Source organism: Pseudarthrobacter phenanthrenivorans Sphe3 (assembly GCF_000189535.1).
In the GTDB taxonomy this organism is placed as follows: domain Bacteria; phylum Actinomycetota; class Actinomycetes; order Actinomycetales; family Micrococcaceae; genus Arthrobacter; species Arthrobacter phenanthrenivorans.
In genome coordinates this window covers 169,191-394,960 of record NC_015145.1, presented here as the reverse complement: position 1 = coordinate 394,960, position 225,770 = coordinate 169,191, and the positions used below count along the sequence as shown (strand labels likewise).

The 225,770-nt window shown below is 66.3% G+C and carries 211 protein-coding genes, 1 tRNA gene and 4 pseudogenes (2 of these 216 cut by a window edge); 72 read left to right on the top strand and 144 right to left on the bottom strand.

The features are described 5' to 3' along the window. The 11 genes from ASPHE3_RS01875 to arfA form a co-directional block, all read right to left on the bottom strand. On the bottom strand, window positions 1-151 hold the beginning of the coding sequence (locus ASPHE3_RS01875) for an urease accessory protein UreD (protein WP_013599535.1). The gene continues 752 nt to the left of window position 1, outside the view; 151 of the gene's 903 nt are visible here — the first part of the coding sequence; the start codon lies at window positions 149-151; the stop codon falls past the left edge of the window. Continuing rightward, the gene (gene ureG / locus ASPHE3_RS01870) at window positions 148-765 is read right to left on the bottom strand and encodes an urease accessory protein UreG (protein WP_013599534.1); all 618 of its coding nucleotides are present in this window, start codon (window positions 763-765) and stop codon (window positions 148-150) included. The genes ASPHE3_RS01875 and ureG overlap by 4 nt, the downstream gene beginning before the upstream one ends. 23 nt (window positions 766-788) lie before the next feature. Then, on the bottom strand, window positions 789-1,457 hold the full coding sequence (locus ASPHE3_RS01865) for an urease accessory protein UreF (protein WP_013599533.1): 669 nt from the start codon (window positions 1,455-1,457) through the stop codon (window positions 789-791). Between the two features lie 144 nt (window positions 1,458-1,601). Further along, window positions 1,602-2,081: an urease accessory protein UreE gene (ureE, locus tag ASPHE3_RS01860; protein WP_013599532.1), complete on the bottom strand. Its 480-nt coding sequence runs from the start codon at window positions 2,079-2,081 to the stop codon at window positions 1,602-1,604. A 26-nt stretch (window positions 2,082-2,107) separates the two neighbouring features. Then, window positions 2,108-3,853 (bottom strand): urease subunit alpha, encoded by a 1,746-nt coding sequence (gene ureC / locus ASPHE3_RS01855; RefSeq protein ID WP_013599531.1) that lies wholly within the window; start codon window positions 3,851-3,853, stop codon window positions 2,108-2,110. Continuing rightward, a complete protein-coding gene (locus ASPHE3_RS01850; RefSeq protein ID WP_013599530.1) occupies window positions 3,850-4,203 on the bottom strand; it encodes an urease subunit beta in 354 nt (117 codons plus the stop codon). Before ASPHE3_RS01850 ends, ureC begins: the two co-directional genes overlap by 4 nt. Window positions 4,204-4,214: 11 nt before the next feature. Next, on the bottom strand, window positions 4,215-4,517 hold the full coding sequence (locus ASPHE3_RS01845; RefSeq protein ID WP_013599529.1) for an urease subunit gamma: 303 nt from the start codon (window positions 4,515-4,517) through the stop codon (window positions 4,215-4,217). 109 nt (window positions 4,518-4,626) lie between these two features. Next, complete coding sequence (locus tag ASPHE3_RS01840; protein WP_013599528.1) at window positions 4,627-5,178, bottom strand: cysteine hydrolase family protein; 552 nt, start codon at window positions 5,176-5,178, stop codon at window positions 4,627-4,629. Window positions 5,179-5,239: 61 nt separating this feature from the next. Beyond that, entirely contained in the window at window positions 5,240-6,244 is a 1,005-nt protein-coding gene (locus tag ASPHE3_RS01835; RefSeq protein WP_041652472.1) for a LacI family DNA-binding transcriptional regulator, read from the bottom strand. Between the two features lie 119 nt (window positions 6,245-6,363). Beyond that, window positions 6,364-6,948, bottom strand: coding sequence for an HhH-GPD-type base excision DNA repair protein (locus ASPHE3_RS01830; RefSeq protein ID WP_041651870.1), 585 nt, complete (start codon window positions 6,946-6,948; stop codon window positions 6,364-6,366). 46 nt (window positions 6,949-6,994) lie between these two features. Continuing rightward, complete coding sequence (gene arfA, locus ASPHE3_RS01825) at window positions 6,995-8,518, bottom strand: arabinosylfuranosidase ArfA (protein ID WP_013599525.1); 1,524 nt, start codon at window positions 8,516-8,518, stop codon at window positions 6,995-6,997. Window positions 8,519-8,891: 373 nt separating this feature from the next. Between arfA and ASPHE3_RS01820 the strand changes: the two genes are divergently transcribed. Further along, on the top strand, window positions 8,892-9,791 hold the full coding sequence (locus tag ASPHE3_RS01820; RefSeq protein ID WP_013599524.1) for an ANTAR domain-containing protein: 900 nt from the start codon (window positions 8,892-8,894) through the stop codon (window positions 9,789-9,791). A 106-nt stretch (window positions 9,792-9,897) separates the two neighbouring features. Here ASPHE3_RS01820 and araA read toward each other — a convergent pair whose 3' ends face one another. Genes araA through araB form a run of 3 tightly spaced genes read right to left on the bottom strand, consistent with a single transcriptional unit; the run spans window position 9,898 to window position 13,890 of the window. Continuing rightward, the gene (gene araA, locus ASPHE3_RS01815; RefSeq protein ID WP_013599523.1) at window positions 9,898-11,418 is read right to left on the bottom strand and encodes an L-arabinose isomerase; all 1,521 of its coding nucleotides are present in this window, start codon (window positions 11,416-11,418) and stop codon (window positions 9,898-9,900) included. A gap of 28 nt (window positions 11,419-11,446) precedes the next feature. Continuing rightward, entirely contained in the window at window positions 11,447-12,157 is a 711-nt protein-coding gene (locus ASPHE3_RS01810) for an L-ribulose-5-phosphate 4-epimerase (protein ID WP_013599522.1), read from the bottom strand. Beyond that, window positions 12,154-13,890, bottom strand: coding sequence for a ribulokinase (gene araB / locus ASPHE3_RS01805; RefSeq protein WP_013599521.1), 1,737 nt, complete (start codon window positions 13,888-13,890; stop codon window positions 12,154-12,156). Before araB ends, ASPHE3_RS01810 begins: the two co-directional genes overlap by 4 nt. 195 nt (window positions 13,891-14,085) lie before the next feature. Here araB and ASPHE3_RS01800 point away from each other — a divergent pair, with 195 nt between their 5' ends. Continuing rightward, window positions 14,086-14,652 carry a hypothetical protein gene (locus ASPHE3_RS01800; protein ID WP_013599520.1) on the top strand — a complete coding sequence of 189 codons (567 nt, stop codon included), beginning with the start codon at window positions 14,086-14,088 and terminating at the stop codon, window positions 14,650-14,652. Here ASPHE3_RS01800 and ASPHE3_RS01795 read toward each other — a convergent pair. The 6 genes from ASPHE3_RS01795 to ASPHE3_RS01770 form a co-directional block, all read right to left on the bottom strand. Continuing rightward, the gene (locus tag ASPHE3_RS01795; protein ID WP_013599519.1) at window positions 14,614-15,501 is read right to left on the bottom strand and encodes an anti-sigma factor domain-containing protein; all 888 of its coding nucleotides are present in this window, start codon (window positions 15,499-15,501) and stop codon (window positions 14,614-14,616) included. The two genes, ASPHE3_RS01800 and ASPHE3_RS01795, sit on opposite strands and share 39 nt — an antisense overlap. Beyond that, entirely contained in the window at window positions 15,488-16,066 is a 579-nt protein-coding gene (locus ASPHE3_RS01790) for an RNA polymerase sigma factor (protein ID WP_013599518.1), read from the bottom strand. Before ASPHE3_RS01790 ends, ASPHE3_RS01795 begins: the two co-directional genes overlap by 14 nt. Before the next feature lie 50 nt (window positions 16,067-16,116). Next, entirely contained in the window at window positions 16,117-16,878 is a 762-nt protein-coding gene (locus ASPHE3_RS21950) for a class F sortase (protein WP_041651867.1), read from the bottom strand. A 108-nt stretch (window positions 16,879-16,986) separates the two neighbouring features. Beyond that, on the bottom strand, window positions 16,987-17,820 hold the full coding sequence (locus ASPHE3_RS01780; RefSeq protein WP_013599516.1) for a DUF4397 domain-containing protein: 834 nt from the start codon (window positions 17,818-17,820) through the stop codon (window positions 16,987-16,989). A 155-nt stretch (window positions 17,821-17,975) separates the two neighbouring features. After that, window positions 17,976-19,001, bottom strand: a complete 1,026-nt coding sequence (locus tag ASPHE3_RS01775) for a LacI family DNA-binding transcriptional regulator (protein ID WP_041651865.1) — start codon at window positions 18,999-19,001, stop codon at window positions 17,976-17,978. Window positions 19,002-19,140: 139 nt separating this feature from the next. Then, window positions 19,141-19,213: transfer RNA gene (locus tag ASPHE3_RS01770), tRNA-Lys, on the bottom strand. A 189-nt stretch (window positions 19,214-19,402) separates the two neighbouring features. On the opposite strand from ASPHE3_RS01770, the gene ASPHE3_RS01765 reads away from it, so the two are divergent. The 4 genes from ASPHE3_RS01765 to ASPHE3_RS01750 all read left to right on the top strand — a co-directional run bounded on the left by ASPHE3_RS01765 (window position 19,403) and on the right by ASPHE3_RS01750 (window position 22,603). Further along, window positions 19,403-20,062: a hypothetical protein gene (locus ASPHE3_RS01765; RefSeq protein WP_013599514.1), complete on the top strand. Its 660-nt coding sequence runs from the start codon at window positions 19,403-19,405 to the stop codon at window positions 20,060-20,062. Window positions 20,063-20,352: 290 nt separating this feature from the next. Beyond that, a complete protein-coding gene (locus ASPHE3_RS01760) occupies window positions 20,353-20,970 on the top strand; it encodes a DUF47 domain-containing protein (protein WP_013599513.1) in 618 nt (205 codons plus the stop codon). Between the two features lies 1 nt (window position 20,971). Next, a complete protein-coding gene (locus tag ASPHE3_RS01755) occupies window positions 20,972-21,985 on the top strand; it encodes an inorganic phosphate transporter (RefSeq protein ID WP_013599512.1) in 1,014 nt (337 codons plus the stop codon). A 210-nt stretch (window positions 21,986-22,195) separates the two neighbouring features. Then, complete coding sequence (locus ASPHE3_RS01750) at window positions 22,196-22,603, top strand: hypothetical protein (protein ID WP_013599511.1); 408 nt, start codon at window positions 22,196-22,198, stop codon at window positions 22,601-22,603. 1 nt (window position 22,604) lies between these two features. Here the strand turns inward: ASPHE3_RS01750 and ASPHE3_RS01745 are convergent, their stop codons facing one another. The 5 genes from ASPHE3_RS01745 to pstS form a co-directional block, all read right to left on the bottom strand. Next, on the bottom strand, window positions 22,605-22,985 hold the full coding sequence (locus tag ASPHE3_RS01745) for a hypothetical protein (RefSeq protein WP_041651863.1): 381 nt from the start codon (window positions 22,983-22,985) through the stop codon (window positions 22,605-22,607). Window positions 22,986-23,098: 113 nt separating this feature from the next. Next, complete coding sequence (gene pstB / locus ASPHE3_RS01740) at window positions 23,099-23,878, bottom strand: phosphate ABC transporter ATP-binding protein PstB (protein WP_013599509.1); 780 nt, start codon at window positions 23,876-23,878, stop codon at window positions 23,099-23,101. 80 nt (window positions 23,879-23,958) lie between these two features. Beyond that, a complete protein-coding gene (pstA, locus tag ASPHE3_RS01735) occupies window positions 23,959-25,071 on the bottom strand; it encodes a phosphate ABC transporter permease PstA (protein ID WP_013599508.1) in 1,113 nt (370 codons plus the stop codon). Then, the gene (pstC, locus tag ASPHE3_RS01730; RefSeq protein WP_013599507.1) at window positions 25,072-26,004 is read right to left on the bottom strand and encodes a phosphate ABC transporter permease subunit PstC; all 933 of its coding nucleotides are present in this window, start codon (window positions 26,002-26,004) and stop codon (window positions 25,072-25,074) included. It abuts the gene before it with no gap. Between the two features lie 105 nt (window positions 26,005-26,109). Then, on the bottom strand, window positions 26,110-27,231 hold the full coding sequence (gene pstS / locus ASPHE3_RS01725; RefSeq protein ID WP_013599506.1) for a phosphate ABC transporter substrate-binding protein PstS: 1,122 nt from the start codon (window positions 27,229-27,231) through the stop codon (window positions 26,110-26,112). Between the two features lie 257 nt (window positions 27,232-27,488). On the opposite strand from pstS, the gene ASPHE3_RS01720 reads away from it, so the two are divergent. Next, on the top strand, window positions 27,489-28,616 hold the full coding sequence (locus tag ASPHE3_RS01720) for an FUSC family protein (protein ID WP_013599505.1): 1,128 nt from the start codon (window positions 27,489-27,491) through the stop codon (window positions 28,614-28,616). A gap of 47 nt (window positions 28,617-28,663) precedes the next feature. Then, the gene (gene radA, locus ASPHE3_RS01715; protein ID WP_013599504.1) at window positions 28,664-30,037 is read left to right on the top strand and encodes a DNA repair protein RadA; all 1,374 of its coding nucleotides are present in this window, start codon (window positions 28,664-28,666) and stop codon (window positions 30,035-30,037) included. Window positions 30,038-30,062: 25 nt separating this feature from the next. On the opposite strand, the gene ASPHE3_RS01710 is transcribed toward radA, so the two are convergent. Further along, on the bottom strand, window positions 30,063-30,332 hold the full coding sequence (locus tag ASPHE3_RS01710) for a hypothetical protein (protein ID WP_013599503.1): 270 nt from the start codon (window positions 30,330-30,332) through the stop codon (window positions 30,063-30,065). 119 nt (window positions 30,333-30,451) lie between these two features. On the opposite strand from ASPHE3_RS01710, the gene ASPHE3_RS01705 reads away from it, so the two are divergent. Then, the gene (locus ASPHE3_RS01705; RefSeq protein WP_013599502.1) at window positions 30,452-30,937 is read left to right on the top strand and encodes an NUDIX domain-containing protein; all 486 of its coding nucleotides are present in this window, start codon (window positions 30,452-30,454) and stop codon (window positions 30,935-30,937) included. 60 nt (window positions 30,938-30,997) lie between these two features. Here the strand turns inward: ASPHE3_RS01705 and ASPHE3_RS01700 are convergent, their stop codons facing one another. The 5 genes from ASPHE3_RS01700 to ASPHE3_RS01680 are packed head-to-tail and all read right to left on the bottom strand — an operon-like array spanning window position 30,998 to window position 34,830. Next, on the bottom strand, window positions 30,998-31,273 hold the full coding sequence (locus ASPHE3_RS01700; RefSeq protein WP_049786007.1) for a hypothetical protein: 276 nt from the start codon (window positions 31,271-31,273) through the stop codon (window positions 30,998-31,000). 7 nt (window positions 31,274-31,280) lie between these two features. Further along, a complete protein-coding gene (locus ASPHE3_RS01695) occupies window positions 31,281-31,694 on the bottom strand; it encodes a universal stress protein (RefSeq protein ID WP_013599500.1) in 414 nt (137 codons plus the stop codon). Further along, window positions 31,691-33,223, bottom strand: coding sequence for a tripartite tricarboxylate transporter permease (locus ASPHE3_RS01690; protein WP_013599499.1), 1,533 nt, complete (start codon window positions 33,221-33,223; stop codon window positions 31,691-31,693). The genes ASPHE3_RS01695 and ASPHE3_RS01690 overlap by 4 nt, the downstream gene beginning before the upstream one ends. 9 nt (window positions 33,224-33,232) lie before the next feature. After that, window positions 33,233-33,817: a tripartite tricarboxylate transporter TctB family protein gene (locus ASPHE3_RS01685; protein ID WP_013599498.1), complete on the bottom strand. Its 585-nt coding sequence runs from the start codon at window positions 33,815-33,817 to the stop codon at window positions 33,233-33,235. Window positions 33,818-33,822: 5 nt separating this feature from the next. Beyond that, window positions 33,823-34,830: a Bug family tripartite tricarboxylate transporter substrate binding protein gene (locus ASPHE3_RS01680; RefSeq protein WP_013599497.1), complete on the bottom strand. Its 1,008-nt coding sequence runs from the start codon at window positions 34,828-34,830 to the stop codon at window positions 33,823-33,825. Window positions 34,831-34,970: 140 nt separating this feature from the next. On the opposite strand from ASPHE3_RS01680, the gene ASPHE3_RS01675 reads away from it, so the two are divergent. The 5 genes and pseudogenes from ASPHE3_RS01675 to ASPHE3_RS01655 form a co-directional block, all read left to right on the top strand. Beyond that, complete coding sequence (locus ASPHE3_RS01675; protein WP_013599496.1) at window positions 34,971-35,855, top strand: LysR family transcriptional regulator; 885 nt, start codon at window positions 34,971-34,973, stop codon at window positions 35,853-35,855. Window positions 35,856-35,991: 136 nt separating this feature from the next. After that, window positions 35,992-36,906: a 5-dehydro-4-deoxyglucarate dehydratase gene (kdgD, locus tag ASPHE3_RS01670; protein WP_013599495.1), complete on the top strand. Its 915-nt coding sequence runs from the start codon at window positions 35,992-35,994 to the stop codon at window positions 36,904-36,906. Window positions 36,907-36,940: 34 nt separating this feature from the next. Then, window positions 36,941-38,554 (top strand): aldehyde dehydrogenase (NADP(+)), encoded by a 1,614-nt coding sequence (locus ASPHE3_RS01665; RefSeq protein WP_013599494.1) that lies wholly within the window; start codon window positions 36,941-36,943, stop codon window positions 38,552-38,554. Beyond that, window positions 38,551-39,879 (top strand): enolase C-terminal domain-like protein, encoded by a 1,329-nt coding sequence (locus ASPHE3_RS01660; protein ID WP_013599493.1) that lies wholly within the window; start codon window positions 38,551-38,553, stop codon window positions 39,877-39,879. Before ASPHE3_RS01665 ends, ASPHE3_RS01660 begins: the two co-directional genes overlap by 4 nt. Window positions 39,880-40,007: 128 nt before the next feature. Beyond that, a pseudogene (locus ASPHE3_RS01655) lies at window positions 40,008-41,165 on the top strand (MFS transporter); the annotation flags it as partial. A 194-nt stretch (window positions 41,166-41,359) separates the two neighbouring features. On the opposite strand, the gene ASPHE3_RS21350 reads toward ASPHE3_RS01655, so the two are convergent. Both ASPHE3_RS21350 and ASPHE3_RS01650 read right to left on the bottom strand, forming a co-directional pair. After that, window positions 41,360-42,523 (bottom strand): beta-ketoacyl-[acyl-carrier-protein] synthase family protein, encoded by a 1,164-nt coding sequence (locus ASPHE3_RS21350; protein ID WP_254363103.1) that lies wholly within the window; start codon window positions 42,521-42,523, stop codon window positions 41,360-41,362. Next, window positions 42,453-44,210, bottom strand: coding sequence for a peptide chain release factor 3 (locus ASPHE3_RS01650; RefSeq protein ID WP_013599491.1), 1,758 nt, complete (start codon window positions 44,208-44,210; stop codon window positions 42,453-42,455). Before ASPHE3_RS01650 ends, ASPHE3_RS21350 begins: the two co-directional genes overlap by 71 nt. Before the next feature lie 262 nt (window positions 44,211-44,472). Here ASPHE3_RS01650 and ASPHE3_RS01645 point away from each other — a divergent pair, with 262 nt between their 5' ends. Both ASPHE3_RS01645 and disA read left to right on the top strand, forming a co-directional pair. Then, the gene (locus ASPHE3_RS01645; protein ID WP_013599490.1) at window positions 44,473-44,688 is read left to right on the top strand and encodes a hypothetical protein; all 216 of its coding nucleotides are present in this window, start codon (window positions 44,473-44,475) and stop codon (window positions 44,686-44,688) included. A gap of 421 nt (window positions 44,689-45,109) precedes the next feature. Further along, window positions 45,110-46,186, top strand: a complete 1,077-nt coding sequence (gene disA, locus ASPHE3_RS01640) for a DNA integrity scanning diadenylate cyclase DisA (RefSeq protein ID WP_013599489.1) — start codon at window positions 45,110-45,112, stop codon at window positions 46,184-46,186. A 66-nt stretch (window positions 46,187-46,252) separates the two neighbouring features. On the opposite strand, the gene ASPHE3_RS01635 is transcribed toward disA, so the two are convergent. Further along, window positions 46,253-46,945: a hypothetical protein gene (locus ASPHE3_RS01635; protein ID WP_013599488.1), complete on the bottom strand. Its 693-nt coding sequence runs from the start codon at window positions 46,943-46,945 to the stop codon at window positions 46,253-46,255. A gap of 300 nt (window positions 46,946-47,245) precedes the next feature. Between ASPHE3_RS01635 and ASPHE3_RS01630 the strand changes: the two genes are divergently transcribed. From ASPHE3_RS01630 to ASPHE3_RS01620, 3 genes are all read left to right on the top strand, one after another. Beyond that, on the top strand, window positions 47,246-48,064 hold the full coding sequence (locus tag ASPHE3_RS01630) for an HhH-GPD family protein (protein ID WP_013599487.1): 819 nt from the start codon (window positions 47,246-47,248) through the stop codon (window positions 48,062-48,064). 64 nt (window positions 48,065-48,128) lie between these two features. Continuing rightward, window positions 48,129-48,560 (top strand): DUF3592 domain-containing protein, encoded by a 432-nt coding sequence (locus tag ASPHE3_RS01625; RefSeq protein WP_013599486.1) that lies wholly within the window; start codon window positions 48,129-48,131, stop codon window positions 48,558-48,560. A 107-nt stretch (window positions 48,561-48,667) separates the two neighbouring features. After that, window positions 48,668-49,156 (top strand): hypothetical protein, encoded by a 489-nt coding sequence (locus ASPHE3_RS01620; RefSeq protein ID WP_013599485.1) that lies wholly within the window; start codon window positions 48,668-48,670, stop codon window positions 49,154-49,156. A 7-nt stretch (window positions 49,157-49,163) separates the two neighbouring features. Here the strand turns inward: ASPHE3_RS01620 and ASPHE3_RS01615 are convergent, their stop codons facing one another. The 7 genes and pseudogenes from ASPHE3_RS01615 to ASPHE3_RS01585 form a co-directional block, all read right to left on the bottom strand. After that, on the bottom strand, window positions 49,164-49,406 hold the full coding sequence (locus ASPHE3_RS01615) for a hypothetical protein (RefSeq protein WP_013599484.1): 243 nt from the start codon (window positions 49,404-49,406) through the stop codon (window positions 49,164-49,166). 26 nt (window positions 49,407-49,432) lie between these two features. Continuing rightward, the gene (gene dhaM / locus ASPHE3_RS01610; protein ID WP_013599483.1) at window positions 49,433-50,125 is read right to left on the bottom strand and encodes a dihydroxyacetone kinase phosphoryl donor subunit DhaM; all 693 of its coding nucleotides are present in this window, start codon (window positions 50,123-50,125) and stop codon (window positions 49,433-49,435) included. Continuing rightward, window positions 50,122-50,751 carry a dihydroxyacetone kinase subunit DhaL gene (gene dhaL / locus ASPHE3_RS01605; protein WP_013599482.1) on the bottom strand — a complete coding sequence of 210 codons (630 nt, stop codon included), beginning with the start codon at window positions 50,749-50,751 and terminating at the stop codon, window positions 50,122-50,124. The genes dhaM and dhaL overlap by 4 nt, the downstream gene beginning before the upstream one ends. Then, window positions 50,751-51,752 (bottom strand): dihydroxyacetone kinase subunit DhaK, encoded by a 1,002-nt coding sequence (gene dhaK, locus ASPHE3_RS01600; protein WP_013599481.1) that lies wholly within the window; start codon window positions 51,750-51,752, stop codon window positions 50,751-50,753. The genes dhaL and dhaK overlap by 1 nt, the downstream gene beginning before the upstream one ends. Window positions 51,753-52,015: 263 nt before the next feature. Further along, on the bottom strand, window positions 52,016-52,525 hold the full coding sequence (locus tag ASPHE3_RS01595; protein WP_013599480.1) for an amino-acid N-acetyltransferase: 510 nt from the start codon (window positions 52,523-52,525) through the stop codon (window positions 52,016-52,018). Between the two features lie 19 nt (window positions 52,526-52,544). Next, window positions 52,545-54,668, bottom strand: coding sequence for a S9 family peptidase (locus ASPHE3_RS01590; protein WP_041651851.1), 2,124 nt, complete (start codon window positions 54,666-54,668; stop codon window positions 52,545-52,547). 483 nt (window positions 54,669-55,151) lie between these two features. Continuing rightward, window positions 55,152-57,645 (bottom strand): annotated as a pseudogene (locus ASPHE3_RS01585) (ATP-dependent Clp protease ATP-binding subunit). A 130-nt stretch (window positions 57,646-57,775) separates the two neighbouring features. Between ASPHE3_RS01585 and ASPHE3_RS01580 the strand changes: the two are divergent. Continuing rightward, window positions 57,776-58,390 carry a hypothetical protein gene (locus ASPHE3_RS01580; protein WP_013599478.1) on the top strand — a complete coding sequence of 205 codons (615 nt, stop codon included), beginning with the start codon at window positions 57,776-57,778 and terminating at the stop codon, window positions 58,388-58,390. A 19-nt stretch (window positions 58,391-58,409) separates the two neighbouring features. Here the strand turns inward: ASPHE3_RS01580 and ASPHE3_RS01575 are convergent, their stop codons facing one another. From ASPHE3_RS01575 to lysS, 3 genes are all read right to left on the bottom strand, one after another. Next, entirely contained in the window at window positions 58,410-58,739 is a 330-nt protein-coding gene (locus tag ASPHE3_RS01575; RefSeq protein WP_013599477.1) for a histone-like nucleoid-structuring protein Lsr2, read from the bottom strand. A 132-nt stretch (window positions 58,740-58,871) separates the two neighbouring features. Then, window positions 58,872-59,051, bottom strand: coding sequence for a hypothetical protein (locus tag ASPHE3_RS01570; RefSeq protein ID WP_013599476.1), 180 nt, complete (start codon window positions 59,049-59,051; stop codon window positions 58,872-58,874). 2 nt (window positions 59,052-59,053) lie between these two features. Next, window positions 59,054-60,586, bottom strand: a complete 1,533-nt coding sequence (gene lysS / locus ASPHE3_RS01565) for a lysine--tRNA ligase (RefSeq protein WP_174266582.1) — start codon at window positions 60,584-60,586, stop codon at window positions 59,054-59,056. Between the two features lie 96 nt (window positions 60,587-60,682). Between lysS and ASPHE3_RS01560 the strand changes: the two genes are divergently transcribed. Then, on the top strand, window positions 60,683-61,492 hold the full coding sequence (locus tag ASPHE3_RS01560; protein WP_013599474.1) for an alpha/beta fold hydrolase: 810 nt from the start codon (window positions 60,683-60,685) through the stop codon (window positions 61,490-61,492). A gap of 13 nt (window positions 61,493-61,505) precedes the next feature. Here the strand turns inward: ASPHE3_RS01560 and atzF are convergent, their stop codons facing one another. From atzF to ASPHE3_RS01535, 5 genes are read right to left on the bottom strand one after another with little or no spacing between them, the layout of a single operon-like run. Continuing rightward, window positions 61,506-63,353 (bottom strand): allophanate hydrolase, encoded by a 1,848-nt coding sequence (atzF, locus tag ASPHE3_RS01555; RefSeq protein ID WP_013599473.1) that lies wholly within the window; start codon window positions 63,351-63,353, stop codon window positions 61,506-61,508. Further along, the gene (uca, locus tag ASPHE3_RS01550; RefSeq protein ID WP_013599472.1) at window positions 63,350-67,075 is read right to left on the bottom strand and encodes an urea carboxylase; all 3,726 of its coding nucleotides are present in this window, start codon (window positions 67,073-67,075) and stop codon (window positions 63,350-63,352) included. The genes atzF and uca overlap by 4 nt, the downstream gene beginning before the upstream one ends. Then, window positions 67,072-67,749, bottom strand: coding sequence for an urea amidolyase associated protein UAAP2 (locus ASPHE3_RS01545; RefSeq protein WP_013599471.1), 678 nt, complete (start codon window positions 67,747-67,749; stop codon window positions 67,072-67,074). The genes uca and ASPHE3_RS01545 overlap by 4 nt, the downstream gene beginning before the upstream one ends. Beyond that, window positions 67,746-68,624: an urea amidolyase associated protein UAAP1 gene (locus ASPHE3_RS01540; protein ID WP_013599470.1), complete on the bottom strand. Its 879-nt coding sequence runs from the start codon at window positions 68,622-68,624 to the stop codon at window positions 67,746-67,748. The genes ASPHE3_RS01545 and ASPHE3_RS01540 overlap by 4 nt, the downstream gene beginning before the upstream one ends. Window positions 68,625-68,681: 57 nt before the next feature. After that, window positions 68,682-70,184 (bottom strand): amino acid permease, encoded by a 1,503-nt coding sequence (locus ASPHE3_RS01535; protein WP_013599469.1) that lies wholly within the window; start codon window positions 70,182-70,184, stop codon window positions 68,682-68,684. A 218-nt stretch (window positions 70,185-70,402) separates the two neighbouring features. Between ASPHE3_RS01535 and ASPHE3_RS01530 the strand changes: the two genes are divergently transcribed. Both ASPHE3_RS01530 and ASPHE3_RS01525 read left to right on the top strand, forming a co-directional pair. Further along, window positions 70,403-71,080 (top strand): TetR/AcrR family transcriptional regulator, encoded by a 678-nt coding sequence (locus ASPHE3_RS01530; protein ID WP_013599468.1) that lies wholly within the window; start codon window positions 70,403-70,405, stop codon window positions 71,078-71,080. A 100-nt stretch (window positions 71,081-71,180) separates the two neighbouring features. After that, window positions 71,181-72,017 (top strand): alpha/beta fold hydrolase, encoded by an 837-nt coding sequence (locus ASPHE3_RS01525; protein ID WP_013599467.1) that lies wholly within the window; start codon window positions 71,181-71,183, stop codon window positions 72,015-72,017. 66 nt (window positions 72,018-72,083) lie between these two features. Here the strand turns inward: ASPHE3_RS01525 and ASPHE3_RS01520 are convergent, their stop codons facing one another. From ASPHE3_RS01520 to ASPHE3_RS01500, 5 genes are all read right to left on the bottom strand, one after another. Continuing rightward, window positions 72,084-73,559, bottom strand: coding sequence for a DHA2 family efflux MFS transporter permease subunit (locus ASPHE3_RS01520; RefSeq protein WP_013599466.1), 1,476 nt, complete (start codon window positions 73,557-73,559; stop codon window positions 72,084-72,086). Between the two features lie 137 nt (window positions 73,560-73,696). Then, the gene (locus ASPHE3_RS01515) at window positions 73,697-74,263 is read right to left on the bottom strand and encodes a type 1 glutamine amidotransferase domain-containing protein (RefSeq protein WP_013599465.1); all 567 of its coding nucleotides are present in this window, start codon (window positions 74,261-74,263) and stop codon (window positions 73,697-73,699) included. A gap of 145 nt (window positions 74,264-74,408) precedes the next feature. Further along, on the bottom strand, window positions 74,409-75,350 hold the full coding sequence (locus tag ASPHE3_RS01510; RefSeq protein ID WP_013599464.1) for a sugar ABC transporter permease: 942 nt from the start codon (window positions 75,348-75,350) through the stop codon (window positions 74,409-74,411). After that, window positions 75,347-76,951, bottom strand: a complete 1,605-nt coding sequence (locus ASPHE3_RS01505; protein ID WP_013599463.1) for an ABC transporter permease subunit — start codon at window positions 76,949-76,951, stop codon at window positions 75,347-75,349. The genes ASPHE3_RS01510 and ASPHE3_RS01505 overlap by 4 nt, the downstream gene beginning before the upstream one ends. A 7-nt stretch (window positions 76,952-76,958) precedes the next feature. Next, a complete protein-coding gene (locus tag ASPHE3_RS01500; RefSeq protein WP_013599462.1) occupies window positions 76,959-78,287 on the bottom strand; it encodes a sugar ABC transporter substrate-binding protein in 1,329 nt (442 codons plus the stop codon). Window positions 78,288-78,504: 217 nt separating this feature from the next. Here ASPHE3_RS01500 and ASPHE3_RS01495 point away from each other — a divergent pair, with 217 nt between their 5' ends. Together ASPHE3_RS01495 and ASPHE3_RS01490 are read left to right on the top strand one after the other, a co-directional pair. Further along, entirely contained in the window at window positions 78,505-80,220 is a 1,716-nt protein-coding gene (locus tag ASPHE3_RS01495) for a glycoside hydrolase family 13 protein (protein WP_013599461.1), read from the top strand. A 23-nt stretch (window positions 80,221-80,243) separates the two neighbouring features. Then, window positions 80,244-81,284, top strand: a complete 1,041-nt coding sequence (locus ASPHE3_RS01490; protein WP_013599460.1) for a LacI family DNA-binding transcriptional regulator — start codon at window positions 80,244-80,246, stop codon at window positions 81,282-81,284. Window positions 81,285-81,307: 23 nt separating this feature from the next. Here ASPHE3_RS01490 and ASPHE3_RS01485 read toward each other — a convergent pair whose 3' ends face one another. Beyond that, the gene (locus ASPHE3_RS01485) at window positions 81,308-81,922 is read right to left on the bottom strand and encodes a TetR/AcrR family transcriptional regulator (protein WP_013599459.1); all 615 of its coding nucleotides are present in this window, start codon (window positions 81,920-81,922) and stop codon (window positions 81,308-81,310) included. Between the two features lie 128 nt (window positions 81,923-82,050). Between ASPHE3_RS01485 and ASPHE3_RS01480 the strand changes: the two genes are divergently transcribed. Next, a complete protein-coding gene (locus tag ASPHE3_RS01480; protein ID WP_041651846.1) occupies window positions 82,051-82,320 on the top strand; it encodes a hypothetical protein in 270 nt (89 codons plus the stop codon). A 10-nt stretch (window positions 82,321-82,330) separates the two neighbouring features. Here ASPHE3_RS01480 and ASPHE3_RS01475 read toward each other — a convergent pair whose 3' ends face one another. The 15 genes from ASPHE3_RS01475 to dacB all read right to left on the bottom strand — a co-directional run bounded on the left by ASPHE3_RS01475 (window position 82,331) and on the right by dacB (window position 97,274). Next, window positions 82,331-83,248 carry a 4-phosphopantoate--beta-alanine ligase gene (locus ASPHE3_RS01475; RefSeq protein WP_013599458.1) on the bottom strand — a complete coding sequence of 306 codons (918 nt, stop codon included), beginning with the start codon at window positions 83,246-83,248 and terminating at the stop codon, window positions 82,331-82,333. Window positions 83,249-83,250: 2 nt separating this feature from the next. Next, complete coding sequence (locus tag ASPHE3_RS01470) at window positions 83,251-84,144, bottom strand: Rossmann-like and DUF2520 domain-containing protein (RefSeq protein ID WP_013599457.1); 894 nt, start codon at window positions 84,142-84,144, stop codon at window positions 83,251-83,253. Next, window positions 84,137-85,669: a PH domain-containing protein gene (locus ASPHE3_RS01465; RefSeq protein WP_013599456.1), complete on the bottom strand. Its 1,533-nt coding sequence runs from the start codon at window positions 85,667-85,669 to the stop codon at window positions 84,137-84,139. The genes ASPHE3_RS01470 and ASPHE3_RS01465 overlap by 8 nt, the downstream gene beginning before the upstream one ends. Beyond that, on the bottom strand, window positions 85,666-86,178 hold the full coding sequence (locus ASPHE3_RS01460) for a PH domain-containing protein (protein WP_013599455.1): 513 nt from the start codon (window positions 86,176-86,178) through the stop codon (window positions 85,666-85,668). Before ASPHE3_RS01460 ends, ASPHE3_RS01465 begins: the two co-directional genes overlap by 4 nt. Continuing rightward, entirely contained in the window at window positions 86,159-86,722 is a 564-nt protein-coding gene (locus ASPHE3_RS01455; protein ID WP_013599454.1) for a DUF3180 domain-containing protein, read from the bottom strand. Before ASPHE3_RS01455 ends, ASPHE3_RS01460 begins: the two co-directional genes overlap by 20 nt. Then, window positions 86,719-87,264 carry a 2-amino-4-hydroxy-6-hydroxymethyldihydropteridine diphosphokinase gene (gene folK / locus ASPHE3_RS01450; RefSeq protein WP_013599453.1) on the bottom strand — a complete coding sequence of 182 codons (546 nt, stop codon included), beginning with the start codon at window positions 87,262-87,264 and terminating at the stop codon, window positions 86,719-86,721. The genes ASPHE3_RS01455 and folK overlap by 4 nt, the downstream gene beginning before the upstream one ends. After that, window positions 87,261-87,668 carry a dihydroneopterin aldolase gene (gene folB, locus ASPHE3_RS01445; RefSeq protein ID WP_049786002.1) on the bottom strand — a complete coding sequence of 136 codons (408 nt, stop codon included), beginning with the start codon at window positions 87,666-87,668 and terminating at the stop codon, window positions 87,261-87,263. The genes folK and folB overlap by 4 nt, the downstream gene beginning before the upstream one ends. Before the next feature lie 6 nt (window positions 87,669-87,674). Continuing rightward, entirely contained in the window at window positions 87,675-88,595 is a 921-nt protein-coding gene (gene folP, locus ASPHE3_RS01440; RefSeq protein WP_013599451.1) for a dihydropteroate synthase, read from the bottom strand. Between the two features lie 10 nt (window positions 88,596-88,605). After that, window positions 88,606-89,250 carry a GTP cyclohydrolase I FolE gene (folE, locus tag ASPHE3_RS01435; protein ID WP_013599450.1) on the bottom strand — a complete coding sequence of 215 codons (645 nt, stop codon included), beginning with the start codon at window positions 89,248-89,250 and terminating at the stop codon, window positions 88,606-88,608. A 10-nt stretch (window positions 89,251-89,260) separates the two neighbouring features. Beyond that, a complete protein-coding gene (ftsH, locus tag ASPHE3_RS01430) occupies window positions 89,261-91,324 on the bottom strand; it encodes an ATP-dependent zinc metalloprotease FtsH (RefSeq protein WP_013599449.1) in 2,064 nt (687 codons plus the stop codon). A 248-nt stretch (window positions 91,325-91,572) separates the two neighbouring features. Next, on the bottom strand, window positions 91,573-92,628 hold the full coding sequence (locus tag ASPHE3_RS01425; RefSeq protein ID WP_013599448.1) for a LacI family DNA-binding transcriptional regulator: 1,056 nt from the start codon (window positions 92,626-92,628) through the stop codon (window positions 91,573-91,575). 81 nt (window positions 92,629-92,709) lie between these two features. Further along, entirely contained in the window at window positions 92,710-93,261 is a 552-nt protein-coding gene (hpt, locus tag ASPHE3_RS01420; protein WP_041651844.1) for a hypoxanthine phosphoribosyltransferase, read from the bottom strand. Window positions 93,262-93,291: 30 nt separating this feature from the next. After that, window positions 93,292-94,350 carry a tRNA lysidine(34) synthetase TilS gene (gene tilS / locus ASPHE3_RS01415; protein ID WP_041651840.1) on the bottom strand — a complete coding sequence of 353 codons (1,059 nt, stop codon included), beginning with the start codon at window positions 94,348-94,350 and terminating at the stop codon, window positions 93,292-93,294. 150 nt (window positions 94,351-94,500) lie between these two features. Continuing rightward, entirely contained in the window at window positions 94,501-95,634 is a 1,134-nt protein-coding gene (locus ASPHE3_RS01410) for a zinc-dependent metalloprotease (RefSeq protein WP_013599445.1), read from the bottom strand. Window positions 95,635-95,714: 80 nt separating this feature from the next. Then, window positions 95,715-97,274 (bottom strand): D-alanyl-D-alanine carboxypeptidase/D-alanyl-D-alanine endopeptidase, encoded by a 1,560-nt coding sequence (dacB, locus tag ASPHE3_RS01405; RefSeq protein WP_013599444.1) that lies wholly within the window; start codon window positions 97,272-97,274, stop codon window positions 95,715-95,717. A 154-nt stretch (window positions 97,275-97,428) separates the two neighbouring features. On the opposite strand from dacB, the gene ASPHE3_RS01400 reads away from it, so the two are divergent. From ASPHE3_RS01400 to ASPHE3_RS01390, 3 genes are all read left to right on the top strand, one after another. Then, a complete protein-coding gene (locus tag ASPHE3_RS01400) occupies window positions 97,429-97,917 on the top strand; it encodes an inorganic diphosphatase (protein WP_013599443.1) in 489 nt (162 codons plus the stop codon). Between the two features lie 149 nt (window positions 97,918-98,066). Further along, window positions 98,067-99,428, top strand: a complete 1,362-nt coding sequence (locus tag ASPHE3_RS01395; protein ID WP_049786000.1) for a carboxylesterase family protein — start codon at window positions 98,067-98,069, stop codon at window positions 99,426-99,428. 32 nt (window positions 99,429-99,460) lie between these two features. After that, complete coding sequence (locus ASPHE3_RS01390; RefSeq protein WP_041651838.1) at window positions 99,461-100,213, top strand: DUF429 domain-containing protein; 753 nt, start codon at window positions 99,461-99,463, stop codon at window positions 100,211-100,213. A 7-nt stretch (window positions 100,214-100,220) separates the two neighbouring features. On the opposite strand, the gene ASPHE3_RS01385 is transcribed toward ASPHE3_RS01390, so the two are convergent. Next, on the bottom strand, window positions 100,221-102,617 hold the full coding sequence (locus tag ASPHE3_RS01385; protein ID WP_013599440.1) for a phosphoketolase family protein: 2,397 nt from the start codon (window positions 102,615-102,617) through the stop codon (window positions 100,221-100,223). A 133-nt stretch (window positions 102,618-102,750) separates the two neighbouring features. On the opposite strand from ASPHE3_RS01385, the gene ASPHE3_RS01380 reads away from it, so the two are divergent. Further along, window positions 102,751-103,350 carry a MarR family transcriptional regulator gene (locus tag ASPHE3_RS01380; protein WP_013599439.1) on the top strand — a complete coding sequence of 200 codons (600 nt, stop codon included), beginning with the start codon at window positions 102,751-102,753 and terminating at the stop codon, window positions 103,348-103,350. On the opposite strand, the gene ASPHE3_RS01375 is transcribed toward ASPHE3_RS01380, so the two are convergent. From ASPHE3_RS01375 to serS, 4 genes are all read right to left on the bottom strand, one after another. Further along, window positions 103,347-103,961, bottom strand: a complete 615-nt coding sequence (locus ASPHE3_RS01375; protein WP_013599438.1) for a histidine phosphatase family protein — start codon at window positions 103,959-103,961, stop codon at window positions 103,347-103,349. The two genes, ASPHE3_RS01380 and ASPHE3_RS01375, sit on opposite strands and share 4 nt — an antisense overlap. A 25-nt stretch (window positions 103,962-103,986) precedes the next feature. Beyond that, a complete protein-coding gene (locus ASPHE3_RS01370; protein WP_013599437.1) occupies window positions 103,987-104,850 on the bottom strand; it encodes an HAD family hydrolase in 864 nt (287 codons plus the stop codon). 146 nt (window positions 104,851-104,996) lie between these two features. Continuing rightward, entirely contained in the window at window positions 104,997-106,037 is a 1,041-nt protein-coding gene (locus ASPHE3_RS01365; protein ID WP_013599436.1) for a hypothetical protein, read from the bottom strand. Window positions 106,038-106,199: 162 nt separating this feature from the next. Beyond that, window positions 106,200-107,480 carry a serine--tRNA ligase gene (gene serS, locus ASPHE3_RS01360; RefSeq protein ID WP_041652462.1) on the bottom strand — a complete coding sequence of 427 codons (1,281 nt, stop codon included), beginning with the start codon at window positions 107,478-107,480 and terminating at the stop codon, window positions 106,200-106,202. 90 nt (window positions 107,481-107,570) lie between these two features. Here serS and ASPHE3_RS01355 point away from each other — a divergent pair, with 90 nt between their 5' ends. Next, window positions 107,571-108,626, top strand: coding sequence for a diacylglycerol/lipid kinase family protein (locus ASPHE3_RS01355; protein WP_013599434.1), 1,056 nt, complete (start codon window positions 107,571-107,573; stop codon window positions 108,624-108,626). A gap of 64 nt (window positions 108,627-108,690) precedes the next feature. Here ASPHE3_RS01355 and ASPHE3_RS01350 read toward each other — a convergent pair whose 3' ends face one another. The 3 genes from ASPHE3_RS01350 to ASPHE3_RS01340 form a co-directional block, all read right to left on the bottom strand. Further along, the gene (locus ASPHE3_RS01350) at window positions 108,691-108,894 is read right to left on the bottom strand and encodes a hypothetical protein (RefSeq protein WP_013599433.1); all 204 of its coding nucleotides are present in this window, start codon (window positions 108,892-108,894) and stop codon (window positions 108,691-108,693) included. A 137-nt stretch (window positions 108,895-109,031) separates the two neighbouring features. Further along, window positions 109,032-109,970, bottom strand: a complete 939-nt coding sequence (pheA, locus tag ASPHE3_RS01345) for a prephenate dehydratase (protein ID WP_013599432.1) — start codon at window positions 109,968-109,970, stop codon at window positions 109,032-109,034. A gap of 12 nt (window positions 109,971-109,982) precedes the next feature. Beyond that, window positions 109,983-110,309 carry a rhodanese-like domain-containing protein gene (locus ASPHE3_RS01340; protein WP_013599431.1) on the bottom strand — a complete coding sequence of 109 codons (327 nt, stop codon included), beginning with the start codon at window positions 110,307-110,309 and terminating at the stop codon, window positions 109,983-109,985. A gap of 193 nt (window positions 110,310-110,502) precedes the next feature. On the opposite strand from ASPHE3_RS01340, the gene ASPHE3_RS01335 reads away from it, so the two are divergent. The 4 genes from ASPHE3_RS01335 (at window position 110,503) to ASPHE3_RS01315 (ending at window position 114,825) form a co-directional block, all read left to right on the top strand. Further along, window positions 110,503-111,942 (top strand): amidase, encoded by a 1,440-nt coding sequence (locus ASPHE3_RS01335; RefSeq protein ID WP_013599430.1) that lies wholly within the window; start codon window positions 110,503-110,505, stop codon window positions 111,940-111,942. Window positions 111,943-112,082: 140 nt separating this feature from the next. Next, a complete protein-coding gene (locus ASPHE3_RS01330; protein WP_013599429.1) occupies window positions 112,083-112,322 on the top strand; it encodes a hypothetical protein in 240 nt (79 codons plus the stop codon). Window positions 112,323-112,695: 373 nt separating this feature from the next. Next, on the top strand, window positions 112,696-113,157 hold the full coding sequence (locus tag ASPHE3_RS22525; protein ID WP_013599427.1) for a LapA family protein: 462 nt from the start codon (window positions 112,696-112,698) through the stop codon (window positions 113,155-113,157). Between the two features lie 243 nt (window positions 113,158-113,400). Beyond that, window positions 113,401-114,825: an FAD-binding oxidoreductase gene (locus tag ASPHE3_RS01315; RefSeq protein WP_013599426.1), complete on the top strand. Its 1,425-nt coding sequence runs from the start codon at window positions 113,401-113,403 to the stop codon at window positions 114,823-114,825. Between the two features lie 54 nt (window positions 114,826-114,879). On the opposite strand, the gene ASPHE3_RS01310 is transcribed toward ASPHE3_RS01315, so the two are convergent. Both ASPHE3_RS01310 and ASPHE3_RS01305 read right to left on the bottom strand, forming a co-directional pair. After that, entirely contained in the window at window positions 114,880-115,410 is a 531-nt protein-coding gene (locus tag ASPHE3_RS01310) for a DUF4190 domain-containing protein (protein ID WP_013599425.1), read from the bottom strand. A 53-nt stretch (window positions 115,411-115,463) separates the two neighbouring features. Next, window positions 115,464-116,384, bottom strand: a complete 921-nt coding sequence (locus ASPHE3_RS01305) for an NERD domain-containing protein (RefSeq protein ID WP_013599424.1) — start codon at window positions 116,382-116,384, stop codon at window positions 115,464-115,466. 247 nt (window positions 116,385-116,631) lie between these two features. Here ASPHE3_RS01305 and pgm point away from each other — a divergent pair, with 247 nt between their 5' ends. Beyond that, window positions 116,632-118,296 carry a phosphoglucomutase (alpha-D-glucose-1,6-bisphosphate-dependent) gene (gene pgm / locus ASPHE3_RS01300; RefSeq protein WP_041651835.1) on the top strand — a complete coding sequence of 555 codons (1,665 nt, stop codon included), beginning with the start codon at window positions 116,632-116,634 and terminating at the stop codon, window positions 118,294-118,296. Here the strand turns inward: pgm and ASPHE3_RS01295 are convergent. Further along, the gene (locus ASPHE3_RS01295) at window positions 118,293-118,799 is read right to left on the bottom strand and encodes a 2'-5' RNA ligase family protein (protein ID WP_013599422.1); all 507 of its coding nucleotides are present in this window, start codon (window positions 118,797-118,799) and stop codon (window positions 118,293-118,295) included. The genes pgm and ASPHE3_RS01295 overlap by 4 nt on opposite strands. 115 nt (window positions 118,800-118,914) lie before the next feature. Continuing rightward, a complete protein-coding gene (locus ASPHE3_RS01290) occupies window positions 118,915-119,520 on the bottom strand; it encodes a malonic semialdehyde reductase (RefSeq protein WP_013599421.1) in 606 nt (201 codons plus the stop codon). A 200-nt stretch (window positions 119,521-119,720) separates the two neighbouring features. On the opposite strand from ASPHE3_RS01290, the gene ASPHE3_RS01285 reads away from it, so the two are divergent. Next, window positions 119,721-121,073, top strand: a complete 1,353-nt coding sequence (locus ASPHE3_RS01285; RefSeq protein ID WP_013599420.1) for a uracil-xanthine permease family protein — start codon at window positions 119,721-119,723, stop codon at window positions 121,071-121,073. 38 nt (window positions 121,074-121,111) lie between these two features. Here ASPHE3_RS01285 and ASPHE3_RS01280 read toward each other — a convergent pair whose 3' ends face one another. The 5 genes from ASPHE3_RS01280 to ASPHE3_RS01260 form a co-directional block, all read right to left on the bottom strand. After that, complete coding sequence (locus ASPHE3_RS01280) at window positions 121,112-122,035, bottom strand: SGNH/GDSL hydrolase family protein (protein ID WP_013599419.1); 924 nt, start codon at window positions 122,033-122,035, stop codon at window positions 121,112-121,114. After that, the gene (locus tag ASPHE3_RS01275) at window positions 122,032-123,105 is read right to left on the bottom strand and encodes a GAF domain-containing protein (protein WP_013599418.1); all 1,074 of its coding nucleotides are present in this window, start codon (window positions 123,103-123,105) and stop codon (window positions 122,032-122,034) included. The genes ASPHE3_RS01280 and ASPHE3_RS01275 overlap by 4 nt, the downstream gene beginning before the upstream one ends. A 94-nt stretch (window positions 123,106-123,199) precedes the next feature. After that, window positions 123,200-124,072 carry a glycosyltransferase family 2 protein gene (locus tag ASPHE3_RS01270; RefSeq protein ID WP_148258065.1) on the bottom strand — a complete coding sequence of 291 codons (873 nt, stop codon included), beginning with the start codon at window positions 124,070-124,072 and terminating at the stop codon, window positions 123,200-123,202. 184 nt (window positions 124,073-124,256) lie between these two features. Then, window positions 124,257-124,610 (bottom strand): hypothetical protein, encoded by a 354-nt coding sequence (locus tag ASPHE3_RS01265; RefSeq protein WP_013599416.1) that lies wholly within the window; start codon window positions 124,608-124,610, stop codon window positions 124,257-124,259. A gap of 53 nt (window positions 124,611-124,663) precedes the next feature. Further along, entirely contained in the window at window positions 124,664-125,563 is a 900-nt protein-coding gene (locus ASPHE3_RS01260) for an SDR family oxidoreductase (RefSeq protein ID WP_013599415.1), read from the bottom strand. A gap of 213 nt (window positions 125,564-125,776) precedes the next feature. Between ASPHE3_RS01260 and ASPHE3_RS01255 the strand changes: the two genes are divergently transcribed. Then, the gene (locus tag ASPHE3_RS01255) at window positions 125,777-126,301 is read left to right on the top strand and encodes a DUF6328 family protein (RefSeq protein ID WP_013599414.1); all 525 of its coding nucleotides are present in this window, start codon (window positions 125,777-125,779) and stop codon (window positions 126,299-126,301) included. Between the two features lie 58 nt (window positions 126,302-126,359). Further along, window positions 126,360-126,719: a hypothetical protein gene (locus ASPHE3_RS01250; RefSeq protein ID WP_013599413.1), complete on the top strand. Its 360-nt coding sequence runs from the start codon at window positions 126,360-126,362 to the stop codon at window positions 126,717-126,719. Between the two features lie 4 nt (window positions 126,720-126,723). Here ASPHE3_RS01250 and ASPHE3_RS01245 read toward each other — a convergent pair whose 3' ends face one another. From ASPHE3_RS01245 to ASPHE3_RS01225, 5 genes are all read right to left on the bottom strand, one after another. Further along, window positions 126,724-127,848 (bottom strand): glycerate kinase, encoded by a 1,125-nt coding sequence (locus ASPHE3_RS01245; protein ID WP_013599412.1) that lies wholly within the window; start codon window positions 127,846-127,848, stop codon window positions 126,724-126,726. An 82-nt stretch (window positions 127,849-127,930) separates the two neighbouring features. Continuing rightward, window positions 127,931-128,740 (bottom strand): SDR family oxidoreductase, encoded by an 810-nt coding sequence (locus ASPHE3_RS01240; RefSeq protein WP_013599411.1) that lies wholly within the window; start codon window positions 128,738-128,740, stop codon window positions 127,931-127,933. A 62-nt stretch (window positions 128,741-128,802) separates the two neighbouring features. Continuing rightward, complete coding sequence (locus tag ASPHE3_RS01235; protein ID WP_013599410.1) at window positions 128,803-129,234, bottom strand: hypothetical protein; 432 nt, start codon at window positions 129,232-129,234, stop codon at window positions 128,803-128,805. Window positions 129,235-129,327: 93 nt separating this feature from the next. Then, window positions 129,328-129,777, bottom strand: coding sequence for a hypothetical protein (locus tag ASPHE3_RS01230; RefSeq protein ID WP_217259043.1), 450 nt, complete (start codon window positions 129,775-129,777; stop codon window positions 129,328-129,330). 141 nt (window positions 129,778-129,918) lie between these two features. Next, the gene (locus ASPHE3_RS01225; RefSeq protein WP_041651833.1) at window positions 129,919-130,725 is read right to left on the bottom strand and encodes a class I SAM-dependent methyltransferase; all 807 of its coding nucleotides are present in this window, start codon (window positions 130,723-130,725) and stop codon (window positions 129,919-129,921) included. Window positions 130,726-130,952: 227 nt separating this feature from the next. Between ASPHE3_RS01225 and ASPHE3_RS01220 the strand changes: the two genes are divergently transcribed. From ASPHE3_RS01220 to ASPHE3_RS01210, 3 genes are all read left to right on the top strand, one after another. After that, window positions 130,953-132,626, top strand: coding sequence for an ATP-binding protein (locus tag ASPHE3_RS01220; RefSeq protein WP_041651832.1), 1,674 nt, complete (start codon window positions 130,953-130,955; stop codon window positions 132,624-132,626). Between the two features lie 17 nt (window positions 132,627-132,643). Further along, window positions 132,644-134,185 (top strand): putative bifunctional diguanylate cyclase/phosphodiesterase, encoded by a 1,542-nt coding sequence (locus ASPHE3_RS01215; protein WP_013599406.1) that lies wholly within the window; start codon window positions 132,644-132,646, stop codon window positions 134,183-134,185. Between the two features lie 165 nt (window positions 134,186-134,350). Beyond that, the gene (locus ASPHE3_RS01210; protein ID WP_081459809.1) at window positions 134,351-135,412 is read left to right on the top strand and encodes an EAL domain-containing protein; all 1,062 of its coding nucleotides are present in this window, start codon (window positions 134,351-134,353) and stop codon (window positions 135,410-135,412) included. A 60-nt stretch (window positions 135,413-135,472) separates the two neighbouring features. Here the strand turns inward: ASPHE3_RS01210 and ASPHE3_RS01205 are convergent, their stop codons facing one another. Beyond that, entirely contained in the window at window positions 135,473-135,703 is a 231-nt protein-coding gene (locus tag ASPHE3_RS01205; RefSeq protein WP_013599404.1) for a DUF6480 family protein, read from the bottom strand. A 141-nt stretch (window positions 135,704-135,844) separates the two neighbouring features. Between ASPHE3_RS01205 and ASPHE3_RS21165 the strand changes: the two genes are divergently transcribed. Continuing rightward, on the top strand, window positions 135,845-136,315 hold the full coding sequence (locus ASPHE3_RS21165; RefSeq protein ID WP_013599403.1) for a hypothetical protein: 471 nt from the start codon (window positions 135,845-135,847) through the stop codon (window positions 136,313-136,315). Between the two features lie 73 nt (window positions 136,316-136,388). Here the strand turns inward: ASPHE3_RS21165 and ASPHE3_RS01195 are convergent, their stop codons facing one another. From ASPHE3_RS01195 to ASPHE3_RS01160, 8 genes are all read right to left on the bottom strand, one after another. After that, window positions 136,389-137,192: a glycerophosphodiester phosphodiesterase gene (locus ASPHE3_RS01195; RefSeq protein ID WP_375153947.1), complete on the bottom strand. Its 804-nt coding sequence runs from the start codon at window positions 137,190-137,192 to the stop codon at window positions 136,389-136,391. 46 nt (window positions 137,193-137,238) lie between these two features. Continuing rightward, the gene (locus ASPHE3_RS01190) at window positions 137,239-137,541 is read right to left on the bottom strand and encodes a hypothetical protein (protein WP_013599401.1); all 303 of its coding nucleotides are present in this window, start codon (window positions 137,539-137,541) and stop codon (window positions 137,239-137,241) included. Window positions 137,542-137,643: 102 nt separating this feature from the next. Next, a complete protein-coding gene (locus tag ASPHE3_RS01185; protein ID WP_120692571.1) occupies window positions 137,644-138,462 on the bottom strand; it encodes an HAD family hydrolase in 819 nt (272 codons plus the stop codon). 25 nt (window positions 138,463-138,487) lie between these two features. Then, window positions 138,488-139,726, bottom strand: coding sequence for an acyl-CoA dehydrogenase family protein (locus ASPHE3_RS01180; RefSeq protein WP_013599399.1), 1,239 nt, complete (start codon window positions 139,724-139,726; stop codon window positions 138,488-138,490). Beyond that, window positions 139,710-140,417, bottom strand: a complete 708-nt coding sequence (locus ASPHE3_RS01175; protein WP_013599398.1) for a GTP cyclohydrolase II — start codon at window positions 140,415-140,417, stop codon at window positions 139,710-139,712. The genes ASPHE3_RS01180 and ASPHE3_RS01175 overlap by 17 nt, the downstream gene beginning before the upstream one ends. Before the next feature lie 57 nt (window positions 140,418-140,474). Further along, a complete protein-coding gene (locus ASPHE3_RS01170) occupies window positions 140,475-141,338 on the bottom strand; it encodes an IclR family transcriptional regulator (protein ID WP_013599397.1) in 864 nt (287 codons plus the stop codon). An 84-nt stretch (window positions 141,339-141,422) separates the two neighbouring features. Then, window positions 141,423-142,676 carry an aminopeptidase P family protein gene (locus ASPHE3_RS01165; protein ID WP_013599396.1) on the bottom strand — a complete coding sequence of 418 codons (1,254 nt, stop codon included), beginning with the start codon at window positions 142,674-142,676 and terminating at the stop codon, window positions 141,423-141,425. Between the two features lie 58 nt (window positions 142,677-142,734). After that, complete coding sequence (locus tag ASPHE3_RS01160; RefSeq protein ID WP_013599395.1) at window positions 142,735-144,099, bottom strand: MFS transporter; 1,365 nt, start codon at window positions 144,097-144,099, stop codon at window positions 142,735-142,737. Between the two features lie 450 nt (window positions 144,100-144,549). Between ASPHE3_RS01160 and ASPHE3_RS01155 the strand changes: the two genes are divergently transcribed. The 3 genes from ASPHE3_RS01155 to ASPHE3_RS01145 all read left to right on the top strand — a co-directional run bounded on the left by ASPHE3_RS01155 (window position 144,550) and on the right by ASPHE3_RS01145 (window position 148,703). Then, window positions 144,550-145,635 (top strand): S-(hydroxymethyl)mycothiol dehydrogenase, encoded by a 1,086-nt coding sequence (locus ASPHE3_RS01155; protein ID WP_013599394.1) that lies wholly within the window; start codon window positions 144,550-144,552, stop codon window positions 145,633-145,635. Then, window positions 145,635-146,255 (top strand): MBL fold metallo-hydrolase, encoded by a 621-nt coding sequence (locus ASPHE3_RS01150; RefSeq protein WP_013599393.1) that lies wholly within the window; start codon window positions 145,635-145,637, stop codon window positions 146,253-146,255. The genes ASPHE3_RS01155 and ASPHE3_RS01150 overlap by 1 nt, the downstream gene beginning before the upstream one ends. Window positions 146,256-146,348: 93 nt before the next feature. Beyond that, window positions 146,349-148,703, top strand: coding sequence for an FdhF/YdeP family oxidoreductase (locus tag ASPHE3_RS01145; RefSeq protein WP_013599392.1), 2,355 nt, complete (start codon window positions 146,349-146,351; stop codon window positions 148,701-148,703). 133 nt (window positions 148,704-148,836) lie between these two features. Here the strand turns inward: ASPHE3_RS01145 and ASPHE3_RS01140 are convergent, their stop codons facing one another. The 7 genes from ASPHE3_RS01140 to ASPHE3_RS01110 form a co-directional block, all read right to left on the bottom strand. After that, entirely contained in the window at window positions 148,837-149,055 is a 219-nt protein-coding gene (locus ASPHE3_RS01140) for a hypothetical protein (RefSeq protein WP_013599391.1), read from the bottom strand. 149 nt (window positions 149,056-149,204) lie between these two features. Next, a complete protein-coding gene (locus tag ASPHE3_RS01135; protein WP_013599390.1) occupies window positions 149,205-150,713 on the bottom strand; it encodes an HNH endonuclease signature motif containing protein in 1,509 nt (502 codons plus the stop codon). Between the two features lie 125 nt (window positions 150,714-150,838). Next, entirely contained in the window at window positions 150,839-153,346 is a 2,508-nt protein-coding gene (locus tag ASPHE3_RS01130) for a GcvT family protein (protein WP_013599389.1), read from the bottom strand. Between the two features lie 27 nt (window positions 153,347-153,373). Beyond that, window positions 153,374-154,303, bottom strand: a complete 930-nt coding sequence (gene purU, locus ASPHE3_RS01125; protein WP_013599388.1) for a formyltetrahydrofolate deformylase — start codon at window positions 154,301-154,303, stop codon at window positions 153,374-153,376. A gap of 3 nt (window positions 154,304-154,306) precedes the next feature. Next, on the bottom strand, window positions 154,307-156,235 hold the full coding sequence (locus ASPHE3_RS01120; protein WP_013599387.1) for a BCCT family transporter: 1,929 nt from the start codon (window positions 156,233-156,235) through the stop codon (window positions 154,307-154,309). Window positions 156,236-156,331: 96 nt separating this feature from the next. Further along, complete coding sequence (locus tag ASPHE3_RS01115) at window positions 156,332-157,753, bottom strand: ferredoxin reductase (RefSeq protein ID WP_013599386.1); 1,422 nt, start codon at window positions 157,751-157,753, stop codon at window positions 156,332-156,334. Then, entirely contained in the window at window positions 157,750-159,054 is a 1,305-nt protein-coding gene (locus ASPHE3_RS01110; RefSeq protein WP_013599385.1) for an aromatic ring-hydroxylating oxygenase subunit alpha, read from the bottom strand. The genes ASPHE3_RS01115 and ASPHE3_RS01110 overlap by 4 nt, the downstream gene beginning before the upstream one ends. A gap of 160 nt (window positions 159,055-159,214) precedes the next feature. Here ASPHE3_RS01110 and ASPHE3_RS01105 point away from each other — a divergent pair, with 160 nt between their 5' ends. Then, entirely contained in the window at window positions 159,215-160,150 is a 936-nt protein-coding gene (locus tag ASPHE3_RS01105) for a LysR family transcriptional regulator (RefSeq protein WP_013599384.1), read from the top strand. A 67-nt stretch (window positions 160,151-160,217) separates the two neighbouring features. On the opposite strand, the gene ASPHE3_RS01100 is transcribed toward ASPHE3_RS01105, so the two are convergent. Next, a complete protein-coding gene (locus tag ASPHE3_RS01100) occupies window positions 160,218-161,030 on the bottom strand; it encodes an IclR family transcriptional regulator (protein ID WP_013599383.1) in 813 nt (270 codons plus the stop codon). 94 nt (window positions 161,031-161,124) lie between these two features. After that, a complete protein-coding gene (locus ASPHE3_RS01095; protein WP_081459878.1) occupies window positions 161,125-162,339 on the bottom strand; it encodes a helix-turn-helix transcriptional regulator in 1,215 nt (404 codons plus the stop codon). A gap of 191 nt (window positions 162,340-162,530) precedes the next feature. Here ASPHE3_RS01095 and hxlB point away from each other — a divergent pair, with 191 nt between their 5' ends. Together hxlB and hxlA are read left to right on the top strand one after the other, a co-directional pair. Beyond that, window positions 162,531-163,148 (top strand): 6-phospho-3-hexuloisomerase, encoded by a 618-nt coding sequence (gene hxlB / locus ASPHE3_RS01090; RefSeq protein ID WP_013599381.1) that lies wholly within the window; start codon window positions 162,531-162,533, stop codon window positions 163,146-163,148. A gap of 47 nt (window positions 163,149-163,195) precedes the next feature. Continuing rightward, on the top strand, window positions 163,196-163,819 hold the full coding sequence (hxlA, locus tag ASPHE3_RS01085) for a 3-hexulose-6-phosphate synthase (protein WP_013599380.1): 624 nt from the start codon (window positions 163,196-163,198) through the stop codon (window positions 163,817-163,819). A gap of 68 nt (window positions 163,820-163,887) precedes the next feature. Here hxlA and ASPHE3_RS01080 read toward each other — a convergent pair whose 3' ends face one another. The 3 genes from ASPHE3_RS01080 to ASPHE3_RS01070 all read right to left on the bottom strand — a co-directional run bounded on the left by ASPHE3_RS01080 (window position 163,888) and on the right by ASPHE3_RS01070 (window position 166,851). Next, window positions 163,888-164,661, bottom strand: a complete 774-nt coding sequence (locus tag ASPHE3_RS01080) for a polysaccharide deacetylase family protein (protein ID WP_081459808.1) — start codon at window positions 164,659-164,661, stop codon at window positions 163,888-163,890. A gap of 238 nt (window positions 164,662-164,899) precedes the next feature. Beyond that, window positions 164,900-166,120 (bottom strand): MFS transporter, encoded by a 1,221-nt coding sequence (locus ASPHE3_RS01075; protein ID WP_254362958.1) that lies wholly within the window; start codon window positions 166,118-166,120, stop codon window positions 164,900-164,902. Between the two features lie 59 nt (window positions 166,121-166,179). Further along, window positions 166,180-166,851 (bottom strand): GntR family transcriptional regulator, encoded by a 672-nt coding sequence (locus ASPHE3_RS01070; protein WP_013599377.1) that lies wholly within the window; start codon window positions 166,849-166,851, stop codon window positions 166,180-166,182. 154 nt (window positions 166,852-167,005) lie between these two features. Here ASPHE3_RS01070 and glyA point away from each other — a divergent pair, with 154 nt between their 5' ends. Genes glyA through purU (ASPHE3_RS01035) form a run of 7 tightly spaced genes read left to right on the top strand, consistent with a single transcriptional unit; the run spans window position 167,006 to window position 175,862 of the window. Continuing rightward, a complete protein-coding gene (gene glyA / locus ASPHE3_RS01065) occupies window positions 167,006-168,361 on the top strand; it encodes a serine hydroxymethyltransferase (RefSeq protein WP_013599376.1) in 1,356 nt (451 codons plus the stop codon). Continuing rightward, complete coding sequence (locus ASPHE3_RS01060) at window positions 168,358-169,578, top strand: sarcosine oxidase subunit beta family protein (protein ID WP_013599375.1); 1,221 nt, start codon at window positions 168,358-168,360, stop codon at window positions 169,576-169,578. The genes glyA and ASPHE3_RS01060 overlap by 4 nt, the downstream gene beginning before the upstream one ends. 31 nt (window positions 169,579-169,609) lie before the next feature. Next, window positions 169,610-170,014, top strand: a complete 405-nt coding sequence (locus ASPHE3_RS01055) for a sarcosine oxidase subunit delta (RefSeq protein ID WP_013599374.1) — start codon at window positions 169,610-169,612, stop codon at window positions 170,012-170,014. Next, window positions 170,011-172,956, top strand: a complete 2,946-nt coding sequence (locus tag ASPHE3_RS01050) for a sarcosine oxidase subunit alpha family protein (protein WP_013599373.1) — start codon at window positions 170,011-170,013, stop codon at window positions 172,954-172,956. The genes ASPHE3_RS01055 and ASPHE3_RS01050 overlap by 4 nt, the downstream gene beginning before the upstream one ends. Then, on the top strand, window positions 172,949-173,587 hold the full coding sequence (locus tag ASPHE3_RS01045) for a sarcosine oxidase subunit gamma (RefSeq protein ID WP_013599372.1): 639 nt from the start codon (window positions 172,949-172,951) through the stop codon (window positions 173,585-173,587). Before ASPHE3_RS01050 ends, ASPHE3_RS01045 begins: the two co-directional genes overlap by 8 nt. A gap of 1 nt (window position 173,588) precedes the next feature. Beyond that, window positions 173,589-174,962, top strand: coding sequence for an L-serine ammonia-lyase (locus ASPHE3_RS01040; protein ID WP_013599371.1), 1,374 nt, complete (start codon window positions 173,589-173,591; stop codon window positions 174,960-174,962). Between the two features lie 3 nt (window positions 174,963-174,965). Next, window positions 174,966-175,862: a formyltetrahydrofolate deformylase gene (gene purU / locus ASPHE3_RS01035; RefSeq protein WP_013599370.1), complete on the top strand. Its 897-nt coding sequence runs from the start codon at window positions 174,966-174,968 to the stop codon at window positions 175,860-175,862. Between the two features lie 181 nt (window positions 175,863-176,043). Here purU (ASPHE3_RS01035) and ASPHE3_RS01030 read toward each other — a convergent pair whose 3' ends face one another. After that, the gene (locus ASPHE3_RS01030) at window positions 176,044-176,997 is read right to left on the bottom strand and encodes a DUF559 domain-containing protein (RefSeq protein ID WP_041651824.1); all 954 of its coding nucleotides are present in this window, start codon (window positions 176,995-176,997) and stop codon (window positions 176,044-176,046) included. A gap of 156 nt (window positions 176,998-177,153) precedes the next feature. Then, window positions 177,154-178,704, bottom strand: a complete 1,551-nt coding sequence (locus ASPHE3_RS01025) for a helix-turn-helix domain-containing protein (RefSeq protein WP_041651822.1) — start codon at window positions 178,702-178,704, stop codon at window positions 177,154-177,156. 108 nt (window positions 178,705-178,812) lie between these two features. Here ASPHE3_RS01025 and ASPHE3_RS01020 point away from each other — a divergent pair, with 108 nt between their 5' ends. Next, complete coding sequence (locus ASPHE3_RS01020) at window positions 178,813-180,342, top strand: purine-cytosine permease family protein (RefSeq protein WP_013599367.1); 1,530 nt, start codon at window positions 178,813-178,815, stop codon at window positions 180,340-180,342. A gap of 54 nt (window positions 180,343-180,396) precedes the next feature. Beyond that, window positions 180,397-181,350 (top strand): polysaccharide deacetylase family protein, encoded by a 954-nt coding sequence (locus tag ASPHE3_RS01015; RefSeq protein ID WP_013599366.1) that lies wholly within the window; start codon window positions 180,397-180,399, stop codon window positions 181,348-181,350. Between the two features lie 110 nt (window positions 181,351-181,460). Here the strand turns inward: ASPHE3_RS01015 and ASPHE3_RS01010 are convergent, their stop codons facing one another. Beyond that, window positions 181,461-181,826, bottom strand: a complete 366-nt coding sequence (locus tag ASPHE3_RS01010; protein WP_013599365.1) for a nucleoside triphosphate pyrophosphohydrolase family protein — start codon at window positions 181,824-181,826, stop codon at window positions 181,461-181,463. Window positions 181,827-182,060: 234 nt separating this feature from the next. On the opposite strand from ASPHE3_RS01010, the gene ASPHE3_RS01005 reads away from it, so the two are divergent. Both ASPHE3_RS01005 and ASPHE3_RS01000 read left to right on the top strand, forming a co-directional pair. Continuing rightward, entirely contained in the window at window positions 182,061-182,492 is a 432-nt protein-coding gene (locus ASPHE3_RS01005) for a LexA family protein (RefSeq protein ID WP_041651820.1), read from the top strand. Next, a complete protein-coding gene (locus tag ASPHE3_RS01000) occupies window positions 182,485-183,783 on the top strand; it encodes a Y-family DNA polymerase (protein ID WP_457920592.1) in 1,299 nt (432 codons plus the stop codon). The genes ASPHE3_RS01005 and ASPHE3_RS01000 overlap by 8 nt, the downstream gene beginning before the upstream one ends. An 84-nt stretch (window positions 183,784-183,867) precedes the next feature. Here the strand turns inward: ASPHE3_RS01000 and ASPHE3_RS00995 are convergent, their stop codons facing one another. The 4 genes from ASPHE3_RS00995 to ASPHE3_RS00980 form a co-directional block, all read right to left on the bottom strand. Continuing rightward, the gene (locus tag ASPHE3_RS00995; RefSeq protein ID WP_013599362.1) at window positions 183,868-185,526 is read right to left on the bottom strand and encodes an APC family permease; all 1,659 of its coding nucleotides are present in this window, start codon (window positions 185,524-185,526) and stop codon (window positions 183,868-183,870) included. Between the two features lie 124 nt (window positions 185,527-185,650). After that, the gene (locus ASPHE3_RS00990; RefSeq protein WP_013599361.1) at window positions 185,651-187,204 is read right to left on the bottom strand and encodes an aldehyde dehydrogenase family protein; all 1,554 of its coding nucleotides are present in this window, start codon (window positions 187,202-187,204) and stop codon (window positions 185,651-185,653) included. Window positions 187,205-187,235: 31 nt separating this feature from the next. After that, window positions 187,236-188,945, bottom strand: coding sequence for a choline dehydrogenase (betA, locus tag ASPHE3_RS00985; RefSeq protein ID WP_013599360.1), 1,710 nt, complete (start codon window positions 188,943-188,945; stop codon window positions 187,236-187,238). 296 nt (window positions 188,946-189,241) lie between these two features. Then, window positions 189,242-189,835 carry a TetR/AcrR family transcriptional regulator gene (locus tag ASPHE3_RS00980; protein ID WP_041651818.1) on the bottom strand — a complete coding sequence of 198 codons (594 nt, stop codon included), beginning with the start codon at window positions 189,833-189,835 and terminating at the stop codon, window positions 189,242-189,244. Window positions 189,836-190,040: 205 nt separating this feature from the next. Here ASPHE3_RS00980 and ASPHE3_RS00975 point away from each other — a divergent pair, with 205 nt between their 5' ends. After that, the gene (locus tag ASPHE3_RS00975) at window positions 190,041-191,213 is read left to right on the top strand and encodes an ABC transporter substrate-binding protein (protein ID WP_013599358.1); all 1,173 of its coding nucleotides are present in this window, start codon (window positions 190,041-190,043) and stop codon (window positions 191,211-191,213) included. Window positions 191,214-191,237: 24 nt separating this feature from the next. On the opposite strand, the gene ASPHE3_RS00970 is transcribed toward ASPHE3_RS00975, so the two are convergent. Then, window positions 191,238-191,936 carry a Pr6Pr family membrane protein gene (locus ASPHE3_RS00970; protein ID WP_013599357.1) on the bottom strand — a complete coding sequence of 233 codons (699 nt, stop codon included), beginning with the start codon at window positions 191,934-191,936 and terminating at the stop codon, window positions 191,238-191,240. A 180-nt stretch (window positions 191,937-192,116) separates the two neighbouring features. Here ASPHE3_RS00970 and ASPHE3_RS00965 point away from each other — a divergent pair, with 180 nt between their 5' ends. The 7 genes from ASPHE3_RS00965 to ASPHE3_RS00935 all read left to right on the top strand — a co-directional run bounded on the left by ASPHE3_RS00965 (window position 192,117) and on the right by ASPHE3_RS00935 (window position 199,186). Further along, entirely contained in the window at window positions 192,117-193,136 is a 1,020-nt protein-coding gene (locus ASPHE3_RS00965) for a VOC family protein (RefSeq protein ID WP_013599356.1), read from the top strand. Between the two features lie 6 nt (window positions 193,137-193,142). Then, window positions 193,143-194,105: a fumarylacetoacetate hydrolase family protein gene (locus ASPHE3_RS00960; protein ID WP_013599355.1), complete on the top strand. Its 963-nt coding sequence runs from the start codon at window positions 193,143-193,145 to the stop codon at window positions 194,103-194,105. Continuing rightward, complete coding sequence (locus tag ASPHE3_RS00955; protein WP_013599354.1) at window positions 194,102-195,142, top strand: cyclase family protein; 1,041 nt, start codon at window positions 194,102-194,104, stop codon at window positions 195,140-195,142. Before ASPHE3_RS00960 ends, ASPHE3_RS00955 begins: the two co-directional genes overlap by 4 nt. Window positions 195,143-195,209: 67 nt before the next feature. Then, window positions 195,210-196,334, top strand: a complete 1,125-nt coding sequence (locus ASPHE3_RS00950) for an FAD-dependent oxidoreductase (protein ID WP_013599353.1) — start codon at window positions 195,210-195,212, stop codon at window positions 196,332-196,334. Further along, the gene (locus tag ASPHE3_RS00945) at window positions 196,331-197,398 is read left to right on the top strand and encodes an amidohydrolase family protein (protein WP_013599352.1); all 1,068 of its coding nucleotides are present in this window, start codon (window positions 196,331-196,333) and stop codon (window positions 197,396-197,398) included. The genes ASPHE3_RS00950 and ASPHE3_RS00945 overlap by 4 nt, the downstream gene beginning before the upstream one ends. A gap of 11 nt (window positions 197,399-197,409) precedes the next feature. After that, a complete protein-coding gene (locus ASPHE3_RS00940; protein WP_013599351.1) occupies window positions 197,410-198,408 on the top strand; it encodes a fumarylacetoacetate hydrolase family protein in 999 nt (332 codons plus the stop codon). Between the two features lies 1 nt (window position 198,409). Continuing rightward, a complete protein-coding gene (locus tag ASPHE3_RS00935) occupies window positions 198,410-199,186 on the top strand; it encodes an SDR family NAD(P)-dependent oxidoreductase (protein ID WP_013599350.1) in 777 nt (258 codons plus the stop codon). A 90-nt stretch (window positions 199,187-199,276) separates the two neighbouring features. Here the strand turns inward: ASPHE3_RS00935 and ASPHE3_RS00930 are convergent, their stop codons facing one another. The 7 genes from ASPHE3_RS00930 to ASPHE3_RS00900 all read right to left on the bottom strand — a co-directional run bounded on the left by ASPHE3_RS00930 (window position 199,277) and on the right by ASPHE3_RS00900 (window position 206,934). Then, a complete protein-coding gene (locus tag ASPHE3_RS00930) occupies window positions 199,277-200,059 on the bottom strand; it encodes an SDR family NAD(P)-dependent oxidoreductase (protein ID WP_013599349.1) in 783 nt (260 codons plus the stop codon). Window positions 200,060-200,182: 123 nt separating this feature from the next. After that, window positions 200,183-200,746 (bottom strand): DoxX family protein, encoded by a 564-nt coding sequence (locus tag ASPHE3_RS00925; protein WP_013599348.1) that lies wholly within the window; start codon window positions 200,744-200,746, stop codon window positions 200,183-200,185. Window positions 200,747-200,832: 86 nt separating this feature from the next. Further along, a complete protein-coding gene (locus ASPHE3_RS00920; protein WP_013599347.1) occupies window positions 200,833-201,783 on the bottom strand; it encodes a LysR family transcriptional regulator in 951 nt (316 codons plus the stop codon). A 55-nt stretch (window positions 201,784-201,838) separates the two neighbouring features. Further along, complete coding sequence (locus ASPHE3_RS00915; RefSeq protein WP_013599346.1) at window positions 201,839-203,416, bottom strand: GMC oxidoreductase; 1,578 nt, start codon at window positions 203,414-203,416, stop codon at window positions 201,839-201,841. Between the two features lie 16 nt (window positions 203,417-203,432). Then, a complete protein-coding gene (locus ASPHE3_RS00910) occupies window positions 203,433-204,929 on the bottom strand; it encodes an MFS transporter (RefSeq protein ID WP_013599345.1) in 1,497 nt (498 codons plus the stop codon). A gap of 173 nt (window positions 204,930-205,102) precedes the next feature. After that, window positions 205,103-205,903 (bottom strand): hypothetical protein, encoded by an 801-nt coding sequence (locus ASPHE3_RS00905; RefSeq protein WP_254362956.1) that lies wholly within the window; start codon window positions 205,901-205,903, stop codon window positions 205,103-205,105. Next, complete coding sequence (locus ASPHE3_RS00900) at window positions 205,894-206,934, bottom strand: Gfo/Idh/MocA family protein (RefSeq protein ID WP_013599343.1); 1,041 nt, start codon at window positions 206,932-206,934, stop codon at window positions 205,894-205,896. The genes ASPHE3_RS00905 and ASPHE3_RS00900 overlap by 10 nt, the downstream gene beginning before the upstream one ends. Window positions 206,935-207,041: 107 nt before the next feature. Between ASPHE3_RS00900 and ASPHE3_RS00895 the strand changes: the two genes are divergently transcribed. Next, window positions 207,042-208,304 (top strand): ROK family protein, encoded by a 1,263-nt coding sequence (locus tag ASPHE3_RS00895; RefSeq protein ID WP_013599342.1) that lies wholly within the window; start codon window positions 207,042-207,044, stop codon window positions 208,302-208,304. Between the two features lie 24 nt (window positions 208,305-208,328). Here ASPHE3_RS00895 and ASPHE3_RS00890 read toward each other — a convergent pair whose 3' ends face one another. Further along, complete coding sequence (locus tag ASPHE3_RS00890) at window positions 208,329-208,745, bottom strand: C-glycoside deglycosidase beta subunit domain-containing protein (RefSeq protein ID WP_013599341.1); 417 nt, start codon at window positions 208,743-208,745, stop codon at window positions 208,329-208,331. A gap of 68 nt (window positions 208,746-208,813) precedes the next feature. Here ASPHE3_RS00890 and ASPHE3_RS00885 point away from each other — a divergent pair, with 68 nt between their 5' ends. Beyond that, a complete protein-coding gene (locus ASPHE3_RS00885) occupies window positions 208,814-209,830 on the top strand; it encodes an apurinic/apyrimidinic endonuclease family protein (RefSeq protein WP_013599340.1) in 1,017 nt (338 codons plus the stop codon). Between the two features lie 223 nt (window positions 209,831-210,053). Here the strand turns inward: ASPHE3_RS00885 and ASPHE3_RS21940 are convergent. Beyond that, a pseudogene (locus ASPHE3_RS21940) lies at window positions 210,054-210,515 on the bottom strand (IS30 family transposase); the annotation flags it as partial. Window positions 210,516-210,752: 237 nt separating this feature from the next. Between ASPHE3_RS21940 and ASPHE3_RS00875 the strand changes: the two are divergent. Continuing rightward, window positions 210,753-211,955, top strand: coding sequence for an IS110 family RNA-guided transposase (locus tag ASPHE3_RS00875; protein WP_013599339.1), 1,203 nt, complete (start codon window positions 210,753-210,755; stop codon window positions 211,953-211,955). Between the two features lie 14 nt (window positions 211,956-211,969). Here ASPHE3_RS00875 and ASPHE3_RS00870 read toward each other — a convergent pair. From ASPHE3_RS00870 to ASPHE3_RS00810, 13 genes and pseudogenes are all read right to left on the bottom strand, one after another. Then, window positions 211,970-212,710, bottom strand: a pseudogene (locus ASPHE3_RS00870) (IS30 family transposase); the annotation flags it as partial. A 175-nt stretch (window positions 212,711-212,885) separates the two neighbouring features. Further along, a complete protein-coding gene (locus ASPHE3_RS00865) occupies window positions 212,886-213,890 on the bottom strand; it encodes a sugar phosphate isomerase/epimerase family protein (RefSeq protein ID WP_013599337.1) in 1,005 nt (334 codons plus the stop codon). A gap of 13 nt (window positions 213,891-213,903) precedes the next feature. Beyond that, on the bottom strand, window positions 213,904-215,091 hold the full coding sequence (locus ASPHE3_RS00860; protein ID WP_013599336.1) for a Gfo/Idh/MocA family protein: 1,188 nt from the start codon (window positions 215,089-215,091) through the stop codon (window positions 213,904-213,906). Then, the gene (locus tag ASPHE3_RS00855; protein ID WP_013599335.1) at window positions 215,088-215,486 is read right to left on the bottom strand and encodes a C-glycoside deglycosidase beta subunit domain-containing protein; all 399 of its coding nucleotides are present in this window, start codon (window positions 215,484-215,486) and stop codon (window positions 215,088-215,090) included. Before ASPHE3_RS00855 ends, ASPHE3_RS00860 begins: the two co-directional genes overlap by 4 nt. Window positions 215,487-215,495: 9 nt before the next feature. Next, window positions 215,496-216,266 carry a nuclear transport factor 2 family protein gene (locus tag ASPHE3_RS00850; RefSeq protein ID WP_013599334.1) on the bottom strand — a complete coding sequence of 257 codons (771 nt, stop codon included), beginning with the start codon at window positions 216,264-216,266 and terminating at the stop codon, window positions 215,496-215,498. Between the two features lie 9 nt (window positions 216,267-216,275). Further along, window positions 216,276-217,301: a sugar phosphate isomerase/epimerase family protein gene (locus ASPHE3_RS00845; protein WP_013599333.1), complete on the bottom strand. Its 1,026-nt coding sequence runs from the start codon at window positions 217,299-217,301 to the stop codon at window positions 216,276-216,278. A 16-nt stretch (window positions 217,302-217,317) separates the two neighbouring features. Then, window positions 217,318-218,421 (bottom strand): sugar phosphate isomerase/epimerase family protein, encoded by a 1,104-nt coding sequence (locus ASPHE3_RS00840; RefSeq protein WP_013599332.1) that lies wholly within the window; start codon window positions 218,419-218,421, stop codon window positions 217,318-217,320. Further along, the gene (locus ASPHE3_RS00835; RefSeq protein ID WP_013599331.1) at window positions 218,418-218,813 is read right to left on the bottom strand and encodes a C-glycoside deglycosidase beta subunit domain-containing protein; all 396 of its coding nucleotides are present in this window, start codon (window positions 218,811-218,813) and stop codon (window positions 218,418-218,420) included. The genes ASPHE3_RS00840 and ASPHE3_RS00835 overlap by 4 nt, the downstream gene beginning before the upstream one ends. Window positions 218,814-218,853: 40 nt before the next feature. Beyond that, window positions 218,854-220,413, bottom strand: a complete 1,560-nt coding sequence (locus ASPHE3_RS00830; protein WP_013599330.1) for a GMC oxidoreductase — start codon at window positions 220,411-220,413, stop codon at window positions 218,854-218,856. After that, entirely contained in the window at window positions 220,410-221,186 is a 777-nt protein-coding gene (locus ASPHE3_RS00825; protein ID WP_013599329.1) for a TIM barrel protein, read from the bottom strand. The genes ASPHE3_RS00830 and ASPHE3_RS00825 overlap by 4 nt, the downstream gene beginning before the upstream one ends. Window positions 221,187-221,327: 141 nt before the next feature. Then, entirely contained in the window at window positions 221,328-222,164 is an 837-nt protein-coding gene (locus ASPHE3_RS00820) for a carbohydrate ABC transporter permease (protein ID WP_013599328.1), read from the bottom strand. Window positions 222,165-222,166: 2 nt separating this feature from the next. Next, a complete protein-coding gene (locus ASPHE3_RS00815; RefSeq protein ID WP_013599327.1) occupies window positions 222,167-223,126 on the bottom strand; it encodes a carbohydrate ABC transporter permease in 960 nt (319 codons plus the stop codon). Between the two features lie 56 nt (window positions 223,127-223,182). Beyond that, complete coding sequence (locus ASPHE3_RS00810) at window positions 223,183-224,469, bottom strand: ABC transporter substrate-binding protein (RefSeq protein WP_013599326.1); 1,287 nt, start codon at window positions 224,467-224,469, stop codon at window positions 223,183-223,185. Window positions 224,470-224,700: 231 nt separating this feature from the next. Here ASPHE3_RS00810 and ASPHE3_RS00805 point away from each other — a divergent pair, with 231 nt between their 5' ends. After that, window positions 224,701-225,642, top strand: a complete 942-nt coding sequence (locus tag ASPHE3_RS00805) for a LysR family transcriptional regulator (protein ID WP_013599325.1) — start codon at window positions 224,701-224,703, stop codon at window positions 225,640-225,642. A 28-nt stretch (window positions 225,643-225,670) separates the two neighbouring features. Here the strand turns inward: ASPHE3_RS00805 and ASPHE3_RS00800 are convergent, their stop codons facing one another. Continuing rightward, window positions 225,671-225,770, bottom strand: partial view of a sugar phosphate isomerase/epimerase family protein gene (locus ASPHE3_RS00800; RefSeq protein WP_013599324.1) — the 3' end only. Its footprint extends 1,379 nt past the window's final position; 100 of the gene's 1,479 nt are visible here — the last part of the coding sequence; its start codon lies beyond the right edge, outside the window; the stop codon is at window positions 225,671-225,673.

Genomic DNA, 225,770 nt, shown 5'->3' with positions numbered 1-225,770 from the left:
TCAAAGCACCCCTGTGGAACTGATGCGCCGCGAAGGATCGTCCCGTACGCTCGGCGACCACAAGCTCAAGCTCGCCCATAGCGGGCCGATCAGCGGACGCGGGCCCGGGTGACGTGACCACGTGAGGTGACCCTGCCGCCGTCGTACTCATTGCGCCAGATCGAGCATCAGGACGTCGTGCCGGATCCAGTCGATGACCTTGTCGAGTCCCTCGTCCGTCTTCAGGTTCGTGAAGCAGAACGGCTTGGCGCCGCGGAACTCTTTGGAGTCCCGCCCCATGACGGCGAGGTCGGCGCCGACGTGGGGTGCGAGGTCGGTTTTGTTGATGATGAAGAGGTCGGACTTGATCATGCCCTGGCCGGCTTTGCGGGGGATTTTCTCGCCCTGGGCCACGTCGATGATGTAGATGGAGAAGTCCACGAGTTCGGGGCTGAAGGTGGCGGAGAGGTTGTCGCCGCCGGATTCGACGAAGATGACCTGGAGGTCGGGGTGCCGGGCTTTGAGTTCCTCAATGGCGGCGGTGTTCATGGATGTGTCTTCGCGGATGGCGGTGTGCGGGCAGCCGCCGGTTTCGACGCCGATGATCCGGTCCACGGGGAGGATGCCGTTGGCGGCGAGGATTTTGGCGTCCTCAATGGTGTAGATGTCGTTGGTGATGGCGGCCATCGAGATCCCACCGCTCATATGCCGGGTGAGCCGCTCCACGAGCTGGGTCTTGCCCGCGCCGACGGGCCCGCCGATGCCGATTTTGATGGGTTCAGCCATGGTTCCTCCTAGTAAAAAGCGCGTTAGCTCATGAACATCCGGGCACGTTGGCGTTCGTGCCGCATTTGCGAAATTTCCAGTCCGGGGCTGACGGCCCCGAAGTCGTCCGGCATCAGGTGCGGGATGCGTTCGACGGCGGCAGCAACGTCGTCGGCCGCCTGCCTAAGGAGCCGCTGGCCGGCGTTCTGGCCGAGCGGGATGGCGCGGACGGCGTTCTGTGTGAGTGAGGTGGCAGTGGCGAAAAGGTAGGCGGCCAACGCCTCCGGCAGCGGCACCCCGAGGGAACGGGCGACGACGGCGAACGCCAGCGGCTGGTGCCCCGCGGCACGGCCGCTGCTCACCAGGTTCCGGTACAGTTCCAGCGCAGGCGAGGGAAACACCTCCGCCCCAATCTCCAGCAGCCGGCCCCCCATTTTGGTGCCGGCCTCCCGAACCTGCCGCGGCAAAAGAGAGGCAGAAAGAAGAGCATCCAGCTCCGCCAAGTCCCAGCCCTCATAGAAGAACCGAATGGCCAGCCCGTCAGAGTAGGTAAGCGACTGCGAGACAAAAACAGACAACCACACCCCAAAAGACCCCTCATCAACCACGACTCCGCGGTCGATGTACGTCTCGAATCCCAGCGAGTGAGCAAAAGCCCCAGTAGGAAGCGCCGAGTCAACGAGCTGCTGAAGAGCCAGCTGATACCCGCTCACTGAACGCCCGCCAAAGGTGACGAACCCAAGCGACGCCCGGGGATGGGGGCCGCGGCGTGGCGGGCACCGCGAAGCGGGCACGGCCCCCATCCCGGGGCGGCGCACCCAACCAAGGAATCGTTTGAAGCGCCCAGCGGTGAAGAGTTAGTGCGAGTGTTCAGCATGGCGGAAAGGCACAGGCATAACGCGTTCCTGGCGGGAGTAGGGAACACCCGTGTGGCGGAGGTAGTCCTCGACGGTGTGGTCGTAGGCGCACACCATGACGTCGGCTTCATATTCCGAAGCGGAGTCGAAGAACTGGGCCTGGAGGTGCCGGTTGCCGAGTGAGTGTGCCGTGACGCCCATTTCGTGGATGGTCCGGGGCGCGATGACCAGGACATCCGTGGGGAGCACGGACACCACGATCATGTTGGTTTCTTCGACGTGGAGGATGTCGCCGTCGCGCAGGTCACCGGAGCCTGAGGGCAGCCGGATGCCGATTTCCTTGCCGTGGTCCGTTGTGGCGCGCTGGATCCTTTTGACCAGCTGGGCGCTGGGGAGGACCACTTTTTCCTCGTGCAGGCCGGCGTAGGTGTGCGGGTCCGGCAGTTCGTGCAGGTTGCCGAGGACTTTGTCGATGATCACGTGGGTCTCCGAGGGCTTGGAAGAATTCAGAAGAGGAAGTAGCGCTGCGCCATGGGCAGGACGTCGGACGGCTCGCAGGTGACGTCCTCGCCGTCGACCGTGACCTGATAGGTTTCCGGGTCCACCTGGATGTCCGGGGTGGCGTCGTTGTACTTGAGGTCGGCTTTGGTGAGCGTACGGATTCCGGAAACGGGCCGGATGACCTTCTCCAACCCCAGTTCGTGGGGGACGCCGGCGTCGATCGCCGCCTGGGACAGGAAGGTGATCGAGCACTGCTGGACTGCCTTGCCGAACGCGGCGAACATGGGGCGCATGCTGCGCGGCTGCGGGGTGGGGATGGAGGCGTTGGCATCCCCCATGAGCGCATACGCGATCTGCCCGCCCTTGAGTACCAGCTCGGGTTTCACGCCGAAGAAGGCAGGATCCCACAGCACCAGGTCCGCGAACTTGCCCACCTCCACGGAGCCGACGGTGTCGGCGATGCCCTGGGCGATGGCCGGGTTGATGGTGTACTTGGCCACGTAGCGCTTGAGCCGGAAGTTGTCGCTGCCCGCACTGCCGTGGGCCCCGCCGTCGTCATCCTCCAAAACCCCGCGCTGCTTCTTCATCTTGTCCGCCACCTGCCAGGTGCGGGTGATCACCTCGCCCACCCGGCCCATCGCCTGGGAATCGGAGGAGGTGATGGAGAAGATGCCGAGGTCCTGCAGGACGTCCTCGGCCGCGATGGTTTCGGCCCGGATGCGGGAATCGGCGAAGGCGACGTCCTCGGGAATGTCCGGGTTGAGGTGGTGGCACACCATGAGCATGTCCAGGTGCTCCTCGATGGTATTCCGGGTGTACGGCAGTGTGGGGTTGGTGGACGCAGGCAGGACGTTCGGCATCCCCGCGATCTTGATGATGTCCGGCGCGTGCCCGCCGCCTGCTCCCTCGGTATGGAACGTGTGGATGACCCTGCCGTTGATGGCCCGGATGGTGTCCTCCACGAAGCCGCACTCGTTCAGGGTGTCGGTGTGGATGGCAACCTGGACATCGTATTCGTCGGCGACGGTCAGGGACGTGTCGATGGAGGAGGTGGTGGACCCCCAGTCCTCGTGGACCTTCAGCCCGACCGCACCGGCCCGGATCTGCTCGGCAAGGGGTTCGACGGCGGACGCGTGGCCTTTGCCGAACAGGCCGATGTTCATGGGGAAGCCTTCGGCGGCTTGGAGCATCCGCTGGATGTGCCACTTCCCCGGTGTCACCGTGGTGGCCTTGGTGCCCTCGGCCGGGCCGGTGCCGCCGCCGATCATGGTGGTGATGCCGCTGGTCAGGGCCGCGGGGATCTGGTCCGGGGAGATGAAGTGGATGTGCGTGTCCACTCCCCCGGCGGTGAGGATCTTGCGTTCGCCGGCGATGATTTCGGTGCTGGCGCCGATCACGATGTCCACGCCGTCCGTGATCTGCGGGTTGCCGGCCTTGCCGATCCTGAAGATATGGCCGTCCTTGAGTGCCACATCGGCCTTGTAGATGCCGGTGTAGTCCAGGATCACGGCGTTGGTGATGACTGTATCCGGGACGCCGTCATCTTCAGGATCCCCGTCGCGTGTCACCTGCCCGTTCTGGCCCATGCCGTCCCGGATCACTTTGCCGCCGCCAAAGACCACCTCCTCCCCGTAGACCGTAAGGTCTTTCTCGATCTCGAGGAACAAGTCGGTGTCCGCCAGGCGGATCGCGTCGCCGGTGGTGGGGCCGTACAAATCGGCGTACTGCCGGCGGGGGATCTCAAAGCTCACTTGCCGTCCCCTTCCGTGACGGACCTGCCCTGGCGGGTGCCGCCGTCGAGCTTTCCGTTGACAGCATTGCTGAGGCCGTACACCTCACGGCTGCCCGCCAGTTCGATCAGGCGAACGTTCCGGGAGTCCCCCGGTTCAAAACGAGCTGCCGTGCCGGCGGGGATATCCAGCCTGCGGCCGAACGCTGACTGGCGGTCGAAGCTCAGCGCAGCATTGGCCTCGGCAAAGTGGAAGTGCGAGCCCACCTGGACGGGCCGGTCGCCGGTGTTGGTGACGACGACGTCTACCGCCTCGCGCCCGGCGTTCGCCGTCACCGGCTCGGGCCGGAGGATGTACTCTCCTGGAATCATGGCGTGACCCTTCAGCGGATGGGATCGTGGACGGTGACGAGCTTGGTGCCGTCGGGGAAGGTTGCCTCGATCTGCACGTCGTGGATCATCTCGGGCACACCCTCCATGACGTCCTCCCGGCGGAGCAGGGTGGTGCCAAAGCTCATGAGGTCGGCCACGCTGCGGCCGTCACGGGCGCCCTCGATCAGTTCGTAGCTGATGATGGCTACGGCCTCGGGGTAGTTCAGCTTGAGTCCGCGTGCCTGGCGGCGTCGCGCGAGGTCGGCGGCCACCACGATCAGGAGTTTTTCCTGCTCACGCGGCATCAGGTGCATGGGGGTCCCTTCGACAGGCCGCTTGGCGGCGGCGTGGGACCCACAGTAGGTTGCGGACGTTTCCGCCACGTTTCAGTTTTGTTAGCGGCGGCTGTCCTGCCGGGACGGCTCAGCGGGCGAGCCGTGCCATGATCTCCTCGGTGGACTGGACCGGCTGGCGGTAACTGGTGGAAAGGATGCGGAGCATGTCCGCGGCGTCCTGGTTGTCCTCCGACGCCATCGCATCCTTGGCGTAGGTGGCCCGGATGTTGTGGGCGAAGGCGTCAGCCCCCGTCTGGGCGATGCAGTTGTGCGTGGACACGCCGGCGAGCACCACCTCGTCGGCCCCCCAGTTCCGTAGCCGGGACAGCAGGTTGGTACCCACGAACGCGCTGTCCCGGGTCTTGTTCAGCTGCGGCAGGCCGTCGATCGCGAGGCCGGGAACAGCCTGTGCCTGCTCGCTGCCGCGGAAGATAAAGCCCTGGTCGTCGTCGAGCATGTTCAGGCTCCACGTTGACTTGTCCCGCTCGTGCTCCGTCCCCACGATCAGTGCCTTGTGGCCGCTGGCCTTGAAAGCCTCCAGCAGCTTGTTGCAGGACGCAACCAACTCCTTCTGCTGCGCGGCAAGTTCCGGCGCCTCGAAGAACGCGTTCTGCATGTCGATAACAAGAAGTGCAATCACGTGGGACCTTTCCCTCATTCAGCGTTGCAGGAAAAGTACCCCGAGGTTGGCCGGGCGAAACCTACGGGGCGGACTCCCGGACCTGCAGGCTGAAGCCGGCTTCCACGTGCACGCCCTCGCCGGACTCTTCCCGGCCCTCGATCCGGTCAAGCAGCAGGCCGATTGAGCGCTCGGCGATCTCCTCCATTCCCGGCGAAACGGTGGTCAGCGAGGGCGACGCAAAGCGGGCCTCATCGATGTCGTCAAAGCCTGCTACGGCCACGTCCGCAGGAACCCGGACGCCGCGGATCAGCAGTTCGTGCATGGCGCCGAGGGCCAGGACGTCATTTAGGCCGAACACGGCGTCGAACTGCACGCCGCTGTCCAGGAGCCCGGCCACGGCGGCGGCGCCGTTGTCCCGGCGCCACTCGCAGGGGGCGATCAGCGCCGGGTCGAAGGGTACGCCAGCCTGCTCCAACGCGGCACGGTAGCCGTTGAGCCGCAGGCCCGCGCTGCCCGCTGATTCTTCCGGGTGGGCACCTATCACGGCAATACGACGGCGGCCGGCAGCCACCAGGTGCGCTGTCAGGGCAGCCGCAGCTTCCTCGTTCTTCATGGTGACCAGGTCGAACCGCGGATCCAGGATGTGTTCGCCCAGGAGCACCAGCGGCTTCCTGCCCTGGCGGCCGGCGATGGTCTCGGCGTCGATCATCAGGGGCGTGAACAGCAGCCCGTCCGTGAGCTGCCGGAACGGCCCCTGGAGCGCATTGATTTCCGCCTCCGCCACGGCATCCGACTGTTCCACCAGGACCCGGTAACCGCGCCGGGATGCCGCCTTCATCAGCCTTGAGGCCAGCTCCGCGTAGTAGGGCGCAGACAGGTCGGACAGGACCAGGCCCAGCATCCTGGTCTTTCCGGACCGCAGGCTCCGCGCCGTCAGGTTTGCCTCGTAGCCCAGCTCGGCGATTGCGTCCTGGACCCGCTTCTTGGTGGCGGGCCGGATGAACTCGTAGTCATTGAGCACATTGGAAACCGTCTTCAGCGATACCCCCGCCGCCCTCGCAACGTCATTCATGGTGACCGCCATCATGGCTCCTTCGTATGGTTCCGCACGTTCCTGCCATACATCGTTGCAGACGCCAGCTCGACTACGGCAAACGGAGGTGCAGGCGGCTCAGCGGGACGTTGCGGTCCCACCACTGGCTGTCAGGACTTGGCTGCCTTCGCGGCAGCCTTGGCCGCCTGCTTGCTGGCCCGCACCTTGGCAAGGGACTCGGGGTCCACGATGTCGGCGACCGACAGGTAGGAGCCTTCCTCGCCGTAGTGCCCGGCGGCTTCACGCCACCCCGGTGCCTGCAGGCCGCACTGCTTGCCGAGCAGCGCCAGGAAGATTTTGGCCTTTTGCTCGCCAAACCCGGGCAGCGCCTTGAGCCGGCGCAGCACCTCGGCGCCATCAGGGTCACCCTTGGTCCAGATCAGCGTTGCATCACCGTCCCACTCGCTCTGGACGGTCTCCGCGAGCGCCTGGACCCGCGCCGCCATGGAACCGGGGAAACGGTGGACCGCCGGGCGCTCCTTGAACATCTCCACGAACGCCTGCGGCTCCTGCGCGGCGATGGCCTCGGGCTTCATGGAGCCGATCCTGGACCTGATCTTCTCCGGCCCCGCGAATGCCGATTCCATGGTGACCTGCTGGTCCAGCAGCATCCCCGTCAGCAGCGCAAAGGCGTCCTCACTCAACAACTTGTCCGCGGCGGGGTCCCCCGTGATGTGCAATTCCATGCGGTCCATCCTCCCAGAGGAGGGCCGCCGTCGTCATGCGGCCCTCCCATAGGTGCTACCCGCCCACTGCCAACCGGATCATGGACCAGGACACTGCAGGCAACTGCGCGGTGAGCCGGCCGCCGTCGACCTTCACTGACAGGTTCTCCGCCGGCAGGACGGAGGTTGAGTCATCGGCCGTGGCCTGCCAGTACGGATCCTTGTTGCTGTAGGTGAGGGCCTCCACCACGCGCACATTGCCCAGGCCCGACACCACGGCGTCCAGGCCAAGTACGTCCGTGGCCGAGCGGTTGACGGCGAACACAACAGCCTCGCCCTTGTCCGCGTCATAAGTTGCGACGGCGGACACCGCGGCAAAGTCTTTGGTCTTGCCGCCGCTGACCAGCGGGGATTCGACGGCGAGCTGCAGCACGGTGCCGGAGGCATGGCGGGAGGTGAGGGCGAACGGGTGGAAGGTGGTCTGCTTCCAGGCTCGGCCGCCGGGCTCCGTCATGATGGGGGCGATGACGTTGACCAGCTGCGCCAGGCTGGCTGAGTGGACGCGGTCCGTGTTCTTGAGCAGCGTGACCAGGAGGTCGCCTACGACGACGGCGTCGGCCACCGTGTAGGTGTCCTCCAGCAGGACGGGGGCCACCGGCCAGTCCTTGCCTGTGGGTACCTTCGACTCGTCCCGGCTCATGTGCCACACGTTCCACTCGTCGAAGGAGATGTTCACCTGCCTGGTGGACTTCTTCACCGACTTCACGTGGTCGATGTGGCTGACGATGTCGTGGATGAAGGCCTCCATCCGGTGCCCCGCGGAGAGGTGTTCCTGCAGGTCACCGAAGTCTTCGAAATACTGGTGCGCGGAGATCAGGTCCACCAGCTCGTAGGTCTCGGAGAGCACCACGCGTTCCCATTCACCGAAGGTGCTCATGGTGGGGCCGGAGCTGCCGCAGGCCACGAGCTCGAGGTCCGGGTCAATCATGCGCATGCCACGGGCGGTGTCGGCAGCAAGGCGGCCATACTCCAGCGCATTCTTGTGCCCGATCTGCCAGGGGCCGTCCATCTCGTTACCGAGGCACCACATCCTGATGCCGTAGCCGTTCTCCGCGCCGTTGGCCTTGCGCTGGTCCGAAAAGGCCGTGCCGCCGTCGACATTGCAGTACTCCAGCAGGTCCAGCGCCTCCTGGGTGCCGCGGGTGCCCAGGTTCACGGCCATCATGGTTTCCACGCCGGCTTTGGCGGACCATTTGGCGAACTCGTCCACCCCCACCAGGTTGGGGTCTGTGGAGTGCCAGGCAAGGTCAAGGCGGACCGGACGCTTGTCCGCTGGACCGACGCCGTCCTCCCACCGGTATCCGGAGACGAAGTTGCCGCCCGGGTAGCGGACAGTGGAAACCCCCAGTTCCCGGGTCAGCTCCAGCACGTCCGTACGGAATCCATCCTCATCGGCCCCGGGGTGTTCCGGCTCAAAGATGCCGGTGTAGACACAACGACCCAAGTGCTCCACGAAGGCACCGAAGGTGCGCCGCCGGACAGGTCCCACCGTGAAGGCCGGGTCCAGGGTGATCTTTGCGGCTGGTTCTGCAGCAGTCACGAAAACATCCTCGTTTCATCTTTTACAACGTTATAGAAAGTCATTCTTCGTGCTTTTGCCACCCGAGTCAAGCACTCCCCTCGCGGCTGGACGAGGTCAGGGCGCCCCGCGGCCTCCCTGGCCTCCCCGCAGCCCCTGCCCGTTGACCTGCGGAAACAAACAGAGCCGAGTAGCCGGGCGAAAAATCCAAGTACTACCTAATCTCAAAGTCAGGTACCTGTTACGCGTTCACCGCTGTTGGCGCCGGAACTAGGTTTTTCTTCAGAGACAAGACGCGTTCTGGCTCGTAGTACTTGGCTCACGTAGGGGGTGTGAGACTGCAATGCATAGACAACACATAAGCTCAGGTTTCCCGGTCCGCAGGACGCGGGTATTGAGCGGGGCCGGCGACGAGGAGGCCTTCGAGACCAAGGCCTCTCCCCCAGCCGTCGCCGGCCCTCTTCGTTCCAGGCAAGGTTCGGGCCCCCAGCAGGTCCGTCCCCTCCCGGATGCGGCGGCAGGACTCGGCGAGGCCGGAGGCCAGGACAGGCTCCTGCTGGATCTCATCAGCGGCACCCACAGCCTTCGCGAATCCCTGGACCTGCTGGCCGACGCAACAGTGAAGACTGTGGTGAGGGCAACGGGCCTCAGGATCGACTGCGGCGTGGTGGTGCACCAGCCCAAGCGGAACCCCGCGGTCGCGGGCACCTCGGACGAAGTGGTCCGCCTCCTGGAATGGGAACAGGAAGCCAATGAGGGCCCGTTGAACGAGGTACTGGCCGGGGGCCATCCTGTGGCAGTGCTTCAAAGGAATGGCGACTTCCGCTGGCCACGTTTCTCGACCCAACTCCAATTGGCCGGCTTCGGCAGTGCGATGGGAGTACGGCTCCGGGTGGGAGCCGAAGCAGGAGCTGATACCACGGAAGGCGAAGCGGGCTCCGGCGGGGCAAGCGCGGCGCTGGCCTTTTTTGCCCAGGATGCCAAGGCATTTCCGCTGCCGGTCATTGCCGAGGCCAGGACGTTCGCCGGCCTTGCGGCCAAGAGCCTGGACATGGCCATCGACCTCCACTCGGCCAGGTCCATGGCCACGGATCTCCGTACCGCCCTGGACAGCCGCACCTCCATCAATGTGGCCTGCGGCGTGATCATGGCCCAGAACAGGTGTTCGTACCACGAGGCCTTTTCCATCCTCGCCAAGGCCTCAAGCCACCGGAATATCAAGGTGCGCCGGGTGGCCGAGGACATCCTGGAACGGCTTCCGGAGGGTGCCCCGCGGGCCCACTTCGGCCATTAGGAACCGCCGGGCGCCGAAAGCACAACAGGCTCCGGAGGCCGTTGCCTCCGGAGCCTGTACGCGTCCAGCCGAAGCCTAGCGTCGAGCTGTCGCCTGACCGGGCGGCTCAGATTCCCCCGGCCAGCTTGTAGTAGGCGGCGTTCCAGTTCAGGTCCTTCTTGAACTGGCGGATGGTGGTTCCCTCGTCGATGGTAAGCAACTCCGTCTTGGCGATTTCAGCGAAGTCCTCGAACACGTCCATGCCCACCTGGGTGGACAGCACCGTGTGGTGCGCCGCGCCGGCGGTAAGCCAGGCGGCCGCGGAAGTGGCGAAGTCCGGCTTGGGCTGCCAGAGTGCTCGGGCCACGGGCAGGTTGGGCAGCGGCTGGTCCAGCGGCACCACGTCCACGGCGTTGGCCACCAGGCGGAAGCGGTCCCGCATGTCGGACAAGGCCACAACGACGCCCGGGGAGGCATCGGCGTCGAACACCAGGCGCACGGGGTCCTCCTTGCCGCCGATGCCGAGCGGATGGATTTCCAGGCGCGGCTTGGTGGCGGTCAGGGAGGGGCAGACCTCCAGCATGTGGGCGCCGAGGATCTTCTCGGCCCCGGGTTCCAGGTGGTAGGTGTAGTCCTCCATCAGCGACGCGCCGCCAGGCAGGTCACCGCCCATCACCTTGGCGGCACGGACCAGGATGGCAGTCTTCCAGTCCCCTTCGGCGCCGAAGCCGTAGCCCGCCGCCATGAGCCGCTGCACGGCAAGGCCCGGGAGCTGCCGGAGGGCGCCGAGGTCCTCGAAGGACGTGGTGAACGCGGCGGAGCCGTTGGCTTCCAGGAAGCTGCGCAGGCCCAGCTCGATCCGCGCGCCATATCGGAGGGACTCGTGGCGGGCCGCGCCTGCGCGGAGCTCCGGCACCACCTCGTAAAGGTACTCATACTCGGCCACCAGGGCGTCGACGTCGGACTCCTCCGCGCCGTGCACGGCATCGGCAAGCTCGTTGACGGACCAGGTGTTGACAGCGACGCCGAAGCGGAGCTCCGCCTCGGTCTTGTCGCCTTCGGTGACGGCCACGTTGCGCATGTTGTCGCCGAAACGGGTCAGCTTCAGTGTCCGGACGGCGGCCCAGCCGGCAGCGGCGCGCTGCCAGGAGCCCACTTGGCGCGCAACCTCGGGGTTGGAGACATGTCCCACGACGGTCTTCCGCGCGATGCCCAGGCGGGACTGGATGTAGCCGAACTCGCGGTCGCCGTGGGCGGCCTGGTTCAGGTTCATGAAGTCGAAATCGATGTCCGCCCAGGGCAGGTCCCGGTTGGCCTGCGTGTGCAGGTGCAGCAGCGGCTTGCGAAGCAGGTCAAGGCCCTGGATCCACATCTTCGCCGGGGAGAAGGTGTGCATCCAGGCCGTGACGCCGATGACGGAATCATCGGAGTTTGCCTCCAGGGCAGTGCGGCGGATGGCATCCGAGTCGGTCAGGACCGGCTTCCACACGATCCGCACCGGGACGGCGGAGCTGGCATTGAGCTGGTTGGCGATCTCCTGCGACTGGGCGGCCACCTGCTTCAGGACGTCCTCGCCGTAGAGGTGCTGGCTGCCGGTGAGGAACCAGACCTCGTAGCCGTCGAGGGAAGTGGATGCTGCGGTATTCATGGGGTCTCCTGGAAAGTGTGCGGGCCTGCTATTGGCCGTAAACGTTCTGGTAGCGGGCATAAAGGGATTCAATGTGGCCCTGGTCAATGGCGATGGGGTCACCCAACTGCCGGGCGATATGGACGGTGCGCGCCACTTCCTCGCACATCACCGCCGCCTTGACCGCGGATTTGGCGTCCTTGCCGATGGTGAACGGGCCATGGTTCTGCATCAGCACTGCCGGCGAATTCGAGTTCTTCAGCGTCTCCACAATGCCGTGGCCTATGGAGTCATCACCGATCAGCGCGAACGGCCCCACCGGGATCTCCCCGCCAAATTCATCGCTCATCATGGTCAGCACGCACGGAATGGCCTCGCCGCGGGCTGCCCAGGCCGTTGCGTAGGTGGAGTGGGTGTGCACCACCCCGCCCACCTCCGGCATGTGCCGGTAAACGTAGGCATGCGCTGCAGTGTCCGACGACGGCGAGAGGGCCGGGTTGCCCCACTCACCTGTTGCGTCTCCCGCGACAGGCACGCCGTACAGATCCGTGACCACCATCTGCTCCGGCGTCAGGTCCTGGTACGAGACTCCCGAGGGTTTGATCACCATCAGCTCCTGGCCGGGCACCCGGGCCGAAACGTTGCCAGCAGTCCACACCACCAGCTGGTACCGGGTCAGCTCGGCGTGCAGGGCGCAGACTTCTTCCCGGATCCGCGCAATGGTCCCGAGGATTTCTGTCCCGAGGATTTCGGAGCTCATGCGGACACCTCCACGGCGCTGCGTGAGGCGGCAGGCGTGGACAGCAGGGGACCGGCAGCCCGGCGCTGGATCGCCTTGAGCCGGTGCATAACGTCGTTGCTGCCGCGGCCGAAGTAGTCGTGCAGGGTCCGGTATTCCTGGAAGAGCTCCTCGTACGCTGCAACATTTTCGGCGATCGGCGTGTACACCTCACCCGGTTCCGAACCCATCGCGGCCGCTGCTTCGCGGATGTCGGCATACTTTCCGGCAGCCACGGCGGCGTGGATGGCCGATCCCAGAGCCGGGCCCTGGGCAGAGCCTATGGTGGACAGCTGCAGCCCTGTGACGTCAGCGTAGATCTGCATCAGGAGCGGGTTCTTCAGCAGGCCGCCGGCCACGATGAACTCCTTGACGGGAACACCGGCGTCGCGGAAAGCGTCCACGATGGTCCGGGTGCCGAACGCCGTAGCTTCGAGCAGGGCCCGGTAGGTGTCTTCGGGCCTGGTGGCCAGCGTCTGCCCCACCACGACACCGGACAGTTCATGGTCCACCAGCACTGAGCGGTTGCCCGAGTGCCAGTCCAGGGCAATGAGTCCGTGTTCGCCAATGGCCTGACCGGAAGCCAGTTCGGTGAGGTATTCGTGGATGCCCAGCCCCGCTTTAGCAGCGGCGCGGTGGTATTCGGGCGGCACGCCGAACTTGGTGAACCAGCCGAAGATGTCCCCCACGCCGGACTGGCCGGCCTCGTAACCCCAGAGCCCGTCCACGATGCCGCCGTCCACCACTCCGCACATGCCCGGCACTTCACGGAGTTCCGTGCCGTTCATGACGTGGCAGGTGGAGGTGCCCATGATGGCCACCAGCTGCCCGGGGTCCACAGCCTTCGCGGCCGGGGCGGTGACGTGGGCGTCCACGTTGCCCACGGCCACGGCGATGCCTTCCGGCAGGCCGGTCCAGGCGGCCGCTTCAGCGGTGAGGTGCCCGGCGGCGTCGCCCAGCCGGCCGATGGTGTGCTCGAGCTTGCTGCTGACGAAGTCCGTGAACTGCGGGTTCAAGGCTGCCAGGAACTCCTCCGACGGGTAGCGCCCGTCCTGGTAGATCCCCTTATAGCCGGCGGTGCAGGCGTTGCGGACGTACCGGCCGCACAGCTGCCAGACGATCCAGTCCGCAGCCTCAACCCAGTGGTCCATCGCAGCGTAGGCTTCGGGATCTTCTTCCAGCAGTTGCAGGCCCTTGGCGAACTCCCATTCGGAAGAAATAAGCCCGCCGTAGCGGGGCAGCCAGTCCTCCCCGCGTTCAGCGGCCAGCCGGTTGATCCGGTCCGCCTGGCCCTGCGCAGCGTGGTGCCGCCAGAGCTTCACGTAGGCATGCGGCCGGTTTTCAAATCCGGGCAGTTCGTTCAGCGGGGTGCCGTCCGCCTTGGCCGGCACCATGGTGCAGGCGGTGAAGTCCGTCGCAATACCGACGACGGCGGCCGGGTCGATCCCTGCCGCGGCAACGGCTTCCGGTACGGCGTGGCGGAGTACGTCGCGATAGTCGTTGGGCACCTGCAGGGCCCACTCCCCGGGAAGCCGCGGGGCGTCCTCGCCGGCCACATCCGGCGGCAGGACATCGGTCACCACGGCGTGCGGATAGTCATACACCCCGCTGCCCAGCTCCTTGCCGTCGTGCACCCGCACCACCACTGCCCGGCCCGACAGCGTTCCATAATCCACGCCCACCACGTAGGTGTCCGGGGCGTCCATTGCGTCCATAAGAAACTTCCTCCATAGCTGCCGCAACTTCGCGGCCTGCGTCCAATTGTGAGCGCTAACAAGAGTGAAGTCAACAGCTTGGCCGGTCCGCATCCCGTCTTCAGCGCCAGCTTGGGGAGCGCAAGGTCAGTGGCAACGGCCGGTACACGGAGTAAGTCCCGCCCAAACGGGTACGGGCAAGGAAGACTGGGGGAGATGGTCACGGAAGGGGAACCCATGGACGGCGCGTACGCGGTGACCGGGAGCGGCGCCCCCGCGCGCGCCACCTGGACGGCTTCCCCCGTTTGGCTCGCCGGGCCCCTGTCGGTGGGGCTGGGACTGGCGGCACACCTCGCTGCCGGCGGCCAGGCCCCCGGAATTCCCATCCTGGCCGCGCTGGCGGCGCTGGCGGGAATGGCGGCGTCGATAACCGGCCGGCGCCCACTGCCGCTGTGGGGCGTACTCCTGGCCGCCGCACTGGCACAGCAGCTGCTGCACCTGGCCTTTGCCGCGTTTTCCACCTCCAGCGGTTTCGCCCTGCCGGGACATGGCCATGGGGAAACGGCGTACCAGGATCCAACATCACAGGGAACGCCCCGGCAGGAAACCGCCGCCCATTCACTGCACCTGATGCTCCACCTTCATGCGGCTGCCGCGCTGGTGGTCATGATCCTGGCTACGCAATGGAGCAAGGCAGTTTCCCTGCTGCAGCGTGGAAGCAAGGACAGCAAGCACTCCGAACCGTCAGGTGTTGAGCGTGCCCCGGGCGATACTGACGCTTGAGTGGGCGGGGTTGCCGTCAATAGGCTCGTCGGAGACGTCAACGATGGGGTATTCGGAGAGCTCAAGGCCGGCAGGCAGCTCGAAGGTCCCGGAATCCGAGTTCATCACGCCCAGGCTGACCAGCTTGGACAGGTCCGGGGCGATCAGCCACACCTCCTGGTAGCCCTGTGCCTCGTCCTTGCTGAGCCTGATCTCCAAGGACCGCGAACCGTCCGGTGATTCCACCACCTTTGCAGAGCCGGCCGCGGAGTACTGGGGCAGCGGCGCGAGGTCGGCCTGGGCCAGCGGCTCGGGTGCCCGGTTGAGGGACCAAACAGCTCCTGCGGTGACCAGCACGGCCGCGGCGGCCGCAGCCATCCAGGCTCCGGGGCGCTGCCACCAGGCAGCGCCGCCGCGCCGGGCAGCACGGCTCCTGGCCCGGTCCTGCAGCGAGACAGCCCGGTCCTGCAGCGAGACAGGCGCGGCAGCCCGATCCCCGGGAGCTGCGCCGGGTTCGGGCCGGGAACCGCCGGGCCTTCCCGCCTCCGGCACCTCCGCTTCCTTCACCTCCGCTTCCTGCACCTCCGTCTCGGGGGCAGCGCCGGACCGTTCCCGGATACCGGCCAGGGGGTCTTCCTGGACGGACGCGGAGAGGCCCAGTTCGCGGTGGATGCCTGCCCATACCTGGGGCCCGGGGGTTTCCAGGCTGGCAGCGTCAGGGGTGGTTTTGACGGCTTCCACCGCCCGCCGCAGCGCCGCATAGTCCGCAGCGCACTCAGGGCAGATACGCAGATGCTCCCTGCCGGCGCCGTCTTCCCAGTCGGCGTACAGTGCGAGGAGGCTCAACTCTTCCGGATCAAGATGCGGCATGGTTGACCTCCAATCTGTTTCTCAGGTGGGACAGGCTGCGGCGGATATGGCTCTTGACGGTACCAAGGGGCAGGCCAAGCTTCCGCGAGATCTGTTCGTGCGTCAGGTCATCGTAGAACGCAAGCTTCATAATGGAGCCCTGCGGTTCGCCGAGCCTGTCCAGTTCCCCGTCCAGGAGCAGCCTGTCGGCGAGGATTTCGGCGTCCCCGAGGCCGGTGCCGGCTTCGCTTGCCGCCGTGGTTCCGGCCACCGCGAGCGCCTTCTGCCGTTCCCTGGTCGACGCCGAGAGGGTGTCCGAGATGACGTTCCTGGTAATGCCCACGATCCAGGCAGGGAGCCGTGCCACTTGCGGGTTGAAGGTATTCCTGGAGCGCCAGACGCGGATGAAGACCTCCTGCGTGACATCGTCGGCGGCCGAACGGTCCGGCAGCGAGCGCAGCGCCAGGGTGTGCACCAGAGGGGCAAACTCCCGGTAGGCGGCGGCCAGTGCGCGCTCGTCCCCCGCCAGGAAAGAGGGCGTCAGGCCGTCTTCCCACCCCGGCGGGGACTGGTCGGGAGGTACCAAACGGGGCTCCTTCCCGGCATCGGTGGCGAGAAACACGGCGGGCTCACGGCTTATTCGGGAACCGCAGTGACAATCACATTGTCGCTGTAGTCCATTCGTTCGTCCAGCCACTTGCCGCCGCAGGTGACAACCTTGAGTTCGTGCGGTCCGGAGCGGCGGAACACCGAACTGCCGTCGAACCTGTCCTTGGCCATAAGCTCCACCCTGACCACCCGGTAGTTCACGGCGGGGGCGCCCTCCCGGCCCACCCTGATCAGCGTTCCGGAAGCCACGGATTTGAGCTGCGAGAACGGGGCACTGTCGGATTTCGTATCGATGTGTCCTGCAATCACGGCGGTACCGGCGGCCGCTCCGGGCGCGGGGCCGTACCGGTACCATGCGGCACGGTCGAAGGCGTCAGGGATCTCCATGGCCCCCTCGCCTGACACGCCGCCGGGCACCACGGGCATATCGATGGTGGTTCCGGCAACGGTGAGCGAGATGGGTGCCGGCACAGGGGCCGCGGCAGCCGGGGTGGCCGGTCGCACCGGAATCCCGGAAGCGGCACCCCCCGACGCTGGACTGCCGGGTGCTGGATTCGCAGCATCCGCCGGAGCGGGAGCTGCCGGGGTGGCGGATGCTGCCGGCCGCTCCGGCAGTGCTTCCCGGCTCGAGGCTTCCTGGCTCGACGCCGGGCCGGAGGAGGCATCCTGCGGTGCGGGAGGGGCCGCGCAGGCGGGGAGCAGCAAGGCGCCGGCCAGCAGGAGTGCGGTACCAGGAAGTACAGGGGGACGACGGCGGGACTCCCCTGCCGTCGTCGTGCTTGTTTTCATCTCTCCGGCCTTTCGCGCGCGCTTGCCCGGTTGACTGGTGCGCCCGGGCGGGGAAGTGGTTGGAAAAGGGACGGCCGCCCGGCTTTCACCGGGCGGCCGCGGGGGTTGCTACCGGGTCCGGCGGGCTGCAACCGTGCGGGCGGCGCCCAGTCCGGCGAGGAGCAGGGCAAGGGCAGCGGCACCGATACCGATGGTCAGCGCGGCAGGGTCTGCCGCAGCAGGCGTCACTGAACCGTCAAGGGCTCCCGGCACCGAAGCGGGGGCCGAATGCAGGCCCTCGATCGTCTGCACGGCCAGCTGGAGGTTGTTGTTCGCCAGGCTGCCCCAGGCGTACACCACTGTGTGCGTTCCCTCGGCGACTGTGACATCGGCCGGGCCGATGACCGGGGCTGTGGTCCCGGTGGCAGCGACGGCAGCCGAGATGGTGCCGGGGTCCAGCGTGAGGGTCTGCTCGTTTGGATTGGCAAGGTTGGAGATGACCGCGGAACCACCGGCGAGGACGTCGACGGCGGGAGCGGCAGCCGTGTGCCGGACGGTCAGTTTGCCCTTGCCTGCCTCGATCTGCGAGACGTCATTGGTGAAGAGGTTGGCGGTGGGGTTGCCTGCCGCGTCGAGGTTGGCGACGGCGGTGTAGTTGCCGTTGGCGGCCAGGGTCACGCTGACGGGGCCGATGACGGCTGCGGAGGCGTCGGCGGCATCCGAGGCCGTGATGGCCAGTTCGTAGGCGCCCGCCGGCAGGGCGAGCGGACCGGCCAGGGTGCCGGGGGTGAAATCGTCCAGTGTTCGGTCGCCGTTGACCCAGACGTCCACGGTGAGGCCCGGGACGCCATGGAGGACGGAAAGCTGGGCGTCCCCTTCTGCCGCCTGTGCAGGGCCGGCGAGAGCGATGGCAGCTGCGATTGCCGCTGCTCCGGCGCCTGCTGTGAAGATCCTGTTGCGCATGTCCTTCTCCTTGATCGGCCCGCCGTGCGGGCGTGTTTTGCTTACACCCCTACTACCGGCGCAGCATCAGAGTTGGATGCACTTGCATGGAAATTTTTTTGGGAATTCTTTTTGGCCCAGCTTCTACCTGTTGTTTCCAGGGTTGGTTCTGGTGGTTAGCCCTGATCCGCTGCCGGCGGGGCAGTGCTCGCCCGGAGCACGAGTTCGGGCGTGACCACGGTGGAACTCACGGGGGCGCCGGCCTCGATCTCCTTGAGCATGATGTCCATGCAGCGCCGGCCCAGCTCCTCGAAGTCCTGGCGCACCGTGGTGAGGGGCGGGGTGAAGTACCCGGACTCGGGCTGGTCGTCAAAGCCCACTACGGAGACGTCGTCGGGCACCCGCACCCCCGCCTCGGCGGAGGCGCGCAGCACGCCCAGGGCCATCTGGTCATTGGCGACGAAGAGTGCAGTGGCGCTGCCCCCGGCGGCAAGTTTCTGCCCCGCCCGGTACCCGCTGCCGGCGCTCCAGTCGCCCTGCACCAGCAGGTCCTCCGGCAGTCCGGCATCCTTGAGGGCCTCGCGCCAGCCCTCGGCCCGCTCCGCGCCGTCGGTCCAGTCCTGGGGGCCGGCGATGTGGCCGATCCTGCGGTGCCCCTGTCCGATGAGATGCTCGACGGCGAGCCTGGCGCCGCGGCGCTGGTCCACCATGGCACCGCTGACCCCGCTGTTTCCCGTGGACCCCACGGCCACCACGGGTACCGGGAGCTGCATTTCGTCCAGGGCCAGCAGGGTGTCCGAGTGCGGCACCAGGACCGCGATTCCGTCCACGGCCTGGTCCATGAAGTGGTTGACGGCGTCGGCAATGGCATCCCTGCCGACCTCCCGCAGGGCAGCGATACTCACGAAGTAGCCGGCATCCCGGGCAGCCTGCTCCACGCCCAGGAGCGTGTTCGCGGGACCATACTGGGACAGCTCGCTGGCCAGCACGCCGATGGTCTGCGAGCGGCGGGTCACCAGGCTACGGGCTGCCGTGTTCCTGCGGTATCCCAGTTCGGCGATGGCTGCCTCCACCTTTGCCCGGGTTGCCTGACTGACGTTGGGGTGGTTGTTGACCACCCGGGAGACGGTCTGGTGGGACACACCGGCCTTGTCCGCCACGTCTTCCAGGCGGGGCATGCGTCCCTTGCTGCTTTTTGCCATGTGCCTATTGTGCCTGCTGCCGCTGGCACACCCCGCCGGAGGCTCTGGCAGGTCCCGGACTGCAAACCCGGGGAAAAGAAAACGTCCCCGGCGTCCTGTTGCCAGGCTGCCGGGGACGTACCACTCTTCGCTAAAAGAGTGGGCCCTGTGGGGCTCGAACCCACGACCCACGGATTAAAAGTCCGATGCTCTACCAACTGAGCTAAAGGCCCCTGCCGGGTGGGTCAGCGCGTCTGCGCAGGCCACCACGGCCCAGTCCATTTCTGGACGTTAATACTCTAACCCATGGTTCCGGCGCGATTGCACGCTGTTCGCCATCAGCAAGCCTGCCCTTGAACCCTGCCGCCGGGCAGGGAAAAGCATGCTCGATTTACCCCTCGGCAGAGGAGTAGCGTGGGGGCATGAGTGAGCAAGCAGGATCCAGTCCCTACGGCGGCGCGAACCGGCACCACAAGCCCAAGCCGTTCGCTCCGATCGACTTTGAGCCCTTTGCGGGCGGTGCCGATCCCGCCCGGGTTTCCGAGGCAGCCCACCTGGCTGCCCAGGCGCTGGTCCGCCACGGCCGCGACAGCGACGATCCGGTAGTCACTGAGCGCCTGGTAAAGCTCGCAGACGAGCAGGGGCTGGAAGCAATCGCGGAAATGTGGGCCGAGAGCCCGGCCCGCTCACTGCCGGGTGCGTTGTGGCGGCTGTACGCCCTGCGCGCCGCCACCGTCCAGGACCCTGAACGGATCTCAGTCTATTTCCGTGCGGGCAAGGACACTGCCCAGGTGTCCAACGTGGTGGCCGGCGCAGCCGAGCCGCCGGGCGCCGACGAAATGCGGACCATGGCCGATGCCATCCTTTCAGGGGCGTTCGACGGCGAGTTCGACGTGGCGCTGGAACGTTCCGCGGCGTTCTGCCGGGTGGTCGCGCTTGGCCAGGCCACCATTGCCGACGGCGCTGAGCACGGCAACGAAGCCCACGCCAGCAAGCTCACCCGGAACTCGCACCAGCTGGTGAAGACCGCGGAGGACCTGGAGCACGCGGCAAACGCCTGGCGCCTGGGCGAACTCGACTGATGCCCGGCCTGCCCCGGCAGTCCCCCATCTGTCAAGATTGACTTGAGGCAGCCAAAGTAGAAAACTGAAACCGGTGCCGAGCCGCGAAACCCCCGGGCTTCAACAATTAGCCGCCTAGAGCGGCCTACCGCCGAGAGGCGTATCCGGTTCGGCACCATTTTGCGCCCCGGCCCGGGGTGCTGTTGCAGGCGTCCAGCGGCGGCCCGGTAGAGTTGGGGACAGTTGCCCGCCGGGGTCGAGTCACACGGCAGCAACCCCGCCCTGTACTTTCCCCGGAGACCGGTAAATACGTGAAGCTGCGCCTTTTTCCCCAGGAGCCCGCCGGGCTGAACCTCCTTTCGCAGCTGGCCCAGCAGATCGTGCTGGCCAGCGCCACTCTGGCGGAAATCCTCGGCGTCCCGGCTGCGGAACACGGCAAGCTGGTGGAGGACATGCACAACCACGAGGCCAGGTCCGCGGAGCTGCATTTCGCGCTGCTGACCCATATGCGCACCAGCTTTGTGAACCCCCTCCCGCGGGAGGACATGTACGCACTCTCCCGGTACCTCAACGAGGCGATGGAGAAGATGGACGCCGCGGCCGAACTGGTGGCCCTGTACAAGCTGGAGCGGCTGCCCAGGCGCGCGGCCGACCAGCTGGAAATCATCAGCCGCCAGGCGGAACTGACCGTTGACGCCATGCGCCGGCTCAACAACCTGGATGACCTGGAGGATTACTGGATCGAGATCCTCCGGCTCACCAAACGCGCTGAACGGACCCACCGGGTGTGGGTGGCGGACATGATCGCCGACATGAAATGGGCCCAGTACTCCCGCAACCGCGACATCGCCAACCAACTGGTGGAAGTCACCAAGGACATGCGGCGGATCGCCACCCAGGTAGGCAGCATCATCGTCAAGGAATCCTGAGGTGACAGCTGTCATCTTCGGCGTGGTGGTCCTGCTGACTGCGGCGTTTGCCTTCCTCAACGGCTTCCGCGACGCCTCCACCGCCGTCGCCCTTGCTGTACGTACCAGGGCACTCACCCCCAGCGTGGCAGTGTTGCTGGCCGCCTTCTTCAACTTTGTGGGCGCCCTGGTCAGCGCCGGGCTGGCCGTGGCCGTCAGCCAGGCCTGGATCAGCCTGCCGCCCGGCACGGACGGGCTCAGCATCCTGGTGGCAGGACTGGCAAGCGCCTGCGCGTGGGGGCTCCTGCTGTGGTGGCGGGGCATTCCGGCCTCGTCCACCCATGCCCTGGTGGGCGGCCTTGCCGGCGCCGGACTGGCCAGCCTGGCAATGGGCGGCGACGGCGTGGGAGGAGTGGACCAGTCCCTGCTGTTCCAGGTGGTGCTGCCGCTGGTCCTGTCGCCGCTCGTCGCCTACAGCGGCGCGTTCATGCTGGTGTACCCGGCCACGTGGGCGGCACGATACACCCAACCCAACGTGGTCAACCAGCGCTTCCGCCGGAGCCAGGCCATTGCGGCCGGTGCCGTGGCGTTTGGGCACGGCCTGCAGGACGGGCAGCGGGTCAGCGCGGTGCTGCTCCTGGCGCTGCTGGCCGCGGGTTATTCCGACGGCGGCACTATTCCCTGGTGGGTGGTCCTGCTGTCGGCCGGGATGATGACGGCCGGGACGATGTTCGGCGGTTGGCGGATTTCGCACACGGTGGGATACAAAATCACGCGGATCGACCCTCTGCGGGGTTCGGTGGCGCAGATCTTCAGTGCGGTCATTCTCTTTGTGGGCGCCATCGGACTCCACTGGCCGCTGTCCACCACGCACACAGTGACCGCCGCCGTCCTCGGCGCGGGCGAGAACCAGCACTTCTCCGTGACCAACAGGAAGCTGGTCATCCGGATCGTGGGGCTCTGGGCCCTGACCCCGGCAGCAACGGCCGCCCTGGCATTCGTGCTGGCCCTGGCACTGACCCCGCTGCCTGGCTGAACGCGCCGGGCCGCCCTGACGCCCTCAGCCGCTGCCTTCCCCTGTACAGCCGAACGGCTGTGACGTAGATTCGAAAGTAAGTACCCGGGGTTTCGCCAAATATCCTGCGCAGTTCCGGGTCCGACATCCGCCGCCGGGTGCAGGGCCGCGGATTGCGCCGCTGCAGCATACCGGCGGCATGGATGCACATCGCGGAAAAGAGCAGGCATCATGTCTACCTCCAATCCCCGGCACTCTTTGCCCCAGCCACGCCAGCTTCGCTGTGGAACCTGCGGCACGGAACACCAGCTGACCATCCATGCCATCAGGGCGATGGGAGCGGCCAACGGCGACCTGGTCACGGTTTCCTACACCTGCAACGACTGCAGGTTGTTCCAGGAACACCTCGCCTACGCAGGCGACGTGGCTGCGGCCCTGCACCAGGTGCGCTGGATGGCCCAGGTCATCATGTTCGGCGACGACTACATCCACTGCGGGTTCCCCATGGAGGAGGCCGAGTTCGAGATCGAACGGCTCTGCTACCGCAGCAGCAATTCAGGAGGCGCCCTTAACGTGGTTTCGCTGCCCACCAGGGTCCTGCGCTGCCGGTGCGGCTTCCAGCTGGAAGTCCCCGAGTAGCCTAGTAGGCGGCCGGGTAGACGGGCAGGGCCTCCGTCAGGGCCGTTTCCAGCTCCTCTGACGTCATGTTGGCGGCCTGGAGCAGCTCGCCCCGGCCGATGCCGGAATGTGCGGCCCGCTGGACAGCCTGCCGCAGCGACTCGTGCGCCGCATCAAGCTCCCACTGAACGGTCTCCAGGTAAGAGCTGGTACGCCATACGGCGGAGAGGAGTTCCTCCCCTGCCGCCACCTCCAGTCCCGCTTCCGGCCCCGGGAGGGCCGGAACCGCCGGGGCCAGGTGCTGGTAGGCGTCCGGCAGCCTGTCTTTGTACGAAAGGGCTGCCACCCCGTGTCCGGAGACTGTGAGCTGGTGGCCTCTGGGGCTGCTTGCTGTCTGCGTCAAGGAAAACTCCTAAGCCTCTAGTTACTAGTTCCGGAAGTATCTAGTTCAGCGTACTAAATGGCGGAGCTTCTGACCAGCACCGTTTTTCGGGTGCAGCGGCTGGAGCCGCGCTCCTATCCGAAGCGGCCTGAGACGTAGTCCTCGGTGGCCTTCTGGGTGGGGTTGCTGAAGATGGTGTGGGTATCGCCCACCTCGATCAGCTTGCCCGGCTTGCCGGTGCCGGCAATGTTGAAAAAAGCGGTGCGGTCCGAGACACGGGCTGCCTGCTGCATGTTGTGCGTCACGATCACCACCGTGTACTGGTCCTTGAGCTCGTTGATGAGGTCCTCGATGGCCAGGGTGGAAATGGGGTCCAGGGCGGAGCAGGGCTCGTCCATCAGGATGACTTGGGGTTCCACGGCGATGGCGCGGGCAATGCAGAGGCGCTGCTGCTGTCCGCCGGAAAGGCCGGAGCCGGGCTTCTCCAGCCGGTCCTTGACCTCGTTCCAGAGGTTGGCGCCCTTCAGTGAGCGCTCCACCAGGACATCTGCCTCGCCCTTGGAGATTTTCTTGTTGTTCAGCTTCACGCCGGCCAGCACGTTGTCCCGGATGGACATGGTGGGGAACGGGTTGGGCCGCTGGAACACCATGCCGATCTGCGAGCGCACGGTCACCGGGTCCACGCCGGGGCCGTACAGGTTGTCCCCGTCGAGCAGGACCTCGCCCTCCACGCGGGCGCCGGGGATTACCTCATGCATGCGGTTCAGCGTCCGCAGGAACGTGGACTTGCCGCAGCCCGAGGGGCCGATGAACGCGGTGACGGACTTGGCCGCAATGTTGATGGTGACGTCCTCTACGGCCAGGAAATCGCCGTAGTACACGTTCAGGTCCTTGACGTCGATGCGCTTAGACATGGTGTTCCTTCACTAACTGGGGATGAATTGAAGTCTGGCATCCGGTCCGGGGAACCGGAAGGGGGAATTGAATGCGGCGGTCAGCGGCCGGTCTTGGGGGCGAAGATCCTGGCGATGAGCCGGGCGCCGAGGTTGAGGACCATCACCAGGATGATCAGCACCAGGGCCGCTCCCCAGGCGCGCTGGGAGGACGGGTCCGGGTTGGCCGGGGACGTGGGGTTCAGGATCTGGGTGTAGATGAAGGTGGGCAGCGAGGCCATCCAGCCGCTGAACACGTTGGAGTTGATGCTGGTGGCGAACCCCGCAGTGACCAGGATGGGCGCGGTCTCGCCGATGACGCGGGCGATGGCCAAGGTGACGCCGGACGCGATGCCGGAGATCGCCGTCGGAATGACCACCTTGACGATGGTCCGCCACTTGCGGACGCCCAGGGCGTAGGCCGCTTCACGCAGCTCGTTGGGCACGATCTTCAGCATTTCCTCGCTGGAGCGCACCACCACGGGAATCATCAGGACGGACAGCGCGACGGCGGCCACGGCGCCGGTCTTGGTGCCGGGGCCCACGACGGCGAAGAAGAACGCCGCGGCGAACAGGCCGGCCACGATGGACGGGATGCCGGTCATGACGTCCACGAAGAACGTAATGGCGCGGGCCAGGCGGCCGTCGTTCCCGTATTCCACCAGGTAGATGGCGGTCAGCAGGCCCACCGGCACGGAGATGACCGTTGCCAGCAGCGTGATCTGGACTGTGCCCAGGAGGGCGTGGTAGATGCCGCCGATGACCGGCGCGCCTTCTTCAACCGCACGGTTGTCGTAGACGCCGGTGACGCCGTTCATGGAGGTGGTCATGAATCCGGGGGCCAGAAGGCCGGGGATTCCGTTCACCAGCACGGTCCAGATCACCGAGATCAGCGGGAGCAGCGCGATGAGGAAGGACCCGACCACCAGGCAGGTGGCCAGCTTGTCCTTGGCCTTGCGGGAGCCCTCCACGGCGGCGCTCCAGGACACCAGCCCGATGGCAAAGAGGATCGCCGAGACGATTCCCCAGCCGAAGGCGTTAAAGCCCACCAGGGCAAGGATGGCAGCACCCACCACCAGCGCGCCGGCGAGGACCACGTAGGGCGCGTACTTGGGCAGCTGGCCCTTGGTGAGTGCGGAGCGCTTGCTGCGCACGGGGGTAAGCGTGGAGGTCATTTAGTTGGCTCCCGAGAATTCTTTGTGCCGGGTGATGATCCAGCGCGCGATCATGTTCACGGCCAGGGTGATGATGAACAGGACCAGGCCCGCTGCGATCAGCGTGCTGACCTTGAGCCCGCTGGCCTCCGGGAAGTTCAGGGCGATTTCCGCGGCGATGGTCTGGTTGCCCGACTGGATCAGGCTGGCGGTCAGCGCGCCGGAGGACAGCACCAGGGCCACGGCCATGGTCTCCCCGAGGGCCCGGCCCAGGCCGAGCATGACGGCACTGATGATGCCCGGCCGCGCAAAGGGCAGGACGGACATCTTGATCATTTCCCAGCGGGTGGCACCGAGGGCCAGCGCGGCTTCCTCGTGCAGTTTGGGGGTCTGCAGGAAGATTTCGCGGGACAGGGACGTGATGATGGGCAGCACCATGACGGAGAGGACGATGCCCGCGGTCAGGATGGTCTTGCCGGTGGCCGAAGCAGGACCCTGGAAGATGGGCAGCCAGCCCATGTTCGCCGCCAGCCAGTTGTAGGCCGGCGAGATTTCCTTCGCCAGGAAGGCCGCACCCCACGCGCCGTAGATCACGGACGGGATCGCCGCCAGCAGGTCCACCACGTAGCCGAGACCGGCAGCCAGTCCGCGCGGGGCGAAGTGCGAGATGAACAGGGCCACGCCGATGGCGATGGGGGTGGCGATCACCAGGGCGATCACGGCGGCGATGAGCGTGCCGATCACGATGGGCCAGATGTAGGCGAAGAAGCCTGCACCGCCCTGTATTTCGGCGGCTGGCGCGGTGAGCGCCGGGATGGCCTGGACCACCAGGAAGAGTGCGACGCCGAAGAGGACGGCGAGAATGAGGCAGCCCGCGGCCAGCGCGGCGCCCGAGAAGATCTTGTCCCCGGCGCGGCCGGCGCCCTGGGTACTTGTCAGGGGGGTGGCGGTCATTCGACGGCCCTTCGATCGGTTACTGGGAGGGGAAGGTGGGCTGACCAAAGCCAAGTTCCCCGCACTGCCTTTCGGCAGGCGGGGAACCCGGTCTCGGAGCGTTGATTAGGACTTGACCTTGATGGACTCGATGGCCGTGGTTGCCTTCTCCGCAAGGGCGGAGGACAGCGGGGCCGACTTGGCGGAATCCGCGGCGGCCTGCTGGCCTTCCTCGGACACTACGTAGTTTTCGAAGGCCTTGACCAGGTCAACGGTTTCCTGCGAGTCGTAGGCGCTGCAGACCACGTGGTAGGAGACCAGCACGATGGGGTAAGCGCCGGAAGCTGTGGTCTTGCGGTCCAGTTTGATGGCGACGTCGTTGGCGGAGCGGCCTTCAACGGCCTTGCCAGCTTCGACGGCCTTTGCTGCAGCCTCTGCCGAAATCTTGACGAACTCCTCGCCCACCTTGATGGAGGCGGTGCCGAGCTTGCCGCCCACAGCGGAGTCATCTGCGTAGGTGATGGCACCGGGGGTATCGGTGACGGTCTTGACCACGCCGGAGGTGCCCTTGGCGTTCTCGCCCTGCAGGCTTGCGGGCCACACGCCGGAGGACTTGTCCGTCCAGACCTCAGGGGCTGCAGAGGCCAGGTAGTCGGTGAAGTTGGTGGTGGTGCCGGAATCGTCCGAACGGTTCACCGGGGTGACCTTCAGGTCCGGGAGGCTGACGCCCTCGTTCAGGGCGGCAATGGCCGGATCGTTCCAGTTGCTGATCTCACCGCGGAAGATCTTGGCCACGGTGGGTGCGTCCAGCTTCAGCTCGGTGACGCCCGGAAGGTTGAAGGCGACGGCGATCGGCGAGATGTAGACCGGAATGTTGATGGCGCCGTCGGGGCCGCAGACGGCCTTGGACGCTTCGAGCTCTTCGTCCTTCAGGTAGGCGTCCGAGCCGGCGAACTGGGCCGAGCCGTCGATGATGGCCTTGCGGCCGGCGCCGGAGCCGTCCGGGGAGTACTGTACGGTGGCGCCCTGGTTGGCGGCGGCGAAGCCTGCCTTCCAGGCGTCCATGGCTGCGCCGGTGGACGAAGCACCGATGCCGGTGAGGGTGCCCGTGACCTTGGGGCCGGAGGAAGCCTGGTCGCCTGCGGGGGCGGTGCCCGTGGCGTTGTCTGAACCGCAGGAGGTAAGCGCGAGAGCGCCGGCTGCGAGAACAGCGATAGCCGCGTGGCGGCCGAAGCGGAGTGCCTTCACTAGATGTACCCCTTCCAGGGTTATTCAGGTGCGGGGCAGGGACGGAGAACCCCTGCTGCGCGATGCGTACGTTTTGTACCTTCATCGAAGTTAGGGTCCGCAGGTAACGGGATGGGCTGTCCAAAGTGAACGGAGGATTAACGACGGCGGGATTTTGGCTTACAAGTGCCGGGTTCCCATTGCGCAGATCACAGTGCCGGCCGTAGTGCACGGCAGGCGTGGAATTGCGGGCAGGGCCAGCAAATAGACTGGGTGGCATGGCCCCCGCAGCAGGACTCTCAGCAGGCAGGCTGTTCCTTCGCGGCCGTATGCGCACCGGCGTGATCCGCAGCCGCAACTCCCTCGTCCCGGCCATCCAGATGACGGTCTGCGCGGTGGGCGCCTACGCCTTCGCAGAGTATGTACTGGGCCATTCCGGGCCGCTGTTCGCAGCCACGTCCTCGTTGATTGCCCTGGGATTTTCCCGGGAACCACGGCTGCGGCGGGTGCTGGAGGTTGGCCTGGGCTGCACCATCGGCATTGCGGTGGGTGACCTGCTCCTGCACTGGCTGGGCCCCGGAATCTGGCAGGCCGCCGTCGTCCTTTTGTTTTCCATCCTGCTGGCCCGCTTCCTGGACAGCGGAAACATCTTCACCACCCAGCTGGCGCTGCAATCACTGCTGGTGGTGCTGCTGCCGGCACCGTCCGGCGGGCCGTTCACCCGGAGCATCGACGCGGTGGTGGGCGGGCTGTTCGCGTTGCTGGTGACCATCCTCGCGCCCAAGGACCCGCGGCGGGAGCCCCGCAAGGACGTCCGGAACCTCCTCCATGAGCTGGCGGAAGTGCTGCGTGAATGCGCGGAGGCTCTCATGGACAGCGATTCGACGAAGGCATGGCACGCCCTGGTCCGCGGGCGCAACTGCCAGCCGCTGGTGGACGGGATGCGGCATTCGCTTCGGGCGTCTGGTGAGGTTGCCCGGCTCGCGCCCGCCTACCGGCGGCACCGGGATGAGCTTGACCGGCTGGAACAGTCACTGGATTTCATCGACCTTGCGCTGCGGAACAGCCGCGTCTTCGCGCGCCGGCTAACGAGTGCCATCAACCACGCGGCGCTTTCGGATGAAGCCACGGAAAACATTGCGGAAGTGCTGCAGGAGACCGCCGCCGCCATCGACGAGCTCTCGCTGGGCCTGGCGGAAACGCACGACGGCGTCCGGCGCGCCCACCTGCGCACCGCCCGCAGGGAATTGAGCGAAATCGCCCTGCGCCTGCATCCCAAGCTGCTCGGGGTGCAGCGGCTGGAGGGCGAAACGGTGGTGATGCTCTACCGGCCGCTGATGGTGGACCTGCTGGAGGCCACCGGGATGGATGCCCAGGAGGCGCGGGACGTGCTGCCGGCGCTTTAGCTGCCGCGTGCGGCCGGCTGTCAGCCCCCGCCACTAGTGTTGAACGCATGGCAACAAAGACTTCCCGGGCCTCCAAAGCGCCCGCCTACAAATGCGCCGAATGCGGCTGGACCACCGTCAAATGGGTGGGGCGCTGCGGCGAGTGCCAGGCGTGGGGCACCGTTGAGGAGACCGGCACCGCCGTTGCGCGTACGACGGCGGCCACAACAGTTCTGGAGCCGGCCCGCCGGATTGCCGAGGTGGACGCCACCACGGCGGCGTTCCTGCCGACGGGCGTGGACGAGTTGGACCGGGTGCTGGGCGGCGGGCTGGTTCCGGGCGCGGTGATCCTGCTGGCCGGCGAGCCCGGCGTCGGAAAGTCCACCCTGCTGCTGGACGTGGCGGCCAAGTTCGCGCGGACGGCCCAGGACGTGCTGTACGTGACCGGTGAGGAGTCCGCGGCGCAGGTGAAGCTGCGCGCGGAGCGGATCGACGCCGTGGCTGAATCCCTCTATCTTTCCGCGGAAACGGATTTGGGCCAGGCGCTGGGGCAGGTGGAGAAGATCGAGCCGCGGCTGCTGATCGTGGACTCGGTCCAGACGCTCAGCAGCGCCGACGTCGACGGCAGCGCGGGCGGTGTCTCGCAGGTGCGGGAAGTGGCGGCGTCCATCATTGCCGCTGCCAAGCGGCGGAACATGACCACGCTGCTGGTGGGCCACGTGACCAAGGACGGTTCCATCGCCGGACCCCGGCTGCTGGAGCACCTGGTGGATGTGGTGTGCCAGTTCGAGGGCGAGCGGCATTCCCGGCTGCGGTTGCTCCGCGCCGTCAAGAACCGCTACGGACCCACTGATGACGTGGGCTGTTTCGACCTGAACGAGAACGGCATTGAGGGGCTCGCGGATCCCAGCGGGCTTTTCGTGAGCCGCACCAAGGAACCTGTCTCGGGGACCTGCATTACCGTCACCATGGAAGGGCGCCGTCCCCTGCTGGCAGAGGTACAGTCGCTGCTGGCGGAAAGCCCCAATTCGCAGCCCCGGCGGGCCACCAGCGGGCTGGACAGCTCGCGGGTTTCCATGCTGCTGGCGGTGCTGCAGCAGCGGGCGGGGACTTTACTGCATAAGGATGATTCCTACGTGGCAACAGTAGGCGGGGTGAAGCTGAGCGAACCCGCAACAGATCTCGCAGTCGCCCTTGCCGTCGCCTCAGCCAAGGCCCGCAAGCCCTTGCCCATCCGGCTTATTGCCTTCGGCGAGGTGGGTCTTGCCGGTGAGGTCCGCCCGGTTCCGGGCATCAACCAACGGATTCAGGAGGCCCACCGGCTGGGGTTCACGCATGCCGTGGTTCCCGCCAGCCATACCGGCCCCGGGCCCATACCGGCAGGTTTCTCCGTACGGGAAGTGGAGCACCTGACAGAGGCGCTGAGCCTGCTGATTGGCTAGTGCCGCGGCCTGGCGGCAAAGAAGCTCAAGGGTGTTGCGGGAGCTGGTCCGGGTCCTCGCGGCAGGAGCTGAAGACCCAGCCGGCCACATCGCTGCGCAGCACCAGCAGCGGCCCTCCGGTGGCACTGACGTTCCCGTTGGGCACGTAGTAGCCGCGGCCGGAGCCGGGCCCTCCGGCTGCCCGGTCCAGGGCATCAACCAGGTGCCGCGGCAAATGGCCCTGCGGACCAAGGCTGCGCAGTTCTTCCAGTTCTTCCGGCGTAAGCCGCCCCAAAACCTCAGCAATATTGGCCATGACGGGGTCCCTTCGAGCAGAGTGCCTGAAGGAATAACCTAAAGCAGTGCCGTGAACTGCGGGTTAACGCTGCACGGCGGTTTCGTATCGGATCAGATGCAGTCAGGACGGAGGGCGTAATGCCTGTTCTCAGCGCGGGAATCCTCCTGTACAGGAGGCCGGGCCCCGAGGCCCTGGAGGTCTGGATAGCCCACATGGGCGGCCCGTTCTGGGCGGGAAAGGATGCCCACGCCTGGTCGATCCCGAAGGGCGAGTACACCGCGGAGGAGGACCCGTTGGCCGCCGCGCTGCGGGAGTTTGCAGAGGAGATGGGAACACCCGCCCCGGACGCCAGCTACCGGCTGCTGGGTGAGTTCCGGCAGCCGTCGGGCAAGCGCATCACGGTGTTTGCGGCAGAGCACGATTTCCGCCCGGAACGCATCGCCAGCAACACTTTTCCCCTGGAGTGGCCCCGGGGGTCGGGGAAAATCCAGCACTACCCCGAGATTGACGACGCCCGCTGGTTCAGTGAGGCGGAAGCCCGCGTCAAGCTGGTCAAAGGGCAACTGCCCGTCCTGGACGCCCTGAGGCGCCACCTTGTCGAAAGGAACACGCAAGGCCGGTGACGCCCGAAGAAGGGGTCACCGGCCTTGCCTGTTGGTCCTTCTGCTGCCGCCCGCTGCCGCCTACGCCGCCACGGACTCCCGCAGCAGGGCAGGCTGTGCGGGCGCTACTTTGGTGACGGCGACGTCGTCGCCGCGGCAGACCATCACCCGGCCCGCACCGTCGTTGCGAATCACCCAGAAGACGCTGCGGTCCGCGGCGATCATGTCGATGGTCCCCGCCGCTGCCGTTCCGTCGGGAAAGCGCACGTGCACGCTGTCCTTCTTGCCCAGCCGTGACCAGTTCGGCACCGGCGCGGACCCGGGGACAGTCCGCCGCCACGGAGTGTGCTTATACATGCTGCTGTCACCCCGCCTGAAAGTTTCCGCCGTCGGCCTTGACGGCGAGCACCGGGCGGTCCGCCTGCATCAGGATCTGCTGCGCGTGGCTGCCCAGGATGAACTTGCCCACCTGGGTGCGGTGCCGCAGGCCGATGACGATCAGCGACGCGTCCTCCTGCCTGGCAACGTCGAGGAACTCGTCAGCGAGGTCGTGCTGGTAGGGCGGCTGGATCACCCGTGCCGTTACGCCGGCATCAGCCGCCTGCTGCGCGGCACCTGCCAGGACGTCCTCTGCGGCCACGGACTTGTCCACGAGCGCACCCTGGCGCGCAGAGTTGACGATCACCAGTTCCTGGCTCCGGAGCTTCGCCTCGGAAATGCCTGCTGCGAGGGCTGCCTCGCCTGCCGGTGTGGGAACGAACCCGACGATGATGCTCATACCTTCTCCTCAATCTTGGTGGTGGTGCCTGCCAGAGGCGTGGTGCCTTTGCGCTTGGCGATCACTCTGCGGATTCCGGGCAGCACGGCCACCAGGACAAAGACCACCAGCAGGGTGGCTGAGATGGGGCGGGTCAGGAACCCGGTGGGATCGCCGCCGAAGACCAGCAGCGAACGCCGCAGAGAGTTCTCCAGCAGTTCGCCCAGGACGAAGGCCAGGACCAGCGGCCCGGGCTCGAAGCCGAACTTCTTCATCAGGTAGCCCACAACACCAAAGACCACCACCAGGGTGACGTCGAACATGCTGTTGTTGATCGTGTAGGCGCCCAGCAGGGTGATCAAGGCGGTTATCGGGGCAAGGATTGCGGCCCGGACCCGGAGGATCCGCACGAAGATCCCCACCAGCGGCAGGCTCATGATCAGCAGCAGGATGTTGCCGATGTACATCGAGTTCACCACACCCCAGAAGAGCTCCGGGTTCTGCTCCACAAGCTGCGGTCCGGGCGTGACGCCCTGGATCAGCAGCGCTCCGAACATCAGCGCCATGGTGGCGTTGGCGGGGATGCCAAGGGTCAGGAGCGGAATGAACGACGACGTTGCTGCCGCGTTGTTCGCGGTTTCCGGTCCCGCAACGCCCTCCGGCGCGCCCTTGCCGAACCGCTCCGGCTGCTTGGCGCGCTTCTTTTCCATGGCGTACGAGGCCATGGAGGCGATGGTGGCGCCGCCGCCGGGCAGGATGCCCAGGAAGAAGCCGAGGACCGAGCCACGCCCCACTGCCCCGGAGGCCTGCTTCAGGTCGCTCTTCGAGGGCCATACGTTGGATACCTTCGACGGCGCTTTGGCAGCGCGGTGCCGTTCCTCAAGGTTGTAGAGGATCTCGCCCAGGCCAAAGATGCCCATGGCGATCGGCACGAAGTCGATGCCGTCGGCAAGCTGCAGGCTGCCGAAGGTGAACCGGCTTTCGCCGGTGAACATGTCCCGGCCCACGGTGGCCAGCAGCAACCCGATGGCCGCGGCGATCAGGGCTTTGGCTTTTGCCCCGCTGCTGATGGTGGCCACGAGGAGGATGCCCAGAAGCGCCAGGGCGGAGTACTCGGGCGGGCCGAAGTTCAGCGCGAAGCCGGCCACGATGGGTGCCAGGAAGGTCAGGCCGATGATTGCTGCAGTGCCGCCGACGAATGATCCGATGGCGGCAAGGCCAAGGGCAGTGCCTGCGCGGCCCTGCCTGGCCATCTGGTAGCCGTCGAAGACGGTGACCACGGAGGACGCCTCGCCGGGCAAACGCAGCAGGACTGACGTGATGGTGCCGCCATACTGGGCGCCGTAGAAGATTCCGGCCAGCATGATGATGGCGGTGACAGGCTCCACGCCGTAGGTCAGCGGAAGCAGGATGGCGATGGTTGCCGCCGGCCCCAATCCGGGCAGCACGCCGATCAGCATGCCGATAACGACGCCGACCAGGCAGTAGAGGAGGTTCGTCGGCTCCAGGACGACTGAAAATCCGTTGATCACAGGATTCAGGAAATCCATGGTGGTCTCCTAGAAGAGGTGGGGGATGGAGGTGCCGAGCGCCAGGATGAAGATCCCGTAGAACGCGGCGACGACGAGCGCACTGACCAGGAGGGTGGACCGCCAGGTCTCGCCACCGAGGAACCGCATCCAGATGATGCAGAGAACCAGGGCCGGGATTTCGAATCCGATCACCGGCATCAGCGCCACCATGGCCGCCAGCGTCACCAGTCCGGTGAGCGGGGCGAAGGACATCCGGGTGAACTTTTCCGCGTCCCGGTTGCGCCGGCCCAGGACCAGCTGGAAAAGCCCCAGGGCCACCATGACGCAGCTGATCATGAACGGCCACATGCCCGGTTGCGGGCTGGCGAAGGTGCCCAGGCCCATGGCGACCGACAGGACAAGCGCACCGATTCCGACGGCAAGCACCACCAGGGAGGATGCGGTATTCGCCAGGGCTCCCGCCGCCGGCGGTTTTTCTTCTTCCCACTGGGCCGCGAGCTGCTCGGGCGTGAGGGCTTCGGGAGCTCCTTCGGGTACGTCAGCGTGAGCGTCCCCGCCGGACGGGACGGCAGAGCTGCCCCGTCCGGCGGATACTGCTGGAGTTGTCTCCATGGCTGTTACTTGTTTCCGCCGAGGTTGATGCCGTTCTTCTCCACCAGTTCCTTGTATTTCGCGGCGTAGTCCTTCCACTGCGTCGTGACTTCCTCACCGGAGATCTCCTTGGGCGTCAGCAGGTTCTTCTTGTTGAACTCCTGGTACGCCTCGGTCTTGAAACTTTCCTGGAACGCGGCGAGCAGCTTGTCTTTCACGTCCTGCGGGGTTCCCTTGGGGGCTGCCACGGCACGGTACTGGGCCACGGGCACGTCGTAGCCCGCTTCCTTCGCGGAAGGGACGTCAGGAAGGAAGGCGTTGCGCTCTTCGGAGAAGACCAGCAGCGGTGCCACCTTTCCGGCTTCAATCTGCGGCATGGCCTCGCCAAGCTGGATAGTGGCAAGTTCCACCTGGTTGCCGAGTACCGCGGTCAGCGCCGGCTTACCGCTGTCAAACGGAACATCGGTGCCCTGGACGCCGGCCTGCTTGAACAGGACAGTCTGGGCCAGCTGGCTGCCGGTGCCTACACCGGTGGTGCCAAAGGTGACGTTCCGGCCGGCATCGGTGACGTCCTTGAAGCTCTTGAAACCCGACTGGCCGCTGGCAACCAGGACGTAGTCGTCCTGGGACAGCCCTGCGATGATGTCGAGATCGTCGATGTTGACGGCTTCGTCAGCGGAGACAGCCAAGGGCGTGATGGTGATCAGGGAAGCGTTGAGCAGCACGAGCTCCTGGCCATCGGCGGGCTTGCCTGCCACTTCCTTGGTTGCCAGCGCCCCGTTTGCGCCCGGCTTGTTTACTACCGGCATCGGTGCGCCGAGGGTCTTGGCGGCGCCTTCAGCGAGTGCGCGCGCAATCAGGTCGGTGCTGCCGCCGGCAGCCTGGCCGACAGTGAGGGTGACCGGGCCGGCGGGGTACTTGGACGCGTCGGGGGCGGCACCGCCGGCAACATTGCCGCCGCAGGCGGTCAGCGCCAGCAGGGTGAAGGCCGACGCCGTTCCCAGGATGGTGCGGCGGGTGGGGAAGTGCTTCATTGGAACTCCTCGTTAAGTCTCCGGGCGGGGTCCGGACAATCTGTGAACCGGGTCACCCCGATTCGCTTTGTCGAGTGTAGGGAGCAGTTATGATGCCTGTCTAAGCCCAAAACTGCATCAAGTGATACCCGGAGGGCATCATGTTTACATTCGACCAACTGGCAGGCTTCATTGCCGTCGCCGAGGAACTGCACTTTGGACGTGCAGCCGAGCGACTGAACATGACCCAGCCCCCGCTGAGCCGCCAAATCCAAAAACTTGAAAAAACAGTCGGCGCTGAACTGCTGGAGCGGGACAACCGCAAAGTCGAACTGACCTCTGCAGGGCAGGCGTTCCTGGACGAGGCCCGGCGGTTGATGGCGCTCGCCGAACGGGCCCCCGGCACTGCAAGGCGCATCGCCTCCGGACGCTCCGGCGTGCTCCGTATCGGCTTCACCGCGGCGAGTGGTTTCAGCATCCTGGGCCCCCTGCTGGAGGAGCTTTCCGGGATCATCCCGGATGTGGACATCGACCTGCAGGAACTCGTGACGGGCGACCAGTTGAATGGCCTGCTGACCGGCGAGCTTGATCTCGGCTTAGCCCGGCCCCCCTTCGACAGGGAGACCTTCGATTCCCACTTGCTGTACCGGGAGTCCTTGGTGCTGGCCGCTCCCACCGGCCACCCGCTGACCCTGCTCGCCCGGGACATCACGGCCGAAGACTTCGAGGACGAGCCGCTGATCATGCACTCCCCCACCCAGGCCCGCTATTTCTACGACCTCGTGGTCCGCATGCTGCCAATACGCCATGCCAACGTTGTGCACACGGTCAGCCAGATCCTCACCATGGTGTCCCTGGTGTCCGCCAACAGGGGTCTGGCCTTCGTCCCCCATTCAGCCACACTGCTGGGCATTAAGGGCGTTGAGTTCCTGCCGCTTGGCGTGGGCAACGAGGAGCAGGTGGAATTGCACGCTTTATGGAACCGCCGGATCACCAACCCCGCGCTGGCACGCCTGTTGCGCGACCTCGAGTTCTCCATGGAGTAACCCGTGCCGGGGGCAGTTATGCCTCAAAGGTATCAATACATACAAAAGTGCACTTAGACAGGCATCAGCACCGCTCCTACGCTGGGAAGGAATCATCACCCCGCCGCCCGCGGCACACACACCGGAGGACCACATCGTGGCAAAGTACTCACCCCAGGAACTGGCGGACACCCTCAAGGAAGGCCTGCTGTCCTTTCCTGTCACTTCGTTCGACGCAGAGCTGCAGTTCGACGAGGAGAACTACCGCAAGCACCTGGCGTGGCAGGCGAGTTTCCCGGTGGCCGGCCTGTTCGCGGCAGGCGGCACGGGCGAGGGCTTCTCCCTCACCCCGGCCGAATCCGCGCACGTTGTCCGGACCGCCGTCGATGAAGTGGGAAGCCAGGTGCCCGTCCTCGCCTCGGCCGGCGGGTCCACCATGCAGGCAATCGAGAACGCCAAGGCCGCCGAAGCCGCGGGGGCGGAGGGCATCCTCCTGCTGCCGCCGTATCTGACCGAAGCCGACCAGGAGGGGCTGATCGAACACGTCAGCGCCATCTGCAGCGCCACCTCCCTGGGCGTCATCATCTACAACCGCGCCAACGCCATCTACAAGGACACCACCGTTGCCGCATTGGCAGAGCGACATGAAAACCTCATCGGCTTCAAGGACGGCGTGGGCGACCTCGAGCACGACGCCCGGGTCTACGCCAAGCTCGGAGACCGGCTCTTCTACCTGGGCGGCCTCCCCACAGCCGAGACCTTTGCCCTGCCCTTGCTCCAGCTCGGCATGAGCACCTACTCCAGTGCCATGTACAACTTCGTTCCGCAGTTCGCCCTGGATTTCTACCGGGACGTCCGCAACAACGATCGCGTGGCCGTCAACAAGAAGCTGAACGACTTCGTGATCCCCTATCTGGACATCCGGGACCGGGTGAAGGGCTACTCTGTCTCCATCGTCAAGGGCGGCCTCGACGCCATCGGCCGCTCGGCCGGACCTGTCCGCCCACCGCTGCAGAACCTCGCAGAGCAGGACCTTGCCGACCTCGAGGCCCTGATCGCCAGCGTTTCCTGACCGTCCCTGATCCCCTCTCCTAGGAGTAATCATCGTGACCCTCACCGGACACTCCCTGATCGCCGGACAGACCGTCGTCGGCGAAGGCAAAACGGCCTTCGGCTTCAACCCGGCCACCAATGAACAGCTGGACCCCGCCTACTCGCTGATCACAGCGGACCAGTTGAAGGCCGCCACGGCCGCGGCGGCTGAGGCCTACCCGTCGTTCAGCACGCTGGATCCGGAAACCCACGCCGCTTTCCTGGAAGCCATCGCGGACAACATCGAGGCCATCGGCGAGGAACTCATCATCCGCGCCGGCCAGGAGACCGGGCTGCCTGCGGCAAGGCTGCAGGGCGAACGGGCCCGCACCACCGGGCAGCTGCGGCTCTTCGCCGATGTGGTCCGCCAGGGCGACTTCCGCGGCGTCCGCATCGACCCGGCCATCCCGGACCGTTCCCCCCTGCCCCGCGCGGACATCCGCCAGCGCCAGATCCCGCTCGGTCCCGTGGCCGTGTTCGGTGCCAGCAACTTCCCGTTCGCGTTCTCAACGGCGGGCGGGGACACCGCCTCAGCCCTCGCCGCAGGCTGCCCGGTCATTTTCAAGGCACACAACGCCCACCCCGGCACCGGGGAACTGGTGGGGCACGCGGTGGTCAAGGCCGTGAAGGACTCCGGCCTGCACCCAGGCGTGTTCTCCCTGGTCTACGGCCCCGGTGCGAGCATCGGCCAGGCTCTCGTGGCGGACCCGCACATCAAGGCCGTGGGCTTCACCGGTTCCCAGGCTGCCGGCATCGCCCTCATGAAGACCGCCGCCGCCCGGCGCGAACCCATTCCGGTCTATGCCGAAATGTCCTCCCTGAATCCTGTCTTCGTCTTCGAAGGCGCCCTGAACGGCTCCGCCGAACACATCGACGCACTCGCGCAGCAGTACGTCACCGCTGTCACCGGCAGCTCCGGCCAGCTCTGCACCTCCCCCGGCCTCCTCTTCGCCCCCGCCGGCGAGGCAGGGGACAAACTCGCAGCCGCCGTCGCACGCGCTGTTTCCGCCTGCTCCGGGCAGACCATGCTTACCGAAGGAATCGCCGGATCCTGGAACGCCGGAACTGAAACACTGGGCAGCGCAGCAGGCGTTGACCTGATCGGAAAAGGCCTGGAAGGCGCCACCCGGAACGCTCCGGCCCCCACCATCTTCGGCACCCAGGTCCGCGACTTCGTCACCAACCACGTCCTGCATGAGGAAATCTTCGGCGCCGCCTCCCTGGTGATCCGCTACAACACCACCGAAGAGCTCCTCGACGCCGCGGCACGGATCGAAGGCCAGCTCACCGCCTCGCTGCACCTGGCCGAAGAGGATTATCCGACGGCGGCACCCCTGATCCCGGTCCTGGAGCAGAAAGTGGGCCGCATCATCGTCAACGGCTGGCCCACCGGCGTCGAAGTAGGCCACGCCATGGTCCACGGCGGCCCCTTCCCCGCCACCTCCGATTCCCGCAGCACCTCGGTGGGTACCCTGGCGATCAACCGGTTCCTCCGGCCTGTCGCCTACCAGAACATCCCCCAGGAGCTCCTCCCCCAGCCGCTCCAGGACACCAACCCCTGGCACCTCAACCGCCGGATCAACGGCGACGTGGTTCCCGCTGCACAGAAAGCAGAGGTCGGCGCATGAGCACGCAGCCCACCATCACCCGCATCGAAGTTGTTCCGGTTGCCGGATACGACAGCATGCTGATGAACCTCAGCGGCGCCCACGGCCCGTTCTTCACCCGCAACGTGGTGATCATTACCGATTCCCACGGCCGCACCGGCCTTGGCGAGGTGCCCGGCGGTGAGAAGATCCGCACCACCATCGAGGAAGCCGGCGCCCTGATCAGCGGCAAACCGGTGGCACGCTACCGTTCGCTGCTGCGTGAGATTGCCGCTGGGTTCGCCGACCGCGACGCTGGGGGCCGCGGCCTGCAGACCTTCGACCTGCGCACTACGGTCCATGCTGTCACTGCCGTCGAGTCGGCGCTGCTGGACCTGCACGGCCAGTTCCTCGGCGTCCCTGTCGCTGAACTGCTCGGCGACGGACAGCAGCGCACCTCGGTGCCGATGCTCGGCTACCTTTTCTTCATCGGCGACCACGCCCGCACCGACCTGCCCTACCTCGTTGAGGACGCACCTGCCGACCGGTGGGAAAAGCTCCGCCGCCAGGAGGCAATGACCCCGGAAGCCGTCGTCGCCCTCGCCGAGGCGGCCCAGGAACGCTACGGCTTCAGCGACTTCAAACTCAAGGGCGGCGTGCTCTCCGGTGACGACGAAGTGGACGTTGTCACTGCCCTCGCCAAGCGTTTCCCGGAGGCCAGGGTCACGCTCGATCCCAACGGCGGCTGGCTCCTGGACGAAGCCATCCGGCTGGGCAAGCGGATGCAGGGCGTGGTGGCCTACGCCGAGGATCCATGCGGTGCCGAAGGACGGTTCTCGGGCCGCGAGGTGATGGCCGAATTCCGCCGCGCCACCGGACTGAAGACTGCCACCAACATGATCGCCACGGACTGGCGGGAGATGTCCCACGCCATCCGGAGCAACGCCGTGGACATCCCGCTGGCGGATCCGCATTTCTGGACCATGCACGGCTCAGTTCGCGTCGCGCAGATGTGCCACGAGTTCGGCCTTACGTGGGGCTCGCACTCGAACAACCATTTCGACATCTCACTGGCCATGTTCACCCACACCGGCGCAGCCGCCCCGGGCGAAATCACCGCCCTGGACACGCACTGGATCTGGCAGGACGGCCAGGGTCTGACCAAGGAACCGCTGCAGATCAGGGGCGGCGCCATCGAAGTCCCCAACAAGCCCGGCCTGGGCATCGAACTGGACCGGGACGCCCTGGACAAGGCGCACCAGCTGTACCTGGAGCACGGCCTCGACGCCCGTGACGACAGCATCGGCATGCAGTACTACATCGACGGCTGGTCCTTCGACCCCAAGCGGCCCTGCCTGGTCCGCTAGCAACTGCGCCTGGCAAATTATGCCGGCTGCAGTCCAGTAAAGTGGTGGGGTCGCCGTGAGCGGCCCCACTGCGTTGTGCCGGGCCCTGCAGCCGGCCTGCGTTATCCAATCCCCTAAGGAAACATTCAATGATGTCTGTGGACAATGCTGTCTCGGACGTGGCCTCGGCCACGAAGAAGTTCTTCAAGCGCGTGCTGCCCATCATGCTGGTGATGCTGGTCTGCAACCAGCTCAACCGCTCCAACATCGGTTACGCGCAGGACCACCTGCAGGCTGATGTGGGCATCGGTGCCGCCGCCTACGGGTTTGGGGCGGGACTGTTCTTCATCGCCTACGCCATCTTCGAACTCCCAAGCAACGTGATGATGGAAAAGTACGGCGCCAAAGTATGGCTGACCAGGATCATGGTCAGCTGGGGCACGGTCTCCTTCCTGATGGCTTTCGTGCAGAACGAAACCATGTTCTACGTGCTGCGCTTCCTGCTGGGCGCCGCCGAGGCCGGCTTCTTCCCCGCCGTCATTTTCTACTTCGCCCGCTGGGTCCCGGCAGGCCAACGCGGCAAGGCCACTGCGATCTTCATTGCCGGCTCCTCCATTGCCGCCGCAATTTCCGGCCCCATCGCCGGCATGCTCCTCAGCCTCCACGGCGCGCTCGGCCTGCGCGGCTGGCAGTGGCTCTTCGGCTTTGAGGGCGCCCTGTCTGTGGTGGTCGGTTTCGCAGTGTTCTTTGTCCTGGATGCCAGGATCAAGGACGCGAAATGGCTTTCCGCCGCGGAAAAGGACGCCCTGACCCGCACCATCGCTGCTGAGGACGCGCAGCACACCCCGGCAGGGGGCGGCAAGGTGAACCGCTGGAAGATGCTGCTCAACCCGCAGATCCTGCTGCTGTGCGGCATCTACTTCTCCGTGCAGCTGTCCATCTACGCCAACACGTTCTGGCTCCCCAGCATCATCAAGCAGATCCCCGGCACCACCGACCTCACTGTCGGTTTCCTCTCCTCCATCCCCTGGGTCTGTGCCGTATTCGCCATGTACTTCGCGGCGAAGCTGCAGGACAAGGCCAGGTCAAAGAAGCCGCTGCTGGCGGTTGCCCTGCTGGTCGCCGCCGTCGGAACCTTTGCGGCAGCCATCGCGTCGCCGGTGATGGCGCTGGTGTTCCTGGCCATCGCCGCGATGGGCTTCAAGAGCGCATCCCCGCTGTTCTGGACCATCCCGCAGTCAGGCCTGCACCCCATGGTGCTGGCCCCGGCCATCGCCATCATCAACTCGCTGGGAAACCTGGGCGGCTTCGTGGCGCCGTTCGGCTTCGGCATCATCAAGGAGCAGACCGGCAGCGTCATTCCGGGCCTGTTCGCGCTGGCCGCCGCCTCGACCATCGCCGCTGGCCTGGTGTACTTCCTCAAGGAGCGCCGCAGCGCAGAACCGGCCGTCGATACCGGGGACGTTACCGTGCAGGCACCGGTTCCGGCGTTCTGGCGTAGTCAGGCGCCGGTGATCACCAAAGCAACGCTGTGCCCGCCGAAGCCGAAGGCGTTCACCAGCCCGGCCGGGGCGTTCTCCGGCGGGAGGTGGCGGACGGCTTCGGTGACGACATTGAGGTGCACTTCCGGGTCCAGTTCCTGGACGTTGAGGGTTCCAGGAAGCATTCCGGTGCGGAGCGCTTCCACCACCACGACGGCGGCCAGCGCGCCGGCGCCGCCCAGCAGGTGGCCGGTGTGGCCCTTGGTGGAGGTGACGGGAATGCCGGAGCCGAAGATGGCATTGATGGCCTGCCCCTCAAGCCTGTCGCCCACGGGGGTGGACGTGGCGTGGGCGTGCACAAAGCCGATGTCTTCGGCGGCCATGCCGGCGGATTCGAGGGCCTTCTGCATCACCCGTCGCTGCATGGCGGGATCGGCGGCAACAATATCGTTCGCATCGGAGGTCACCGATCCACCGGCAACCGCGCCCAGCACTTCGGCGCCGCGGGCGCGGGCGTGCTCTTCGCTCTCGAGCACCACAATCCCGGCGCCCTCTGCCAGCACAAATCCGTCACGTCCGCCGTCGAACGGGCGCGATGCCCGCTGCGGATCTTCGTTGCGGGTGGACAGCGCGCGGATCTGGGAGAACCCGGTGATCACCAGGTCATTCACAGAGGCGTCCACACCGCCGGCAATCACCACGTCGGCCGCTCCTGAGCGGATCATCTCGGCTGCCTGGACAATCGCCTCAGCCCCGGAGGCACACGCGCTCACCGGCGTCCGGGCGCCGCCACGGGCACCGAGGTCGATGGAGACCCAGGCCGCGGGCCCGTTGACCATGAGCCTGGTGAGGGTATGCGGCGAAACCTTTCGGGGTCCGGATTCGGCAAGGGTCCGGTCCTGTTCGATGGTGGAACCGAGCCCGCCATACGCGGAGCCGATCACCACGGCGAAACGCTCGGGGTCCACTTCAGGGGCCCCCGCCTGATTCCAGGCTTCCCGGGCGGCAATGAGTGCGAGCTGTCCGCAGCGGTCCATGCGTTTCATCTCGCGGGTACTCAAATGCCCGGAAAGGTCGGCAGTAACCTGTCCGGCCATCTTCACCGGCAGCTGTTCAGCCCACGCTTCCTCGAGTGGGGCGATGCCGGACTTGCCGGCAGTCAGCTCGGCCCAGGTTTCGGGCACCGAGGCACCCAGCGGATTTATGGTCCCGACGCCGGTGACCAGCGCGCGCGGTTGTGATGCGGTCATGTCGGCCTACTTTGCGGGGGTTGTGCGTGCCGATGGGCACGAGGGTGAGGTCCGGGTGGTTCTTTTCAATGCGGCGGAGCGCCCAGACGTCGTTGAACAGGGCGAGGTATTCGCCGTCGGACCGCAAAAGCACCTCAGCGCCCGGCACATTGGCCAGCGCAGGCATGGCGTCCGCCGTCGAAATCCTTGCCAGGGAGTAGGGCAGGCGCTCCAGGCGCATGGGCGCGCTGAAGTCATGCGCCATGCGGTCCTCCACCACTTCGAACTGCATGGGCCCGACGGCGGCAAGCACCGGAGCCTGGTCGCCGCGGACGTCCGAGCGGAGCACCTGGATGACGCCCTCGTGTTCCAGCTGTTCGATGCCGCGGCGGAACTGCTTGAACTTGCTGGGGTCCTTGGAGCGCGCCACCTGGAAGTGCTCAGGGGCGAACAGCGGGATGGCCGGGTATTCCACCGGGCCCTCAAGGAAGAGGCTGTCCCCCACGCGGAGGGAGGACGCGTTGACCAGGCCCACGACGTCGCCCGGGTAGGCCTCGTCGATCACTTCGCGTTCCCGGCCGAACACCTGCTGGGCATACTTGGTGGCGAACGACTTGCCGGTGCGGGTCTGCGTAACCACCATGCCGCGCTCGAAGACACCGGAGCAGACACGGATGAAGGCCACGTGGTCCCGGTGCGCCTTGTTCATGCCTGCCTGGACCTTGAAAACGAAGCCGGAGAACGGGGATTCAACGGGCCGCGGGTTGCCGTCAACGTCCGGGCGTGGAGCTGCGGGCGGGGCGAAGTCCACCAGGGCGTCCAGCAGTTCCTTGACGCCGAAGTTGAGGGCGGCGGAGCTGAACAGGATGGGGGTGGCCTTGCCTGCGTGGAAGGCCTCGACGTCGAACTCCAGGTTCGACTCGATCACCAGGCCGGCTTCATCCACGGCGTCAGTCCAGTTGCTGCCCTGGCTTTCGGCGGCTTCCTCCGGCGTGAAGTACTCCGTGAGGGCGATCTGCGCACCGGCATTGTTGCGCTGGAACCGGGCGAAGCGGTCGTTGCGCAGGTCCCAGACGCCGCGGAAGTCGCCGGAAATCCCCACGGCCCAGGTCAGGGGCATGGGCTGCAGGCCGGTGCGTTCGGTGATTTCGTCCATCAGGGCCAGCGCGTCCAGCCCGGGCCGGTCCCACTTGTTGATGACTGTGATGATCGGCAGGTTCCGCTGCTTGCAGACCTCGAAAAGTTTCATGGTCTGGGTTTCCAGGCCCTTGGCGGCGTCCACCAGCATCACAGCGCAGTCGACGGCGGCCAGCACCCGGTAGGTGTCCTCCGAGAAGTCGGCGTGGCCGGGGGTGTCCAGGAGGTTGATGACGGTGTCCCGGTAGGAGAACTGCAACGCCGCCGAGCTGATGGAGATGCCGCGGTCCTTCTCCATCTGCATCCAGTCGGACACGGTCTCCTTGCGGTTGGCCTTGCCGCTGGAGGCTCCGGCCGTGCCGATCACTTTCGCATGCAGGGCCAGCGCCTCGGTGAGGGTGGACTTGCCGGCGTCAGGGTGGGAGATGACAGCAAAGGTCCGGCGCCGGCCCGCCTCTTTGTGGATACCGGAGATCCGGGCGGGGGTCAGGACATCTTGGGACACGGTGCTACTTTCGCTGCGGTTGGGACTGCCCGGCGCTGCCTTTGAGGCACTGCGGCGTGGGGGCCTGCAAGAATCGGGCTGGCAAACAGCCAGGTTCCAGTTTATCGCAGGGCTCCAAACCGGCCGCGGAGTCCGCTTAACGCCCGTGAAACCGGACGTTCAAGGCCGTGAAACGACTTCCGGTTAGCGTGACCGCATGATCACCTTCGGCAACCCCGCGCGCGAATGCCACCTGCGCCACGCTGAAAGGATCTGAGCGGCAGTGCAGGGTCTTTCTTTTTCCGGCAACCTGTTCTTCGATCCCTTGGCCACGGGCTTGGCACCCGCCAGGGTGCAGGATCCTGATTCGCGCGGGAACGCAGTTGAGCGCCCGCGGCGTGGCACCCAGACTCCCGCCGAGCAAAAGGCGCTCCGGGCCGCCTCGCTGTCCAAGGTGAGCCGCGATCTGGAGCGGATGCTGCGGGAGCGGAAGCGCTGAGTAAGCAGGAACGAAATGCCCGTGCTGAAGTTGCGCGTACCTGCGACGCCCTTATTCAGTTCCGACCCGCATATTCGTTGACGCACCGGGAATACGGGCCGCGCAGTCGAACGCGCGCGTCGAAAACGAAATCACGAGTCGCAGGCTCGGGGGCGGGAGCGGCTCCGGGCGTCCCGGGCGGGGCGGGACAGCAACGCGAGATGCCGCAAAATGCCCTGCTGCCGCCCGCCGTCGAACGCGTTCCTGAGCCCTTCCGCCACACCCCCTAACGGGGCACTTTAGGGCTTGCTGGTGCGGAAGACGGCATTCCTTACCCCTATCATTGAGCTTGCGGGAAACAGAGCATTTTCTGGTCCTGCCGGCAACCTGCTGAAGCCGGCATTCTTGCGGGCGGCGGTCCGCACCTTTGAAGGGAACATCTATGGCGCGGAGCCCCGAAGAATCACTCAGGGCAACCCTGGGCAGGGTGGCTCCCGGCACTCCCCTCCGCGACGGCCTCGAGCGGATCCTGCGGGGACGGACCGGAGCGCTGATCGTCCTGGGCTCGGACCGCACCATCGACTCCATCTGCTCCGGCGGTTTCGACATCGGCATCGACTTCTCACCGACCCGCCTCCGCGAGCTCGCCAAAATGGACGGCGCCATCATCTGTGACAAGGACGCCGGCAACATCCTCCGCGCGGCCGTCCAGCTGGTCCCCGATTCCAGCATCGAGACCCAGGAGTCCGGCACCCGGCACCGCACAGCCGAACGCGTAGCCATCCAGACCGGCGTGCCCGTCATCTCCGTCAGCCAGTCCATGCAGATTATCGCGCTGTACGTCAACGGCCTGCGCCATGTCCTGGAGGGCTCGGAGAAGGTCCTTGCCCGCGCAAACCAGGCCCTCGCCACCCTTGAGCGCTACCGCTCGCGCCTGGACCAGGTCACCAGCTCGCTCTCGGCACTGGAAATCGAAGCAATGGTGACGGTCCGGGACGTGGCCGTGACGCTGCAGCGCCAGGAGATGGTCCGCCGCATCTCCGAGGAAATTTCGCAGTACGTCCTGGAACTGGGCGAGGACGGCAGGCTCCTCTCGCTCCAGCTCGACGAGCTGACGGTGGGCAGGGGCCCCGGCAGCGACGTCATCATCCGCGACTATGCAAGCCCCAACGCCTCCGCAGAGGACATCGAGAAAGCCGTCAGCGCGCTGGTGAACCTGGGCCCCACCGAGCTCATCGACCTGGGCAAGATATCCGGGATTGTAGGATTCGCGGGCGGCGAAGCCAATCTTGATGCCGTGGTCCAGCCCCGCGGCTACCGCCTGCTGTCCGGGCTCAAGGCAGTCCCGAAAGCTGTAGCGGACCGCCTTGTTGACCACTTCGGCGGGCTGCAGTTCCTCATGGCCGCGACCATCGACGACCTGATGACGGTGGACGGCATCGGCGACCAGCGCGCGCGGACCGTGCGCGAGGGCCTCAGCCGGATGGCGGAAGCAAGCCTGCTGGACCGTTTCCTCTAACCTCCATCGGTTGCTCCGTATTCGTCCTTTTGGAGGCTGAAAACGGCATCTACGGAGCAGTCGATGTTAGAGGAGCTGAAAAACGGCCTTCGGGCTGGCCTTGGAGCCAAGCCTTGCCGTGAAAATGTAGTACGCGCCGCCGGCGCCCGGCTTGGCCTCCACCGGCTGGCAGCCCTCGACGCTCCGGTTGCGGGGCCAGGGGAAGTTGGCTGTTTCGCTGGCACCCGGTGCGATCACCTTCACCAGGTCCTCGCTCTTGGCCTGGCAGTCCCGGGATGAAAAGATCCGGTCTGCCCCGCTGGTCACCAGGAACTCCATTTGGGAGGTGCCGATATTGACTTCACAGGGCATGGTGCCGCCATTGGTTACCTTGAGCGTAAGCATCGGGTTTTCCCCTGGCCCGTATGCTGCCTTGTCCGTTGACGCGGAAACAGTCACCAGGTTCTGGTTGCATCCAGGCGTTGCCGACGGTGTGGGCGTGACGGCAGGTTCCGACGCGGATGCAGATGGCGACGCGCCGTCCGAAGGTCCGGCAGGCGCCGTCGCCCCGGCCGTGGGGTCCGTGGAGGAAGCCTGCTCCGACTTTCCGCTGAATGCACCGGCAACTGCGAAGGCGGTCACCAGCGCGATGACCAACAGAAGCGCCCCGCCCACAAACAGCCGACGGCGGCGGTACACTGCCGCACTTGGCTTGCGGACGGCGGTGGAACCGGATGCCGGTGCCCCGCCGCGTGCTGATGAATTGCCTTCCCTGCCCATACTTCTAGGCTAGGGAACTGCCCCGCATCTGCTAACCACCACGCCGCCGCGCCGCCAACGATCTGGTCACATCCGGTTTTCATCCGGCCGGAACACATCCATTACAGTGTTGGCATCGACACTGCATCCTCCACTGCCGCCTTTTCCGCGCTTCCTGCCGGCCCCGCAGGCCCCGCCGGAGGGACCGCGGAACTCAACACGCTGCACGAGCGGATCAACGCCTGGTTCGCCGAAACGGCCCGCCCCCTCCCCTGGCGTGAGCCGGACTGTTCGCCCTGGGGCATCCTGGTCAGTGAGATCATGCTGCAGCAGACGCCCGTGGTCCGGGTGCTTCCCGTCTGGCACGAATGGCTGGAGCGCTGGCCCACCCCGGCAGGGCTCGCGGGAGAGCCGGCAGGCGAAGCCGTCCGGTCGTGGGGCCGGCTGGGTTACCCGCGCCGGGCACTCCGGCTTCATGCCGCCGCCGCAGCCATCACTGAAAAGCACAAGGGTAAGGTCCCGGATACCTACACGGAGCTGCTGGCCCTCCCCGGGGTGGGCAGCTACACGGCCGCAGCGGTGGCAGCTTTCGCCTACGGCCGGCGGGAAACCGTGGTGGATACCAATATCCGGCGCGTCCACGCCCGGCTGGTTTCAGGAACAGCCCTCCCCGCCCCAGCCCTGACCGCGGCGGAAATGCGGTTGGCAGCCTCGCTCCTGCCGGCTGCCGACGCCCCTTCTGTCCGGTGGAACGCAGCGGTCATGGAACTCGGGGCGCTCCTGTGCACTGCAAGGGCACCCAAGTGCGGCGCCTGCCCGGTCAACGACCTCTGTGCCTGGCGCGCGGCAGGCGAGCCGCCGCCGTCGTACATCCCTAAAGGCCAGGCCTGGCACGGCACCGACCGCCAGGTCCGCGGCGCGGTAGTTGCTGTCCTGAGGCTTGCCGAGGAGCCCGTGCCCGCCGAGATGTTCCATCACGAGCCCGCGGACCTGGGGTTCGCGCCGGCCGGAATCGGCGTGCCGCTCGCTGCCCTCCACCGCCTCAACTCGGCCCCGGAGCAGCTGGAGCGGGCACTGGCTGGACTGCTTGCGGACGGTTTGGCGGAACTGCACGACGGCGGATACCGGCTTCCTGCCTAACGTGCGCCAGAGCAGACGCTGCGCCGGCTGGCATACTTCTTGGTGACTGGAACCGGGGGAAGCCATGAAAATCATTCTCTACATTGTGTGGGCGCTGTTCGTGGTGGCCGCCGTCTTCGCGGTGGTTCATGCAGTCCGCAAAACCCGGCATGAGGAGCAACTCGTCGCATCGTGGCCCAAGGTCCAGGCCACGGTCACCGGCAGCGTGGCGGGCTGGACGAACGGCGGCGGCCGTTCCAGCCGGCGCCGGCGCTTCTTCCCGACCTACCAGTTCACTGATCCGCAGGGCACGTTGTTTGCCGGCGAATCGGAGGTTTCGTCCGCCGGCAAACCCATACTGGGAACCTCCCTCGAGGTGGCCTACAACCCGGCCAACCCCAATGACTCCCGGCAGGTTTCGGCCAACCCGCGCACGACGCTTGGATGCGCGGTCCCGTTCTTCGCCGTCTTTGCCCTGGCCTCCCTGTGGTTCATCAGCGTCTTCCCGGTGGACTGAGGATTGCCGATTACCATTTGGCTGTCATTGCCGGCAGGGCCATAACAATGCAGGCATCAGTTCAGGCTGGGCGGGTGCTGCGCCGGAACAGCGTCCTACGCTGAAGTATGCGCAGGCAGCGGCTGCTTTTGGCACTGATTACGACGGCGGGACTCGCCTCAGCCTGCGGTCCCGGCCCCGGCGCGGCCCCCTGCCCTGCCATCGCCCAAGCCACGGCCGTCTCGGTGACGGTGCCGGCGGACTACGCTCCGCAGGTTGCGGCCCTGCACCTGAAGGCATGCCAGGACGGCTCCTGCACGGAGGACGACGTGGAGCTTCGGGAGGGGAGTACGTCGATCGACCAGGGCTGCGATGAAGGGGTGTGTTCCGCCACGGCGTCACCCAACGGCACCAAGGTGGGGCAGTTGTGGCTCGAAACCCTGACTGAATCCCCGATGATGGTGACGGTTTCCGGAACGGTTGCGGACGGGACGGCGCTGCCGGTCCGGACCATCGAGTTCCGCCCCAGGGCCGATTATCCCTTCGGCGAGCAGTGTGGTCGCTTCATCACAGCGTCAGTGGAACTCGATGCTGATGGACTCCACAACCGGAGCTGACCCGCTTCTAGAACAGCGCCGGCTGGCTGAAGGCGTCATTCTCCGGGGCTCCGGGAGCGCCCTCCCCGGCGTGGGCAGTGTGCCGCCATTCGAAGCCCAAATCCGCGAGGAGTTCCTCCACGGACGTCTGCCCGTCCAGTACTTCAATATCCGCGGAGGTGCTTTCGAGCTGGGGCCGTTCCATGGCATCGAGCATATGCGCAGGAGCGGCTGCGGCCTCCGCGAACACACCGCCGGTACCGAATTGCACCGTTGCATCGGCCCAGAGCGGGCGGTTTACGGCTCCCCGAAACCCGCCTGCACCAGGCCGCCCACGTAGTTCACGGCGCGTTCGGCGTCGGCACCCCACGCTTCCACATGCAGCACGGAGCCCTTGCCTGCCGCCAGGGTCATGAGTCCGGTCATGGAGGCGCCGTCCACCCCGTTGACCTTCACCTCGGCGTCCAGGGCAGAGAGGCCGCCTGCGATCTTCGCAGCGGGGCGCGCATGCATGCCCGCCTGGTTGACCAGCTCAAAGTCCCCCGTGCAGTCGGGCACGCCGCCTGCACGGGCACCTCCCTGGACCGCACTCAGCGGGGAGTCACCGGACTGGCCTGCCTGCCCGCCCGCGGCTTCCGCCGCGTGCTTGACCGCGTGCATGTCCGCGCCGCCCTGGGCGGCAACCGCCGCCGCCACCAGGCCCTCCACCAGGGGCGCATCCGCCAGCACCATCTCTTCGGGGTTCTCGACGAACTCCAGCGCCGACTCGGCCGTCATCACCGCGGACCCCAAATCTGTCAGGATCACGGTGCCCCCGCTCCCTGCTTTGTCCAGTGCGGCCATGACCTTTTCAAGACTGGTGCCGATCCTGCCGTCGGTGGTGCCGCCTGCGGTGAGGACCTCGACGTCGGGCGCCATTTGGGCGGCAAGTTCGGCAGCGCCGTCGGCAATTTTTTCGCTGTGGGAAACAACCACGATGGTGACTGTCACGCAGCTGCCCCCACTGCTGCGCGGAGGATCATGGCGGACGACGCAGCACCCGGATCCCGGTGGCCGGCGCTCCGCTCCCCCAGGTAGCTGGCGCGTCCCTTGCGGGCAACCAGGGGGTCCGTTGCAACGGCGCCTGCTTCGGCTGCCTCGGCTGCGGCCACCAGGACAGCGAGGACATCGCCGTCCTGCGCCGCCTTCTGTGCGGCTTCTGCCGCCGGGGTCCAGGCGTCCACCATGGTCTTGTCCCCCGGTTCGGCCTTCCCCCGGGCCACGATTCCGTCACGGGCAGCGGCCAGGGCGCCGGCCCAGGCCGCAGGCTCGATTTCTGCGGCGTCCCCCAGCGAGGTGGCTGCGCGCAGGAAAGCCGTGCCGTAGAGCGGTCCGGCGGCTCCGCCCACCTTGGACATCAGGGTCATGGCGGTCAGCTTCAGCGCGGCCCCGGGGGTCTCCGGCGGCGCTTCAGCCAGCTTGGCCAGGACGGCCTGGAAGCCCCGGTCCATGTTTTCCCCATGGTCCGAATCCCCAATGGCGCGGTCGAGTTCTATCAGGTAGACCCTCTGCTCGGCCATTGCTTGGGCGGACAGCGTCAGCCACTTGACTGCCCAGTTCACGTCCAGTGCCGCCATTACACGCCCCAGCGAAGGGCAGCGGTGTGTACAGGGGCGTCCCACAGTTCCGTGAGCTCATCGTCAAGCCTGAGTACCGAGATGGAGCAGCCCTGCATTTCCAGTGACGTGATGTAGTTGCCCACCAGCGACCGCTCTACTTCGGCGCCGCGGTCAGCCAGGACCTGCGCCGCCCGGCGGTAGACAATGTACAGCTCGCTCAGCGGGGTTCCGCCCATGCCGTTGACGAACAGCAGCACCCTGTCCCCGGAGGCGATGCCAAGGTCGCCGAGGACCGGTTCCAGCAGCCGGTCGGTAATGCCGTCTGCGTTCTCCATGGGGATGCGGTGCCGGCCCGGCTCACCGTGGATCCCGATCCCGATCTCGATCTCGTCCTCCGCGAGGTCGAAGCTGGGCGAACCCGCGTGGGGTACGGTGCAGGCGGACAGCGCCACGCCCATGGTCCTGACGTTGGCGTTGACCCTCTCGCCAATGGCGGCAACGGCTTCCAGGTCATCACCCCGCTCGGCGGCGGCACCGGCGATTTTCTCCACCAGGACGGTTCCGCCCACGCCGCGGCGGCCGGCGGTGTACAGCGAGTCCTCCACCGCCACGTCGTCATTGACCAGGACGGTCCGGACGCTCACCCCTTCGGCCTCGGCAAGCTCCGCCGCCGTTTCGAAGTTAAGGACGTCGCCGGTGTAATTCTTAACGATATGCACGACGCCGGCACCTGAGTTCACTGCAAGGGTCGCCGGAAGGATCTGGTCCGGCGTCGGTGAGGTGAACACCGCCCCCGGCACAGCGGCGTCGAGCATTCCGTGCCCTACGAATCCGGCGTGCAGGGGCTCGTGCCCGCTGCCTCCTCCGGAGACCAGTCCCACCTTGCCGCCCACCGGCGCGTCCTTGCGGGTGATGAAGGTGGGATCCGTGCTGACGGTAACCAGGCCGGCGTGGGCCAGGCCGAAGCCCTGCACCGATTCGTCGACGACGGCCTTGGGATCATTGATCAGTTTCTTCATGGCGGTGCTCCTGGCTCTGCTTCCTGGAGAATGTCACTTTGACCCTACTACCGGGGGCAGGACAGCGGTAGGCCGTCCCCGCGGGGAATTCGGTGCGGCTGTGGACGGAGAAAAGGGACAGCCCCCAATGACTGTCCCTTTCCTGTGGGCCCCCCGTCCCGGCCTCAGCCAGTTTATCCAGCAATTCGAGTAAATCAAGTCTTCGCAGGTCAGGCGGATGGTGCCAAAAGTCATCCCCAAGAGGGGCGCTCTTCAGCTGAGCGCTACAGCACCTTGATCATGCGGGTGTTGCCCAGCGTGTTGGGCTTGACCCGGGCGAGGTCCAAGAACTCGGCTACACCCTCATCGTGGGAACGGAGAAGCTCCGAGTACACCACCGGATCCACTGCGGACTGGTCCGCCATCACCTCGAAGCCGTGGCGCTTGAAGAAGTCCACTTCGAAGGTGAGGCAGAAGACGCGCGCAACACCAAGTGCACGCGCCTCCTCCAGCAGGCTCTCCACCAGGACGTGCCCCACCCCTTTGCCCCGCCAGTCGTGGGAAGCGGCCAGGGTGCGCACTTCAGCCAGGTCCTCCCACATGACGTGCAGCGCTCCGCATCCGATGACCTCGCCGTCGCTGGACTCTGCGATGCGGAACTCCTGCAGGCTCTCGTAGTAGGCAACCGTCTCCTTGGCCATCAGGATCCGCTGCTCAGCCAGCGGCGCCACCAGTTTCTTGATGGCTGAAACATCGCTGGTGCGGGCAGGACGGATATGGAAGGAGTCAGTCACAGAGCAATCCTAGTTGGGACTAAAGCCCGAGCTCCGCGGGCACGGGCACATCCTGGTCCAGGATGTGCCGGGCAAGGAAGCTCTCTACGACGCCGTACCAGACCTTCGCGTGCTGCGGCTGCAGGATCCAGTGGTTCTCGTCCGGGAAGTACAGGAAGCGGTGCGGGGTGCGCCCGTCCTGGTCCGCGGCCAGCTGCGATTTGGACAGCAGTTCGTACCAGAGGCGCAGGCCTTCCCCAATGGGAACGCGGTAGTCCTTGTCCCCGTGGATCACCAGCATGGGCGTGCTGATTTTCTCGACGTGAAGGTGCGGAGAGTTCTCCAGCGCCATCTCTTCGGTCATCTCCTTGAGCCAGTACTGGGATGCATCCGTGGTGGGGCCAAACTGGTCAAGCGCCCAGAGGCTGGCGTGCGTCACAATTGCCTTGAACCGGTCTGTCTGGCCGGCCACCCAGTTGGCCATGTAACCGCCGAAGGATCCTCCCATGGCGGCCGTCCGTTCCGCGTCGATGTCCGGCCGTTCGACGGCGGCATCGGTGACCGCCATGAGATCAGCGAAGGGCCCTTTCCCCCATTCGCCCCACCCGCGTTGGATGTAGTTCTGCCCGTAGCCGGTGGAGAGAGCGGGGTCGGGCAAGAGCACCGCGTAGCCCTTGGCCGTCATCAGCCAGGGGTTCCAGCGCCAGGTCCAGGCGTTCCAGGACCCCAGCGGGCCGCCGTGGATCCAGAGCAGCATCGGGGCAGGGGACGCTGCGGACGCATCCTCCGGCAGGGCAAGATAGGCGGGCACGCGCGAACCATCCGCAGCCGTGGCTGCGATGCGTTCGAGCCTGCCGGGATAGGCGGGCCGTTCCGCCGGCGCCGGCAGGCGTGTGGTTTCCCCGCTGCGCAGGTCGATGCGCACAGGCTCGGGCGGAAAGGAGTAGGAGCTCCGCAGGGCATAGGCGCTGCGCCCCTCGGGAGAAACCACGACGTCGGTGTACGCCGAGGCGTCCTGGGTCACCCTGGTGACGCTCACCTCAGCGGCAGAGGCCGGAACACTGATCCGGAAAACTGGCGACGCGCCGTCGTCGTCCGCTGTGACCAGGAGGGCCGAACCGTCAGGCAGCCACGCGGCGGGCTTTGCCCAGCGGTCCCAGTCGTGAGCAAGGGGCGTCAGCGCATCCAGTCCGTCCGCAGCATCTGCGGACACGTCGAGGAGGTGCAGCTTGACCTGGGGCGCCTGGTGCGGGGTGGTGTCACTCTCGCTGACGACTACCAGGGTTTTCCCGTCCGGGCTGACCGGGCCGGGAAAGTAGTTCATGCCCTCGTGGTCCAGGAGCACGGTGGTGTTGCCGGAGGCGGCGTCCACGGCCACCAGGACGGAGCGGCTGTCCGCCTTGGCCAGCGGCTTGGTGTAGCTGGCGTACACGGTGCGGCCGTCGGGGCTCACCGCGGTTTCCGCTTCCCGCAGCCGCGGACCCGCATCGGGGGTGAGGTTGCGCAGGACCAGCTCGGCCGTGGCGTCGATGGTTGCAGGCTTTCCGGGTTCCTTCTCCTTGCCCGGTTCCACAGCGAAAATCCTTGGCTGGCCGGGCCCTAGGTCTGCATCCCAGAACCTGACCGGATACTCGCTGTGCAGGATGGCGGAGACTTTGTTGTCCTTGCGCGACTTGCGCCGCTCGGCGTCTTCCTCCTCGTTGCCCGAACCTGCCAGGACCTCTGCCACCACAAACGTGGCATCCGCAGCCTTGGCCGTCATGACTGAACCCACGCCGCCAGGCCGGTTCAGCACCACACGCGCTTCACCGCCGCCAGCAGGGAGCAGCCAGAGGGCGTTGACGGGATCGGCGTCCGGGCTCTCCGGATCGGGCCGGGCCGAGGTGAAGTAGACGTCGCCGTTGGCCGCGAACGCCGCCCCCGCCTCACCCTTGGCGCTGCGCGTGATGCGCCGCGCCTGCTTCTGCCCCGCAGGATCCAGCTCCCAGAGAGCCGTGCCGAATTCTGTGCCCTTACTGTTCAGGGTGGCCACGGTGGTGACAAGCCTGGTGCCGTCCGGACTCAATGCCAGTCCGCTCACCCGCGGGATCGACAGGTAATGGTCCAGATCATGGAAGGGGGTCAAAGGTTGCTCATCCGGGATCGCCGGGGTCAAGTTAGCCATGTCCCTGATTCAACACGCTTTTCCCGCCCCACAACAGAAGGCACGGCGACGCGCATCACACTCTCCGGCTGCGTCGGTCCTGTTTTGCAGGCGGGGCATTGGGAATCATCGAGGTGCGGCATGCGGCTCACCATTTTGACGAATTGGTGTAATGGATGGATTACCCCAACTTGGAATGCAATCTCATGGTCTCCTATCAGTCGCGAAGCCAATTAGTCTGCGGGCATGAAACCTCGCGGAATTCTTATTGCTGCTCTTCTGCTGGTGGTCATCGTGGTTGCACTAATTGTGGATTCTCGAAGAAAAGCGGGCCCTGGTACCGCACCACTGATGATGTGATCATTGTGGTCGCAGGAAAGTGGTCGCCGCGTCGCTAGTCAAAGGCCCAGCGCAAGGACTACTGGCTGGCTAGGTATCGCTGCGCCAGGGAAAACGGAAGGCCCCGCCGGCTCTGAGAGCTGGCGGGGCCTTCCGACTATGCAATTAGACGCTCGGAGCGATCTCCGGGATGCGAGGCTTGGCGTTGCCGGCAAAGGTGAACTTTGCGTCGTCGCCTTCGCCTTCCACGTCCACCACCACGATGTCGCCGGCATGGATCTCACCGAACAGGATCTTCTCGGAGAGCTGGTCCTCGATCTCGCGCTGGATGGTCCGGCGCAGTGGCCGGGCACCCATGGCGGGATCGTAGCCGCGGGTTGCCAGAAGCACCTTGGCGGCCTTGGTGAGCTCGATGCCCATGTCCTTGTCCTTGAGCCGCTTCTCCAGCCGGGTGACGAACAGGTCCACGATCTCGATGATCTCGTCCTGGGTGAGCTGCGGGAACACCACAACGTCATCCACACGGTTCAGGAACTCGGGGCGGAAGTGCTGCTTGAGCTCCTCGGTCACCCGGGCACGCATACGGTTGTAGCCGGTCTGCGTATCGGTGCCGGACTGGAAGCCGGTGGCAACGCTCTTGGAGATGTCCCGGGTACCAAGGTTGGTGGTCATGATGATCACGGTGTTCTTGAAGTCCACCACGCGTCCCTGGGAGTCGGTCAGGCGGCCGTCTTCCAGGATCTGCAGCAGTGAGTTGAAGAGGTCCGCGTGGGCCTTTTCAACTTCATCGAACAGCACCACGGAGAACGGACGGCGCCGCACCTTCTCGGTCAACTGGCCACCCTCTTCGTAGCCCACGTAGCCCGGAGGGGCACCGAAGAGCCGCGAGACGGTGTGCTTCTCGGAGTACTCGGACATGTCCAGCGTGATGAGGGCGTCCTCTTCACCGAACAGGAACTCCGCGAGTGCCTTGGCCAGCTCGGTCTTTCCGACGCCGGTGGGGCCGGCGAAGATGAACGAGCCACCGGGACGCTTGGGGTCCTTGAGTCCTGCACGGGTACGGCGGATGGCCTGGGACAGTGCCTTGATGGCCTCGTCCTGGCCGACGACGCGCTTGTGCAGCTCGTCTTCCATCTTCAGCAGGCGCGAGGACTCTTCCTCGGTCAGCTTGAATACGGGGATGCCGGTGGAGTTGGCCAGCACCTCCGCGATGAGGTCCTCATCCACCTCGGAGATGTCGTCCATGCCGCCCGACTTCCAGTGGCGTTCCTTCTCAGAACGCTCGGAAATCATCTTCTGCTCCTTGTCACGCAGCGCTGCGGCACCTTCGAAGTCCTGCGCGTCAATCGCGGACTCCTTCTCCATCTTCAGCTTGGCGATGCGCTCGTCCATGGCCTTGAGCTCCGGCGGAGCGGTCATGCGGCGGATGCGCAACCGGGCGCCAGCCTCGTCGATCAGGTCGATCGCCTTGTCCGGCAGGAACCGGTCCGAGATGTAGCGTTCGGCGAGGCTGGCAGCGGAGGCCAGGGCGCCGTCGGTAATGGTCACGCGGTGGTGCGCCTCGTAGCGGTCACGCAGGCCCTTAAGGATCTCGATGGCGTGTGCCACGGAGGGTTCCTTGACCTGGATCGGCTGGAAGCGGCGCTCCAGCGCGGCGTCCTTCTCGATGTGCTTGCGGTACTCGTCCAGGGTGGTGGCACCGATGGTCTGCAGCTCGCCACGGGCCAGCATGGGCTTCAGGATCGAGGCGGCGTCGATTGCACCCTCGGCGGCGCCAGCACCCACCAGGGTGTGGATCTCGTCGATGAAGAGGATGATGTCGCCGCGGGTGCGGATCTCCTTGAGGACCTTCTTCAGGCGCTCTTCGAAGTCACCGCGGTAACGCGAGCCTGCCACCAGGGACCCGAGGTCCAGGGGTGTAGAGCTGCTTGTCCTTGATGGTCTCCGGAACGTCGCCGCGGACAATCGCCTGGGCCAGGCCCTCGACGACGGCCGTCTTGCCGACGCCGGGCTCACCGATCAGGACAGGGTTGTTCTTGGTGCGGCGGGAGAGGACCTGCATGACGCGTTCCATCTCCTGCTCGCGCCCGATCACCGGGTCCAGCTTGTTTTCGCGGGCAGCCTGGGTCAGGTTGCGGCCAAACTGGTCAAGGACCACAGACCCTGCCGGCGCGCCCTCGGGCTGGCCGGAGCCGACGCCTGCGCCGGTGGTCTCCTTGCCCTGGTAGCCCGAAAGAAGCTGGATCACCTGCTGGCGGACCCGGTTCAGGTCGGCGCCGAGCTTGACCAGCACCTGGGCGGCAACACCCTCACCCTCACGGATGAGGCCCAGCAGGATGTGCTCCGTGCCGATGTAATTGTGGCCCAGCTGGAGGGCTTCGCGCAGCGAGAGCTCCAGCACCTTCTTGGCACGGGGGGTGAAGGGGATGTGGCCGGACGGCGCCTGCTGGCCCTGTCCGATGATCTCCTGCACCTGCTCGCGAACGCCGTCGAGCGAAATGCTCAAGGACTCAAGAGCTTTGGCGGCAACGCCCTCACCCTCATGGATCAGACCCAAGAGGATGTGTTCGGTACCGATGTAATTGTGGTTCAGCATGCGTGCCTCTTCTTGGGCAAGCACAACTACGCGACGGGCACGGTCCGTAAATCGCTCAAACATTTCGCCACACTCCTAGCTACGACGTACTTTGATGCTACGTGGCTGGCCAGTGGTTGTGGAGCGTGTTCGCCACAGGGGAAACCCGCGCGGCTTGGGAATAACCTGGAAAGGGGTCCAGGGAGGCAAAGACATGTTGCACGTGGATGTGAAGAGGGCCCGGCGTCCGGCGGAAGTTGCTGTGGCGGCCGGAGTTGTGTGGCTTGCAGGCATTAGTCCAGTGCCGGGCGTCTATCTCGAGCCAGATCCCGGCCGGCGGCTCGCGATGCTCCGCAAGGGACGGCGCTCATGGGTGGTAGGGCAGCACGTCGCCGCGGCTGGCACCGCTGCCATGCCCGCCGCGTTCGCACGCCTGGCCCTGGCCCTCCCGGGCGGCCGGCCGAGGACGCTGGTGGGCACAGCCGCCGTCGCCCTTGCCGCAGGGGCGCCCTTGTTTATTTCCCAGCTCGCCGTGCGCGCCTCCGACCTGGAGCGCTTCGCGGAACGCAGGCTTCCGGGATGGCCCTTCCTCAGCTATGCATGGCTCCACGTGCTCGCCCTGGGCTCGCTGTCCGGAGCCCTGGCGGGCCTGCCGGATAAGGAAAAGGAAGCGGCCGCCGTCGGCCTCGCGGCTCTGGGGTCCGGGGTGGTCCTTGCGAAAACCGGGGACATTCCGCCGTTTGTGTTCTACCTCGCCGAGCAACTTGCCGCGGCAAGTTTCCTGGGCAGGAAAAAGGCCCTGCCTCCCGGAATGGGAACCAGGGCCTAATACCCGTTAGACGCCGGATCTAGGAATTTGCCTTTTGGTAGGCTTCCTGGATTTCGGCCTGAATTCGGCCGCGGCTGTTAACCGTGTAGCCGTTGTCGCGGGCCCATTGCCTAATCTGTGCAGAGTCGTGGCTGCGTCCCCCGGAGGCGGCCTTCGTCCGGACTGCGCGGCCACCGGAAGTTTTCCGTGCGGCTGCAACGAAACGCTCCAATGAAGAGCGGAGTTCAGCGGCGTTAGCTGCTGAAAGGTCAATCTCATAGTTGACCCCGTCGAGGCCAAACTTCACATTCTCGTCTGCGGATCCCCCATCCAGATCATCAACGAGGATGATGTTTACTTTCTGTGCCATTAAAAGTCTTCCTCTTGGAAAGGGTTTCGGTTTAGAAAAGCAGGATGTTTCCTTAAAAAGTATGACTCTGATTATGGCAACGCGTCAAAGCGCCGAATGGTTCCTGTGGATATTGGGGGGAAAATCGGCGGTTTATCTATTCGATTCCGGGTCCGGCTTCTCTGCCTGGGATGCAGCCCGGGCATCGGCTTCGGCCTGCGCCTGGGCTTCTGCCTGGCGCTCGGCTTTGTCCGCATTAAAGATCGATTTCATGGCGAACCAGAAAAGCAGGCCCACCACGATCGAGGGCAAGAGGACGGCGACGTACTCCACGGTCAGTGTCCTTCGGGCTTGAGCAGCGGGAAGAGGATGGTCTCGCGGATGCCCGCACCGGTGAACAGCATCACCAACCGGTCGATCCCCAGCCCGATACCGCCCATGGGAGGCGCACCGTACTCGAGGGCGCGCAGGAAGTCCTCGTCCAGCTGCATGGCCTCGTCGTCGCCCGCGGCAGCGTGGCGGGACTGCTCGGTGAGCCGTTCGCGCTGGATGACCGGGTCGATGAGTTCGGAGAAGGCCGTGCCGCGTTCCATTCCGCCGATGATGAGGTCCCAGGCCTCGATCAGCCGGCCGTCCTCGCGGTGCGGCCGGGCCAGCGGCTGGGCGGAGGGCGGGTAGTCGTAGACGAAGGTGGGGTTCAGCAGGGTGGGTTCAACGATCTCGCCGAACAGTTCAACAGCCAGCTTCTCGGCGTCCCATTTCGGGTCCACCTTGACCTCGTGCTTTTCGGCAATTTCCCGGAGCACCTCAAGCGGAGTGTCAGGGGTGACTTCCTGGCCAACGGCGTCGGAAAGCCCCGGATACACGGCCAGCCATTCCCACTCGCCGTCGAGGTTGATCTCCCCTGCTTCGGTCTGCAGGACACGGCCGGCACCCACGGCATCAGCGGCGTCGAGGATGATCTCCTTGATCCGCTCCGCCATGACGAACTGGTCAGCCCACGCCTCGTAGCACTCAAGGGTGGTGAACTCCGGGCTGTGGGTGGAGTCCACGCCCTCATTGCGGAACACCCGGCCCATGTCGTAGACGCGGTCGATGCCGCCCACCACCGCACGCTTGAGGTAGAGCTCGGTGGCGATGCGCAGGGTCATTTTCTGGTCGAAGGCGTTCATGTGCGTCTCGAAGGGGCGCGCAAGGGCACCGCCGTGGACCAGGTTCAGGATGGGGGTTTCCACCTCAACATAGTTGTGGCGGAAGAGCGTCTCCCGGATGGAGCGGGTGATGGCGGCGCGGGTGTAGACCATCTCGCGGGCTTCGTCGCGCACCATCAGGTCCACGTAGCGCTGCCGGACGCGGGTTTCCTCGTTCAGGTCCGCGTGCAGCACCGGCAGCGGGCGCAGCGCCTTGGAGGCCATGGACCAGGATTCTGCCATCACGGAGAGCTCGCCGCGGCGGGAGGAAATGACCTCGCCCTTGATGAAGACGTGGTCCCCGAGGTCGACCAGCGCTTTCCAGTCCGCGAGCGCTTCTTCACCCACGTTGGCGAGGCTGAGCATGGCCTGCAGGCGGGTGCCCTTGCCGTCTGTTCCGCCCTCCTGGAGGGTGGCGAAGCACAGCTTGCCAGTGTTGCGGATGAACACGACGCGGCCCGTGACGCCCACGATGTCCCCCGTGGTGTCATCGGCCTGGAGGTGCGCGTACTTTTCGCGGATCTCAGCGAGGGAGTGCGTCCGCTCCACGCCCACCGGGTACGCCTCAACGCCGCGCTCAATCAGTTTGGCGCGCTTCTCCATGCGGATCCGCATCTGCTCGCTGGCGTCCAGCGGCTCCGGGGCGTTCTTGGGCGAGGGGGTGTTTTGGGAAGTCACAATCCACAAGTTTACCGGGCGGGGAGGACGCATCGCTCCTGCCTAGGATGGGGTGGTGAAAGAACAGCTACTTCCAACGCACGACGGCGGCTGGCTTTGTACAGTTACGGCACCGCGGACGCGCCGGGCGACCGCCGGGTGCTGCTGATCGGCGGTGCATTCCTGACTGCCCTGATCTACCGGCCGTTTTCAGTGGCGCTGGCAAAGGGCCTGGGCGGGGGCTGGGCCGTGGACGTCTACGACCGCCGGGGCCGTGGCAGCTCCTCAGAACAGCCCGCCGGCTACTCCATGGCCACCGAGATCGAGGACGTCCGGACAGTGCTGGACGCTACCGGAGCACGGAACATCCTGGGCCACAGCCTGGGCGGATCCGTCGCCCTGAACGCCGTGCAGGAGTTCACCGGAAGCCGATACGTTCCGGACAAACTCGCGGTGTACGACGCCGCCGTGAACATCGACGGCAGCATCGACACCCGCTGGCTCGACGGGTTCGAGGACGCCGTGAACAAGGGCAGGGTGGGGCACGCCCTGGCCCACATGAAGAAGGCCACAAAACCCGGATCCGCGATGGCCCGGATCCCCGAGCCCGTGCTTGCCGGGCTGATGGCGCTGCTGTCCCGGACCAAAGTGAACCGGATGTTCCAGGAAGTCATGCCCAGCGGCGTCGGTGAACTGCGCGCCGCCTACGACGAAGCGGACCATGCCCGGGACTTCAGCGTGCTCCCCGCCAACACTCACTTCATGGCCGGCGGCAAGAGCCCCAGCTACTACAAGGTGACGGCAGAGCGGCTCCACGCGGCCGTCCCCGGCAGCACCTACGAGCTTTCACCCAAGGGATTCCACGGTTCCATCCCGGCGGCCGTGGAGGAACTGGTGACCGATATCTCCGAGTACTTCAAGGCCTGACTTCCACTAAGAGTCAGGTGCGCTCGCCCCTGCTGAAGCCCGCCAGTGCCACATCCCCGAGGTTCTGCCACAGGCTCTTCGACTGGCTCGGCTGGTCCTTGGCTGCCAGCCAGTCGCCGTAGTGTGTGATGTCCTCGCCTTGGGCAGCCGCCACGGCGTCGCAGGCGAAGCCCACAGCCCTGGAACCGTCTGCCAGCTCGATGGACCCGAGCAGCATGGGTTCGGGCAGTGCGGCCAGGAATGTGCCCAGCCCCGCCTCCGACACCAGCCACCGCTCACCCACCAGCTCCGCGCCGTCGTCGGAGCGGTACACGCCAGGCTTGGGCGGCACCGAATCAAGGGCCACCATCCGGTACCTGGCCGCCGTCCGCACCGGCCCGTCCCACGCGGCGCCGAGCGCTTCGAGCTGCGGGGCCAGCGGCTGCCCCTTGCGGTGCGCGCCGACCACCACCAGTGGTACTGCGGGTGCGCCTGCAGCCACAGGCCAGGGAGCGGACGACGACGGGCCGGCACCAGGGCGGCCGGCCGCCGGCGAGGCTCCCCCGGCGAAGAGGGCGGGAGCCTCCGGGGTTGCCTCCAGCAGGCGGGCAACGTCCGCGGCCACGGCGTCGTCAAACGTCCGGCCGACTACGGTCAGCCCGAACTGCGCGCCGTCCACCTCGCCGGCGGGGACCGCAACGGCGCACAGGTCGAACAGGTTGCAGAAGTTCGTGTAGGTACCCATCAGGGAGTTCACGCCCACCGGGTCGGCAGCCACCTCGGCAAGGGTGGGGTGGAACGGGGCGGTGGGAATCAGCAGGGCGTCAAATCCTTCAAGCTGTGCCATCGCCTTTCGCTTCAGTTCCTCCAGCTTCGCGGTGTCGTTGACGTAGCGGTGGGCGGGTACGGCGCCTGCCTTGCGGATGATGCGTTCCACGGTGGGGTCGATGCCCGCCTGGCCGTCCGTGCCGCCGTCGTACTTCTCCAGGAAATGGCCGACGGCGGCGTAACGCTCCGCCACCAGCGCGCCGTCGTACAGCAGCCGGGCAGCTTCGAGGAAGGAATCGAAGGCGATGGCCTCCACCTCCACTCCCGTTTCCCTAAGCCGGGCGACGTTGCGCTGGAACTCTGCAGCCCAGGCCTCCGGCAGTGCCGGCAGTGCTGCCGGGTACGCAACGCGCGGCTTCTCCGGAGCCGCCAACCGGATGTCCGCCGGCCAGGACCGCGCTCCGCCGGCCATCACGCCCATGGCGAGTTCGGCGGTGGAGAGCTCGCGGGCGAAGATCGTGACCGCGTCCCAGGACCGGCAGGCGGGCACCACGCCGGCTGTAGACACGACGTGAAGGGTGGGTTTGATGCCCACGATTCCCTGCAGTCCGGCCGGAATCCGGCCTGATCCTGCCGTGTCCGTCCCGATGGCGATGTCCACCAGGCCCAGGGCCACAGCCACTGCGGAACCGGAGCTGGAGCCGCCGGAAATGTGGTCCGGGCGGCGGGAATCGCGGACCGCGCCGTGCGGGCTGCGCGTGCCCACCAGGCCGGTGGCGAACTGGTCCAGGTTGGTGGCACCCAGCACCAGGGCACCGGCAGCCCGGAGCCGTGCCACTGCCTCTGCGTCCTCCTCCGGAAGGTACGCGAACCCGGGGCACGCCGCCGTGGTGGGGATTCCTGCGACGTCAACGTTGTTCTTGACGGCGAGCAGGATCCCGGCCAGCGGGAGGCGGGCGCCGTCCGCCACGGCTGCGTCAATGGCGGCAGCCTCAGTGAGCAGGTCATCTGCACCGCGGAGGGTGATCCAGATTTCCGGGCGGTCCACAGTTTCCAGGGCCGCGAGCGCAGCCTTGACCCGTTTAGTGGCGGGGCCGGGGGTCGCGGCGTTCATACTGCTGCCTCTTCCAGTTCGTGTGCTTCGGCCACGGACCCGGGTCCCGCAGCCACGCTTCCCAGGACCACCACTGCTTCTCCCGCAACCACCTGCGAACCGGCGGCGGGCAGGACCCGCAGCACCACGCCGTCGCACGGCGCCGCCAGGACCGTTTCCATCTTCATCGCTTCGAGCGACACGAGCGGCTGGCCCTTGGCCACGAGCTCGCCTTCCGCCACATCCACTTTCCAGACGCTTGCTGCGAATGGTGCGGCCACCAGGGAACCGCCGTCCGGAACCACTACCTCGTCTGCCGCCGGCACCACCACGGCGGCCAGCGCGTCGGCACGGTCGAACTCGCCGGCGTCGGCCCATGCCTGCCGTTCAATGGCGAATGCTGCGCCCTGCTTCTCGCGGAACAGTGCGATGGACTCGCGGTTCTCCTCGAGGAACTCCTCGTGTTCGGCCAGCGAGAAGGTGCCGTCCTCGATCTCTACTCCGCGGCCCCGTCCGGCTGCCATGTCGGCGCGGAGGTCCAGGAGTTCCTCGGGGCTGACCGGGTACCAGGAAATCCGGTCGAAAAAGCGCAGCAGCCACGGCGATCCTGGCTCAAACGGGGCGGAGTCCGCGTAGCGCGACCAGACCTGCGTGGTGCGGCCAACGAACTGGTAGCCGCCGGGGCCTTCCATGCCGTAGATGCACATGTACGCGCCACCGATGCCCACCGCGTTCTCGGGGGTCCAGGTGCGGGCCGGGTTGTACTTGGTGGTCACCAGGCGGTGCCGCGGGTCCAGTGGGGTGGCCACCGGGGCGCCGAGGTAGACGTCGCCCAGTCCGAGGACCAGGTATTCGGCGTTGAAGACGGTATCGAAGACGTCGTTGACCGAATCCAAGCCGTTGATGCGGCGGATGAACTCGATGTTCCAGGGGCACCAGGGGGCATCATCCCGAACGCCGGCCATGTAGCGTTCGATCGCCTCGCGGGTGGCGGGATCGTCCCAGGACAGCGGCAGCCGGACGGTGCGGCTGGGAACCACCAGTTCGGAGCTTGCGGGAAGGGCTGCCTCGATCTCCTGGACCTGGTCCAGGAGCCGTTTGGTAGACAACACCGAGGGATCCACTTTGATCTGCAGTGACCGGATTCCAGGGGTAAGGTCCACAATGCCGGGCACCCGGAGCTGTTCGAGGTGCTGGTGCAGTGCGTGCACCCGTGCGCGGAGCCCGAGGTCCAGCACCATCTCGCCGTACTCAACCAGCAGGTTGTCGTCGCCGGAGCGGCGGTAGGTGACCGCAGGCCGGCCGGAACCTTCCGGCACCCGGCCCAGCACGCCGTCGTCGCCATCCCCCCGCACCGTCCGCAGCGGCGGCGCAGCAGCGGCGGCGATGGAAAGGTCCCCGGACCAGCCGGCGTCGCCGGGCAGGACCAGTTGCCGGCCCGGTCCCAGGTCCTTGGCCGACGGCGCGTGGCTGGCTTTGATGGGCACGAACCGGACCTTGTCCCCCGGCCGGAGCTGGCCGAGCTTCCAGCGGTCGGCCGTCACCACGGTGACCGGGCAGACGAAGCCGCCCAGGCTGGGCCCGTCGGGACCGAGCAGGATGGGGGTATCGCCGGTGAAGTCCAGGGCTCCCACGGAGTACGCGGTGTCGTGGATGTTGGAGGGGTGCAGGCCTGCCTCGCCGCCGTCGGTCCGGGCCCAGCGGGGCTTGGGCCCTATGAGCCGGACGCCGGTGCGGGCCGAGTTGAAGTGGACCTCGTACTCGGAGTCATACAGCTCCTCGATGTCCTCCCGCTGGAAGAACTCCGGTGCACCGTGCGGGCCTTCCGTGACGGTGAGTTCCCAGGTGGAGGTTAGGGCAGGGCGGCTGTCCAGCGGGACTGCTGCCGTGGGTGCCTTTCCGGCTGGGGTCCCTGCACGCAGTACGTCGCCGGCGCGCAGGACCCGCCCGGCGTGCCCGCCGAACTGGCCCAGGGTGAAGGTGGACGCGCTGCCCAGGTACTGAGGAATGTCCAGGCCGCCCTGGAACAGGATGTAGCCGCGCAGTCCCTTGCTGCCGGCGGTGCCGACGTCGAGTGTTCCTCCCGCAGTCACCGTCACCGGAGTCCAAGCCGGGACCTCCGTGCCGTCCACTGTCACTGTTGCTTCCGCGCCGGTGATGCAGACCGTGGTGGCGTGGGTGAAGGTGAGGCTGGGGCCGGTCATGGTGAACTCCAGGCCGGGGGCGCCTTCGGGGTTGCCAAGGGCGGTGTTCCCCAGCCGGAAGGAGAGATCGTCCATGGGTCCGCTCGGCGGGACGCCGATCTGCCACAGCCCCGTACGGCCTGGCCAGTCCTGGACGCTGGTCTGCAGTCCGGGGCGGTCCACTGTGATCCGCGGCTCGGGATCCCCCACGCTGTCCAGCGTGCTGGTGGAGTGCTGGACTCGGCGGACGTCATCCAGCCTTGTGGCGGCGCGGAGCATCCCGAGGTTGGTTTCGATTCCATCCATCCGGGTGCCGGCGAGCGCCGCGGCCAGCTTGTCGAAGGCCTCGTCCCGGCTTGCAGCGGAGGTAATGATCTTGCCCAGGAGGGGGTCGTAGTTGGTGGACACCTCGGTGCCCGTTTCGGCCCACGCATCCACCCTCGCTTCCGCCGCAACCGGGTACACCGCATTGGTCACGGTACCGGCGCTGGGCTGGAACCCGCGGGCCGGGTCCTCGGCATAAACGCGGGCTTCCACAGCGTGGCCGGTCACCGGCAGGCCGTCCGGCACGTTTTCAAGGACAGTTTCCGCCTCATTGCCGCCCTGGGCCAGGCGGAGCATCCACTCCACCAGGTCCACGCCGGTGACGGCCTCGGTGACCGGGTGTTCAACCTGGAGCCGGGCGTTGACTTCGAGGAAGGACGCTTCGCGGCGGGCGGGGTCATAGACGAATTCGACCGTGCCGGCGGAGCGGTAGTTGAGGGAGGCGCAGAGGGCGCGGGAGCTGCGGTGCAGTTCCTCCCGAAGTTCCGCCGGCAGATCCGGGGCGGGGGCTTCCTCGAGGACTTTCTGGTGGCGGCGCTGCAGGGAGCAGTCCCGGTCGCCGAGGCTGACCACCCGGCCTTCGCCGTCGCCGAAGACCTGGACTTCCACGTGCCGGGCGTTCTCCACATAGCGCTCCGCGAAAACCCCGGCGGTGCCGAAGCTGGCACTGGCCAGGCGGGCGACACGGGGAAAGCTATCGGCGAGTTCGGCCTCGGTGCGGCAGACGGTCATGCCGATCCCGCCGCCACCGCCGGTGGCCTTGAGCATCAGCGGGAAACCGATCGTCTTGCCGGCCGCGACGGCAGCGTCCACGTCCTCCAGCAGCCCGGATCCGGCGATCATCGGCACTCCGGCCGCCCGGGCGGCGTCGCGCGCTGTGTGCTTGGTGCCGAAGGTGCGGAGTTGTTCGGGGGTGGGTCCTACAAAGACCAGCCCGGCTGCTTCAACGGCTTCGGCGAACGCGGCATCCTCGGAGAGGAAGCCGTAGCCGGGATGGATGGCGCCGGCGCCCGTGGACCTGGCGGCCTCGAGCAGCGCGTCCGCGCGGAGGTAGGACTCCTTGGCCGGCGCTGGCCCCAGGAGCACCGCTTCGTCTGCCAGCCGGACGTGTTTGGCGCCCCGGTCGGCCTCTGAGAACACGGCGACGGTCCGCAGTCCCAGCTTCTTCGCGGACTCGATGATGCGGCAGGCAATCTCGCCCCGGTTTGCGATCAGGAGGGTGTCAAAGGTGTTCACAGCGCAGCCTCCGGCCGGGTGACGATCATGCGGACAGGGGTGGGGTTGAAGCCGTTGCAGGGGTTGTTGACCTGCGGGCAGTTGGAGACCAGCACCAGGGTGTCCACCTCCGCCTTCAGGGCAACGCGCTTGCCGGGTGCGGACAGGCCGTCCACGATGCCCAGGGCACCGTCCGGGTCCACGGGCACGTTCATGAACCAGTTGATGTTGGACACCAGGTCCCGCTTGCCGAGACCCCAGCGCGAGCCCTCGATCAGGAAGTTCTCCACGCAGGCGTGCTGTTCACGCGTGTGCTGGCCATAGCGGAGCGTGTTCGATTCCTGCGAGCAGGCGCCGCCGATAGTGTCGTGAACGCCCACCTCATCAGCAACAACGGTCATCAGCGGCGTTCCCGTTTCCGCCCTCAGGACGGAACCCGTGGTGAGGACTATCGACTGCTGGCTTGCGATCGTGACGGCGGCGGAGTAGCGCACTGTGGTGTCGCCTGCGGCGTACAGCAGGCAGTCCACGGCCTGGTTGCCTTCGAGGTCCACGATGGTCAGCACGTCACCGGCGGAGACGACGGCGGACCACGGGCCGCGTGCCTCGACAAATTCGTCCAGGACCACCTCACCGGAGGTGAGGGCAATGGCGCGGGCGTCCGCTGCGGAAGTGGCTTGGGTGGCGGTGTTCATCGGGCGTTCCTTGCGGTCAGGTCGTGCTCGGTGTTGTGAAGGGCCTGCAGGTGTTCCGGAGCCAGGGGCCCGGCGAGGGCACCGGATTCCAGTGACGCCAGGTCCTGCGGCGCGTGCCAGGCGAGGATGTCCACGGCGGTGCCGGTGAAGTGCGGACGCGGGTCCAGCGGGTGGGCGGTATTGGCAAGGACCAGCACGGCGTCCAGTTGGAGGAGGAGTTCGACGACGGCACCGGGCCCGGCGCTTCCGGTGAAGGTGATGCTCCCGGCGGGGTCCACGTTGATGCCCTTGAAGAGGGTCAGCGACGGTGCCACATCGCTCGGTCCCAGGCCGCTCTTCAATGCCCCGAGGGTGAGCAGTTCGCGTGCGGCCGGCGATGCGCTGTGGGCGGTGCCGGCGCCGTATCTTGCCGTGTTTCCCTCCAGCGTGGTGGCGCCGGTCAGGGCGTCGTGGCGGGAGGAAGTATCGGCCACGATCGTGGCCATCAGGCGGCCGGCGTCGGAAAGCAGCGGGTGGCCGGTGGAGGGGTAGGCCTGCCAGGGCACCTTGACCGTGTCCGCGATGTTGAGCCTTTCGTGCAGGGCTCCGGAGCGGTAGAGGAGGGCGTGCACGCAGGCGTCGCCGGCGGTGTCCGTGAGCCGGATCCTGGTGCCGCGTGCCAGGGCCATGGTGGTGTAGCGGCCGAAGGCCAGGGATTCGGCCCATGTGGGGGACACGCCGTCGGGCAGTCCTTCCGTCAGGCGCGCCGGGGCCGTAGAAGCCGGCACGAAACGCATGGCGCCAACGGTCCTGCCGTGCTGCTCCCTGGCATGGGCGCGGGCGCCTGCCGTGGTGGCGGTGCCGGCTGCTGCCGGGCTTTCGGTTACTTGTGTCATGTCAATCCTGTACTGGTCGTGAAGCGTGTGTTGTAAGAACTGGCTGGGGAGAGGTGTTCAGGCCTTCGAAGCCAGGTTCCGCCGTCGGACCCACATCCCCAGGAGCAGGACCACGGCGACGATCAGCGGCGCTGAGTAAAGGAGGATTCCGTTCTCGCCGGAGGGGTCGTACACCTCCGGCCGGGGCCAGGCCAGGTTGACCACCATCAGGGCTCCGTAAAGCACGGCCAGGATGTTCACCGGGAGCCCCCAGCGTCCCAGTGAAAAGAGCCCTGCGGGGAGGGTTTGCCCCACGCGGTTCCAGTCGCCGCGAAGCCTGTTGAGGAGCTGTGGCACGGTCACCAGGAGGTAGGCGATGTAGACCATGACGATGCAGACGCTGCAGAGGGTGGTGAAAAGGGCAGCGTTGCCCACATTGATGGCGAGGACCCCGACGGCGAGGGCACCGATGACGATTGATGGCCACATGGGCGTACCGCGGGTGGCGTGGACCGAGGAGAGCAGGGCGGATGCGGGGAGTTTGCCGTCCCGCGCCATGGAGAACACCAGCCGTGACCCTGCAGTCTGGATGGCCAGGGTGCAGACGAAGATGGCGATGGCCACGTCCACCAGCAGGACCTTGCCCCAGAACGTGCCCAGGACGGCGGTGAGGACGTAGGGCAAGCCCTCGGTGGCGAGGCGTCCGTCGTCGAGGCTGGGTGCTGCCATCAGGGCCGTGATGATCATCAGCGCACCGCCGATGCCGGAGATGAGCAGGGCGGAGAGAATGGTGCGCGGGGCTGTCCGGCGCGGGTCCTTGGTCTCTTCGGAAAGCTCGCCGGCGGAGTTGAAGCCCACCATGACGTAGGCGGCCATCAGGCCGGAGACCAGGAAGGCCCCCACGGCGCCGAGGTCCGAGCCCTGGAGCACCGTGGTGTCAGCGACAACTTCCGGTCCGCGCTGGGCCGCGCTGATGAGGGCGAGGATGACGGCCACCACGCCGACGATCTCACAGGTGACGCCCACTGAATTAACGTGGGCCATGAGCTTGACGCCGAGCGAGTTGATGATGGTGGTGGCCACCAGGAGCACGGCTCCGAGGATGACGGCGTTGGCGGCGCCCGTGACGGTGCTGAGCGCGGGGTCGCCGCCCACTATCTGGAAGCCGTCCCAGAGCTGGGGCAGCACCACCTGCAGGGCGATCGCGGCGGCTGCGGCGGTCACCACCTGGGCGATGGCCATGAACCAGCCTGCGAACCAGCCCACGCCTTCTCCCCCGACGCGCCGGGCCCACTGGTATACGGCGCCGGACAGCGGGTAGCGCGCGGCGAGCTCCGCGAAGTTGAGGGCGACGAGGAGCTGGCCCACCAGTACCACCGGCCAGGTCCAGAAGAAGGCCGGCCCCGCGAAGGAGTAGCCGAAAGCGAACAGCTGGAAGATGGTGGTGAGAATGGAGACGAAGGAAAAGCCGGCGGCAAAGGAGGCGTAGCGGCCGAGTTTCCGGTGGAGCGTGGGTTCGTAGCCAAGGGACGTCAGATCCGCGTCGTCCACATGGACGGCGGGAGCAATGGTTGAAGTCATCTGATTCTCCGGGGGCTGGAATGGCGGGGGCCGCCGGTTCCGCAGCACTCGGCCGAAAGCTGCGGAATACCGGTCACTTGATAGTTTTCCAGCGCGATGTCCCCGACTGGTTTCGCCTCTGTAAAAGGGACGTAGACCTCTTGTTTCCGCGACATTTCCATCCCCTCACCACTGCCGCAGGCCCCAAAAGCCACCAACAGGAATGCAAGAATGATGCGGTGACTTCAGCAGGACCGGGACGCCCCCGCAGCCAACAGCCCTCCCGGCCCGGCGCCACCGCCCGCGACGAAATCCTGGATGCTGCGGCAGAACTTTTTACTACCCAGGGCTTTGCCAACACCTCAACGCGGTCCATCGCAGATGCAGTGGGAATCCGGCAGTCGTCCCTGTACCACCATTTCAAGACCAAGGACGACATCCTTGAGGACCTTCTCGAGGGCACTGTGGCCGGAGGGCTCGAATTTGCGCGGACCGTGGCGGCGCTTCCGCCCGCCGAGGCTGCGGCTGGAAGCCGCCTTCACGCCGTCGCGCTTTTCGACGGGACGCAACTGTGCAGCGCCCGCTGGAACCTCGGCCTCCTGTACCACCTCCCCGAAGCCCGCAGCGGACGCTTTGCCCGTTTCCTCGCGGACCGGCAGGAACTGCGCAACCTGTACGGGGAACTCGGCGCGGCCTTTTCCCCCGCCGGCACTGTTTCCGGCCCGGGGGCCAATCCGGGCGACCTGGCCTTTCGCCTGGTCGAATCCCTGATCAGCCTGCGGGCCGACGGCCTGGCAACCCCCGACTCCCCGCTGCAGGCGGCCGATGCCGGCATCGTCCTGTGCGGACTTGGCACCAGTCTTCCCGCCATTCGGAAGGAAAGCGCCGCGCTCATCGAACGCTTCGGCTCACCGTAGGCACGCAGCCGTCAGAGTTCTCGGGCAGATACCGGGGTGAGGTGCCGTAGGGAACGAGTCCATGGTGCCTGCGCTCGGCTTGCTCAGATAGGCTCGGAGCATGACGCGTGAGAACATCAGGACCCCCGACGGCGGCACGCTGGAACTCTTCTCCACGGGCACGGAACTTGCTTCGGCCGGCTCCGGCGTGGTGGTTGTTCCGCCGTCCATGGTGACCGCCTCGGACTACACGAAATTTGCGCAGAAACTCAGTGCTGCATTGGGCCGCCCGGTCCACACGTTCAACCGCCGCGGCCGGGGCTCCTCGTCCCCGCAGCCGGAGGACTACACCCTGGACGTGGACATCCGCGACCTGGATACGGTCATGAAGCACACCTCCAGCACGGATGTATTCGGGCACAGCTTTGGCGGGGCAGTTGCCCTGCACGCGGCCCGCACCCTCCCGGTGGAACGCCTCGCGGTATACGACCCCGCGGTCTCCGTGAACCACAGCGTGAAAGCTGACTGGATTGCGGAGTACGAGCACGCGGCTGCGGCCGGTGACGACGACCGGGCCCTCGCTGTCCTGCAGCGCGGGCTGGAAGCGGGGGGCTCCTTTTCCTCCCGGATGCCGCTGTCCATGCTGACCCTGGCCAACAAGCTCACCGCGGGCACCCATGAGGGCAAACAGCAGCGCGAACTCATGCGCACCGGCGTGCGTGAGATCAAGGCCATCATCGCCGCGGATATGCCGGCGGAACCGTTCCTTGAGCTGCCGCTGGAAACCCTGATCGTGGTGGGCGAAAAGAGCCCGGCGTACTTCGGGGTGGCCTGCGGCCAGATCCACGACGTCCTCTCCGGCTCCAGCTACACCATCCTGCCCGGGTTCGGACACGACGGCGTCATCAAGGCCCCGGACCGGCTCATCAAGGAGCTGGCCGACTTCTTCGCCGGCTGACCCAAGTAAGTAGCGCCAAGTGTCGTTTTGAGCAGTCAAAACGACACTTGGCGCTACCTGGTTGGGCTAGTGGGCGGCGTGACGTGCGCCGGCACCTTCGGTCTTGCGCATCATCGCTGAGAGCACGACGGCGGCAAGGGCTATGACGGTCGCCGTCATGAAGGCGGCGCTCATCCCCGCCACGAGGCCTGAGGCCGCTGAAACCACCGCGAAGATGGACACCAGCAGGGCCGTGCCGGCAGCGCCGGCCACCTGCTGCGTGGTGCTCATGATCGCCGAGCCGTGCGAATACAGGTGCGGCGGGAGCGGGTTCAGGCCGGTGGTGAACGCCGGGGTGAACAGCAGCGCAAGGCCGAAACTCAGCCCCACGTGCAGGGTGACGATCCACCCGACGGACGTGCCGGCGTCGAGCATTGAGAACTGCCAGAGCGACGCAACCATCAGGATGGACCCGGTGACAGTCAGCGGCAGCGGGCCAACTTTGTCGAAAAGGCGCCCGATGACCGGTCCCAGCAGGCCCATCGCCAGGCCGCCGGGGAGCAGCGCCAGGCCGGTTTCAAGCGACCCCAACCCGCGGATCTCCTGCAGGTAGAGCGGCAACAGGATCACACCGCCGAAGAGCGCCATCATGGCCACCACCATCAACAGGACGGAGACGGTGAACATGCGGAAGTTGAACGCCCGCAGGTCCAGCAGCGGGGCCTCGGCCTTCTGCAGCCGCACCTGCCGGAGGATGAAGACGGCGAGGCTGGCGACGCCGATCACCAGCGCGGCGATGGCAGCGGTTCCGGGACCGGCCTGGCCGCCGTGGCCGCCGCCGATCTGGCTGAGGCCATAGACCAGCCCGCCGAAGGCCGGGACGGTGAGGAGGACTGAGGGGAAGTCCAACTTTGTCTTCTCAACCTCGCCAATGTTGGTCAGGTATTTGGCGCCGATCGCCAGTGCCGCGAGGGCTACCGGCAGGACGAACACGAACATGAAGCGCCAGCTGAAGTGTTCCAGGATCAGGCCGGAAACGGTGGGCCCCATGGCCGGGGCGACGGAGATGGCGATGCTGACATTGCCCATCACGGCACCCCGTTTGGCCAGGGGCACCAGGGTGAGGATGGTTGTCATCAGCAGCGGCAGCATGATCGCGGTGCCGCCCGCCTGGACGATCCGCGCCAGGAGCAGCAGTTCGAATCCCGGGGCCACTGCCGCCATCGCGGTGCCGCCGGCGAAAAGCCCCATGGCGAGCATGAAGACCGCCCTGGTGGAGAGGCTTTGCAGGATGAACCCGGTGGTGGGAATGACCACGGCCATGGTGAGCATGAAGCCGGTGGAGAGCCACTGGACGGTGGGGGCGTCAACCCGGAGGTCCACCATGAGCCGCTGCAGGGCCACGTTCATGATGGTCTCGTTGAGGATCACCACGAACGTGGCCACCAGCAGCGTGCTGATGATGGTCACCGACTCACGGGACATCTTCTCCGGCGCGGCGGGCCTGGTTCCTTGGGTTTGGACGGTCTGGCCGTTGGCGTTCGGAGAGACTTCGGTAGACATGGGTGTTCCCTCAGGGAGTGTTTTGAATGGTGCACGGACGCGGCCGCTGCAGATGCCAACACTCTACCGGTTGGAGTAATTCCTCCAGACCGGAATTTTTTGTAAAACCTGAGGGAACAGCCGGGGTGTTCCCGGAATCAGGCGGCCTGGCCCGCGTGCTGGCCCTCGGAGATTTCCTCGACCAGCTTGCTGTTGAAGGCGGGCAGATCGTGCGGGTTCCGGCTGGTCACCAGGCCCTGGTCCACCACTACTTCCTGGTCGCTCCAGCTGGCGCCGGCGTTCTCCAGGTCGGTTCGGAGGGTGTGGTACGAGGTGACGCTGCGGCCGCGGATCACGCCGGCATCGATGAGCAGCCAGGGGCCGTGGCAGATGGACGCCACAGGCTTGTGCTGTTCAAAGAAGTTCCGGGTGAACGCCTGCGCGTCCTTGTCCACGCGCAGGTGGTCTGCGTTGACGACGCCGCCGGGAATGACCAGCGCATCGAAATCCGAGGCGTTCGCGTCCGCCACGGTGAGGTCCACGTCGAAGGTATCGCCCTTCTCCGTGCCCTCGAAGCCCTGGACCTTGCCACTGGAGGGAGCCACCAGGGTTGGCACTCCTCCGGCGTCCTTCACGGCCTGCCAGGGGCTGGTGAGCTCAACCTGCTCGACGCCGTCGGTCAGCAGGAATGCGACCTTCTTGCCTTCAATGCTGTGCTCTGACATTTTTCCTCCTCGTCGGAGGCGGCCCCGGGATGCCCTGCAGGCATCCCGAAGTGCCGCTTCCCAGAGTTGTTGCTGACAGCTTCCAGCCTAGGAAGGCAGGAATTGATAAGCAAGCTGAGCATCTACCTAGGCCGGGCCTCTCCTACTACTTGACCGAACCGGCCGTGAGCCCGCCCACGATGAACTTCTGCAGGTAGAGGAAGAGCAGGAGCACCGGCAGCGCGATCATCACGGACCCGGCCGCGAAGACGCCCAGGTTGTTGCTTCGGTCCCCGGCGATGATGCCGAACATGCCCACGGCGAGGGTCTTGACGCTGTTGTCCGTCAGGAAGATGCTCGCCAGGATGTACTCGCCGATCACTGACACAAAGACCAGCAGCCCGGTCACCGCCAGGACCGGCCGGATCAGCGGCAGGATCACGCTGGTGAAGGTGCGGAAGTGACCTGCGCCGTCAATCCGGGCGGCCTCGTCCAGCTCGTGCGGAATGGAATCAAAGAAGCCCTTGATGAGCCAGACCTGGCCGAGTGCCCCGCCCATCAGCACCAGCGCATAGCCGGCGAGCGTATTCAGGCCAATGCCCGGGATGATCCTGCCGAAGTCCGCAATCATGAGGAACAGGGCGACGACGGCAAGGAACTGGGGGAACATCTGGACCAGGAGCAGCGCCAGCAGTCCGCCGCGCCGCCCGTAGAAGCGGAAGCGGGAGAACGCATAAGCGGCGAGCGTGCTCAGCAGCACCTGCGCCACGGACACCACGGCGCAGAGCACCAGGGTGTTCAGGTACCACAGCCCGAAGGGCCCCTTGGATCCGCCCAGCAGCGTTTCGAAGTTCACCAGGCTGAAGGTGTTGGGGATGATCTCGGTGGTGGCCACGCTTCCCAGCGGGTTGAACGCCGCCGAGATGATGTACAGGACAGGGAACCCGGCGAAGGCGACGCCCGCCAGGCCCACTGCATGCCGCCACCCGACTTCCTGCCACCAGCGCCTGCCCCGCGGCATTTCAAGGCCGTCTTTCCGGACACGCAGCGCGGGCCGTCGGGCCGGAGCCGGGGTTTGCTCAGGCGCATCAGTCAGCAAGCTGGTCATCGGACATCCTCCAGGGCTTTGGTGTAGCGGAACTGAATACCCGCAAGAACTGCTGTAACGATGAACAGGACAACGGAGATTGCCGAGGCAAAGCCGAATTCGGCACCGGCGCCGCCGAAGGCGATCCGGTAGGCGCCGCTGATCAGGATGTCGGTGGCGCCGATCTGTCCGCCGCCGGCCGGGAACGGGCCGCCGCCGGTGACCAGTTGGATCACGTTGAAGTTGTTGAAGTTGAACGCGAAGGATGACACCAGCAGTGGTGCAACGGCGACCAGCAGCAGCGGGAACTGGACCCTGGTGAACGTGGTCCAGGAACTGGCGCCGTCGATTTTCGCAGCCTCGGCGATGTCCTGCGGCAGCGCCTGCAGGGCACCGGTGGCGATCAGGAACATGTAGGGGAAGCCCACCCACAGATTGGTCAGGAGGACAGCCACCTTGGCCAGGAAGGGATCCCCCAGCCAGTCAATCTTGGCCCCGCCCAGCATGGAGTTAATGAGCCCGAAGTCCTTGTTGTAGAAGCTCTGCCACACAATGAACGAAATGAATACCGGGATGGCGTAGGGAACGATGATGACAGCGCGGTACAGCTTGAGTCCGCGGACCCGGGGATCGTTCAGCGCGGCAGCCAGGAGCAGGCCCACCACGAACGTTGTTCCCACAGAGCCGACGGCAAAGACGAGGGTCCACACGAAGGATCCCAGCAGGGCGTCGCGGATTTGGGGGTCGCTGAAGAGCCGCTCGTAGTTGGCGAAGCCGACGTTGCGCTCCCAGCTCTGGTCAAACCCCTTGGCGCCGTTCGCGTCGGCGAAGTATTCGCGGTCGCCGAACTGCTGGACCGTGAAGACCTTTCCGGTGACCGAATCGCTGATACTGTCCGTGCCGGCGTCGTACTTCAATGTCTGCACGCCCTCAAAGGCGCGGTTGATGCCTTGGGCGCGGATTGCGCCCTTCTCCGTGGGTACGGTCAACCCGCTGATTTTTGCCCCGGCGGTGTTGACTTCCTTGCCGGTGAGGATCTGGTAGCCCGGGACTGCGCGGACGTAGCCATTCTCCAGGGTGGCCTCGTCGCGGCCAAGCGGCCGGAGTCCTTCTGCATCGCCGGCGAAAACAGCGTTCGACGGCGTCTCCACCAGGAAGAAGGTGAAGGGGCCTTCGGTGACGGACCCTTCCGAGCCCACCGTGAGGTTGTACGTCCTGGACTCAGGCAGCTGGGTCACGGAGTTGCGCACAATCGTGGAGATTGCGTCCTCTTTGGAGCCCCTGGTCCCGTCGCCCGAATTGGTGAAGGAGAGCTGGACCGTCGACAGGATAGGCAGCAGGACGAAGACGGTGAGCAGCAGGGTGCCGGGGAGGAGGTATTTCAGCGGCACCATCCGCTTTGTTGAGTAGACAGCCAGAAGTCCGGCGGCCCCGGCCCACAGACCGGCCAGCATGGCCCATTCGCCGCCGGCGAGGAGCAGCGGCGTCAGGGAAACGGCGGCGCCGAGCACGGCGCCCAGTCCAATGATCTTGGCCAGCAGCACGGGGACCGACGCGGTGGAGCCCAGCGAAAGACCGGGCCCCACCGCCTTCCCCGAAGGTTTCTTGAATCGGGTGGTCATCGGGGTGTTACTTCAGCGCACCGGCGATAGTCTGGCCGGCCTGCGTCATGGTCGCAGCGGGATCGGCGCCACCGGCGATGGCGGCCTCAGCCTGGCCCAGCGGAGCCCACACGGCAGCCATCTGCGGCAGGGACGGCATCGGGATGCCGGCAGCCGCAGCATCGGCAGCGATCTTGGTGTCGGGGTCGCTCTGTGCCACTTCTTCCACGAGGGCTGCGATCGCCGGCGGGATGCGGACTGCTTCATACAGCGCGCGCTGGGTCTCCTTCTGCGATGCGGCAGTCTGCACAAACGTCTCCGCGAAGGACTTGTTCTTGCCCTTGGAGGCGACATAGAACGACTGCACACCGGTGAAAGGCTGTGCGGGCTTCATCCCGGCAAAGCCCGGGACGGCGCTCAGGCCGTAGTCAATGCCGGCCTTCTGCACATCGCCCAGTGCCCAGGGGCCGTTGACCATGAACGCGGTCTTGCCCTGGTTGAACAGTGCAATGGAGTTGTCGGCGCTGACCGAGGTGCTGAGGACCTTGGACCCCTTTTCGCCCAGCTCGGAGATCTTCTGGGCGGCAGCAATGGAACCTTCTTTTCCTACGCCCAGGTCGCTGGTGTCGAAGCTGCCGTCCGCCTTCTTGCCGAAGAGGTAGCCGCCGGCTGAGGAGTACAGGGGCTGCATGAAGTAGGCATCGCCTTTTGCCCCCACCTGGAGGTTCAGGCCCCGCTCGGCCTTGCCGGCGGCAACCGCGGCATCGCCGGCGGCCAGGAGTTCCTCAAAGGAGGCCGGAGCCTCGGGGGCAAGGGCCTTGTTCCGGATGAGGATCAGGGATTCAACGGAGGCGGGCATGCCGTAGGTCTGGCCGTTGTAGGTCACGGCGTCGGTGGCAACCGGGAGGAAATCCGCCTTCTGCTCGGCCGTGATCTGGACAGGATCAATGGCCCCGTTCTGGACCAGGTTTCCGATCCAGTCGTGCGCGCCCATGACGATGTCCGGGCCGTTGCCGGAAGCATTGGCCGTCACGAAGTTGGTCTGCAGTTCGGTGGCAACCGTCTGGACTTCAACGGTGATGCCGTTTTCCTCGCCGAACTTGTCAGCAATGGGCTGCAGGGCCTGGACCACGGGACCGTTGGCCCAGATGACCAGGTCCGCATCCCCGCGGACGGGAGCTTCCCCGGAGGCCGCGGGGGCAGCCGCGGCGCTTTCGGAGGCCTGCCCGGAGGCAGCGCCGGACGGCGCCTGCCCGCCGGCGCAGCCGGATGCCAGAAGCATCATGGAGACGGCTGCCGCCGTGGTAATGGATAGCCGGGCCCTGCGGGCCAAGGGCGTGATGAGAGTTGTGCGCACCGATGCGCCTCCTTCAAGAATGGGCAACTGCCCTTTGTGATTACCGACCGCCGCTTGGGGATCCTGGCCATGAGTTGCCGGACGGGGCGGTGAGACAAGTCACAACTGTAAGCGATTCCATTCCTTACGTCCACACCGTCCACAAGTTTTAATATCTAGCGTGAACCTTGAGTGGAAGCCGTTCCATTTTTGCGCCAGATACGGCTACCATAACCGGATGACTACGACGCTTATCCCCGCTGGATCCGACGTATCCGACCTTCGGCTGGTGCCGGTCCACCCGGCCGACAAGGGCACCGAATGGTGGCGGTCCTCGGTGATTTACCAGATCTACCCCCGCTCGTTCCGTGACCTGAATGGCGACGGCAACGGCGATCTTCCCGGCATCACCGCGGAGCTGCACCAGCTGGCCGCCCTCGACGTCGACGCCGTGTGGCTGTCCCCCTTCTACGTCTCCCCCCAGCGGGACGGCGGTTACGACGTGGCTGACTACTGCGACGTGGACCCGGTATTCGGCACCCTGGATGACTTTGACGCGCTGGTTGCCCGCGCCGATTCCCTGGGTATCCGGGTGATCATCGACCTGGTGCCCAACCACTGCTCCTCGGACCACGCCCTGTTCCAGGCAGCACTCCAGGCGGGGCCCGGGAGCCCGGAGCGGGACATGTTCGTTTTCCGCGACGGGCGTGGCGAAGCCGGTGAACTGCCTCCGAACAACTGGCAGTCGCACTTCGGCGGCCCGGCGTGGACGCGCATTACGGAACCTTCGGGCGAACCCGGCCAGTGGTACGTGCATCTCTTCGACTCCTCCCAGCCTGACTTCAACTGGGACAACCCGGCAGTACATGCCGAATTCGAGCGGATCCTGCGGTTCTGGCTCAGCCGCGGCGTGGCCGGCTTCCGGGTGGACGTGGCCCACGCCCTGGTCAAGGCGGACGGCCTGCCGGACTGGCACGGACGGCCCGACGGCGTCAGCACCGATGAGTTCCCGGGCCACCTCGCGCCCATGTTCGGCCAGCCGGAGATCCATGACATCTACCGCGAGTGGCGCAGGGTCCTGGCAGAGTTCGACGGCGACCGCATCCTGTGTGCCGAAGCGAGCATCGATCCCCTCTCCCGCCTGACCAACTGGGTCATGCCGGACCAGATGCACCAGGCGTTCAACTTCGCCTACCTCGGCACGCCCTGGGATCCGGCCAAGCTGCGGGCAGTCATTGAGAGTTCGCTCCGGATGTTTGATTCCGTGGGCGCGCCCACCACCTGGGTGCTCTCCAACCACGACGTCGTCCGGCACGCCACGCGCTTCGGCATCGTGGAGCCGCCGGCCCGTCCGGGCGACGGACTGGGTGCGGACGATGTCCAGCCGGACGGTGAGCTGGGCCTGCGCCGGGCGCTTGCGGCCTCGATGCTGATGCTTGCCTTGCCGGGCGGGGTCTACCTGTACCAGGGTGAGGAACTGGGCTTGCCCGATCACACCACCATGGACCACACCTTCCGCCAGGATCCGTCCTTCCGGCGGACGGCCGGGGAACGGATTGGCCGCGACGGCTGCCGGGTGCCCCTGCCGTGGGAGGCCGACGCGCCGGCTTTCGGTTTCAACGGCACCGGGGAGTCCTGGCTGCCGCAGCCCGAAAGCTGGGCGGCATTGTCCCGGGATGTCCAGCAGCAGGATGAGTCCTCCGTCCTCTCGCTGTACCGCCGTGCCCTGGTGCTGCGCCGCGCCCTGAAGCTCGGCGCCGGGTCGCTGGACTGGGCCGAGGGTCCGGCTCCCCAAGATTGCGTGACGTTTGTGAACAACGGCGTCCTGGTGATGCTGAACATGGGAGACGCCCCGGTTGACCTCCCCCACCTTGAGATCCTCCTTAGTACGGATCCTGGGGCAGCTGACCAGCGTAAGCTGGGTCCGGCGCAGTGCATCTGGCTGCGCATGTAATCAAGGGGAACAGCAGAGGGCCAGTGGCAGGAATCAGGGACGTAGCGCGGCTGGCGGGGGTTTCACAGGCGACGGCGTCGCGGGCGCTGAGCGGCAAGGGCAGTGTTTCCACCAAGGCACGGGAAGCTGTGACCGCCGCGGCCAGCGAACTGGGCTTCGTGATGTCCTACCATGCCTCCAGCCTGGCGAGCGGGCGCAGCCACAACATCGGCGTGGTGCTGCCCTTCGTCAACCGGTGGTACTTCGCCACCCTGCTCGAAGGGGCCAATTCCGCCCTGATGGATGCAGGCTACGATCTCACCCTCTATGACTTCCAGGGCGACCGCTACCGGGAGTCGGTGCTCGGGGATTTCCTCCTGCGCAAACGGCTCGACGGCGTCCTGGCGGTTTCCCTGCAGCTCAACGGCCACGAGACCGAACAGATCCTCGCTGCCGGGATTCCGGTGGTGGGGGTTGGCGGCCCGCTTCCCGGGATTCCCACCCTGCGGATCGACGATGTGGAGGTGGGCCGCCGCGCAACGGCCCACCTGATCAGCCTCGGCCACACGCGGGTGGCACACGTTGGCGGCGAGCATGAGTATGGGCGGAACTTCGAGATCTCCAGCGGACGGCGGGCCGGCTACGAACAAGCCATGGAGGCTGCCGGCCTGCCGGTCCGCGAGGCGTGGTCCCTGATTTCGGACTACTCGGCAAACGATGCCTACCGGGAAACGAAGCACCTGCTGGCGGACCCTGCCGAGCGGCCCACCGCCATCTTCTGCGCCTCGGATGAAATGGCGTTTGGCGCTATGCTGGCGGCCCGCGACCTGGGCCTGCGGATCCCTGATGAACTGTCGGTGATCGGCGTGGACGGCCACGAGATGGGGGAAATCCTGGGACTGACCACCATTGACCAGTTCCCCCGCAACCAGGGCATGCGGGCAGTGGAGCGCCTCCTCGCCCTGGTCCAGGAAGAGGACGGCGATGCAGCGGGGCCGGCGGATGAACTCATGCAGACCCGGCTGGTGGTCCGGTCCAGCACCTCCGCTCCCCGGACTCCGGACCGGCAGCGGCGCTCTTCTTGAGATTCCATTCCTGTCCGTGATGCTCACTTGGTGTGGTGATCGATCAGCCAGACTGCCATCTGCTGCGCGCGCTTGGCGGCCTGCAGGTCGCCCTCCACGGCCTGGACAATGGAGCCTTTCATAAGGACCAGTAACGAATAGGCAAACTCCTCGGCGCGTACCAGCCCCGCCTCTTCGCCGGCGGCCTGGATGAGGCCGCGGATCTTTGCCAGGTAACTGATGCTGGCCTGTCCCAGCGGATGGGCCGGTCCCATCTCCAGCAGGACCTTGGCGAAGGAACACCCTTCGAAGTCCTCCCGCAGGAACCAGTCTCCAAACACATCAAAGATCGCCAGCAGTTGCTCCTGGGGAGTGCTGCCCCGGCGCTGCGCCTCGGACAGGATCAAATCCATGGTCCACCGCTTGTCCCGCTCCTCCAGGAAGGCCAGGACCAGCGCATCCTTGGAAGGAAAATGCCGGTAGAACGTGGCCTTGGCAACCCCGGACCGTTCGATGAGCTCGTTGACGCCGACGTCCCGTACACCGCGGGTGGAGAAGAGCTCGTAAGCCACGGCCATGATCCGGTCCGCCGGATTGGCGGGACCGGATACCGCCACCGGGGAAACCTCGGGGACCGGGACCTTCGCCTCTGGCTTCATAGCATTTCGAGTCTACTCCGGGGGAGACAGACCGGTCTTCCCCCGGGTAAAGTTTCTCCTAGCGCAGTGCTTCGACACCGTGGAGGCCCTTCCGACCGGCCGCTTCGGACTGGTGCAAGGAGGCCCCTATGTCAGCAGAGCGGATGTTCCAGAGTGTGCCCTCGGACCCCGATCCGTGGATGGCCGACGGTGACACCCCTGCACAAATCCGGGAGTTCGCCATTGAGTCCCTCCGATGGCAAGCGCAGGAAATCATCGACGAAGTGCTCTGCGGCCAGGAGCCCGGCGAAGAGCTGGCGAGAACCCGTCTTCGCCGCTGTGTCGCCCGGAACCCTGGCAGGCCGGAACGCGCCCTGCTCGAACAGCTCATGACCAGCCGGGACGGGCCCGGCATCTAGCCTCCGGGAGCTAGGAACTCAGCGGCACGTTGTCGATCAGCCGCACAGGACCCACCTTCGCGGCGATAAGCGCCAGTGCCTCGCCGCGGAACGGGGTCTCACGGCAGTTCTCCGCGAGCGGCTCAAGGGTGGCAGGATCCACCACGTCAAAGTAGTCAAGGGCCACCAGCGGCTGCGACTCCACCAGGGCCTGGGCTGATTCCAGGTCCAGGGGTTCCCGTGCGGTTGCCCGTTCCTCCAGCAGCCGGAGGGCACGCGACAGCACCAGCGCTGCTTCCCGTTCCTCATCCGAGAGGAACCGGTTGCGGCTCGAAAGCGCCAGCCCGTCCTCCGCCCGCACGGTGGGAACTCCCACGATCTGCACCGGAAAGTTCAGGTCCGCCACCATGCGCCGGACCAGTGCCAGCTGCTGGGCGTCCTTCTGGCCAAAGTAGGCCCGATAGGCAGGCAGGCCTCCGCCCGCCCTGCCGTCCCCACCAACCCCTGCGGCCGGCAGGCCGTAATGCAGGAGCTTGGCCACCACCGTCAGGGCACCGTCAAAGTGGCCCGGCCGTGACGCGCCCTCCCATTTCTCCCCGAGCCGGCCTGAAGTGACCCGTACCAGCGGCTCGCCGCCCGGGTACACCTCTTCCACCGGTGGTGCAAAAACCAGGTCAACGCCCTCAGCCTCCAGCAGTGCAAGGTCGGCTTCCAGCGTGCGGGGGTACCGGTCCAGGTCAACGGCGTCGCCGAACTGCAGCGGGTTGACGAAGATCGTGGCCACCACCACGTCATTCTGTTCGACGGCGGTCCGGGCCAGGGCGGCATGTCCCTCGTGGAGTGCCCCCATGGTGGGAACAAGGCCCTGGGATTTTCCCTGTTTGGCGGCGAGCAGGCGGGCGCCCTCCCCGTGCAGGGCCTCCACCGTGGTGACGAGTTTGATGGGCATCTTCAGTCCTCCTTCGGTTCGAGGGCGCGGCGCAGCCCCTCCAGCTCGCCGGACTTCAGCAGTCCGCGCCCTTCGGCGCGCAGGGCGGTGGCGCGCGCCATCGCAAGGTAGGCCTCGAGCACATCCCCGTGCCCGCCGCCGTCGAACTCCCGCAGCGCCTCAGCATGCGCGGCAACGGTTCCCACGTCACCCCGCGCCACGGGACCGGTCAGCGCGGACTCCCCGGACGCCAGCGCATTCTCCAGGGTTGCGCGCAGCAGCGGACCCAACATGCGTTCGGGCAGCTCCACCCCAACGTCGCGCAGGAGCTCGGACGCCTGCGCAACAAGGGTGACCAGGTGGTTGGAACCGTGCGCCAGGGCTGCGTGATAGAGGGTGCGGTCCGCCTCCGCGATCGCCACCGGCTCGGCACCCATTTCCACAACAAGTGCCTGAGCAATGGGGAGCATGGCGGCATCGGCTGTCACACCGAAAGTGCAGTCCAGCAGCCGGGTGAGGTCAAGGCTCATCCCCGTGAACGTCATGGCCGGATGCAGGGCGAGCGGGACAGCGCCGGCAGCACGGACCGGGTGCAGGACGCCCACCCCGAACCGGCCCGAGGTGTGGGCCACCAGCTGGCCCGGCTGCCAGGCCCCGAGCTTTGCCAGCCCGTCCACCAGGCCCGGCAGGGCGTCGTCGGGCACGGCCAGCAGGACCAGTTCCGCGCGCTCCACGATCTCCTGCACCTCCAGGACCGGAACCCCGGGCAGCAGCGCTTCCGCCCGCTCACGGCTCGCCTCGGAAACCGCGGAGACCCCGACGACGGCGTGTTCCGCGGCGCGCAGGGCGGCGCCAAGCACCGCCCCCACTTTGCCGGCGCCAATGATTCCGACGCCGAGGCGTCCGGGCTTAGCCATGCTGCCCGCCTTCCTGCGTTGAGGCCTCTATCCGGGTTTCGGGAACCACCTGCCGGAGCCACTGTTCCGTGGTCTGCCGCTTCCTCGCAAGCCTGGCGCGGGCAGACTGTTCGTCGAACAACGCCAGTGCCGCGTTCACGTCCGCCTGCGTCAGGCGCGGAACGACGGGTCCCGGGGTGGTGTGCAGGACCAGGTCCGCAACCCGGAACCTCCGGGCCACCGGCCCCTGGTGCAGTGCCATGGACTGCGTGCGCTGGTGCGGCACCACAACAAGCTGCCGCCACCAGCGGCCCGACCGCAGCAGCAGTGCCGTGTCCGTGGCGGTGAACCCGTTCCGTCGCCAACCCAGCGGGGCGAGCCAGCGGACCCGGCGCGGTGAGGCCACGAATCCGCCGTCACTGTCCAGGCCGGTCAGTCCGGCACCGAAGACGACTGCGGGCTCAGATGTGCCCGGGTCCGGCAGGACCAGGGCGAGCATGGCCATGACATCGCCCAGCCTGCCCACGGGCAGCAGGGTAGTGCGGGCCGAGCCCTCGCCGGCGTTTTCCACCAGTCCGTACCCTGCCACGTTGACCTGCATGCGGTACCAGCCGAGCGGCCGCCACAGTGGCGGCTGGGTGACTTTCAGTGCCTGGATCCGTCCGGGCGGCAGCGTCTGCGCCTGGGTGTCCAGCAGGCCGTAGCGCAGGCGGATCCCATCCGGCGAGATCGCGGCGGTGAAGTTGTAGCCCTTGTTAAACAGTCCCCAGTAACTGGCGGCAAGGCCCACAGCGGCGGGAATGAGGTAGAGGTAGAAGGCGGCGCTGCCCGTGGCGGCGGAGAGGCTGACGGAGGCCACCCCGCCCAGGACTACGAACAGGCTTTGCTCGCTGAGCAGCAGCGAACCCACAAGGCGCGACGGCGGCACTGACAGGACCTGATATTCCGGCGCCTCGGGTGCGGGCCCGGCAGGGCGTGACGGATCCAGGGCAACACCGGCGGCACGGGCAAGGATGGTGGCGCGGAGCTGCCGGGCGTCGTCAATTTTCAGGTAGGCCAGCCGGACCGCCGATTCGCCGGCGTCCGCCACCTCGAACTTGAGCTCCGCGAGCCCGAAGATCCTGGCCAGCAGGGGCTGGACGATGTCGATGGCCTGGACCCGGTCCAGCCTGGCCTGGCGCTGCTGCCGGAACAGGAATCCGCTGTTGACCCGGACGTAGCCGCCGGACACCTGGTATTTCGTGAAGTACCAGGTGAGGATGAAGCCGAGCACCGAGACCAGCAGCACCGTTCCGCCGCCCAGGAGAAGCCAGGGGGCTCGGCCGGCAAGCTCCTCCCCGAGGATGGGCCGGCCCTGGAGGGCGCGTTCAAAGACATCCCGCCCGAAGAAGAACGCGATGGCCGCCAGCGCAACCCAGCCGCGGACAAAGGGTGACGCCGGGTGCACGCGCAGCCACTCGCCGTCGGGCAGATCTACGGGGAGTCGGGCAGGCGCACCGCTGGCAAAGGCGCCGGAGGCACCGGGCTCGGGGCCCTCCGCCGTCACAGCCCTGCCAACCTGGCTTCGCCCCGCGCTGCCAGCTGTTCGCGGAGCCGGGCCCCTTCGGCGGCCGGCAGGCCGGGAATCTGGGCGTTGGTGCCGGGCGAGGCGGTGTGGAGCTTGAGGGTGCACAGGCCCACGGACCGCTCCACCGGGCCCACGCTGATGTCCACGTACTGCATGCGGCCGTAGGGGACCGCCATGGTGCGCTGGAAGAAGATACCTGTCCTGACCAGGAGGTCGTCATCCCGCTCCGCATAGCCGATGGCACGGACCTGCCGCGGGATCAGCACCAGCCGCCAGAGTGCTGTCACGAGTGCCACGGCAGGGACGGTGACGGCCAGCCAGAGCGGCGGCCAACGCCACACGCCGGAGAGGACCAGCAGCAGCGGCAGGGAAAGGACCAGCACGGCCACCAGGTTGCCAAGGGCCCACTGCACCACCCTGACCGTGATGTATTTCGGGGACACCCGTTGCCAGGTGATACCCGGAGGATCAATCGCCCCGGTATGCATATTCGCCTTCCCCGGCGGCCTCGCCATGCACAGCGCGGCCGGGCTTTCCGTCCACACCCTTGGTGTCGCCGTCCTCAGGCGGAATCTTGCAGAACCGTTCCACCAGCAGGCCCACCACGATCATCACCAGTCCCCCGCCGGCCATGGCGAGTGCGAGCCACGTAATGCCCTGATCGCTGCGCAGGCTCCAGACGCGGAGCTGGTCCAGGAAGATGCCCACATGCCAGCCCAGCAGCACCGTTCCTGCGTACGCGCAGGCCTGGGCCAGCACCAGCGTCCGGGCGGCAAGGAGTGGATCGAGCACCGGGCGCTTCTTGGTCCCCCCGTTCTTGGCGCCGTTGGAATTAATGCTGTTGCGCCACCGCAGGACCCTGATTCCCAGGATCAGGGTGATGGCCACGATGACGCCCATGGTGGCCAGCGCGGTGGCCGGCAGGACGGGGGTGGCCATGCTGTACCGGCTGGTCACCACCGTGGCGGACCAGCCCGCCACGGCCAGGATGAAGCCGATCAGCAGGAGGCGCAGGGGGTTGATGGGTTTCATCGCTCCTCCACTGCTCCCGCTGTGGGCATCCCGTCGAAGTCGCCGAAGCCGTCGAACGGGGCAAGGTCGTCAAAGTCGTCTGCCCGGGCGGCGAGCGTGCTGATTCGCTCCCCGTCCAGGGTGGCGGCAGGCTCGATCAGCGACCACGGGTAAAGCACGAACGCCCGGCTCGCGGCACGGGGATGCGGCAGGGTGAGGTCAGGGTCGTCGCTGCGCAGCGTCCCGTAGGTGATGATGTCCACGTCGAGGGTGCGCGGACCCCAGCGAACCTCGCGCACCCGGTGGTGTTTGTTCTCCACAGCCTGGCAGTGGGCCAGCAGTTCCTGCGGAGTGAGGCTGGTTTCCACCGTGATGACCATGTTCAGGAAGTCGGGCTGGCCGGGCGGCCCGCCCACGGCCTTCGTCTGTACGACAGGGGAGACCGCCAGGAGCCGGACTTCCGGCGGGTCCACCAGGTCCGCCACGGCGCCGGAGAGGGTGTCGTTCCGCTCACCCAGATTGCTGCCGAGCGCAAGCACCGCCTTGGAATAACCGCTGTTCATGGCCCCTCCCCCTGGGCTTGCCCTTCGGCGCTGTTGCCGTGCACATCATTCCGCCTGCGGTGGACACTGACCGACACATCGCCGAAGGGCACCTCGATGGGCGCCTGGGGCTTGTGCACGGTGATGTCCACGGCCTGGAGCCGGAATTCTCTGAGCAGGCTGTCCGCAATCCGGACGGCAAGCCCCTCGATCAGGTTCAGCGGCTCGCCGCTGATCCACTCGGTAATACGCTGTGCCACCTCGCCGTAATGGGCGGTGTCCCGGACGTCGTCGGACTTTGCAGCCTTGGCGAAGTCCAGGTACAGCACCGCGTCCACAACAAAAGGCTGGCCCTGGCGGCGCTCAAAATCAAACACGCCGTGATGGCCGACGGCGGTCACGCCGCTCAGCGTAATCCTGTCCATGGCGCGCTAGCTGCCGGCGCGTGGCGCGGCCATGCGCGAGGCGACCTTGACAGCGTCAAGGCTGGGGCCGACGTCGTGCACGCGCACGGCCCAGGCGCCGCGGTAGGCGCTGATGGCAGTGATGGCGGCGGTGGCGCCGTCGCGCTCCTCCGGGGCGGCGGACTTGCCGGCCACCGTCAGCAGCGTGCCCAGGAACCGCTTGCGTGAGGCTCCCACCAGGACGGGGTGTCCCAGGCTGTCCAACTGGTCCAGGTTCTGCAAGAGCTCCCAGTTCTGGGCGTCGTTCTTGGCGAACCCCAGGCCGGGGTCCACGATGATCTGCTCCCGGCTCACGCCGGCGGCATACAGCTTGTCCCGCACGCCGGCGAGTTCGGCCACCACTTCCCCCGCCACATCCTTGTACTCGGCAAGCGAATTCATGGTGCGGGCGTCGCCGCGGCGGTGCGTGAGGATGTACGGGACCTTGCTGGCCGCCACGAGTTCCGCCATCTCCGGCTCGATGCTGAGCCCGGAGATGTCATTGATGATGGCGGCGCCGGCCTTGATGGCAGCGGCCGCCGTGGAAGCGTGGGTGGTGTCGATACTGACCAGGGCCCCCGCCTTCACCAATGCCTCGATGACGGGGACGACGCGCTGCTGTTCCTCTTCCGGGCTGACGTCCTCGGCCCCGGGACGGGTGGATTCGCCACCAACATCGATGATGTCCGCCCCGGCATAGAACATCCGGAGCCCTGCCACGATGGCAGTGTCCGCCGTGGCATGCCTGCCGCCGTCACTGAAGGAGTCCGGGGTGACGTTCAGGATTCCCATGACCAGGGTGCGGCCGGTGGGCAGGTCTTCAAAGCGGGCTGCCGGGCGCGGTCTGCGCAGTACGGGCAGCGGGGAGGTTGCGGGCCCGGTTCCCGGGGCTGCAGCTAGTGAATCCATGGTCTGATGGTTACCTTCCGAGGATGAGGCTCATGGCTTCGGCACGGGTGGCCGGGTCATGAAGCTGCCCGCGGACCGCGCTGGTGACGGTCTTCGCTCCGGGCTTGCGGATACCGCGCATTGACATGCACATGTGTTCGCATTCAACAACGACGATGGCGCCACGGGGTTTGAGGTAGCGGACCATCGCCTCGACGATCTCAGTGGTGAGGCGCTCCTGCACCTGCGGCCGGCGCGCATAAATGTCCACGAGCCGGGCCAGCTTGCTGAGCCCCGTCACCTTGCCGTCGTGGGACGGAATGTAGCCCACGTGGGCCACTCCGTGGAACGGCACCAGGTGGTGCTCGCACGTGGAGTAGAACGGGATGTCCTTGACCAGGACCAGTTCCTCATGGTCCAGGTCGAAGGTGGTGGACAAGACGTCGGCGGGGTCGTGGTGCAGGCCGGCGAACACCTCGGCGTAGGCCTTGGCCACCCTTTTAGGGGTGTCCACCAGGCCGCCGCGGTCGGGGTCTTCTCCGATGGCAAGGAGGATCTCGCGGACGGCAGCCTCGATGCGGGGCCGGTCCACCTTCTGGTGCTTTGAATGGTCGGCGCCGCCCTCCGCCGGGTATCCGGCGGAGGCGGGAACGTCGTCGTCGTCGAAGTGGGTCACGTAAGAAAGCTTAGCCGCGAACGGCGTCCGGCCCTGCGTCCGTTACCCCGCCCTGGAACGGTGCGTCCTCCGGAACACCCTGCGGATGCGGTGGCTGCGCGTCCAAAGGCTCGTCCAGGCGGGCCTTCTTGGCCTCCTCCTGGGCTTCCCGCTCGGCCCGTTCCCGGGACGACTCCACAGGCCCTGCCATCTGGACCGGACGGGTCTCCTTGGACAGCCACACCTCACGGAAGTCGCGCTTACGGATGTCGCGGAAGATGTCGGCGATCTCCGCCTGGTTCAGCGTTTCACGTTCCAGCAGCTCAAGGGCCAGGCGGTCCAGGACGTCCCTGTTCTCGATGAGGATGGCGTAGGCCTCGTCATGGGCCTGGTCAATCAGCCTGCGCACTTCCTCGTCCACCACGTACGCGATCTGGTCCGAGTAGTTGCGCTCATGCCCGGCGTCGCGGCCCAGGAACGGCTCCCCGCCGCCCTGGCCCAGGCGCACGGCGCCAACACGTTCGCTCATGCCGTACTCGGTGACCATCTTGCGGGCGGTGCCCGTGGCCTTTTCGATGTCGTTGGAAGCGCCGGTGGAGGGATCGTGGAACACGATCTCCTCGGCCACGCGGCCGCCCATCGCGTAGGCCATCTGGTCCAGCAGCTCGTTGCGGGTCACGGAGTACTTGTCGTTCTCAGGAACCACCATCGTGTATCCGAGCGCGCGGCCGCGGGGAAGGATGGTGATCTTGGTGACCGGGGCGGAGTTCCGCAGCGCGGCTGCAACGAGCGCGTGGCCGCCTTCGTGGTAGGCGGTGATCTTGCGCTCATGCTCCTTCATGACGCGGCTCCGCTTCTGCGGGCCGGCCATGACGCGGTCAATGGCCTCGTCCAGCGCGCGGTCATCGATGAGGTTCGCGTTGGAGCGGGCGGTGAGGAGGGCGGCCTCGTTCAGGACGTTGGCCAAGTCCGCGCCGGTGTAGCCGGGGGTCTTCTTGGCCACGGCCTTGAGGTCCACGCCGGGCGCCATGGGCTTGCCCTTCGCGTGGACCTGCAGGATCTGGTCGCGGCCGATCAGGTCCGGCGCTTCCACGCCGATCTGGCGGTCGAAGCGGCCCGGACGCAGCAGCGCGGGGTCCAGCACGTCGGGACGGTTGGTGGCAGCGATGAGGATGACGTTGGTCTTGACGTCGAAGCCGTCCATCTCCACCAGCAGCTGGTTGAGGGTCTGCTCGCGTTCGTCGTTGCCGCCGCCGATGCCGGCACCGCGGTGACGGCCCACGGCGTCGATCTCGTCCACGAAGATGATGGCCGGAGAGTTGGCTTTGGCCTGCTCGAAGAGGTCGCGGACACGTGAGGCACCCACGCCCACGAACATTTCCACGAAGTCGGAACCGGAGATGGAGAAGAAGGGAACGCCGGCTTCGCCGGCAACCGCGCGGGCCAGGAGGGTCTTACCGGTACCTGGCGGGCCGTACAGCAGGACGCCCTTGGGGATCTTGGCGCCAACGGCCTGGAATTTGGCCGGTTCCTGCAGGAATTCCTTGATTTCTTGGAGTTCCTCCACGGCTTCGTCCGATCCTGCGACGTCGGCGAAGGTCACCTGCGGCATGTCCTTGCTGACCATCTTGGCCTTGGACTTGCCGAACTGCATGATCTTGGAACCGCCGCCCTGCATACGGGTCATGAGGAACCAGAAGAGCGCGCCCAGGAGGATGACGGGAATCAGGAGGGAAAGCAGGCCGGAGAACCAGTTGCTCTCGATGGGCTGGTCCGTGTAGCCCTGCGCTGGTTTGGCATCGGTCACGGCCTTGACAACGTCCTCAGCACGGGCGTCCACGAAGAAGAACTGGACGCTCTTGCCCTTGTCCTGCCCGTCCAGCTGCAGGTTGTCCCGCAAAGTAAGGTCAACGCGGTTCTCGCCGTCGAAGATCTTTGCCTGCTCCACCTGGTTGCCGGAGAGCAGCTCGAGGCCCTTATCGGTATCAATCCGTGCCGCACCGCCGGGCGCCAGCGTTGCAAAGGCCACCAGGAGCAGACCGACTACGACGACGATCCAGATGCCCGGGCCTTTGAAGAAATTCTTAGCTTTCATCTGTTCGGGGGCTGGCCCCGTCCCTTCTGGTAGTGCTTCACGGCGAGTAGTCTGCGCGCGTGATGGTGCTGCGTCAGCTTCTAGCTATACACCGTCCGGAGTAGATCACGCATGATGAACGGCAAAAGTTCCCTGTAGGCGTAGCAGCCGGGTGCTGCTGCCTGGGGCCCGCGGCTGGACAGCGATGGGAGGGCAATGTCGGGGCCCGCACCGGGAACTTATGGGCACCGGCTTATCGGGCACCCGGCTTATCGGGCACTAGCGCCGCTCCGGGGACCGGCCACCGAGGCCCTGGCCACCGGCGGGCAGGCAAGGAGCATGGGCATGGGCTCCGGGCCCGGCTTTCCCTCCACGGCGTCGATGAGCCGGTCCGCCGCCCATGCCCCCATGCCGTAATGCGGCAGCGCCACTGTGGTGAGTCCGGGATAAAGGCTGGCGGCAATCAGTTCCTGGTTGTCGAAGCCAACTACCGAAAGGTCCGCAGGGATGGACAGGCCCAGCTCAGCAGCTGCCCGGTAGGCGCCCATGGCCATCCTGTCGTTGTAGCAGAAGAGGGCCGACGGCGGGGCAGCGCCCCGCAGGATCCGGGACGCCGCCTCATAGCCGCCCTGCGCGTCGGATGCCGCGGCCTCCACCGGTGCGGCGCCGCCGTCGAGCCCTGCACTGGTGAGGGCGTCCCGGAAGCCGGAGAGGCGCCCGTTCGTGGACGGAACGTCCTCCGTGTTGTTAAGGAAGCCGATGCGGGTGTGTCCGGCATGCAGGAGGATTTCGACGGCGGTGCGGGCGCCGCCGGCCTCGTCCGGGACCACGGAGGCGAAGCCTTGTCCGGTGCTGACGGCGTCCACCAGGATCGCCGGCACCTTCGCCAGATTGCCCGGCGCTTCCACCACCCGGTGGAACATGGTGGCGTAGAGGATCCCGTCCACCTGCCGCTCCAGGAGGGCCTCCACGTCAGCCTCGCGGGACCCGGGGCCTGCCGTGCCGGACGTGTTGATGACCATGAGGGTGTATCCGCGGGCCCTGGCGGCCTCGTCCGCGCCGAGGATGATCCGTCCCGCATGCGGAGTTGTGGCGATGTCCTCGCTGACCAGCCCCAGTATCCCGCTGCGCCTGCTGCGGAGGGCCTGCGCCAGCCGGTTGGGGCCGTATCCCAGCTGCTCCGCCGCGGACCGCACCTTGCTCCGTGTTGCGGGACTGATCCGGGCGTACGCCGCATCACTCAGGACATGGGAAACCGTGGTGGCCGAGACGCCGGCAGCCAGGGCCACATCCTTGATGCCAACGGCCCTGCTCCCGGCCTTCATTTCCGGCAACTTCCTCGAGATGGCATGTGGCGGCAGTTCCGGGCCGCAGCACTGCCGTTAAGTGTCATCGCGGGATGGGGCCTACTCGTAGACGTGCGGGGCCAGGGTGCCCACGAAGTCCAGGTTGCGGTACTTCTCGGCGTAGTCCAGGCCATAGCCCACCACGAACTCGTTGGGGATGTCGTAGCCCACGTACTTGACGTCGATCTCCACCTTGGCGGCGGTGGGCTTGCGGAAGGCGGTGCAGATTTCCACTGACGCCGTGCCGCGGGATTCGAGGTTGGTCTTGAGCCAGGACAGGGTGAGGCCGGAATCGATGATGTCCTCGACGATCAGCACGTCCTTGCCCATCAGGTCCGTGTCCAGGTCCTTGAGGATGCGGACCACGCCCGAAGACTGGGTGCCGGAGCCGTAGGAGGACACAGCCATCCAGTCCATGGAGATGTGGCTGTGCAGCGCCCGGGCCAGGTCAGCCATGACCATCACCGCACCCTTGAGCACGCCCACGATGAGGATTTCGCGGCCCTCGTAATCCTTGTCGATCTGGGCAGCGAGCTCCGTAATCCGCTGCTGGATCTGTTCCTTGGTGTAGAGAACGTGCTTGAGGTCTGCCTGGACGTCGTTTGAATCCACCAATGGCTCCTGTGTAGATGCGGGGTGCGACTATTTTGCGGGCGGTTTTTGAGGCCGGAACACTAGCTTCCCACAGCGCGGCCCTCCGCGGGGAACGGGGTTGGGTCCAGGGGCCCCGGCCGGGCTGTCCGCGGCCCCGGTCCCTTCCAGCTGGGCAAGCGACAGACGGTACACGCTCACTCCGCCGGGCAGCTCAACAGGCCCCGCCGAGCCCTGCCGCCGCAGCAGCGCCTCGGCCGCCAGAAGCCGCTGGTAGCTGGGCTGCTGCCCGCCGACGTCGGCCGCTGCCTTGGCGATTACCCGGAACCTGATGGCGGGGGCCAGGGCGCGCAACGCCTCCTCCGGAAGGCTGACTTCGGGCCCGTTCCGCTGCGCGAGCGAGAGGAACGTGGTTTCCGCCACTTCCTCAAGGTAGTCGGCGTCGAGCTGCAGGATGGCGGCCGTCCGGGCAAGGGACTCGGCGACTCCGGGACCCAGTTTTTCCTCCAGGTGCGGCAATACTTCCATGCGGGTGCGGGAGCGTGCGAAGGCGGGGTCCGCGTTGGTGGGATCGTGCCACGGGTCCAGCTCCTCCACGGCGCAGATCTCCTCGGTATCCGCCCGGCGGAGTTCAAGGAAGGGCCGCAACAGCTTGCCGCGGGCCGGCCTCATCCCGGCGAGGGACCGCGTGCCGGAGCCCCGCGCCAGGCCCAGCAGCACCTGCTCCGCCTGGTCGTCCAGGGTGTGGCCCAGCAGGACGGCATCCGCGCCCTGCCCGGCCGCGGCTGCCTCCAGCGCCTCATGCCGGGCTTCCCGCGCAGCCGCCTCCGGGCCCATGCCTTCTCCGGCCACAGTCACGGTCCGGATTTCCACGGGCGCGAGGCCCAGTTCCTGCAGGACACGGGCGGTTTCCGCCGCCACCTCCGCGGAGCCTTCCTGGAGCTGGTGGTCAACCACCACGGCGCCCACCCGTACCGGGTGGCCGTCCACATGGCCGCGGCGGGCAAAGTAGGCGGCCACTGCTGCCAGAGCCAGGGAGTCCGGGCCGCCGCTGCAGGCCACGATGAGGCGCCCCGGATATCCGGCCTGGGCCAGGGCGTCCCGGAGCATCTTGCGCGCTGTGCCGACGACGGGCGCCAGCCTTCCGGGCCGGCGTCGTCCGCTGCGATGCGGGGCAGGGTTGGCAGGTGCCGCCGGCGGGGGCACGTCAGGCACGGCCGCGTCCGGCAACGTGGCGTCAGGCAAAGTGGCGTCAGGCAATCAGAGTCCCATCCGCTCAAGCCACAGCTTGGCGTCGTGGATCTCAGGCTCGGTGGGCAGGTGGTCGGCAGACTCCCAGACCCTGTTGAAGCCCTCCATCCCCGCCACGTCCACCACGGCGCGCACGAACCTGGCCCCGTCCGAGTACTGGCGCATCTTGGCATCGAGGCCCAGCAGGCTGCGGATGAACTTCTCGATCACGCCGCGGTCCTTGCCCCGGTCGTTGAACCGCTGGCGGATGGTTTTCACGGACGGGATGATGCTGGCATCCACGGCATCCATCACCACGTTGGCGTGGCCTTCCAGGAGGCTCATCACGGCGGTGAGGTGCGAAATGGCGGCCTTTTCCTCGGGATCCTGGAGGAGGTCAAGGATGGCGCCGCGGCCCGGCGTGTTGCCGGAGGCGGTACGGTCCTTCAGCGACCGTGCCGCGGCGGTGGCCCGTTCCATGAGCGAATCGACGTTCCCCAGCAGGTGCACGCTGAGCTGGTCGATCTGCTCCAGCATGTGGTGCCGGAGCCAGGGCGCGGCGGCGAACTGCACACGGTGGGTCTGCTCGTGGAGGCATACCCAGAGGCGGAAATCCTCCGGCGTGACGTTGAGTTCGCGCTCAACGGAGACGATGTTCGGGGCAACCAGCAGGAGCCTGCCGGCAGCGGGGGCGGTGGAACCGTCGGCGAGGGCGGCGAAGGGATCGTACTGGCCCAGCACTTTGCTGGCCAGGAACGCCAGGACGGCGCCCAGCTGGCTGCCGGTGATGGCCCCGCTGACGCTCGCGGCGGTGGGGCTGAGGGTGCCGCTCCGGTTTTCCAGCATCTTTTCCATGGCCGGCTTGAGCATCACGGCAAAGCTCTGGGTGTTGGCCTTGGCCCAGGACGCCCGGTCCACCACCAGCACGGAGGAATCGCGCAGGTCGCGGGCGGCTTCCAGCCCGGTGATGTGGTGGACGTGTTCCACCGAGACATCAGCCAGGCGGCGCAGGCTGTCCACGGCTTCGCTGATGGCAGCCTGGTTCAGCACAGGACCGGCCGGCGCCAGCCGCGCGGCAGTGGAGGCGGCGAGGTCCCAATTGATCAGGGACTGTGCCGTGGCGGACAACGTCTGGGCTGACGACTCGCGTGCAGTGGACTCCATGGTTCCCATCAGAACACAGCAGGGTGTGGATAGTCCTTAAGTTCGCTGACCGGCGAACCTTCCGGCGGGAGTCCTGGCCTCTACCGGCAGCCGCAGCCTGCCAGCGCGGTGGCGGCGCGGTCCAGCGCCTCCTTGTTGCCCGCCGCCCCGGGGGTCAGCCCGTTGCCGATAAAGGAGAAGACCAGGAGACGGCCGTCGGCATCCACCACATAGCCGCTGAGGGCAATGACCGTGTTCAGAGTGCCCGTCTTGGCGCGCACCAGCCCCGCTCCCCCCGCCGTTGCGCCCCCGCCGTACCGCGTATCCAGGGTCCCGGTAAGGCCGGCCACCGGAAAGCCGTCCAATGCGGCCCGGAGCCTGATGTCCGGACCGGAGGTGATGGCCCGGACGGCCTCGGAAAACTGCCGCGCCGGAACCTGGTTCCCCATGGCCAGTCCGCAGACGTCCACCAGCTTCAGGCCGTCCGTGACCAGCCCTGCCTCCCCGAGCTGGGAGCGGACGGCGGCCGTGGCACCGTCGTTGCTGCCCGGCAGGCCGCCAGCCAGCGCCGCCAGCCGGCCCAGTGCTTCGGCAAGGTAGTTGTCCGAGTCCTGCAGCATCAGGTTCACCTGCTCTGCAACAGTGGCAGATTGCACTTCCGCCAGCACTGCTGGCTCCTCAGTGTCGCCGCCTGACTTGTCCCCGCCTGAAGTGTCCCGGCCTGAACTGTCCCCGCCTGCCGCCTGGGCCGGGCCGGGTGAACGTTCGACGGCGGCGGCCACGGTGAGTCCCGCCGCGGCGCCTGCCGTCCGCAGCCGGGCAGCGAATTCCTCCGCGGCGGTGATCGCGGCGTCCTGGGGGCGGGGGCCGGTGGTGACCGCGGGATCGAAGCGGGCCGAATTCAGCGCCAGCGGGTACAGCGGGGCCACTTCACCGGCTGCCACGTCCCCGCTCTCCCATGCAGGGTTCAGGGCGGGACCGGTGAAGAGGGAATCGTCCACCAGCACCTTGATCTCCCCGGCGCGGCCTTCCGCCTGCAGGGCTGCCACCGTCTGCGCTGCCAGCGTCGCAAGCCCTGCCCGCCCCAGGGTTTGTTCCGGGTTTGACTCCCCCGGCCCCAGCAGTACGTCACCGCCGCCCACCAGGACCACCTGCCCCGGGTTCGGTCCGGCCACGGCTTTGGTGGTGAACCGGTGGTCCGGGCCCAGGGCCCGCAGGGCGGCAATGGCCGTCAACAGCTTCAGGTTGGAGGCCGGCACCCTGTTCTCGGAACCGCCGCGGTCAAAAAGTACCTGGCCGGTGAGCGCATCCTGGACCAGCCCCGTGAAGTTGCCGCCGCCGTCGGCCTTCAACAGCGGCTCCAGCTGCGCAGTCACCGCCGCTTCCGCGGGAATCGCCGCCGAGGGGCGGGGTGTTTCCAGCCCCAGCCGGGCGGAGGGGCTGGCGGGCGCCTGCTGCCAGGCAGGCGGAGGCGGAGCGGACGCAGGGGGTTCGGGGCCAAGGAACCCCGGGGCCACCAGGGCCACCGAGGGGATGGCAAGGACTGCCAGGAGCGAAGCCAGCAAGATGCCCGGCCAGGACCCCTTCAGGGCTGTGGCGCCCCGGGCTGCGGCCTCCCGGATATGGCGGAGCCGCTGATCCCTGCCAGTTGCTTTGGTCATGCCGGTGCCGGTCCTCAAGTCCTGAAATATCCCCACAAGTTCCTGATTCCAGGGCCTCTCGCTATATCCTCAATAATAGTCGGCGGCACCGACAGTCCTTTTTGTTGCCCGTCAGAAGTGCCGCGAACCCCCTGCAATTGCCGAGGAGCATTCCATGAAGCATGACGTGACCATCGAGATCCCCAAGGGTTCCCGCGTCAAGTATGAAGTTGACCACGAGACCGGCCGCGTCCGCCTGGACCGCGTCCTCTTCACCGCCATGCAGTACCCCACGCACTACGGCTACTTCGAAAACACCCTCGGCGAGGATGGCGACCCGTTGGACGCACTGGTGCTCCTCCAGGACTTCGACCTGCACCCGGGCGTCATCGTGGAGTCCCGCCCCATCGGCGTCTTCAACATGACGGACGACGGCGGCGGCGACGCCAAGATCCTCTGCGTTCCCGTGGATGCCCGCTTTGACCACATCCAGGAAGTCAGCGACGTCAACGAGTTCCTGATCAAGGAAATCGAGCACTTCTTTACCCGCTACAAGGACCTGGAGCCGGGCAAGTGGGTCAAGGCTGAAGGCTGGGGCGACCGCGCTGCCGCCGAAGCCGAGCTGGAAGCCTCCATCAAGCGGTACGTGCCCACGGGCCACTGATTTCCGGCTGCCTCCGCAGCTACCTCGACGGCGGGTGCCTGGTTCGCAAGAGCCGGGCACCCGCCGTCGTGCTTTAGGAGTTGTTGGGCAGATGCCGCTACCTCCGGCGTGCTGAAGGCCCGGATACGCGCCCAAAACTCCCTGCCAGGATGTGGCATGGTTGCATTGTGCGTTCCGAACCACGATTGAGTTCAAGTCTTTTGTTCAACCCTCCCTGCGGACCGGTCAGTGGCCGGCGGGACGGGACGGTAATCCGGGCAACAGGCATCCCTTACGCCAAGGCTGCACGCTTCCAGCCTCCCGTCCCCGCACCGGACTGGATTGAACCGTACGCGGCGACCTCGCCCGCACCCGCCTGTCCGCAGGGGCCGGTACCGTTCCTGGACGACGTCCTGGGCACACGGTACGGGGAACTTCCGGGCAGCGAGGACTGCCAGAACCTCTCCATCACCATGCCCGCCGATCTGGCTGACGGCGAACGGCTGCCGGTGATGGTGTGGATCCACGGCGGCTCGTACACCACCGGCTCGGGCGACCTCGCCATCTTCGACCCGGCCAGGCTGGTGGCCGAAAACCGTGTGGTGGTGGTTTCCGTGACCTACCGGCTGGGACTGTTCGGTTTCCTGGCTACCCGCACTGGCCGACCGGCCAACCTGGGGCTCCTGGACCAGCTCGAGGCGTTCCGCTGGGTGCAGCGGAACATCGCTGCGTTCGGCGGGGACTCCCGGAAAGTAACAGCGTTTGGCCAGTCCGCCGGGGGTGACGCGATCGCCCATTTGATGGCGACACCCGAAGCGCCGTCGCTCTTCCAGCGGGCCATCCTCCAAAGCGCGCCCCTGGGCATCTCCCGTGGCAGGGCCAAAATGAACCATGCCATGGGCATCGTTGCTGAGGCCGTCACCGAGGACACTCCCGCGATGGAAGTCGTGGAACGGGAGGGGCACGTAGCCCAGGTGGCCCGGAAATTCGGGATGCTCGCCGCGATGCCGTTCGGTACCCAGTACGGGCATGCACCGCTGCCTGCGGAAGCCGACATTGAAGCCGCCTGGAACCGCTCCGCGCCGGAGATTGAGGTGCTGATCGGGCACACATCCGAGGAAGCGCGGCTGTTCCTCCCCCGCAGCCCTTACCTCAGCCGGCTGGCCCGGCTCCCGGTTGCAGGGACGGCCGCCGTCCGGGCCATTGACAGGGTGGTCACTGAGGCTGTCTACGGCAGGGCGGCCCGGAAATTCGTCCGGCGGCATACCCGGGCCGGGGGAAGAGCCCACCGGTATGTCCTGCACTGGCATGCTCCCGGCAACATTTACGGGGCCGCCCACACGGTCGACCTCCCGTTACTCTTCGGCAACCGCAGCACGTGGGACGGGGTAGGTCTGATTGCCGGTGCCCGGTGGGAGGACGTCGACGACGTCGGGCGGCAGCTGCGCAGCCTGTGGGCCGGTTTCGCGCGGGGAGACTCGCTCGGTGAAAAGGGCGGGATTCCCGGGGCCCTCCACTACCAGGCCGTGTAGGCCTGGAGCTCCGGAGGCATGGTGACCATCAGGTGAGGACCCTGGGCGTGGACCTTGCTGCCGCCACGAAGAAGACTGCTGCGGCGGTGATCGAGTGGGACGGCGGCGCGGCGCGGCTGGCGCACTTGGCGCTTGACGTCGGCGACCAGGAGATCGTGGACCTGTTCGGCACCTCTGCCATGACTGGGATCGACTGCCCGGTGGGCTGGCCGCAGGCACTGCTCCCGTTCCTCACCGGGCACCTGAACTTCGACGGCGGCCCGGTCCTTGAGCATGACGGGATCGAAGGGCGGCGGCTGCTGGCCTACAGGGATACGGACCGGTTTGTGACCAGCCGGACCGGCCTGATCCCGCTCAGCGTTTCGGCGGACCGGTTGGCGCATCCTGCCATGCGGTGCGCGGTGATCCAGGCCAAAATCGCGGTCCTGCATGGGCCCCAGCCACGGGACGGGTCCGGGCGCCTCGCAGAGGTCTACCCGGCTGCCTCCCTGAAACTCTGGGGCCTGAGTGCCCGCGGCTACAAGGGACGCGGCACCTCAGAGGCGGAACGCCTGGCCGTCCTGCTCGGAAGCCTGCGGCAGCAGGCACCGTGGCTGGACCTGGCCGGGCACGAGGACCGCCTGGCCGACTCAGACGACCTGTTTGACGCCGTCGTCGCCTCCCTTACAGCCCGTGCCGTCGCCGTCGGACTGACCGTGCCCGCCGATGGCGCCCACGCTGCGGCCGCCCGCAGCGAAGGCTGGATCCACCTGCCGTCCGGCCGGCTGGACGGGCTGCCCGCCTAAGGCGGGGTTAGCCGAGCTTCCAGTTGCGGATCTCCTCCGGGTCCTCGCCGTGGATACGGGTGTGCTGGCGGGCGCGCATCCGCCGGTCCTGCAGCTCCTGCCGCACGAGCGAGTGCTTTTCGGCCAGCCCGGGCACCCGGTCGATAGCATCGATAGCCAGCTGGAACCTGTCGATCCCGTTCAGCATGGCCATATCGAACGGCGTGGTGGTGGTCCCCTCCTCCTTGTAACCGCGCACGTGCAGGCCCTCCTGGTTGGAGCGGCGGTAGGCCAGCCGGTGGATCAGGGCAGGGTAGCCGTGGTAGGCAAAGATGATGGGCTTGTCGTTGGTGAAGATCCCGTCGAAGTCCCGTGACGGCAGCCCGTGCGGGTGCTCGCTCTCATCCTGCAGCCGCATCAGGTCCACGACGTTCACCACGCGGACCTTAAGGCCCGGCACACCCTCGCGCAGCAGTTCCGCGGCCGCGACCGTCTCCACCGTGGGCACGTCGCCCGCACAGGCGAGGACGACGTCGGGCTCCTCACCCGGCACCTCCGACCCTGCGAAAGGCCAGATCCCAAGGCCGCGGCGGCAATGGTTTGCGGCGTCTTCCGGGCCCAGCCACGTGGGCGAGGGCTGCTTGCCGCTGACCACGATGTTGACGTAGTCCGTGGACGCCAGGCAGTGCTGCATGATGTACAGCAGCGTGTTGGCGTCCGGCGGAAGGTACACCCTGATGACCTCCGCCTTCTTGTTCACGGCATGGTCAATGAACCCGGGGTCCTGGTGGGAGAAGCCGTTGTGGTCCTGCTGCCACACGTGCGAGGACAGCAGGTAGTTCAGCGAGGCCACCGGCTGGCGCCACGGCAGCTGCCGGTGCACCTTCAGCCACTTTGCATGCTGGTTGAACATGGAGTCGACAATGTGGATGAAGGCCTCGTAGCAGCTGAAGACGCCGTGGCGGCCGGTGAGGAGGTAGCCTTCCAGCCAGCCCTGGCACAGGTGTTCGCTGAGCACCTCCATCACCCGGCCTGACCGCGCCAGGTGCTCGTCGGCGTCGTCAATCCGGTACTGCCACACCTTGTCGGTGACTTCGTAGACGTTCTGCAGCCGGTTCGAGGCGGTCTCGTCAGGACCGAAGAGCCGGAACGTCTCCATGTTCAGGGAGATGACGTCGCGCATCCAGGATCCCAGCGTGATCATGGGGCTGATCCGTTCAGTGCCTGCGCGCGCAACCTCCACGGCGTGGTCCCCATAGGCGGGGAGCTTCAGCGCCTTCCGCAGCAGTCCGCCGTTGGCGTGCGGCGTTGCGCTCATCCGGAACGAGCCAGTGGGCGCGGCCTCGGCGACGTCGGGACGCAGCCTGCCGTCGCCGTCGAACAGTTCCTCCGGGCGGTATCCCCGCAGCCACTCTTCCAGCTGCGCGAGGTGTTCGCCGTTGGTCCGCACCTCCGACAGCGGCACCTGGTGGCTGCGCCAGGTGCCTTCGACCTGGAGGCCGTCCACGTAGCGGGGACCGGTCCAGCCTTTCGGCGAGCGCAGCACGATCATGGGCCAGCGGGGCGCCTCCGCGGACTGCCCCGCAACGTCCAGCACGTCCTGTCCGCCCTGGGGTGTCCGCCGCGAGTCCTGGATGGCCCGGATGTCGGCAAGGCAGCCGTCAAGTGCCGCAGCGAAGTCCTGGTGTGCCTGTTCCGTGTTGTCCGGGTCCTTGACGGTGACGAAGTACGGTTCGTGTCCGTAGCCGCGCAGCAACTGCTCCAGCTGGGCTTCCGGCATGCGGGCGAGCACCGTGGGGTTGGCGATCTTGTAGCCGTTCAGGTGCAGGATGGGCAGCACGGCGCCGTCGGTGGCCGGGTCCAGGAAGTTGTGGGAGTGCCAGCTGGCGGCCAGCGGCCCGGTTTCGGCCTCGCCGTCGCCAATCACGACGGCGGCCACCACCTGGGGATTGTCCAGTACAGCACCGTACGCGTGGGCCAGGGAGTACCCGAGTTCCCCGCCCTCATTGATGGAGCCGGGGCTCTCCGGCGCGGCGTGGCTGGGTATGCCGCCCGGGTAGGAGAACTGGCGGAACAGCTCGGCCATGCCGTCGCCGTCGTTGCCCACATGGCCATAGATCTCCGAGTAGGTGCCCTCCAGCCAGGCATTGGCGACGACGGCGGGACCGCCGTGGCCGGGACCGGCCACGAAGAGCATCTCGGCTGAGTCGCGGCGGATCGCGCGGTTCAGGTGGGCGTAGACGAAGTTCAGCCCGGGAGTGGTGCCCCAGTGCCCCAGCAGCCGGGATTTGGTGTGCTCCGGCTTCAGCGGCTCGCGGAGCAGCGCGTTGGAGCGGAGGTAGATCTGGCCCACCGAAAGGTAGTTCGCGGCCCGCCACCAGCGGTCAACGAGTTCGAGTTCGTCCTGCCCCATGCTGCCGGTCATAGCCATCCTCACGTCGCGTGCGCCGCCCGTCCGGCATCCGCCGGCGGCAGCCGTTCCCCCATCGCATCAGATGGGCCAGCCCGAGGCAACCCCGCTTGCCCCACTGCTACCAGCGGGTAGTCTTTGGTTTCAGATGTTCACGCTGACAATCAACCAGACCGACAGCCGGCGCGATGGTGACCGGGTGCCGCAGCTGCTCAAGGACCTGCGGCACATTCCTGCGCGCCTGGACTTTGACCGCTCGGTGGAAGACGAAGTCCAGGGCATCGTGGACTGCCCGCACCAGGCCGTGGAAGCTGCCCTGATCGCGCTGAGGTGCGGTTCCTGGTATGTGGGGATCGGCGTCGGGCCTGTCAATGAGCCGCTTCCCAACCAGATCAAGGACGCCTCCGGCCATGGCCTGGTCTACGCGCGGCGCGCCGTTGACCGCCTGCGCGGCAGCAAGGAGCGCGTGCCGGTGGCGGTGGAAGGGCCGCTGGCCGATGTTGCCCACGACGCCGAGGCCGTGCTGCGGCTGCTGGGGCACATTGTGCGGGACCGGTCCGGGGCTGAATGGCGGGTGTTGGACCTCCTGACCCCCGGCGTCCGCGGGCAGCAGAAGGCGGTAGCCCAGGAACTCGGGATCACCACGCAGGCTGTGAGCAAGGCGGTGGCCCGGGCGCAGTGGAACGAGGAGCATGCCGCCCGCCCGGCCGCCGCCCGGCTGCTGGCGATGATCCTTGAGGTGCGCTAGCTGCTGCCGCCTGCGGACAGGACAGCCTGGCTTTGGGTGGCAGCCATCACCGGCTCGCCGTTGAAGTATTCGAGCTGCCAGCCGTCGATCGCGTGGTGGTGCGCCAGGTTCAGCACTGCGTTGTCGATGCTCGTGAGCTTGCTCCCCACTGCGCGGCTGAGGCTCACGCGCAGCAGGGTCCCGTGGGCGACGACGAGAAGGCGGCGGCCGCGGAATTCCTCGGCGAGTGCCTCCAGGGCGGCCAGCCCCCGGTCGGCAGCCTCGTCCTCGCTTTCGGCGCCGCGGAAACCGCCCGGGATGCGCAGCGCGTCCAGTTCCGGCCCCGCCTGCATGCCCTCCGCCGGTCCGAAGCTCCGTTCGGTCAGCTCCGGCATGCGCCGGACGTCGGCGAGCCCCAGCCCCTCGGCGATCAGGTCCGCTGTCTCGGCGGCACGGCTCAACGGGGAGGACACCACTGCGTCCCATTCGTAAGCGGACAAAACGGCGACGGCGTCACGCGCCTGGGCACGGCCGACGTCGTTCAGCGGGATGTCAGTGGATCCCTGCAGCCGGCGCTGCGCGTTCCAGTCAGTCTGGCCATGGCGGATGAGGGCGAAGCTGGTGAGGGTCATGCTTTCCATTCTGCCTTGTACTGCGCTAGAGCAGGCTGCGCAGCACGTGTGCAGCGCCGTCGTCGAACACTGAGTGGGTGACCTCGTCAGCGGCGGCGATCACTTCCTCCGGCGCCTGGCCCATCGCAACGCCACGCCCCGCCCAGCTGAGCATTTCGATGTCGTTGCGGCCGTCCCCAATGGCCACGGTGAGGTGCGGTTCAATGCCGAGCCTGCCGCGGAGGTTCTCCAGGGCACTGGCCTTGGTCACCCCGGCTGCGGCGATATCCAGCCAGGCAGTCCAGCCCACGGAGTAGGTCACCCCGGCGAGTCCCACATGCTCAATCGCTGCGGTGAACTCTTCGGGGGTGTTCTCGGTGCTGAACACCACAACACGCACGGCGGTGGCCTCGAGCAGGGTGTGGAAGTCGACGCCGATGGCCTCGACGCCGAAGCTGGCGTCCTGGAAGCGCTCGGTGGAAAGGAAGTTGCCCTCTTCATCTTCGAGCGCATACTTGGCGGAGGGAAGCCGTTCGCGCAGTGCGCGGAGGGCGGGTCCGGGGTCGAAGGTGGCCTTGTGGATGACCTCGTAGCCGCCGTCCAGCGCAGGGTGGAGGCGCAAGGTCACGCCGCCGTTGCAGCAGACAGCGTAGCCCCGTTCGATCCCGATTTTCTCGATGATCGGCAAGGTGGCATTCAGCGAACGCCCCGTGGCGATCATGACCTCGTGCCCGGCAGCCACTACGGCCTGCGCGGATTCCCGGACACCCGCAGACATGTGGCCGTCGTGGTTCACCAGGGTGCCGTCCACGTCCAGTGCGACCATCAGCTTCTGGCTAATGGCGTTGTTCTCGTTGTTGTCTCGCCGGTCATCGTTGCCGGCGACTGAGGTTTCAGTCAGCGTTGTCATCCATCAAGTAGAGCAGAAGGCCGTGAAATCCCGCTAGGACGCGCGCCACAGAGTTGTTGAACAGTTGGCAAATACCCACAGGTTGTCCCCGGTGTGAGTGTTAATAACCGGGCCGCCCGCCACACTCCCGGGCTTGTTCGTGCAACCTAACCTTGAACGCAAGGATCCGCGAACAGGCCCCTGATCCGCGGTCGCAGCCCCGCCACAAGGAGCTTCCGCCTCAGCCGCTCCGGGTTTTCGATATCCGCCCACCCCCAGCGCACGAAGGCGAAGCCGAGGGCGCGGATGCGGTCTTCACGAATCTTCTCCCGGTACACCGCCTCTTCCGGCGTGGTGCCAACACGAACAGCGGCTTCGACGTACTTCGCCTTACCATCGAATTCGCCAACAACCCGGTGTCCCGGCCAGAAGCAATCGGCCCGGCCGATGAAACCGTCTGAATCGCAAAAGACGTGCTGCAGCACGGGCTGCTCAAATCCCAGGAACTCAAACATTGCCCGGCTGTAGGACTCGCCCACAGACTCGGCCAAGGGACTGGCCAGTTCTGCTACCCGTTCCGCACGGCGCCGTGCCGAAGCATGGGGGTGGGCCGCTATGCCTTCCGCGATCCCGCGTACGGCCAGCAGGTTGGCGCCTGACGACAGGTGGCCTTGGCCATGCAACCGCCGCGCCAGTCCGTCTGCGACCACCAAGGCCTCAGCGGGTTTGCCCGCCACCATCAGGTCAAGCGATGTCTGAACGGGGCTTGTACACCTGAATTCGCCCTGCACCATAGCCTCAAGCGTAGGTTTCAGGCAGTAACGCAGGGGATATGAACGGCGTTCCCGGACTTGCCGTGCTGCCACGCCCTCCCCCAGGACCGTCAGGGGCGACCGTCGAATTCCGCTCCGCCCGGGCAGGGTGGTTGCCAGTTCCACACACGGCGGGGTCCGAAGCGTGGGCAGTCCGTTGGCCAGGGCAGCCGTTTCCCCGCACAAGACCGCTCCCTTGACGGACCTCGCGACGGCCGCCGTCGTCCAGGCGAAGCGCGCTGAAGGCCGGGCACTGAGCCAGTCCGCCGTCCTCACATAGAAACCGCGCCGGATCCGGACCAGGCGTCCCGCCCGGAACTCCCGGTGGATCTGGTCAGTACTCCCCTGTATACGCAGGATGGCGGCGGAATCGATCAGTCCGGGCAGGATTTCCATCCCACAAGGCTGGCGGCTGGACGCCACGGAGTCAGCAGCCGGGTGGGCCTATGTGGACAACCAGGGAGCGCGACGGCGGCAAGCTCCCCGAGCCAGGAGCTTGTTCGCGGATCCGGGCCTTGAAGGCGCAGATCCGCGAACAAACCCGGGACAAGGCGAAAGCTACAGGACCGGGAGGACCTCAAGCCCGCCCAGGTACTTCTGCAGGGCCTTGGGCACGTTGACCGAGCCGTCCGCGTTCTGGTGGTGCTCCAGCAGCGCGACGATCCAGCGGGTGGTGGCCAGGGTGCCGTTCAGCGTGGCCACTGCCCGGGTGCCCTTGGCAACGCCCTCCGGGTTGACCGCCCGTTCGCGGATGTTCAGGCGGCGGGCCTGGAACGTGGTGCAGTTCGAGGTGGAGGTCAGCTCGCGGTACGCGCCCTGGGTGGGGACCCAGGCTTCGCAGTCGTACTTGCGGGCAGCGGACATGCCCAGGTCGCCGGCCGCGGTGTCGATCACCCGGTACGGCAGCTCGCACTTGGCCAGCATCTCCTCTTCCCACGCCAGCAGGCGCTGGTGCTCCGCAGCAGCCTCTTCAACCGTGGTGTAGATGAACATCTCCACTTTGTTGAACTGGTGCACGCGGATGATTCCGCGGGTGTCCTTGCCGTGCGAACCGGCCTCGCGGCGGTAGCAGGAGCTCTGGCCGGCGTACCGGATGGGGCCCGCGGAGAAGTCGAGGATCTCGTCCGCGTGGTACCCGGCCAGCGCCACCTCGGAGGTGCCCACCAGGTAAAGGTCGTCTTCGGCGAGACGGTAGATCTCGGCGTCGTGCTTTACGTCAAAGCCGGTGCCCTGCATGGTCTCGGGACGCACCAGGGTGGGCGTGATCATGGGGATGAAGCCGGCTTCGATGGCCTGGTCCATGGCCATCTGCAGCAGCGCCATTTCCAGCCGGGCGCCCACGCCGCGGAGGAAGTAGAAGCGGGCGCCCGAAACCTTGGCGCCGCGCTCCATGTCGATGGCGCCGATCAGTTCACCGATTTCCAGATGGTCCTTCGGCTCGAAGTCCGGGAATTCGCGGGGCGTGCCGACAGTCTTGACCACTACGTAGTCATCCTCGCCGCCTTCCGGGACGCCGTCCTCGATCAGGTTGGGGATAGTGCGCAGCAGTTCTTCCTGCTTGGTCTGCGCGGCGTCGGCCTCGGCGGAAGCCGCCTTGACCGAGTTGGCCAGTTCCTTGACCTCGGCCAGCAAGGCCTTCTTCTCGTCGCCCTTGGCCTGCGCCACCTTCTTGCCGAAGGCGTTCTGCTCGGCGCGGAGGTTCTCGAACCGGATCAGCGCGGCGCGGCGGGCGGAATCCGCGGAGATGATTGCGTCCACCACTGATTCGTCCGCGCGGCGGGCACGCTGGCTGGCACGGTATTTATCCGGGTTTTCGCTGAGGTCTTTTACGTCGATCACCACACAAGGGTATCCAATCCAACGCACGACGGAGGGCGACGCCGGGCGTGCCGGAACCATAGGCTTCCGCCGGGCTACTGTTGAAGCACCATGAGCGACTGGATCCTGTACCTGCTGATTGGGGTGGCCCTCGCGTTTGCCATCTCCAGCTGGTGGGGCGTGCGCAGGCTCAAGGCCCTGCACGTCCGAAGCATGGTGGGCGGGGAAGCGCAGGAATCCGGGCTCACGCGGCAGCGCGTCGCGGTAGTCCTCAACCCCATCAAAGCCCGCTCGGAAGAGGCGAGGGCCAAGATCCAGCGGGGGTGCCTGGCGGCAGGCTGGGAGGACCCGGTGTTTTTTGAGACAACGGCGGAGGACCCCGGCTATTCGCAGGTGCAGGCGGCGCTCGAGCACAACCCCGACGTCATCCTGGTGGGCGGCGGCGACGGGACAGTCCGTGTTGTGGCTGAGTCCCTGGTGCACACCAACGTGGCCATGGGCCTCATCCCGCTGGGCACCGGAAACCTGCTTGCCCGGAACGTGCATCTGGACCTCAACGACCTCCATGACAATGTCAACACCGCCCTTTTCGGCCGGCAGCGCTATATCGACACTGCCCGGATGGGGATCGAGAACTCCCGGACCGGGGACTCCTCCGAGCACACGTTCTTGGTGATAGCGGGGATCGGCATGGATGCGGAGATCCTGGCAGACACCAATACGGGCCTGAAGAAAGCCCTCGGTTGGCTGGCGTATACGGAAGCGGGCATGCGGCACCTGCCCGGGCGCCGGAAGAAGGTTTCGATTTCGCTGGACGGGAGTCCTGAACAGGTCAGGAACATCCGCAGCGTACTTTTCGCCAATTGCGGCCTGATTCCGGGGGGCATCGACTTCATCCCCCAGGCAATGATTGATGACGGGATGCTGGACGTGGTGGTGATGAGCCCCAGGAGCGCGTTCGGCTGGCTGCTCATGTACGTCAAGATCATGTTCAAGCACAGCGGGAAACTGCCCAGCATGACCGTCTACCGGTCAGGGAGGATCGTCATCCAGTGCCCGGAGCCAATGCCCACGCAGCTGGACGGTGATACCGCCGGCGAGGCCACCAGGCTCACAGTCCAGGTGGAGCCGCGGTCGCTTTTAGTGAGGGTCAGAGGACAAGATTAGGGGCGGGGTCAGAACCCCGCCCCTAACGCCTGGGTGAAAGAGAAGGCGAGGCCTCCAGGTCGCGTCAGTCGCCGGCTTTCCGGGCGGCCTCCGCAGCCTTCGCCACCGCGTGCGCTTCGGACTGCTCCCGGATCATTGCCTGCTCTTCCTCGAAGCGCAGGCGGTCAGCACGGTCAGCCTCATCGCCGTCCCAATCCTGGTTGTCCGCGGTTGGCCTTGGGTTCACGATCATTCCCTGGCCGTCGTTTTCGGTGCTGCTGGTAGTCATGGCGCGATCCCTTCGTTAGGGGCCATCCCCCGTATGGATCAAGTAAGCATACGCATTGTCCACAGCCTAAGGAAGTACTTCGAACGGCATTTACCTACGCTTACGGCGAAGCGGGCGGAAGCGCTTTCCCGCCGCACTTATGCAGGGCGGAGAATGCCTTCCACCCAGGTCCGTGCCGCCTGGAAGGCGTCGTCAGCAGTGTGCGGCTCCACCTTCACGGCCTGCATGTCTGCCCGGGGATACGAGCCCAGGAAGCGCGTGGCGGGGCTGATGCGGTGCAGGCCGGCGAGGGCGTCTGCCACGCGGGCGTCACCAGCATGCCCGTCGGCGTCGATGCTGAAGAAGTAGTCCCCCAGATACTGCCCGGTGGGACGGGACTCGATGCGGCTAAGGTTCACCCCGCGGCTGGCGAACTGGTCGAGGATGTCCATCAACGCCCCGGGCCGGTCTTCCGGAAGCGGCACCACCACAGTGGTTTTGTCCGCGCCGGTGCGCGGAGGCAGGACGCCCGGCCGGCTGACGAGGATAAAGCGGGTCACGGCTTCCGGGTTGTCGCCGATGTTCTCCGCAAGCACCGCCAGGCCGGGCTGTTCCCGGGCCACCAGGGGTGCGCAGATGGCTGCGTCATACTGGCAGCCCTCCTTGAGGAGCCCCACGGCGGCAGCGGCAGTGGACGATCCCGGCACATATTCTGCATGGGCAATGTGCGCGTCCATCCACAGCCGGCATTGCGCCCAGGCGTGACCATGGGTGGAGATTTTCCGCACGTCAGCCAAGCGGACGCCGTGCCTTGCCACCAGGACGAAACTGATGGGTACCAGGACTTCGCGGATGATGCGCAGCTCCTGTCCGGCGGCGATCGCGTCAAGGGTTGCGGTAACGCCGCCCTCCACCGAGTTTTCGATCGGAACCATCGCGGCCTGCGCCGAGCCGTCGCGCACCTTGTCAAGGGCTGCGTTGACGTTCGACGCCGGCACGCGGTCAGCGTGGGCAGCTTCGGGCACCTGCAGGAGGGCTGCTTCGGTGAAGGTACCCTCGGGTCCCAGGAACGTGTAGGTGGCCGGCAAGGCGGGCATGGATGTTCCCGCCTACAGCACGATGGGCTTCAGCCCGTTGTCCGAAACCAATGGCTTGCCGGCCTCCAGCCACTGGTCCATCCCGCCGGCAACATTGATGGCCGTGTACCCCTGGCCGGTGAGCCACTGCGCTGCCCGGAAGGAGCGTCCCCCCGTGCGGCAAATGACGTACAGGTCCTCGTCCGGGTCCAGTTCATCCAGCCGGGCCGGCAGCTGGTCCATGGGGATGTGGAGTGCGCCGTCTGCATGTCCTGCCACCCACTCATAGTCCTCACGGACGTCCAGGATCACGGCATCTTCGGGAATGTCGTTGACGGGAACGTTGTCGAAATCGCTCATGGAGAGTCCTGCCTTCGCCGATCGGGTTCGGCATTAAGCCTAGTGCTTCAGCTGCCGCGGGAGGACCTGCTCCGGCCAAGTTAAGCTTGAGTGACCCTAGGAGGAAACGTGTCCCCTGCGCATCCTGCCCCAGCCGCCCACTTCGGCCCGGACAGCCGGGAACGTCGCTGCCGGTCAACGGACGGGCACGCCTTTGGCTGAGCTCCATGACCTGCCCGCGGTAGTGCTGCGGGACCAGTTGCGGCAGGGAGAAGTGTCAGCATCGGACGCGGCGGCCCATTTCCTGGCCCGGATAGAACGGCAAAATCCCCTGCTCGGGTCCTTCATCACAGTCACGGCGGAACAGGCCCTGGAACAGGCACGGGCCGCCGACACTTTGCGGCTACGGGTCCCGGCGGATGAGCTTCCCCCGCTGCACGGAATGCCCCTGGCCTTCAAGGACCTCACGGATGTGGCAGGGGTGGTCACAACCCATGGCAGTGCGGCGCTGGACCACAGGCCGGCGCCCACGGACAGCCCCCTGGTAGCCCTGCTCAGGGAAGCGGGCGTAACTTCCCTGGGCAAGACCCAGGTGCCCGAATTTGGGCTGACGGCCTACAGCGAAAACCGGATCGCGCCGCCGTCGCGCAACCCCCACGCACTGAGCAGGAGCTCAGGGGGATCCTCCGGCGGCAGCGCTGCCGCCGTTGCCGCCGGGTTGCTGCCGTTTGCGCCGGGGACCGACGGCGGCGGCTCCATCCGCATCCCAGCCGCTGCCTGCGGGCTCGTGGGGCTAAAACCCGGCCGCGGCCTGGTTCCGGCGGGGGAAAGCCTGGGCGATCCGGCCCGGCTGGTGGTGGCCGGCCCCTTGGCCAGGACCTCCGCAGACGCAGCGCTCATGCTGGATGCCCTGGCACCCTCCCCCGCAACGCCCGATAGCGGAGCCGTGAATACCGGCAGTTATTTGGCGGCCCTCAGCGAAGATCCTCCACGACTCCGGATCGGCGTCACCCTGGACAGCCCTTGGTGGGGGACCTTTCCCTTCAGCCCGGAACCCGCAGCCCTGGATGCCCTCAAGGTTGGGCAGGACCTCCTGGAGCACGCCGGCCATGTGATATGCGAAGCCTCCATCAGGTACGACAACCGATACCCCGACGCGTTCACTACCGCCTGGACGGCGCCAGTGGGGACTGCCAGGATCAGCCCGCACCGCGAAGCACTGCTGGCACCCCTCACCCGCACCTTCCGGCGCCGGGCGCAGCAGCGCAGCCCGGCGAAGCTGGCTGAAGCCCTGGCGTTCCTCCGCCGGTTCCAGCACGACACGGTGGTCCAATACGCGCAGTGGGACCTGATGCTCATGCCGGCGCTGGCCCAGACACCGCGCCCCGTGGGCTGGTTCACGGGCGCCCTGCACGGCGACGACCGATGGCCGGCCGCACAATGGCCGGGAGATGCCGACGGCGACTACCGCAGGCAGTGCGAATACGCGCCCTGGTCTTCCATGGTCAATGTCTGCGGCCTGCCGGCCATCACTCTTCCTGTCCATTGGACCGGCGGCGGGCGCGGCGAGGGCCTGCCGATGGGAATCCAGCTCGTTGGGCCCATGGGGTCGGAGTCCCTCCTGCTGCGCGTGAGCAACCAACTGGGATTCTGAGCCGCGTCCTGATGGCCGCCTTTGTTGACCCGCCCCTAACGCGCCCTTAATGCCCCTGTAACCCTCCAGGAGCAGACTTAGGCGAGTATCAGGCCGCGGCACTCCTTCCGCCGGCCACTGCTCTACGAGGAGTCGCCCTCATGAATGCTGAATATCCCGTAGCCGCCACCGAAGCAGCCCCTCAAACCGGAGACGCCAGGCCGGACCTGAGCAACGCCAACATCAGGGAAGACCTGGCCGAACAGGGACGGTGCGCCCTGGTCCATCTGCCCAGCGGACGCACCTGCCTCCTCCCCCTCCGGCACCAGGGGCCGTGCGAGTTCCACCGCCCCGAGGAGGCAAACGACGTAGCCACAGGCGCCCGAGAGGAGGACGATTAAAGGGCAGTCACGTTAGTAGGAGGTCTGTGATGTGCTATTCATCCAGCAAGGACTTCGGGTGGGGCAGGAAAGAAGCCGACCACAAGCCCGAAGCAAAGCAGGACACCCCGGTAGAAACCCCGGAGAGAGCGGTTAAGGCCCCGGACTTTACCTTCTGGTCCTTCCCGTGGAAATCCCCGGCCGCTGGCAGCCCCTCAGCTGAACGGAGCAAGGAGAGGGTCTGACCGCGAGCCCCGGCGAAAAATCAGCGGAAGGGTCTTCAGGGAAGGCCCTTCCGCTGCGTCCTGGATTAGTTGCGTTGTGCTCCCATCAGCCCTCCCACTAGGGTGGGACAATAAGCATGCTTAGCATCCGCATCTGAGGAAGGACCAGCATGAGTACCGGAAACTACCCATCGGCCGGACAGCCGGAGTCGGGCAGCGGACATTACGACGGCGGGACCGCCTCCCAGCCGCGGGTTACCTCCCCTGTGGAATCCACAGCCTCGGGGCAGGATCCGGCCGCGGGCCAACCGGCAACCACCGCGCCGCCCGCAACCAATACCCAGCCTGCAGCGAACCCCCCGGCCGGACAGCCCAAGGTGACACGGGCGGGAGTGGTGTGGGCCGCCGTCGTTGCGGCGCTGGTGGTGCTCATCCTGCTCATCATCTTCATCATGCAGAACCAGGACCAGGTGGTGGTGCGGTACTTCGGCCTGGAAGGCATGGTCCCGCTGGGCATGGCACTGTTTATCGCCAGTGTGACCGGTGGCGTGCTCGTGGCCATGGCCGGCGGCGCCCGCATCCTCCAGCTCCGAAGGAACGCGCACCGGGCGCGGGTCCAGCAGCGGAGGTAGCCCCAGCCCGTCTTCTGGGTGGGCGTGTCCAAGGGCCGCAACGCGGGATCCGGCCAGCAAAGGAAAATTCGCTAAGGAGTGCACTGGTTCATTGACCGCGCACTGCGGCGGTTCTAAACTCTCGACATCGTTACCTCGGGTGCGCCGCACAGCAGCCGGCAACCCTCCTTTCCGGGGCGCCCGGCGCCCCTGGCTCTTCCACACCATCACAGGCACCAAGCCCTAGTTTCGGAAGCACTGACGATGTCCGCAATCCAAGAGAACAAGCCGGAACTGGAAGTGCAGCAGGCTTTGCACGAGCTGCGCCGGCGGCTGACCGGGTCCCTGATCGAGCCCCAGGATCCCCTCTACGACGAAGCCCGGGCCGTATGGAACGGCATGGTGGACCTTCGGCCGCGGGCTGTTGCCCGGGCCGGCGCTGTTGCCGATATCGATGCCGCCTTGGAGGCCGTACGGCAAAGCGGGCTCGCCCTTGCCGTCCGGGGCGGCGGGCACAACGTGGCCGGCCATGGCAGCGTTGAAGGAGGCCTGGTGCTGGACCTGGGACCGCTGAAGCGCGTCCAGGTGGACCCGGCGCGACGGCTGGTGACCGTGGAGCCCGGAGCAACGCTCGCCGACGTGGACCGGGCCACCACGGCGCACCACCTGGCGGTCCCCTTGGGGGTGATCAGCGGAACAGGCGTGGCCGGGCTTGCCCTTGGCGGCGGCGTGGGCTGGCTGACACGCTCCAACGGGCTGAGCCTGGACAACCTCGAATCCGTAGACGTTGTTACCGCCAGCGGCGAGCACCTGCACGCCAGCGAACAGGAGAACCCGGAGTTGTTCTGGGGACTGCGTGGCGGCGGCGGAAACTTCGGGGTGGCATCCTCCTTCACCTTCCGGGCGCGGCCCCTGCCGGCCGCTCCGCTGGGCGGAAATCTGTTCTACCGGCCCGGCAACTGGCGAAACGCGCTGCTCGCCTTTGCCCGCTGGACCCGGGACCTGCCGGACGAGATGAACCCCATCATCTCCTTCCTGGTGCTACCGCCCGAATTCGGGATGGGGAACGAGCCGTGGATGATCGTGGGATTCGCCTGGGTTGCCGACGATCACCAGGCCGGCCTCGCACTTGTGGACCAGCTGCGGGCAGAAGCGCGGCCTGACGAGCAGGAGGTAGGACCCACGTCATGGCTGGACTGGCAGAGCGCCATGGACAGTGTCTTTCCCAAAGGCTCCCGGGGCTACTGGAAGAACGTCTCCTTTTCCCGCCTTGACGAAGATGCTGTGGAAGTCCTGCTGGGATTCGCGTCGGAGTTGGCGTGGGAGGGAACAGGGATCGATATCCACCATATGGAAGGGGCCTTCGGTCGCGTCCCGGACGATGCCACAGCCTTTCCCAACCGGTCCGCCCGCTATTGGCTCAATGTCTACGGATTCTGGCGCGATCCTTCAGAGGACGAAAGGCTGACCGCCTTCGCCCGCAGGGCCCACAGGCTCATGCAGCCGCTGGCGGAGCACGGCGAGTACGTGAACTTCCTGGGCGCCGAAGCGGGACTGGAACAAGCAGAGGCTGCCCGCACTGCATATGGCCCGGAAAAATACCGGCGCCTGGTGGCCCTCAAGGACCGTTACGACCCCCAGAACCTGTTCCGCCTCAACCACAACATCCCGCCGACGCGCACCTCCTGAACGACGCGCACTTCCTGAACTCAGTGCACAACCGGCAGCGGGATACCTGCAGGTTCAGAAGGTGTAGCCGGCGCTGCTGGTGGAGCTTGCGATGGTGAGGCCGATAATGGCCAGCAGCCAGAAGGCACCGTAACCCAGCAGGCACAGGTACCCCAGCACCAGGCCGGCGATCGCCATGCCCCTGCCTCCGGGTTCCCGCTTGAGTGCCATGTGTCCGGTGATGATCGCGGCGATCTGCGGGAGCAGGATCCAGCCCATGATCACGGACGCGATGCCGCACACCATGCTGGCAATGCTCAACGTTCTTGGCTCAGCAGCCACCCCGTAGTAGCCCTGCTGCCCGTAGGGGCCGGCAGGTTGACCGTAGTAGCCCTGCTGCCCGTAAGGGCCGGCCTGCTGCCCATAGGGGCTTTGCTGCTGCGCGTAAGGGCTGCCCGGCTGGCCATATGCCGGCGCCCCGTACTGGCCCGGCCCGCCAAACGTGTTCTGCCCATAGTTGCCCTGCCCGTGGCCGGACTGCCCGTACTCGGACTGCGGCTGGCCGGACTGCCCGGATTCGGGCCGATGGTTGGGCTGGTCAGTCATGGTTTCTCCCCCTTGGATGCTGGTTCCAGCCTACCCGCGCACACCCTCCGGTTCTACGGCCCCCAGTAGGGCAGAACATACACGGCAAAGGCGACGAACGCGGCCAGCATCGCGAGCTGGATTCCGCTGGTGGTGCCACGGCTGCGGGTCCTCGAGCCTGCCCCGGCCGCGGCCGACCGTTTCGAACTGTTCCCGCGGGTCAAATTGTTCCTGTGGGCCGGACGGGGTGAAGCATTGCGGACCGAAGGGGTGCGCGGTGAAGCAGGACGGGGCGCAACGGGGCGGGACCCTGAACGTGCAGGCACCGGAGGCGGTGTGCCGTCCGTAGCGGAAGGAACGGGACCCGCCGGCCGAACGTTGCGAAAGGCCGTGATGCCCGGCTCCTGTTCATGCGTCAGTTCCTGGCCCAGGTGCTCATAAAGCCCCACCACCGCCTGCTGGTCCAACACGGGGGGCAACGCCTCGATGGCGCCCACCACCCGCTGTGCACCCGCCACGGCTACGTCCGAACTGGTTACGCCGAAGAGGTCCGGCTGGGCCGCCATGCAGATCAAGGGCCGCACCAGGCGGCGGTGCGGCGGCGCAACCACGGACGCCACGGCGGCGCACTGCGCCAGTGCGCCCTCCACTGCCTGGGTGCGGGCGTACCGGCCCTGCCACAGCACCCCGGACGCCACGCGGACTTCGCCGCTCCAGTTCTTGGAATCCACCACCACCACTCCGCCCGGTCCCACCAGGACGTGGTCCAGGTTGGCTTTGGGCCGGCCGGGCCAATGGACGTCATGCAGCACGTACCAGCCCTGCGGAACCAGTTCCCGCAGCTTGTCTGCCACGACTTTCCCGTCGGCACCGCCGTTGTCCCTGGATGACATGGCATCGGGTGCGGAACCCGCCTCATCGAGGCGTCGCTTCAGCCTCGCCACCCGTTCAGCAGCCAGCCTGGACCGCTCCGCTGCCCCATCTTCTGCCCCCATGGCGCGTCCCCGCTTCCTTGCCGGAAGAACGACGGCGGGCGGCCGCCGTCGTGCCTTGCTCCCGGGTGGTTCCCCCGGATTCCTCGAAAGTAACAGGGCGCGCAGGCGGCGGTATATAAGTACTTTGCAGGGGGTGTACTCAGGTTGCCTACTCGTTTGATGACGTTCTTTCGTCACAGGCCGGACACAGTTGCCGTTTTCCGGACGGATCGTTTTGACTGTGGCGCCCGTCTGGCATGCTGGTGGCATGGCTAGCCGCGCGGGCACAGTTGCCCAACCCCAGGACCTTGTTGACATCACTGCGCTTCTTGACGCGTATTACGACATCACGCCGGACCTCTCGGATCCCGGCCAGCGCGTGGTCTTTGGCACCTCCGGGCACCGCGGCTCCAGCCTCAAGGCCTCGTTCAACGAAAAACACATCGTGGCCATCACCCAGGCGATCGTGGAATACCGGGCGGGACAGGGCATCACCGGCCCGCTGTTCCTCGCCAAGGACACGCACGCGCTGAGCGAGCCGGCGCAGAACTCGGCGCTTGAAGTCCTGGCAGCCAACGGCGTCCAGGTCCTCATCGACGCCCGCCACGGCTACACCCCCACCCCGGCCCTCAGCCACGCGATCCTCACGTACAACAGGAACGCCGGCGCCGGCGCCCCGCAGGCTGACGGCATCGTTGTCACCCCCAGCCACAACCCGCCCGCGGACGGCGGGTTCAAGTACAACCCGCCGCACGGCGGTCCGGCCGATTCCGATGCCACCGGGTGGATCGCCAACCGCGCCAACGAACTGCTGGAAAATGACCTGCGCGGCGTCAAGCGCATCCCCCTGGCCGACGCCCAGGCCGCGGACACCACCGGCAAGTTCGACTTCCTGAGCAGCTACGTGGACGACCTCCCCTCGGTCCTTGACCTGGACGCCATCCGCGACGCCGGCGTCCGCATCGGCGCAGACCCCATGGGCGGCGCCTCCGTTGACTACTGGGGCGAAATCGGCGAACGCCACCACCTGAACCTCACCGTGGTCAACCCCACCGTGGATCCGCAGTGGGCCTTCATGACCCTGGACTGGGACGAGAAGATCCGGATGGACTGCTCCTCGCCGTCGGCCATGGCGTCCCTGATCCAGCGGATGGCCGATGCTTCAGCATCCGGCCAGGCTGCCTTCGATATCGCCACCGGCAACGATGCAGATGCTGACCGGCACGGCATCGTCACTCCCGATGGCGGGCTGATGAACCCCAACCACTACCTCGCCGTCGCCATCGACTACCTGTACCGCAACCGCAGCGGCTGGAACCCGGCCTCGGTGGTGGGCAAGACCCTGGTGTCCTCTTCGATCATCGACCGCGTGGCGCAGAGCCTGGGCCGCAAACTCGTGGAAGTTCCGGTTGGGTTCAAGTGGTTCGTCCCCGGCCTGCTGTCAGGCGAAGGAGCGTTTGGCGGCGAAGAATCAGCCGGCGCCTCGTTCAACAAGAAGGACGGCAGCGTATGGACCACGGACAAGGACGGCATCCTGCTGGCCCTGCTCGCCTCGGAAATCACTGCGGTCACCGGCAAGTCCCCGTCCCAGCTGTACAAGGGACTGACAGACCAGTTCGGCGCGCCCGTCTACGCCCGCATTGATGCCGCCGCCACGCGCGAGCAGAAGGCCAAGCTGGGCAGGCTCTCCGCCGCCGACGTCACCGCAACGTCGCTGGCAGGAGAAGAGATCACCGCCAAGCTGACGGAGGCGCCAGGCAACGGCGCGTCCATCGGCGGGCTGAAGGTGGTCACGGAGAACGCCTGGTTCGCCGCGCGCCCCTCCGGCACCGAAGACGTCTACAAGATCTACGCCGAGTCCTTCAAGGGCGAGGAGCACCTCAAGCAGGTCCAGGCCGAAGCCAAGGCCCTGGTGGACAGCGTCATCGTCTAGGCTTCCGCTTCGGCACGCCTCCACAGCTTCAGGATGCGCCGGACGGTGCGGTCACCGTCCGGCGCCATGTCCACCAGTGCTATCCGTTCAAGCACGACGGCGTCGCCCAGGTTCAGCCGTTTGGTGCCGTGGTGTGAAACGTGGGGGCGGTAGCCGGACAGGGTGTGGGCGGGCGTCAGGATGGTGCCGCCAAGGCTTCCCACTGCCGCCACAAGTTGCTCGTGCAGGTTTTGCAGATCCGGCTGGGGCTGGATGAGGCTGACAGGCACCGAGCCGTTCCGGCCAAAGCCCGCGTCCTCCCCCACGGTGAGGAGGGCGCCGAGGGCCGCGACGGCGGGCTCCTGCGCGAGCGCGGCGATATGTTCGGCGACGTCGCCACCGTCCGTACTGCCGACGTCGAACCTCACCAGCGTGATGTGCAGCGGCCATTCGCTGCGGGGGAAAACCAGCCCGTCTGCAACGGGCTCGACGAACGCGACCAGGATAAGGTTCCGCACCGGCATGCCCCAGTCTCCCACGGACGCTCTCTCACTTAACGTCGCTTAAACGCTGATCCTCTCTCACGGGTGAGAGAGGATCAGCAAAAAGGCACATTAAGTGAGAGAGCGTCGGGGGGGGTTAGACGGTGCGGACGACATCCTCGTAGGCGAACTTGGGCTTGGCTTCTCCCCAGGCGTCCTCGGCGGGCTGGCCGATGTTGATGACCAGGAAGCTCTTCTGGTCGCCGGCCGGGAAGAAAGCCTCGTCGATGGCACCGAAGTCGGCACCGGTCATGGGTCCAGCGGCGAATCCGAGCGAGCGGACGGCCAGGATGAAGTAGCCGGCCTGAAGGTGGGCGTTGTTGTTGCCGGTGGCGGCGGCCAGCTCAGGGTTGGCGTCGTACATGGCCTTGGGCGCGTTGTAGCCGGGGAGGAAGTTGTCCCACTGGCCTGCCCAATCAGTGTCGTAGCTGAGGATGGCCACCAGCGGGGCGGAGGCGGTCTTGGCGCGGTTGCCCGGCATCAGGGCGTCCACCAGCTTGGCGCGGGCTTCTTCGGACCGGACATAGGTCACGCGCAGCGGCTGGGAGTTGAAGGCGGTGGGACCGAACTTGGTCAGCTCGTAGATGGCCTGGGCCTGCTCGTCGGTGACTTCGCCGGTAAAAGAGTTGGCGGTGCGGGCCTGGGCGAAGATGGCGTCGACGGCTGCCGAATCAATAACTGCTTCTTCGTGGGCAATGGTCATTGGCTTACCTTTCGCTGCGCCTCCCCGCTTGCCGGGGGCGGCCTCGTTGCTTTCCATAGTTGCAACTTCAAGTACCTCTATCCTCTTCCCGTGACGGCGGGTGACGTTGGCCACAGCAGGACCGGGCCGGGTGCAGGGCGGTATTCTAGTCCCAGTTATTCTTCGCCCTCCGCGGCACCCCCCTTGAAAGGCCCCCGCCCATGAGCATGCTCGGAATCAAATGGAAGCTCCACGGCACCGGCAAGTCCATCAAGCCCGGGCACGTGGTTGCCCCCGATGAACGGCTGGCCTGGCCCCTGACCATCGGCGTGGGCATGCAGCACGTGGTGGCAATGTTCGGTGCCACCTTCCTGGTGCCCATCATCACGGGCATGCCGCCCGCCACCACCCTGTTCTTCTCGGGCATCGGAACGCTGCTCTTCCTGGTGATTACCAAGGGCCGGGTTCCCAGCTACCTGGGCTCGAGCTTCGCGTTCATTGCCCCCATCATGGCCTCCCAGCAGCAGTTCGGCGTGCCCGGGGCCCTGGGCGGCGTGGTGCTCGCCGGTGCCGCCCTGGCGCTGGTGGGCGCCATCGTGCAGAAGTTCGGCGCGGACTGGATCAACCGGCTCATGCCGCCGATCGTGACCGGCGCCATCGTGGCCCTCATCGGCCTGAACCTGGCCCCGGCGGCAAAACAGAACTTCGACGCCGCCCCGATCACTGCCGTCGTCACCCTGGCCACCATCATTCTGGTGAGCGTCCTGTTCCGCGGGATCCTTGGCCGCCTGAGCATCCTGGTGGGTGTTGTGGTGGGCTACCTCGTGGCAATGCTCCGCGGTGAGGTCAGCTACGAAAAGATGGAGGCCGCTGCCTGGGTTGGCCTGCCGCAGTTCCAGACCCCCGAGTTCCACATCGGCGTGCTCGGCCTGTTCGTCCCCGTGGTGCTGGTGCTCGTGGCGGAGAACATCGGGCACGTAAAGTCCGTGGCAGCCATGACCGGGCAGAACCTCGACGGCGTCTCCGGGCGTGCGCTTATGGCCGACGGCGCCGCCACCGTCCTTGCCGGCTTCGGCGGCGGTTCCGGCACCACCACCTACGCGGAAAACATCGGCGTCATGGCCGCCACCAAGGTGTACTCGACGGCGGCCTACTGGGTTGCGGGCATCTTCGCCATCCTGCTGAGCTTCTCCCCCAAGTTCGGCGAACTGATCGCCACCGTCCCGCCGGGCGTGCTGGGCGGCGCCGCCACCATGCTCTACGGAATGATCGGCATCCTGGGCGTGAAGATCTGGGTCCAGAACAAGGTGAACTTCTCCAACCCGGTGAACCTGACCACCGCTGCCGTAGCCCTGATCATTGGCATCGCGGACTACACCTGGACCATCGGCGACCTCAAGTTCACCGGCATCGCGCTGGGTTCGGCGGCCGCCCTGGTGATTTACCACGGCATGAAGGCCATCGCGAAGGCCCGCGGTACGGTAGCCGAGCCCGAGACCGAACAGGCGGGGCTGCCGCCCGCGGCCAAGGCCGCCATGAATGCAGCCGCCAAGCGGGCTCCCAAGAAGCGGTAGGACCACAGGCAGCGCCCCACGAGCACCCGCCGGCGGCGCTACGCCACCTGGTCGGGCCGGTCCCGCCGCTCCAGGCGCCCCAGCCCGAAGACGGGTCCCGGCAGTGGCCTCTTTGCCATCACCGAGCCGCCCGCGGGCCGGGGACGCAGCCGCCGCAGCACCCAGGGCAGGAAGTATTGGCCGGCCCAAAGCAGGTCCTCCGCCCTGGCCTGCGTCCAGCCCGGAACGGGAACCGGCCGTGGCCGCAACGGCTTGAGCGTGTGCGGCACCGCAAGGGCTTCGAGAGTGGCCACAGCGACGGTGTGGTGGCCCAGCGGGGAAAGATGCAGCCGGTCGCGGTCCCACATCCGCACATCCTGGAGTGCGGGCAGGCACCACAGGTCCACCATGATGGCGTGATGCCGGGCGGCAACCACGTGGAGGTTTTCGTTGTAGACCGCGATGCGTCCGCGGACCTGGCCCAGGACCGGGGTGGAACCCCAGTCTGGTCCCGCGAACAGGAGGACGGTGGCGCCGGTGCCGGCCAGCTGGCCCACCGCCTGATCGATTCTTTCCGCGAGTTTGTCCGGATCTCCGCGCCGGAACACGATGTCGTTGCCGCCGCCGGACATTGCCACCAGGTCCGATTTGAGCGCCAGGGCCGGGCCGAGTTGCTGGTCCAGGATCTGCTGGAGCAGCATGCCCCGGACTGCGAGGTTGGCGTAGGCGAAATCCGGCTGGGCCGCACTCAGTTCCTCGGCAACCCGGTCTGCCCAGCCCCGGAGCCCGCCCAGGCTGCGCGGCTCGGGATCGCCTACGCCCTCCGTATACGAATCCCCCAGTGCAACAAAGCGATGCCAGGGGTGCTGCTGCCCGTCATCGGGCGTGCCCTCCGCCGGCTGCCCACGGTCCAGGTCCGCCGCGTGTGCCTGACCAAGGTCCTCCGCCCTCTGCCGCCTGCGCTCCTGGTCCTCCCCGTTCATGCCGTCCTCCCTTCCGCCGGGGGCGATGTCTCCTTGCCCCGCCCGGTCCTGCGGCTCCCGGCCGGATCCCGCGGCCCCTTGCCACGTCCGGCCCTGACCCCTCTGGCCGTTGCCCTGCCGGCAGTCCCGCTACCGGCAGGATCCCTGCCGCCAGCCTCCCTGCCGGTTGCGCCACCCGATGCGTCGCGCTCGGCGTCGCGCTTTCCTGGTGGCTCCTGTCCGGCGCCGCGCGGCGTTTCCGCCTGCTGGTCCAGCTCGGCGGGAGGCACCAGGCGGAAGTCCGCGACGCCGTCGGGCATTCCCTGCCTTAGCCCCGACGGTTCCCTGCCGGACTCCACGCCCCCGGCGTTCTCCCGGCCCGCGCCGGGCACAACAACGTTCAGCGCGGCGCCCCGAAGGTCAAGCTCGTGGTGCAGGGCCTGCGTCTGCAGGAACCGGAGCGCGCCTTCGCGGCTGAGTCCGTACTCATCCATGAGGCTGCGCACGGCGAGGTCCACCAGCACCAGGGAGCTTTGCACGACGGCGATTCCCGCCGTCGCTTCGGCGCGTTCGGCCACCCGCACTACTACCCGCAACGCCCGCCCCACCTGCTGCGCGTAGCTTCTGCTGTGGAGCAAGTCATCGCTGGTAAAGGCGTGCGGAAAGGCTGCGTAGAGGTTGATGGCGGCGCTGGTTCCGCCTTCGGAAGCGAGGGGCATGGACAGGAGCGACTGGACTCCGTGGCCGGCAGCGGCACTGGCGTACCCGGGCCAGCGGCGGTCCCGGCTGACATCGGACAGGAGGACAAATTCCCCGGTGCGGACCGCTTCCATGACCGGCCCGTCGGAGAAGGAACACTGTTCACGGTCCGCTTCGCGGGCGGTCTCGGAGCCGGCGGCAACTGTGTGCGCCCGGCCCAGGCGGAAGATGGTGGCAGCCCAGCTGATCCCGCGCTGGTCGCCCCTAATGTCCGCCATTAGGTCGCGCGTGACATCCCACAGGTAGGTCTCGACGTCCTTGCTGTCAAAGACCTGTTCCGGGGGTACTGGAAGGGGCCCCCAGCCGAGTTGCCCTGTGGGTTCAGCGGCCATAATCAACGCCTTGGTTGAAGCGCTCCGGCCTACTGCAAAACCTCTCCGTTAACCATACGTCCCGCATGCCCTTCAGTGGGAGGGCAAGTGCGGATCAGCCGGCCTGCTCCCTGCCCAGCACGACGTCGTACGCCTCCACCCGCCGGTCCGTCACCGTGGTGGGCGATTCCAGGTGGACGGCCCCTGAGGGCAGGATCCCGGCACCGCCGAACCGTTCCATCACCTGCCACTGCGCCACAACGTCCTCGCCGGCGTGGTCCGCGGGCAGGTTGCCCCAGAAGGTGAACCCTCCCGCGGAGGTGAGGGCATCCCGCCGGTACATGGCGCAGCCGCCCAGCCAGGCCACCCGGTACGGCACCCACTGGCCGGGCTGAAGGGACAGGTCGGCGCTCACATGGGAGAGGTTCGCGGCATTGTGGAGCGGCCACCGCTCAAAGCCGGGGGCGCCCGGACGGATGCGTTCCGCCGTCACGGGCCCGTCCCATGCCTCGAAGACGGCTGTCTGCTCGGGACGCCGGTCGTCCAGGTAGGACAGGCCCTGGGGCGCCATCCCCACGAACCCGCACTCCAGTTTGTCCAGCGCGCAGCTCAGCCGGTCCAGCGCGCCAGGTTCCAGCCAGACGTCGTCGTCCAGGAAGAGGCACTTTTCCGCGCTGGACTGCTCCAGCAGGAACTGGCGGTGTTCGGCCAGTCCGCGCCGCGGAAGGTGGCGGAGCAGGGTCACCGGCCGGCCCTGGGCCTCGAGGACCCGCACCATGGCGGCAGCGGCAGGATGTTCCCACCCGGGGGTGCCGGCGGACTGGTCACTGATGACGACGGCGAAGGCCGGCTCGGCCTGCGCGGCCAGGCCAGCGAGGGTCACGGCAAGTTCGGCCGGCCTGTCGCACGTAGGCAGCAACACGTCCACTTCCACGCTGTCCGGCACCTCAACCCGCTGCGCCCACTGCTCTGACGATCTCCTGCTCACAGCCCACCTCCGGTCGCCTGCATCGGCGTAGATAGCGAATTGGGTTCGTCGTGTTCTGTACCCACATCACCGGAATCTATGCCAGACATGCGAAAGGCCTCCGCCCTGCCGTTCCTTAGGAACCGCGGTACGGAGGCCTTCCGGGAATCTGCCCACCGCCCTCAGGGAGCAGCACCCAAACTTGTCAGCCGGCGTCGAAGCTCTCGCCGTCGTCGTCGTTGGGTGACTGCTCCTTGGGGAGGTCGTTGCCGCTGCCGTCAGGTATTCCGGCAGCCTCCTGGCCTGACTCCGACGAAACCGGGGCGGAGCCCTGTGAATCGTCGTTGGATTCGTCGATCTCGGCTGCACTGGAGGGAAGGTCGACGTCGCGGGGCACGGGATCCGCGCCGGTATCGGATTGCGGCTCGTTGGTGCCCACGTTGTCCCCGCCCGGGCCGCCCGCCGCTTCCTGGGCGCCCCCAAGTTCCTGCTCAGCGGTGGGGGTGCCGTAGCCGCCCGGGTCTGTTTCGGGCTGGGCGTGCTGGTTTTCCTGCGTCATGGTTCCTCCTGTTGTCCGATCGGATGAAACTGTTCTTGAGGCGGCGTCTGCTTCTAGAGGCCTTTGCCGCCGGTGACCGGCAGCACCGCCCCGGAGATGTAGGAGCCGTCCTCCGAGGCCAGCAGCACGTACGCCGCGGCCAGTTCGGCCGGCTGCCCGGCCCGCTCCAGCGGTGTGTCCTGGCCGAACTTGGGCAGCTTCTCCGGCCATTCGGTGGCTGGGATCAGCGGGGTCCAGATGGGTCCGGGAGCCACGGCGTTGACGCGGATTCCCTGCGGGCCAAGTTCCTGGGCCAGGGCCTTGGTGAACGCCACCTGCGCGGCCTTGGTCATGGCATAGTCGATCAGCCCCGGCGAGGGGTTGAAGGCTTGGATTGAGGCGGTGGTGATGATCGAGGCGCCGGGCTTGAGGTGCGGCACGGCGGCCCGTGCGGTCCACAGCAGGGAGTAAAGGTTCGTCTTGAAGACCCGGTCGAATTCCTCCGTGGGCAGGGACGCCAGGCTGTCGCGGTTCTTTTGGTACGCGGCGTTCAGCACCACCACATCGAGCCGGCCGAACCCGGCAACGGTCTCCTCCACGATGCGGGTGCTGAAATCCTCCTCGCGGCCGTCCCCGGCGAACAGGAGGACGCGCTGTCCGGCCTTCCGGATCCAGTCGGCGGTGTCCTGCGCGTCGTCTTCCTCTTCCGGAAGGTAGGAGATCGCCACATCGGCGCCCTCGCGGGCGAAGGCAATCGCGGCGGCCTTGCCGATACCGGAGTCACCTCCGGTGATGAGCGCTGCCTTGCCCTGCAGCTTTCCGTGGCCCTCGTAGCTGAGTTCCCCATGGTCCGGTTTGGGGTCCATGGGCGCGGTCAGCCCGGGCTGCTTCTGTTCCTGCTCGGGGAACGGGCCGGAGTGGTAGCCGCCCCGCGGATCCTTTGGCTGGTCTGTTTGCTTTTCTGTGTCGCTCATAGTCCGCCTGCTCACTTTTCACTGTGTCGGTTTTCGAAGAGCTCCGCCATGCATGGCCCCTCGAAGCTATCCCGGCCGGAGGAGCAAAGTCCACCGTTCGGTGCAACTAATCAGTAAACTTATCAAATGATGGTCTTGAAGCAACGCCGGACTTGTTTCTGGGTAGGGGAAGAGTAGAAAAGAACACCAGGGCCGGCAACGGAAGGAGAGGCAATGTCCGAAGTGGAGGATTACACGGGCCGAACCGGCAGGAATGAGACCCGCGAAGAGCAGTTGGACCGCAACTGGGCGGAACTGCTGCAGGAGATGCGCGTGCTGCAGATGGGCGTACAGATCCTTGCCGGCTTCCTCCTGACCCTCCCCTTCCAGGAGCGGTTCGAGGACCTGGACGATTTCCAGGTGGGCCTGTACCTGACGAACGTTGTGATCGCAGCGCTCACCACCGCACTCATCCTCCTGCCGGTCAGCGTGCACCGGCGGCTGTTCCGGAAGCGGCTCAAGGAAACCCTGGTTTCCAGCGGCGACACGATCGCCAAAATCACCTTGGCCGGAATCGCGCTGCTGAGCGCCGGCACCGCCGCCCTGGTCTTCGACGTTACTGCCGGGCGCACCGCCGGCCTCACCGCCGGTGCGGCGCTGATGGCAGTGATGGTGGTGCTTCTGGTCTACGTCCCCATCCACCTCAACAGGCGGGCAGCCGCAGGCTCGTCAGCAAACCACAACGAAAACGGCACCTGAGCCACGCCAGGCGGCGCGTCTCAAACGGCGCGTCTCAAACGAAAGGAAATGACTCTATATGCGCACGATCCTAAGAACCGCATTCCTCGCCCTCCTGCTCATGGCCGCCCCGGCAGCATCCGTGGCGGCAGCCCACGCTTCCCCTGCCGCCGGCGCATCAACCGCCGTCGCAGCGGAGAGCACGGGAGCGTGGAGTTCGGGATCCTCCGGAGGGGCGTGGGCGATGGCCGCATCATCACCCACACCATCTCCCGGGGATACCGCCTCCACCGGCCCCGCCAATCCCGGCACCGGCGAGTCGGCAGAGAACGAGGCCACCCGACTTAATTTCACCCCCTGGGTCATCGGCGGAATTGCCCTGGCCACGCTGGTCGTCGTGCTGATCTGGCGACGCCGCCGCAACACCACCATCGTCTAGCGGTTTAGGCGCCCTCAAGTACCTGGCTTGTTGCCCGGGCCAGGTACTTGGCGGCGTTGTCCACCGCGTCCTGGGGGCTTGCCGCCACGTCCAGCAGCTGCGCGGCAGCCACCACGCCGTGTTCGGCGAGTTCCTCGGGCGTGACCAGGATCCGGCCCGCCACCACGATCACGGGAATCCCCCGCTCCCGTGCAGCATCAGCGAGCGCGATAGGAGCTTTGCCCGTCAGCGATTGGGAGTCCATGGACCCTTCCCCGGTAATCACCAGGTCCGCCCCGCCCAGCTGTGCGGCCAGGCCGGTCAGTCCGGCTACCAGCGCGAAGCCGCCTTCCAGCGTGGCGTTGGTGAAGGCAAGGAACGACGCCGGGAAGCCGCCGGCGGCGCCTGTCCCGGGGACGTTGACGTCCCTGCCCGTGGCCTCCCGGAGGACGGAGGCCCAGTTGCGCAGACCGGCGTCGAGCAGTTCCACCGCGTCCGGGTCCGCTCCCTTCTGGGGAGAGAAGACGTGCGCTGCGCCTGTTGGGCCAAAGAGAGGGTTGCGCACATCGACGGCGATGCGGAAGGTGGCTGCGGTAAGCCTGGGGTCCAGGCCGCTGGTGTCCAGCGCCGCGACCTCGGCGAGTGAGCCGCCACCCAGCGGCACCACGTTTCCGGCGGCGTCCAGCGGCTTCAGCCCCAAGGCGCGCAGGGCGCCGCTGCCGCCGTCGGTCATTGCCGATCCGCCGAGGCCCAGCACGATCTCCGTGGCCCCGGCGTCCAGGGCAGCGGCAATGAGTTGTCCGCAGCCGTAGCTGTGGGCGCGCAGCGCGTTGGACGGCGTGGGCTCCATCGCTGCAAGGCCGGAGGCCTGGGCCGTCTCGATGACAGCGGTGACCGTGCCGCCGTCGGCCTTCCTGATGGCCCACGCGGCGCCGGTGGGGGCCAGGATGGGACCTACGACGGCGTTAAGGCGTTCCTCGTATCCGGCCGCCACCGCAGCCTCCAAGGTTCCTTCGCCTCCGTCGGCGATGGGGAACTGGGTGGCGACGGCGTCAGGGTAGACGCGCAGCGCGCCCTCGGCGATGGCGGCAGCTGCTTCAGCTGCGGTCAGGGAACCCTTGAACTTGTCCGGAGCAATAAGAATGCGCATGCGCTCCATCATGCCAGCAGACCGACGGAAAGCGCTTGCCAGATCCGGCATGCGGACTGCGCGTTCGGGTGGAGCGGCTTCCCTACCCCTGCCGCCACTCGTGGCTGGTGATGTGCGATCCTGCCTGCGGGCCCATCTGCAGCATGCCGCCGTCCACGGCCCAGGACGCACCGTTGACGTAGCTGGCGGCGGGCGAGGCGAGGAAAGCGATCACTGCGGCGATCTCACGCGCGTCGCCAGGCCGGCCCAGCGGAACCCCCGGCCGGTCCTTGGTGGTGGGATCCTCATCCTCCTGCCCGGTCATGGGGGTGGCGATCTCGCCAGGGGCCACGTTGTTGGCAGTGATGCCGTGCTCGGCGAGCTCGAGCGCCAGCGTCTTCATGAGCCCGCCCAGGCCGTGCTTGGACGCATCGTAGGCGGAGGATCCCACCCGGGGTTGGAATTCGTGCACGCTGGTGACGGCGATCAGCCGCCCGCCCCTGCCGGCCTGCACCATTCTGCGGGCGGCCGCCTGGAGGCAGACGAACGCGCCGTTGAGGTTGGTATCCAGGGTCCGGCGCCAGGAGTCGAGATCCAGGTCCAGGAACTTGGTGCTCTCGCCGGTGCCGGCGTTGTTGACGTAGACGTCCACCCCGCCCAGTTCGTCCGCCAGTTCGTTGATGACTCCGGCGGCGGCACTGAGTTCGGTGGTGTCCAGCTGCCGAACCACGGCCCGGCGGCCCAGTTGACGGATTTCCTCCGCCGTATCCTCAGCACCCGCCTTGTCGGTATGCCAGGTGACTCCGACGTCCATGCCTGCCCTGGCAAGGGCGACGGCAGTGGCCTTGCCGATGCCTGAGTCCGAGCCGGTGACAATGGCGGTACTTGGGATGAATCCAGCAGTGTCCTGCATAGTGTGAGCCTTTCGATGGGTTGGCCGGGCAAAGGCCCGGCTCACGGACAGGTGCCGGCGGGTCAGGCCGGCCGGCGGAGTTGGGGCGACGGATAGTCGCCGTCCCGCTGGGCGCCGTCCTGGGACGGTTCAGCCTCATCCGGCACTGCCATCAGTGGGACAGCGAAGGTGACCACAGGACGGCTGTCCGGATCATCGGCCGACCTCACGGTCAGGCTCCGGGTTCCGGCAGGCACCGACGGGGTGAACACCTGCAGGTTCCGGGATCCCACGGTTGCGGAATTCCGGAAGGAATACTCGGTGCCGAAGTGGTCCTGGAGGATGATGCGGGGTTCGGCAGCGTCCTCCGAGGCCAAGTGGATGTTGACCACGAGTCCCGTGGCCCATATCTCGACGGACAGGACGGTGAATTCGGTGGAGTGGGTGACGTGCTGGCCATAGGTGGGTGGCAGCAGGAGCCGGCGGAGGGTGCCGTCGGGAATGAGTTCGCACATGGTAGTTCCTGTAGGTTCTGCGTCCGCCGTCGGCGAAGCGGCACCGGCGGGTGGGCCGGCGCTCTGCTGCGCTTGCGGCTGGACGGGTCGCGGCTAGGCGTCTTCCCGGCCGGGATTTTCCAGCCGGAAGAAGTTGGACTGCTGGCCGTCGCTGCGTTGTTCCTGGTAGATGAAATTCAGTCCGCGGGAGTCAAAGGTTTCAAACCATTCTTCCCAGCTGATGTGGCGGAGCTTGTCATTTTCGCCGCCGAAGTCGATCCGCAGCACGCCCAGGTGGTCACCGTGCTCGGTGCCTTCCACCGTGGCCGGAACGCCGTCGCGCTCCTCTGCCCACTGCCGGATCACTTCGTGGTGCGTGGTGACCAGGCTCCGGCCCTCGCGCTCCGGTTCGTCCTCTGTTGAGGTGACCTCCTGTGAATACTTGAGGGATTTTGATGACTCCGGGCCTGTTCGGACCTTGCCGTCATCGGGGCCTGCGCCCAGATTCTCTTCATCCCGGTCCGCTTCAGTCCCGCTGGCCTTGCTGCCTTTGTCCTGCGCCATGGCTGCCATCCCTTTCCCCTGGGGGTAAGTAGTAAGTCTACTTACCATCTAGCCTCCGGAACAGCCCCTGTGTCAAGGGTTTTGCCACCGAGTGCAGGAACTGGACGTGAAGAACCGGCCCGGGCGCGGCGCGTGGAAAGGCTAGTTCCTGGGACGCAGGACCGCGAAATACCCGGGGACCCGGCTGTTCCCCGCAACGCCGGTCAACGGGTTCGTCTCGATGGCCGCCTCCCCGTCCTCCAGGAGTTCCCACGACTCCGGAGGAAGTGCCCGCAAACGCTCCTCGGGCCCGAAACGGCCGGGCATGGGAAGCCCCCGGATGGCGCGCTCCAGCGGCGCCGGAATGTTCTGGTGCGTTGCGCCAAGATGGGAAACGTACTCCACCGGGTTGCCCTGGAAGTTGGTCTCTGCGAGGAACAGTGTGCCCCGGCTGCCGGCCAGCAGCCGCAGGTTTTCCACCAGGGCAGCCTGGTCGGACGGGTCAAGTACATGGAGCACGCCGCGGATGAAGACATTCGCATCCGTGGTGCCGGTCAAACCCTCGGCAGCGCCCGGCGCCGTCATGTCCCGGGCTTCGTAACGGACGGTTCCCGGGCGGTTCTGCACGAGGGTGTGGTCCTGCCCGAGGGGACGGTCCTCCCCGATGGGGTGGGCAGCGGCATGGGCAACGGCATGCCCTGAGACGTCCACCCCGATGACTTCGCCGAAAACACCGGCGAGCGCCCTGGTGAAGCTCCCATGGCCGCAGCCCACATCAACCACGGGAAGTTCCGGATCCAGGTGGCGGAGCAGCACGTCCTTGTAGCCCAGGAATTCGCGGTCGGTTCCCGCATCCCACAGGATTTCGCTGCCTGCTCCGGCCTCCCGGATGCCCGCCCAATAGGTATCCCATGCCACCGGGCGCTCCTTCGGTGCTGAACGGGACAGCCTTAAAAGCTTGGGGACCATGAGGTATTTCCGGACGGCGGAACGGACTGCTGCTGCGGGGGAAGGCTTCGCTGGGGAGGGCACCGAACCAATATAAGTGCCCGACCAGCAGGGACCACGGCGTCCTGCATTGTTGCGGGTTCGTGACGGCAACCGTGGCACGTCCGGCGCCCCCGGTAAACGTTCAAAACATCCCGCACACTTCATGTCCGCTTTCCGTGGACCCGCCCGCCCGGCGTCGCCCTACAATGTACTCAACTGGGAGGAAAGGGGACACCGTGGCGGCTGATACGCCAGGCGGCTTGCACGCGCCGTATACCGCCATCGTCGCAGACCCCGATGCCACACGGTTGGCAGTGAATGCCCAAGCCTTGCGCGACGCGGGCTACACCGTCCATTGCGCCCGGGACAGCGACGCGCTCGCTGGCCTGCTGGCCGCCGTCGAACCTTCCGTTGTGGTGGCCGATACGTCCCTCTCTTCACTTGAGGCGTCCGCTCCGGTCCTGGTGGTGGTGGACCTGGATGATCCGGCAGAACTTGCAGCCATGAACCCGTCCGGGATCCATGACTGCATCGCCAAGCCTCCGCCGCCCCGGGAACTGGTGCACCGCGCCACGGCGCTCATCAGTATGGTGGCGCGCCGCAAGGCTGCCCGGCAGAAAACCGAGGCGCTGCGTGAACAACTCCGGCAGGTGTCCGCGGCCGTCCGGGGAACCATCGACCCCCAGGAGATCGCCCAGCACGTGGTTGCCGGCTTCGGGCGGACCTTCAAGGCGGACCACGTCTGGCTGACTACCTTCGAGGACGAACGGGTGCCGCGGATTACGGCTGGCTGGAACAGGCCCGGGCTTGAACCGCTCACCGAAGAGGCACTGCCCGATGAACGGCAGGCCCGGCAAGCCGCGGACCGGCTGTGGGCCGGCGCTGAGACCTTGTCCCCGGCCGGGGCGGAAGAACCGACGGCGGGTGAGGTGGCTTCGGCGGGCATCGCCAACGCCGTTTCGTCCCTTGCCGTGCCCATGGGAGAGGGCAACTCCTCATTGGGCATTATCTGGATTGCCATGCTGGACCAGCCCCGGAAGTGGTCCGGCACGGAACTGGGCCTGATCCAGCACGTGGCCGGCAACGCGGCGCACGCGCTGATCCAGAGCCACCTGATCAGCAGCCAGCAGCAGGTAGTGAAGCAGCTCCAGCAGCTGGACAAGGCCAAAACCGATTTCCTGGCCACCGTGAACCACGAGCTGCGGACGCCGCTGACGTCCATCATGGCCTACCTGGACATGATCCAGGAAAGGACAGAGCAGCCCGTGTCACCGGAGGTCCACCAGATGCTGGACATCGTGGTGCGCAACACGGAGCGGCTCCGGATCCTCATCGAGGATATGCTCAGCGTTTCCCGGAATGGGCTGGACGACAGCCTGATGCACCTGACCCCCGTGCGGCTGGGACAGACACTGGACCTGGTGGCGGCAGCGCTGCGGCCACTGGCAACGCTCCAGAACGTCACCATTGCGGTGGAACCCGTGCCGGAGGACCCGGAGATCCTTGCCGACGAGGTGCAGCTGCAGCAGGTCTTCACCAACCTGGTGTCCAATGCCATCAAGTTCACCCCCAGCGGAGGGCGGATCGAGGTGGGAAGCGAGTCGCACGCGGCAGCGGACGGCACCAGGTGGGCCACCGTCAGTGTGGCGGACACCGGCATCGGCATCTCCAGCGACGAGATCCACCATGTTTTCACCCGGTTTTACCGCGCCTCGAACGCCATGGCCGGGGCAATTCCCGGGACTGGCCTGGGACTGGCCATCACCAAGGACATCGTTTCCCGGCACGGCGGCCGGATCGACGTGTCCTCCACGCTGGGCTCCGGCACCACGGTCACCGTGAGCCTCCCCCTTGATCCGTGCCGCAGCCAGGAAAACTGAGCGGATGCAGGAATCCGATGTTTGCGGATAACGACCCGCGGCTTTCCCAGCTCCTGGAAGGCATCGTCCGGCTGGCGTCCGGGGACCTCAACTCCCGGATCGAGGTTTCCCCTGCACGTGATGAGCTCGATGCCATCATCATGGGCACCAACCTGCTCGCCGAAGACCTGCAGATCATTTACGAGGAGCTTGAGCAGCGGGTACAGGTCCGGACCCAGCTCCTGCATGAAGCCCATCTGGAGATGCAGAAGATGGCCATGCAGGATCCGCTCACAGGCCTGGCCAACCGCTCCGCCCTGATCGACGCCCTGAAAGCTGCCTTGGAGGGCGATACCGGCTCCGCGGAAGGCCCCGTCCTCCTGCTGATGGACCTGGACGCCTTCAAATCGATCAATGACAGCCTGGGCCATACCGCCGGGGACCATGTCCTCATCACCGTGGGCGAAAGGATCCGCAGCGCGGTCCGCGAGTCCGACGTCGTGGCCCGGCTCGGCGGGGACGAGTTCGCCATCGTCCTGCCGGCGGCCTCACCGGACCAGGCAGGCATCGTGGGGCACCGTATCCTGGCCGCCCTGGCCGAGCCCGTCGAACTGCCGGGCCGCACCGTGCGCTGCGGGGCGAGCATCGGCCTGAGTGCCGGCGGCGACGGAAAAACGCCCGAGGACATGCTGATGGAGGCCGACGTCGCCATGTACGCCTCCAAGGCGGAGGGCCAAAACCGGCTGCACCGATTCGAACCCGGCCTCCTCCTGGTCCGCAGGCTCCGCAGCCAACTGCTGGAGGACCTGCGGGCCGCGATCAGGAATGGCGGCCTGACACTCCACTACCAGCCGGTGGTGGAACTGGCCACCGGCAGGATTGAGGGTGTGGAGGCCCTGGTCCGCTGGAACCACCCCACCCGCGGCTTCATCATGCCGGACGAATTCATTCCACTGGCGGAAGAAGCGGGGCTCATCTCTGAACTGGGGCTGTGGGTGCTCCGGACTGCCGTGCACCAGCTCCGGGACTGGATCGACGCGTCCCTGGTGGACAGCCGGTTCTCCGTCCGGATCAACATCTCCGCCAGCGATCTGCAAAGCCTGCAGTTTATCGAGGACGTCCGGAACGTCCTGAAGGAGACCGGCGTACGGCCGGACCAGGTGGTGCTTGAACTGACCGAAGTCGCCATCGTGAAGGGCAACGAGCTGGACCGGTACTCCCTGGGCGGGCTGCGCGGCCTTGGCGTGGGGATCGAGATCGACGACTTCGGCACCGGTTATTCATCCATCAGTTACCTGCGGCGGCTTCCCGTGGACCGGGTCAAGGTTGACCGTTCGCTGATCGTGGGGCTGGGAACGGATCCCACCCAGCCGGCCCTGGTGGCGGCGGTCCTGCAGCTGATCCGGGCGTGCGGCCTGGAAGCGGTCTGGGAAGGCGTGGAAACGGCGGAGCAGGCAGAGCTCCTGCGCGGCCTGGGCTGCCTCAGCGCCCAGGGTTATTTCTTCAGCAGGCCGGTCCCCCCGGGACAAATTCCAGAATTGCTGGCGGACCGGCCCGAAAGCGCCAAACAGCAAGGGTAAAAGTACTGCACTTTTGTTTCCTGCGATATACGATCATCGTGCGGTGTCTGCTCTTCCTCGCCGTGAAAATCGGCTTTGAACAGAGTCACCGGAATTTAAAGGCATTGGGAAATTGAACAACAAAGGGCCACTGGGTCATTACTTCGTCAACTGGGGGCGTAGCTAATGTCGGTTCGAATACAGGCATGGGGAATCATCGCCGCTGTGCTGGCAGACACGGATCCGTCCGCCGCGGCCGTCCGGCAGCGCCTCAGCAAGAGCCTCGACGAAAATCCGGGCGTGCCCGAGCGGGCACTGCTTGAATACCTCCTGGAAACCCGGCGGAGCGACGCCAACACAGTGGAAACACTTGAGGTGGCCCGGCAAATGCGGCTGACGCCCGCACTCCCGCCCAAGGTAACCGAACAAATCGATGCGATCCGCAGCATGTCACGCATCAGCGCGCTGCTGGAGAGCCGGATGTTAATGACCGCCTTCCAGCCCATCTACGGTCTGGAGGAAAAAGCCGTGGTGGGTGTCGAGGCACTCTCCCGGTTCGTCAGCGACGACGGCGCCGCAGCGGAGCTGTGGTTCGCCGAGGCGGCCGCCGTGGGCCTGGGCGCAAACCTTGAGTTCTCCGCCCTGGGCTCAGCGGCAGCGGCAGCAAAGTCGCTTCCGGAGAACCTGTTCGTTTCCCTGAATATTTCGCCCGCCTCCTGCCTGGACCCCCGGCTGCCGGAGTTGTTCGAGCACATCGAACTTCCCATCAGCCGTGTGGTCCTGGAACTGACCGAGACGGTCAAGGACGAGGAGTACGTTCAGTTCATTGCCGCCGTCAACCCGTTGCGTGACCAGGGCCTTCGGATCGCCGTGGACGACACCCACTCGGGGGCAGGAGCGTTGAGCCGGATGGTGCATTTGCGGCCCGATTTCCTGAAGGTGGGCCGGAACGTCATCGCCGATGTGGACAATGACGGCGTCCAGCGTGCGCTGGCGGCCTGCGTGGTGGACTTCGCCGAACAAATCGGAACCACCCTGGTGGCAGAGGGTATCGAGACGGTGGGGGAACTGAAGGTCCTCACCGAGCTGGGAATGGATGCCGGGCAGGGCTACCTGCTGGGCCGGCCCTCCGTCCAGCCCAAGGACTGGGCCAGCTGGAACAGCCGCCTGGACCTGGACGGACTCACGCGCCAACTGGGTGAACCCGAGCAGGCCGGCACCACCTCAGGCGCAAACGAACAGCACTGACACGGCATCCCAGGCAGGCACGGAAGGCGGACCGCCCCCATGCCTGCCCCACCGGTGACGCTATTCGCTGTGCCCCTGGTCGCGGCTCATCTGGTCTTCGGCGGGCGGAGTCTCGCCGGGAGGCACTCCCCCGCCCGGCTCAAGCCCGGTGATGTTGCCCTCTGCAGGGTCCGGATTCGGCGAGCCCGCAGACTCCTGGCTGCCCTGCCGGCCTGTGTCCTGCTGATCGTTGCGCTCCTTGCCCGGCCGGTCCGGGTTCGCGGGATCATTTTCCGGATGGTAGCTGCTCATGATGCTCGCGTCCTTCCTGTCGGGCCGCGGTACCTTGCCCCGGCTCTGGACTAATTGTAAGCATGCTGATAATTCTGGAAGGGTAAATGTTCCGGGCGTCATCTGGGGTGCCCGGTACGCGATGTCAGAAGGAGCAGTCACATGGGTATCGGCGACAGCATTGGCAAGGCAGCAGAAAACGCCATGGAGGACCTGGCCGGGACATCAAAGCCCACTGAGAAAACACATGTTCCCGACCCCACGAATCCCAATGACGACGTAGAGGTCCACTCCTCCCTGAGCGAGGGGTCCAACGCCATGGAAGCAGAGAAGCAAAAGGCCCCCGGGCTCAAGGCCGGAGCGGCCCCCGGCCCCGTCTCCGAGAACCCGTTGGGCGGTGACGCGGACACCGACGAAGTGGGCGGCGACAGCCAGGAGAGTGCCGGGCGGGGAAGCGCCGGAGAGGACGACGGCGGCCTGGCAGGCAGTGCCTCCGCGCCGGCGGGTGGAGCACCGGCTGCGCCCAGTGGGGTCCCCGGCTCCGGGGGCCTGCCCGAATCCAACCCGGATGAGCTGCGGGCCGACCCTTCCGAGGGCGACCAGGATCCTTCCACCAGCACCGGCCGGGGCTAGGCATCACACCCGGCACCGCGGCGGGAACCAGCCGCACGGACAGTGCCAGGGACGGGAACGTGGCCGCACCGGGTCAGGCGTGCGGCCACTCCCCGCGTTCCAGCAGTACCTCGCGCAGCAGGTCTGCGCGGTCCGTCACCAGCCCGTCCACACCCAGCTCGAGCAGCCTGCGCATCTCAGCGGGGTCGTTGATTGTCCACACGTGGACCACCAGCCCGAGGGCGTGGGCCCGCCGGATAAATCCGGGCGTGACCACTTCCACCCTGCCGTAGCGCACCGGAACCTGCAGCGCGTGCACTCCGCGGAGGTACCGCCGCATGCCCCACCTGAAGGCGGGCCCCGGCAACACGGGGCCGAGCACCGTGAACAGGCCTACCGACACAACGCCCGCCGAAGCCGCCACCGGGCGGCTGAGCCGCTTCAGCACAGCACGCCGCCGGCGGTCCGAGAAACTGGTCAGCAGCACGCGGTGGTGCACCTGGTGGTATTCGATTCCGTCGGCGATGCTGCGCACCGAGTTCCAGTCCTTGACGTCGACGTTCAGCCGCACGTCCGGCAGTTCCGCGAGCAGCTCGTCAAAGCGGGGAATGGGCTCGAGCCCGCCAATCCGTACGCCTGCCACGGCATGGGCGGGAAGTTGGGACACTTTTCCGCTGCCGTCGGTCACCCGGTCCAGCGTCTCGTCGTGGAAGAGGAGCACCACGCCGTCGGCCGTGGTGTGCACATCGGTTTCGAGGTACCGGTAGCCAAGTTCGACGGCGGCGCGGAACGCGGCCATGGAGTTTTCCAGGCCCTGCCGGGAAAATCCCCGGTGCGCCATGGCGATGGGCAGCGGGGATCCGTCGGCGCCGGCGTGGTCGAAGAACGGCAGGCTCACACAGCGAGCGTACCGCAGCCAAGGGTGCCCCGGACGGGGTGCGCGGTCAGCCTGCGTGCGGGACAGCACCGCCCTGGGAAACAGCTTCCTCCTGCGGGACATCGCCGGAGTCACGAACGATGTCGATGCCGTCGCTGCAGTGCAGCAGCGTCCGTCCCCGGCCGCCGTCGAAATCTATCCAGACGGCCGTGTGGTCTGACGTGACAGCGTCAACCAGGCCGCCGGCCGCGAAGCCCGGGGCAAAGTGGACGGTGACCCGGTCACCCTGCCGCAGCTTCTTCCAATGCGGAGCGGGCGTCACCTGGCGGATCGGCGCCTCGGTGTTTCCCTGCCGGCGTTTCCTTGCCATTGTTACCCCCTGAACGGAATGGAGAGGTTGGGCTCTCCGGTTCCGACTCTAGGGAGCAAAGGTAAACGTGAGGTGAGCGCCAGCTGTGAAAACGGCGCGGGCTCAGGGAAGCCTGACGCCCAGCGAGGCCAGCCGTGCCTCCAGGACCTGGGCCACGCCGTCGTCGTCAAAATGCGGCGCCTGCTGGCCCGCCGCGCGGATCGCTTCGGGGTGCCCGCTCGCCATGGCGTAACCGTGGCCCGCCCAGCGGAGCATCTCGATGTCGTTGGGCATGTCCCCGAAGGCCACCACATCTGCGGCGTCGATGCCGAGGGAAGCGGCGTACTCGGCCAAGGTGACAGCCTTGTTGACGCCTGGCAGGGCCAGCTCAAGCATGGGCACCCCCGGCGATGAATGGGTGGCGGAGGCAAGGTGCTCGACGGCGGGAGCGACCTCCGCGAGGAAGTCATCGGCGGTTCCCTCCCGGACGATGGCCAGGAATTTCACCACGGCGTCATCGGCGGCCAGCGTTTGGGCGAGCGGCGCGGGGGTGAATTCCGAGAGCAGTTCGCTGGAGCCGTTCTCGATGAAGCCGGGTTCAAGGTGGAAGCCCGCGAGCGTTTCGGCGGCGAACAGGGCGGCAGGACGCAGCCGCTTGATGACGCGGCGCATTTCCAGCACGGCTTCGATGCCAAGGGTCCGGGCAGACACCAGCCTGTCAGCCTCCAGGTCCCACACCACTGCACCGTTGGAACAGATGACGGTGCCGGTGTGCCCCAACCGGTCCTGCAGTGGGTGCAGCCAGCGCGGCGGCCGGCCTGTGACAAAGACGAGTTCGACGCCGGCCTCCCGGCAGGCATGGAAGGCACGGACGGTGCGGTCACTGATCTTCCCGTCGTGGCCGAGGATCGTTCCGTCAATATCGCTTGCTACCAACCGCATCATGCCAGTCTACGTGGCGGCCCTGCTAGAAACTGGCCACAGTCAGTCCGAGGCCCAGCAGTCCGCGGCCCGCCTGCTCCAGGATGGGATCGGTGGCCAGCGTTGGATGGTTGAGCAGGACGGCAACGTCACGGTGGATCCGCTGGAGCGGATGCGACAGCCGGTGTGCGCTCCCGCCGGAAGCGGCCATGACCAGGTTGACGGCATGCGCCGATGCCTCACCGCTGAGGGCGAGGGACAACCGGTAGCGGGCCCTATCCTGCTCGGTCATTGGGTCCGGCCGCCGGGAGGAGTCTGCGGCCAGCCGTACCGCTTCCGCCCAATGCAGCCGCGCCGTGGCAACAAGGCCATAAGCCTGGGAGTAGCGGGCCTGGGCAAGGGGCGAGTCCGCCTGCCGGCTTTGGACCGTGTTCTTGACCTTGCGCTTCAGCATCTGCTCCCGGAACAGTTCCAGGGCGTGCTCTGCGGCTCCCAGCGCTACCGAGGGCGCCACGACATTCAGCAATGTACCCAGGGGTGCGCTGACGAGGGGATTCGAGTGGATCCGGCTGCCGGGATTGTCCGGTGACGCCAGCAGCGTCCAGGGCACGGCCCGGCGGGCGGGAACGAAGAGCCTTTCGGCGTGGATATCGTTGCTGCCGGTTCCGCGGAGGCCGGCGGTGTGCCAGGTGTCCACCACCGCCACTTCAGTGATCGGGACGAGGCACTGGAGCCTGGCGCCGTTGTGCTCCACGGCAAGGAGGGCCCACCGGGAGTGCAGCACGCCGGAAGCGAAGCTCCATTGGCCTGTTATGAGGTAGCCTCCCGGCACGTCCTCGGCACTTCCTACCGGTGCGGCCGTGGCTGCGGCCAGAGGAGCCGGACCGTCCGCGAAGACTTCGTCCTGGACTGAATGGGGCCAGCGCGTGAGCATCCAGACGTGTTCCATCAGGTGTCCGGCGTTCCAGGCCGTGGAGGCACAGCCCCGCGCAAGCCGCCGGACAATGTCAGCATACGTGGCCAGGCCCATGCCGTAACCGCCGAGGCTTGCAGGTGCGGGGATCCTGAAGATGCCGGCCGCGTGCAGCTCATCCATCGTGGCGTCCGGGATCCGCCGAAGGCGCTCCGTCTCCTCCGCCCGCTCCCGCAACTGCGGCACGAGGGCATCGGCGCGCTCAAGCATTTCGTCGTGGCCGGGGATCAGCGCTTCCCGCGCAGCAGCCGGATGCGGAGCCGCAGCTCCGGCGGCAACCCAGGCGGGGGCGTCGTCAAGAAAGACGGTCATTTTTCAATTCCTGCCGCGTCCGGGCCGGGAGGTCCAGCGTATGGGAGGTGTGGTCCCGCTTGGCTGCCAAGTAGCGGTGGTTGGCCCTGGACAGGTGCACCCCGGTGGGGACCTGTTCGGTGATGTCGATGCCCAGGTCCAGGAGCTGCGCCGCCTTGTCCGGGTTGTTGCTCAGGAGGCGCACTGAGGTGGCGCCGAGCGTGGCGAGCATCTGGGCTGCAGCCGTGTAGTCGCGTTCGTCCTCGCCATGGCCAAGGGCAACGTTGGCCTCATAAGTGTCCAGGCCGGCATCCTGGAGCGCGTAGGCATCGAGCTTGGCGTACAGGCCGATGCCCCGGCCTTCCTGGCGAAGGTAGAGCAGGAACCCGCCCGTGGCCGCTATTTCCTCCACGCCTTCCCGGAGCTGGGGACCGCAGTCGCAGCGTTCACTGCCGAACACGTCGCCCGTGAGGCACTCGCTGTGCAGCCGGGCCAGGGGCGCGGGACGCCCCGACTCCCGGTGGAGCAGCGCCTGTTCCCATCCGCCAAGTCCCAGCAGCAGGTGCTCCTTGCCGTCGGCAAGGCCGTGGAAGGTGAGCACATCGGCGTCGGCAGTGAAACCGTCCGGAAAGCGCAGGGGGACGCTGACCCGGCTGCGCACGGTCGCAAGGTCGAGCCTGCGGCTGACGTGCTGGTGGCTGGTTACGGTCATCTCGGGTCCTCAGAGTTAGTTGAACTTTCAACTCACCCTACGCGAGATTACTTGAAGCTACAAGCTTTGTTTCTTTGCGCGCTGTTCACGTTCGCTCCGACGGGACGCTTCGCCCGGCCTCCCGCCCAGCCGGGCGGTCACCTTTGCTGCTGCGGCGGCACAGGACTCCCCCAGGGCCTGGAGCCTTTCGGTGGACACGCGGAAGCGCGGGGCGGGAACCAGGACGGCGGCCACCACCTCGCCGCGGTGGTCGTACACGGGCGCCGCCAGGCCCACTTCGTCAATGGAGGTCTCGCCGTAGTTGACGGCCCAGCCGCGTCGGACGTCGTCTTTCAGCCGGACCAGGTACGCATCGATGCCGGCGTCATCCAGGCCGGGATACGCAATGCTCCCGCTGCTGAGCAGGGACCGGACCCTGTCCTCCGGCTCCTGGGCGAGGAACACCTGCACGGAGGCGCTGAGGGCATCGTTGTACCGGGCCCCCAGGGGAGTGGTGTGCTTGATCTGCTGATGGCTGGCGATTTGCTCGACGCAAATGGACTCGTCCCCGCTCCACACCATCAGGGCACTGGTTTCGCCTGTCTGCTCGGACAGTTCCCGCAGCACGGGGTAAGCGACGCGGCGCTCCTCCAGCTCGGCGAGAAGCGGCCCGGCCACGGCGATCAGCCCCAGCCCCAGCCGGAACCGGCGTGTTTCGGCATCGCGCTCCACCAGGTGCTCCTGCTCAAAAGTGGCCAGGATCCTGGAGACGGTGCTCTTGTGCAGCCCCACGCGGTTGGCTATATCCGTGACGCCCAGCAGCGGCTGGTCCGCCGTGAAGGTCCGCAGGACAGCGATCGCGTTGACGATGACTGACGCGCCCTTGGTGTCGGCGTTGCCGGTGGTCTCGCTGCCGGTGGTCCCGGATTCTGTTGCGCTCATGGTGGTATCCATCATTCCCTAAGGAAGGCCGAGAAGCGGCGCCACCGCCTGGGGTGGCGCCGCTTTCAGCACGGTGTTGCGGGCTCAGGCGCCGATGATGTTGTACTCGGGGCCGAACGGGAACTTGGTAATGTTCTCCGCGCCATCCTCGCCCACCACCAGGATGTCGTGCTCGCGGTAGCCGCCGGCACCCGGCTGGCCGTCGAGGACGGTGATCATCGGCTCCATGGAGACCACCATGCCGGGTTCGAGCACGGTATCGATGTCCTCGCGGAGCTCGAGTCCGGCTTCGCGTCCGTAGTAGTGGCTGAGGACGCCGAAGGAGTGGCCGTAGCCGAAGGTGCGGTTGGCCAGCAGGCCGTAGCCGACGTAGATCTCGTTGAGCTCGGCGGCGATGTCCTTGCAGACAGCGCCGGGCTTGATCAGCTCCAGTCCGCGCTTGTGGACTTCCACGTTGATGTTCCACAGTTCCAGCGAGCGGGCATCCGGTTCGCCGTAGAACAGCGTCCGCTCCAGGGCCGTGTAGTAGCCGGAGGTCATGGGAAAGCAGTTCAGGGACAGGATGTCGTGTTCCTGGATCTTGCGGGTGGTGGCCCAGTTGTGGGCGCCGTCGGTGTTGATCCCGGACTGGAACCAGACCCAGGTGTCGCGGATCTCGGAGTCGGGGAAGGTCCTGGCGATCTCGTGGACCATGGCCTCGGTGCCGATCAGCGCCACCTCGTACTCGCTGATCCCGGCGGTGATGGCATTGCGGATGGCCTCGCCGCCGAGGTCGCCGATGCGGGCGCCGTGCTTGATGACCTCGATTTCCTCGGCGGACTTGATCATGCGCTGGCGCATGGCGGCCTGGGCCACGTCCACGAGGGTTGCGGACGGGAAGGCTGCCTGGATCTTGTTGCGGTTGTCCAGCGGCAGCGAGTCGTCCTCGACGCCGAGGCGGCGCGGGTTGATGCCGCGGGTCCGGAGGACTTCCTGGATGGCGAAGATGTAGTTGTCACGGCGCCAGTCCGTGTAGACGATGTTGTCGCCGTAGCTGCGGCGCCAAGGCATGCCGGCGTCGATATTGGCGGTAACGGTGACGGTGTCATCCTTGGTGACCACCATGCCGTAGGAACGGCCGAAGGTGGTGTAGAGGAAGTCGGAGTAGTACTTGATGGAGTGGTAGCTGGTGAGGACGACGGCGTCCAGTTCCTTCTCCGCCATGATGCGGCGCAGTCCCGCGATCCGGCGCTCAAACTCGGCATCCGAGAACGTCAGGCTGACCTTTTCGCCGTTCTTCAGGATTTTGGTGCGCTCGAGCTCGGCGACGGTGGTGGCATTTTCGGTGGTGATGGTCATCGTGGCGATGCCTTTCTCTCGTGCATTTAGGTGCAGTTGGTTTTGGATGTGGAGGAAGCTATTCGTGGCGCAGGGGTTCCTTGCAGGTCTCCCTGGACAGCGCCACGGCGATGAGGGAGACGACGGCGGCTGCCACCAGGTACCAGGCAGGCGCCAGGTCGCTCGCCGTGGCCGCGATCAGGAGGGTCGCCATGAACGGGGCGGTACCGCCGAACAGTGCATTGGAGAGGTTGAAGCTGACGGCGAAGCCGCTGTAACGGACCCGCGTGGGGAACATCTCCGCCAGGAAGCTGGGGAGCGTGCCGTCATTGAGGGTGAGCATGGCGCCCAGCAGGATCTGGACCAGGACGATGACCAGGAAGTTCCCCGTACCCAGCAGGGCGAACGCGGGCACAGTCAGAAGGATGAAGCTCACGGACGCCGCAATGAGCACCTTCTTCCGCCCATAGCGGTCCGAGAGCATTCCGGTCAGGAAGATGAAGCCGATGTAGGTGGTCAGCGCCACGGTGGTGGCCAGGAAGGATTCGGTTTCCCCAAGGCCCAGCTCCGAGGACAGGTACGTGGGCATGTAGCTGAGGATCACGTAGAAGCCGACGGCGTTGAGCAGCACGGCGCCGACGGCCTGCAGCAGTTGCCGCCAGTGTTTCCGGAACAGGCTGGCGACGGGCGCCTTGGCTGCCTGGTCTTCCGCCTCCAGTTCGCGGAACACGGGGGTGTCTTCCAGCTTGGTCCGGATATACCGGCCAATCAGGCCCATGGGTGCTGCCAGCAGGAACGGCAGGCGCCAGCCCCAGCTGTGCATCGCTTCGGTGCTGAGAAGCGTGGTCAGCAACCCGGCCAGCAGGGAACCAAGGAGCAGGCCTGCCGCCGTACTGGCGGGGACCACCGCAGCGTAGAGGCCACGCCGGTTGGCCGGCGCGTACTCCACCAGGAAGGCGGACGCTCCCGCGTATTCGCCGGAAGCGGAGAAGCCTTGGACCACCCTGATGATCAGGAGCAGGACGGGTGCCCAGAGCCCGATGACGTCGTAGCCGGGGATCAGGGCGATGCAGAACGTGGCACCGGACATGATGAGGATGGAGAGTGACAGTGCCGTCCGGCGCCCCACCCTGTCACCGATGTGGCCCCAGATGAACCCGCCCAGGGGACGGACCAGGAAGGAAATGGCAAAGAGCGCGAAGGTCAGCAGCAAGCCGGTCTGCGGATCCGATTCAGGAAAGAAGACGGTGGCGATGGTTACGGCCAGGTAGCCGTACACCGCGTAATCGAACCATTCGACAAAGTTTCCGATGAAGCTGGCCGCGATGACCCTGCGGCGGGTCTCTTTGCTGACGGCGGTGTCAGCAGGTTGGGGGTGAGAGTGGCTCATCAGGCTGCCCTCGATGCGGCCGTGGGACGCCGCGGGGGAGATCTCGTTACTCATATGTCCACCAAAATTGTTGTGGTTGCGTTCAGCGCAACGCTGTTGCATCAGACTATGGGTGACCGGCGCCACAGTCAATGACTTTTAACAACAAGTTCTACCGGGCGTTTCCCGCGGCGGCCAGGTAGTCTTGAAGCGAGTCCACCCCCTGCATCGACGTGTCATGAGTTGCACCGAAGGCACATGAGTTGCGCTTAGCGGATTTTCCTGCTGACCGGATCGGCAGGAAGGGAGTCATCTCCACAGCCTCTCTGTTGACACTGCTCTGTGACGGCTGACATATTTCGAGTACGCGCTATATGCACCGTGTTGTGTAATGCGCAATGGAGCAACGGTTCCTGCACGAGCTGACGCGGCCCGGACCGCGGCATGAGATCGTTGAACCGGGTGGTGGGACTGCCTCCGTGCTGCCGCCAAGATTCCGGGTTTCAGGAAAGGAAACACCAGCTCATGGTTCACAAAGTCAAGGCTGTCATTGCCAAGGAAAAGAACGCTCCGGTGTCAGTGGAGACCATCCTGGTCCCGGACCCGGGCCCGGGCGAGGCCTTGGTGGACATCATGACGTGCGGGGTGTGCCATACGGACCTGCACTACAAGCAGGGTGGAATCAATGATGATTTCCCGTTCCTGCTGGGCCACGAGGCAACCGGTGTGGTGTCCGCCGTGGGCGATGATGTTACCTCCGTTGCTCCGGGTGACCGCGTGATCCTGAACTGGCGGGCGGTGTGTGGGGAGTGCCGCGCCTGCGCCAAGGGCCAGCCGCAGTACTGCTTTAACACGCACAACGCCACCCAGAAGATGACCCTTGAGGACGGCACGGTCCTCTCCCCCGCGCTGGGCATCGGCGCGTTCGCGGAAAAGACGCTGGTTGCCGCCGGGCAGTGCACCAAGGTGGACCCCGAAGCCGATGCTGCCGCCGTCGGGCTGCTCGGCTGCGGCATCATGGCCGGCATCGGCGCCGCCATCAACACCGGCGAGATCAAGCGCGGCGAGTCCGTGGCAGTGATCGGCTGCGGCGGTGTTGGCATCGCCGCGATCGCCGGCGCCAAGCTTGCCGGGGCCACCACGATCATCGCGGTGGACATTGACGCCAACAAAGTGGAAATGGCAACGTCCCACGGCGCCACGCACGGCATCGATTCCAGCAAGGAAGACCCCATCGAGGCCATCCGCGCCCTCACGGGAGGCCACGGCGCAGACGTGGTGATTGACGCCGTCGGCCGTCCCGAAACGTACAAGCAGGCGTTCTACGCCCGCGACCTCGCCGGCCGCGTGGTGTTGGTGGGCGTTCCGACGCCGGCCATGAAGCTGGAACTGCCGCTGCTGGACGTCTTTGGCCGGGGCGGGTCGCTGAAGTCCTCCTGGTACGGGGACTGCCTGCCCTCCCGTGACTTCCCGATGCTCGTGGCGCACTACAAGCTGGGCAACCTTGACCTGGACGCTTTCGTTTCCGAACGGATCACCATCGACCAGGTGGAGGAAGCCTTTGACAGGATGCACGAGGGCAAGGTTCTGCGTTCGGTGGTGGAACTCTAATGGCGGTCACCATCGAGAACCTGGTCACCTCGGGCACGTTTTCGCTCGACGGCGGCACCTGGGATGTGGACAACAACGTTTGGATCGTCGGCAACGACGAGGAGTGCGTGGTTATTGACTCCCCGCATGACGCCGCGGCGATCATCAACCAGGTGAAGGGCCGGAAGGTCCTCGCGATCCTGCAGACCCACGCGCACAATGACCACATCGGCGCTGCCCGGGACGTTGCTGACGCGGTCGGCGCGCCGATCTACCTCAACCCCGCGGACCTGGTCCTCTGGGAGCAGGTCTATCCGGACGCCAAGCCGGACCGGGAACTGGCCGACGGGGACGTCTTCGAGGTGGCCGGGGCAACACTGCGGGCCATCCACACCCCCGGACATTCCCCCGGTTCCACCTGCTTCTACCTGGAAAGCGAAGGGACGGTGTTCACCGGGGACACGCTGTTCAACGGCGGGCCCGGTGCGACCGGGCGGTCCTACAGTGACTACCCCACCATCCTGGCCTCGATCCGGGAACGGCTGCTCACCCTCCCGCCGGAAACCGTGGTCCGCACCGGGCACGGGGACAACACCACCATCGCTGCGGAGCAGGAAACGCTGGCGAAGGTTTCGCAGTAACAGGGATTCAGCAGCAATGGCGTGCCGGGATAACCCGGCACGCCATTGCCGGTCATGGAAAGAACGGCGTATGCCGGTAAGGAAGTTGGAACGATGAAGTTCGGTAAGCAGCCCGCCCCCGTCGCGGACATCAACGAGGACGACCTCGAAGTCCACAAGCCCAAGACTGAGGCCGCCGGCGTCAAAGCGGTCATGGTGGCCCTGGAACGCGCCGTGGCGCAGGCGGGCGTTGCCCGCACCGCCCATTCATTGCTGCGGCTGAACCAGCGGGGCGGCTTCGACTGCCCGGGCTGCGCCTGGCCGGAGTCGGACAAGAAGCGCAAGGCGGCCGAGTTCTGCGAGAACGGCGCGAAGGCCGTGGCGGAGGAAAACACCCTCCGCACCGTGGGCGCCGAGTTCTGGGCGAAGCATTCCATTGCCGAGCTTTCGACGAAGACGGAGTACTGGCTGGGCAACCAGGGCCGGCTCAGCGAGCCGGTGGTGATCCGGGAAGGCGATACCCACTACTCCCCGATCTCCTGGGCTGAGGCGTTCGAGCTGATCGGCGAGCACGTGCGTGCCACCACGGCAGACCGGTGCGTTTTCTACACTTCCGGGCGGACCGCGAACGAGACCGCCTTCATGTACCAGCTCTACGCCCGGGCAATCGGCACCAACAACCTGCCGGACTGCTCAAACATGTGCCACGAGTCCTCGGGTTCGGCCCTGAACCCGACCATCGGCATCGGCAAGGGCACAGTGTCCCTGGACGACATCCACGATTCCGAACTGATCTTCGTGGTCGGGCAGAACCCGGGAACCAACCACCCCCGCATGCTCTCCGCGCTCAAGGAATGCAAGGACAAAGGCGGGAAGGTAGTGGCGGTCAACCCGCTGCCCGAGGCCGGCCTGTTCAACTTCAAGGACCCGCAGACCGTCTCCGGCGTCGTCGGCGGCGGCACCCCGCTCGCGGACGAATACCTGCAGATCAAGGTGGGCGGTGACCTGGCACTGTTCCAGGCCCTCGGCCACCTCCTCCTCGCAGAGGAAGAGCGGAACCCGGGGACCGTCGTCGACCATTCCTTCATCGCCGCGCAGACGGACGGGTTTGACGCCTACCGCGACGCCCGCAAGGACCTGGACTGGGCCGAAACGGAGAAGGCCACCGGCCTCACCCGCGCCCAGATCGAAAAAGTAGCCGGCATGCTCATTGCCTCCAAGGCCACCATCTTTTGCTGGGCCCTCGGTGTCACCCAGCAGCCGCACTCGGTGGACACCATCAAGGAAATGGTCAATGTCCTGCTCCTGCAGGGCAACTTCGGCAAACCCGGCGCCGGCGCCTGCCCCGTCCGCGGGCACTCCAACGTCCAGGGCGACCGGACTATGGGCATCTGGGAGAAGCCCAAGGAAGGGCTCCTGCAGGCCCTGGACACCGAGTTCGGCATCACCTCCCCCCGGCACCACGGCTACGACGCGGTGGAGGCCATGGAAGCCTTCGAACGCGACGAAGTGGACGTGTTCGTGTCCATGGGCGGCAACTTCTCCCTGGCCTGCTCGGACACCGAGATGCTGGAGGCCGGGATGCAGCGGATCGGTCTGACCGTGCATATTTCCACCAAACCCAACCGCTCCCACATCGTCCACGGCCGAACCTCCCTGATCCTGCCCACCCTGGGCCGGACGGACAAGGACGACAAGCACCCCAAGGGCGCCCAGTTCCTCTCCGTGGAGGACTCCATGTCCGTGGTCCACTCCACCCAAGGCCGCCTCACCCCCGTCTCGGAGCACCTGCTCGCCGAGCCGGTTATCGTCGCCCGAATGGCCGAGGCCACCTTCGGCCCGGACCACTCCGTGGACTGGAAAGCCATGGCCGAGGACTACGACGTCATCCGCGACCACATCGAACGTGTCCTGCCCGGCTTCGAGGACTTCAATGCCCGGGTCCGGACCAAAAACGGGTTCGTGCTGCCCAACCCGCCCCGGGACACCCGCTCCTTCGCCACGGACATCGGCCGCGGCCGCTTCACGGTCAGTCCGCTGGAATACCTCACCCCGCCGCCGGGGCACCTGGTCCTGCAGACCATCCGGAGCCACGACCAGTACAACACCACCTACTACGGCCTGGACGACCGCTACCGCGGCATTTCCGGCGGCCGCCGCGTCATCCTGATCCACCCTGAGGATTTGGTGGAACTGGGCTTCAAGGACCGCGACCTCGTGGACGTCATCAGCACCTTCGGCGGCCACGACCGCAAAGCGGACAAGTTCCGCCTGGTGGCCTACCCCACGGCCAAGGGCTGCGCCGCCGCGTACTTCCCCGAAGCCAACGTCCTGGTCCACAAGGAAAACGTGGCGCGGGAATCCAACACCCCCGGCTTCAAAGCCATGTTCGTCCGGTTCGTCCCGCACGTTGCCGAAACGGCCGCCGAGGCAGCTGCGGGGGGACTGGAGCCTGCCGCAGCCAGGTAGCCCTTCCGCACCAGGCCCAGTTCAAGCGACAGCCGGCATAAGGCGACAGCCGGCATAAGGCGACAAGGAGCGACGGCGGCACTCGGCATCTGCCGAATGCCGCCGTCGCTTTTTGTCGCTGGGACTGTCAGGGCTACACAGGGTTGTTGCCGTCAGGCTCCGCCTCTGGATCCAGGTCCTTGCCGTAGCCCGTGGCCGAGGCCAGACCTGACACCTGCTGCCCGGCGTTGGTTTGTCCCGGCGTGAACCCGCTGTCCGGGGTGCCTTGGGGTTCACCCTCGGTCTCCGGTGCCACATCCTGGCGCAGGTGCTCGTCGGACGGAATGTTCCTGGATACCTCTTCATCAGCCATCCCACCAGCCAACCACCGGGCGAAGCCAGGGACAAGGGCAGCCGTGGCACCGGCAAGGCTGGCAGGTAAGCATCCAGGGCGCAGGGCAGCAGGAGCGAGGCCGGCTTGGTCCGGCTTGGTCCGGCTTTTTGAGCGTTCCCCAGCGCCCATCAGCCGGATGGGGCGTGCAGGAAGCGGGTCAGTACTTCTTCTCCTGGGGAGCCGCCGATGTAGAGAAAATCGGGTGGGCTGCCGGTGGCAGCATGTGCTGCTCCGGGCCACTGGGGTGGTTCCCAGTCCTGGTGTTCGCTCTTGTAGTGCCGGCCGGCAGGTGAGATCCAGCCGGGTGGTCCGGTTGCGCTGGCCGGGGTGGGCCTCCAGCGGCTGATATGCCGAAGCCTGTGGTGCTTCGGGCAGGGCTGTCCCAGGTTGCTGATCCCGGTGGTGCCGCCCTTGGCCCACGCGAGGAGGTGGTCTGCCTCGTTGTCGAGGGAGTGGTTGCTGCAGCCGGGGAAGGGGCATTTGCCGTCCCGCAGCCTGAGCCAATTGCGCATCGCCTTGGTCACCCGGTAACTGGTGCGCCCGATCTCCAGTGGTGCCCCGTCCCGCGGATCGACCAGGACGCGGTGAAAGGAGTCTGCTCCGTGTGCAACCAGGTCCCGTGCCATGGACGGCGGAATGGGGCCAAACCCGTCCAGCACCGCCGGCTCCTCCGTCAGGCCCATCAGCGAGAACACCGGCACGGTGACCAGGACCTGGGCCCGGATCCCCGGGAACGCCAGGCCGGCACCGGTTCCGGCGCCCGCTCCGTCGCTGTCACCTGCTTCCTCGCCGTTACCTGCCCTGTTGTCTGCATGGAAGGTTGTACTGGTTCCGCTGGTGAGGATCGCTTCGGCGAATTTGTCGGTCCGGAGTTGGGTGAGGGTGCGGGGTTCGTTTGGTCCTTGCGCGGCCCGCGTGAGGGCGTTAAGGCGGTTCCAGCCTGCCAGCGCCTGGTCCGCGGGCAAATAAGCGGAGAGCCATGCCATGCCGTCCTGGTCCGGCCGGCATTCCACCCGCCGTTCAGCAACCCCCTTGGCATGGCGCTTTTCGATGGATTCGACGTGGTGGCGTTCACGCCAGGTGCGGGCTTTGTGCCGGAGCCGGTACGCCGGCACTTCCCCGATCGCCGCGGCGGTCGCAGGCCTGGGTGTGTCGGGGTCGAGGAAGTGGGCTTCCAAGGCGGCGACCCCGGCCGGGTCCAGGGTTGCGGCCTCGTCCACTATGACCAGGGCGTGCTGCCAGGAGATCGTCCCGGACTGCAGTGCCGATAACGTCCGCGGCAACTCCTTGGTCAGCGCGTGGGACGCGGCCAGGAACGAACCCGCTGCCCGGTGTCCCAGGGCCAGGAGGCAGCCGATTTCCGCCGCGACAGCCATCTCCTGCGCCTGCACCGGCATATCCGGCGCTATAGCTTGGACGCTGTCCGCATACGTCACGGCAGCACGGGCCTTCAGGCCTGCGAAACCGGCCTCCACCTCCCGCACCCCGGCAAGGATGTCAAGGCACCCGTCCGCCAGCGCCGCCAAAGGATCAGCAGCCAGGAACGGCTCCGAAGCACACCCATCCACCTCGGCGTTAAGCACAGCGAGGGCGGCCTTGAACTCCGCAAAAGCCTTTGCCACCGCTGCCTGTCCCATAACCCCATCATGACAAGGGGGTCTGACATTTTTAGGACCGGACCGTTCAGCTCCGCGGGACGGCCCACATGCACGAAAAACCGGGGGCCGCCTGATCGGCAACCCCCGGTCTCGTTCCCCAACTGCTAGCCGCGGAGGCGCTCCATGCCCGGGTCGAAGAGCGGCTCAGGTGTGACGGTAGCGGCGATGCGCTTACCGAAGTACTCGATCTCCACCGCGTCCCCTTCTGACACCGAAGCCGGCAACCAGGCGTAGGCGATCGGCTTGCGGACGGTGTAGCCGTAGGCGGCACTGGTGACGTACCCAACGGCTTCCCCCGCCACGTACACCGGTTCCTTGCCCAGCACGATGGAGGTGCCGTCGTCGACCGTCAGGCAGCGCAGCGCACGCGTGGCGGGCTGCTCCTTGCGCTCAGCCAGGGCCTCTGCACCCACGAAGCCGGCCTTGTCCTTGGCCACCGAGAAGCCCAGGCCGGACTCGTACGGGTGGTGCTCGGACGTCATGTCCGTGCCCCACAGCCGGTAGCCCTTCTCGAGCCGCATGCTGTTGAAGGCGCCGCGGCCGGCCGCGATGATGCCGTGCTCCCGGCCCGCCTCGAACAGCAGGTCCCAGAGCTTCAGCCCGTACTCGGCGGTGGTGTAGAGCTCCCAGCCGAGTTCGCCCACGTAGGAGAGCCGCATGGCCGTCACCGGGATGCCGCCCACCGAGATTTCCTTGGTGCGGAAGTACTTCAGGCCGTCGTTGGTGAGGTCGTCGGAGCTGACCTTGCCGATCACTTCGCGCGCCAGCGGACCCCACAGGCCGATGCAGCAGGTGCTGCCGGTGATGTCTGAGACATGCACCCACTGGCTTGGATCGGCAGCGGACTGCTTCCGGGCCTCCACCCGGAGGTAGTCGAAGTCCACGTTGCTGTTGACGCCCAGCTGGAAGTCTTCCTCCGCCAGCCGTGCGACCGTCACGTCACTGCGGATGCCGCCGTCGTGCTCCAGCAGCAGGCAGTACGTCACGGCACCCGGCTTCTTGGCAATGTTGCCCGTGCTGAGCCGGTGCAGCAGCGCCTGCGCGCCCGGACCAACAACGGACAGCCGCTTGAGCGGCGTCATGTCGTAAAGTCCGACGGCGGTACGCGTCCTCCATGCCTCTGCCGCCGAGATGGGGGAAGAGAACAGGGCGGACCAGGAGTCCCGCTGCGGCGGCTGCCACTCCGCGGGCAGTTCCTCGAGCAGGCCGCGGTTGGCCTCGAACCAGTGCGGCCGCTCCCAGCCGGCGGACTCCAGGAAGAACGCTCCGAGCTCCTTCTGGCGGACGTTGAACGGGCTCACGCGCAGGTCCCGCGGGGATTCCCTGGGCTGCAGCGGGTGCATCACGTCGTAGATCTCCACGAAGTTCTGCTGCGACGTCTCGCTGACGTAGGCGTCGGAGGTCTGGACCTTTTCGAAACGGGTGAGCTCGCAGCCGTGCAGGTCCGTGCGGGACCTGCCCTCCACCAGCAGCTCCGCCATTGCCTTGGCCACGCCGGCCGAGTGCGTGACCCAGACGGCTTCGGCCACGAACAGGCCCTGGAGGTCGGGCGCCTCGCCCATGAGCGGGCCGCCGTCGGGGGTGAAGGAGAAGATGCCGTTGAAGCCGTCCTGGATCTCGGAGCCGCGCAGTGCCGGCAGCAGGTCCTGGCTGTCCTCCCAGGCGGGCAGGAAGTCTTCCAGGGTGAAGTCCAGGCGGGAGGGCATGCGGTGGTCCGACATTTCCTCTGCGGAGACCTTCGGCAGGGCGGACATGTCCACCGGCATGGGGCGGTGGGCGTAGCTGCCGATGCCGATGCGGTCGCCCCATTCGCGGTAGTACAGGTCCTTGTCCTGGTAGCGCAGGATGGGCTTGCTGGCGCCCTTGGGGAGCTCGTTGACGCCCTCGAGTTCGGGCAGCGGGGTGCTGATGGCGTACTGGTGGGCCAGCGGCAGCAGCGGGACTTCCAGCCCCACCATCTTGCCGAGTTCACGGCCCCAGAAACCTGCACAGGACACCACGATGTCCGCCGGGATCAGTCCGTTGTCGGTTTCGACGCCGGTCACCTTGCCGCCCTCCTGGGCGATGCCGGTCACCGTGGTGGAGCCCTGGTACTTCACGCCGGCCTCGCTGGAACGCTCAATCAGCAGCTGCACCGCACGGGCGGCCAGGGCCAGGCCGTCGGTGGGGATGAGCAGGCCGCCCAGGACTTCGCGTCCGCCGGTGAGCTTTCCGGTGTTCAGGAGGGGGTAGATCTTTTCGCATTCGTCGGCGTCGACAATGCGGCTTTCGACGCCCCAGGAGGTCATCACGCCCATTTTGCGCTTGAGGTCGGCGAGGCGCTCGGGGGTGGTTGCCAGTTCCAGGCCGCCCACCTGGTTGAAGCAGGACTCGCCGTCCTTGCTCAGGGCCAGCAGCTTGTTCACTGTGTAGGTGGCGAATTCGGTCATTGTCCGTGACGGGTTGTTCTGGAACACCAGGCCCGGCGCGTGCGAGGTGGAGCCGCCGGCGAGTTCCAGCGGGCCCTGTTCCACCACCGTGATGTTGGTCCAGCCCCGGGTGGCGAGTTCGTCGGCAAGGTTGGTTCCGACAATGCCGGCGCCGATAATGACAACGCGTGGTGATGCGCTCATGGGTGTTGTTCTCCTGTTGGCTTGGCGTTAGCGGAAGACGACGGTGCGGGTGTTGTTGAGCAGGACCCGGTGCTGGCAGTGCCACTTGACTGCGCGGGACAGTGCCTGCGATTCGGCGTCCCTGCCAACAGTGACCAGTGCGTTCGGGTCCAGGCTGTGATCCACCCGGAACACTTCCTGCTCGATGATCGGGCCCTCGTCCAGGTCTGCGGTGACGTAGTGCGCGGTGGCGCCGATAAGCTTCACGCCGCGGTCATAAGCCTGGTGGTAGGGCTTGGCCCCCTTGAACCCCGGCAGGAAGGAGTGGTGGATGTTGATGGCACGGCCGCGGAGGGTCTCGCTCAGGCTGTCGGAGAGCACCTGCATGTAGCGGGCCAGGACGACAAGGTCCGCGTCGTACTCCTCGACCAGTTCAAGCAGGCGCGCCTCGGCCTGCGGCTTGGTGTCCGCCGTGACCGGGACGTGGATGAATGGCAGGCCGGCGGCTTCCGCCATCGGGCGGAGGTCCTCGTGGTTGGAAACCACGACGGCGATCTCCGCACCCAGGCTGCCGGCGCGCCAGCGGAAGATCAGGTCGTTGAGGCAGTGGCCGAACTTTGAAACCATCACCAGCACGCGCTGGGGCCGGCCGTCGTGGATGGCGAACTCCATGTCGAACTCATCGGCAACGGCCGCGAACTCCGCGCTGAGGCCTTCCGCGGAAACTTCCTTGTCTCCGGGGGTGAAGGCCGTGCGCAGGTAGAGCTTGCCGCTCATGTGGTCATCGAACTGCTGGTGTTCAACGATGTCAAAGCCGCGGTCAGCGAGGAATGCGGTGATCGCCCGGACGATTCCGGGGCGCTCAGGGCAGGCAAGGGTGAGGACGTACTGTGCGGTGCCGGTACTGCGCACGCTGGGGACCGCGCCGGCTTCCGCCGTCGCGTTAGCGGTAGGGCGGCCCTCGAGGACTGTGGTCATGGTCTACTCCTGGTTCTTTGCGGGGGCTTGGGTGTCAGCGGGGGAAGCGGCGCAGGGGCTGTCTTCCGGGCAATGCTGATCACATTCATGCTTGGTAACGAGATCGAACTGGGCTCCGCCGTGCTGGTCCACGCCGCTGCGGATGGCGCGCTCCACTACCGTGTCGGCGAGCCGGCGGCGCAGGGAAATGGGATCCCGGCGCAGGTCGCGGGTGAGGGCGATGCAGAGCAGGAACATCACCAGCACGAAGGGCAGGGCGGCCACGATGGTGATGCGCTGCAGCCCGGATAGGGCCTCGGACGGTTCATCGCCGCCGGCGAGGAGCATGACGGCTGCTACTGCACCGGTGAGGCTGCCCCAGAAGATCACCAGGCCGCGGCGCGGTTCGCTGGAGCCGTTGGAGCTCAGGGAGGACATCACGATCGAGGCGGAGTCGGCACCGGTAACGAAGAAGATGGCAACCAGCACCATGGCCAGGACGATCACCGCAGTGACGGCCCAGCCGGGCATCTGCAGGTTCTTGACCAGGTCGAACAGCGCACCGTCGAAGTCGATGGTGGAGGCGCCGTCGACCATCTTGGCGATGCCGTCGGTTGGGTTGTCCGTCTTGTCGGCCTGCTGCTGGATCTGGAACGCAGTGCCGCCGAAGATACCGAACCAGATGACGCTCACGATGCTCGGCACCAGCAGCACGCCGGTGACGAACTGGCGGATGGTCCGGCCCCGGCTGATCCGGGCGATGAACATGCCTACGAACGGCGTCCAGGAGATCCACCAGGCCCAGTAGAAGATGGTCCAGCCGGACAGCCAGGCACGCAGCGACTCGTCGCCGACAGCCTCGGTGCGGGTGGACATTTCGGCGACGTCGCGGGCGTAGTCGCCCACGGCCGAGGGGATCAGGTTGAGGATGAACAGGGTGGGGCCGGCCACGAACACGATGAGGGCGAGGACCACGGCCAGGACCATGTTGATGTTGGACAACCACTGGATGCCGCGGCTGATGCCGGACACTGCGGAGGCCACGAAGCAGAGGGTCAGGATGGCGACAATGACCACCAGCACAGGGGTGCCGATTTCGCCGGCCCATCCGTTGGAGCTGAGGCCGCTGCCGATTTGCAGGGCGCCCAGGCCCAGTGAGGCCGCGGTGCCGAAGAGCGTGGCGAAGATGGCGAGGATGTTGATGAACTTGCCCACCGGGCCTTCAACCGTCCGCACTCCGAAGATGGAGGTGAAGGCGGCGGAGATCAGCTGGCGGCGGCCCAGCCGGTACGTTCCGTATGCCATGGCAATACCGACGACGGCGTACATCGCCCAGGGGTGCAGGGTCCAGTGGAAAATCGAGGTGGCCATGGCCGTCTGGATTGCCTCGGGAGTGTGACCGTCCACCGTTCCCGGCGGCGGAGAGATGAAGTGGTACAGCGGTTCAGCTACGCCGTAGAACATCAGGCCGATGCCCATGCCGGCGGCGAACATCATGGCGATCCAGGAGATCGTCCGGAATTCGGGCTTCTCGCCGTCTTTGCCCAGCGGAATGTTGCCGAAGCGGCCAAGTGCCAGCCACAGCACGAACACGACGAAGAGGGAAGCCAGGACCATAAACAGCCAGCCGGTGTATTCCATGACCCAGCCAAGGACGTCCGTGGAAACCGTGGCCAGGCTGTCCCGGCCGAGGAAGCCCCATGCGACGAAGGCCAGGGCAATGACGCCTGTGATGCCGAAGGTCCACTTGTCCAGGACAAGTTTGCGGTTGCGGCGTTCCGTTACCGCGCGTTCAGTCTTGCTCTGCCGGAGTTCCTGGAGGATCTGCTGGGTGTCCTCCGCGTCGTGCGGCTCGTGGGAGGAAAAAGAGCTTTCCGGTGCAGGAACGGGTTGGGACTCCTCCAGCTCAATGGGGGATTGGGCATCCGGGCGGATGTCGCTGTTCAAAGCCATGTCAGGTCCTTTGGTTTGAATTCATGGGCTCGCGTGGTGCTCCGGCGTCCCCAGGCCGGGCGGAAGATTGGCAGTCAGTTATCAGAGTCACAGTGGTCAGGCATCGATCACCAGGTCCGTCTGCGCGGTGGAGCAGCAGGGCAGGAACTTGCCTGCGGAGATTTCCCGTGCACGGATTCCGCCCTGGTGGTTCATCTCGACGTCCCCGGAAAGCTTGACGACCTTGCAGGAGCCGCACATGCCTTCCTTGCAGTTCGCGCCAATCCTGACGCCCGCGCGCTGGGCCGCCTCGAGGATGTGCTCGGTGGGGTCGATCCGCACATTGATGCCGGTGCGCATGAAGGACATGGTGAGGCTGCCTGTTCCCACCGTGTCGAAGCTGGAGGCATCAGGGGAACCGGCTTCCGGCTCGCTGCCCGGGATGCCGGCGTCGGAATCGGAATCGGATCCGGGTGTCTCGGGGTCGACGACTTCCAGCGGCAGCCCCGAGGCCTGCAGGGTTCCGTCGGCGTCGTAACCAGGCTCGTAGAGGCCGAACGCGGCGGGCTGGCTCTCAAAGTAGTCCTCGGCGGAATCGGCGATCTCCTCGGCGATTTCCTCCGCGAAGTCGGCTGCCAGTGCCACCTCCGCCTGGTATTCAAGGAGCGTCTGGCGGTCCCCCGAGAAGAACTCCATGTAGATGGAAGTGTCGTCCACGCCGACCTTCTTCAGAAGCTCGGTGGCGGTGTTCAGGTAACCCTCAGGACCACATGCGTACACCTGCCGGCCGTTGGCGTCCGGGGCCACCTCCTCGAGCATGGCCGCCGTCAGCCTTCCGCTGAGTCCTTCCCATCCCTCCGGCACACTGCGGTCCCCCAGGGAGTAGTAGACCTTGAGGCGTGAATCCACGGAGGCGATATAGGCCAGTTCCCGGTGGAAGGCAAAGCCACCGGCATCGGAGCCGTGGTAGAGCACCACGACATCGGCGTGTCCGGGCAGGGAGTGGATGGTCCGGACCATGGACATGATGGGAGTGATGCCCGCGCCGGCGGCAAGCAGGAGATACCGTGCCCGGCGGTCGGCGTCGGGCAGGTGGAACGCTCCCACCGGTCCCAGCATCTCAAGAACGGTGCCGGGTTTGACGTTCTCGTGCACCCACGGGGAGACCAGTCCCGTGGGGTCGCACTTGACGGTGATGCTGAAGGTCCACGGCTGGGTGGGCGAGCTGGACAGCGAGTAGCTGCGGTCCACCGGTTCCTGGTCCTCGCCATTCACGGGGAATGCGATGTTCACGTACTGGCCCGCACGGAACGCCAGGGGCGCACCGTCGCAGCGGCGGAACACGAAGGTCATCATGGCGCCGGCCTCGGGAACGGTCTCGACGCATTCAGCCATGAACTCCTGCGGATGCCAGGGGTTCAATACACGGGCTGCCCGGGCGGGTGCCTCAGTGCTTCCCATCACCCTGTTCCACGGCATCTCAAGACCGCGAATTCGCTGTGGTTCCTGGATTGCCGTTTCAGTGAGGAGTTCAATCATGCCAAGTGCTCCTGCACGCGCTGCACGTACCAGTTGATGAATGCCTCCACCTGGTATTCGCTCTTCATGTAGGGACCAGGCTCGTAGGCGGGGCTGCCGGCACCCTGCTGGCAGAGTTCCACGAACGCCTTGTCCTGCAGGTTCGTTTGCTTCCAGGTGTAGGTGAGCTTCTCCAGGTCGTAGTCGACGCCTTCCACGGCGTCGTCAGCCACCAGCCACGTGGTGCGCACGAGGCTCTGGTGTTCGTTGATGGGGAAGACACCGAACGTGATGACGTGGTCGCCAAGGAAATGGAACCAGCTGTTGGGCTGCAGGTGCATCGAGCAGCGGCCAAGACGGAAGTCCCGCAAGTCACCAAGCAGCTTCTTGGAAAGCCTGCGCCCGTCAGCGGAGAATGACTCACCCTCGCCATCGAGTGATTCCCGTGAAATACGGATTCCGGCAATGCGGGTGTCAAGCTGCTCCACCACCTCGTAGGGAAGGCCGTAGCGGCGGCAACGCTCCTCGAGGGAGGACTGGGCCTGCTTGTTCCGGTCCCACACTTCCTCAAGATGCGGCGGGATCAGGCCCTCCGTCAGGCCCCAGGTGGGGAAGAGGGAGCAGGCCAGCTCAGGGTGGCCGTCGCAGTGGTAGCACTCACGGTTGTTCTCCATGACGAGCTTCCAGTTGCCCTCTTCGATGATGTTCTGCTGGTAGGCAATCTTTGTCTTTGAGAGATCGTGGGGCGCCAGGTAGGGCTCAAAGATCTTGGCGGTTTCGTCGAAGTCGGCTGGCGGTTCGTCCGCGATGCAGACGAAGATCAGGCCGGCGACCTCGCGGCCGTGGGCGCGCTTGAGGGCAAAGCAGTTCTTGTCGAACTTGGCTTCGCCGGGGGCGGAGGCGTGGATCAGGTTGCCCTCGGGGGAATAGGTCCAGGAGTGGTAGCCGCAGACGAGGTTACCGGTGGAGCCGGCGGACTCGGTCAGGACCCGGGCACCGCGGTGGCGGCACACGTTGTGCAGGACGTTGACGCCGCCGTCGTCGTTGCGCAGCACAATCAGCGAGTAGGGCCCGTAGTCGACGGTGACGTAGTCGCCCGGCTCCGGCAGTTCAGCAGTACTCGCGGCAAAGATCCAGTGCTGGCCGAAAATGGCCTCCATGTCGATCTTGAAGATCGAGGGATCGGTGTAGAAAGGGGCATCGAGGGAGTAGCCGGTGCGCCGGAACTGAAACAAAGCGGTGATTTCTGCCAGTTGCTCGTCAGGCAATGATGCAGCGAGTTTTCCGCGTGTATTGAGGGGCACGTTCACTGAAGCGGTCATGGGTTTCCTCCCGGGAGGCATGGGTAGTGGGTGTTGCGTTGTGACCACGGATGCATGGGGGCGGGCGGCGTGGTCGAAAAGCTTTGTAGTGATGAGATTAGGGTCACAGGCGCTGCAATAAAAGCGCGAGATATTGAACATAATCATGCAGAATAGGTGCATGATCGACGCCAGGCTCATCACACTGCGGGTGTTCGCCCGCTGCGGCACCATCGGCGGGACGGCGGAACTCACCGGCTACTCCCCCTCTGCCGTCTCCGCCCAATTGCGGGAGCTCCAGCGCGTGCTTGGGATGCAGTTGCTGACGAAAGACGGCCGGGGCGTGCGGCTTACCGCTACGGGGCGGTTTCTCGTGGCGGGCGCGGATCCCCTCATTGCCCAGTGGGAGACCCTGCGCGCGGCAGCCATGGAGGCCGGCGACCAGGTGCAGTCCCACTTTGGCCTCGGCGGATTCTCCTCTGCCGCCGCCCAGTTGCTCGCGCCGCTGGCCGCCACCCTGCGCTCAACACACCCCCTGCTGGAGGTGCAGGTTCTTGAGGCTGATCCGGCCCGCTGCTTCGACTTGTTGATTGCGGAACGCATCGACCTTGCAGTCATCATCGCCATGCAGTCCGACAGTTACGGTGAGGACGATCCGCGCTTTGAGCAGAGGGTCCTGCTCGACGATCCCCTGGACGTGATCATTCCCGGTGACCATCCGCTGGCGTCAAGGGAAACAGCGACTCTTGAAGAGCTGGCATCGGAACCCTGGATCACGGAGGCCGCGGGTTCCACCTACCATTCCCTCTTCACAGCCGCATTCACGGCAGTGGGGGTGACACCGCGGATCGCCCATGAAGCCGTCGAATGGGAAACCCACATCGCGTTCGTGGGTGCGGGGCTCGGCGTCGGCCTGCTGCCCCGGCTGGCGCCACTGCACGGTGCCGAAAACGTGGTCCGGTTACGTATCACGGGCAAGTCGAAACCCACGCGCCGCATCGTCGCCGCGGTGCGCAGGGGAAGCATCGCCGCACCCCTGATCCAGGAGTCGCTCGGCATCCTGCAGGTCAACGCCAACCGGATCCTCACCGAACGGCTCGAAGAGGAGGAACTTTGAGCGCTGCCGGCTTGGGGCGTCCTGGTGCTCGGGGGGCTTCCTTGTCCTCCCCGGGGAAGCTGATGCGTCAGCGGCCGCCGGTGTAGCCCATCCTGGCGCTGACCTGCAGTCCCGCGTCTTTGAGGGCTTCGATCAGTCCGGGCGTTTTCTCCGGGTCAAAGCGGAAGGCCGGGCCGGAGATGCTGATGGCCCCGATCACGGCACCCAGGTGGTTGTGGACCGGCACGGCAACAGCAGCCAGCCCGATCTCAAACTCCTCCCGCACCACGCCGTAGCCCTCGCGGGCGACGTCAATCAGCTGGGTTTCAAGCTCTTTGCGGTTGGTGATGGTCCGCGGAGTCCTGGGCGGCAGGCCGGTCTCCTTCAAAATGCGGTCCCGTTCCTCGGCCGGCAGCGCAGCCAGCAGGACCTTGCCGCTTGAGGTGGCGTGCAGCGGGGTCAGGTTGCCCACCCAGTCATAGGTGGCCAAAGTGGAGGGGCCCATCGCCTGGTCCACGTTCACTGCGTAATTGGAGCGGAGGACGGCAAGGTTCACCGTCTCCTTGAATTCCTCCGCCAGCGCCTCCAGCACCGGCCGGGCCTCCCGGACCAGGCTGAGCCGCCCGGGAATGGAGCTCGCCAGGCGCAGGATGCCGAAGCCCAGCTGGTATTTGCCGCGGTCGCTGTTCTGGTGGACCATTTCCCGGGTGACCAGGGAACCGAGCAGCCGGGAGACGGTGGACTTGTGGATCCCCATTTCCTCGGCGATCTCGCTGACGCTGGCATGGCCTTCCCGCGCCAGGATTTCCAGCACCGTGAGGGCGCGGTCAACAGACTGCACGCCGCCGGACTGACCCGGTTCACCATCGATCCCGGGTTCGCGCTCATTGTTCGAAGCCATGGCTAATACTCTCAACCAGCTTGCGGTGGATGAAATCACAACGCCAGGAACAACAACGCCCGGCGGCAATGGGGGAATCGAATCAGGCAGGCAGTCAGCGCAGCCCGTTGCTGTGGGCGAGCGCCATGGCTTCCGTCCGGGACGACGCCCCAATCTTCCGGTAGAGGTTGCGGAGGTGGAACTTCACGGTGTTCTCGCTGATGTGCAGTTTCGCGGCGATGCTGCGGTTCCGCTGGCCCGCGGCCAGCAGCTGCAGCACCTCCAGCTCCCGCTCCCCCAGGTTCCAGTCCGCCGCTTCGGCCAGCGGGCGGGCCGGCGGGTCCAGCGGAATCACGACGGCGACGTCGGCCCCCCAGCCGGGCATCACATCCACGCCCATGCTGCCGTTCAGCGCCTCGACGCGCTGGACGAGGCGTGCCATCGCGGGGGCCGAGGACGAAAGTTCGCCGGGTCCGTCGTCCCGGACGTTGATGAGGAGGTTGGCGCCGTCGCAATCCCACTGCGTGCGGATCCGGCGGACCCCCTGCTGGTCCACCATCGCAAGCACCAGGCCGCGCACGATGGCCCGCGCGGCATGCGCCACTTCGCCCGGAAGTGCCCTCCCGTTGACCGGCGGCTCGATGAACTGGACGTCGATCCCGCTGAAGTTCATCAGCGGGCGGAGGTCTTCGCGGAGGCGCTGGAACGCGGAGGCCACCGGTTCCTCCACGAGGTCCGTGGTGCGGTCACTGAGCGTGCGCAGTCCCACCAGGGCCTTGGCCGCCACGTCGGTTGCTGCGGTGCGTGCGGCAGCGTCCGCAAGGGCGGGAGACCTGAGCGCCGCGAGCAGTGTTTCCAGGGTGGTGGAGTGCTGGTCCACCAGTTCGGCTGTCACGCGCAGGCGCTCGGCTGAGGCGGCCCGGGACTCGATGAGGTACGACGGCGGCGCATCAGCCACCTTTTCGCGGATCCGTTCGGCTGCGAGCGTCCACAGATAGTGCAGGACCCATCGCGGGTCGATTGGGGCGGATGTGTCCGGTGTTGGTTCCGGATCGGAGAGGACCATCAGCGCGTTGCTGGGCGAAGTCAGAGCAAGCACCGGGCGCCGGGCGCCTCCGAAGCCGGCTTCGCCAAGCCACATCCCGCCGCCCTCCCCCTCAGCCAGCGAGGCCCGGATGGTGTCCAGTTCCGCAATGGACACGCGGCTGATGATGGCCTCGGCGCCGGCCTTCTTCTGCGGCCGCCCGGTGCAGTCCTCGGTGAAGACCACCAGGGCGCTTGATTCCCAGTAGGGGGCGAGGGCTTCCCGCAACCGGTGTGCGATGTCCATCAAAGGAGCAGTGGCCAGGGCTGCGATTGCTTCCAACAGAGCTGGGTTGAGGCGTTCCACCCGCCCAGTATACGGCTCACCGGCTTATGCACCTACCCCTTTGGGCAGGTATGACTGCCCGGAGGCGGCGTTGGACCCACCCTTTGGACGGGTGAGCATTGAAGGGTCACAACGTTCAAGGAGGTAGGTGCATGAGCACCATTGCAGAGACAGTCCCGGCGGAGTTCGCCGGAGCTTCCGTCACCGGAGCGGGCAGGGCCTTTGCCGTCAATAGGGCGCTGGTCCTGGACGAGATCAGCGATGTCTTCCAGGGCGTCGATCCGGCAGAAGTGGCTGCTTTGGTCACCGAGCTTCGGCTGGCGGACAGGATCTTCGTGACCGGTGCAGGCCGCAGCGGCCTGGTCCTGAAGATGGCGGCGATGCGGCTCATGCACCTCGGCCTGGCGGTGCACGTGGTGGGCGAGACCACCGCACCGGCCATTCGTGCCGGTGACCTGCTGCTCGCGGCCTCCGGTTCCGGCACCACGGCCGGAGTGGTCAAAGCTGCCGAAACCGCCGTCGCGCAGGGAGCCCGCGTGGCTGCCTACACCACCAGCAAAGGTTCCCCGCTCGCCGCAGCGGCCGCCGCCGTCGTACTTATCCCTGCAGCACAGAAGACGGACCACGCTTCGGCAGTGACCCGGCAGTATTCCGGCAGCCTGTTCGAACAGGTGCTGTTTGCCACCACGGAGGCCGTGTTCCAGAGCCTGTGGGACGAAGACGCCTCCGCTCCTGAGGACCTCTGGCAGCGCCACGCCAACCTCGAATAAGTTCCCCTTCCCTTACCGTCCGTTTCCCAACCCGAAAGAGACACAGAATGAAACTGCAAGTAGCCATGGATGTCCTCACCGTCGAAGCAGCACTCGACCTGGCCGGCAAGGTTGCCGAATACGTGGACATCATTGAGCTGGGCACGCCGCTGGTGAAGAACGCCGGCCTGGCAGCCGTCACCGCCGTCAAGACTGCCCACCCGGACAAGATCGTCTTCGCGGACATGAAGACCATGGATGCCGGCGAGCTCGAGGCCGAGATCGCCTTCGCGGCCGGCGCGGACCTGGTCTCCGTGCTCGGCAGCGCCGACGACTCCACCATCGCCGGCGCCGTCAAGGCCGCCAAAGCCCACAACAAGGGCATCGTGGTGGACCTGATCGGTGTGGCGGACAAGGTGGGCCGCGCCAAGGAAGCCCGCGCCCTGGGGGCAAAGTTCATCGAGTTCCACGCCGGCCTGGACGAGCAGGCGAAGCCCGGCTACAACCTGGATGTGCTGCTGAGCGCCGGTGAGGAGGCCCGCGTGCCGTTCTCCGTCGCAGGTGGCGTGAACCTTTCCACCATCGGAGCCGTACAGCGCGCAGGTGCTGAGGTGGCCGTCGTCGGGGGTTCCATTTACAGCGCCGACGACCCCGGCGTCGCCGCCAAGGAACTGAAGGCAGCGATCATCTAGGTTCCCTCGCAGGAAAAAGCGGTAAAGGACGACGGCGGTCCCCACTTCCGGGGGCCGCCGTCCACGCGCTAGTTCCTTGCCGCCTGCAGGAGGACTTCAGCTGCACCCTGCCCAACGGTGACAAGGCCAAGGCCACTGTCCCTGACGGCCTTCATGTCGGCGTCGAATACTGCCGTGTCCGTGGTGTACGTGCCGCCGCCGATATTGGCCCCCACCTCGTGATAGGCCAGGATCAGCCAGGCGTTATTCGCCCTGGCGGAATCGATCCACCCCTGCACCGTGTCCGTGGTGGTGGTGGACTCCACGAACTTCACCCTGAGGTTGTACGGGTCATACGCTGCACGGGTGTTGAAGCCCGAGTTGTCGGTCCCGTCGTCGTCGAAGGCGCGGTGGTTGGAGTACACCTGCCTGATGGCTGCAAGAGTGGCGTTGTTGTACTCCGCGTATGGGGAAGCGAAGCTGGTGGCAGCGGACGGGCCGAAAAGCCGCCGCAGCGTGGCCTGGCTTTCTGTCAGCTCGGCGGCGAGCTGATCCGGGGAGAGCTCCCGGAGGTGCGGATGCGTCACGGTGTGGGACGCAATTTCATGGCCCCGGTCCGCAAAATCCTGGATCTGCGACTGCGTCATGAACGTAGGCTGCTGGTCGATCACTCCGGAGGTGATGTACAAGGTGGCCGGAATACCGTACTCGTCCAGGATTGGCAGAGCGTTCTCATGCTGGCTGGCCCAGCCGTCATCAAAGGTGACGCTGATCAGTCCCCTGCTGAATCCGTCAGCCCTGGCGAAGCCGCCAAGAGTCAGGACCAGAAGCACGGAAACCAGCAAAGTAAGTAGCTTTTTCATTTTGTGCCCTCGCTGCCAGCCGCCGGGCTGCCCGTCCCTGGGGACTGTCCAGCTGCGGCGGCGCCTTTATCTTGATGCCCGCGAACTTCCTCCAGTCCGTGGACAGAGCGCCCAGCGTAGGCCCAGTTTGCTCCGGATGGCACTGCTTGTCGATCCCTAATCTGCCACCATAGGGTACCCCCTACAGCACCTTGCGGGTGGTCTGCTCGAAGCTCGCGGCGTGATGCAGGAGTCGAGGTTATGCCGATGGGCTGATGACCCGGCTCCGCCCTGCGAGCACGCCCGTCACGGCAAGCACCACCATGATGCCCGCGGTGACCAGGAGCGGAAGCGTCCAGTCTCCGCTCAGATCGCGAAGAGCACCGAACATCACCGGCCCTGCGGCAGCCAGGCCATAACCAACGGACTGGGCCATGCCGGACAATGATGCCGCCTGCGAATAGTTAACGGTCCGGAGGCTGAACAGGGACAGGGCAATGACAATGAGGCTTCCGCATCCTATTGCCCCCAGGACAACCCACAGCAGGATGAGTTCGGGCGCAAGCGCCAGGCCCACGAACGTCACAACCATCACGGCGCCGCTGGCAAAGGCAACGAACCGCTGGTCCGAACCCCGGTGAAGGATTCCGCCTGCTGCAAGGCTGGCGAAGACGCTGATGAGCAGGAAAATGGACAGATGGATCCCGGCGGTAGTGGCCGTGACCCCGCGGCTTTGTTCGATGGTAGGCAGCCATGCCATCAGGACGTAGAAGGCTATCGACTGCAGCCCCATGAAAATGGTCACCTGCCAGCCCAAGGCTGAGACCCAGGGCGACCGGTAGGAGACCGCAGGCCTGGCGGCGTTCACAGTGCCGGAGCTGTGCCGGCGCAGCCAGGGCAGGAGCACCGCCATGGCGATGAGTGCAAGTCCCACCCAGATACCGAGGGCAAGCCGCCATCCCGCGGTGGAAGTTTGGGCAACGGGTACGACGACGGCGGCCCCCATGGCGGCGAAGGCGGCCTGGGTGGCGGTGTAGCTTCCGGTGAGCTGGCTGACCCTCGCGGGAAAGTCCCGCTTCACCAGCGAAGGGACCAGGACATTGAGGAACGCGATCGCGAGGCCTATGAGTGCTGTGCCCAGCCAGATGAATCCGGGAACAGGCACGGAGCGGAGCACAATGCCCGAGGCCAGGATCAGCAGCGACATCCACAGCGCACGGTCGAGGCCCAGACGGGAAGCGAAGCCGGGCGCCAAGGGCGAAAAGGCTGCGAAAGCAATGAGCGGAAGGCCCGTCAGGAACCCCGCTGCAGCGCTGGACAGGCCAAGGTCGGAGCTGATGTTCTGCAGGACCGGTCCCACACTGACAAAGGACACCCGAAGGTTGACTGCGATGAGCAGGACACCGATGAAGGCGTAACCGAACCTGACGGTTCGGTCCGGGGCGTTCCGGGTGGCAGCGGGCATCGTTGCGGGTTCCATCCTTTAGAAAGTGCGAGAGGGTCCTGGCAGAAGCGACGGTAAGTGCGAGAGGGTCCGGGCTACAGCACCTTGCGGATGGTCTCCTCGAAGCTGGTGACGTGGTGCAAGGCGAGCTCTCCCGCTTTGTCCGCGTCGCCGGCCGCCACAGCTTTCAGCAGGTCCACGTGTTCGGTGATGTGGCCGGTCACGGAGGGAACCTTGTCCAGCACCACGCACCAGATGCGGGTGGCCAGGTTGTCGTAGCGGATCAGGGTGTCTTCCAGGTGCGGGTTGGCAGCCGCCTTGTAGATCAGCCGGTGCACCATAAGGTCGTAGCGCATCAGCTCGCGCGACTCCCCTGCCCCGGGACCGATGCTGGCAATCGCATCGGCAACTTTCAGGAGTTCCCTCCGCATGCCTTCGCTCGCCCTGGCTGCAGCCCTGCGGGCAGCCAGGGGCTCCAGCAGCTCCCGGATTTCGGAGACATCGGCAAGCTCGGTGAAATCCACAGTGGTGGCAAACGTCCCGCGCCGGGGATAGGAGATCACCAGATGGTCCACCTCGAGGCGCTTGATCGCCTCGCGCACGGGCGTCCGGCTGAACCCAAGCTCTGCCGCAAGCTGGCCGTCATTGATGGGCTCGCCCGGGCGGATCTCCAGCATGATCAGTTTGTCGCGCAACTGCCGGTACGCGGCCTCCGCCTGGGAAGGGGCTTCCTCCTCCGCGGGGGCCAGGGCAAGAAGTGCATTCAAGACGCCGCTCCGTTCTTTGATGGCCGCCGAAACCGAAACGGTAGCTCAGCGCCGCTTTTGGTCCCGCTATTGACTCTGCTGTGATCCCGATCATACCATTGAGCCAACACTGATATATCAGTAATTGGACAAGTGGTATTTCAAAGGAGCATCCGTGGTTGAGCAGTTGAACGAGCGACTTTCCGTAGTCGATCCTGAGGTCCAGCAGGCCATCGCCAGTGAGCTGGGCCGCCAGCAGTCGACGCTGGAAATGATCGCCTCCGAGAATTTCGCCCCGTCCGCCGTCATGGAGGCACAGGGCTCGGTCCTCACCAACAAGTACGCCGAGGGCTACCCGGGCAAGCGCTACTACGGCGGCTGCGAGCATGTGGATGTTGTGGAGCAGCTGGCCATCGACCGGGTCAAGGCGCTCTTCGGCGCAGAGTTCGCCAACGTCCAGCCGCACTCCGGCGCCCAGGCCAACGCCGCCGCCATGTTCGCCCTGCTGAACCCGGGCGACACCATCATGGGACTGAGCCTGGCCCACGGCGGCCACCTGACCCACGGCATGAAGATCAACTTCTCCGGCAAGCTCTACAACGTGGTCCCGTACCACGTCAGCGAATCCGACCTCCGTATCGATATGGCCGAGGTCGAGGCCCTTGCCTTGGAACACCGGCCCAGGCTGATCGTTGCCGGCTGGTCCGCCTACTCCCGCCAGCTGGACTTCGCCGAGTTCCGCCGCATCGCCGACCTCGTTGGCGCCTACCTCATGGTGGACATGGCCCACTTCGCCGGACTGGTTGCAGCGGGCCTGCACCCGAACCCGGTGCCCTACGCCGACGTTGTCACCACCACCACGCACAAGACCCTGGGCGGCCCCCGCGGTGGCGTCATCCTCGCCAAGGAGCAGTACGGCAAGAAGATCAACAGCGCCGTGTTCCCCGGCCAGCAGGGCGGCCCGCTGGAGCACGTGATCGCCGCCAAGGCCGTGGCCTTCAAGCTCGCCGCCTCCCCCGAGTTCAAGGAACGCCAGGAACGCGTCCTGCAGGGATCCAAGCTCCTCGCCGAGCGTCTCCTCAAGGACGACGTCGCTGCAGCAGGAATTTCCGTGGTCAACGGCGGCACCGACGTCCACCTGGTCCTGGTGGACCTGCGCAACTCCGAACTGGACGGCCAGCAGGCCGAAGACGCCCTGCACAAGATCGGCATCACCGTGAACCGCAACGCTGTCCCGTTCGACCCCCGCCCGCCGATGGTGTCCTCCGGCCTCCGGATCGGCACCCCGGCCCTGGCCACCCGCGGCTTCGGCGCGGAGGAATTCGCAGAGGTCGCGGACATCATCGCGACGGCGCTGATCGCCTCGGCAGGCAGCGTCGCCTCCGGGAGCACTTCCCTGGGCGACAGCACCGCCGTCGAACTCCGCGCCCGCGTCACCGCCCTGGCGGAGAAGTTCCCCCTGTATCCCCACCTCAAGGACGGCACTGAAGTTGCCGCCTTCGAAGCAGACCTGATTGGAGCAGCCCAGTGAGCGCAGACCTCCTCCCCGAGCACCCCGCCTTCCTCTGGCGCAACCCGGAGCCCAAGTCCTCCTACGACGCTGTGATTGTGGGCGGCGGCGGGCACGGCCTGGCCACGGCCTACTTCCTGGCGAAGAACCACGGCATGACCAACATCGCGGTCCTGGAAAAGGGCTGGCTGGCGGGCGGCAACATGGCCCGGAACACCACCATCATCCGCTCCAACTACCTCTGGGACGAGAGCGCAGCCATCTACGAGCACGCCCTCAAGCTCTGGGAAATCCTGCCCGAGGAGCTTGAGTACGACTTCCTCTTCAGCCAGCGCGGCGTGATGAACCTGGCCCACACCCTGGGCGACGTCCGGGAAAGCATGCGGCGCGTGGGCGCCAACAAGCTCAACGGCGTTGACGCGGAGTGGCTGGATCCCAAGCAGGTCAAGGAACTCTGCCCCATCCTGAACATCAGCGACAACATCCGCTACCCCGTCATGGGCGCCACCTACCAGCCGCGCGCGGGGATCGCCAAGCACGACCACGTGGCCTGGGCCTTCGCCCGGAAGTGCGACGAAATGGGCGTGGACATCATCCAGAACTGCGAAGTCACCGGCTTCGTCAAGGACGGCAACCGCGTGGTGGGCGTCAAGACCAACCGCGGCACCATCAACACCGAAAAGGTGGGTCTCGCCGCCGCTGGCCACAGCTCGGTCCTGGCCGAAATGGCAGGCTTCCGGCTCCCCATCCAGTCCCACCCGCTGCAGGCGCTGGTTTCCGAACTGCATGAGCCCGTCCACCCCACCGTAGTCATGTCCAACCACGTGCACGTGTACGTCTCACAGGCACACAAGGGCGAACTGGTGATGGGCGCCGGCGTTGACTCCTACAACGGCTACGGCCAGCGCGGCTCCTTCCACGTGATCGAGCACCAGATGGCAGCCGCCGTCGAGCTGTTCCCGATCTTCGCACGGGCCCACGTGCTCCGCACCTGGGGCGGCATCGTGGACACCACGCTGGACGCCTCGCCGATCGTGGGCAACACCCCCGTGGAGAACATGTTCGTGAACTGCGGCTGGGGCACCGGCGGCTTCAAGGCCACCCCCGCGGCCGGCATGACCTTCGCGCACAACATCGCCACGGGTGAACCGCACAGGCTGAACAAGCCGTTCGCGCTGGAGCGCTTCGAGACCGGCGCCCTGATCGACGAACACGGCGCCGCCGCCGTCGCCCACTAGCTGCCAGACGCACTTTAGAAAGAAGACGCACATGCTGCTCATCTCCTGCCCCAACTGCGGCTCCCGCGACGAGACCGAGTTCCACTACGGCGGCCAGGCCCACGTGGCCTACCCGGAAAACCCGAACGAGCTGACCGACCGCGAATGGGCCGAGTACCTGTTCTACCGCGACAACACCAAGGGCGCATTCGCCGAGCGCTGGCTGCACAGCACCGGCTGCCGCCAGTGGTTCAACATGCTCCGCGACACCGTCACCTACGAGATCCAGGCCATCTACCCGATGGGTTCACCCCGTCCCGATGCCGCCGGCAAGGTCACCGCCGACACCGGCACTGCCAGCACCGCCGCTGACAGCACCACCACGGGAAACGCGGCCCCCAGCCTCTCCACCACCAGCATCTCCAGCACCACCGCCCCGGAAGGAGCAACCAAGTGACTTCCCAGAACGCCCGCCTCGCCGCCGGCGGACGCATCGACCGCACCATTTCCTGGCGCTTCACGGTGGACGGCGAAGAGTTCACCGGCCACCCGGGCGACACCCTCGCCTCAGCCCTGATCGCCAATGGCCGCATCAACGCCGGCAACTCCCTCTACGAGGACCGGCCCCGCGGCATCATGTCCGCCGGCGTGGAGGAATCCAACGCCATGGTGAAGATCGCCGCGCGCTTCCCGGGTGACGTTGCCGAGTCCATGCTCCCCGCCACCACGGTCACCCTGGTGGACGGCCTCAAGGCTGAGCTGCTCAGCGGACTGGGCAAGCTGGACCCGGAGGAGGACCGGGCCGAATACGACAAGAAGTACGTCCACACCGACGTCCTGGTGATCGGCGGCGGCCCCGCCGGCCTCGCCGCAGCGCGTGAAGCTGTCCGCAGCGGTGCCCGCGTGATGCTCCTGGACGACCAGCCGGAACTGGGCGGCTCCCTCCTGTCCGGGTCCACGTCCCCTGAACTGGCCGAGACCATCGAAGGCAAGCCGGCCCTGGAATGGGTGGCCGACGTTGAAGCCGAACTGGTTTCCGGCGCCGAATCCACCGTCCTGAACCGCACCACCGCCTTCGGCGCCTATGACGCCAACTACGTCATCGCCGTCCAGAACCGCACGGACCACCTGTCCTCCCCCGCGGCACCGGGAGTTTCCCGGCAGCGCATTTGGCACATCCGTGCCAACCAGGTGGTCCTGGCACCCGGCGCCCACGAACGCCCGCTGGTCTTCGAAAACAACGACCGCCCGGGCATCATGCTCGCCTCCGCCGTCCGCAGCTACCTGAACCGCTACGGAGTTGCCGCCGGTCAGCGCGTGGTCATCAGCACCACCAATGACAGTGCCTACGCCGTGGCCGCGGACCTCCGCGCCGCCGGCGTCAAGATCGCTGCCGTGGTGGACGCCCGTCCGCAGCTCACCGAGGCGGCTGCCGCCGCCGTCGAAGCCGGAACGCGTGTACTGATCGGCAGCGCAGTGGCCAACACCTCCGCCTCTGGTGCAGACGGCCGCGTGGACGGCGTCACCGTCCGCAGCATTAACGACGACGGCGAACTCACCTCGGGCATCGAGCAGATCGCCTGCGACCTGCTGGCCGTGTCCGGTGGCTGGAGCCCGCTGGTGCACCTGCACTCCCAGCGCCAGGGCAAGCTGCGCTGGGACGACGACCTGGCCGCGTTTGTGCCCAGCACCGTGGTCCCCAACCAGCAGACGATCGGTTCGGGCCGGGGCAGCTTCGCCCTGACCGACTGCCTCGCCGAGGGCGTTTCAGCAGGGCTCACCGCGGCCCGCGCTGCCGGCTTCAGCACCGCCGTCGAACCTTCCCCGCTGGGCGAGCCGAAGGCCGCCGCCCCCACCCGCCAGCTGTGGTTGGTTCCGGGCGAGCAGGGCACCCCGGATGACTGGCACCACCACTTCGTGGACTTCCAGCGCGACCAGTCCGTGGCTGACGTACTGCGTTCCACCGGAGCCGGCATGCGCTCAGTGGAGCACATCAAGCGGTACACCTCCATCAGCACCGCCAACGACCAGGGCAAGACCTCCGGCGTCAACGCGATCGGCGTCATCGCCGCCGCACTCCGGACCGCCGGCGAAGCTTCCCGCGGCATCGGCGACATCGGCACCACCACCTACCGCGCACCGTTCACCCCGGTGGCGTTCGCTGCACTGGCCGGACGCCAGCGCGGCGAACTGTTCGATCCCGCCCGCAAGACCTCGATCCACCCGTGGCACGTGGCCAAGGGCGCCCTGTTCGAGGATGTCGGGCAGTGGAAGCGGCCCTGGTACTACCCGCAGGACGGGGAGGACATGGACGCTGCAGTGCTGCGCGAGTGCGCCGCCGTCCGCGAATCCGTGGGCTTCATGGACGCCACCACCCTGGGCAAGATCGAGATCCGCGGCAAGGATGCCGGTGAGTTCCTCAACCGGATCTACACCAACGCGTTCAAGAAGCTCGCCCCGGGTTCGGCCCGCTACGGCGTGATGTGCACCCCTGACGGCATGATCTTCGACGACGGCGTGACCCTGCGCCTTGACGAGGAAACCTACTTCATGACCACCACCACCGGCGGTGCCGCCAAGGTGCTGGACTGGCTGGAGGAATGGCTGCAGACCGAGTGGCCGGAACTGGACGTGCACTGCACCTCCGTGACGGAGCAGTGGAGCACCATTGCCGTCGTCGGCCCCAAGTCCCGCGAGGTCCTCGCCAAAGTGGCACCGGAACTGGCCGCCAACGGCGGGCTGGAAGCCGAAGCGTTCCCCTTCATGACGTTCCGCGAAACCACCCTGGCCTCGGGCGTCCGCGCCCGGGTCTGCCGGATCTCCTTCTCCGGTGAACTGGCCTACGAGATCAACGTGCCGTCCTGGTACGGACTGAACACGTGGGAAGCCGTGGCAGCCGCCGGGGCCGAGTTCAACATCACCCCCTACGGCACGGAGACGATGCACGTACTCCGCGCCGAAAAGGGCTACCCGATCGTTGGCCAGGACACTGACGGCACTGTCACCCCGCAGGATGCCGGCATGGAATGGATCGTCTCCAAGGCCAAGGACTTCATCGGCAAGCGCTCCTACTCCCGCACCGACGCCCAGCGCGAGGACCGCAAGCACCTGGTGAGTGTCCTGCCGGTAGACGGAACGCTCCGGCTCCCGGAAGGCAGCCAGCTCGTGGAGAAGGGCCGTTCCACCAACCCCGCCTACGGCCCGGTTCCGATGGAAGGCTTCGTCACCTCCAGCTACCACAGCGCAGCACTGGGCCGGTCATTCGGCCTGGCACTGATCAAGAACGGCCGCAACCGGATCGGCGAAACCCTGGTTGCAGCCGCCGGCGACCAGCTGGTGGACGTCGTCGTCGCCGAAACCGTACTTTTTGACCCCGAAGGGACCCGCAAAGATGGCTGAAACAGCAACACCCGCAACTTCCTACGAGAAGAACCTCTCCCTCCGGGTCAGCCCCGCGGCCCAGCTCCGGGCAGAGTTTGAAACCGGTTCCGTCCCGGGCGTGGTGGAACTCCGTGAAGTGCCGTTCCTGACCATGGTGGGCCTCCGGGTCAACCGGAACAGCGAAGCCGGCCAGCGCGTCGCCGCAATCACCGGCGGCCTGCCCGAAGGCTGCGGCAACGTCAGCGGCACCGGGGACACCTCCGTACTGTGGCTTGGCCCGGAAGAGTTCCTGGTGGTGGCGCCCACCGAAGCCCACGAGTCCCTGGGCGGCGACCTGATCCAGGCACTGCGCGAGGCACAGGGCAGCGACGCAGGGCAGGTGGTGGATCTTTCCGCCAACCGCACCACGTTCGAGCTCACGGGCCCGCGGGCCAGGGCGGTCCTGGAAAAGGGCTGCTCGCTGGACCTGCACCCCCGCGCCCTGGCGGCCGGCACGGCCCTGTCCACGGAGATCGGCAACATCCCGGCAGTGCTGTGGAAGACGGGCGACGAGTCGTTCCGGATCTTCCCCCGCGCCTCGTTCGCCGATTTCCTGGGCCGCTGGCTCCTGGACGCAATGCGGGAGTACGCCTCCCCCGAGGTCCCCTGACATGGCGCTCAGCGTCCTGGACCTGTTCTCCGTTGGCATCGGGCCGTCGTCGTCACACACGGTCGGCCCGATGCGGGCAGCGAAGCTGTTCGCTGACGGGCTCAAGGGCGACGGACACCTGAGCTCCACCACCCGGGTCCAGGCCGAGCTGTTCGGCTCCCTGGGCGCCACCGGGCGGGGCCACGGTTCGGACAAGGCCGTGGTCTTGGGCTTCAAGGGCCTGGACCCCGAAACGGTGGACACCACCACCGCCGATGACCAGGTGGCCGCGGCCGCGCTGGATGCCGAGCTGTGGATCTGCGGCGACCACCGCGTGGACTTCAACTGGGATGAGGACGTGGTCCTGCACCGGCGCAAGTCCCTTCCCGCCCACCCGAATGGGATGACCTTCCGGGCTTTGGACCACACCGGCGCGGTGCTCAGCGAACGGAGCTTCTATTCGATTGGGGGCGGCTTCGTCGTTGACGGCGATGCTGACGCGGGCGACCGTGTGGTGGCTGACTCCACTGTCCTTCCCTACCCGTTCAATACGGCTGACGAACTCCTCGAGATCTGCAGCCGCGAGGGCATGTCCATCTCGGACGTGATGCTGGCCAACGAGCTTTCCTGGCGGTCCGAGGCGGAACTGCGCGAGGAACTCCTGAAGCTGTGGGCCGTCATGCGCGAATGCGTGGACAACGGCTGCACCGCGGAAGGCATCCTTCCCGGCGGGCTTAACGTGCGCCGCCGCGCGCCGTCGTTATTCCAGACCCTGACCGCGGACACCGGCGAGACCGATCCGCTGCGGGCCATGGAATGGGTGAACCTGTTCGCGCTGGCCGTGAACGAGGAGAACGCCGCCGGCGGGCGGATCGTCACCGCCCCCACCAACGGCGCGGCGGGGATCGTCCCGGCGGTGCTGCACTACTACGTGAAGTTCGTCCCCGGCGCCAACGAGGACGGTGTGGTCCGCTTCCTGCTGGCCGCGGCCGCCGTCGGAATCCTGTTCAAGATCAACGCCTCCATCTCCGGTGCCGAGGTGGGCTGCCAGGGTGAAGTGGGCTCCGCCTGCTCGATGGCAGCCGCCGGATTGTGCGAGGTGCTGGGCGGGACGCCTGCCCAGGTGGAAAACGCCGCCGAGGTGGGCATTGAACACAACCTTGGCCTGACGTGTGACCCGGTGGGCGGGCTGGTGCAGATCCCCTGCATTGAGCGCAACGCCATCGCCAGCGTGAAGGCCATCAACGCCGCCCGCCTTGCCCTGCACGGCGATGGCAGCCACAAGGTGTCCCTCGACAAAGCCATCAAAACGATGCGCGAGACCGGAGCCGACATGAAAACCAAGTACAAGGAAACCTCCCGCGGAGGCCTTGCCGTCAACGTAATCGAGTGCTGAACCATGACTGCTACTGAGACTGAAACTGTCCCTGTTTCTTCCCCGACCACCGTGGAGCACGTCCTGACTTTGGACTGCTCGGAATCGCCTGGGATTGTCCACGCCGTGTCCGGCTTCCTGCTGGAGCACGGCTGCGACATCATCGACAACCAGCAGTTCGGCGAGCGTTCCGAAGGGCATTTCTTCATGCGGGTGCATTTTGCGTCCGACGGCGATGCCTCCACCGTGGACACGCTGCGGGCGGCTTTTGGTCCGGTTGCGGAGCGCTTCGGGATGCGCTGGCGGCTGGAGCGGCAGGGTTCCAAGCGGAAAGTGCTGATCATGGTGTCCAAGTTCGGGCACTGCCTGAACGACCTGCTGTTCCGGGCGCGCATCGGTGAACTGCCGATGGACGTGGTGGCCGTGGTGTCCAACCACACGGACCACCAGGCGCTGGTGGAATGGCACGGGATTCCGTTCTTCCACGTGCCGGTGACGCCGGAGACCAAGCCCGCGGCTGAGGCCCGGCTGCTGGAGCTGGTGGACGAGTTCGACGTGGAACTTGTGGTGCTGGCCCGCTACATGCAGGTGCTCAGCGACAACCTGACCCGGAAGCTGGACGGGAAGGCGATCAACATCCACCACTCGTTCCTGCCCAGTTTCAAGGGCGCCAAGCCGTACCACCAGGCGTATGCGCGCGGTGTGAAAACTGTTGGGGCAACGGCGCACTACGTCAACGCCGAACTGGACGAGGGACCGATCATCGCCCAGCAGACCGTGGAGGTGAACCACACCTACGGGCCCGAGGACCTGGTAGCCGCCGGCCGCGACACCGAGTGCAAGGCCCTGTCCAACGCGGTCCGCTGGCACTGCGAAGGCCGGGTGATCCTGCAGGGCAACCGCACGGTGGTCCTCCGGTAACCCCCTGCGACGCTCTCTCACTTAACGCAGGCTTTTGCGTGACGCTCTCTCACCTGATGCGGGTTTTGGCCTGACGCTCTCTCACTCGATGCCGATTTTGGCCTGACGCCCTCTCACCTTGGTGAGGGGGCGTCACGGCCTTTAGCACCGCCGTCGTAATGTGTCCGTCTCCGCCAAACGTTTATTCGCTGGCAAATCCGGACGCCTGGGGATGGTCAAGCCACGCGTTCCGCAGCGCCCGTTTAATGAGTCTTACTGCGGCTTGGAAGCCGTCAGCAAGATCGTCCTTATCGAAGACGAGGACTGTCCAGCCAGCGGCCTCGAAGGCCTTGTCCCGCCTCCTGTCGCTGAACACCTGCGCCTCGCCGAGGTGATGTCCGCCGTCGTACTGAATGGCAAGGCGGCGATGACGGTAGCCAAGGTCGGCCGACGGCGATCTCGCGTCTTCGGCGCGCAACAGCACCTGGAGTTCTGGCTCGGGTAAGCCCGCGCTGATCATGGCCAGGCGGAGCAGCGATTCGGGAGCCGAATCGGCGCCCACGCGCATCAGTTCCAACGCCTCCCGGATGCGGACGATGCCTTGGAGGTTGGGGTGCCGGCGGGCCAGGATGCGCAGCCCTGCCAGGGTGGCGTGCGGCTGCGTCCTGCCCTCGAACTCGACCCGCGGTACGCGGATCAGTTCGTCACCCATGCTCACCAGATCCTCAAGTGGGAGGACGCGTGCCAGATCGAGCCAGGTACGGGACCTGGTGCTCAAGCGGATCCCGTCCACCACTTCGATCTCATCTTCGTGCGCCAGGACAGTATGGCCGATCACGCCCTTCCGGCGGACTGACGGCAGTGCACGCGGCTTACTGAGGTGCAGCTCTGTGGAATCGGCCAACCATGGTGGCAGCAGTTGGCGCCGGAGCCGGGCCGCCGTCACGTGTGAGATCCAGGCTCCGGGCGATACTGCGGATAGCGCCCTTGCGGCATCCTCCAGATCGAAGTCCCACTCCGCTGGCCGGTAGAGACCCCGGCCCACGTTCACTACGTCCTTGCGCCGGAGCCGGTTTGCGGTGACGCCGGAAGCCCTCGCGGAGACGATGGTGAAGGGAGCTGTCGCCAGCGGCAGGGGCAAGACTTGCTTTCGCATGGTGGCATTCTGCCCCGGGAGGGCCGGGACCTGCAGAAGTTATCCACAGGCCCCCTGCAGGCGCCTCCGGAAGGTGAGAGAGCGTCCGTGGGAAACCGACGTTGAGTGAGAGAGCGTCCGCAGGAAACCCACGTTGAGTGAGAGAGCGTCCGGGGGTTACTTGGGCTGGAGGGCGGCGAGGCGGGTGGCCAGATGCAGCGCAGGCAGCCGGCCGGTGCCGCGCGGATCACCGCCGCAGAGCGCGAAAATCCGCTGCAGGCGCTGATGCATAGACTGCCGCTCCAGATGGAGTTCCCGCGCAGCCTGTGCCGTGTTGCAGCCCGAATCAAGCCAGACCCGCAAGGTTTCCACCAAGGCCGAACGGCGCTGGTCATCGTGCTCAAGGAGGGCTCCGAGCTGCTGCCGGACAAAATCGGTTCGCTGCACCTCGTCCAGGGAGTGGGACGCAAGGCGTTCCACCGCGAAGGCCTCGGCGTCGAGCACCTCGCTGGCCTGTCGCGGCGAAAATGAGGGCGGCTCATAACCGGCTCCCACGTCCAGCGTCAGCCGCGCCTCTGCCAGCGACCAGGGTGCCGCGGAAATTCCGGAAGCCACGGGACCCACCGCACTGACGGTGCCCTCCGGCAATTCGAGCGTCCGGAGCCCGGCCAGGATCCCGCCCCGGTCCTCCTGGGCTTTACCGGTCCGCAACACCGCGAGCGCCAACAGCTCCTCGCTATCCGCATAGCTGGCGCTGTGCCGGCCCACCCGGTCCAGCAGCTGCTCAATTGTCGTACGCAGCTGCCGGGAGCCAGGGGAACGGATCACCACGGCCACCAGCTGTGCAGCCGGGGGGATACCGGCAGCCGGGGCCAGCTGCTGGAGCCGCCAGTTCTGCATGCCGGAATCAACGGCGCGGATCAGTGCGGCACCCGCCATTTCCTTCAGGCCGGGCGGCATGCGCTGCAGCAGGGCCAAGGCCAGGATGTCCACCGAGCGGTTCCCGGCAATCCGTGCCAGGTTCACATCTCCTCCCGCCGGAGTGTGAAGGCTCAGGCGCGCTGAAGGTATGCCCCGCACGGACACATCGATATGGGTGGTGCGTGCACGGTCCTGGTCGGCCTCCCCCATCGGAGCGAGGCCACCATCCCCGGCATAGCCAGCAGGGACCGCACTCGCCAGCGGAGCGCCCGCGTTGGAGGTCAGGACAACTTCCGCACCTGCAGCGTCGGCGAGGACGGCCAGGATCCGGTCAAGGCTGCCGCCGTGGGCCAGCTCCACCGCCATGGCATGGCTGGCCCGGTCAGCCTGCTGCAGGTGCGCAGCCGACTCGCTTACCAGCAGCGAATTGATGGCTTCCATGACGCCCACGAAGGGCACCACTTTCCGCAGCTCAATCAAGGGAAGCCCCGCGGCTTCGGCTGCTCCCACCATGGAGGACGGAATGGAAGGCAGGGCCGCTCCTGTCTCGATGGCAAGCGCAGCCACTCCGCGTTCCGCCAGCTCCCAGATGTAGCCGATGCGCCGCTTGTCCGATGCTGAGGCCAAGGCCTGACCGCCGGTAAGCAGCAGCTCACCACCGCCAAGTAACGGGGCAATGTCCAAAACCTCACTGGAGTGGATCCAGCGCAGCTGCGTTTGCGCCGCAATCGCCGCCGCTGCGCGGACCACGGGATCAGCAGGTGTGAGGGTGGAATGTTTCAAAACATCTTGCAGGCTTATCGGCATGACACTCCGTCGCATAAAAGGTAAATCTTCACGACACATTGTATGTGGTGGTTGTGGCATGAGCCACATAATCTGGATCTATCCCTTTCACTTATGGAGGCTTTCCCCATGCAAGACAACCTCTCCACGACGCAGACTGGGCCGGCAATGGCGCCGGCCCAAGACGTCGAAGCCTGGCTCCAGCCCATTCCCGAGTCCCAGCGCACGCACAAAGTTTCCGGCCAGTTCTGGATCTGGGCCGGCGCCAACCTTGCACCGATCAACTGGGTACTGGGTGCCCTCGGAATCCATCTGGGGTTGGGTTTCGCGGACACTGTCACCGTGCTGGTCCTGGGCAACCTGATCGGCATGCTGCTCTTCGGCTGCTTCGTCCTGCTGGGCCAGAAAACCGGGGCCACCGGCATGGTCCTGGCCCGGGCCGCGTTCGGCCGGCGGGGCAACTACCTGCCGGCGGCCATCCAGGCGCTCCTGGTGATCGGCTGGTGCGCGGTCAACACCTGGATCATCCTGGACCTGGTCATGGCACTGTTCGGGACCCTCGGCTGGGTGGACCCTGCAGCTACAAACTACGGCTGGAAGATCGCCGTGGCCACCGGAATCATGGCCGCACAGGTAGCCATCGCCTGGTTCGGCTACAAAGCCATCGCCGCGTTCGAAAAATGGACCGTCCCGCCCACCATCATCATCCTGGCGGTCATGTCCGCCGTGGCCTGGTTCGGGATGGAAATCGACTGGACCTACGCCGGCCCTGCAGGCAACATTCTGGAAGGCTCCGAACGCATCGCCGCCATGAGCGCGGTCATGACCGCCATCGGCATCGGCTGGGGCATCACCTGGTTCACCTACGCCGCCGACTACTCCCGCTTCGTCAGCACCGAAGTGCCCAAGAAGAAGGTCTACCTGGCCTCCGTGCTGGGCCAGTTCATCCCCGTGGTCTGGCTTGGCGTCCTGGGCGCAAGCCTCGCCACCAACAGCGGCGAGATCGATCCCGGAAAGCTCATCGTCCAGAACTTCGGCGTCCTGGCCCTCCCGGTCCTGCTGATGGTGCTGCACGGCCCCATCGCCACCAACATCCTGAACATCTACACCTTCTCCGTTGCCACCCAGGCGCTGGACATCACCATCAGCCGCCGCAAGCTCAACCTGTTCGTCGGCGCATTCTCGCTCATCGCCGTCGTCTTCTTCATCTTCCAGGAGGACTTCGCTGCAGTCCTGGACGCCTGGCTCATCGGCCTCGTTGCCTGGGTGGCCGCCTGGGGCGGCGTGATGCTGGTGCACTACTTCTGGATCGACAAGCGCTGGCCCGGCAACCCGGAGCGGCTGTTCGACGGCGTCGGCACCAGGCGGCTGCCCGGCGTCAACTGGGCAGGAGTCACCTCCCTCCTGGTGGGCATCTTCGCCACGTGGCTGTTCATGTACGGGCTCGTCCCCGCCATGCAGGGCCCCGTCGCCGTGGCCCTGGGCGGCTGGGACCTGTCCTGGCTCGCCGGCGGCCTTGCCAGCGCCACCAGCTACGCCATCCTCGGCCCGAGGATGCACCGCAAGTTCCTTGAACCTGCGCCGGCCGCCACGGTCCACGGGCAACACGCCACCGAACTCACCGGAGCCTCGGCACCAGGCACGCCGGCCGCACTCTGAACCGCGCCTCCCGACACTCCCGCTCGCCGAACTCCCCGCAACGCTAGGACCACCATGACCCTTGAAGCATTTTCCGACGCCGCCCACCCGATCGCCTGGCCCGAGGGCAAGCGCGCCGCAGCATCCTTCACGTTCGACGTCGATGCCGAATCCTGCACCATCGCCCACGACCCCAAGAGCACCCGCCGGATGTCGCTGATGACCCACCAGTCCTACGGGCCCAAGGTGGCAGTTCCACGGCTGCTGCAGATCCTCCAGCGGCAGGACATCCGCGCCACGTTCTTCGTCCCCGGCTTCACCGCCGAGTGCTACCCGGACACCGTACGCCAGATCGTGGACGCCGGGCACGAGGTGGCCCACCACGGCTACCTGCACGAGCCCATGCAGGGCATCGACGCCGACACGGAGGCCCGCTACATCGACCGCGGACTGGAGGCGCTGGCCAAGGCAGCCGGGGTTGAGCCGGTGGGCTACAGGGCACCGTGGTGGGAGCTGAACTGGCACTCCGCCGGCCTCCTGGCGGACCGCGGCTTCCTCTACGATTCAAGCCTGCTCGACGGCGATGCCCCCTACCGCTTCAGCGTCGCCCCGGGCGACAGCAGGGACCTAGTGGAAATCCCGGTCGACTGGGCCCTTGACGACTGGGAGCAGTACGCCTTCTACCCCGGCGTGACCGGCAGCGGCGTCATTGAAAGCCCGGCCAAGGTCCTGGAGATGTGGACACTCGAGGCGGAGGCGCACCACGCGCAGGGCAGCTGCTTCGTCCTGACCAACCACCCCTTCATCTCCGGCCGGCCCTCCAAGGCGGTGGCCCTGGAACGGCTGATGGAGCGGGTCAAGGGAATGGACGGCATGTGGGTGGCCACCATGGAGGAAATCGCGGAGCACACCCGGCGGACGGTCCAGGAGGTGCACACCCACGCACGGATCGAGGTTCCATCCTTCCCCGACACCGGGGCGCGGTTCACGGCGCCGGCCGTGCGCGAATCCGTGCCCGCGATCAGCTAGGTACGGGAAGCATACTGAACCACAGCAGGAGCGGTGCCGCCCCACCGGGGGCAGCACCGCTCCTGCTGTGTTAAGGACTGCAGTCGGGCCTGGACCACGAGCCGGGGAGGCTACCCGCCCTGGCGGCCGACGGCCGCCGCCAACCCCCGTTCAATGTTGTCCATGGTCCCGGTGAATGCCTCCGTAATATCGATGTCCAGCCGTTCGGCCAGAACCATGATCCACCACAGCGACTCCCCCAGCTTGTGCTTGAGCTGGGCCGTCACGTCCCCGTCGATGTCCCACGTTCCATCGTTTGCGAGGATGAGGCGCCCCACCATGCCGACGTCATTGGTGAACCCGAGCATCAGTTCGTGCAAGGTCCACACTTGGCCGTTCAGCCGTTGCTCGAGGATTTCGTACAGCGCCCGGATTTCCATGGCACGCTGCTGTGCGCCTTCCAGGCTGGCGTTGTTGTGGTGAGTCCCGCTGGTCATGATGCCCCTCTTCGGTTTGAGATCAGTCAAGCGGCTGCGACCACATCAGGATCTTCTTCTCTGGCGTTCGCTACAAGAAGGACGCTTCCCCTGCCTTTATTCCCTGCTTCCCCGGCGCCGGGCCGCCGTCGTGCTTTCCCTGGAGCACCCCTGGCTAAGACGGGACAGTATCGGTTGTCCGAGGCAAGGACTACACTGAACCGTATCGAACATATATTCGAATAAAGGTGTGTTGTGGGCGTTATTGTGGGTCCCCGTGTGATAGATGCGGGCGCTTCGTTGTTCTCGGTGCTGATCGCGCCGGTGCCCGTCGCTGCGGGGTTTCCTTCGCCGGCGCAGGATTACTTTGATGGCCGGATCGACCTGAATGCCCACCTGATCAAGGACATCACCAGCACTTTCGTGGTCCGGGTGACGGGAGACTCCATGGAAGGGGCCGGGATCAGCGACGGCGATGAACTGATCGTCAACAGGGCGCTGGAGCCGAAGGATGGCTCGGTGGTCATCGCCGTGCTGGATGGCGAACTGACCGTGAAGCGCCTCCGCCTGACCGCCGCGGGCGTGGTGCTGCAGGCGGAGAATCCGAAATATCCGGACATCAGGGTGCCTGCGCTGTCCGAGCTGACCATCTGGGGCGTGGCCACAAGGTGCCTGCACCATGTCTAGACCCGCGCCGATGCGGCAGATGCCGCAGATCGCCCACGTGGACGTGAACTGCTTTTACGCCTCCGCGGAGCGTGCCTTCGATCCCTCGCTGGAAGGCAGGCCCCTGGTGGTGCTGTCCAACAATGACGGCTGCGCCGTGACCCGCTCCCCCGAGGCAAAAGCCCTGGGCATTGCCACCGGCGAGCCATGGTTCAAACTCGCACCGCGTGCCAAGGAATGGGGGCTGGTGGCGAAATCCAGCAACTATGAGCTGTACGGGGACATCAGCGCCCGGGTCATGGAGCTGCTCGGAAGGTACTCGGCATGGCTGGAGGTCTACAGCATCGATGAAGCATTCCTTGGCGTGAAGGGCAGCCCGGAGGAGCTGCTGGCGCTGGGCAAGACCATGAAGGAGGCCGTCCGCCGCCATGTGGGCGTGCCCGTGTGCGTGGGTATTGCGCCCACGAAAACCCTGGCCAAACTCTGCAACAAGTGGGCCAAAAACAATCCCGCGTTTGCGGGGGTATGCCACTGGGACAGCGTGCCGGCAGCAATGCGGGAGCGCCTGCTCGGGCGCCTGTCCGTCGAGGAAATCTGGGGCGTTGCCGGACGGCTCACCCGGCGCCTGAACGCCATCGGCATCCACACCATCCTGGACCTCACCCGCACAGACCCCGTGGCCGTTCGGGACAAGTTCTCCGTGGTGATGATGCGCACCGTCCTTGAACTCAACGGGACCCCCTGTATCCCCATGGAGGAGGAACGGATCGGCAGGGACCAGCTCATCTTTTCCCGCTCCTTTTCCACTCCCGTCACCACTGCTGGCGGGCTGCGTCAGGTCTTGAGCGTCTACGGCCAGCACGCGGGCGCCCGTCTGGCGAAGCACGGGCTGCAGGCCAAAGTCCTGACGGCCTTCGCGGGCACGTCTCCCTTCAGGGGCGAGGAACAGGCCTATCCCTCTGTATGCGTCGCCCTGCCCATGCCGACGGCCGATCCCCTGCTGCTCACGCGCGCGGCGCATGCCCTGTTGCCCAGCATTCGGGAAGGCGTGAAATACGTGAAGGTGGGGCTGATGCTCACGGACCTGAGGCCCACGGGCAACCAATCCCCGCTGGAGCCGTTTGAGAACCCGCACGAGGAACGCCATATCGGCACACTCCTGGAGGACGTCAGCCGCCGCTTCGGGCGGGGCTCCATCGGGTTGGGCCACGCCGGCATCAAGACCGGCCTGGACTGGAGCATGAAACGCACCATGCGTTCGCCCCGGTACACCACCCACTGGGACGAGCTTCCCCTGGTCAAGGCTGCATGACATACAGCCCTGTACGACGACGGCGAGCACCCCTCCGCCGCGGGGCGTGGCGGAGGGATGCCCGTCCGTGCTACGAAAGTTGACCTACCGGGCCCCGTCCATGACCTCCTGGTCGGCTGCGGGTACGGCTACAGCTGCAGTTGCGGCAGCTGCAGGCACCGGTTGGATAAGGGCCGCAGCATGTGCCGGGGCCGAGGGAGCAGCTGGAGCTTCCGGGGACCCGGCGGCGTGCCCGGCGAGGACACCGGTGTGGTGCCGGAGCTTCAGCCTGTACATCAGGACGCCGATAACGGTGACCGCAGTAACAAAGATGACGCCGCCCCACTGCAGGTACCACTCAAACGGCGGCACCGAGTTGTAGATCTCGGGCCGCGGCCAGATCAGGTTCAGCGTCATGGCACCGCCCCACAGGACAGCGAGGATATTCACGGGCAGGCCCCACTTTCCCAGGCTGAACCCGGCCTTGCCGTGGGTTTCGTCGGACAGCGGCCATTTCTTCAGGAAGCGCCGCCGCAGCAGGGGCACGGTGACCAGCAGGTAGGACAGGTAGATCAGGACGATGCTGATGCTTGACAGGATGGTGAAGATCGCTGGCTGAGAGACATTGACGACCAGCGGAATGATGGCGATGACCCCAATAACGATGGCCGCCACGGTGGGCGTCTTGCGCTCGGGGTGGACTTTGCTGAGCTGCCGGCTGAAAGGCAGGTTGTTGTCACGGGCCATGGCGAACATCATGCGGATGGCGGCTGCGTGGACTGCGAGGGTGCAGACGAACACTGCAACGACGATGCAGGCCAGGAATGCCTTGCCGAAGGGCCCTCCCAGCACGGAGAGCACGATGTACTGCAGACCGCCGTCTGCGCTGCCCAGCTTGGGATCGTTCAGGTCGGGAGCGGCCAAGAGTCCACCGAGGAGGATCAGACCGCCGAGGATGAAGGAAGCCGTGATCGCCCGCAGGATCGCCTTTGGAGCGGTCTTCTTGGGGTCCTTCGTCTCCTCGCCCAGGGAACTGGCCGTGTCGAAGCCGTACATCACGTACCCGGATGCCATCGCGCCGATAAGGAAGACCCCGAAGAAGCCAAGGTCGTGCCCTTCGCCGTAGCCCGCGGTGCTGAACAGGACTTCCGGCCCCCGCACCACGTGCCATCCCAATGCCAGGATGAGGAGTACGGCGGCGGCCAGCTCAACGAAGACGCCGATGCTGTTGATTTTGGTCATCAGCTTCACGCCGAAGGCATTGATGAGGGTGGAGATGGTGATCATGATGCTCGCCAGCAGGACGCCGTTGAGGGCGAAGTCGTAGGTGCCGGTGCCGTCACCGATGATCTGGAAACCAGACCATATCTGGGGCAGGGTTAGCTGCAGCGCCAGGGCGACCGCTCCGAGCGCCACCATGGAGGAAATGAGCAGCAGCCACCCGGCCAGCCAGGCGAACGTACTCGACGAGAGCTGTTTGGCCCAGTTGTAGACGGACCCGGCCACCGGATAGCGGCCGGCGAGCTCGGCGAAGCAGAGCGCCACCATCAGTTGGCCGACGAAGACGATGGGCCAGGACCACGCGTAGGCGGGGCCAGCCATGGAGAAACCAAAGTAGAACAATTGAAAAACGCCGGTGAGGATGGAAATGTAGCTGACTCCGGCCGCGAAGCTGGCGAACTTGCCGATGCTGCGGTCCAAAGTCTGGGCATAGCCGAATTCGGCCATGCCGCTTGAATCAGTACTCTTGCTGGGTTCCAACATCTGAACTCCTAAGTCAGAAAAGCACAGTGGTGTTGACCTGCGGCCGCCGTTGGACGCAGGTGATGCAACCGGCCGGGCACCGCCGTGCGCGATGCCCCGCCGTTCCCCCGTTGCTGTTTGGTGCCTATTCGGCTACGCCTGCCCCCGCTTCCGGATGGGATGCGCCGAACCAGCCGCTGGGCGCGGGCTGGATGTTCTGCCAGATATGTTTGGCTTCGCGGTACTCGTTGAGGCCCGCGCTGCCCAGCTCGCGGCCGATCCCCGACTTCCCGAAACCGCCCCATTCCGCCTGCGGCACGTACGGGTGGTAGTCGTTGATCCACACTGTTCCGTGCCGGAGGCCGGCAGCGACGCGCTGCGCCTTGGAGGCGTCGGATGTCCACACCGCACCGGCCAGTCCGTACTCCGTGTCGTTGGCGATGGCCACCGCCTCGTCCTCCGTGCGGAACGTCTCCACCGTGAGTACCGGCCCGAATGACTCCTCCCGCAGCACGCTCATGCCGGAGCGGCAGTTGGCGAGCACGGTGGGCGGGTAGAAGAATCCGTCGGCGAGCGGCCCCTCGTCAGGGATGTAGCCGCCGCACAACAGTTCTGCGCCCTCCGCGATCCCGGCCTGCACGTAGGCGTGAACCTGGCTGCGGTGCTTCTCGGAGATGAGCGGCCCCGTCTCAGCCGAGGAGTCGAACGGTCCGCCCATCCGGATCTTCTTCGCCCGTTCCACCACCTCGGCCACAAAGCGCTCGGCGATCGTCTCCTCGACGACGAGCCGCGCTCCTGCCGAGCACACCTGGCCGGAGTGCAGGAAGACAGCCGTCAGGGCATTGTCGACGGCGGCGTCCCAGTCCGCGTCTGCGAAGACGACATTGGGGTTCTTCCCCCCGAGCTCAAAGGCGACCCGCTTCACTGTCTCTGCAGCGGCGGCCATGATGGTCTGTCCGGTGGCCAGGCTCCCGGTCAGGGAAACCAGGTCGACGCGCGGGTCCGAGCTCAGCAGCGGCCCCACCCTGGACCCGGATCCGGTGACGAGGTTCGCCACGCCGGCAGGAACGCCGGCCTCCGCGAGAGTCTCCATGAGCAGGATGGAGGTCGACGGCGTCAGCTCGCTGGGCTTGAGCACGAACGAGTTCCCCGCAACCAGTGCTGGCGCCACCTTCCATGCCGCCTGAAGCAGCGGGTAGTTCCAAGGGGCGATGAGGGCGCACACGCCGAGCGGTTCATACACCACGCGGCTGATGGCGTTCGGCCGGCCCGTGTCGATGACCCTGCCGGCATCGAGGCCTGCGATCTTTCCGTAGTAGCGGAAGCAGGCGGCAATATCGTCAATGTCGTACTCGGCCTCGACGAGCCGCTTGCCCGTATCGAGCGCCTCGGCCCGGGCGTAGGCAGCCTTGTCCCGCTCCAGCAGTTCGGCCACGCGGAGCATGACCGCCCCGCGCTCAAGGTCGGTGAGCCGCCGCCAGGGGCCGTGGTCAAAAGCTGAGCGCGCAGCCGCGATCGCCCGCTCTGCGTCGTCCGCCGTCGAGGACGCTACTTCTGCTACCTCGCGCCCGTCCGCAGGGCAGCGCACAACTGTCGTGCCGCCGTCGGACGCTTCCTGCCAGGCGCCGTCGATGTACAGGCCTTTGACGGTGCCCTGTGCCTCCCGGGACTGCTGGACTTGCTCAACGGTGGCGGTCATGGTTTCTCCTTTTCCTGCACATCCATCATGCCTAGGCCCGCCCTGCCGCTGCGGTGGCAGCGGCACTGTTACGCTCCAGCGGGCTAACGCCGTGCCGGTAGAACTCTGCGTGCTGGGGCGCCAAGGGTGCCTTGCCGGCGATGAGGTCGGCGGCTTTTTCCGCAAGCATCATGACGGGGGCGTAGATGTTTCCGTTGGTGACGTACGGCATGGCGGAGGCGTCCACCACGCGCAGGCCGCTGGTGCCATGGACCGTCATGTCCAGCGGGTTGACCACGGCCATGGGGTCGGAGTCCGGGCCCATCTTCGCTGTGCAGGACGGGTGAAGCGCCGTCTCGGCGTCGCGGGCAACCCAGTCAAGGATCTCGGCGTCCGTCTGCACGGACCGGCCCGGGGAAAGCTCCCCGCCGTTGAACGGCGACATGGCGGACTGGCCCAGGATGTCGCGGGCAACATGGATGGCCTCCACCCATTCGCGCCGGTCCTGGTCCGTGGACAGGTAGTTGAACACCATGGACGGGTGGACCGTCGGGTCCGTGGACTTGATCTTCAGGGTGCCGCGGGCGTCGGAGTACATGGGGCCAATGTGCACCTGGTAGCCGTGCTTGGCGTCCGCCTTCTGTCCGTCGTAGCGGACGGCAACCGGGAGGAAGTGGAACATCAGGTTGGGGTAGGCAACGTCCTCGTTGGAGCGGACAAAGCCGCCTCCCTCGAAGTGGTTGGTGGCTGCCGGGCCCTTGCGGCCAAAGAGCCACTGCATGCCGATCCACGGCATGCGCCAGACGTCCAGCGCCGGCTGCATGGAGACCGGCTCGGTGCAGGCGTGCTGGATGTAGACCTCAAGGTGGTCCTGGAGGTTTTCGCCGACGCCGGGCAGGTTGGACACCGTGTTGATGCCCAGTGAGTTCAGGTGGGCGGCGTTGCCCACGCCGCTGAGCTGCAGCAGCTGCGGGGTGTTGATGGCGCCGCCGGCCAGGATCACTTCACCGGCGTTGACCTGGTGGGTCTTGCCGTTGCGGCGGTAGGTCACGCCCGTTGCCACATTGCCCTTGAAGTTGACCTTCGTGGCCAGCGCCCGGGTCAGGACGGTGAGGTTTTTCCGGGAGGAGTTGGGCCGGATGTGCGCCCTGGAGGCCGAGAGCCGCTGGCCCTTGTGGACGTTCCGGTCAAAGGGGGCGAAGCCTTCCTGGCGGTACCCGTTGACATCATCGGTCATCGGGTAGCCGGCCTGCTGGGCGGCCATGAAAAACGCCTGGAAGAGCGGATTCGTGGCGGGGCCACGCTCAAGGACCAGGGGACCGTCGTGCCCGCGGAGCTCGTCGTCGGGATCCGCTGCGAGCGCGTTTTCCATCTTGTTGAAGTACGGAAGGCAGTGGGCGAAGTCCCAGGTTTCCATGCCGGCATCGGCGCCCCAGCGCTCGTAGTCCAGCGGGTTTCCGCGCTGGAAGATCATGCCGTTGATGGAGCTGGAGCCACCCAGGACCTTGCCGCGGGCGTGGGCCACGCGGCGGCCGCCCATGTACGGCTCGGGATCCGACTGGTAGCGCCAGTCATAGAGCGGGTTGCCGCTGGGGAAGGTCAGCGCGGCGGGCATCTGGATGAACAGGTCCCAGGGGTAGTCGCTCCGCCCGGCTTCGAGGACCAGGACGCTGCTCTGGCCTCCTTCGCTCAGGCGGTTGGCCAGCACCGAACCGGCGCTTCCACCGCCGACGATGACGTAGTCGTAGTGGTTTTTTGTCATGCTGCAAACTCTCCTTCTACCTGGTGCCGGTGACAGCAGCCCAGGGCGGGTCGTCGTTCTTTCGAAAGCGAAAGGTTGACCGTGTTGGCCGGAGAATCCGCGGTATCCCCTGGTGTGGCGTAGGTCATATCCAAGGAGAGTAGTGCACCTTGAACGAGTGTTCAATAGGAAAACTGGACAAACGTTCAAAATTTACGACGCCGAAACATCAGGCCTGCGGTGACGTGCGGGAATGTGCCTTTCCGCCTTCCCAGGTGTCGCGCTTCCGCCCGAATGTGACAGGGTAGCTCCCGCCGCTATGCGGCGAAGGCGATCTCTTCGGTGCGGGCGATACTCCGGCGGATTGACTCCTTGTCCACGCCAAGAAGCGCGGTGAGCCACATGCCGTTCTGCAGGACAACGATGTCCGCGGCCCGCTCCTTGCATTCCTTGGCGGACAGCTCCGGCCTGGCATTCCCGATCAGCGCCGCAAGCCCGTCGAGGTACCGGTCGAACGCCGCCGCATTGATCAGGGCGAAATCGTCGTCTGCCTTCGCGAGCGCCCACAGGTGAAGGCGCAGGGACAGGTAGCGCGTGGTCAGCAGTTCCGGCCCTGCAACACGGTGGAGGGCATTCCGGAGCTGCTCGTCCGGGGGCAGCGCAGGGTCCGGCGCAACCAGTGCAAGGTCGTGCTTGTCCACGCTGTGCAGTGCCGCCCGGATCAGGCTTGATTTGTCCTCGTAGTAGTAGTTCACCAGGCCCAGGGCGACTCCCGCCTCGCGCGCCACCGCGCGCATGCTGACCCCGGAGATCCCGTGGCGCGACAGCAGTTCCAGCGCTGCTTCAAGAATGCGCGACTGCCTGTCGAGCTGCCCGCCCTGTTCGCGGGAATTCACGGTATCTGTATCCACCCGGCCAGCCTATGGTGAAAGCGATGCCCGTGCATCCCGGGGCCCAGGGCCCCACCCACAAGACGCCGCACGACGTTTCGTGACGCTCGGCTACGCCGCATTGAGTGTTCGCGACGTCCCGTGAACGCCTGCTACGGGAACGATTGTGGCACTGCTGGAGCCTCCGTAATCTCATCTCAGCATCCGCCCCAGCAAAGGAATTCCCATGTCAGAACCATCGGACAAGCGCCCGGAGCAGCAAGGCTCAACCCGCATTGTTGCAGGCCAGCCCGCCGCTCCCAAGCGCCCGTTCGGCCTCAAGATCGGCATTGCTGCCGCTGCCCTGGCCCTCATCGGTGGTGGCGCCGCCGTCGCCTCCGCCGTCAACAGCAGCCCGGCGGCAGTCCAGGAGACCGCTTCCGCCGGCAACCCCGCCGTCGAGCTGAAGCTGGGCTACTTTGGCAACGTCACCCACGCTCCCGCCCTGGTGGGCGACAGCCAGGGCCATATCGCGGACGAACTGGGCGGCACCAAGCTCAGCACCCAGGTGTTCAACGCAGGCCCAGCAGCCATCGAAGCACTCAACGCCGGCGCCATCGACGCCACCTACATCGGCCCGAATCCGGCCATCAACTCGTTCGTCAAGAGCGGCGGCGAGTCGGTCAACATCATCGCCGGTGCAGCCGCCGGCGGCGCCCAGCTGGTGGTCAAGCCGGAGATCAACTCCGCGGCGGACCTCAAGGGCAAGACCCTCGCCTCCCCGCAGCTGGGCGGCACGCAGGATGTCGCCCTCCGGGGCTGGCTCGCTGGCGAAGGGTACAAAACCAACGTGGACGGCAGCGGCGACGTGGCCATCAACCCCACGGAAAACGCCCAGACCCTCAAGCTGTTCCAGGACGGAAAACTCGACGGCGCGTGGTTGCCCGAGCCCTGGGCCTCCCGCCTGGTGCTGACCGCCGGCGCCAAGGTCCTGGTGGACGAAAAAGACCTGTGGGACGGCTCGCTGTCCGGCAAGCCGGGCGAGTTCCCCACAACCGTCCTGATCGTGAACCAGAAGTTCGCCGCAGATCATCCGGACACCGTCAAGGCGCTGCTGAAGGGCCACGTGAAGTCGGTGGAGTGGCTGAACAATGCAGCCGACGGCGAGAAGGCTGCCGTCATCAACGCAGCATTGAAGGAAGCCGCGGGAGCGGAGCTGAAGGCGGACGTGATCACCAGGTCCCTGCAGAACATTGTGTTCACGGTGGACCCGCTGGCCGGCACCTACGAAAAGCTCCTGGCGGACGGCGTCGCGGCAGGCACCACCAAGCAGGCCGACATCAAGGGCATCTTCGACCTGGTGGCGCTCAACCAGGTGGCCGGCAAGAAGACCTCGGCCGCGGGGCTGGGGAAGGAGTAGCGGCCTCCGAACCGGTCAGCAGCCTTAGCGCTCCGCAGCAAGCCTGGCACGAAGGTTTCCGGCCAAGTGCACCAGGAGCCCGGCCACGAGGAACGCGATAAGTACCTCCGCCGTCGTGATGAGAACGGCCGCCCAGCCACCTTCGAGGGTCGGATCAAGAAAGTCGTAGACGTACCAGCCATCCATGCCGCCGCGCAGCCAGGAAAAGACGAGGAAAGCGACGGGGTAGCCCAACCATGCCAGGGGGCGCCACCACGCACCCCGGGCAGTCTTGGTCACCAGCAGCCAGTCCAGCGCCACGAACAAAGGGGCCAGCCGGTGGTGCGCCATCTGCGGCCAGTAGAGGTCCCAGCTCCACCAGGGCTCGTCGGCAGGGGCTATCAGGACGATGTAGATGATGCCGGTCATCACCAGATACAGGACGAGGGCGCCGAACAGGTGGTCCCACCATTGTGGGAGCCGGGCCCTTGGCCGCCCCGCCGAGGCCAGGAGCACCAGTCCGACGACGAGGTTCGCCTGCACAGTGAACTCCGAGTAGAGCTGGGGGATGTCCACGTCGTTGCCTGGCAACGTCGCATCGTAGGTCTTTTGGATGATGGCCACGAGCAGGAAGATGCCCACCGCACCCCGCAGCACCCGGACCCAGACACGGTCCGGGTGCAAGGCATGGTTGGCGGAGGCATGGCGTTCGACGTCGGGCGGCAGCGCCAGTTCACCGGTCATCTGCCCAGCATGGACGCCTGGGCGGGCCAGCGATAGAGCCCTTGTACCCGCAAGCATCAGTATCAGCGAGACGGATACTTGATATCAAAAACACCGCCTTCCCCGAATATATGAAGTGCCTCACAGTAGTTACAGGACCTGCACCAAGAAACCGCAGCCAGTAACCAGAAGGACTTCAACGTGGAAACTCCCCTCTCCCATCTTGCACACCTCGAAATCACCAGCCCGGACGTCGAAGCGTCGGCACGCTTCTATGAGGAAAAGTTCGGCATGCGCATCATCGACCGCGTGGACGGCAACGTCTACCTCCGCTGCTGGGGCGACTACTACCGCTACAGCCTGGTAGTCACTGAAGGCCCGGAAGCGTCCCTGGGCCGGATGGCCTGGCGCACCAATTCCCAGGCAGCCCTGGAAGCCGCGGCCCAGCGCGTCGAAGCCACCGGCGTGCAGGGCACCTGGACCGCCGGCGGCCACGGCTACGGCAAGGCCTACGAATTCACCGGGCCCTACGGCCACCACATGCGCCTCTTTTATGACGTGGAGAAGTTCGTGGCCGAGCCCGGCTTCGAGTCCACCTACCCGGACCGCCCGGAACGCCGCAGCAGCCACGCCGCAGCGCCCCGTTTCCTGGACCACGTCACGGTGGCCACCTCCGACGTCCGCGGCTTCGCCAAGTGGTACAACGAGGCTTTGGGCTTCCGCGTGATGGCCTTCGTTGACCTGGACGAAGCACCCATCACCGTCTTCTCCGTCCTGACCACGAACGAAAAGTCGCACGACCTCGGCGTTGTCCTGGACACGTCCAGCCGTCCCGGCCGCGTCAACCACATCGCCTTCTGGGTGGACGCAACCGAGGACCTGCTCCGCACCGCCGACGTGATGATGGAAAACGGCACCCCCATGGAATACGGCCCCTCCATCCACGGCGTGGGCGAGCAGAACTTCCTCTACTTCCGCGAGCCGTCCGGCCTGCGCGTGGAGCTGAACTCCGGCGGCTACCGCAACTACGTCCCCGACTGGGAAGCCAACACCTGGAAGCCGTCCCTGGGTTCGAACAACTTCTACAAGAACGGCGCCATGCCGCACTCGATGACCGAATCCTTCCCGCCTGCCGAGGGCTTCACCGCCACGGAGGAAGGCGCCTCGCCCGAAATGAAGGAAGCCCTGCTGAACCCGTACGCCAAGCACGGCCGGGGCTAAGGCATCATGGCCGAAGCACAGTATGCACTCATCCGGTACCAGGAGTCCGGTGACGGCAAGGCGCGCGTGGGACTGGCGGTTGAAGACCGCGTCCTGCCGCTGGACGGGGACATCAACTCCCTAATCGAGCACTGGGACACCACGGAAAGCCAGCTGGACTCACTGGCCGCCTCCGCGGGCAAGGAAGCCGGCCTGGCGCTGGCCGACGTCGAAATCCTCGTCCCGGTGGAGCCGGTCCAGATCCTGCAGACGGGCGCGAACTACCGCAAGCATGTGATCGACCTTGCCGTCGCGCACCGCGAGCCTGGCGAGGACGCAGAGGAAGTGCGCGCCAGGACGGCCGCTATGATGGACAAGCGCGCGGGCCAGGGCACGCCGTACTTCTTCATCGGGCTTCCGACGGCGATCGCGTCCGCCACGGACGACCTCACCCTGCCTGCCTACTCCAAGTCCCACGACTGGGAGCTCGAACTGGCGGCAGTGATCGGGAAGACAGCGTTCCGGGTCACCCCCGAGGAAGCCCTGGACCACGTGTTCGGCTACACCATGGTCAACGACATCACCACCCGTGAGTACGTCTTCCGCAAGGACATGCCGGCCATCGGGTCGGACTGGTACCGGGCAAAGAACGCGCCGGGCTTCCTGCCCACCGGGCCGCTGCTGGTGCCGGCCAAGTTCTTCGGCGACCCGCAGAATGTCCAGGTCACCCTCAAGCTCAACGGCAAGGCCATGCAGGACGAATCCACGTCCGACATGATCTTCGGCGTCGCCAAGCTCGTCAGCGAAGCCTCGCAGATCATGCCGCTGCGCCCGGGCGATCTGGTCCTCACCGGCAGCCCTGCCGGAAACGGCCAGCACTGGGGCCGGCTCCTGCAGGACGGGGACGTCATGGAAGGCACCATCACCGGGCTGGGCACCCAGCTCATCCACTGCAAAGACGAAACCACCACCGAAAGCAGCAAGCCGTGACCACCCAGGACACAGCACCTACCACCGGAACCGGGGAATCAACCACTGATTCCCCGGTTATCCGGCGTGACGATCCCCTTGGCAGCATCCGCGCCATGGCCCAGGCCCACAACAACTGGGGCCGCTGGGGCCAGGACGACGTCCTGGGGACGCTGAACTTCATCGACGCCGGCAAGCGCGTCGAAGCCGCCGCCCTGGTACGGACGGGAGAGGCCTTCTCGCTCTCCCAGCCATTCGACACCAACGGCCCGCAGAAGGGCTGGCGCCGGCGCACCAACCCCGTGCACACCATGACGGACACCGGCGTGGATGCCGAACGCGGCAACCAGGGCTTCCCGCACGGCTTCGGCGGCGCGGACGATGTGATCGCCATGCCGCTGCAGTGCTCCACGCAGTGGGACGGGCTGGGCCACATCTTCGACCAAGGCAAGGCCTGGAACGGCCGCGCCGCCGGGGACGTGGTCACCTCCGAAGGCGACCTGGTCACCGGTATCGAGACCGCCGCCGCCAAGATCGTCACCCGCGGGGTCCTGCTCGACGTCGGCCGTGCCCTCGGCCCGGAGCTGGGAAGGAACGACGGCGAACTGCCGGACGGATTCGCGATCACCCCGGAGCACCTCCAACGGACCATTGAGCTCCAGGGGACCACTTCCAAGGTGGGCCGGGGCGACATCGTGGTCATCCGCACCGGCCAGTACACCCGGGTGCGGCGCGACGGCTGGGGTGACTACGCCGGAGGCTCAGCCCCGGGATTGTCTTTCAGCACCGCCCCCTGGCTGCACCGCAGCGAGATCGCCGGGATCGCCACTGACACCTGGGGCTTCGAGGTCCGCCCCAACGAATTCGATGGCGCGTTCCAGCCCCTCCACCAGATCGCCATCCCCAACCTCGGCCTGTTCCTGGGCGAGATGTGGGATCCGGACGGACTGGCAGAGGCATGCGCGGCCGACGACAGGTACGACTTCCTGCTTACCGCAGCCCCGCTCCCCATTACAGGAGCCGTCGGATCTCCCGTGAACCCGATCGCCGTTCGATAAAGACAGTCCGGTAACTTGCAGTACAACAACCACCAGCAGTAACGCCGTCAATACAAAGGAGTCAGCGATGGCAGCAGTACAGAACGTCGGAATCGTTGGGGCGGGAGCCGCCGGGCTTGCCGCAGCCATCCTCCTGGCCGACGCCGGAGTCCAGGTTGAAATCCTGGAGAAGGCCGACGCCCCGCAGACCCTCGGGTCCGGGATCACCCTGCAGGGAAACGCCCTGCGGGTGCTCCGCCAGCTGGGCGTCTGGGACAAGGTGGAGGCAAAGGGCTATGGCTTCAGCACCCTTGGCCTGCGAGCTCCCAACCCGGAGGGCACCGTCATCGCCGTCCTGGAGGACATCCGCACCGGCGGCGACGACCTGCCTGCCACCATGGGCATGTACCGCCCCGACCTCACCGCCATCCTCCGCGAACGTGCGGAGCAGGCAGGCGCGCGGATCAGCTACGGCAAGACGGTCACCGACATTACGGACGACGGCGGTTCCGTCACCGTCAGCACCGCCGACGGCGGCAGCGCCACCTATGACCTCGTGATCGGTGCCGACGGTCTGCACTCCGCCGTCCGCAAAGCGATCGGCATCGAGGTGGAGCCCCAGCCCACCGGCATGGGCATTTGGCGCGCTTTCGTGGAACGGCCCGAGGAAGTGGTCCGCACGGACCTGACATACGGCGGCCCCTGCTTCATCGCCGGTTACTGCCCCACCGGCCCAGACACTATCTACGCCTACCTCGTGGAGAAGGCCCAGGAGCGCAAGCACGAGGACGGCCCCCGCATCATGACCGAACTCGCGGCCGCCTACGGCGGCCCGTGGAACGAAATCCGGGCCAACCTGGACCACAGCGCCCGCATTAACTACACGTGGTTCACCACCCATCTGGTGGACGGCCCGTGGAACCGCGGCCGCACCGTGATCATCGGCGACGCCGCCCACAGCTGCCCGCCCACGGTGGCGCAGGGTGCCGCGATGGCCCTGGAGGACGCCGCGGTGCTGGCGGAGTTGCTGATCCAGGCCGATGACGTCACCGAAACGCTCTGGAAGGAATTCACTGACCGCCGCCTGGACCGGGCCAGGACCGTGGTTAACGCGTCAGTCCAGCTGGGCCAGTGGATGCTCGACGGCGTCCGCGACGCCGATGTGCCGGGCCTGATGCACTCCCTCTCCACCATGCTGAAGGAACCTGCATGAGTACCCGCCCTGGTGAAAGCCCCACAGTCGACGTCCACGCCCACGTCCTGCTCCCGGCCCTGCAGCAGCTCGCGGCCGAGGCCGATCCCGCGGGCTTCGGCGCGCAGCAGGAGCTGGAGGTGCGGCGTAACGGGCCGGAGTCCATGGCTGCTTCGGGCAAGATGATCAAGGAGCGGTGGCCGCAGCTGACTGATCTGGACCGCCGGCTCGCTGACATGGACGCCCAGGGCGTGGACGTGCAGCTGGTCTCGCCGTCGCCGTCGCACTTTTACTACTTTGCCGGCGAGGAACTTGCGCTGCAGGTGGCCAAGGCGGCCAACCAGGCGGTGCGCGAGTTCGTTGACCGTGCACCGGAGCGGCTCAACGGCCTGGGCCTGGTCCCGCTGCAGCACCCCGCCCTGATGGTTCAGGCGCTGGAGCACGCAGTGCTGGAGTGCGGGCTGCTCGGCGTCGAGATCGGCTCGTTCGCTGCCACCCCGGACGGGGAACGGACAACGGTGGAACTCTCCGACTCCCGGCTGGAACCGTTCTGGAGCCGCGCCGGGGAACTGGGCGCGCTGGTGTTCCTGCACCCGTTCGGCTGCTCGCTGGATGAGCGGCTGGACCGGTTCTACCTTGCAAATACCGTCTCCCAGCCCGCTGAAAATGCGGTGGCCCTGTCCCACCTGATCTTCAGTGGAGTCCTGGACCGGCACCCGGACCTGAAAGTGCTGGCGGCGCATGGAGGCGGCTACCTGCCCACGAAACTCGGCCGCTCCGACCACGCTTGGCGGGTCCGCCCGGAGGCGCACGGCTGCGCCCAGCCGCCGTCGTCCTACCTGAAAAAGCTGTACTTCGATTCGCTGGTCCACAGTGCTGCCGAGCTGCGGGCTCTCGTCGCAGCCGCCGGCGCGGAGCAGGTGTTACTCGGTTCGGACTACCCGTTCGACATGGGTTCCGACCTCCCGGTGGACGAGGTTCAGGCTGCCGGACTTTCTGCCGGGGACGAAGGCAACGTGCTGGCCGGCAATGCCGCCGCCCTTGGCATTACGGCCGCTTCAGTCCCTGCCCGCCGCACAGCCTAAGGAGGAACTTCATGGTCAAGATTGCTCGCTGGAATGACGACGGCGGGACGCGGTCCGGCTTTGTGGAGGGCGGCAACTGCTACGCCCTGCCCGAGGGCCAGGACGTCCAGACATTGCTGGAAGCGGGACTCGCCGAAACCCTAGCTATTGCCCGGGAAACCGTCGGTTCCGCCGCCGCGGTTGCGCTGGCGGACGTGCAGTTGCTCGCCCCGCTGCTGCCCGCCACCATGCGGGATTTCGTGGCTTTCGAGGAACATGTCGAGGGAGTGCGGAAGAGCATCGACGGCGTGGCCGGCGTGGTGCCCGAGTGGTACGAGGCGCCCACGTTCTACTTCACCAACCCGCACACGGTGACCGGCACGGGCGAGGTGATAGGTATTCCGGCAGGTTGCATGGACCTGGACTTTGAAACGGAAGTCGCTGCCGTCGTCGGACGCGTACCCGGAAGTGACGGCCGGAACCTGACCGCAGAACAGGCCCACCGGCACATCTTCGGCTACACCATCCTCAATGACTGGTCTGCGCGGGACCTGCAGCGGCGGGAGATGAAAGTCAGCCTGGGGCCGTGCAAGGGCAAGGACTTCTCCAACACCTTGGGGCCCTGGATTGTCACCACGGACGAGTTCGAGGACCGGCACGACGCCGAAGGGTTCCTGCCCATTTCCATGGCCGTGGAAGTCAACGGCGAGACTATCGGCCAGGACCTGCTCTCCAACATGGGGTGGCCGTTCGCCGAACTGGTGGCCTACGCCTCGCAGGATTCCGTTGTGCGGCCCGGCGATGTGCTGGGCTCCGGCACCTGCGGCAGCGGCTGCCTGGCCGAGCTCTGGGGACGGAACGGCTCCCAGACTCCCCCGCCACTGAAGACGGGGGACGTGGTCCGCATGACCGTGGAAGGCATCGGCACCATCGAGAACACGGTGGGTTCCCGGCGCGAAGCCATCACCCGGGTTCCTGCCCGTCCGCGTCCGCGGAACCGGGTGGCCGCCGCGGTTGACGCCGGAACTTAGTGTGGTTTCCCTTCAGCTTGAGGGCAGGACCGTGGTGGTTACCGGCGCCGGCGGAGGCCAGGGTGCCGCGGAATCACGGCTGCTGGCGGAGGCCGGGGCGCGGGTCATCGCCACGGACCTTGCGGCGAACATGCCTGCCGGGCTGGCAGATGTGTCCACAAGTCCCGGAGGATCCTTGTTGTACCGGCAGCTTGATGTCACTGACGCAGCAGGCTGGTCCAGCCTCGCTGCATGGATCCGGTCCGAGGGCTGGCAGGTGGACGGGCTGGTCAACAATGCCGGAGTCACGCAGCGCAGCCGTCTCCTGGACGCCTCGCCTGCGGACCTTCAGAAGGTCTACGACGTGAACGTGGCCGGCAGCCTGTTGGGAATCCAGGCCTTGGCGCCGCTGATGGACAGCGGGGCTTCGATCGTTAATGTCGGCTCCGTCGCCGGCCTGACCGCGCACTATCCGGTTGCCTACACGGCCAGCAAGTGGGCACTGCGGGGGATCTCCCAGGTGGCGGCGATGGAACTTGGTCCTCGCGGGATCAGGGTGAACACGGTCCACCCGGGTTTCATCGAGACACCCATGACCGCGGGCGCCAAACCTGGGTTCCGCCACGCCACCCTCGCCGAGACCCCGCTGGGACGCACCGGAAACGTGGAGGAGGTGGCCGGCGTCGTGCTCTTCCTGCTCAGCCCGCTGTCCTCCTTCGTGACGGGCGCGGAGATCCCGGTGGACGGCGGCCAGTCCTCCCACGGCGGCGCCAAGTCCATCTCCGACGCCCTCCGCTGACCCCTCCACCCCAACTGAGTAGCGCTAAGTGTCGTTTTGAACCCTCAAAACGACACTTAGCGCTACCTAGTTGGGGGAGGACGGCGAAGGTCAGCCCGGCAGCACCGCCGACCACCCGCCGTCGACCATCAGGTTGGCGCCGGTGACGTAGGACGCTTCGTCGGAGGCCAGGAACAGCGCGCATTGGGCGACTTCTTCCGGCGAGCCGATCCGGCCCAGGGGAATGCTCCCGGCAATGCTCCGCATCGGGTGGTCGGAAGCGAGGAGATTTCCTTCCGTGGCTGCGGTCCGGATCATGCCGGGGCTGACCGCGTTAACCCGCAAACCGTGAGGTGCTCCCTCGGCCGCAAGCTGCTTTGTCATCGCCACCACGGCACCCTTCGTGGCGGTGTGCGCCAGCCGGCCGTTGGTCATGGACCCGGTAACCCCTGCAGTGGAGCCCACCAGCACAATGGCGGCGTTCCGCGCCTGGATCAGTTGTGGCCAGAAATACTTGACCGGCAGGAACACCACGTCCATTTCGTGTTCAACGTTCCACTTCCAGTCGGCATAGGTGAGCTGCTCCACCGGGGCGAAACGGGTCACTGCCGCATTGGCGTAAAGGATGTGGACCTGGCCGTGCTGCGTGGCGACATCAGAGGCCCATCCCGCCACCGCTGACTCATCCGTGAGATCAACCCGGCTGCTGCTCATCCGGCCACCGGTTTCGGTGACCGCCGCGACGGTGGCCGCGGCGCCGTCGTCGTCCATGTCGCAGCCCACCACAAAAGCCCCTGCCGCCGCGAAGGCGAGCGCCGCTGCCCTGCCCTGGCCGCTGGCCGTTCCGGTGATGACGGCGGTCTTGCCGGCCAGGCGCTGGCTGGAAGCGGGCATGGGACATCCTTTCGAAAGCGGGTTTCCTCGACTTTCGCAGGGATGGTGCGGGAGCGGAACGGCGCTTTAGGTCTACGTGGTATGCACAGCGTGGATAGTCCCGCGGATAGTCACGGGGACGGCTCAGGTGTCTTCTGCGGTGGTGGCTGCGGCCGGCGCTGCAGCGTCGGCGGCCAGGGCCTGGCGCCGGCGGCGCACCTGGATTGCGATGGCTGTGGGAATCACTGCCAGGGCCGTAATGCGCATCCAGGGCCGGTCCAGGACATGACCGGTGAGCTCATCCAGGGCGAAGGGTCCGGAGCCGCCAATGGTGAACGCCGCTGCTGCCATGCCCAGCACCGCGGGGTACTCCAGGCCGCCCTCGGCGGCGAAGAAGCCGTTCGGGGCGTGAACGCTGGCTGCCACGCCCATGGTGGTTGCAGCCGCAGCGCCGGCGGCGGGGGTGGCCAGCCCTAGGGCAAGGGCCAACCCGGCTCCTGCTTCACCCACGCCGGCGAGGACCGCGCTCGGTTTTGCGGGGCGGAACCCCATGGCGTGCATGCCCTTACTGGTACCCTCAACGCCTCCCCCGCCGAACCAGCCGAACAGCTTTTGGGTTCCGTGAGCGAAGAGCACACCTCCCAGCGCGACCCGGAACAGGGTCTGCGCCGCGGCGGTCGCCTCAGGGCTGGTGGCTACGTTGCTCATAACAGTCCTCCTCGATGACCGAGTCGCCTGCACGGCTCGCTTGGAGCTCGATTCTACGTCCGGGGTGGTGTCCGGCGCGCGGGCAGTCAGGTGCCAATAGTCACGGGGTGGGATGTGGCCGGGAAAAGTTCATGCAGCCGGGCACAGGACCGCTGGACCACGGACCGGAGCCAGACGCTGGCAGGATCCTCCGCCTGGGACGGGTGCCAGTACATCGCCTCCACCAGGGACGCTTCCGCGCCTTCGGAGAACTCCAGCACAACGATGTCCGCGCCGCGCTGGGCCCGGGCCGCCAACATGCGCGGGACCAGCGCCACCAGGTCCGTCCCTTCGACCAGGAGCGGCAGCGACAGGAACCCTGCCACCACCGCCGCCACACGGCGCTGCATGCCCCTGGACTCAAACAGCTTGTCCGCCGGGGTGCTGATGCCCTCGCCGAAGTAGCCGACGGCGTGCGGCACGGATGCCAGGTCCGCCAGGGTCAGGCGGGGCTGCTGCAGCAAGGGGTTCCCGGCATCGGCGATGGCAACGAAGCTGTCGCGGAACACCTGTTTGCTGGCTCCCTGCATCTGGTAGCCGGTGGGCCCCACCAGCAGGTCGATCTTGGAGTAATCGGCCATCTGGCCCTGGATCCCGGTCTTTGCGGTGGGGACGAAATCCACCGACACCCCGGGCGCCTCTTCGCGGAGGATCCCACGCAACGGCCCCACGATCAGCGCAGCCGCATAGTCCGACGCCGCAATAACGAACTCCCGCTCGCTGGTTGCGGGATCAAACCCTGACCTGACGCGCGTGGCACGCTGGATGTGGAGCATCGCTTCATCAACCAGCGGGACCAGCGACTGCGCAAAGGGCGTGAGCTCATAGGTGCGGCCGTTGCGGACCAGGAGTTCGTCGTCGAAATGGCGCCGGAGCCTGGACATGGCCGCGCTGGTGGCCGGCTGGCTCAGTTGGAGCCGCTCCGCCGCCCTGGTGATGTTCCGCAACTCCAGGATGACCTGCAGGTGGGGCAGCAGGTTCAGGTCCAGGTTCTTCATACCCACAGGTTATCCGTGCCCCGTCCCGCCGCGCCCCCGCCCGCAAAAGGTCGCCTCATTCGCTCCTTGGACCCAGCTCCCCGGCAACCTTCCGGGCACCGCGGACAGCGATGGCCACACTCATCAGCGTCGGGTTCATGGCCGTTGCTGTCGGGATGAGCGCATTGCCGCCCACCACCAGGTTCTGGTAGCCCCACACCCGGGACCACGGATCGGCCACGGAGGTACCGTCGTCGGTCTCGCCCATGCGCATGGTGCCCTGGTAGTGCAGGCTCGAGCCGTTGGGCATCAGCCTTGGTTCGGCAACAAAGACGCCCAGCGCCTTGCCGGCACGCCGCAGCCTCTCGGTGGCCTCGGCGATCTCGGCTTCTTCGCGTTCGGTGAGCGCGTAGTCGATGGTCATGTTCGGGAAGCCGCGGTAGTCGGACTCGTTGTCATCGAACGTGACGGCGTCCTCGAAACGGGGGTGCTTGCGCATGCCGTAGCCCATGTTCACGTAGCCCCAGCGGTTCTCCGAGTACGGCGTACCCGGTTCCATGGGGAACGGCGTGTTCTCGGTGTACATCACCTGCACCGAGAACGGGTGCTCGGGCTCCGAGAACGGGATGCGGTTCACGGCCGCTACCGGGTCTGCGGGGTTCTGCGCCCGCCGGGCCAGTTCGGCTTTCAGGTCCTCCTCCGTGGCGTAGCGCTGCATCTTTTCGGCGTCGAGCGCCACCGTGGAGATCACCACAGGGTGTTCGGTCAGGTAGTGGCCAAGGGCCGCCGGCCGGACCCCGGAGGCCCACAGCAGCTGCGGCGAACGGAACGCATCCGCGGCCACCACCACAAGGTCTGCTGCCACGAAGGACTCCTCCCCCGTCCGGAGGTCCTGGACCGTCACGCCGGTCACCCGCTTTCCGTCCAGTTCCACGCGGCGGACCAGAGTCAGGTCGCGGAGTTCGAACCGTGTCGCCAACGGGCTGTCCTTGTCGATCAGCGGGCCGAGGACGACGTCGGCCCCCGCCCAGCGCACGGACCCGTCGGGCTGCGGGTCCCCGGCCACCGGAAGGGTGCCCACGCCGTAGCCTGCCGGCAGTTCCGCACCGAATTCCTCGTCCAGGAGGGACCGGATGGCCTCGCCGACTTTCGAGTCGGCGAACGCGGCGCTGTGGACGTGCAGGAGCTGCTTGGCCTCCTCTATCAGTCTGTCCCATTCGTCATCCGCGATGAAGGGGATCTTCTCGCTGAAGGCGGGCGACGGCGTCGCGCAGGTCCAGTGCGCACCCTGGCCTCCCACGTTGGTGGCCGCAGCCGCTGCCGGGAAGGAGGAAGCGTGGGCGGAGCCCGTTCCGCCGAAATCCAGCAGGTGGGTGCCCTGCCGTGCCGTGAACATGCCCTCGGTGACTGTGGCAGCAGGAATGCCGAGGGATTCCCGGAACTCCCCCGCCTGGGGCCCCTGGGACATTTCCCTGGCACGTGCCTTCTCGGCGGGGTCGGCGATGTTGCGCACGCTCTCGCCGGGAACGTCCGTCAGCTGCGGTCCGGCCTCGAACATGACCACCCGCGCGCTGGGGACCTGTTCCAGGAGCACGCGGGCATAGGTGGAACCGATGGGTCCGCTGCCGACAATGGCGATAGTGGGATTGGACATGATGTCTCCTTTGAAATCAGGCCGAGAGTTTTTCGGAAGGGGTATGGGGAGCGGGAATTGGCTCGTCGGAAAGACGGCCGTGGGGAAGCAGGACCGCCGCCACGATTCCCAGGGCATAAGCGGCCGCCAGGGCGATGAAGATAGGGGTAAAGACGGTGCCGTAGATCTGGGCAACGGTGGCCTGCACATCCGGCGCCGCCGCATGGACCAGCTGCGGGGTCAGCGTGGAGGCGTCCAGCCCTGCCGGCAGGAGTGCCGCCACCCCGGAGCCGATCACCCCGCCGATGACCGCCGTCGCCACCGTCGACCCCACCTGCCGCACGAGGTTGATGGTGGCGGTGATGGTGCCGGTCTGGTGTGCCGGGGCAGCGCCCTGGACCACGGCAACGATCAGACTCATGAACGCGCCCGTGCCCATGCCCACAAGGCCCATGACAATCATGGGAACCCACAGCGGAAGGCCTGCGGGCAGGCCTGCCATCACGAACAACCCCGCGGCTCCCAGCATGGTCCCCAGGATCGGAAAGATGCGGTACCGTCCGGTGCGGCTGGCCAGCCAGCCGGTGAGCAGGTTGCTGATCAGCATGCCGAACACCGTGGCGATGGGCACGAGCCCTGACACGGTGGCGGTGGTCTGGTACGCCATCTGGAAGTACGTGGGCAGGTAGGCAGTGATGGAGAAGAGCCCGACGCCGATGATCGCCGAGAGCGCCGTGCCGGCAGCTATCGTGCGGTTGGCGAAGAAATGCAGCGGCACGATGGGCTCTGCTGCATGCCGCTCGATCAGGAAGAACGCGATGAAGCCAAGAATGCTGGCTGCCAGCGCCACGGCGGTGGCTGGCCCGGAGCTTCGTTCGGCCGCCCACGTGGCGGCCAGTACCAGGGCCACCAGGGCTGCGGTGAAAACAACCGACCCGGCAACATCGAAGCGGCGGGGCATGGAACCCGGTTCCAGGTGGGGAACAGCGATGAGCGCGAGGCCCAGTGCGGCTGCACCCACAGGAATGTTGATCCAGAAGACCCACTGCCAGCCCCAGTAATCGGTGATGGCACCACCCAGGACGGGGCCAAACAGGATGGCGATGGGAAACGCGGCGCCGATGATGGCCATGTAGCGCGGCCGTTCACGTTGGGTGGTCACGCGGGCAATGATGGTTTGGGACATCAGCTGCAGGCCGGCGGAGCTCATGCCCTGCAGGATGCGGGCGGCGATGAGCCAGGCCATATCGGTGGCAAAGCCGCAGGCCAGGGAAGCGGCCAGGAACATCACCAGCGATGCCAGGAAGATGCGGCGGGCACCGAGGACATCTCCGAGTTTCCCCAGCACGGGCAGCAGCACGGTGCTGGCCAGCGTGTAGCCCACCACAACCCAGCTCATGAGTTTGAGGGCACCGAGCTCCCCGGCGATGGTGGCCAGGGACGTGGACACCACTGTATGGTCCAGCGCCCCCAGGAAGGAGACAGCCAACAGGGAGGCAACGAGGAGGCGGAGTCTTACAGGCGAAAGTGGCATAGTGATCTGCCCGAACGATCGGGCCGTCGACGCGACGTGGTGTGCCTCCGGCGCACCATCACGACGGAGAACGGGTCCGCGGGGAACCCCGGCGCCGCTACCATCATAGCCCACTTTAGTCAGAAAACAACATAAGCCTGTCAGGAATGGACGTTCGACTGAGGCCCACCGGCCTACGCCTCAAGCAGCGCCCGGGCAAGGGCATGATCTTCGGCCAGCTCATCCAGGTCCGGCACCGGCGCACTTGACGAGCAGGCCTCGAGAGCCCGCCGAAGAGCCAGCCGGGCTGACGATTCGTACCGTTCGGGAGCCCTCAGCACGCCTTCCTCAGTGCAGGTCTCCACCCGGGTCAGCCCCGCAGGCTGGTCCACCGTAATTTCGGACCGCACCTCGCCGAGGGCCAGCACCTGGAGCAGGCCTCCCGAATGGCGCCCGCCAATGGGTGTGCCTGCCAGCGTGGCGGAAACCGATCCGCCGCCGGAGCCGGCTGGTGCCACCGAGTCCAGGAGCGCCATCCTGCCGTGGGCAGCGGCAAGACCGGCCCGGAAGGTCAAGGATCCCCCAGCCAGGAACCGTGCCCAGCCGAGGCCATCGAGGATGACGCTGTCCAGGGCCCCGGCGGGGGCCGCACATTCGACAGTCACCAGGCGGGGAGGGAGGCCACGACGCGCCCGGAGCGCATCAGCAACAACATCGGGACGCAGGCGGGGACGCTCCACAACCACCGGAATATCGCCGGGCCAGGGGAAAGCCCCAACATCCTCCCGCCGAAGCACCGAAGGTTGGGCAAGCACCACAGCCGCAGCTCCCCCGGCCCGGGCAGCAAGCATGACGTTCCACCAGTCCCCCGATCCCGGGACAACAACCACGGCACCCCGCCTGTCACCGGCAAGGGCGGCGCTGACGGGAAGTTCCGCCGCTGCAGCGGCATATTCAGGCAGTTTCGTGAAGACGCGGGCCCGGTTCACTGCCACGCCCCTTCAAGCATTTTGGCTGCTGCAGCGTCTGCAAGGTCGATCGCATAGTGCGAGTCAGCCAGCAGTTCGTCGTACTCCACCGGGGCATCCCCTTCAAGGAGCGAGGCAAACAGGCGCCATTCGGTCACATAGCCGTCTTCCTCATCGCGCCGGTACTCCGTCCATTGCCCGTCCACGCTTCGCACCCGGGTGGCAGCGCTTCCGGCATGGACAAAGGCAGGGGGGAAGTTCACTTCGATACGGTCGTGGGTCGTGCAGATGCCCATCCTCCACAGGGCATCGGGACCCGCCGGAAGCATGGTGAGCGCCAACTGGACCAGGACTCCACCGGCCCGATACCCCACCAGATACCCGACGGGCGGAGTGAGGCGGGCATAAACAATCTCATCGATGCCTGGCGCGATGTCCCTCACTGCCGGAAGATCATGGACCGCAAGACCAGTCAGCAACTGCCTGAGGACACCGGCCGCCACGGCAGGGTCACCAAGGTCGGGTCGCCCCCGCCTGCCCGCCTGGAAGGGACCGCCTTCGGCGACCAGCCGGTGGTACCTGTCATTCGGCGGAAGCGCGAGCGTCACGGAGATGCTCTGCACCTTTCCTTCGAGTGCCACAAGGTGGTGCCTGGCCCGCCCCCATGCAGCGTCAAACAGATGGTTCGTGCCCACCAGAAGCACTGCTCCTGCTGCCCGGCAGGCCAGGATGACATCCTCCGCTTCCAGCCGGCTGGTGGCCAGCGGCTTTTCACAGAAAATGGCGCGCTTATCCGCCGCCAGCGCGGCAAGGATCTGGCGCGCGTGGTCAGCCGGCGGGCTGCAGATCAGCACAGCGTCCACACTGGGATCCGCCAGCACCTCCGCTTCTCCTTCTGACCAGCGGGCGCCGACCCGTTCGGCCAGCTCCCGGGCCCTGCCGCTGCCGGCATCCGCAATGTGCACCACGCTGAACGTGCCTGCAAGCCGCCCCAACACCGGCAGGTGAAGGGCGGCGACACCCGGCCCTGCCCCAAGAATCCCAACGTTCCAAGGCATCGTTGCCCTCCTTCTTATGTCTTTATTATTCATAAGTCCGGAAGGTTTTAGCGATAGTCCCGGCAAACCTGCACCTTAGTGCGCCTCAATATGTGAGAATTGTTGCCATGACGACAGACTCCACCCTCCGCTTTGGGGCACAGACGGACGAAGTGACCAGCCTGCTGCGGATCGTCAACCTGGTGCGGACGGGTGAAGCCACCACCCGCCCCGAAATCGGCAAGGTCACCGGACTGGGCAGGGGTGTCGTCAGCCAGCGCGTTGACCAGGCCATCTCCATCGGATTCCTCGGCGAGGGAGAATTCGGCGCCTCCTCCGGCGGCCGCGCGCCCCGCACACTGCGATTCCGCGCCGAGCAGGGGCGGATCATCATCTGTGCCCTTGGAGCGGCCCACATCCGCGTAGGCATCGCCGCGCTCGACGGCGACATCGTGGACCACGCGCACCGCACCTGGGACATAGCGCAGGGACCGGAGAAGACCATCGACGCCGTCATGGCCCTCGTCGACAGTGTGCTCAAGAAGCATCCCGACGTACCCGTCTGGAGTGTGGTGGTAGGACTCCCCGGCCCGGTCGACTTCAACACGGGACAACCCGTAGCGCCTCCCATCATGCCCGGCTGGAACGGTTTCGATGTCCGGACTCCGTTTGAGGAGCGCTTTAATGCCCCCGTGTGGGTGGACAACGATTCCAACCTGCTGGCCCTTGGCGAACGCGCCCGCCGGCGCGACTCCCTGGTGGACCTCATCTACTGCAAAATCGGCTCGGGCATCGGAGCCGGCCTGCTGTCGAAGGGCAGGATCCATCGTGGCGCCAATGGCGCGGCAGGTGATATCGGCCATGTCCGGGTTTCGGATTCGGATGCCCAATGCCGCTGCGGCAAGATCGGCTGCCTGGAGGCGGTGGCCGGCGGCTGGGCCCTGGTGCGGGACGCAGAAGAGGCCATCAAGGACGGCGCCAACACCACACTTGCTGCGGCGGCCAGGAAGGGCGGGCTGTCACTGGAGGAGATCACCCTCGCAGCCCAGGCCGGGGACGCACTGGCGATCTCCCTCGTCCAGAAATCGGCCCGGGTAGCTGGCGAGACGATATCTGCGCTGGTGAACATGTTCAACCCCAGCGTGATTGTCATCGGCGGGGCCATGGGCTCGGCCGGTGAAGTTTTCCTCGCGGAAGTGCGGCAGCGCGTCTACGAACTGTCACTGCCCCTTGCCACGCGGGACCTCACCATCACCCTCTCGGTGAATGATGAGCGGGAGCCGCTGCGCGGCGGAGCCGAACTGGCCCGCGAGCAGCTGTTTGATGTCACCTTCCCGCGCTGGTTCGCCGGCGGGCGGCCATCGCCGGAACGCATGTCCGTCCCCGCCTAGGTCCGCAGCTCCGCAGCGGTAATTTCAGGCAACATCGCGCGACACGCTTGGAACCGGTACCCGGTCAAGCCCAAGCCGGGCCTCCAAATGGAACGGCAGGACCAGTGGAGAGCCGGGGCGGGCCTGCAGGTACGGCACCATCAGCAGGAGGTCGACGGCGACGTCATGCGGCCCCCTCGAGAGTTTGCGCTGGCCCTCCAGGACGAGCCTGTCCTGCACGAACCACCAGCCGGGCTCCGCCTGCAGGGCCGCGGGCTGGACGCGCCGCCGCCCCAACATCACCGACAACTCCCCCGGCTCGACACCGACGCCGTCCACCGCCACGGACAGCCCGGCAATGCTGGACAGGGGCATGGAGCGGATCCATGGCAGGCCGAGCCGCAGCTCAAATCCCCCCGGAACAGCGGTCAGCGCATCTTCGCGCAAGGCGGTTTCCAACATGGCTTCCATCCTTTATTCTGAAACAGACATAAGTTTGTCACTAACTAGCATAAAGGGGAAGATGCCCCATGACTTCTGAAGTTCCCGGCAGCTGGACCTTTTGTGCCAGCACCTTCAACTGGGCTCCGGAAATCATTGCTGCCCGCAGGACAGCCCAGGAGATAGTTGCGGACATTGCGGACACCACTGTGAAGACAATTGAGCTGGAACCCGGCCTGGTGTGGCGGTCCTTTCCCTCACCGGAAGGTGGTGAAGTAGACGGACTGCGGGAGTCCCTGGCGGCCAAAGGCGGCCGCATCAGCGTTGTTGGCGCCAGCCTGGACGACTTCACCCCACCAGCCCGTCCACGGTCCCTGCAGGAGCGCCTGGACTTCCTGGTTCCGCAACTGCAGGCCGCCCATCGGGTTGGCGCGAGCGGTGTCAGGCTGCCGATCGGCCAGGCGGGGAGCGAACTGCTCACACTGGTGCAGCCGCTGCTGCACGAACTGGACCTGGTGCTGTACGAGGAAATCCAGGGGCAGCAGGCTCCCCGAAGTCCCGCCGTCGAACCTGCCCTGGAAGTCATCGCCGGGCTTGCAGATGACCGCGTACGGGTCCTCGTGGACATCAGCATGCTGATGCCTGCCCTTCCGGTCACCTACCTCGAAGAACTGCGGCGGGGCGGCATAGCCACGGAACTCATGGCCCGCCTTGAGAATGACTGGCGCGATCCCGCCACCCATGAAGCCGTCACGGCCCTGCTCCGCTCAGGCAACGTGCCGCCGCGGATCCACACCCTCTACATGAACCTGCTCATCCGCTTTGGCCGCAGCGATGCTTCGGACCTGCAGGACATCCTGCCCCTGGTGGGCGCCTTCCACCTCAAGTTCTGGGATCTGGACGACGACGGCGGGCGGGTTTCACGGCCGCTGCGGGACCTGGGCGGACTCCTGCGCCGGAACGGCTTCAGCGGCACGCTCACCAGTGAGTGGGGAGGCCACGAGTGGCTGCAGGATGACCCCACGGAGATGACGCGCAGCCACCTCGCACTGGCAGGGGCAGCACTCGCGGATGCAGCGCCGGCGGCCCAGACTCTCGGTGGCTAAGGCAACGCTCTATCACTTCCTACGGCTTTTCCGGCAACGCTCTATCACTCCCCACGCCTTTTCCGGCAACGCTCTATCACTTCCTACGGCTTTTCCAGCAACGCTCTATCACTCCTAACGGCGCCCATTTGTGCTGCCGCGGCAGAGAGTGCGGCACCGTTTCGGGCAAGCCCAAAGGTGATAGAGGGTTAGCGGCGGATTCAAGTGGTCGTTGCAACACGTCCTATGCTGCTGATTCTTCCAGTATTTGCTGGAGGGCTTGTGCGGGTGTTTTCCAGCCGAGGGTTTTGCGTAGGCGTCCGTTGAGTCCTGCGGCAGCGTAGTCGAGGTCTGCGCGGGTGACGGTGGTGAGGTCCATGCCTTTGGGGAAGTACTGTCGCAGGAGTCCGTTGGTGTTCTCGTTCGTGCCGCGTTGCCAGGGTGAGTGAGGATCGCAGAAGTAGACCTCGGCGCCGGTGGCGATCCTGACGCGTTCGTGAATGCCGACCATCTCAGCGCCTTGGTCCCAGGTCAGGGACCGGCGCAGCTGGGCCGGCAGGGTCGGAAGGGTTGCCTCGATGGCGGCCAGCACCTGCTCGCCGGTATGTCCGTTAGGCAGGTGCAGGAGCATCACGAAACGGCTACTGCGTTCCACGAGGGTTCCGATCGCCCCGGCGCCAGGGGTACCGATGATCAGATCGCCCTCCTTACGATTTTGTTGTGGGTGATTTCGGAGCTGTCGTAGTGTTTCGATCACCCTCGGGTGGCGGGTATGGCCTAGGTCGCCCTGCCGCTTGGATGGCTCACTGGGAATGGCCGCCCGCTGCCCGCCGATGACTCGACCGCTGATTGAGAATTACGACATTGATCGTTGGGTAAGGACGTGCCGGCGTAGTTATCGACAGGGCCAACCGAAATTGGAGCTGATCGAAGGAGACTGAACATGCCGGCATTCTGGGTAGGAATCGACTCAGGCAAAAGAGCACATCATTGCGTCGTGATCGATCAGACGGGGACCGTGCTGCTCTCGAAACGGGTCGAGAACGACGAAAACGCAGTGCTCGAACTCATAGCCACGATCGCGGAGATCGCGGCCGGGGGCGAAGTCTGCTGGGCCACGGATCTGAATTCCGGCGGAGCGGCCCTGTTGATCGAGTTGTTGGCCGCGCACGCCCAGCAACTGCTCTATATACCTGGACGGATCGTGCATCACGCTGCGGAGACCTACCGCGGAGATGGCAAGACCGACGCGAAAGATGCCAGGATCATCGCTGACCAGGCACGGATGCGCACGGACCTCCAACCAGTCCGCCGCACGGACCAGATCAGCGTTGACCTGCGGCTCCTCACCGCCCGCCGTACGGATCTGATCTGCGACCGTGTCCGGGCGATCAACAGGCTCCGCGCCACCTTGCTGGAATATTTCCCGGCTCTCGAGCGTGCGTTCGACTACTCCAAACAGGCGCCCCTGGTCCTCCTGGGCGGCTACCAGACACCCGAGGGCATCCGGCGGATCGGACTAGCTCGGCTCACCGGTTGGCTGAGGAAACGCGGCTGCCGCAATAGTGCCAAGATGGCAGAGAAGGCACTGATAGCCGCAAACTCCCAGCACACCGTACTGCCAACTCAGACCACAGGCTCTGCCCTGGTCGTCCGGCTGGCCGGGCAAATCAGCACTCTCGATGCGGAGATCGCCGGCATCGATGCCCAGATCACGGACCTGTTCGGGAAGCACGACAGCGCCGATGTTTTGCTCACCATGCCGGGCTTCGGCCCCGTACTCGCAGCTACTTTTCTCGCGAACATCGGCGGCAACCTGGACGCGTTTGACTCAGTCGACCGGCTCGCCAGCGTCGCGGGGCTGGCTCCCGTCCCGCGCGATTCCGGACGAATCAGCGGGAACCTGCACCGACCACGTCGCTTTAACCGCAGGCTCCTGCGGACCTGTTACCTCGCCGCCCTCTCCAGCTTGAAGAACAGCGCGGCCTCAAGAACCTATTACGACCGGAAGCGCGGAGAAGGAAAGTCGCATAAACAGGCCCTCATCGCCCTCGCCAGACGTCGCATCAACGTCCTCTGGGCGATGCTCCGTGACCACACCATCTACCAGGAACCAATGCCACGCATCACCGCTCAGGCGGCTTGACAGAAACATTGAGATTCCCAGTGCCCGGGCACTGCCCGGTCATCGGCTTCCGCGGGGCGTTCACTGATCAGCAACTCTTGCGGGACCCGGGGCCTTCGCATGCCCGCGCGCCGGTTTGGCTGCCGCACGGCCCGGCCGGTGCGCAGAGCAGCAGCGAGCTCGGCTCTCAGCCCGCCGCGGCCCTGGATGTAGATGCACTGATAGATAGTCTCCGGGCTGATGCGCATGCTTTCATCATCGGGGAAATCAATCCGCAGCCGGGCGCTGATCTGCTCCGGGGACAACCGTTCCCGCGCCGTCAGCATTCCGGCGACGTAAAGCGCCAGGGCCTCGTTGAAAACCAGCTTCCGTGCCTTAGGCCTGCGCGCCAGCTTCTGCGCACGGTTCTGCGCCGAGGACGCCAGGTACGGACGGTTGCCCCCGTTCCGGATGTTCCTGCCCAGCTCCCTGCTGACAGTGGACGGGTTCCGGCCCAAACGCCGACCGATCTCCCGCACGCCGCACCCGGCCGCCCGCCACACAGCGATCAACTCGCGCTCATCGAAGGACAGGAACCGCCCGCACGGGGGCTTCTTCGCAGGATCCACCCCACCATGCTGACGGACGATCAACCTGGCCGCAGACAGGGACATACCGGCCACCGCCGCCGCCACCTCATCAGATGCCCCAGAAGACCGCGCCTCCCAGAAAACCCGCACCACCGACTGCAACAGCTCAGGCCGACCAAAACCCACAACAACACCCCAATCACTCAGGTGTTGCAACGACCCCTTGAACCTGCCAGCCAAAATGCCGCATCAGCTGAGAGAGCGTTCCCTGATTTCTTGCAGGAAGTGAGAGAGGGTTGGCAAGAACGGGCAAACGACGGCGGCCGGCCCCGGGGTTTCCGGGACCGGCCGTTTCTGCCGTCAACTCATTCGTGGCGGGCTGCTACTTGGTGCTGAAGGCGGCGTCGAAGGCCGCGGCGGAGGGCTCGTAGCTGGAGAGCCGGCGCACGAACGCGAGCGCCTCGGGCGCACCGTCCAGCCGGTCCATCCCGGCGTCCTCCCACTCCACAGACAGGGGGCCGCGGTAGCCGATGGAGTTGAGCATCCGGAACGCATCCTCCCACGGAACGTCGCCGTGGCCGGTGGAGATGAAATCCCAGCCGCGGCGCGGATCAGCCCACGCCAGGTGGGATGACAACCGGCCGTTGCGCCCGTTGCTGAGCCGCTTCTTCGTGTCCTTGCAGTGCACGTGGTAGATGCGGTCCTTGAAGTCCCACAGGAAGCCCACCGGATCGATGTCCTGCCACACCATGTGGCTCGGGTCCCAGTTCAGCCCGAAAGCCTCCCGGTGCCCGATCGCCTCGAGGGCACGCTGGGTGGTCCAGTAGTCGTACGCGATCTCGGACGGATGCACCTCATGGGCGAACCGGACCCCCACCTCGTCGAACACGTCGAGGATGGGGTTCCAACGGTCGGCGAAGTCCTGGTAGCCGGCGTCGACCATCTTTTCGGAGGCGGGTGGGAACATGGCCACGTACTTCCAGATGGACGAGCCCGTGAAGCCTGTCACCGTCTTCACCCCGAGCCTGGCGGCGAGCCGGGCAGTATTTTTCATCTCCTCCGCGGCGCGTCGGCGCACTCCTTCAGGATCGCCGTCGCCCCACACCACGTCCGGCAGGATGCCGCGGTGCCGTTCGTCGATGGGGTCATCGCACACGGCCTGGCCCTTGAGGTGGTTGGAGATGGTCCACACCTTGAGGCCGTGGCGTTCCAGGATGTCGAGTTTTCCTTGCACGTAGGCGTCGTCGTCCCAGCGCCACGGGTCCAGGTGGTCGCCCCAGCAGGCGATTTCCAGTCCGTCGTAGCCCCACTCGCCGGCGAGCCGGGCCACCTCTTCGAACGGCAGGTCGGCCCACTGGCCGGTGAACAAGGTGATTGGTCGTGCCATCTGTTTTCCCCTCCTACGAAACCTGCGCCGGGACGTCGGCTGCAACGCGCGTCCAGGCGGAATCATTTTCGGAACTGCGCCCGACGGCCTCGAGCACGCGCTGCACCTTCAGCCCGTCAGCGAACGTGGGATGCGGGTCGGTGCCGCCCACGATGCCCTCCACGAGGTCCTTGACCTGGTGCGAGAACCCGTGCTCGTAGCCGAGCATGTGGCCGGCAGGCCACCACGCCGAAACGTAGGGATGCACCGCTTCAGTGACCAGGATCTTCCGGAAACCCTGGCGGTCCCCGGGCACCGTGCGGTCATAGAACTGGACGCTGTTGAGGTCCTCCAGGTCAAAGGCCAGGGCGCCCTTGTCCCCCGAGACCTCTATCTGCAGCGCGTTCTTCCGGCCGGTGGCAAAGCGGGAGGCCTCGAATGATGCCAGCGCCCCTGATTCGAAGCGGCCGGTGAAGATAGCGATATCGTCCACCGTCACCTTGCCGTAGCCGGAACCGGCCCTGCCGGACAGGCCGGAGCCTGAGTCCAGCAACGGCCGCTCCCTGACGATGGTGTCGATGGTTCCGGACACCTTCTCCAGGTTCAGCCCGGTGACGAACTGGGCCAGGTCGATGGCGTGGGCGCCGATGTCGCCCAGCGCGCCGGATCCGGCATGTTCCTTCTGCAGGCGCCAGGCCAGCGGCATTTCCGGGTCCACCAGCCAGTCCTGCCGGTACGAGGCACGCACCTGATTGATGGTCCCCACGGCACCCTCGGCGATAAGGTCCCGCAGGAACGTGACGGCGGGAACGCGCCGGTAGGTGAAACCCACCATCGCACGAACACCGCAGGCAGCAGCCCGTTCAGCCGCCTCCGCCATGGCCTCCGCCTCGGCCACCGTATTTGCCAGCGGCTTCTCGCACAGGACGTGCTTTCCGGCCTCAAGTGCCGCGATCGCTATTTCCGCATGGGAGTCGCCGGGGGTAACGATGTCGACGACGTCGATATCGTCCCGGGTGATCACCTCACGCCAGTCTGTGGCCGCCTCAGCCCAGCCCCACTTGTGTGCGGCAGCAGCCACCGCTTCAGCGTTCCGGCCCACAATCACCGCCATTTCCGGCTCGGCCGGGAGGTCGAACACCCGCGGTGCGGTGCGCCAGCCCTGTGAGTGGGCGGCGCCCATGAAGCCGTAACCGATCATGGCCACGCGGAGGGTGGTCATGCCAGCACCACCTTGCGCTCAACCGCCACCCGGTTTCCGACGTAGCGCATGGGTGCGATCTGCATGTAGAGCAGGCGGAGGGTGAGGATAACCTCGACGTCGATCTCCTCGCCGGCGTCGGGGACTCGGTCCAGCGGGATGATGATGTCCGGTTTGTCGGCCACGAACCACAGGGTTTCCCATTGTTCGGGGAGTTCCGCGATGCTGTAGGTCTTGCCCTGGAGTTCGAAGCGGAGGGACTCCTTGGGGATCTCCACCCCGTTGACTGTTGCCGCGACGTCGTCAACCGCGGAGAGCCAGAGGCTGCGGTACCAGGGCAGTTGCACGGAGACCGAAATGCCCTCGGGGTGCCTGCGGACATCGGCGTCCTGGAACAGGGAGTTGTGAGTTGCCATGGGCTTTCCTTACTTGAACGTATCGACGAAGGTGTCGTGGGGTACCGGGGGCAGTGGATCCAGCCTCTGCCGCGCGGTGGGGCTGTACGGGTGGTATTCCTGGGGCACAGGTTCATCGGCGGGTGGCATGAACACCGGCTTGCCGTCGTCGCCGAAGTACATCAGGTCCAGTGCGAAGGCGTGCTGGTTCTTCTCGGCGAAGCTGATCCAGTTCTCCTCGAACGGGGCCCGCAGCAGCTCGTAGCAGCGGAACTTCCAGATCTTCCATTCGCCGTCCTGGCGCAGGAAGTCCACGGCGTACTTGCACCACACCCAATGGGCCCAGACCTTCTTGCCCTGGACCTCGCCCGGCGAATACATGTAGTCCGGGCTGTCCTTGGCCACCTCAGGGTCAGTCAGGCCGGACTCGTTGCCGGTCATGATCCAGACACCCTTGGCGGTTTCGCCGTCGGCCGCCACCTCGATGACCGGGGTGGTGGTGTAGTGCAAAATCAGCTTTCCCTCGGGCCGCGGGCGGCCCTGGTGGTAGCGGATGACGCTGTCGTACTCCGTGTACTGGCCGGCGTTGGTGTACCTGGCGCGGATGCCAGGCGTGCCGGGCTTCACCCACAACGGGATGATCTGCTCATCCTCGAAGGCATTGTGCAGGTACATGTAGCGGTTGAACAGGTTCTCGATGTCACCGCGGTCATTGGCCCGGCGGGCCAGTTTCAGGGCTTCGGCGAGCTCGCCCCGGAGGCGTTCCACCTCGGCCATGAGATCGATATCGATGGCAGACATTGGGCCTCCTTAGGCGGGAACGACTGAGTCTTCGATGGCGCGGCGCATCAGGGCATGCTGCTTCTTGACCAGGTCGATGGGGTCTGATTCGCCCAGATCGGCGAAGGCATGTCCCTCCCACTCGCTGGACAGGAAGCCCTGGTAGCCGCCCTTGACGAACTGGCGCACAATGCGCGGGATGTCCATGGCGGGCTCGTTGCCGTTCTCGTCTATGTCGTAGAACTTGGCGTGCACGTGGAACATCTGGGGCATGATGTCCAGCCACTCCTCCGGCGGGACCAGCCCGTGCATGTTGAAGGCGAGCCGGGTGAACGGGCCCAGCCGGGCGGGATCGAAGTTGTTCTCCCTCAGGTAGTCCTCGAACTCCTGGTTGCGCTCCTGCATGGGCAGGGGTTTGCGCCAGATCTCCTGCATCACCGCGAAGTGCTCCTCCGGCAGGCCCATCTGCGTCAGGGTGCGGAACAGCGTGGGCGAGAGACTGTGCATGGTGGAGCTGAAGTCGGCCGTGAAGCCCAGCCGGTCGCTTCCCAGTTCCTCGTACATTTCGCGGATCTGGAGGATCTTGGGATCGTTCGGGCCCTGGGGGGCGTGGATTTCGTAGCCGAGCTTCTGGTCGTACTTTTCGGCCAAGGGCAGCAGCCGGCGAAGCAGCTCCTTGCCGGCGGAGCGGATCACGATCTTGTGGAAGCCGAGGGTGTTCGCCGTCTTCAGCTGCCGTGCAAAGAAGTCGTACTCCTCATCCGGAGTCATGTCCCGGTCCTTGCGCCGCCCCATGTCCAGGTTGGTGCCCACGGCACTGGGGGTCAGGCCGTAGCGGTCCATGCTGTCGCGCCATAGTTTCGCGAAGTCGTTGTCGACGTCGGGGTAGGTGCGCAGCATCTGCGCGATGTTGAATTCGACGCCGGGGCCGAGGCCTTCGTCGGCGACCGCTTGTATCAGCGTCCCGGGCGTGTAGAGCCCGGCGGCGAATTCGGAGGTGAGTGAATAGAGGGTGATGCCAAGCTCGATGCCCGAGCCTGCGATGCCTTCTGACATGTCGTATTCCTTTGTTTCAGCCGCGGACGGGCTGGGCGAGGTGGCTGCTGAGGATGCGGCGGGCTTCGGCGGCATCGGTGATCATGGCGGAACCGGCGTCGGCTGCTGCCGAGCGCTGGATGGCCTGTTCGCTGCGGATGATCTCGAACGGGTCCTGCCAGTTGTTCCAGTGCCAGCCCTCGTATTCGCTGGAGATGGCACCGGAGTACCCGTTCTCCACGAGCTGCCGGACCAGGCCACGCACCGGCACGGAGGGCTCTTCGCCGTTCTCGTCGATCCCGAAGAACTTGCCGTGCACGTGGCGCACCCACGGCATGATCTCCAGCCAGGTGTCCAGCGGCGCAGGACCGAAAAGGCCCGTTCCGTTGATGCCGAAATCGATGCCGAGGTCCGGCCTGCCGTTCCGGGCAGCCAGGCCGATGAAGGCACCGAAACGCTCTCCGTGGACCTTCTGGGTGTTGGGGGGTCCTTCTGCATAGAAGCCGTTCCACAGCTCAACCACCTGCCGGAGCAGGTCCTCTGAGGCGCCGCGACGGCGGTAGGCCTCCAGGAGGGAGGGGGCAAAGCCGGTGACGGTGGCACCCCAGTCCGCGGTGAAGCCGAGCAGCGGGGAGTCAAGCTTTTCGTAGCGGTCACGCAGTGCGAGGACCCGCTCGTGCGCGCCGTGCTGGTCCGCATGGACTTCCAGGGCAAGGGTGACGCCGTACTTCTCGGCCACGGGCAGCAGGCTTTCCATGGCGTCGGGCGTCAGCGAGATCTGCACGCGGGCGATCGGGAAGCCGAGCCGGGCGGCCACCTCGATCTGCTTGCGCATGTACTCGACCAGCTCGTCGTGGTTCATCAGCCGGTCCCGGCGGATGCCTGTGTCCACGTTGACGGCCAATGATGTGGGGATGAGGTCCACTTCTGCCACCAGGTCGCGGAACTGCCCCACGAAGTTGTCGTCGATGTGGTCCGGGAAGCCGCGGAAGCTGGAGAAGCCAATGACTTCCAGCCCCGGGCCGAAACCTTCGGCCGCCACCTTGCGGATGAGGCCTGCGAGGTCGTACTGCCGGCCGTGGAAAGCCCGGGTGAAGCTGTAGAGGGTGACGCCCTGGATCGGCGTGCCGAGGCCTGTCATCGCTGTGCCGCCTTCATGGTCTTGGTGTCGTGCTCTTCGATGTGCAGCACGCCGTGGTCGGTGATGATGTAGGGGATGTAGAGCTTCAAGTCCACCCGGACCTCGTGCTCCGCCTGGTCGTCGCGCAGGGGAAGGTCGCCGGACAGGACGGCAGAATCCAAAGGGAACCACCATTCGCCGGTCTCTTCAACGAGTTCCTCGAAGCTGAACGTGCGGTTGTTCATGGTCCAGCGCAGCGAGTCTTCCGGTGCGGCCACGCCGTCAACCGTCAGCGCCGCCCCGGCGATGCAGGAGCCGGGGAGCGCGCGGTACCACGGGATGCGGACTCCGACGGCGGCCCGGCCGTCGCGGGCTGTGAGTGTTCCTTGCTCGATTATGCGGTCGGCAATCATCGAGACCTCCTTGTCTGCGGCATGCCCTGCCACTTCTTCATTATTTACTCACTCTATTGTCTGAATTAGACATAAGTAAAGAGCTGTTTAGCTTTTCTGCAACTTTTCGCGCTCCGCGCACGGCGAGCGCTACCGCCGTCAGCGTGGGGTTGCACGCCGTCGCGGTGGGGATGACTCCATTGCCGGCCACAAAGAGGCCGGGGACCTGCCATACCTCGCTGTCGGGCGAACAGACGCTCTCGCCGTCGTCCGTCCGGGCCATACGCGTGGTGCCCTGGTAGTGCAGGGATGCGCCGGGAGGGAGGACGAAGGGCTGCTCGTCGAGCGGCTCGCCCACAGCCTTGCCCAGGCGGACGATCTCCTGCCTGGCCCGCTCCAGCACCTCGCGGTCGCGCTCGGTGAGGCGATAGTGGATCCGCATCGCGGGCATCCCGTACGAGTCGCGGGCGCCGTCGTCGAACGCCACCCTGTCCTCGCGCTGCAGGTCCTTGGCACAGAACAGGCCAAGCCCCACGATCGATCCCGGAACAACCGGGTCGTCCTCCGCCAGCGGGACGGGGGACGCATCCAGCTGCATGATCTGGCCGTGGAAGGGAGCTTCATCCGTGTAGGGAACCCAGGCCACGCCGCTCTGCTCACTGAGCGCACCGTCCGCAGCCGCGGATCCTTGCGGGGCCGTGACGCCGCGCAGCCTGCTGGCGAACACCACCTGGGCCTGGTCGTTGAGGTAGCGGCCCAAGGCATCCGGCCGGATTCCTGAAGCCCACAGCAGCTGCGGGGTGCGGAGGGCATCCGCGCCCACCACCACGTACCGGGCGGACACCTGGTGTGTCCCGCCGGTGCGGCGGTCCTGGACTTCGACGCCGGCAGCAACCCCGTCCTCCACCAGCACCCGCGTCACCAGGGACTCATCAAAGAGGTGGAACTGCGGGTTTTCCCGGGTCACGTCCCCCATCACCACGTCGGACCCCGACCAGACGAGGCCACCGTCCTCCCGCCGGTGTACGGCAAGCGGCATGGGCTGGACCCGGAAGGCCGGCCCCCTGCCGTTGTCCACCACTGCCGCGAGGCGTTCGCGGACCAGGTCCGAGAAGGGAGCGCCGTCGAAAGCGTGGGTGGTGACGCCGAGCAGGCGGTCGGCGTCGTCCAGCAGGTCCTCCAGGTCAGGGAGGAACGGGATCCGCTCCTTGCCTCCCGGCCGGGGGCAGGCAGCCGTCCAGTGGGCAGCCATGCCGCCCACGTTGCTGGACATGGCCGCCACGGGCATGCCGTCCTCGCCGGGGAAGGCATAGCCGTCCTGCAGGAGGTAGGTTCCGGGCCTGGCACGGCGCTCCCCACTCTTGACAGCACCTGGAGAGCTGACAGTTTCGGCACCTGCTCCCGGACCTTCCGAGGCCCGCTGCGCACTGCTGCGGCGCTCAGGATCCTCGATGTTCTTGACGTGCGCCCCGGGCGGGATGCTGACGGTGGGGCCCACCTCGAACATGGCGATGGTGGCACCCGGCGCTTCCTCGCTCAGGATTCGCGCATACGCCGATGCCGTGGGACCACTGCCGACGATGGCGACATCGACGGCAGCGGGGTACCGGTGGCCGCTCACCGCCCGGCCACCAGTTCCTGGATGCGGCGCACCGACTTTGCCGACTCGATCGTTGGGTAGTACTCAAGCCCGATGGGTCCGCTGTAGCCGCTGTTCTGCAGGTCGGCGAGCCGTGCGTGCCAGTCGATGGAGCCGGAACCCGGTTCACCGCGGCCGGGAGCATCGGCGATCTGGACGTACTTGACCAGGTCCCCGGCATTGGCGAGCTCGGCAGCCACGTCCTCGCCCTCCACAGTGGAGTGGTAGAGGTCGTAGAGAACGCCGAAGTTGGGCGAGTTGACGCCCCTGGCGACGTAGACGGCTTCCGAGGTCCGGTCCAGGAGCGCCCCGGGGTGGTCCACGCGGATGTTCACCGGTTCGAGGACCAGGGTAATGCCCGAGCCTTCAATGTGCGCCGTGCCTTTGGTGAAGATTTCGATCAGTTCGTCCAGCTGGTCCTGGCGTTTGCGACCGCCGAAGCCGGTGCCGCTGCCCACCACGATCCGGGGGCAGCCGAGCTGCTGCGCCACGGCTACGCCTGCGTCAAGGCCGGTGTAGAACGGCTCGTGGTTCTTCGGCGGGATCATGAACTGCATCCGGGGCTCGGCCAGCTGCGCGGTGAGCTGGACGCCGGTTTCCTCGAGGGCGTCCTTGAGGGCGGGAATGTCCTTGCCGGTGGGCCCCCACATTTCAACGGCGTCGAAGCCGGCGGCGGCTGCTGCGCGGACGCGGTCAGCGGCGCTGGCCCCTGCTTCTGAGAACAAAAGGTCGATATTGGGCGCAAGCTGGTACATGCGGATCTCCTGGGTGGTTGGGAAGTTTCGGTAGGAAATGTGCGACGGCGGCGCGCGGCACAACGGTTTTTGGGCGCAAGGTATCGCGGCCGGTAGATGGTGTGTGTTCTGGGGCCTCCACGGTGTGCGGAGGACGGCGGGTCAGCCCTTCAGTCCGCCGGAGAATCCCTGGATGAAGCGCTTCTGCGCGAACAGGAACAGGGCAAGGATGGGGACCATGGACACGATCACGATGGCGAAGATCGAGTTCCATTCGGATACCAGCGAGCCGATGTAGTAGTACATGGCAACCGGCAGGGTCTGGTTGGCGGAACCGCCCAGGAAGATCAGGGAGGTGAAGAAGTCGTTCCAGACGATGAGCCCGGCGAAGATGGTCACAGTTCCCGTGGCCGGCGCCATCATGGGCAGCACCACCTTGGAGAAGATCTGGGTTTTGCTGGCACCGTCGATGGTGGCGGCTTCCTCATACTCGGTTCCGAGCCCGCGGAAGAAGTTGGAATACAGGAAGATCGAAAGCGGCAGGAGCATGCCTGTGTAGAGGATGATCATGCCCCAGGCGGATCCCGTCAGGCCGAGGGCCCGGGCCCCCATGTAAAGGGGTACGGCGCCAAGCTGGCCGGGGAGGATGATCGCGATCAGGAACAGGTAGTACGTACTTTTGCTCCAGCGTGCGGTGCTGCGGGAGATGACGTAGCCGGTGATCGAGCCGAGCGCGATGAGTCCCACGATGCTGCCTGCAGTGATGATGGTGCTGTTCACAAGCCCCATCACGACGTTGGAGTTGCCGGTGGCGGTGAGGACGTCGATGAAGTTGCTGAAGTCCGGACTCTTTGGCAGCGCCAGCGGGGAGGTGGTGTACATCTCGCTGTCCGGCTTCAGTGCGGTGGTCACCAGGAAGTAGAACGGGGCGAGGAAGAGCAGGGCAAGGGCCCAGAGGCCAACCTCGCGAAGCAGGGTGAATTTGGTGTAGCGGAACATGTCTAGTCCTCGGGGTTCGATCGCGTCAGCCGCTGCTGGATTACGGCGAAGAACAGGATGATGACGGCGAGCACCAGGGCAAGGGCAGCGCCGCCGCCGAAGTTGCCGAGCGCAAACGCCTGCTTGTAGACCTGCGTGGCCAGTGTTTCGGTTGCCCCGGCAGGTCCACCGCCCGTGAGGGCCATGATGGGGTCGAAGACGCGCAGGCCCTGCACGATTCCCAGGGTGGTGGCGATGGCGACGGCGGGGCGGATGGCGGGCAGCGTGACGTTCCGGAAGCGCTGCCACAGGTTGGCGCCGTCAATGGCTGCCGCTTCCTCCACCTCGACGGGAACACCGGCAAGTCCGGCCATGAAGATAACCATGGCAAAGCCGGTGGAGCCCCAGACCAGGACCACGAGGACTGTCCAGATGGCCCATTGCGGGTCCGCGAGCCACGGCTTGGCGAGGTCGCCGGCGCCAATCGATGTCAGGAAGACGTTGATGGGCCCGTCAAAGTCGAAGATGTATTTCCAGATGTAGGCCGTGGCCAGGGGGCTGAGCACCACGGGCATGAAGAAGAGGGTCCGGAGGATGTAGCGCGTCTTCAGGACCCGGTTCAGGCCCAGGGCGATGACAAGGCCTGCCACGTTGCCGAGGAAGACCGAGCCGAAGGCAAGGAAGAGGGTGTTGGACAGGGCCCCGAGCTTGGCGGGGTCTTTGAAGATTGCTTCGAAGTTCTGCCAGCCCACAACCTTGAACGAGCCGATGCCCGTCCAGTTGGTGAAGGCGAAGTAACCGCCGATGCCCGTAGCCACGTAGTGGATGGCAAGGACGAGGACGATCCCGGGCAGTGCCCACCACCAATGTCCGAACTGCAGGCCCTGGCCCCGGGGGCGGGTGGCTTTACCCGCCCCCGGAGCACGCCGGCCCCGTCGGGGTGCTTTGGCTGCTTCCGTTTTCGGTTGCATCGTGGCAGTCATGATATTCCTTGCTTGTCCCTTTGGGCCGGTAAAAAACGTTCGATGGATCGGGGTTGCTATCCCCAGGCTGCATCCATCGCCTGGAGGACCTGGTCCGGTGTCTTCTGGCCGGTGATGATGCCCTGGACCCCCGTTGCGAGGGCGTCGTAGACGGCGGAGTTCGGCCACTGGATGTTCGGAAGCGGCCCGTATTTTCCATCCTTGATCAGGTCGCCGACGTTCTTGTACGCTCCGCCGTCGAAGTCGTACTTGTCCAGTCCACTGACCGGCAGTGCGCCGTCGATTTCTGCAAACGCCTTGGTCTGCTCTGGTTCGGCAGCCCAGGCGAGAAACGCCTTGGCGGCGTCCTTGTTCTTGGAGGCGGCGTTGATGGAGAAGGCGTAGTTGGCGCTGGCGTAGACGTATTCGTTACCCGAGCCCTTTTCAGCCGGCAGTGCGCGCACGGCAAATTCGGAGCCGGCAGCGGCGGACTGCAGCTGCTTCCAGCTCGTGGCCGGAATAAATCCTGCCAGTGACGTCCCGCTGGCAAGGCCCTTGGTAATGGCGTCAAAACCGGCCCCGGCGGCGCCCTTCTGGAAGCAGCCCGCGTCCTTCAGCGTGTTGACTGCTTCGAGTGCCGACTTCCAGCCGTCCGAGCCTGCGAAGGTGACTTCCTTGGCTGCACGCTTTTCGTTCCACTCGGGGTCTTCCGCGTAAACACGGGAGGCTGCCAGGGACATCGCCGTGAGGCCTGTGTTGGGAGGCGCCGCACCTGCAAGGGCGAAGAGGGATTTCCCGGAGGATTCGAGCGTCCTGCACTGCTCTTCCAGGGCCGTAAAGTCCGTCGGGAACTCGCCGGCCTCCTTCACAGCAGCCTCGTTCGTGACCAGCGCGGACACGGTGATGGCCGTTGCCTGGCCGAAAACCTTGCCCTCCGGGCCGAAAGTGCTGGCACTCCCTTCCGGCAGGAGGTCCTTGGCGGAGTCATCCAGTGGCTCAAGGAACCCGGCCTCCGCCAGAGGAAGGATACTGCGTCCCTGGCCGCTGCCGGGTGAGGTCACCACGACGTCGGAAGCGTTGCCGGCCTGGAGCTGGGTCCGCAGGGTCTGGTCGTAGGAGTCGTTGGGCTGCGGATTGAAGGTGATCTTGACGTTCGGGTTCGCCTCCATGTACTTCTCGGCGAGTACCTGGAACGGGCTCTCGATGGTGTTGGAGGTGGCGAAGGAGAGGGAGAATTCCTGCGCTCCCCCCGTGGAGGAGCTGTTGCCGGCGGGGGCCGAGCAGCCGGTGAGGACAAGGGCTGCGAGGGTGGGAACTGCGAGGGCGCCGACCTTCAGACCCGAGTAGCGGCGGTGCTGTGTCATGTCCAGCCTTTCTGACTTCGTTGTCGAAAACATCCGGGGCCCGTGACCCCGGTCACTCACCAGTATGAGCGAGATGTGCAGAAAAAGCACATAAGTATTGCGGATGACAGACATAAGTTTCGCAAAGGTTTGCGGAAGGATTGCATCAAGTGCCCTGATGCCGTAGGGAGAAGCTATTGATGCCATTGATAAAATCAAGAGACGTAGTTCACCACTGAAAGACCGTGCGCCGTGACGAATCATGCTTCGCTTTCCCGGCTGGACCTCAACCTGCTGATCTCGCTCGATGCCCTCATCACTGAGCGGAGCGTAACCCGGGCGGCCGAGCGGCTTCACTTGAGCCAGCCCGCCCTGAGCGCGTCCCTGGCACGGCTCCGGTCCCATTTTGGAGACCCCATCCTCGCGAGGCGCGGCAATGCCTATGAGCTCACTCCGTTCGCCCTGCGGCTGGCGGAACACACCACCACCGCGCTCGAAGCAGCGCGCCGGGTGTTCGAGAGCCAGGCAACCTGGGAACCCAGCGAATCTGAACGCGAGTTCTCCATCTACGGCTCCGACTACGGGTTCACCACCATTGGCCGGGTTGCCTCCGAACTGGCGGCCGAGCGCGCGCCGGGCGTCCGGTTCCGGTTCATGCTCCATAACCCGATGGTGGTGGAGGATGCCGCCAACCGCCTGCGCTCCGTGGACGGCATCCTGATCCCCCACGGATTCCTGTCCGGACTCCCCTACCTGGACCTGTGGCGGGACGGCTGGGTGGCCGTCGTCTCATCCTCCAACGAAGCGGTGGGTGAAAAAATCACCATGGAGAACATTGCAGAACTGCCGTGGGTAATGACCTACCAGACGCGGTCGGCGTCAACCTCGGCCGAACGCCAGATCATGCAGCTGGGCGTGGAGCCGCGGGTGGACGTCGTGGTGGAAAGCTTCCAGTCCCTGCCTCATTTCGTGGTCGGGACCAACCGGATCGCCCTCATCCAGGCAGCGCTGGCCCCCTTTGCGTTGCGGGTAGGAGGAATCCGCGTCCTGCCGCTGCCCTTCGATGCCACTCCGCTGCTCAATGCCCTCTGGTGGCACCCGGTACACAACCGGGATTCCGAGCACGAGTGGATGCGCAGCCTTTTCAAGGAAGCTGCCCACATCGTGGGGGCAGCAGCCCAGGAAGGCAGCTGAAGCGCCAGGCTCGATAACTCCCCCGGCGTCAGGCGGATGCCAACGCCGACCGCATGCTCTTGCGGATGAGGTCGTGCTGCCTGCGGACCAGCAGCAGCGGATCCACCTCGCCGAGCTCGGCAAAAGCA

Coding starts and splice junctions, on each gene's coding strand:
- ASPHE3_RS01365 (WP_013599436.1), bottom strand. CDS start 106,037: ATGGAAATCCTGCCCGGACTGATCGATTCCGCCGCCATCCTGCGTATA.
- ASPHE3_RS01295 (WP_013599422.1), bottom strand. CDS start 118,799: ATGCCGGTGCGGAACCTTATCCTGGTCGCGTTCGTCGAGCCCGTTGCA.
- dhaK (WP_013599481.1), bottom strand. CDS start 51,752: ATGAAGAAACTGATCAATGATCCCAAGGCCGTCGTCGACGAATCGGTG.
- ASPHE3_RS01025 (WP_041651822.1), bottom strand. CDS start 178,704: ATGCCGATAAGCCTGCAAGATGTTTTGAAACATTCCACCCTCACACCT.
- ASPHE3_RS00995 (WP_013599362.1), bottom strand. CDS start 185,526: ATGTTGGAACCCAGCAAGAGTACTGATTCAAGCGGCATGGCCGAATTC.
- ASPHE3_RS01620 (WP_013599485.1), top strand. CDS start 48,668: ATGCGCAGGCAGCGGCTGCTTTTGGCACTGATTACGACGGCGGGACTC.
- atzF (WP_013599473.1), bottom strand. CDS start 63,353: ATGAACGCCGCGACCCCCGGCCCCGCCACTAAACGGGTCAAGGCTGCG.
- ASPHE3_RS01285 (WP_013599420.1), top strand. CDS start 119,721: ATGAGCATGCTCGGAATCAAATGGAAGCTCCACGGCACCGGCAAGTCC.
- ASPHE3_RS01830 (WP_041651870.1), bottom strand. CDS start 6,948: ATGGACCGCATGGAATTGCACATCACGGGGGACCCCGCCGCGGACAAG.
- ASPHE3_RS01215 (WP_013599406.1), top strand. CDS start 132,644: ATGTTTGCGGATAACGACCCGCGGCTTTCCCAGCTCCTGGAAGGCATC.
- ASPHE3_RS01110 (WP_013599385.1), bottom strand. CDS start 159,054: ATGACCGCTTCAGTGAACGTGCCCCTCAATACACGCGGAAAACTCGCT.
- ASPHE3_RS01685 (WP_013599498.1), bottom strand. CDS start 33,817: ATGGAGACAACTCCAGCAGTATCCGCCGGACGGGGCAGCTCTGCCGTC.
- ASPHE3_RS01040 (WP_013599371.1), top strand. CDS start 173,589: ATGGCGCTCAGCGTCCTGGACCTGTTCTCCGTTGGCATCGGGCCGTCG.
- ASPHE3_RS00890 (WP_013599341.1), bottom strand. CDS start 208,745: ATGTTGGAAACCGCCTTGCGCGAAGATGCGCTGACCGCTGTTCCGGGG.
- ASPHE3_RS00895 (WP_013599342.1), top strand. CDS start 207,042: ATGACGACAGACTCCACCCTCCGCTTTGGGGCACAGACGGACGAAGTG.
- ASPHE3_RS01545 (WP_013599471.1), bottom strand. CDS start 67,749: ATGAACACCGCCACCCAAGCCACTTCCGCAGCGGACGCCCGCGCCATT.
- ASPHE3_RS00925 (WP_013599348.1), bottom strand. CDS start 200,746: ATGAGCAACGTAGCCACCAGCCCTGAGGCGACCGCCGCGGCGCAGACC.
- ASPHE3_RS01470 (WP_013599457.1), bottom strand. CDS start 84,144: ATGGCTAAGCCCGGACGCCTCGGCGTCGGAATCATTGGCGCCGGCAAA.
- hxlB (WP_013599381.1), top strand. CDS start 162,531: ATGAGCACCATTGCAGAGACAGTCCCGGCGGAGTTCGCCGGAGCTTCC.
- ASPHE3_RS01395 (WP_049786000.1), top strand. CDS start 98,067: ATGTGGCATGGTTGCATTGTGCGTTCCGAACCACGATTGAGTTCAAGT.
- ASPHE3_RS01525 (WP_013599467.1), top strand. CDS start 71,181: ATGACGCGTGAGAACATCAGGACCCCCGACGGCGGCACGCTGGAACTC.
- tilS (WP_041651840.1), bottom strand. CDS start 94,350: ATGCTCCGGGACGCCCTGGCCCAGGCCGGATATCCGGGGCGCCTCATC.
- ASPHE3_RS01205 (WP_013599404.1), bottom strand. CDS start 135,703: ATGAGCAGCTACCATCCGGAAAATGATCCCGCGAACCCGGACCGGCCG.
- ASPHE3_RS01460 (WP_013599455.1), bottom strand. CDS start 86,178: ATGCATACCGGGGCGATTGATCCTCCGGGTATCACCTGGCAACGGGTG.
- ASPHE3_RS01675 (WP_013599496.1), top strand. CDS start 34,971: ATGTTTACATTCGACCAACTGGCAGGCTTCATTGCCGTCGCCGAGGAA.
- ASPHE3_RS00850 (WP_013599334.1), bottom strand. CDS start 216,266: ATGTCTGCCATCGATATCGATCTCATGGCCGAGGTGGAACGCCTCCGG.
- ASPHE3_RS01540 (WP_013599470.1), bottom strand. CDS start 68,624: ATGACACAAGTAACCGAAAGCCCGGCAGCAGCCGGCACCGCCACCACG.
- ASPHE3_RS00975 (WP_013599358.1), top strand. CDS start 190,041: ATGTCAGAACCATCGGACAAGCGCCCGGAGCAGCAAGGCTCAACCCGC.
- ASPHE3_RS21165 (WP_013599403.1), top strand. CDS start 135,845: ATGGGTATCGGCGACAGCATTGGCAAGGCAGCAGAAAACGCCATGGAG.
- ASPHE3_RS01780 (WP_013599516.1), bottom strand. CDS start 17,820: ATGCGCAACAGGATCTTCACAGCAGGCGCCGGAGCAGCGGCAATCGCA.
- ASPHE3_RS01400 (WP_013599443.1), top strand. CDS start 97,429: ATGAAGCATGACGTGACCATCGAGATCCCCAAGGGTTCCCGCGTCAAG.
- ASPHE3_RS01690 (WP_013599499.1), bottom strand. CDS start 33,223: ATGGATTTCCTGAATCCTGTGATCAACGGATTTTCAGTCGTCCTGGAG.
- ASPHE3_RS01535 (WP_013599469.1), bottom strand. CDS start 70,184: ATGACTTCAACCATTGCTCCCGCCGTCCATGTGGACGACGCGGATCTG.
- ASPHE3_RS01315 (WP_013599426.1), top strand. CDS start 113,401: ATGTCCGCAATCCAAGAGAACAAGCCGGAACTGGAAGTGCAGCAGGCT.
- ASPHE3_RS01000 (WP_457920592.1), top strand. CDS start 182,485: ATGTCTAGACCCGCGCCGATGCGGCAGATGCCGCAGATCGCCCACGTG.
- ASPHE3_RS01030 (WP_041651824.1), bottom strand. CDS start 176,997: ATGCGAAAGCAAGTCTTGCCCCTGCCGCTGGCGACAGCTCCCTTCACC.
- ASPHE3_RS01240 (WP_013599411.1), bottom strand. CDS start 128,740: ATGCAGGACACTGCTGGATTCATCCCAAGTACCGCCATTGTCACCGGC.
- ASPHE3_RS00855 (WP_013599335.1), bottom strand. CDS start 215,486: ATGGCAACTCACAACTCCCTGTTCCAGGACGCCGATGTCCGCAGGCAC.
- pstB (WP_013599509.1), bottom strand. CDS start 23,878: ATGTCTAAGCGCATCGACGTCAAGGACCTGAACGTGTACTACGGCGAT.
- ASPHE3_RS01310 (WP_013599425.1), bottom strand. CDS start 115,410: ATGACTGACCAGCCCAACCATCGGCCCGAATCCGGGCAGTCCGGCCAG.
- ASPHE3_RS00845 (WP_013599333.1), bottom strand. CDS start 217,301: ATGTCAGAAGGCATCGCAGGCTCGGGCATCGAGCTTGGCATCACCCTC.
- ASPHE3_RS01225 (WP_041651833.1), bottom strand. CDS start 130,725: ATGGTCCCCAAGCTTTTAAGGCTGTCCCGTTCAGCACCGAAGGAGCGC.
- ASPHE3_RS01520 (WP_013599466.1), bottom strand. CDS start 73,559: ATGTCTACCGAAGTCTCTCCGAACGCCAACGGCCAGACCGTCCAAACC.
- ASPHE3_RS01510 (WP_013599464.1), bottom strand. CDS start 75,350: ATGACCAGCTTGCTGACTGATGCGCCTGAGCAAACCCCGGCTCCGGCC.
- ASPHE3_RS01765 (WP_013599514.1), top strand. CDS start 19,403: ATGAGTGAGCAAGCAGGATCCAGTCCCTACGGCGGCGCGAACCGGCAC.
- ASPHE3_RS01350 (WP_013599433.1), bottom strand. CDS start 108,894: ATGACTACCAGCAGCACCGAAAACGACGGCCAGGGAATGATCGTGAAC.
- ASPHE3_RS01155 (WP_013599394.1), top strand. CDS start 144,550: ATGGTTCACAAAGTCAAGGCTGTCATTGCCAAGGAAAAGAACGCTCCG.
- ASPHE3_RS01185 (WP_120692571.1), bottom strand. CDS start 138,462: ATGCGGTTGGTAGCAAGCGATATTGACGGAACGATCCTCGGCCACGAC.
- ASPHE3_RS01165 (WP_013599396.1), bottom strand. CDS start 142,676: ATGACCATCACCACCGAAAATGCCACCACCGTCGCCGAGCTCGAGCGC.
- ASPHE3_RS00950 (WP_013599353.1), top strand. CDS start 195,210: ATGGCAGCAGTACAGAACGTCGGAATCGTTGGGGCGGGAGCCGCCGGG.
- araA (WP_013599523.1), bottom strand. CDS start 11,418: ATGAATACCGCAGCATCCACTTCCCTCGACGGCTACGAGGTCTGGTTC.
- ASPHE3_RS01485 (WP_013599459.1), bottom strand. CDS start 81,922: ATGAAGCCAGAGGCGAAGGTCCCGGTCCCCGAGGTTTCCCCGGTGGCG.
- dhaL (WP_013599482.1), bottom strand. CDS start 50,751: ATGGCGGCACTGGACGTGAACTGGGCAGTCAAGTGGCTGACGCTGTCC.
- ASPHE3_RS01580 (WP_013599478.1), top strand. CDS start 57,776: ATGTTGCACGTGGATGTGAAGAGGGCCCGGCGTCCGGCGGAAGTTGCT.
- ASPHE3_RS01160 (WP_013599395.1), bottom strand. CDS start 144,099: ATGAGTAACGAGATCTCCCCCGCGGCGTCCCACGGCCGCATCGAGGGC.
- ASPHE3_RS00865 (WP_013599337.1), bottom strand. CDS start 213,890: ATGGCACGACCAATCACCTTGTTCACCGGCCAGTGGGCCGACCTGCCG.
- folB (WP_049786002.1), bottom strand. CDS start 87,668: ATGGACAGGATTACGCTGAGCGGCGTGACCGCCGTCGGCCATCACGGC.
- ASPHE3_RS22525 (WP_013599427.1), top strand. CDS start 112,696: ATGAGTACCGGAAACTACCCATCGGCCGGACAGCCGGAGTCGGGCAGC.
- purU (WP_013599388.1), bottom strand. CDS start 154,303: ATGACCACAGTCCTCGAGGGCCGCCCTACCGCTAACGCGACGGCGGAA.
- ASPHE3_RS01220 (WP_041651832.1), top strand. CDS start 130,953: ATGTACTCAACTGGGAGGAAAGGGGACACCGTGGCGGCTGATACGCCA.
- ASPHE3_RS01015 (WP_013599366.1), top strand. CDS start 180,397: ATGACCCTTGAAGCATTTTCCGACGCCGCCCACCCGATCGCCTGGCCC.
- ASPHE3_RS01680 (WP_013599497.1), bottom strand. CDS start 34,830: ATGAAGCACTTCCCCACCCGCCGCACCATCCTGGGAACGGCGTCGGCC.
- purU (WP_013599370.1), top strand. CDS start 174,966: ATGACTGCTACTGAGACTGAAACTGTCCCTGTTTCTTCCCCGACCACC.
- ASPHE3_RS01635 (WP_013599488.1), bottom strand. CDS start 46,945: ATGGGCAGGGAAGGCAATTCATCAGCACGCGGCGGGGCACCGGCATCC.
- ASPHE3_RS01095 (WP_081459878.1), bottom strand. CDS start 162,339: ATGGACATCGCACACCGGTTGCGGGAAGCCCTCGCCCCCTACTGGGAA.
- ASPHE3_RS01810 (WP_013599522.1), bottom strand. CDS start 12,157: ATGAGCTCCGAAATCCTCGGGACAGAAATCCTCGGGACCATTGCGCGG.
- ASPHE3_RS01480 (WP_041651846.1), top strand. CDS start 82,051: ATGTCAGCAGAGCGGATGTTCCAGAGTGTGCCCTCGGACCCCGATCCG.
- ASPHE3_RS00810 (WP_013599326.1), bottom strand. CDS start 224,469: ATGACACAGCACCGCCGCTACTCGGGTCTGAAGGTCGGCGCCCTCGCA.
- ASPHE3_RS00820 (WP_013599328.1), bottom strand. CDS start 222,164: ATGTTCCGCTACACCAAATTCACCCTGCTTCGCGAGGTTGGCCTCTGG.
- ASPHE3_RS01230 (WP_217259043.1), bottom strand. CDS start 129,777: ATGGCGCAGGACAAAGGCAGCAAGGCCAGCGGGACTGAAGCGGACCGG.
- ASPHE3_RS01710 (WP_013599503.1), bottom strand. CDS start 30,332: ATGGCCAATATTGCTGAGGTTTTGGGGCGGCTTACGCCGGAAGAACTG.
- ASPHE3_RS01080 (WP_081459808.1), bottom strand. CDS start 164,661: ATGAAAAAGCTACTTACTTTGCTGGTTTCCGTGCTTCTGGTCCTGACT.
- ASPHE3_RS00970 (WP_013599357.1), bottom strand. CDS start 191,936: ATGACCGGTGAACTGGCGCTGCCGCCCGACGTCGAACGCCATGCCTCC.
- radA (WP_013599504.1), top strand. CDS start 28,664: ATGGCAACAAAGACTTCCCGGGCCTCCAAAGCGCCCGCCTACAAATGC.
- ASPHE3_RS01130 (WP_013599389.1), bottom strand. CDS start 153,346: ATGAGCGCATCACCACGCGTTGTCATTATCGGCGCCGGCATTGTCGGA.
- ASPHE3_RS01245 (WP_013599412.1), bottom strand. CDS start 127,848: ATGCGCATTCTTATTGCTCCGGACAAGTTCAAGGGTTCCCTGACCGCA.
- ASPHE3_RS01175 (WP_013599398.1), bottom strand. CDS start 140,417: ATGACCGTAACCAGCCACCAGCACGTCAGCCGCAGGCTCGACCTTGCG.
- ASPHE3_RS01720 (WP_013599505.1), top strand. CDS start 27,489: ATGGCCCCCGCAGCAGGACTCTCAGCAGGCAGGCTGTTCCTTCGCGGC.
- ASPHE3_RS01475 (WP_013599458.1), bottom strand. CDS start 83,248: ATGCCCATCAAACTCGTCACCACGGTGGAGGCCCTGCACGGGGAGGGC.
- ASPHE3_RS01515 (WP_013599465.1), bottom strand. CDS start 74,263: ATGTCAGAGCACAGCATTGAAGGCAAGAAGGTCGCATTCCTGCTGACC.
- ASPHE3_RS01705 (WP_013599502.1), top strand. CDS start 30,452: ATGCCTGTTCTCAGCGCGGGAATCCTCCTGTACAGGAGGCCGGGCCCC.
- ASPHE3_RS01075 (WP_254362958.1), bottom strand. CDS start 166,120: ATGGAACCCGCAACGATGCCCGCTGCCACCCGGAACGCCCCGGACCGA.
- ASPHE3_RS01290 (WP_013599421.1), bottom strand. CDS start 119,520: ATGACCATTGCCCACGAAGAAGCAGTTATTGATTCGGCAGCCGTCGAC.
- ASPHE3_RS01045 (WP_013599372.1), top strand. CDS start 172,949: ATGGCTGAAACAGCAACACCCGCAACTTCCTACGAGAAGAACCTCTCC.
- folK (WP_013599453.1), bottom strand. CDS start 87,264: ATGAACAGCGGTTATTCCAAGGCGGTGCTTGCGCTCGGCAGCAATCTG.
- ASPHE3_RS01145 (WP_013599392.1), top strand. CDS start 146,349: ATGAAGTTCGGTAAGCAGCCCGCCCCCGTCGCGGACATCAACGAGGAC.
- ASPHE3_RS01750 (WP_013599511.1), top strand. CDS start 22,196: ATGTCTACCTCCAATCCCCGGCACTCTTTGCCCCAGCCACGCCAGCTT.
- ASPHE3_RS01455 (WP_013599454.1), bottom strand. CDS start 86,722: ATGAAACCCATCAACCCCCTGCGCCTCCTGCTGATCGGCTTCATCCTG.
- ASPHE3_RS01845 (WP_013599529.1), bottom strand. CDS start 4,517: ATGCACCTGATGCCGCGTGAGCAGGAAAAACTCCTGATCGTGGTGGCC.
- ASPHE3_RS01105 (WP_013599384.1), top strand. CDS start 159,215: ATGATCGACGCCAGGCTCATCACACTGCGGGTGTTCGCCCGCTGCGGC.
- ASPHE3_RS01370 (WP_013599437.1), bottom strand. CDS start 104,850: ATGACAACGCTGACTGAAACCTCAGTCGCCGGCAACGATGACCGGCGA.
- ASPHE3_RS01010 (WP_013599365.1), bottom strand. CDS start 181,826: ATGACCAGCGGGACTCACCACAACAACGCCAGCCTGGAAGGCGCACAG.
- pheA (WP_013599432.1), bottom strand. CDS start 109,970: ATGCCCGCCTTGCCGGCCACCTACACGTTCCTGGGACCCGAGGGTACC.
- ASPHE3_RS00990 (WP_013599361.1), bottom strand. CDS start 187,204: ATGACCGCCACCGTTGAGCAAGTCCAGCAGTCCCGGGAGGCACAGGGC.
- ASPHE3_RS01255 (WP_013599414.1), top strand. CDS start 125,777: ATGTCCGAAGTGGAGGATTACACGGGCCGAACCGGCAGGAATGAGACC.
- ASPHE3_RS00835 (WP_013599331.1), bottom strand. CDS start 218,813: ATGATTGCCGACCGCATAATCGAGCAAGGAACACTCACAGCCCGCGAC.
- ASPHE3_RS00875 (WP_013599339.1), top strand. CDS start 210,753: ATGCCGGCATTCTGGGTAGGAATCGACTCAGGCAAAAGAGCACATCAT.
- ASPHE3_RS01850 (WP_013599530.1), bottom strand. CDS start 4,203: ATGATTCCAGGAGAGTACATCCTCCGGCCCGAGCCGGTGACGGCGAAC.
- ASPHE3_RS01590 (WP_041651851.1), bottom strand. CDS start 54,668: ATGGCTAACTTGACCCCGGCGATCCCGGATGAGCAACCTTTGACCCCC.
- ASPHE3_RS01180 (WP_013599399.1), bottom strand. CDS start 139,726: ATGACCGTCTTTCTTGACGACGCCCCCGCCTGGGTTGCCGCCGGAGCT.
- ASPHE3_RS01305 (WP_013599424.1), bottom strand. CDS start 116,384: ATGGGGGCAGAAGATGGGGCAGCGGAGCGGTCCAGGCTGGCTGCTGAA.
- ASPHE3_RS21950 (WP_041651867.1), bottom strand. CDS start 16,878: ATGAAAACAAGCACGACGACGGCAGGGGAGTCCCGCCGTCGTCCCCCT.
- pstC (WP_013599507.1), bottom strand. CDS start 26,004: ATGACCGCCACCCCCCTGACAAGTACCCAGGGCGCCGGCCGCGCCGGG.
- ASPHE3_RS00885 (WP_013599340.1), top strand. CDS start 208,814: ATGACTTCTGAAGTTCCCGGCAGCTGGACCTTTTGTGCCAGCACCTTC.
- hxlA (WP_013599380.1), top strand. CDS start 163,196: ATGAAACTGCAAGTAGCCATGGATGTCCTCACCGTCGAAGCAGCACTC.
- ftsH (WP_013599449.1), bottom strand. CDS start 91,324: ATGAAAGCTAAGAATTTCTTCAAAGGCCCGGGCATCTGGATCGTCGTC.
- ASPHE3_RS01140 (WP_013599391.1), bottom strand. CDS start 149,055: ATGGCTGATGAAGAGGTATCCAGGAACATTCCGTCCGACGAGCACCTG.
- pstA (WP_013599508.1), bottom strand. CDS start 25,071: ATGACCTCCACGCTTACCCCCGTGCGCAGCAAGCGCTCCGCACTCACC.
- ASPHE3_RS01135 (WP_013599390.1), bottom strand. CDS start 150,713: ATGGGACAGGCAGCGGTGGCAAAGGCTTTTGCGGAGTTCAAGGCCGCC.
- ASPHE3_RS01265 (WP_013599416.1), bottom strand. CDS start 124,610: ATGACGCAGGAAAACCAGCACGCCCAGCCCGAAACAGACCCGGGCGGC.
- ASPHE3_RS01055 (WP_013599374.1), top strand. CDS start 169,610: ATGCTGCTCATCTCCTGCCCCAACTGCGGCTCCCGCGACGAGACCGAG.
- ASPHE3_RS00910 (WP_013599345.1), bottom strand. CDS start 204,929: ATGCCACTTTCGCCTGTAAGACTCCGCCTCCTCGTTGCCTCCCTGTTG.
- ASPHE3_RS01020 (WP_013599367.1), top strand. CDS start 178,813: ATGCAAGACAACCTCTCCACGACGCAGACTGGGCCGGCAATGGCGCCG.
- ASPHE3_RS00825 (WP_013599329.1), bottom strand. CDS start 221,186: ATGTACCAGCTTGCGCCCAATATCGACCTTTTGTTCTCAGAAGCAGGG.
- ASPHE3_RS01120 (WP_013599387.1), bottom strand. CDS start 156,235: ATGGCTTTGAACAGCGACATCCGCCCGGATGCCCAATCCCCCATTGAG.
- ASPHE3_RS01380 (WP_013599439.1), top strand. CDS start 102,751: ATGTTCACGCTGACAATCAACCAGACCGACAGCCGGCGCGATGGTGAC.
- ASPHE3_RS00815 (WP_013599327.1), bottom strand. CDS start 223,126: ATGACTGCCACGATGCAACCGAAAACGGAAGCAGCCAAAGCACCCCGA.
- ASPHE3_RS00930 (WP_013599349.1), bottom strand. CDS start 200,059: ATGCCCGCTTCCAGCCAGCGCCTGGCCGGCAAGACCGCCGTCATCACC.
- ASPHE3_RS01235 (WP_013599410.1), bottom strand. CDS start 129,234: ATGTGCGAACTCATTCCCGACGGCACCCTCCGCCGGCTCCTGCTGCCA.
- ASPHE3_RS01625 (WP_013599486.1), top strand. CDS start 48,129: ATGAAAATCATTCTCTACATTGTGTGGGCGCTGTTCGTGGTGGCCGCC.
- ASPHE3_RS01375 (WP_013599438.1), bottom strand. CDS start 103,961: ATGACCCTCACCAGCTTCGCCCTCATCCGCCATGGCCAGACTGACTGG.
- ureG (WP_013599534.1), bottom strand. CDS start 765: ATGGCTGAACCCATCAAAATCGGCATCGGCGGGCCCGTCGGCGCGGGC.
- ASPHE3_RS01795 (WP_013599519.1), bottom strand. CDS start 15,501: ATGCCGCATCTTGATCCGGAAGAGTTGAGCCTCCTCGCACTGTACGCC.
- ASPHE3_RS01280 (WP_013599419.1), bottom strand. CDS start 122,035: ATGAACGGGGAGGACCAGGAGCGCAGGCGGCAGAGGGCGGAGGACCTT.
- ASPHE3_RS01115 (WP_013599386.1), bottom strand. CDS start 157,753: ATGATTGAACTCCTCACTGAAACGGCAATCCAGGAACCACAGCGAATT.
- ASPHE3_RS00940 (WP_013599351.1), top strand. CDS start 197,410: ATGGTCAAGATTGCTCGCTGGAATGACGACGGCGGGACGCGGTCCGGC.
- ASPHE3_RS01190 (WP_013599401.1), bottom strand. CDS start 137,541: ATGGCAAGGAAACGCCGGCAGGGAAACACCGAGGCGCCGATCCGCCAG.
- ASPHE3_RS01425 (WP_013599448.1), bottom strand. CDS start 92,628: ATGAAGGCCGGGAGCAGGGCCGTTGGCATCAAGGATGTGGCCCTGGCT.
- ASPHE3_RS01575 (WP_013599477.1), bottom strand. CDS start 58,739: ATGGCACAGAAAGTAAACATCATCCTCGTTGATGATCTGGATGGGGGA.
- ASPHE3_RS01410 (WP_013599445.1), bottom strand. CDS start 95,634: ATGGAGTCCACTGCACGCGAGTCGTCAGCCCAGACGTTGTCCGCCACG.
- dacB (WP_013599444.1), bottom strand. CDS start 97,274: ATGACCAAAGCAACTGGCAGGGATCAGCGGCTCCGCCATATCCGGGAG.
- ASPHE3_RS01495 (WP_013599461.1), top strand. CDS start 78,505: ATGACTACGACGCTTATCCCCGCTGGATCCGACGTATCCGACCTTCGG.
- ASPHE3_RS01660 (WP_013599493.1), top strand. CDS start 38,551: ATGAGCACGCAGCCCACCATCACCCGCATCGAAGTTGTTCCGGTTGCC.
- ASPHE3_RS01330 (WP_013599429.1), top strand. CDS start 112,083: ATGAATGCTGAATATCCCGTAGCCGCCACCGAAGCAGCCCCTCAAACC.
- ASPHE3_RS01100 (WP_013599383.1), bottom strand. CDS start 161,030: ATGGCTTCGAACAATGAGCGCGAACCCGGGATCGATGGTGAACCGGGT.
- ASPHE3_RS01800 (WP_013599520.1), top strand. CDS start 14,086: ATGGTCACGGAAGGGGAACCCATGGACGGCGCGTACGCGGTGACCGGG.
- ASPHE3_RS01505 (WP_013599463.1), bottom strand. CDS start 76,951: ATGACCACCCGATTCAAGAAACCTTCGGGGAAGGCGGTGGGGCCCGGT.
- ASPHE3_RS01385 (WP_013599440.1), bottom strand. CDS start 102,617: ATGACCGGCAGCATGGGGCAGGACGAACTCGAACTCGTTGACCGCTGG.
- ASPHE3_RS00900 (WP_013599343.1), bottom strand. CDS start 206,934: ATGCCTTGGAACGTTGGGATTCTTGGGGCAGGGCCGGGTGTCGCCGCC.
- ASPHE3_RS01340 (WP_013599431.1), bottom strand. CDS start 110,309: ATGAGCGATTTCGACAACGTTCCCGTCAACGACATTCCCGAAGATGCC.
- ASPHE3_RS01695 (WP_013599500.1), bottom strand. CDS start 31,694: ATGAGCATCATCGTCGGGTTCGTTCCCACACCGGCAGGCGAGGCAGCC.
- ASPHE3_RS00945 (WP_013599352.1), top strand. CDS start 196,331: ATGAGTACCCGCCCTGGTGAAAGCCCCACAGTCGACGTCCACGCCCAC.
- ASPHE3_RS01250 (WP_013599413.1), top strand. CDS start 126,360: ATGCGCACGATCCTAAGAACCGCATTCCTCGCCCTCCTGCTCATGGCC.
- ASPHE3_RS00860 (WP_013599336.1), bottom strand. CDS start 215,091: ATGACCACCCTCCGCGTGGCCATGATCGGTTACGGCTTCATGGGCGCC.
- ASPHE3_RS01355 (WP_013599434.1), top strand. CDS start 107,571: ATGAGCGACTGGATCCTGTACCTGCTGATTGGGGTGGCCCTCGCGTTT.
- ASPHE3_RS01700 (WP_049786007.1), bottom strand. CDS start 31,273: ATGTATAAGCACACTCCGTGGCGGCGGACTGTCCCCGGGTCCGCGCCG.
- ASPHE3_RS00960 (WP_013599355.1), top strand. CDS start 193,143: ATGGCCGAAGCACAGTATGCACTCATCCGGTACCAGGAGTCCGGTGAC.
- ASPHE3_RS01835 (WP_041652472.1), bottom strand. CDS start 6,244: ATGGCGGTCACCATGAATGACGTTGCGAGGGCGGCGGGGGTATCGCTG.
- ASPHE3_RS01275 (WP_013599418.1), bottom strand. CDS start 123,105: ATGGCCGCTGAACCCACAGGGCAACTCGGCTGGGGGCCCCTTCCAGTA.
- ASPHE3_RS01775 (WP_041651865.1), bottom strand. CDS start 19,001: ATGGCAAAAAGCAGCAAGGGACGCATGCCCCGCCTGGAAGACGTGGCG.
- pgm (WP_041651835.1), top strand. CDS start 116,632: ATGGCTAGCCGCGCGGGCACAGTTGCCCAACCCCAGGACCTTGTTGAC.
- ASPHE3_RS01260 (WP_013599415.1), bottom strand. CDS start 125,563: ATGAGCGACACAGAAAAGCAAACAGACCAGCCAAAGGATCCGCGGGGC.
- disA (WP_013599489.1), top strand. CDS start 45,110: ATGGCGCGGAGCCCCGAAGAATCACTCAGGGCAACCCTGGGCAGGGTG.
- ASPHE3_RS01170 (WP_013599397.1), bottom strand. CDS start 141,338: ATGAGCGCAACAGAATCCGGGACCACCGGCAGCGAGACCACCGGCAAC.
- ASPHE3_RS00915 (WP_013599346.1), bottom strand. CDS start 203,416: ATGTCCAATCCCACTATCGCCATTGTCGGCAGCGGACCCATCGGTTCC.
- betA (WP_013599360.1), bottom strand. CDS start 188,945: ATGACAAAAAACCACTACGACTACGTCATCGTCGGCGGTGGAAGCGCC.
- ASPHE3_RS00920 (WP_013599347.1), bottom strand. CDS start 201,783: ATGAAGAACCTGGACCTGAACCTGCTGCCCCACCTGCAGGTCATCCTG.
- araB (WP_013599521.1), bottom strand. CDS start 13,890: ATGGACGCAATGGACGCCCCGGACACCTACGTGGTGGGCGTGGATTAT.
- ASPHE3_RS01630 (WP_013599487.1), top strand. CDS start 47,246: ATGCTGCAGCAGACGCCCGTGGTCCGGGTGCTTCCCGTCTGGCACGAA.
- ASPHE3_RS00840 (WP_013599332.1), bottom strand. CDS start 218,421: ATGACAGGCCTCGGCACGCCGATCCAGGGCGTCACCCTCTACAGCTTC.
- ASPHE3_RS01210 (WP_081459809.1), top strand. CDS start 134,351: ATGTCGGTTCGAATACAGGCATGGGGAATCATCGCCGCTGTGCTGGCA.
- ASPHE3_RS01150 (WP_013599393.1), top strand. CDS start 145,635: ATGGCGGTCACCATCGAGAACCTGGTCACCTCGGGCACGTTTTCGCTC.
- folP (WP_013599451.1), bottom strand. CDS start 88,595: ATGGATTCACTAGCTGCAGCCCCGGGAACCGGGCCCGCAACCTCCCCG.